Source organism: Streptococcus sp. STR1/CE/0325 (assembly GCF_055386095.1).
In genome coordinates this window covers 157,843-388,528 of sequence record NZ_AP045018.1, presented here as the reverse complement: position 1 = coordinate 388,528, position 230,686 = coordinate 157,843, and the positions used below count along the sequence as shown (strand labels likewise).

Here is a 230,686-nt window from a genome sequence, read left to right as displayed (position 1 = left end):
GGCACGTCCGCAAAGAATACCATTAAATTCAGAACCTGCTGCTTTGGCAAAGCGAAGCGTTTCTTGGAAGACATCATTATCAACCCCTGCACTGAGGAAGATAAATGGCAGATGAGTCGCTTCTGACTGCTCTTTAAAGAATGCAGCTGCTTCTTCCTTGCTATAAACCGCTTTGTTACCTTCTTCGTTGTAGCCCTCGACATAAGCCATTGTAATTGGCACTTCAACCTTTAAGACATCAACCTTGTATCTTGCATCTGAGAAAGTCCGCATAGCTTCGATGACCTTGTGAGGTTTGAGTTTGGCATAGTCACTACTTTTGACATCCATATCACTCTTGTCATAGGTCACAATTTCAAGGAAGTAAGGAATCTCTTCTGCCTGACATTCACTGCCGACACGCTCTACCCATGCTTTCTTGATGTCGTTGACACTACCATCTTCATCTACATCGTAGTAAACTAAGACCTTGACCGCATCAGCTCCTAGTTCCTTGATCCGCTTAGCTGACCAATAAGAGAGAAGATCTGGCAAACGTCCTGGATCTGTGGCATCATAGCCTGTCTTTTCATAAGCCACGATGAGACCTGCATCCTGCGCTCTTTTTTTCATAGCTGGAATACCGTACTCAGGGTCTAGCAAGATGGAATTAGCATAGGGGGTGAGTTCTTGAGAGATAAGCTCCTTAAAAATCACAATCCCTTGCTCTCCTGGATTTTGCTTGCCACTTTCTAGCATTTTTTTCAAAGATCCCCTTTGGTCAATGGCAAGTGCTCCGATAATACCTGCTTCATCAGACAGTTTTTCCAAATGCGCTAATTTTTCACGACTCATCACTAATGTTGACATAAACTTCTCCTATTCTTTCCATTCATGAATGATAACTCCTTGGACGACCCGATTGACTGTTCCTGTTGGAGACGGGGTATCAGGGGTATTGTTAACTTTGAGCGCTGCAAGGAGGGCAAGGAGCTGCGCATAAACGATATAAGGGAACGCCCTATAACTATCTGGAAGGTCAACTTCAGGCGCAACAACGACTTCAATAACATTCTCCACGCTTTCAGACTTATCGGTAAAGTAAACCACGCCTTTTGCGATCGCATCTCCTGCAACTTCTCTAAGCAAATCAAGGTCATAACGTTTGGTATAGCTATCCGTTGACCCATAAAGAAGGACTAGGGTTTTTTCATCAATCAAGGATTTTGGACCATGCCTAAAACCAAGTGGTGTCTCATACATGGTCGCAATTTGACCAGCTGTCAACTCTAAAATCTTGAGTTGTGCTTCGTGAGCTAGACCAAAGAAAGGACCAGAACCGAGATAGATGACCCTGTGGAAATCAAGAGCTACCAAGCCTTTGATCAGGTCAATCCGCTCTAATGCTTGCTGGGTTGCAGCAATCACAGCTGCGACCCGCTCTTTTTTGACCTCTAGACTAGCTTGGTCAAAGATGAGGAGAGCTGTCAGCATCATGGAGCTAAAGCTACTGGTCATGGCAAAGCCAGCATCATTAGATGCTTCAGGTTGAAGCAAGAGCAAGTTTTTCTCATCATCTTGTGCCTCTAAAGCAAGATGCCCTTCTTTAGCACAGGTAATGGTTATCTGATAAAGATCCTTAACAAACTGTTTAGCAAGATGCACCGCTGCAACACTTTCAGGAGAATTGCCACTTCTTGCAAAAGAGACAAGTACCGTTGGTTGATTTTCTTTGAGATAAGCTAAAGGACGACCAACTAAGTCAGTGGTGGCTACCGATTGAAAAGCCCACTTGTCATCGTTATATTGCTCCAAAAGAGCTGGTAAAAGACTATCTCCCACATAAGCCGATGTCCCAGCTCCAGTAAAGATGACCTTGATACGATCGTACTGGTTGGAAAGATCGTCTAAAAAAGCGGTGATGGTTTCATATTGCGCTTCATAACGCTCATAAGCCTCTTGCCAAACACTTGGTTGTTGATAAATTTCACGTGCCGTAATCATGGCACCTTTTTCCATCAATAGTTCTTCACTAAGTCCTAACATAGGTTCTTCCTTTTCTAGCAAAAGGGGAGATAGACAACCATCTCCCGCATGTTTTTAACCGATTGTCATGAATAAATCTGTCTATTCATCCTCGTCATCAGCCATGCCAGACAAAATTGTATTGACATGGATAATCATCTCAGATGCTTTGTCATGATAAGGTGACTGTGTGCCAAGCAAACTGTCATTGACAAAACGAATCACCATGGGAAGATTCATCCCCGCATAGAGGTCAATTGGCTTTCCTTCCATGATGAGTTTACTGACAACATTACAGGGCGTTCCCCCTAGTAAATCCGCAAAGACCAAGGGATTGTCTAGGGCATCATAGACGCGTCTAAATTTTTCCTCAAAATCCTTGACCCCTTCTTCTGGAAGAAGGGAAACAGTATGGATATGGTCTTGGGGACCCATAATCATCTCAGCGCTTTCTTTTAGTCCGTCACAAAAGCCTCCGTGACCCACTAATATCAAATCTTTTGGCATACGTTTTCCTCATTTATTCTAAGCTGGACCTAAGATTGGTGTGTTAAGCAATTTGGAAAGAAGGGAAATACCAACGGCGATGAAAATCACGATAAAGATGGCTTTGGTTGAATTCATGCCTTTTCTACCGAGCAACCAATAGACAAAACCAGCAAAGAGAGCAGGCACAAGACGTGGGAAAATGGTATCTATTGTGTTTTGAAGGTTGAACTCCACGCCACCAAAATTTTGCACATAGGTGAATTTGAAGTTAATCATGGTGGCAATCATCGCCCCAACCATGTAAACCCCAAGAACAGTCGCTGCATCGGTTAGCGCAGAAAGACGATGTTGCATGGTCGTGACAAGACTGACCCCTTCCTTGTAGCTGAATTCCAACTGTTTCCAACGAAAGACGTTGATGGCCATAGCAACCGCTACCCAAAGCAAGATTCCAACAGGGCTACCTTCTTTAGCAAGACCGGCTGCAAGACCACCCATGATAGCTGGAACAGTGGAGGCAAAGAGGGCATCTCCGACAGCTGCAAATGGTCCCATAAGACCCGTTTTCACCCCAGCTACGGTTTCCTTAGCTTCGACACCTTCATTTTCCTCGATGGCAAGGTCAATCCCTGCTACAATGGTGTGGAAAAATGGTGATGTGTTAAAGAACTGGGTATGGGTGCGCATCATCTCTAAGAGCTCAGGTGTCCCATCTCCGTACATCTTGCGCAATTGAGGAAGCAAGATATAAAGATAGCCAGAAGCCTGCATCCGCTCGTAGTTCCAACCCCATTGATAGAAGAAAAGACTACGTTTGTTAATCTGATTAAAATCGGCTTTGGTTAGTTGATAATTAGATTTCGTCATCTTCAATTTCCCCACTCTCTACTGTTGTCGTTGGTGCTGCTGCTTTTGGTACAGAAACGGCATTTTTGTAGCTGATAGATGCAAGCGCAAGACCAATAATAGCAATACCAAGCATTGGAATACTGTTGAATTTAGCACCGTTAAGCGCTTTTGCGACGTCGCCAACTGTTCCTGCTGCGGCAGCAAGCGTGCTAATGTAGCTAAACAAGGTCATCAAAATGGCTGTGATAACAAAGCCAAGACCTAGATAAGCCAAGTTTTTCTTAGCAGGAAGGTAGCGAAGAAGGATGGCAAAACCGACACCAGGAAGCATCTTACCTGCTAGGATAAGACCATCTGCCAGCCATTGGGCATTGTTGGTCATCCAGTCCACCGCAGCACCAACAGCAGGTCCACCAAACATGAGGGCAAGGAAAACCGGAAGAGCACGAGAGAGCGCCCAAGGAATAGCACCTAGCAAGAAGTTGCGCTCAATGCCTTTATAGTCAAAGCGCTCAACGGCTGCATCCACACGGTGGGCAAAGTAAGTGGTTGAGAACCGTCCCAAAACGTCGGTATAAACGAGTAGGGCAGCCACAGGAACCGCAATAGTGGAAAGGGCAAGTTCTGGTTTCATCCCCGTCGCTACAGAGAAAGCTGTCGCAAGGATGGCACCAGATGTCGCATCAATACGAGATGCTCCACCAAAGGTACCTACCCCAAGCACCAACAATTGTGCCTCAGCCCCAATCAAGAGACCTGTTGACACATCTCCCATGATAAGACCTGTGACAAAACCTGCAAAAACAGGTGAACCAGCAGAGGATGTAATCGTCAACTCATCTAAAATCTGATAAGCTGAATAAAGTGTAATGAGTAGAATTTGCCACCATTGAATCATGATGTTACCTCCTGTTTAATATAGTCTAACTCCCTCAATTAGCGTACCTTGTCAAGCAAGGGCATAAATTCCTCAATACCGTCACTCGGTGCCATTTGACTCACCAAGTGAACGCCTTTTTCCTTCAAAGCATCAAAGGCTTTAATGTCATTGTCATTGACATGAACGGTCCTTGTGACCGATTTATTCTCCGTTGTTTTAGACATATTTCCCACATTTAGCTCTGGGATAGCAACGCCTGCTTCTACCAAGCGCAAGAAACGATCAGGATAGCGTGCCACGATAAAGAGGCGTTGGGAGTCATATTTGCCAGCTAGGATATTCGCTGCTGCTTTTTCCACAGGAAGAACGCTGAGTTTCACTCCTGGAGGACAAGCTAGCTTTAGACCAGCTTTTTCAATATCACTCTTTGCGACCTCATCATCAATGACCATGATACGACTGATGTTTAAGCTCATCGCCCAAAGATTGGCAACTTGGCCATGGATAAGGCGTCCGTCAATACGGGTTCCAACGATTGTCATAGGTGTTCTCCTTTGATAAATTTGATAACAGGTTTAAGGGTGAGACGCAAGGTATCCTGATAAGTCCCTTCTGTCTCAAAAACAATGATACGATTGTGACCTGACTTTAGAAAAGCGTGGGGCACATAAAGCGATAAAGTAGGACCTACTTGCCAAAATCGACCCAAGTGGTGCCCATTAACAAAGGCAACGCCCTTGCCAAAACCAGACAGGTCTAGGTAGGTATCGGCTGGCTCTGTGATGTCACAATCAAAAGCATAAAAGCTAGGCAGTCCTTCTTGCCAAGGTTTTCTCCAATCTAACCTAGAGAGGTCACGCAAATCTAAGGAATACTGCTCCCAATCCAGTAAAAAATGCAAATCCTTATAAACGCCTGTGCGAATACCTTTTTTTTGAGTCTCGGCTAAGAGTTTATAGCCGTAGTTGACCCGCCCCATACTTTCGATGAGAATATCAAGCTGATGAGAAGTGCCAAGCTCTCCAGAAAGAAAGATGTCTTCACCGATTTCTTCTTGATATTGGGTAGCCACCCACTTTTCATCTAGGAAAACCTGAGCCCTGTCTCTAGCGTCAATCAGACGAAGTTTTTCTTCTTCTGCATCCCATACCGTTTGAGTTCGGTAGAGCAAATAACCATACGACTGACCCAACTCTTCCATGGTTTTGGGATAGCGGCTAAACTGTGGTTTTGCCAAGTCCTCTAAGACACTGAAAAGGCTGACCTTTTGACTAACAGAGAGCGTTCTTTCTTCCAAATTTAGTTTTGTTAGCGGTTTCATTTGTGGATAAAAAGGGAAATGTTTGGCTAACATTTTCTGCACGGCGAAATACTTAGGGGTGGGATTGCCCCTCTCGTCTAGCAGAGCGTCGTAGTCATAAGAAGTGACTTGAGGTAAATCCTTACTTCCTCTAGCTGAGCATCCGTTTAGCCAAGCAAAGTTGGTTCCCCCGTGGAACATATAGAGGTTGATCGAGCCTTCCTCGATGACTTCTCTGATAGCTTGTGCCACTTCTTCTGGATCGCGCTTGATGATGGGATCTCCCCAGCGGTTGAACCATCCGTCCCAAAACTCCATACACATCAAGGGCCAATTTTTGCCGTGCTCGGCAAAGAAAGATTTCATTTGGGCAAAATTTTCTTTTCCCTTGGAGCCAAAATTCCCCGTCACAAAGAGGTCTTCTTCAATCAAAGTTCCCGCCTTTAGGGTCGCAAGCCAAGGCCCATCTGAGGTAAAGAGCGGACAAGTCACCCCTGACTTTAGGAGCAAATCCCGCAGGCTTTTTAGATAAACCTTATCTTCTCCATAAGAACCATACTCATTTTCCACCTGCATCATGAGGATGTTGCCCCCATTTTCCAAAAGATGGGGAAGAAGTCTCGGAAGAAGAGCACGGTAGTAGCTTTCCACGGCTTTGAGGTAGTTGGGATCACTCGAGCGGATGCGCATATCCTTGGTCAATAACCAAGCTGGAAAGCCTCCAAACTCCCACTCCGCACAGATAAAAGGAGATGGGCGAACAATCGCATAAAGCCCCAACTGCTGAGCTGTCGCTAGGAAATGCTCCAAATCAAGCCCAGACTCAAAATCAAAGCAACCTTCTTTTGGCTCATGGAGATTCCACGGCACATAAGTCTCGACCGTGTTAAACCCCAAGGCTTTCAGATTATAGAGAGAGTGGTACCAATCTTCTTGCGGAATCCGAAAGTAATGAATGGCACCAGACAGGATCTTGAAGGGCTGCGCATCGAGGTAAAAGTCACCATCTCTTATCTCAAAGACTTGCACATCATCACCTCTTTCTCGGGCGTTTTTTGTAATCGATTTCATATATTAATATACTATTTTTCTTCGAAAAAATCAACCTCTTTTCTCAACTTTTTTATGCTTTTGTGATAAAATTATTTTACAAGAGGTGAAGAATATGGCAATACCAAAGTATAAATTGATCAAAGATGACCTGAAACAGCAAATTATCTCTGGAAAGTTTGAGCACGGCGATAAATTTTACACCGAATCAGAGCTCATGGACAAATATCAAGTCAGCTCTATCACCGTGGTTAGAGCTTTAAAAGAGCTCACGATTGCTGGTTATATCGTCAGACAACAAGGCAAAGGTAGCTTTGTCTCAAGAGCTAGAAAACATAAACTGGTCGAATTTTCAGATGTGGAAAATTTCTCTCAAAAAGAGGATGTGACCGTGCTCTCCATCAAACGAGACAACAAACCCAAGTTTCTCAAAAAATTAGAACTCAAAAAAGACCAATTTTACTATAAAATCGAACGAATCAGAAGTGTTGATGGCACTGTCTTTATCTACCACCAGTCCTATATCCCAGAAGAATACATCGACCCCAACTACCCAAATCTCGACTATTATAGCTCCATTTACACGAGATTAAAGCTTGACCATCAGATTTACATGAATGCGCAACCTTATGAAGAAAGCCACGAAATCGTCTTTCCAGTATCTCAAAATGTTGCGGATAAACTGCAAATCCCAACAGACTTCCCTTGCGTGCTCCAGATTAAGACCGCACGGCTAGAGCAGACGCAAGAGGTTGTGGAGTATGTGGAAACCTATAAACGCGCTGATTTTTACAAGATTAAATTGATTGCGTCTCGCTTATAGACAAAAAACAGAAAGGCCCATTCCTAGAAGTGATGACTTTAAGGATTGGCTTTTCTGTTTTTGCTTTTGTTATTTGGTTTTTCTGAGGTAATCAATCGCCTCTTGGACCTTGGTGACAGGGACGATTTTCATCTTGGTTTTGATTTTTTTAGCTGCTTCGAGAGCTTCTTCGTAGTTGGTCTTAGCATCAGGATTGGCTTTTTTGACCTCGTCGCTGACAGGATTGTTAGGAACAAAGAAGATGTCCGCACCTGACTTGGCAGCAGAGACCACCTTCAAACCAGCACCACCGATGTCACCGACTGAACCATCTTGCTCAATGGTCCCTGTTCCTGCGATGTCACGGCCCTTTCTCAGGTCTTCATCCACCAGCTGGTCATAAATATCAAGGGTAAACATCATCCCAGCACTAGGTCCTCCGACCCCTTCTAGGGTAAAGTCAACCGGAATATCTGACTTGACCTTGGTATGGTCAACCAAGCCGATACCGATACCGTTGCGCCCATTTTCGAGCTGGATGATTTTCCCTTTTGCGGAGTGTTTTTTATCATCAGAGAGGTACTGAACGGTGACTTGGTCGCCAACCTTGAGACTGCCCACATAGTTGACGAGTTCCTTGGAATTCTTAAAGGTCTTGTCATTGACACCTGTCACCGTGTCAGCTAGATTAAGCACGCCGTGAAAGGTCGAGTCTTTGGAGACATTTAAGACATAAACCCCCAAATAGTCTAGGCTGACTGGTTTATCCGCTAACTTGAGGGCTTGATAGATGGCACCATTTTGCGATGTTTCCATGTAAAACTGATTGATACGGAAATAATCCTTCTCACTGTATCCACCTGTGGCATCCTCTTCTTTTTGAATCTCATGAAAGGGCTGGGTAAGAGCGTAAAGAAGCTGAATCGGTGTGGCTTTCACCAAACTCACCGCAACAAAGTTATAAGAGCCTTTTTCCTTGTCTTCCTTGTCATTGACCTTGAGGGCGGTACGAATATCATAAGCCCCACCTGGCATTTCAATATAGTAAGGCAAGGGGTAAAAAAGGGCAAAGATGACCGCTAAGGCACCTAAAAAGCTGACCCACCACCATTTGTATTTTTTAAGGATTTTCATATCGTTTTTCCACTCTTTCTAAAACACTCTCTGGAACAAAGCAGCTGATGTCTGCCTGAAACTGAATCAACTCCCTGATACGACTCGAACTTACCTGCTCAAACTCTGGACTTGAAAGTAAAAAGACCGTCTCCAAATCTGGGCTGAGATGATGGTTAAAAAAGGCCAGAGATTTCTCATAGTCCAAATCTTGGCTATTTCTCAGCCCTCTTATCACATGCGTGACACCAAGCTCTCTTGCCACATCAACCATAAGACGATCAGAAGCTGATATGACAACTACATTTGACAAACCGCTAAGGGCTGCTTCTAACATCTCAAGACGCTCTGGCACAGGGAAAAAGCCACTTTTTTGAATGTTAAAAAAGACACCCACATAGAGCTTATCCACGAGCCGACTTGCCCGTGTGATAATATCCACATGCCCCTTGGTCACAGGGTCAAAACTCCCCGCCAAAAGACCAATTCTATCTGACATAAATGGTTACCTGACTTATTCCATAGATTTGCTGCTTCCAGATACCAAAATCCGCGATTTCTTCTGGCAGAACAACGTCTTTATCCGTCTCACAGACAATCATGACATCCTCCGCACAAAGACCGCGTTTGGACAATTCCTCAATGGTCCAGACGATTTTTTCTTTAGCATAAGGGGGATCTAAAAGGATGAGATCAAAAGTCCCCTCCAAGTGATCCAAGGCTTTTTCTGCCTCCATCTTTAACAGCTTAAAGGCAGCTGCTTTCTTGGTCATCTGGATATTGGCTTCAATGATGGCCTGCGCCTTTCTATCCTTTTCAACCAAAACCGCCTCACTCATCCCTCTTGAGATGGCTTCGATAGCAAGACTCCCACTCCCTGCATAGAGGTCTAGGACACGTCCACCATCAAAATAAGGACCAATTCGGTTAAAAATAGCGCCCTTGACCTTATCGGTCGTGGGGCGAGTGGTCTTTCCTGCCAAGGTTTTTAAAGGCCTTCCGCCAAACTCTCCTGCTACAACTCTCATGCCCTCTATTATAGCAAAATTCCCCCAAAAGGTAAAAAAGAAGCCGTTTCACGAGGCTTTTACAGTCCTAAAGTTTCTAACTATACCCCTGTATAAGAAAAGAGTTTAAGGAAAATTCAAAAAAATAGTTTCAAATCAAACGCTTTTATGTTAGGATAAACGGTAACAAGATGTCTTACCTAGCCCCAAAAAGGAGGAACCGCTATGGAAGCCAAAGACCTACTGTCTCACCGTTATTTGACCCCTCTTAAAACAGACGGCCCACTTTTTATCGGTGTCGAACTCGAATTTCCCATCGTCCAAACCACTCATGGCAAAAACGATCCTAGGGTCGCTATCGCTCTGTTAGAACACTTGGTCAAACACCTCAACTTTGATGTCAAAAAGCGGGATAAAAAAGGGCAGCTCGTCCAAATCTTCTGTCCAAAAACTGGCGATCAAGTCCTTTTTGAACTCTCCTATCACAATCTCGAAATCGCCTTTGGCAAAGAAAAGCACATCCAGACAATTGAAAAACGTTTTCTTCTCTATCTTGAAACCATCCAAACCTTCCTAGCCGAGCACGACCATGCCCTTCTTGACACTGGCATCCACCCTTTTTGGCGGGAAAATGATTCACAAGTCGTCCAGCTCCCCCGCTATCAGATGCTAGATGCCTTTTTAAAACTGGGTGACAAGCAAAACGATTTCCACAGCTATCCTCACTACGGTACCTTTATCGCTAGCAATCAGGTTCAGCTCGATGTGACCAAAAATAACTACCTCCTCGTTCTCAATGCCTTTAACCAAATCGAGGCGGCTAAGGCTTACCTCTTTGCCAACTCCTTTTTTGATGGGGAGAACTGGGATAGTCGCATTGCTAGAGACATCTTTTGGGAAGCCTCTATGCACGGAATTTTCTCTGAAAATATCGGTGTCTTTCCAAGAAACTTCATAGATGACGAGGACTTTTTAGACTATCTGGAGCGCTCTAGCCTTTTTAATGCCATCCGAGATGGGAACATCGCTTACTTTTCCCCCATCCAGTGCAAGGACTACCTCAAAAAAGGGGAAATCAAAGCCTACAATCTCGCTGGACAGCCTATTTTCCTCCAACCTGACCCCAGTGATTTTGAGTCGCACCGGCCTTACTACTACCAAGACTTGACCACACGGGGAACGGTCGAGTTCAGGAGCGCTTGCGCTCAGCCTTTTGAGCAAACCTTTAGTGTCGCTGCCTTTCACTTAGGACTTTTAGTGGTCTTAGACGAGCTCCAAGACTATCTCAAAACAGCTCCTTTCTTTGATCACTACGGACGCGATTATCCTGCCCTCAGACGGCAATTTTCAAAGATTGCGCTTGATAAAACAGAAGAAGAAAATATCCGCCACTTTGCCCATGACTTAGTCGCCCTCAGTCAAAAAGGCTTGAGCAAACGCGGTTACGGTGAAAAAGACTACCTCCTCCCCTTGTGGAAACGACTCACCGCTAGAGAAACCATCAACTAGCTTAATCTATGGTCCTTTCGTTCGCTTTTCGGACGAAGTGGCCTTACAGCAAGCATAACTCAAAGTGAGAATAAACTGGTTAACAAAACTATAAAAAACAAACGAGCCTGAAACAGATGTTTCAAGCTCGTTTTTAAATAAAATACTAGAACGGTAGGTAGGTACCAAGCACCAACAAGAGAATACTGATGACAACCACTGCACCAACAAACTTAGACACATACTTAATCCAAGTTGCAAGAGGCACACGTCCAAGAGCCAAAGCTCCCATCACGATACCTGATGTTGGGGCAAGTAAGTTAAGCACCCCGTTAGCTGATTGAAAGGCTGTAACGATGAGAGAGGCTTTTACATGAGCAAATTCACCAAGTGGGGCAATGATACCCATGGTTGCTCCTGCAAGACCAGATGAAGATGGGATAAGGAAGGACATTGGCAAGTAGAAAATGTAGGTCAAAATGATGAAGAGTTGAGAAGAGAAGCCCTTCAAGAGACCTTCACCCATATGAAGAATGGTTGCTGAAATTTGACCATCATTCATGATGACTTGGATCCCCCGTGCCACCGCAACGATAAGCGCAACACCCAAGAGGTCTGCTGCTCCTGCCATAAAGGATGAAATGAAGCGTTCTTCACTCATCTTAGATACCATACCAATCAAAACACCCATGAAGATAAAGAGCATGGTTACTTCTGGGAAATACCAAGTTCCTAGCGGTGCAGAGTGACCAAAGAGTTCACCAAGCAAAGGCGCACCTGTAATAGCATTGTTGAGTTGTTCAAAGATATGGATACCAAAATCACCCCAAGGCACAAGACTGACAATCATGATAACAAAGGTCGTTACAAAAATCCAAAGCACACGTTTTTGTTCTTTTGATAGAGTCGCATTGGTTTGCTCAATCTTGAAGTGTTTCAAATCTTCTTCACGTTGGTTATAAACCAAAGATTTGGTTGGATCTTTTTCAATCTTGCTAGCATAGTTATAAACAAAGTAGATTGCAGCAGCAAGCAAGACCACAAAGAAGATTATCCGAAGTACAATACCGTCTGCAACACTAATACCTGCCGCTCCAGATGCTACTCCTGTGGCAAATGGATTGACCGTAGATGCCAGACACCCAATCTGTGAACCAATCAAAACGATAGACACGGCTGTGATACTATCAAAACCAACCGCCATCATAACTGGTACCAAAAGTGGATAAAAGGCCATGGTTTCTTCACCCATACCGTAAGTAGAACCACCAAGGGCGAAAATCGGCATGAGAATTGGGATGAGCATCTTTTCTCTACCCTTATATTTCTTAACGATAGAGGCAATCCCCACATCTAGTGCCCCAGTCTCAGTGACAACACCTAGGAAAGCCCCCACCATAATGATGAAGAAAGAAACCTGGATAGCTCCATCAGTATGAATGGTGTATTCATCTTTCTTTCCTTCATTGACAACTGTGTCTTTACCTAGCATGGCATTAACTGGCGCCATGAGCACATCATAAGCCCCTTGAGGGGTTTTTTCTACTACACGATATTCCGTTTGATCTTTACCCGTTTCAAAATAATGACCAGCAGGCACGACCCAAGTCAAAACAGCCATGAGTGCAATGATGATCATTAAGACCGTATAAGATGACGGCATCTTAAAGCCTTTCTTTTCAGCCATAAAATTCTCCTTTCATAAGATACAAAGGGCGTGAAGAACGCAAAGCAAAAATAGGAGATTTTGAAAAAGTCAAAAAGACTTTGAGAAAATCTATCTTTTTTGCACAGCGTTTAGCCCGTGTTCGATTTCATAAGATACAAAGCCCGTTAAGCGAACACAGGAAAATTAGAAAAGCTGACGAAGAACCCTAAAGTTCTAGAAAGCTTTATCTATTTTCCGAAGTTCGTAGGGCGTGTTCCACTCGCTAGTGATAAAGGGCACTTGCGCTCCTCTTTATCACACGCTTCTTGCTATCTGGCAAGAAGCTAAGCGACTGACTTGTTTTTCTAATCTGCTTATTTAGAAATAATCGTACCACTATCTGACTCGATTAAAGCTGCCAAGTTCTCAAGTGAAGTAATCACGGCTTTTGATTCAGGTTTGTTGTTGACAAAAGCAATAGCTGCCTCAACTTTTGGAAGCATGCTTCCTGGAGCAAATTGATTTTCCTTGATGTAGTCTTCTAGTTCAGCAACGGTAACGTTTTCGAGTTTTCTTTGATCAGGTTTGTTAAAGTTGACATACACATAATCCACACCGGTCAAGACGATAAAGAGATCCGCATCTACCAATTCAGCCAAACGTTGTGACGCAAAGTCCTTATCAATAACGGCTTCAACACCTGTTAGGTGACCATTTTCTTCCTTGATGACTGGAATACCGCCACCACCAGCAGCGACTACGACTTGACCATCTTCAAGAAGGGTCTTGATGCTATCAATTTCCTTGATGCCAACAGGTTTTGGTGATGCCACCACTTTACGCCAACCACGTCCTGAATCTTCCTTGAAGGTTGCTCCTGTTTTTTCTGCTTCTTTCTTTGCTTCTTCTTCGGTGTAGAAAGGTCCGATTGGTTTGGTCAAGTTGGTAAAAGCTGAGTCATTCTTATCCACGATGACTTGGGTCACTACAGAAGCCACATCTTTTTCAATGCCTTCGTCTAAAAGAGCATTTTGAAGGGCATTTTGCAACCAAAAACCAATACTACCTTCGGTCATAGCGACAAGAGAATCGAGTGGAAAGGCAGGATTTTTTTCTGAATCCGCTGCCAAATGTTGAAGTAAAAGATTGCCGACTTGTGGACCATTACCATGAGTGATGATGAGGTCATCTCCATTTTTGATGAGTTTGACCAAGTGACGAGCTGTTTCTACTAGAGCGTCTTGTTGGGCTTTAGCAGAAGGGTCAGAAGAAAGGATAGCGTTTCCACCCAATGCGACAACGATTTTACGATTAGCCATAAAAATATCTCCTTTTCTAATCATCTTAGCCTAGTCTTAGGATTTCCTAAGAGCGTCAACTAAAATGACGATAAAAATGAGGGCTGGACTAAAGCCATTAGTCTCAGCCCTCTAGCTGTTTTGTATGCGTTAATGATGAATGTGTTATATCTGATATGAGAATAGAAAGTTTGAATGTGTTAAGCGTCTCTTACACTCTTGGAATGAACAAATCACCAAGTGTTGCTGCCATGACAGCTTTGATGGTGTGCATGCGGTTTTCTGCTTGGTCAAATTGACGTGCATATTTGCTGCGGAAGACTTCGTCTGTTACTTCCATTTCTTCTACGCCGAATTTTTCAGCGACATCTTTACCATAGACAGTGTTTGTGTCATGGAAAGCTGGAAGACAGTGCAAGAAGATAAGGTCTTCGTTGTCTGCTTTTTTGATCAATTCCATATTCACTTGGAAAGGTTTAAGAAGAGCAACGCGTTCTGCAAATTTATCTTCTTCACCCATTGATACCCAAACGTCAGTGTAAACCACGTCAGCACCTTTCATCGCTTCATCTGCATTGTCTGTGATAAGGATGTGTGCGCCACTTTCGTTGGCAAAAGTTTGAGCAAAATCAACCACTTCTTTTTCTGGGAAGAGTTCTTTTGGTGAGAAGATATGAACGTTAACACCTAGGATAGCGCCGGTTACAAGAAGGCTGTTTGCCACGTTGTTACGACCATCACCACAGTAAACCAAAGTCAAACCTTCAAGTTTACCGAAGTTTTCTTTGACAGTAAGGTAGTCAGCAAGCATTTGAGTTGGATGCCAAGCATCTGTCAAACCATTCCATACAGGAACACCAGCATACTCTGCCAACTCTTCAACCATGTCTTGGCTGAAACCACGGAATTCAATCCCGTCAAACATACGTCCAAGTACCTTAGCAGTATCTTCGGTTGACTCTTTTTTACCCAATTGGATATCATTAGCACCAAGATACTCTGGGTGTGCGCCAAGGTCGATAGCCGCTGTTGTGAAAGCCGCACGAGTACGTGTTGATGTTTTTTCAAACAAGAGGGCGATGTTTTTGCCTTCAAGATAGTGATGTGGAATATGGCGTTTCTTTAAATCTTTCAAATGTGCCGCAAAATCGATTAAATATTCTAACTCAGCACGAGTGAAATCTTTTTCTGCTAAAAAGCTACGTCCTTGGAATACTGATGCTGTTGTCATCGTTTTCTCCTTTTTTTAAATTTATTATAATACTTTTTTGACAAATTGACAAGATGTGTCAAGCACCTTTTTAAAGCGCTTCACGTTCAAACGGCATTGACATGCAACGTGGTCCACCACGACCGCGAACCAATTCGCTTCCGTGAACTTTCACCAAACGAAGTCCTTTAGATTCAAGGATAGCGTTCGTAATTGTGTTACGGTTGTAAACAACAACCACACCTGGTGCGATAGTCAAGGTATTTGAGCCATCGTTCCATTGTTCACGACCAGCAGCAACCAAGTTGTCACCACCACAACGGATGAGTTCTACTTTTTCAACACCAAGGTTTTCTGCCAAAAGTTCTGCCAAATCACCTTTTTCTTCTTTGATGTTGAGTTTGTCATTTTCGTAAGTTACAGAGTAAACACGAAGGTCGCCTTCGATTTCTGGATGGATAGTAAATTTATCGTAGTCAACCATGGTGAATACAGTATCTAAGTGCATAAATTTACGGTTATTCGCAAACTCAAAGGCCAAAACTTTCTTGAAACCAAGATTTTGTTTGAAAATATTAACCAAAAGTTTTTCAATAGATGCTGCGTCTGTACGTTGAGAGATACCAACAGCAAGCACATCTTTAGAAAGAACTAGCTCATCTCCACCTTCAATACGAGTGGTTTCTTCACGGTTGTAAACAAGCGGCACTTTTCCACCATAAACTGGGTGATAAGTGAAGATGTATTTACCATAAAGCGTTTCACGGTTACGTGTATCAGCATACATGTGATTGAGTGATACTCCGCTACCAATGGTTGCAAATGGGTCACGTGTGAAGTAGAGGTTTGGCATAGGATCAATCGCAAATGGATAGCTAGATTCTACAAGGTCTGTCAATCCTTTTTCTTCTTCTGGGATTTCTGGTAGTTCTGCTTTTTGAATTCCCGCCATGGTTTTGTCAATCAACTCACGGTTGTCTTTGATACCCATCAACAACTCACGGATAGCCTTTTTCGTTGCACGACCACGAATGTTTGCTTCTTCTAGGTATTCGTCGATGAATTGTTCTCTGATTTCTGGTGTGGTGAGTGATTCTGCTGCTAAATCTTCAAGGTAGAGCACCTCAACACCTTCATCACGAAGTGCTTGAGCAAAAGCATCATGCTCTTTTTGCGCGTCTTCTAAGAAAGGAATATCATCAAAAAGTAGGCGTTCCAAGTAATCTGGCATCAAGTTTTCAATTTCTTTACCAGGTCTATGGAGCATCACTTTTTTTAGCTTACCAATTTCAGAATAAACATTAATTGGACTCGTAGTATTAGACATAAGACTGTCTCCCTTCTGTTAGGTTTGTAAGATTCTCGCAAGAACTTCTTGTTCTTGTTTACGCTTACATTATAGCGCATTTCAGGTGACGAAAAATGAGAAATTTCGCATTTCAAACGTGAGATTTTTCACACTTATTGAAAACGCTTTATAGAATTATGCAATCGTTTTACCATATTTGAAACATGCTACACTTTAATCAAAAAAATACATAAAAATAAATGAAAAAAATCAGTTTAAAAACTGATTTTTTAATGTAAATATCGTAAAAAATAATCCCGATCCAAATAGATTAGCTGCTTATGCTTAAAACTAATAACCCCTTCTTTTTTCAAATCTTTGAGGGTGTGACTAACCGTTTCACGAGTGGTTCCACTCATGTGTGCAATGTCAATAGTCGTCATGTTAAAAGGAAGGATGCCATCATCTGGGCACATCTCAAATAAAAGAACAGCTAAAGACTGAATCACGCGCGAATGGGCACTTGAGGTCACCATATTACGCAAGCGAATCTCATGTAATTGCAATAACTTGGACAATTTTTGACATAATCGTCTCATCTGAATAGGATTTTTTAACGAATAGCCTTCATAGAGGGCCATGGGAATGGTAAAATACTCGACCTCTGTGACAGCCTTAGCCGAAAAATGATAACTTTCATCTAAAAACAAGCCTCCGTAAGGAAAAATCGTCCCATTTCTGACATAATCAGTGTATAAAAAGGTTCCTGAAGCATCGTACTGCTCAATCTTAAAATACCCTTTAGATACCAAAAAGAGTTTGTCTCTAGTATCCCCTTCAAAAAAGACGATATGATCCTTGGGAGCACGTCTAAATTTCATCCTACCGGCTAATTGGTCAAATTGGTCAATCGGAAAATATTTGAAATCTTCTAGATTTCTAAGGTATTGGTACTGGTCATTGGTAATCATCTTATTCCTAGGCCCTTTACTTTAATAGAAAAGTGTCTCATAATAAAAACGCATACAAGTCTATTTTATCATAATTTTTCTTTTTTGTATGCTTCAAACTTAATATTTTACTTTTTCTGTTTTCTTTGCTATACTAATTTGTAGAATGTTTTTAAAACCGCTTACAAAGGAGATCTGATGAATAAAAAAGAAGCTAGGCACCAACTAATCCGATCTTTGATTTCGGAAACTAAAATCCATACTCAATTAGAGCTACAAAAAGCTCTTGAAAAAAATGGCGTTTCTGTTACGCAAGCGACGTTATCACGAGATATGAAAGAGCTCAATCTCGTTAAGGTTTCTTCTGATGATTCCCATTATGAGGTTCATAGTATTTCTAAGACCAGATGGGAGCATCGTTTGCGCTTTTACATGGAAGATGCTCTTGTCATGCTACGTCCTGTGCAAAACCAGATTGTGCTAAAGACCTTGCCTGGTCTGGCTCAGTCTTTTGGCTCTATCTTAGATGCTATGCACTTTCCTGATATGGTGGCAACCGTTTGTGGAGATGATACCTGTCTCATCATCTGTGAAGATGATGACGCAGCTAAACGCTGCTTTGACGAACTCAGTAAATATACGCCTCCTCTTTTCTTCTGGGGAGATCGCTAAAACATAAAAGAGCGTTCGATGAACGCTCTTTTATGTTTGATCACTTCTATCAAATGGGATGAAATCGTCTTATTCCCAGCTGATTTCTGGATGGTCTTTGGTAAGGATAGCCTTAACGGCTTTTCCTTGAAGGTATTTTTCAGCGCCTTCTACGATGAAATCAAGGGCTTTTTCCAAATCTTCTTTACGCTTGCTGTCTGGCAATTCAATGACTAAAAAAGCTCGCTTGGTCTTTTCTGTGATCATGGTCCGCTCACCATCACGCCAGTTGAAACAACGACAAACCGCACCTGCATCGTCTTTGTAGCAAAGTTCCCCAGCAAGGGTTGGTTGGTTGCGTTCATCCCCGATAAGGTAAAAGTCATCACCACCCTCTGTCACGGTTAGTCTTAATGGACCTTCAAAGGTTTCCAAATCTTCTGCGCCGACGGGTAGCCCAAAACGTAAACTAGCTGCATTGTAGAGGTCCACAAGAGGAAGGATAGATCCGACTGGTTTATCGGTCGCCACACGTTTAAGGAGGGCTTCGATACTAGAGCGTGCCCCTTTTTTGGTCTTAAAGGCTTGATAGGCCTTGCGGTAGGTCTGGATGACTTCATTTTCACTAAAAGTATCCTCTGTGAGATGATTTTTAGCCAGTTGGTTGCTTTCTTCTAGCAAGGCCACTAATTCTTCTGAAGACCTTTCACTTGGCACATAATCTAAAAGGATAACCCCTAATTGGGCATCGGGAAAGAGCTCAAAAAAGGATGGTTCTGCAATAAATTGTCCCATGATGATAACCTCACTTTCTCCTTTCATTCTATCACAAATCAAGGGCCGAATCTATTTTTTTAGCGAATTTATGGTATAATAAGGGGATAAATCCAAGAGAAAAGAGAGACGTATGACCCCCAATAAGGAAGATTACATCAAAGCCATCTATTCCCTCAGCCAACGTCAGGGCAAGATGAGCAATAAAGATATTTCCATCAGTATGCAGGTGTCTGCCCCAGCTGTTTCTGAAATGACCAAAAAACTCATTGCAGAAGGACTCATTGTCAAAGACAAGGACAAAGGGTATCAGCTCACCAAACAAGGTTATCAGCGCGCATCTGATTTATACCGCAAACACCGTTTGATTGAGATCTTTTTGGTGCACCATCTCCACTACACCCCAGATCAGATTCATGAAGAAGCAGAAGTGTTAGAACATGCGATCTCAGACCTTTTTATCGATCGACTAGAGGAAAGTCTCGGCTTTCCCAATACCTGCCCACACGGAGGAAGTATCCCTCAAAAGGGATCTCCGCTGGTTGAACACTACACGACTGCTTTAGCAGACTTTAAAGAAATTGGTACTTACCAATTCAAACGCGTCCACGATGAACCACCCCTACTCAACTATTTGGCAGAACACCAGCTCCATTTAGAACAAAAATTTGAACTCTTAGAAATAGACCAGTTCGCCCAAACCTACACCATCTCCTATCAAGACAAGACCTTGACGCTACCAACTACCATCGCAGAACAACTCTTTGTTGAGCCGGTCCACTGATATGGCGTCTGGGTGCAGCAGCCTGCTGTTTGCTCTAGAAACTGACCAAATCCTTAACAAAAAAGAAAACAATCGGATCCCTTCATCAAAAACGATGAAAAGAACCGATTGTTTTCTTTTTTAAGCATAGCTGGCTAAAAAGGCTAAGAGAGCCTCGGCTGAACGTTTTCCTGCCTCAAGGATAAAGGCTTCAAAGGAGAGATTAGCCGTGTGATCGGCTGTATCACTCATGGCCCGCACTACTAGAAAAGGCAGGCCACAGCTGTGTGCGGCTTGGGCAATGGCTGCTCCTTCCATCTCAACAGCTAAAACCTCAGGAAAATGATGCTTGATGCTGTCGATTTTCCCCTCATCTGCGATAAAGCTATCCCCTGTGACGATTAGCCCTGTGTGGCTGTTCTGCCCACTTTTTTCAAGTGCTTGAGCAAAGGCATCAAGGAGCTTGGCATCGGCGCTAAAATACAAGGGCTGCATAGACATCTGCCCATAAGCATAGCCAAAAGCGGTCAAATCCACATCGTGATAAGCCAACTCTCTTCCTAAGACCACATCGCCAACCTTTAGCCCTGTTGCGACCGCTCCAGCAGATCCGGTGTTGATGACGGCCTTCACCTGAAAATGATCGGCTAAAATCGCAACACTCATAGCAGACATGACCTTTCCAACTCCACTTTGGACCAAGACCACTTCTTGCCCTTTTAGTCTCCCTTGGTGATAGTTTTTGCCTAAGACCACATGGTCTTGGCGTTCTTCTAGTTGCTCAAGAAGGGTACGAAGCTCCTCCTCCATAGCAGCAATAATTCCAAATCTCATCGCATCTCCTTACCAGTGAATAATAGCATAGCCCAATAAAATCAAGAGCAGGACTAGGATGAGCAAAATCAGATTGAGACGATTTTGCAGGTGCTTGCCCTTTTCTCTGCGGTCTTTGCGGCTGGGTTTTGACTCTTCTTGTTCGGTGAGGTCTTCGTCTTTTAGGCGCTCTAAGACCTCATCGCTCAACAAAGGCTCTCTCATAAAGCGCCTCCATTCAAGGCGACATATTGGAGAGCGATCAAGGTCTTGGCATCACAGATAAGACCTTCTTTCACCAAGTCCATACACTCCTCATAGGTTAGCTCTAGAACCTCAACAAACTCATCCTCATCTTGAGGACGAGGATGGTCCACCTTGGTCAACTCCTTGGCTAGATAAAGGGTGACCTTTTCATCGCAAAAACCAATAGCCGTATAAAAATCATAGAGGTGGTGCAGCTGGCCAGTATAGTTGGTTTCTTCCTCCAACTCTCTAAGGGCAGCTTCTTCCTTGCTACCTGCTTCACCGAGTTCTAGCTTTCCAGCAGGAATCTCGTAGGAGATGCGCTCAATCGCCTTGCGATACTGCTTAACGATGACGATTTTCCCTTCAGGTGTTAGGGCAAGCACTGCCACCGCTCCCTTATGAAAGACCAATTCACGGTAGCTAGTTGATCCATTGGGAAGGGCTACCTCATCTACGGCCACTTCAAAGATCTTGCCCTTAAAAATACCTTCTCGCTGAAGCGTCTTTTCTTCCATGCTTTCCATATCACACCTCCTCGTCATGCTGCTGCTCTGGGTGATGGGGCAGGCGTTTGGCATAGCCTTCCTTATTGACCTGTCTGCTGCGTCCAATAGCTAGGCTATCTTTTGCCACATTCTCGGTGATGACGGATCCTGCCGCAGTAATGGCATGATCTCCCACCTCAAGGGGGGCAATCAAGGTCGAGTGGCTACCAATAAAGACCCCATCTCCAATCTTGGTCTCAAACTTACCTTTGCCGTCATAGTTGACCGTGATGGTTCCTGCTCCAATATTAGTATCCTGACCAATGGTACTGTTACCCAAATAAGTCAAATGCCCTGCCTTGGTTCTCTCGCCCAAGGTGGACTGCTTAATTTCAACAAAGTTGCCGACGTGAACCTCTTTTTTCAGATGAGAACCTGGTCGCACATGCGCGTAGGGACCAATGGTCACACCGTCATCTACTCTGGAATCTTCAATCATAGACTGGGTCACCACCACACGCTCACCGATATGCGCATCCACCAAAACAGATCCACTGGTCACCTGACTGCCAGCTCCAATCTTGGTCTTGCCTTTTAGACTCACATTGCCTTCGATTAGGACATCCGGTGCAATCTCAACGTCACGCTCGATATAAGCCGTCTTAGGATCTAACAAGCTCACGCCATTTAGCATATGCTCCGTCGCAATGCGGCTGCGCATGATTTCCTCTGCCTTAGCAAGGGCAACACGATCATTGACCCCTAGACTCTCGTCAAAGTCACGCAGTTTATAAGCGCCGACCTTATCGCCAGCCTCTTTGAAAACACCGATAACATCCGTGAGGTAATATTCCCCTTGTGCATTGTTGGTGTTAATCTTTTTCAAGGCCTCAAACAAGCGACGATTGTCAAAGACATAAGTCCCTGTGTTGATTTCCTTGATTTGTTGCTCAAAATCGCTGGCATCTTTTTGCTCCACGATTTTAAGCACTTCGTCACGCTCATTGCGGACAATCCGACCATAACCAAAAGGATCTTGTGCCTGAGCGGTTAGGATGGTCGCGACATTTTTATGGGACACGTGAAAATCAATCAAATCCTTCAAGCTCTCGCCCTTAATCAAAGGCGTATCCCCTGCAATGACCAAGGTCTGACCATCTAGATCTCCCAAAACTTCTTCGGCGATGAGGACGGCGTGTCCTGTCCCCAACTGCTCTGCCTGATAGATGCACTGGCTCTTGTCCTCGACCAAACTTCTAACCTGATCTGCTCTATGGCCGACAATGGTCACGGTCTCTTGAGGAGAAATAGCGCTACTGCTTCTAAAAACGTGTTCCAACATGGGAAGACCTGCGACTTGGTGCAAGACCTTTGGCAAATCGGACTTCATCCGTGTTCCCTTACCTGCTGCTAAAATAATGGCATAATTTGTCATGTTTTCTTTCCAATCTGTTTTCCTTAATATCCCTTTTATTATAGCATATTTTCTCTACTTTAGAAAAACAGTCAGTGTTTTCACTGACTGTTAGCTTTTTATCGTCTTTTAGGATCAGGCAATTCACAGGAAATCATCGAAGATAAAGGAGATAGCTTTAGCTAGGCAGTTGCTGGCTGGCTTTTTCCAAGACAGACAAGACTGCTCGACTGTGGGCTAGACCTTTTTCCATTTTTTCCTCATCTTTTTCTGCCAAGATCTGAGCAAAATGGCAAAACTCATCCATCATACGGTGACGCGATGCGTCTGCCACAAAGACCACTTGCTCCTGTCCTCGTTTTTCCAAATTGACCTGAGGCAGGCTATTGGTAGGACCGTAAATGGTCAGTGTACCTTGATTCCCCTGAATGCTAGACACAATATCACCGCTAGAATCCTTGGCACCGATACAAACCGCCTTAAACTCCCCATAATCAAGGGTCAAAATACCAGACGTATCCACGCCACGTTCCATATTAGGCAGGTAGTGAACCTGCTGAGGTGCGCCAAACAAGCCCACCACCAGATGGATGTTGTAGATATTGAGGTCACGAAGCGCACCACCGCCTTGTTTGGGATCAAAAGCCGGAGCAATGGTTCCCTCTTTAAAAGCATCATAGCGTGAGGAATATTGGGAGTAGTTGCACGACACAATCTTGACCTCTCCCAAATCACTCAAATGCTCCTGCAAGACCTTAAAATTGCTCAAATACTGATTGGTAATCGCCTCCATCAGATAGAGTCCTTTTGCCTTGGCTATGGCGATCAACTCATCCAAATCCGCCAAGGACAAGGTAAAGGGTTTCTCGCAGATGACGTGTTTCCCCGCCTCTAGAGCCGCTTTGGCATAGCGATAGTGCAAATGATTGGGCAGTCCCACATAAACCGTATCGACTTCTGGATTAGCCAGTAACTCGTCTAGCTCGCAAGTGGCTTGCTTCATCCCATAGGTTTCAGCCAGCTCTTGTGCCAGCTCTAAACTCCGTGGGGTGGATAAAATAGCAGACAATTCAATCTCTGCGATGTCCTGTAAAACCGGCAAGACTTCCTTAACAATCATACCCGTCCCTAAAATTCCTAGTTTCATTTGTTTCCTCCTTCATTTGCATAGACCACTTGGAAAGTCTCACAGACCACCAAGTCATCCGGATGAAAATCAAGTCCTGCCTCTTTATGGCACTGAGTAAAAAACTCTTGGTGGACAGCTCTCCAATAAGCAAGACTACGGTCTCCCTCGCCTTCTCGGTAAGCGTGATCCTCTCCCACCTCAGAAAAAGGGAGGACCTCTACCTTGGTCAGCTCAATCAAACAAACTGGCTCTTCCTTGCTGTTTAAAATCACACTATAAGTCCCAACGACTGGCAGGGCTTCACCCTCCACCTCATAGAGACGATAGCTGGAAGATGTCGCTGTCTTTTTGCCTTCTAACACCAGCCTTGCCAACTCATCGGGCAAAACGCCAAAGGCCCAAGCATCAATAGTCTCCCCAATCTCTGGATGAGTGAGGTAATAGCTGTTCCAAAAGTCTTTAATCTCTTGATTCATCTCTTTTCTCCTACTTCATCGACCAGCCACCATCTATGGTGAGGATCTGCCCCTGCATGGCGCTAGCTTTACCGCTAGCTAAAAATAAGGTCAAGTCAGCCACTTCGCCTGCTTCTAACCAGCGACCGATGGGGGTCTCTTCTGCCACCCAGTCGGCTAGTCCCCCCTCTTCAAAGTCAGCCTTGGTCATGCCAGTTTTGACCGCTCCAGGTGCAATGCCAAAGATTTGAACACCGCTTCTGGCATAATCCAGAGCCAACTGCTTGGTCAAACCAGCGAGGGCGTGCTTACTGGACGTATAGGCTGCTCCACCACCACCAGCCAAGTGGCTGGCAATAGAGCACATGGTGATGATGATGCCTTTCTTTCTTGCCACCATGTGAGGCAGATAGTGACGAATAAGCCTTACCACCGCAAAAAAATTGATCTGAAAAAGCTGCTCAAACTCATCCTCAGCTATCTCCAGCAAGGGCTTGTAGTCATCCAAGATACCAGCGGTTGGACAGAGAATATCCACCTCAGGCCAATCCTGTAAAAGCTGCGTCAAATCCTCTCTCACATCTCGCTGATAGAAGATAAAATCCCCTGCTAAATCAGGTCTTTCTCCTCGGTCCACCCCGATGACTTGATCGCCGTTTGCCAAAAAAGCACGCGCCTGAGCCAGACCAATGCCGCTCGAGACACCTGTAATCAAAACACGCCTAGTCATGGACTTCAATCCAGTCCGTCGCTAAGACATCACAAGGCGTTGGGCTCCACATCGAAAAGCCCTCACCCTCGCCTGATACGTTAATCAAAAAGTAAGGTGTCACCTCAAGAGAGATGCCTCCCTGTTCGATGCTGTCAAAGAGCTGAACATAATTTTCAGCCCCACCCCAACCGGTCCGGACATACTTTTTCTTGGCCTTGAGGCCTGGTAAAATTTCTTCAAATGTCATGATTTTTCCTTTCTGAATCTGAAACGGTGAGAAGCTCCCTCACCTTGAGCAAACGAAAGCCGTCTAGTCTAACAAAAACGAAATAACTCCCCCTAGCAAAGCAGGTGCTAGAAGTTTCGCTAGTCATCACTATTTTTCTTGCCACAATTATTGATACTAGCCTTGGCTGGTTTGTCAACTATCTGCTAGATAAATACATCGGTAAGAAGTAACCTAGGTTGTGCTAGATGATAGCACGAAAGCCCCAAGAGACGCCATCTCTTGGGGCTTTTTGGGCACTGATAAACATGTTACAGTACTTACTATCTTTTACCCCTTTATTTTCTCATATCTGATTTTTTTGTCAATCAAATCGCGTGTTTTTAACCATCACCTTAACACGAAAGCTCTCTTGACGCTTTCTGACTAGCTTTTATCTAAGGTGATAGGTATAGCGTGATATTTAGCCAAAGAGCTGCATGCGATCTCATCAAAATCATTGTCTAACATGACGAAGCCTTAACCAATCACACTGCCGTTTGGTACACTTTCATCAACGGTGAGGACACGTAACTCATCGCCAAACTCAGCAGATAAAATCATGCCTTGGCTAATCAAGCCCATCATTTTTCTTGGTTTGAGGTTGGCAACGATTTGGAGTTTCTTGCCAATCAACTCTTCTGGATTTGGATAATACTTGGCAATTCCAGATAGGATTTGGCGATTTTCCTTGTCCCCAGCATCCAAGCGGAATTTGAGGAGCTTGTCTGACCCATCTACTTTTTCCACAGCTATAACTTCTGCCACGCGGATTTCTGCTGCATCAAAGGTTTCAAACTTAATTTCTGGTTTGTTGAGGGTCAGTTCAACTTGATTGGGATCCCACTCTTTGACCTCAAGTGGTTTGTCCCCTGCCATTTGTTCCTTGATGTAGGCAATCTCTTCTTCCATCTCCAGACGTGGGAAGATAGGTTGGCCTTTGGCGACGACTTTGAGGCCTTGTGGCAAATCAGATAGACGCAAGTCAGACAAATCAAAGGCAGCTTCTAAGCCTAATTGCGCCATGATTTGACGAGAAGTTTCCATCATGAAAGGCTGCAAGAGGCTAGCCACCACACGAAGACTGGCTGCCAAGTGATTCATGACGCTGGCAAGCTCTGACTTTTTGCTTTCTTCCTTAGCCAAGGCCCAAGGCATGGTTTCGTCGATGTATTTGTTGGTTCTTGCGATGATGGCCCAAACAGCTTCTAAACTCCGCGGAAAATCAACTGCTTCCATCTGCTTGTGGTACTCTGCCACTTGCTCTGCGACGACTGTCTCTAGTTGGGTATCAAAAGCTGTCACACCGCTTTCAAAAGCGGGAATCTCGCCATCAAAATACTTGTTAATCATAGCAACTGTCCGATTGAGCAGGTTTCCAAGGTCATTGGCCAACTCATAGTTGATCCGACCCACATAGTCTTCTGGCGTAAAGGTGCCATCGCTGCCCACAGGAAGGCTTCTCATGAGGTAATAACGCAAAGGATCAAGACCATAGCGTTCCACCAACATTTCAGGATAGACCACATTGCCTTTTGACTTGGACATCTTGCCATCTTGCATGACGAACCAGCCATGTGCCACCAAGCGTTTTGGCAGCGGCAAATCCAGCGCCATCAAGATGATCGGCCAATAAATGGAGTGGAAACGCAGGATGTCTTTTCCAATCATGTGGATATCCGCAGGCCAAAATTGCTCAAAGCGGCTAGGATCCGCCTGACCGTAGCCAAGCGCCGTGATATAGTTGACCAAGGCATCAATCCACACATAGACCACATGCTTAGGATTAGATGGTACAGGCACCCCCCAAGTAAAGGTGGTCCGACTAACCGCCAAATCCTCCAAACCAGGTTCGATAAAGTTTTTTAACATCTCGTTCATCCGACCATTTGGTTGGATAAACTCAGGATGTTCCTTGTAAAAAGCCACTAAGCGATCCGCGTATTTGCTCAAACGTAAGAAATAAGATTCCTCAGAGACCCACTCGACCTCATGACCAGACGGAGCAATCCCCCCTATCACCTTGCCAGACTCATCACGAAAGACCTCAGCCAACTGGCTTTCGGTGAAAAATTCCTCATCTGACACACTATACCAGCCTGAGTATTCGCCAAGATAGATGTCGTCTTGAGCCAAGAGGCGCTCAAAAATCTGCGCCACCACCGCTTCATGAAAATCATCGGTCGTGCGGATAAACTGATCGTAGGAAATATCAAGGAGTTGCCAAAGCTCACGAACGCCCTCAGCCATGCCGTCCACATAAGCCTGTGGTGTAAGACCAGCTGCCTCAGCCTTTTCTTGGATTTTTTGCCCATGTTCGTCAAGTCCTGTCAGGTAGAAAACCTCATAGCCCATCAAGCGCTTGTAGCGTGCGAGAACATCACAAGCAATCGTCGTATAAGCAGAGCCGATATGGAGCTTGCCACTTGGATAATAAATCGGGGTAGTAATATAAAAGGATGGTTTTTTCTCTGTCATCATAGACCCTTTCTGTTCTAAATCAATCGTTCTTCTCATTATACCATAAAATCAAGCGGAAGACAGCCTAGCCTAATCCTCCTTCTTTATTTCCTACATGCTTCACTAAAAAAAGCCCAGAACAAATGTTCTTAGGCTCTTTCTTTATTAGTCGTTATCTTGTCGCATGATAGGTCAATTGATCTCCGTGTTTTTTCAAGAAATCTGTCAACTCGCTATCTGGAATTTGACGCAAATAGAGGTTGTCTCTCATAGTATCGTCTCCCTCTACACAAGTCGAAAGCACAAGATAACGATCTTTAGCAGACATATGGATAGCGGTGTTTTTCACCTTGGCTGCTGCCGTTACCTTATCTAGCTGATCTTGGAAATCTTTATCGTCTTTAAATGATGTCCGATAAAGCGGTGTATCCTCAGGAACAACGATAAGAGCTGTCGCCTCATAGTAGAATTTTCTCTCAGGGGTTTCAATTACCACATAAGGGTGCTCTTTAAAATAATCTTCCTTTTCATAGAAAGCCACATCGTTAAACATGCGGTGATCTTCTACCTGACTCCCTCTAGCATGCCCAAAGAGCCAAGTCAAGCGGTCACTGAAATCTTTTTTATTGTCCATATCCATAAAGACAGCCCCTAGGTATGGTACCTGCTGACCTTCAAAAGTCTTAATCAGGTAAGTTTCGTTGTCATGGGTCTGTACGACTGGCTCATCTAACATGGTTCCCGGTGCATAGACATAAGCAACGGTCTCGGGGTTTGTGGCTAAAAGCGGATCAAAGCGTGATTTGAGATAGGCTTTTTCTTCTTTTGACACCTGATAAGAAGGGGCCTTTTGCGCCATCTTTGGGCTAGTGCTGGTTTCAGTAGCCGTTGGTTTTGATGTCGGCTGATGCTTCCATAGGAAAAATCCAGCTATAACCGCTATCAAAGTCACCAAAATACCTAGGAAGACTTTTAGTCCAAAGGCTGAGGATTTGCTTTGATTGTGTTTCATGTTCCATCCTTATTTTTTAAAAAACGCATGGCATGACCACACGTTTTTATCCCAATCTAAAAAGATTAGTCTGCTTTACGACGAAGTCCGTAAGCACCTGCAGCAACTGACATTACACCAATCACTGTTGCAAGGCTAGTTGAAGCTTCACCTGTTTTTGGTAATTCTTTCTTTTCAGCAGCTGGTTTATTCGCTTCTTTTTTATCTTTAGAGATACCAAGAAGAGTAGCAAGAGCTGCATCTTTAGGCACATAGTCTTCACCGTTAATTTGAGCTGCTTTCAAACGAGCTGCTTCTTCATTTGAAAGAACAGCGTAAACACCGTTACCACCTTTAACAATCAATTTGCCGCTCACTGGGTCAACTTCACCAGTAAATTCTGGGTTTGGTTGTTTTTCCATCTCGTCAGCCTTGTTTGTCATAGGCGCTTTAGCTTCTTCTGAAGTCAAGCTAGCATTGTCTTTAAGATCCGCATCTGATGGCATTGTTGCTTCATCAGGTGTTTGTTCTTTTCCTGGAGTTTGATCTGCTGGTGCAACGGGTTGTTCTGTTGCTGGAACGGCACCTGGAACTGGTTTTTCAGGTTGACCAAGTCCATCCAAAACATCAGCGTGTGCTTGAGCTGCAAATCCTGCTGCAAACAAAGCTGAAGCAGCAAGCAAAGTCTTCATACTCTTTTTCATAAAGGTATCTCGCTTTCTTTTTATTTTTAAATAGTTTGAACAATTTTTATTGTTCTACCTCCATTATACTCTTTTATTAGATGAGGTCAAGTATTTTATGAAGATTTTAAGCTTTTTGTAAGCGCTTCTCTCGTTAATATGATAAGTTTTTAGACTTCAACCTAATAGAGCACAACATTGAGTTTGCCCTTATCGTATTCAGCAATAAAGATTTGGGAGATGTCCTCGTAGCCCTCATGTTTGAGCTCGGTAAGGAGCCAGTCTTCGGTCTTATCAATCAAGTCCAGCACGTCTTCTTGGATGGCACCATCTGTAATCACGGGATACTTGGGATTTTCTTCCCCTCTTTGCACCACGATGAGCTGACCATTTTGCTCTAAGACGGCTCGTTTGACCTGCTGCAGCTGAAAAATGCCTTGCCCACGGAGCTTTAGAGCCACATCAGACGCGGTCAAGCCGACCGAACGACAGGCTTCCACATCAACCTTGCCTCGATTGATGAGGATGACAGGCTGACCATCAATCAAGCGTTTGATAAAGGGATTATTAGTCTTGAGCCACTTGAGACTCAGCACCAATACCGTCCAGATGAGAAGGATAATGCAATACTGCAAGACAGAAATCGATGGGCTGTAAATGATCCCTCCGATAATGCCCCCTAGAACATAGTTTTGAATCTGATCGCTGGCTGAGGTCGGAGCGAGATTGGTCTTGCCTGAGAGATTGATGACAAAGACCAGAGAAATCAAGCCAATCGCCAGTTTAAGCGCCACATCGACATAAGATAGCGTCATTTTTCCACCTCCACTAATTCCACTTTACTGTTATAAAGCTCCATCTTTTCCAAGAGATAAGTATCAGGATCACTACCGCTAATGGCACGGTAAAATTGCGGTCCCACCTTAACAATCGCCCCATCCGTTGCTGCTGAGGTATTGACATAGACCTTGGACTTGTCCACATCCAGCTCCTTAGAAACCACCTCAATAAAATGCAAAGACGTGCGATACTGATTGTCTGACGTTTGATGGCTAGTCAACTGGCTAAACCCGATCAAAGCTGTCAAAATCGACGACAAGAGTAAGATGATGACCAGCTCACGATACTTACTATCTTTTTTACGATGATAGTACAAAAAAGACACTCCTGCAACAGCTATCATCAGCGCAACAAAAAGTCCAATCAAGAGCCAATTTTCGGTACTAATCTGACTTAGAACATAATCATAAGAGTAAAATTTCATGACACACCTTTCATGGTTTTTCTGCTATTATAGAGGAATCTCAAGACTTTTTCAAGTCCGTTTCTTTCCCTTTTTTGATATAATGAAACCATCACATAAAAGAAAAGGAACACTTATGAAACTCATTTCGTGGAATATTGATTCCCTCAACGCGGCTTTGACCAGCGACTCTAGCCGTGCGCTTCTCTCACGCGCCGTCCTTGAAACCCTTGCTCAAGAAAAAGCCGACATCATCGCCATTCAAGAAACCAAACTCTCAAGCAAGGGACCAACCAAAAAACATGTGGAACTCTTAGAAAGCTATTTCCCAGACCATGCGATCACTTGGCGATCATCAGTAGAGCCTGCTAGAAAAGGCTATGCTGGAACCCTCTTTCTCTATCACAACACGCTAAATCCCACTATCACCTTCCCAGAGATCGACGCACCTTCTACCATGGATAGCGAGGGGCGTATCATCACTCTAGAGCTTGATCAGTGCTTTATCACCCAAGTTTATACGCCAAACGCAGGAGATGGACTAAAACGCTTAGACGAGCGCCAAATTTGGGACAAAAAATACGCTGACTATCTGGCTAGCTTAGATGCACAAAAACCAGTCCTTGCAACAGGGGACTACAACGTCGCCCACAAGGAGATTGACCTAGCCAATCCTAGCAGCAATCGACGCTCGCCAGGCTTTACCGATGAAGAACGTACAGGTTTTACCAACCTATTAGACAAAGGCTTTACCGATACCTACCGCTACTTACATGGGGACGTGACAGGAGCTTACACGTGGTGGGCACAACGAAGCAAAACCAGTAAAATCAATAACACCGGCTGGCGGATTGATTACTGGTTGGTCAGCAATCGTATCAAAGATAAGGTTAGAGTCTCCGACATGATTTCTTCAGGCGAGCGCCAAGACCACACACCAATTGTCATGGAGATTGATCTCTAAGATGACCAAGATAGATCTCCTTCAAAAACGGTTTGAAGAAAACGCTGACCCCATTGAGGCAGAACGTATGTCAGCTTATCTGAGACATCACTTTTCCTTTTATGGCATCCGTACCCCAAAAAGGCGTAAACTCTACCAAAACCTAATCAAAATCGATAAAAAAACAGGACAAATTGACTGGGATTTCATCGAAAGCGCTTGGAACAAAGACCAACGCGAATGGCAATATTTAGTCTGTGACTACCTCGCTGCCTTTAAAAAAGAACTCAGTATGAGCGACCTTCCAAAGCTAGAAAGATTGGTAAGGACCAAGCAATGGTGGGAAACCATTGATAGCCTTGATGTGACCATAGGAAATATCGGTCTTAGAGATGAAAAGCTAGATAGTCTCATGCGAACTTGGGCAAGAGACCCTGATTTTTGGGTGAGGCGACTCGCCATCAACCACCAGAGAGGACGAAAAAAAGCCATGAATACCCAACTACTCTCTGACATTATCCTACTAAATCTTGGCAGTCAAGAATTTTTCATCAATAAAGCCATCGGCTGGATACTAAGGGACTATGCCAAGACCAATCCCGTCTGGGTCAGACACTTTCTCGAAGAACACCATGAAAAACTGGCTCCCCTTTCTGTCAAAGAAGCCAGCAAACACCTAACCTAGCACGAAAATAAAAATCTCACTCTAGTGGTGAGATTTTTTCTATCTATTTAACTCTTTATAAGGGGTTCTATACCCAATTTGAAGGATCTGGTCCCCGTCCACTAGGATAGGACGTTTGATGAGCATACCATCTTGGGACAACAGCTCCAACAATTGCTCCTGCGTGAGAGTATCAAAACGATCTTTTAGTCCTAATTCCCTATAACTGTTGCCACTGGTGTTAAAGAGTTTCTTAATCGGAAGACCACTCTTTTCCAGCCATTCCTTTAATAAAGTGGCTTGTGGCGGATTGGTCTTGATATTGATAGCATCAAAGGAAAGACCCAGCGCTTCTAGCTCCTTTTTTGCCTTTTTACAGGTGGAACAAGGGGGATATTCATAAAAGGTTAGCATAGCTTCTCCCTACATATTCAAGTGGCGATTGACCTTGGGTAAACCTTCGTTGGTTAAAATGGGTGACAAGGTGTGGGTTGTTGCAAAATACTCCACACCCGTTTCTCGGTCAGTGATAATCATTGACGTCACAATGGCTTTCTTCTCCGTCGTTTCCACCAAAAAACGATTTTTAACAGCCTCTCCATACTTCGAAACCTGCTCTCTTGTGAGCCCTTCTGTAATGACAAAAATCTCATTTTGCTTGAGCCCTGCCTGAGCGGTTAAGAGAGGTTGGAAATAATAGTTGCTCTTGAGGTACTCCACCCCTGTTTCTCGGTCAATAACCAGCGTGTTAATGCCAGGAAGATTAAGCGGAAATTCCAAAAATCGTCCCTGTAAAATCGTAAAACTGCCTAATTGATTCTCCATATTAACTCCTTTATTTTTGTGATTGATGATAAAGCTGATACAAGTCTTGACGCTTTACTTGATAGTGCTTGGCAATCTGCTTAATCGCCTGATTGGGTTTTTCTCCTTCTTGGATTTGTGCTTCAACAAGGGCAAGGAGGGCTGCGTCGTCTAGGTTTACCTCGCTTGCTGTGTCTTGTTTTCCTTCGACAATCAAGAGACATTCCCCTTTTAGAGGGTGCTCACTGATGAAGGTTAAAAGCTCTGAAATCCGACCCCTTTGATATTCTTCATAATACTTGGTCAACTCCCGCACCAAGACAAGGGATCTATCCCCGTAAACCTCCTGCATCACTCCAAGCGTTGCTGCTACACGATGGGGAGATTCATAAAAAATCTGGGTTTCTGGATAATCCTTTTTGCTTTCAAAAAAAGCCTGCTGCTGCCCCTTTTTACGTGGCAAAAATCCATAAAAGACATGCGGCTGAGGCAAAAGCCCACTCGCTATCAGAGCTGTGATACCAGCAGAAGCCCCAGGAAGCGCCACGACATTGATTTCTTCTTCAAGTGCTGCCAAAACCAAGTCATGACCAGGATCTGAAATACTTGGCATCCCCGCATCAGACACCTGAGCAAGACTCTTTCCCTCAAGAAGTAAAGCCAGAAGGTCCTTTATTTTTTTCTTGGCATTGTGCTCATGAAAGCTGGTCTGCTTAGTCGTGATGTCAAAATGTTTGAGCAAAAGTCCTGTATTTCTGGTGTCTTCTGCACAAATCAAATCAACTTTTTTGAGGGTTTCCACCGCACGAAAGGTCATGTCTTCCAGATTTCCAATTGGAGTGGGAACAAGATATAAGGTGCCTGCCTTATCTTTTTCAAGATAGCTTTTCTGAATCTGCATGTTTTGGATCTCTTTCTAAATAATAAGTGCACCACTGACAATCGAGAAAGACACCGTTTTTTTCCCTATCTCTTAATTGTCCGTAGTATTCCTTGCAGACATGATAGCCTTCGTCATAAACACGTTGAATATAAGACGGTTGATGGCTTTGTTTTTGAAGCGCTCCTTTTTCCAGCTGTTCTAAGCGCTCTCTTAATTTATGATTGTCTAAAAGCAGGCGCATATTTTCCTCGCTCAAGGCTTGCACTTGCTTTTTGATCGCTTCAATCTCTGCAAAAGTAAGCATGAGATTTTGTGATAGGTCATCAAAGGCATCAAATACTTGGTTTTTCTTCATTTTTCCTCTCAACTCAATAACATGTACTCTAAAGTGTTTTGCAAACTCACATTGCGATCCCACATAAGCCTAGCCTCACTCAGACGGTCCAAAGCCTCTAGAACGTCCCTGCTATACCCTCTTTTAGCAAAAAGAAGGGGCAACAAGTCCAAAGCTCTCTCTTCTTCTTTTTTATCTGAGAAAGCACCCACCAAGCGAGCCAGCTCAAGAAAAGCCTGCTGTTTGTTTGTTAAATAAGAAGTGGCAAAACCGTCTAATAAAGACAGCTGATCCAAGATCTTAGACTGACCGGCTAGCTCCTCTATCTCTTGGGAAGTCGCAACCACCTGAGCCAGCAGTTTCGCCTGATCTGGCAAGAAGCCCTTATCTAACAAAACATCCTCTAAAAAGGCCGTTTCTCTAGGAAACTGAACCAGCTGACACCGGCTACGAATGGTCAAGAGCACCTCTTCTTCCTTGCTGGTGACAAAGAAGATATAGCGCTGACTCTGCGGCTCTTCAATCATCTTTAAAAGGCTATTTGCCGCATTCAAGTGCAGCTTATCGGCTTCTTTGATGATAAAGACCTGACAAGGCCGCTCAAAACCCGACTGAGAAAACTGTCCAACAATCTCTCGAACGGCTTGTGTCTTAATAATTTTTCCTTGCGGCGCAATCTCGTGCACATCTGAAAACTCATGTGCTTCAATCAAGCGGCAAGACCGACACTCTCCACAAGGCAAGACCCCATTTAGCTGTTCGCAAAATTGACTTTTTGCCAAAAAGAGCGCCATCTCATAAGCACTGCCATCACCTGAAAAGAGATAAGCATGGCTCAATTTACCTGCTTCTAGGATTCTTTGAAAATCATGGAACCGCTTGGGCTGACGCTCAGCTAAGCTCTTCATCTGCCTTTACCCTTTGCTCAATGATCAAAAGCGTTTCCTGAACCACGTCCTCTAAGGGACGGTTGGCATCAATTTTGACCACACGATGGTCACCATCTTGTTCTAAAATGGCTTGATAGCCCTGTCTGACCCTCTCATGCAAGTGTTTTTTTTCCAAATCCAAACGATTGACCTCACGCTCAGTATCCTTGTGAATGCGAGAAAGTCCAGTAGCAGTATCCACGTCAAAGTACAGGGTCAAATCAGGCTTGCGCTCATCGGTAGCATAGGCATTTAACCACTCAATCGCTGCCTTATCCAAACCTCTACCATAGCCTTGGTAGGCAAGGGAGCTATCAATAAAACGATCGACCAAGACCACATCCCCTTGAGACAGGGCTGGCGCAATCTTTTCTACCATGTGTTGCCGCCTCGCTGCAATGTAGAGCAAGAGCTCCGTTTTACTATCCATCTGCGTGTGTGCGACATCTAGAATAATCTCTCGAATCTTTTCTGCAATCGCAATACCTCCCGGTTCACGCGTTTTTATGACGGGTCTAGCGAGTCTCTCCTCAAGGAGGGGAAACACCCTTTCAAGCACCGTGGTTTTTCCTGCACCATCAGGTCCCTCAAAGGAGATCAATAAGCCTTTGTTCATCTTCTTTCCTTCATTTTGTTTGCTTCTTCTATTCTATCAAAAAAAGGAGAAAAAAACACGCTTAAAAAAGAAGAGAGACCATTCTTATTTCACATCTCCCCTTCTTTTTTTGTCATTTGTCCTTAACCGAGATCAACGGCGCTGGTTTCTAAGATACTATCCACCACAACACCTTGTGAACTGATTTGCTCTTTAAGACCATCAAGGTCACAAACACCATCTAGCTGCACTTCCACGACCACCTTATCATCGGTTTCTTTATTGACAATAATCCCCTTGATATTGAGCTTGATTTCTGAAAAGATTTTCACGACCTTCTCAAAAGCCCCTGCCTCATCTTTAAGGAAGATCCGCACCCGAATCCCTTGTTCACCGTAACCAGAGAACTTCAAAAAAGCGCGCATGACATCACGGTCTGTGATGATGCCAGATACCCTGCCATTTTCTTCCACCGGTAAGACACCAATCTTATGCGTCATCATGAGGTAGATGGCATCCTCTAGGCTCGCATAAGGACTAATGGTCACCACATCTTTAATCATAATGTCACGAATCTTGGTTTTATTGAGCAGATAATTCATCTCAAAAATGGATAAACTCGTTGCCTTAGATGGTGTGGCATCCGCCATGGTTCCTCCCGTTACAAGTCCAATCAAGCGATCATTTTCGATGACAGGCAGACGTCTCAAGTGTTTTTCCTTCATCAAATCCGCTGCATGGGCTACGCTAGTATCGGGTGAAATATACACCACCTTTTTGGTCATAAAATCCTTGACTGCCATTTCAATCTCCTCATTTCCTTTTCTTTCATTATATCATAAAAAGTAGCGTCTTCCTCAGAAAACGCTATCTTTTTCTTGTTTTTATTCAAAAATAAGGGAATAACTCCTCTACAATCCCATAAAAGTCTGGAAGCTAACTTGTCTCCCAGACTTTTTCGTCATCTTATCCTCCCAGATAGGCCTTTCTCACTTCATCTGAAGCCAGCAATTCTTGTCCTGTTCCTGAAAGAACGATTTTTCCTGTTTCTAGGACGTAACCGCGGTCTGCAATCGACAGCGCCTTGTTGGCATTTTGCTCGATGAGAAGCACGGTTGTGCCTTGTTTTTGAATATCTTGAATGATGTCAAAGATTTCTTGGATGAAAATCGGTGCTAATCCCATAGACGGCTCGTCCAAGAGCAAAAGCTTTGGCTGGCTCATAAGGGCACGCCCCATGGCAAGCATCTGCTGCTCCCCTCCTGAAAGGGTTGCAGCATCCTGATTTTTACGCTCTTCTAGTCTAGGGAAGCGCTCAAAAATCTTTTTAAGATTGGCTTGGTTTTCTTCACGGTTGTTACGCAGAAAAGCTCCCATTTCAAGGTTCTCCATAACGGTCAAACCAGAAAAGACATGACGTCCTTCTGGCACTTGAGAAAGACCATCTGCCACAATTTTCCTAGCGGGAACTTTTTGAATCTCATTGCCCAAAAAGCTGATGGTCCCACTACTTGGTCTCACCAAACCAGAAATGGTGCGTAGAATGGAGGTTTTTCCTGCTCCATTGGCACCAATCAACGTTACCACTTCACCTTCATTGACCTCAAAACTGACGTCTTTGACGGCTTCGATGACACCATAGCGAACCGATAGCTGTTCGACTTTTAACATGCTCATTAGAGTTCTCCTCCTAGATACGCTTCAATCACGCGCTGATTGGTCCTGATTTCCTCAGGTGTACCGTGGGCAATCAAACGACCGTACTCCAATACATAAATGCGCTCCGTCACTTCCATGACCAAGCTCATGTCATGCTCAATCAAGATCACGGTAATCTTGAATTGTTCTTGAATTTGGCGGATCAAATCCGTTAATTCTGCCGTTTCTTGTGGGTTCATCCCCGCAGCTGGCTCATCCAAGAAGAGAATTTTAGGATTAGTCGCTAGCGCCCGTACAATCTCAAGCCGACGTTGTTGACCATAAGGAAGGTTCTTCGCTAGAGTTTGTGCGTCACCTTCTAAACCAAAGATTGCCAACAAGTCAAAGGCTTTTTGTTTCAGCTCTGCCTCATTTTTATAAAAAGATGGCAAACGCAAAAAAGAAGCCAAAAGATGTGGAGAGCGACCATTGGAAAGCCCCACCAAGACATTATCCAAGACTGTCATATCTTTGAAGAGGCGGATATTTTGAAAGGTTCTCGAAAGACCAAGTGCAGCAATCTTAGACGGTGTTTTCCCATTTAAGAGCGTGCCATCTAGCATCACCGTTCCCTCGCTTGGTTCATACACCCCTGTTAAGAGGTTAAAGAGGGTTGTTTTCCCAGCGCCATTTGGACCGATAAGGCCGACCAATTCTCCCTCGTGGAGTTCCATGGTCACATCCCCAACAGCCGTTAGACCACCAAAATTTTTGGTTAGATGTTTCACTTCCAATAGGGCCATGATTAACTTTCCTCCTTTCCAGCTTTAAAGAAACGTGATAATTTCAATTCCTTAGTCCCAAGTAAGCCCCCTGGTCTAAAGACCATCACCAAAATAAGGGCTAGAGAATAGATGATCATCCGAAGGTCGGAGACATTTTGCAAGAACATGTTGAGAATACCAAGTGCAACAGCTGCAACAATCGTTCCCGTCACCGAACCAAGACCACCTAAAACAGCGATGATGAGGTAATCAATGGAACGTAAGAGGGTATAATCTTTTGGTACAGCTGTTCCTAGATAACCCACATAGAGCGATCCTGCAATACTCGCCATGATGGCTGCAATGACAAAAGTCAAAACCTTAGCTTTGGTGATGTTAACCCCCATAGACTCCGCAGCAATCTCATCTTCACGCACGGAAATCACTTCACGTCCCATCGGACTTCTGAGGTAGTTCAACATCAAAATCGTCAACACCACGACAAAGATGAACACCACAGGCCAAGTGGTATAGGATAAAATACCCGTAATCCCTGCTGCACCGTTAGTGAGGGTTCCTCCATTGATGATAACAATCCGAATAATCTCAGAGACACCAAGAGTCGCAATTGCCAAATAATCTCCCTTAAGACGCAAGGTCGGAATTCCAACCAAAAGGGCAATTACAGCAGCCACAGCACAGCCAACCAACATCGACAAGTAAAAACCAAGGTAAGTCGGCATAGATTGCGTAAGGATAGCCGTCGTATAAGCTCCAATAGCCATAAAACCAGCTTGACCAAGAGGAAACTGTCCTGAAAAACCAAGAATCAGATTGGTCCCAAGCGCCATGATGATGCTAATCCCAATCCCCATGACAATCTGGATGTAATAATCCCCTAAAAGACCACTAGACGTGAGAAAAGACAAAACAGCAAAGGTGGCTACAATCACAGCTAACCAGGTCAGATTTACTTTTAGATTTTTCTGCATGATCTACACCTTCTCCTTTACATTTTTCCCTAAAATACCCGCTGGGCGAATCAAAAGAATCACCACCAACACAATATAAACCACTGCATCACGGTAGCTAGATAGACCAATCGAAATCGAGAAGGTTTCTAGTAAACCGATGATAATACCACCAAGCGCCGCACCTGGGATAATACCAATCCCACCCAAAACGGCTGCGATAAAGGCCTTAATCCCTGGTGTCATCCCCATCAAAGGGTCAATCGAATTGTAATACAGTCCAATTAGAACACCCGCAGCTCCAGCTAAGGCTGAACCAAGCGCAAAGGTAAAACTGATGGTAGAGTTGACGTTGATTCCCATCAACTGTGCCGCATCACTATCCACCGACACCGCGCGCATGGCTTTTCCCATCTTGGTCTTTTGCACGATGAACTGGAGCGCCACCATCAAAAGAACGGAAATGCCTAGGATAATCAACTGCACATTGGTAATCACCACAGGTCCCACGTTATACTTAATGGTTTCAATCGCCTGTGGGAAGGCACGGGTATTGGCACCGACTAAGCGAACCATACCATACTCAAGGAAAAAGGAAACCCCGATAGCGGTGATAAGAGCTGCAATCCGAGTCGAATGACGCAGTGGCCGATAAGCCAAAAATTCAATCAAGACACCCAGAGCAGCTGTGATCGCCATGGTCAAAACCAAAGCGACAAAGAAATTTAAATGAAAGGCTGAAATCAAGTAATAGCCAATAAAGGCTCCCATCATGTACAAATCACCATGGGCAAAGTTAATCAATTTAATAATCCCATAAACCATGGTGTAGCCAAGGGCAATCAGGGCATAGACACTTCCCAAAATCAACCCATTGACAAGTTGCTGAAGCATATCGTCACCAAACTTTCTATTTTTTATTCACATATCAAAAACAGCAAACATCTGGAGGAGACCTTCTCCCCCAGATGACCTAAGAGTCCATTATTTTGCCTCAACGGGCTCTGCTTTTTCTTCTTTTCCATCTTTAAGGCTGATGACAAGCGCTGTTTTAACAGGGTTGTGATCCTTATCGATAGAGAATTTACCTGTCACACCTTCAAAATCTTTCAATTTTGCAAGATTCTCAGAGAGATCTTTGGAAGTCTTAGCCCCTTTAGCAGCGTCAGCTAGCATATAAACAGAGTCATAACCAAGAGCGGCAAACAAGTTTGGCTCTTCGCCGTATTTTTCCTTGTAGGCCTTGACAAAGGCTGCTGACTTATCTGACAAGTTGACCTTAGTAGAGTAGCCAGAAACGTAGTAAACGTTGGTGGCGTTGTTAGCACCTGCACTTGCCACGTACTGAGGATCGCTAAAGCCATCAGGTCCTAGGATTGGCTTATCAATGCCCATTTCACGCGCTTGTTTGGTGATAAGACCAGTCGCTGTGTAGTAACCCGGCATAACGATGGCATCAAAGTCCTTGTTCTTAAACTTAGTCAAAGCCGCTTGGAAGTCCTTGTCATCACTTGCAAAGGTATCTTCAACAACAATCTCACCCTTGTAAGATTTCTTGAACTGATCGGCAACTGCCTTAGAGTAGTCACTGGAGTTGTCATAGTAAAGGACAACCTTATTTGCTTTTAAGTTTTCAGAAGCGTACTGCGCCAAGACCTTTCCTTGATAGCTGTCTTGGAAGGTTGCACGAAAGACATAATCTTGAACCTTACCATTTGAAACCGTCAAGCTATCTAGTGTTCCAGATGGCGTCATCAAAGGAACAGCTGCCTTGGTGGCATTTGGTGATGCGGCTGCTGTACCAGATGAAGTCGCAGGGCCTAAGATGGCATTGACCTTGTCTTGGGTTGCTAGGCTGGTTGCTACCGTTGCAGCTTCAGACGTGTCTGACTTGTTGTCCTTAGAAACCACTTCTAATTTTTTCCCATCAACACCACCAGCCTTGTTGATCTCTTCAACCGCTAGATCAGCTGCTTTTTTCTCCGCTGTTCCATAAGCGGCAACATTTCCAGATAATTCTAAGTTGTAGCCGATTTTGACGGTTTTATCGATTTGGGTGCCGTTGCTGCTCGACGAGCCACCAGGTGCTGCACTACATGCTGCCAAAGCTGCTGTACTAAATAGGGCTAAGGCCGCTAGGGTTAATCTCTTCTTCATTTTATTTCCTCAATTTCTAAAGTGTTATGTTTTATATAATACTGAATTGTCAGATAATTGTCAACCCATTTTTTCACTTTTTTCTAAAAAAGATGCTGAATCCTCAATGAAAACAGTTTTATCTTGCAAAGTGCCCACAAATTGGTGCTCCATAGCCAGCAGAGGTGAGCGTTTTACCTCCTTGACATACTTAAGACGGTTTAGTTGCGCAAGAATGGTTGTTTCTTGATCTTGATCGATATAAAGCATGACATAGCGCATCTTTTTTGAGTGATAGACCAGATCCCCTAATTTGACTAACTTTTTCGCATCTCGGTTGTAATACAAATAAATCACCAAACCAAGACGACTCGGTATCTGAAATTCTTCTTTTTTATCCATAAATAAGATTATAATAAAAAAGAGACTAAACGTCTAGTCCCTTTCTTGATAACTATTTGAGGTCGTTGTTCGTCATGATTTCATCAATGAATCCATACTCAAGTGTTTCTTGGGCGCTCATCCACTTGTCACGCTCAGCATCACGGTGCACCTCTTCGACTGTTCGACCAGAATTGTCTGCTAAAATCTGCTCAAGGTTATTTCTGGTTTTAAGAAGGTGTTCTGCTGCAATCGCCATATCGGTTTGTTGCGTACCGCCACCTGTGCCACCCATAGGTTGGTGGATCATGTATTCCGCATTAGGAAGCATGAAGCGTTTGCCTTTAGCACCGCTTGAAGCGATGACTGTTCCCATAGAAGCTGCCACACCCATAACGATGGTTTGCACATCAGATTTGATAAAGTTCATGGTATCCACAATGGCAAGACCTGCTGAAACAGAACCACCTGGGGTATTGACATAAAGGTAGATGTCCTTGGTGTTATCCTGTGCGTCCAAAAAGAGGAGCTGGGCAATGATGGAATTGGCCATATTGTCCTCAACAGGGCCTGTCAACATGATGATACGGTCTTTTAACAGACGAGAGTAAATGTCATAAGAGCGCTCGCCTCTGCTAGTTTGTTCAATGACTACTGGAATCATAAATATTCTCCTTTCAGGTTCTGTGACCTTTTCTAATCTATTGGTTCATTATACCTTATTGGTCAACTAAGGTCAAATAAAAAACTCAAAAAGAAGGGAGATTGAGGTCTGCCCCAGTCTCCTTTCGTATCTTATTTGGTTCCAAAAAGACGATCCCCAGCATCTCCGAGACCTGGCACAATGTAGCCGTGTTCGTTGAGTTTTTCATCAAGTGCAGCGGTGTAGATATCCACATCTGGGTGAGCTTCTTGCAGCTTTTTCACTCCTTCTGGTGCTGCAACAAGGCAGACAAACTTGATGTTGGTCGCCCCGCGTTTTTTAAGGGAATCAACCGCCAAAATAGCAGAACCACCTGTTGCTAGCATTGGATCCACCAAGAAAATTTGGCGTTGATCGATATCATCTGGTAGTTTGACCAAATACTCCACTGGCTCAAGCGTTTCTTCATCACGATACATTCCGATGTGACCCACTTTAGCCGCTGGAACAAGGCTAAGAAGACCATCGACCATCCCAATCCCTGCACGAAGGATCGGAACAATGGCGAGTTTTTTACCAGCCAATTGTTTTTGCACTGTCTTTGTGATTGGTGTTTCAATCTCCACGTCCTCCAAAGGAAGATCACGGGAAACTTCATAACCCATTAGCATAGCAATTTCATTAACCAATTCTCTAAAATCTTTGGTTGATGTGCTGGTGCGACGTAAAATGGACAATTTGTGTTGAATCAATGGATGTGAGATAACTTGAAAATTTCCCATGAGAAAAGACCACCTTCTATATTTTTCTAACTAGATATTATAGCATAATCCACAAAAAAAATCTGCCAAAAAGAGCAGATTTTTTAGTTTTTTACCCTATCTTTGCTTTTTGGCGCCATTCGTTTGCCCTATTTTTTCCAATAAACTTATCCAAAAGACCGGTTCTAAGGCTAAAGTAAGCATAAATCAAGACACCAACCGAACCGACCAGAGCTAGATAAAGGAAGTTCATCAAGCGCCCTTGTGGTTGAATGATAAAATGGAGCAAGAACATCACAAGCCCTACTCCCAATGCCATAAAGAGAGTTAAAAGAGCAATCAACAGCAAGCGTTTGTAAACCACTTGACGATTGAAGTGAGTCACAACTTGAATCCTCCGATAACTCAAGACAATGGAAACCAAAAGTGCGATATTGGTCGAATAAATCGGACCATAAGCATGGAAGAAATAGATAAAAGGAATCTGTAAAATAACCTTAATGATTAGCCCATAAAGGAAATACAGCATGACCTGACGGTTTTCAAATAAAGACTGCAAAATCGGAGTCAACACCATGTAAAGGGAAAGAAAAATGGTCTGTATCAAGGAAGCCGAGAGCAAATCTACCGCTAGCGAATCGGCTGCCCCATAAAAGACGACATATAAGGGGTGAACCAGCATCAAAGCCCCAACAACAACCGGAAGTAAAAAGCTCCCAAGCATGACCAAGTTATCAATCACCAAACGCGCTGACGCTTTATAGTCTTTTTTGATGAAATTCTCTGTTAAAAGAGGAATTGAGGTCGCACTGATAGAGCCTGCGACTGCAACAATAATCATGGTCAGTTTTCCTGGGTTAGAGGCAAAATAAGCAAACTGAACGCTCAACTCCTGCTTGGTATAAGAGGTAAAACCTGACATGGTATTGATATAAGTCGCTTGGTCAATCAACCGAAACAACTGGATAGCTGATCCTGTGATGATAAAAGGTAGCGCCTCTTTCACCGTTTCAATGATGACTAATCGGGTATTGACTTGACCGGACGCATCCTTTGCTTGAAAGAGAGCCTGTAACATGCCTTCTTTCCACAAAAAATAAAAGAGGGTCAAAAGACTAGCCAGCATACCGACAAAGGCTGCAAAAGTGGATTGGGTGACGGCTTCCACATAGTTTTTTGACCCCATTTTCATAATGAAAAAGGCAGTCACTAACATCCAGATAACACGAATCAACTGTTCAGAAACCTGACTCACTGCACTTGGATGCAGTTGGTTAAAGCCTTGGAAAAATCCCCGCAAGACACTCATAGCAGGAAAGACCAAAACCGCCAAGGTCAAGCTACGTAGGACAGGAACCAGTTCACTCCCACCACCACTCATATCGGAAAATAAAGGCGCTCCCAAATACAAAATGCCAGCAAACACCACGCCCAAAAACAGGGTGAAATACAACATTTGCTTGACCAGGTAAAAACTAGTCTCGCGCTTTCCAAGCGCATTGTACTTAGCCACTTGCTTTGCGACTGCAACAGGGACACCAACGGTTGAAATCAACAAAAAGAGGGCGTAAATCTCATAGCCCATCCCAAAAAGAGCATTGGCCTCAGGGCCGTATTTGCCCATCCAAGCATACCAAGGAATGATGTAAACAGCCCCCAATAAGCGGCTGATAAAATTGCTGGCAGTCAGCCAAGCAGTTCCTCGAACGAGCTGCTGCTGCTGATTTAAGGTTTCATTTTTTACAGACATGGTTCACTCTTTCACAGTAATCAATAAAATCATTATAAACTTTTCTTTTTGACTTGTAAAACAAGAACATTAGGGCTAAAATAAGAAGTATGATAAGCTTAAATACTATTTTAGACATCCTAAAAGCCGATCACAATTTTAGAGAGATCGCACTAAATGGACACTACACCTTAACCTATGACCAAAATCCCTCCTTTCAAAAACTCAGCTACGATAGTAGAGAGGTCGATAAAGACACGCTCTTTTTTGCAAAGGGAGCTTCGTTTAAAAAAGCCTTTTTAGAAGATGCCATTCAAAAAGGACTGGCCTTTTATATCAGCCAAGTGGACTATGAAGTCGGTATTCCTGCCATTTTGGTCAATGACATCAAACAAGCCATGAGCCTTATTGCCATGGAGTTTTACGGTCATCCGCAAAATCAACTAAAACTCCTTGGGATTACAGGAACAAAGGGAAAAACCACTGCCGCTTACTTTGCCTATCATATTTTGAAGCAAAGCCACAAGCCCGCCCTTCTTTCCACGATGAACACGACACTTGATGGCATTCATTTTACCAAGTCAAAACTGACCACACCTGAGAGCCTTGATCTCTTTGCCATGATGGCTCAAGCCGTTCAAAATGGCATGACCCACCTCATCATGGAGGTTTCTAGCCAAGCCTATTTGGTCAAAAGGGTTTACGGGCTAACCTTTGATGTGGGCGTTTTTCTCAATATCAGTCCCGATCACATCGGCCCTATTGAGCACCCAACCTTCGAGGATTATTTTTACCACAAGCGCCAACTCCTCAACCATAGCCGTTATGTGGTAGCTAACCAAAACATGCAACATGCCAACCTCATCTTAGAACAGATTAAAGACCTGCCACATGCCCTTTATGGCAGCCATCTCAATAACAGTATCACAAACAGTCAAGCCTTTTCTTGCCACTTTACAGGGCAATTAGAAGGCGACTATGACCTAGAGTTGATTGGGCATTTCAACCAAGAAAATGCTCTCGCTGCTGGTTTAGCTTGTTTACAGCTAGGAGCTAGTCTTACTGATATTTACCAAGGCATCAAAGACACCCGCGTCCCTGGGCGCATGGAAGTCCTCACGCAATCAAATGGTGCCAAGGTCTTTGTGGATTATGCCCACAATAAAGACAGTGTCGAAAAATTGATTGAAGTGGTAAAAACCCACCAGACTGGCAAGATTATCTTGATTCTTGGCTCAACTGGAAACAAGGGAGAAAGCAGGCGCAAGGACTTTGGCGAGTTACTCAATCACTACCCAGACCTTGAGGTCATTTTAACCACTGATGATCCGAATTTTGAAGACCCTAGGGCTATCGCAGAAGAAATTGCTAGCTATATTGAGCGCCCTGTCCACATCGAAGTGGACCGTGAGCTTGCCATCAAAACAGCTCTAGAAGGCACCCAAAAAGTCAGTGATGCTGTCATCATCGCTGGAAAAGGGGCTGACGCTTACCAAATCGTCAATGGCGAAAGAACGCCTTATCCGGGAGATTTAGCCGTCGCTAAGGCTTACTTAGACTAGAAAAAAACACCTTCATTTTCTCAAGAACCATTCCAATATATCAAAAGTTAGCGGTTTCTTGAGAAATCTATGATATAATAAGGCTAAAAGGAGAGGATAGGATGATTTCAGCCAAGCAGATCGACGTAAGCTATGACAAAAGGCTTGTTCTGCGTGATCTTAGCCTTGATATTTTACCTGAGAGAATCACAACCATTATCGGCAAAAACGGTTGCGGAAAATCAACCCTACTCAAGTGCCTTTGTCGCCTTCTCCCTCTTAGCAAGGGAGAAGTTCTTCTTGGTCAGGAGTCCATTCATCACCTTTCGACCAAGCAGGTGGCAAAGCGTGTGGCTTTTTTGCCACAGCACATCCTCGCTCCAGATGGGGTCAGTGTCTATGATTTCATCTCTTATGGGCGTTTTCCCCACCAAAAAGCCTTTTTAGGCTTATCTTCTATGGATCGGGAAAAAATTTACTGGGCTATGGAAAAGACCCAGACGGTTGCTTATGCCAATCTTCCTCTGTCACAACTCTCAGGCGGGGAAAGGCAGCGTGTCTTTATCGCCATGACTTTGGCTCAGGACACAGACATCATTTTCTTGGATGAGCCGACCACTTATCTGGATTTGACCCATCAGCTGACAATTCTTGAGCTCTTAAAAGAGATTAATCTCAGTGAGAAAAAAACCATTGTCATGGTGCTGCACGACATCAATCTGGCTGCTCGTTATTCAGACCAGTTGGTCGCAATGAAAGATGGGCGTCTCTATCAGACAGGAACAGTCAAAGACATTATGCAAGAAACGGTGCTTGGTCATGTCTTTGATATTGACCCTCAGCTCGTCATCGATCCAAAGACAAAGCTGCCGACGTTACTTAGTTATCATTTACCATAAAGGAGGTCTTATGAAAAAATTACTCTACCTCGTTAGCTCATTGCTTTTGGTGGTCTTGTTGGCTGCTTGCGGTCAAACCAAAGAGACCAAAACCAGTCAAACGAGCTATCAAGCACCAAAAATTGAGGGCTTTACCTACTATGGTAACATCCCCCAACATCCCAAACGGATTGCTAGTCTCAATGCCAGCTACACTGGCTATCTGCTTCAGCTGGATCTTCCTCTTGTGACGGCAACGACCTACGACAAGGATAACCCTGTTTTCAAAGAGGATTTGAAAAAGGTCAAACAGGCTATGCCTAAAGACCTTGAAACCATCTCTAGCCAAAAGCCCGATGTGATTATCATTGGCTCTAACGAAGACAATATTGACCAACTCAAGAAAATCGCACCGGTCATCTCGATTGAATACGGAAAACGTGACTACCTCCAGTTGGTTGATGATTTCGGAAAACTCTTTGATAAAGAAAAAGAAGCTACCGCTTGGCGCAAATCTTGGGATGCTAAGATTGCAGAAACCAAGACCAATCTAGATGATGCCCTTGGTAAAAATGCGACTTTCACCATTCTTGGTCTAACCGAAAAAGACCTCTACCTCTTTGGAGATAATTGGGGGCACGCAGGAGAAATCATTTACAAGTCCCTCGGATTTAAAGCACCTGAAAAGGTGGCCCAAGAAGTCTTTCCTAAAGGCTACTTGTCTATTTCAAAAGAGGTCCTTGCGGACTACATCGGCGACTATGTCATCGTCACTGCGGACAATAGCCAAACCAACTCCAGTCTTTATGAAAGTTCTCTCTGGCAAGCCATTCCAGCTGTTCAAAAGAATCATGCCATTCGGGTACAAGCCGACAGTTTCACCTTTACCGATCCAAAATCCTTGGATTATCAGCTAGAAACCTTGCAAAAAGCCCTTATGACACAAAATAGTAAACAAAAAACGAAAAAATCATGACCTTATCTCAACAAAAGCCAATCTCTTATTGGCTTCTTTTTTTAGGATTAGCCCTCTTTGTCCTCCTTTGTTACATGAGCTTGCGGTTTGGTGCCATCTCTTTTTCTCACCATGAGCTGATAGCAGGCTTTTTTCACAAAAATACTGTCTTGTGGGAGGCGAGAATTCCCCGCATTTTAGCTGTCTTTCTCGTTGGAGCAAGCCTTGCTTTTTCTGGCAGCATGATCCAAAGCTTGACCAGAAACCCCGTTGCAGACACTAGCCTACTAGGTATCCAATCTGGAGCGAGTTTAGCTTTGACCTTAGCTATTTTATTTTCCCCTTCTCTGCACTATCAGGTCTTACTCCTCTTTTCCCTTCTGGGATCTAGCTTGGCTGCCTGCTTTACGCTAGGGTTGACTTATGGAAGGAAAACACACCACTCTCTTCGTTTGATTTTGATTGGGAGTATCTTGAGTGCTTTTTTGTCCACCTTAACGCAGGTTCTTGCGGTTACTTTCAAGCTCTCCGCTAGCCTTTTAAGCCTAGAAGCCAGCAGTTTTTCAGCGGTTAATTGGGCCATGCTAAAAACCACAGCTCCCTTTTTTCTCCTTGGTTTGACGCTTGGTCTCTTATTTGCCAAGCGGCTGGCTCTTCTCAACCTTGACCCTCTTCTTTTACGGGCTTTGGGGGTCAATATTTTTGGGAGTCAACTTTTTTTCTTGATTTTGGTCTTGATTTTAGCTGCTTCAAGTGTGGCGATTGCTGGCAATATCGGATTTATCGGGTTGATTGTGCCGCATTTTCTAAGACCTTTCACAAGGGGCATCTCGCGTCTATTTTGCTTACTTGTCATCTTATTTGGAGGGGATTTTCTCCTTCTGGCTGACCTTCTTAGCCGCACCCTAGCAGCCCCTAGTGAGTTGTCTCTTAACTTGCTCACCAGTCTGATTGGTTTACCGCTCTTTCTCATCCTGCTCAAGAAAAAAGGAGGTCGTTTCTATGACTAAATGCAAACACCTGATGTTAGGACTCCTTTTTCTTCTTTTGATTAGCTTTGTGATGGCCTTATGCCTTGGGACACCTAGCCTTTCCCCCACTCAGCTATGGAGGAATCTCTCTAATCCCAACCAAGGCGAGTATTTTCTCCTTTGGGAAATCCGCCTACCACGTCTTCTTGCTAGCATCTTAGGCGGATGGGCACTGGGGCTTTCTGGTTTAATTCTTCAAACCCTCACACGCAATCCCCTTGCAGACTCCAGCACCTTGAGTGCCAATAGTGGAGCTGGATTAGCTCTTGCCCTTGCCCTTAGTTTTGGATGGATGGACCAGTCCAATAGTCCTCTTTTTCTTCCCTTATTGACCAGTAGTGGTGCTGCCATCAGTATCTTTAGCGTCTATCTGTTCTCCCTTGGTTCCCATTATCGGATCAATCCTAGCCTTCTTATCATCAGTGGGCTTGGTGTCACCAGTCTTTCAACGAGTGTCATGGTCGCCCTCATCAGTCAAACAGACCGTTTTAAGTTAGACTATATCCTCTCTTGGCTGGGAGGCACGATTACAGGAGACAGATGGGAAACCTTGCTGCTTACTTTTCCGCTTTTGATTGGCGTCAGTTTATTGGTCTATAAACGGCATACCTCACTCAACCTCCTCTGGCTCAATGACCAATCCGCCATAGCTCTTGGACTAAATCTCCAAAAAGAACGCTTGATTGAGCTATTGCTGGCTAGTCTTTTAACCGGAATTGGCGTTATTTTGGTTGGAAACATCAGCTTTATTGGTTTTCTTTCAGCCCACCTCGCTAGACAATTAAGTGGCGTCAAGCACGCTCACCTCATTCCAGTCAGTAGTCTTTTGGGAATGTTGCTACTCTTATTAACTGACACGCTCAACCGTTCCTTACTGGCTATCCTTAGCCTGCCCACTGGTATTTTAGTGGCGCTGATCAGCCTACCTTATCTGACCTTGGTACTTTTTGATGCCAAAAAGTAAACAGCTCCCACAAGCAAAAAAGCCTAGGAAATCAAATCCTAGGCCCTTTTTTATCGATTAAGCATTGAAGCTTTCAGTGAGTTGTGGCACCACTTGCTTCTTGCGTGATACTGCCCCTGGTAAGAAGGCGTGATTGTCCTCTAGCGTAAAGTTAAAGGCTTTTTCTACCTTGTCCATGTGGCTTCCAAGCGCCAAGATTTCAGAATTAGATTCCAAAATATCCGTAATCATCAAGACAAAATCAGAGTAACCATTTTCTTCCATAGCCTTGGTCATGGCTGCTTCTAGCTCGGCTTGACGCGTGAGGACTTCTTTGATGTCCACGGTATTGACCTGCGCCACACGCACCTTGTTACCATTTAATTCAAAGGTTTTGGCATCAATGTCAATCAATTCATCCGCTGACTTGCTTGCCAAGTTGGTACCTGCTTTTAGCATCTCAAGACCGTAAGTTTCTAGATCAACACCTGCCAACTCTGCCAATTCTTTTGCCACTTGTGGATCGCTAGCGTGGGTGGTTGGTGATTTGAGCAAAAGCGTATCTGAAATCAAACCAGACAACAAGAGTCCAGCAATCTCTTTAGGAACAGCGACTCCATTTTCCTTGAAAGCACGGTAAACAATTGAGCTCGCTGACCCAACAGGCTCAACGCGCATGTAAAGTGGGTTGGCTGTCTCAAAATTCGCGACACGGTGATGATCAATCACCGCAACCACTTCCACGTCTTTGATGTCTGAAATCGATTGTTGCGCTTCATTGTGGTCTGTTAGGATAACTTGGCTAACCCCTTCTTCCTTAGCAGATGTGACCACACGCGGTGCCTTAACACCAAAGTAGTCCAAAACAAAGGCTGTTTCTTCATTGGGCTCTCCCAAGATGACCGCTTCGGCATCACGACCAAAAGCTTCACGCTCCAAGTAAGCCCAACCATAAGATGAAGCGATAGCATCAGTATCTGGATTTTGATGACCAAAAACTAAGAATGTTGACATAGATTTTCCCCTTTTGCTAAATAGTTCCCTTTATTATACCAAATTTTCACCAAAGTCGCAAAAGAGACTATGCCTCTTAGTAACGTCCAAAGTAAGATAAGAAAAGATGTTGAGAAAGGATGCTATAAGGTGACGCACTCAAATAATCTGGAAGATCCACGTGTTGCGCACGCTCGAAAATCTCATCGTCTGACAAGGTAGAGTAAGTCGGTGCTTGACTAGGTGCATAGAAAGCCTCAGAATCATAGTCCCTCTCTAAGTTTTCAGAGGTAGCTCCAAAAGCAGAGCTGCTCAAATAATCTGGAAGGTCAGCATGCTGTGCACGTTCAAAGATTTCATCATCGGAGGATAGGGCTTGAGGAGTGACAGACGCATCAGATTCAGCGGGAGCCTCAAAACGTCCTCCCAAGTGTTCAGAAGTCGCTCCAAAGGCAGAACCACTCAAATAATCTGGTAAATCCGCATGTTGCGCGCGTTCAAAAATCTCTTCATCGGATAAGCTATCATAAGCTGCACCTTGGGATAAAGAAGTGCCACCTGCATAGTCTTTTTGCAAATGCTCAGAGGTTGCTCCAAAAGCAGAGCTGCTCAAATAATCTGGAAGATCCATGTGTTGCGCACGTTCAAAAATCTCATCATCAGACAAAGCTGCTTGAGAGGACGCTTGTGGCTCAACCACAGCTGGCGCGTCAAAATGACCTCCCAAGTGTTCAGAAGTCGCACCAAAAGCTGATGAACCAGTCAGATATGCTGGAAGATTTGCATGTTGCGCACGCTCAAAAATCTCATCATCAGACAAGCTTGAGTAGGCTGAACCTTGCGCTTCTTGAGAAGCTTCACCTTCATAGTCTTTTTGCAAATGCTCAGACGTTGCACCAAAAGCTGACGAACCCGTTAGATAAGCTGGAAGATCCACGTGTTGCGCACGTTCAAAAATCTCGTCATCAGACAAAGCTGCTTGTCTGGGTTGAGCTTGATAAAAGGTATCTGCGGAGGCAGTATAGCCTTGTGCCAAGGTAAAGAGCAAACCGCTTGCTAGTAGGGTTGTTACACATTGCTTTGTCCATCTTGTTTTCGTTGTCATATAAATATCCTCTATTTCTGATAAGATATGGTCATTTAGGTTACCTCGTCCTAAAAGCAACTTAAATAACTATATTCTTAGTATAGCAAAAGGACATAAGTCAAATGTAAGCCACTTCTTAACTAATTCTTAACTTCCTCTTAGAAAAGCCTAAAGCTCCTGTTTTGGGAAAACAAAAACTGGAGGAACAATCCTCCAGTTTTACGCTTCTTGCGTTTCTTCAAGTTTGGTGCGAATCACTTTGAGTTTGACCACTCGACCGTCTTTAACCTTGTCGTTAATCAAACGAAAGGCCTGCTGATGACTCTCAACAGTATAGCTTTCTTTAACCTCTTGACTTGGAATGGTACCAATCCCAGCCAAGTAAAAGCCTGCGATGGTATCCACATCGTCACTTTCTAGCTCACAGTCAAAATACTCATTAAAATCATTGAGGGTCATGGTCCCAAGGACAATATAGGTGTCCTCTGCAATCTCTCTCACTTCTTGAGCAGCCTTGTCTGTTTCATCGTCAATCTCTCCGACAATCTCCTCAAGCAAATCCTCAAGGGTCACAAGACCTGCCACCCCTCCGTACTCATCTAGGAGAATAGCCATCTGATTTTGCGTATTTCTAAGAGCACTCAAGAGATCATCGATAAAGATGGTCTCTGGTACAAAGAGAGGCTCTTGCATGATACGGCGTAAATTGAGCTGGTCAAAACCATCCTCAAAGGCACTGTTTAAAATCCGCTTGGTGTGAATCAAGCCAATGACCTTATCTCGGTCATCGTCATAAACGGGAATACGCGAGTAATTTTCCCTCATGATGCTTTTCATGATGTCTTTGACATCATCATTGATATCCACCATAAAGGCATCTGTCCTTGGCACCATGACCTCTCTTGCCATGCGCTCATCTAATGAGAAGATCCCTTGAAGCATGCCGATTTCTTCAGCATCCAGCGTTTCTTCACTATTGGTGAGCAAATACTCAATCTCATCTCTGGTCATGCGCTCATCTGCATCATCAAACTTAACCGGTGTGATGCGACTAAGCAAATTAGTCGAAGCAGACAAGAGCCAGACAAAAGGACTAACAATCTTGCCTAAAAAGACAATAATTGGTGCTGAAATAACAGCTAAATTTTCCTTTAGGTTCATGGCGATACGCTTTGGATAAAGCTCGCCCACGACAATGGAAATATAGGTCAAAAAAACTAGGGCAATCACGTCACCAAGGGTCTTGGCGGTCGCACCATTTCCCATCCAACGGGCAATCTCATCGCCCAAAGAGTCTGCAAAACTAGCCCCTGAAAGGAGGGTCAACACGGTAATTCCGACCTGAATGGTGGATAAGAAATGATTTGGGTTTTCCAAAACCTTCAAAAGACGGATAAAGCGTTTATCGCCCTCTTGGGCCTTTTGCTCCACACGTGAACGGTTTAAAGAAACCAAGGCCATCTCACTGGCTGAGAAAAAGCCGTTTAATAAGGTTAAAAGTAATAAGAGTAAAAATTGTATAAGCAAGGACTGACTGCTAGGGTCTTCCATTTAGTTTGTCTCCTCGTTTTTATGGTTTAGTGGCTTTATTATACCATATTCCACAGCTATTGGGCTAGAGATTAGGCAATATTTTCTCATAAAGCTTAGCTTTTTGTTGCTTGCCTCATTTGGTTTCGACGTAAATTAACGATGTCATAAGGAAGGGTATTGGCTGATTCTTTAAAGGCATAATCCTCCAAGCTATTGACCTCTTTTCGGAGTTCTTTAGCCATGCGCTTGCTGATGATTCCTGCTTCTTCATACTCAAAGATAAATTTGCGCTCCAAATAATAGCCTCTGAGCAACTCTTCGACATTGTTTGGGGTCAAGCGTGCAATCACCCGTTCAAAGAAATAACCAGACTGGATGATTTCTGCCTCACGCAGACGTGAACGCTTGAGGTACTCAATCAAGGTCATATTGTAAATTCCTTCAATATCGTCTAGTGCCTCCAAAACATCCTCAGTATTCGATAGATAGAGCTCTTCAAGATGTTCTCTGGTGGCATCAGTAATGCGGAATTTTTGGTTTTTTTGATGACGAATATTTTTCCGGATTCCAGATCCAAAGGTCACAATTTCATGCAAAACAGTTCTCAACACCCGTAAAAGAACGAGTATTCCATAACGAATAGTGGACATGAGATCTCTTGGGACTTGGCGCTCCATAGCCTTGATATAACGCTGATAGAGACGATATTCTTCTAGGGAAATCTGCCCTTTGGCAAAAGCATGTTCTAAGCCTTCATTTTCAATTCCAATAATCATGAGACGAATCATGGCAAGTTCGGTTTTCACCTCATTAGACTCTTGGTCCAAAATCAAATCTTCGACCCGCTGATTGTACTGGTCAATCGCATTATAAATCGCGACTTTTTTCTTACTGATTTTGAGATCATTTTCAAGCTCTGCAATCACATCGTTAAGGATACCGATCTGGGCGTAATTTCCCTCCTTGGCAACTGGTTTTCCAGCCAAACGAGGTAGGATAAGAATCCCAATTAAAAAGCTAAGAGCCGTCACACCAGATGCAATAAAGAGTAGCTGGCTGTATTTTAGACTGGTCGCAGCTGGAAGGAGTAAAATAGTGGCAATGGAAACCGTCCCCTTAACTCCTGAAAAAGTCAAAAGAAGGATATTTTTAAAATAAGGACTGATTTTCTTTTTCAAGCGCCACAAACGTAAAAACATAAAAGTAAAAATCATGAAAAAGCGAGTGGCAAAAAGGGTCAAGGTCACCACTAAAATGATAAGGAAAATCCGACCATTATCGATTTCAATCGCCTTGAGAACAGGATCTGCTAGTGATACCAACTGATCTCCCAAAAGGATAAAGACCGCCCCGTTTAATAAAAAGGTAATCATGTGCCAGACGGAATCACTAGTCTTATCTACCTCAGCATCAAAAATCGTAATCTTTTTAAAACGACTGGCCTGACCAATTCCAGCGACTACGACCGCAATAATCCCAGACACATGAATTTCTTCTGCAATAAAGTAGGAAACAAGAGGCAAAGCCAACTCCAACAATAGACTTCCTGTCGTGTCAGACGCCCCCATGTGGTCTAAAATCGATAGCATTAAACGATTTAAAAAGGTGACCAAAAGACCGACCAAAAGACCGCCAATCAAGGAAATCATCAGACTTAAGCTGGCTTCTCTTAGGGAGAATACCCCTGTCGTTAAAGCAGCTACTGCAAACTGAAACGAAACAAGACCACTTGCGTCATTTAAAAGACCTTCTCCTTGCAGAATATTCTCAGCCTGCTTTGGAAAGCTAAAGCGTTTGGAAAGAGCCGCAAACGCCACCAAATCCGTGGGACCAAGTGCCGCTCCCAAGGCAAAACAAGCCGCCAAAGGAATGGTCCCAAGAAACATATTATGCGTAACATACCCAATCGCCAAGGTCGTTACAAAAACAACAGGGAAAATCAAAAAGGCAATAATCTTCCAGTGACGAAGAACGTTGGTGATGTCACTTTCTTGCCCCTCACGAAACAGCAAAGGAGCAATGACAAAGGCCAAAAACAATTCTGAATTAAGGGTAAAGAGATCCTCTTGCCCCCAAATACCAATCAAGCCCCCTAAAACAATCTGAATCAAGGGGAGGGGAATTTTGGGAAACATCCGATTAATGACATTAGACAAAATGACCGCAAATAAAAAAATAATCAGAAAAATCGACAGATGCAAAATAGCCCTCCTTATTTCTTCACGCTACACTGGCTACTACAAGCCGCAAATAAGGATTTTTGCTTTTCAATTTTCTTTTCAATACTGGTGACATCCTTATGTTCGAGCTTACGTTGACAACGTTCCATCTCGAGATTGACTAATTTTTTCTTGATACGATTCATCTTTCGGCTATATTCCAAATGACTATAATCTTGAAATGATTTGTTGCTAGATAAAAATTTTTCGCTCATTTTTGCTAATTTTTCACTCATTTGTTGATGATTCATCAGTTTTTCCTCTATCTATTTCTGTTTAGTGTTTTTCGATCATAATCAAAAAAGGGGGATGGTTCACTTGATTTAGCGCCTGATAAGACATGACCGTATAAGCGGTCTGTGGTAGGCTTGAGACGGCTTCTAGAAGGGCATGTTTTTCCTCCAGCCCCCCTTTATGTCCGTAGTAGATCATAAGCGCTACACGCCCTTTAGGCGATAAACAAGACAAAATTTGGTCTAGAGCTGATAAGGTCGTATCTGGTTGGGTGATAATCTCCTTGTCACCTCCTGGTAAATAGCCCAAATTAAAAATAGCAACGTCCACCTTATCTACATAGTGAAAAAGATGGCTATGGCTGTCTAAAATGAGACGAACATTGAAGACTTTTGCCTCATCTAAACGTTTTTGGGTGGCAACGAGTGCCTCTTTTTGAATGTCAAAGGCATAAACTTCTTTAGCTCTTTTGGCTAAAAACAGGGTGTCATATCCCTTTCCCATCGTTGCATCAAGAGCAATGCTAGTTGGGGTTAGCACCTCTGCTAAAAAGTCATGGGCTAGCTCTAATGGCTTTTTCATGTTTTTCTTTCCTCTACAATGGTATCCTCTTATTTTACCACACTTTCTCTAAAATAGACCACTAAAAGCTCTTGATTTCCCCACATAAAAAAGGTTTGGATAATTTCCAAACCTTTCAAAACTCTTAATACCCTTATCTTTGCTTGGCTGTAAAGCGCCAAATAAAACGGCGTTTCATATAAAGAGGGTAAATCAAGTTTAAGACTCCAAAACCAAGAAGATAACCACCGATAATATCACTCGGATAATGAACCCCCAAGTAAATACGAGACAAACCTACTATCACAATCAAAGCGACAATAGCTACTTCTACCAGATGTCTGACAGCAGATTTTGTGATACGCTGATGCGCTACCAAGAGGATAAAACCAAAAATCATCATGCTGCCTGTGGCATGACCACTCGGAAACGAGTACCCCGTTTCATGCACCAAGTGCATAATACTAGGTCTTGGACGCTGATAAACATTCTTCAAAATAGTAATCAAAAGCCCCGCAAGAAGCCCTGTCCCCAGGAGAAAAAGGCTTTCTGTCTTCCACTTCTTCCACCAAAAGTAGCCCATAAAAGCGAGAATAATCACGACTTGACCTTCTGGATTACCTAACAGGGTAATGGTTTTTAAAAGAGTGGTTAAAAGAGGTGGCAAAGATCCTCTGATAAAAGACTGGATGGGGCGATCAAAAGCTACTAAAGAGCTAGGATAAAACTTGACCACATAACCCAGGCTAACAAATAACACAAGAGATAAACTGGCATAGAGCCGTTTAATCAAAAATTTATCGTTCATAAGAATACGTTTTAATCAAGGGGTGTAAAAAAGTCGAAATGACCCCAAACACCACAGAAAAGATTAGGCCCTGAACCAAATTAAAGGGAAGAACCATACCGACAATATAGGGTTTTAGCCCAATGATCTGCTGAATATCAAAGTTGGCAAACCGCGCATAAAGCGGAACCGCATAGACGAGATTAAGCACCACCATCAAAAGCGTTGAGGATACTGTCCCTACTAGACTCGCAATAACATAAGACACATGCGCCCGTCCGTCCTTGTTGGTCACAAGACCAAAAGCCGTGACAAAAGCACCCAAAGCAAGGACATTCATCGGTAACCCAATGAAATCTGTGATACCATGACTGTTTAACAAAAACTTGAGCACTGTTCTCAGAATCAAAATCGCATAGGCAGACTTGAGATCAAAAAGATAGAGTCCAAATAAAACAGGAATCACGCTCAACTCAACCTTTAAAAAGTCAGCCCCTGGTATGATGGGAAAGCTAAAAAGCATCAAGCTAAAAGAAAGTGCGGATAAAACGGCAATCATAGCCATCTTTCGTGTGCGAACCATATAAAAAATCCTCCAATTTTTTCAAATTGAAAGAAGGATCAAAGAGTACGCAAAAAACCCTTTGTCTTCTCTCATCCAGACTTTACTGTCGGTTGTGGAATTACACCACATCAGCTTGCGCTCGCGGACTATCACCGCCGGTCGGGAATTGCACCCTGCCCTGAAGACACCCTTATTGTAACACAAAAGAAAAAAGCACGCAAGAAAAACGAACGCGCTTCTACCTATTTTAACTTGTCTCTCTCATAGGTATGGGTCAACTCTAACTGAGGAAAATCTTGCTGACGTAGGGCTTCATAGACAATCATGCAGACGGTATTTGAGACATTGAGGCTTCTAACATGCTCGTCATTCATGGGAATGCGAAGTGCCAACTCCCGGTGTTCTCGCATAAATTCCTCAGGAAGCCCTGTATCTTCTCGACCAAAGAGGAAATAATGTTCCTCATCATCAGCATAGCTCTCCTCACAATAGACCTTGTCTGCAAACTTGGTAATCAGATGGAGCTTGCCCTTACAAGCATCTAAAAAATCCTCCAGCGAGTCATAAAAACGCACATCTAGCTTATCCCAATAGTCTAGACCAGCTCGTTTCATCTTTTTATCATCAATGGGAAAACCCATGGGAAGAATGATATGTAAGGGACTATTGGTCGCAGCACAAGTTCTTGCGATGTTACCGGTGTTGGCTGGGATTTGCGGTTGAAATAAAACTACATGGTTACGGCTACTATCTAAACGATGATTTTGTTTGGCTAATTCTTGAATATTCATGGCTTGTTTCTCTTTAAAATCTTTAAAAAAATAACCACATCACCCGGACTCAAGTCAGCAGGCAACGTGGTTGCTGGTCGCTCATTAACTTAAATCATAACAGGATTGAGTTAAATCAATGAGTAATACCTTTCTAGTATATCACCTTTGTTACAATTGTCAATAGCTTTTTACAAGAAGTTTGCTTTTCTTGCGACTTTTTCTTCCCATCACAATGACAGGTGCATTTTCTGTGAAAAAAGAGTATGATAGAAGATATATAAGGAGATAAAATCGGATGAAAATTATTGTCGTTGGAGGGGGAAAAGTAGGTTCTGCCCTTTGCCAATCTCTGGTCGAAGAAAAACATGATGTCACCCTCATTGAAGAAAAAGAAAGTGTCCTCACCAGAGTCACGCGCTACATTGATATCCTAGGGATAGTGGGAAATGGCGCTAATTTTAAAATTCTAGAGGAAGCAGATGTTGCCCACTGCGACATCTTTATTGCGCTGACCGAAAAAGACGAAGTCAATATGATTTCAGCGGTCTTGGCTAAAAAGATGGGGGCAAAAGAATCGGTCGTGCGAGTCAGAAATCCGGAGTATTCCAACCCGTATTTCAAGGATAAAAATTTTCTTGGCTTTTCAGCCACCATCAACCCAGAACTCCTCACCGCCCAGTATATCGCTAACAGCATCGAGTTTCCAAACGCCCAGTCAGTCGAACTCTTTGCCAATGGGCGAGTCATGCTCATGGAATTTACCATTACCCAAAAGAGCAAACTCTCCCAGATGTCCATGGGACAATTTCGTAAAAAATTCAAAAGACTGGTGATTTGCGCTATCAAACGCCAAGAGGATATCTTTATCCCACACGGAGATACCAATATTGAGGTGGGAGATCACATCTTTGTCACGGGCAATCGCTCTGATATGATTGTCTTTCACAATTTTGTCAAGAGCCAGTACGTCCACAACATGATGCTCATTGGTGGCGGAAAAATCGCCTACTACCTGCTCAACCTCCTCAAATCCACCGATATTGTGGTGAAAATCTTAGAATTAAACGAGGACAGGGCCAGATGGCTCAGTCAAGAATTTCCCCATTTTCAAGTGGTACAAGGAGACGGCACAGACCGTGATGTCCTCTTAGAAGAAAACGTCCAAAGTTTTGATGCAGTCGCCACCCTAACGGGAGTGGACGAGGAAAACATCATCGCTTCCATGTTTCTTGAAACCTTGGGGGTGGAAAAAAATATCACCAAGGTCAATCGTGCCACCCTTTTAGAAATCATCGGAGAGCAGCCTTTTTCTAGCATTGTCATTCCAAAACGCATCGCGGTTGATAGCATCATGCACTTTATCAGAGGACGCGGCAATGCCCAAGGTTCTAAGCTAGATGCCATGCACCATCTCGCCAACGGGCGCATCGAGACCCTGCAATTTGAAATCAAGGAAAATAACCGCTTGGCAGGAAAAAATCTCGCTGCTATCTCCATGAAAAAACAGGTTTTGATTGCCGCTATTATAAGGAAAGGTCAAACCATTTTCCCAACTGGAGAGGACCGTTTGGAGGTGGGCGACAAGGTTGTTGTCATCACCTTATTAAAAAACATCTCCAGTATTCTAGATTTATTAGAGAGGTAAGCTATGAATAGACCTATGGTACGCTACTTGGTCGCTAAGCTTTTGTTGATTGAAGCCGGTTTGCTTCTAGTTCCCCTTTTTACTGCCCTTTTCTATCAAGAAGGAGACAAGGTCACACATAGTCTGCTGTTAACCATTGGTCTTCTTCTTTTGGTTGGCGGCAGTGGCTCTTATAAAAAACCTAAAAATCAACGCATTTATGCCAAAGAAAGCCTTCTCATCGTTTCACTTTGTTGGATTTTATGGTCTTTTTTTGCCGCTCTTCCTTATGTCTTTTCTGAGCAGATTCCTAGTCTGATTGATGCCTTTTTTGAGATGGCTTCTGGCTTTACCTCAACAGGGGCTACCATCATTGACTCTACTGATAGTCTGACCAACTCTATGCTTCTTTGGCGCAGTTTCACCCAGCTCATCGGAGGCATGGGGGTTCTGGTCTTTGCGGTCGCTATTTTGGAAAATAATCAGACCAGTCATTTAGAAATTGTTCGTGCCGAGATGGCAGGACCTATTTTTGGAAAGGTCGTTGCTAAACTAAAAAATACCGCACAAATCCTTTATCTCATCTATCTCGGAATGTTTGTCCTCTTGACCCTTATCCTTTGGGCTGTAGGGATGCCGTTTTTTGATAGTTTGCTGACGGCTATGGCGACTGCTGGAACTGGGGGCTTTTCAGGACACGACAACAATATCGCCTACTACAATAGCTCGCTTATCACCAATACCGTCGCCATCGGTATGTTGGTTTTTGGGATAAACTTTAACCTCTACTATCTCCTCTTGATGGGAAAGGTACGGACTTTTTTCAAAAATGAAGAGCTCAGATTTTATCTCAGCATCGTCCTAGGAGCTTGTCTCCTCCTTTGGCTGAATGTCGGTGGGCTCTACGACACCACAAAAGCTGCCTTTGAGACTATCTTTTTTGAGGTGTCAACGGTTTTGACCTCTACGGGGTTTAGCTACGGGGATATTGGCTCTTGGCCGCTCTTTTCTCAGTTCATCCTCATGTGCCTCATGTTTTTTGGAGGAATGGCAGGCTCAACTGCAGGAGGGTTTAAGATAATTAGGGTTCTCATCCTCCTTAAAATCGCTAGAAATCAAATGCTAGCCACCCTTTACCCCAATCAGGTACTCTCGCTTCAAATCGATAAAAGTCCGATTGATCGCACCATTCAGCACCAAGTCTTAAAATATTTTGCCATTTACTTTATCATCTGCGTCAGCTGTATGCTGATTGTTAGCCTTGACAATCAAGAATTTTTAGTGACGGTCAGCGCCGTCATGTCCACTGCTAACAACGTCGGACCGCTTCTTGGGACAACGGAAAATTTCAACCTCTTTAGCCCCTTTTCAAAACTGGTCATGGCCCTTGTGATGATTGCAGGACGCTTGGAATTTTACCCCATGCTACTGCTCTTTCTTCCTAAAACCTGGTCCAAGGTCTAACACAAAAAAGAAGATTGGGAAAGCATCCCAATCTTCTTTTTGTATCTCATTGAACCAATTTGGTTCTTTTTAAAGTTTCTTGCGATGTCCTTGACTAAGCACACCACCAAGTCCTAGTAGCAAACTCCCCGTGAGGAGGTAGAAAATCGGCTGACTATCTTCTCCTGTATTTGGTAGAGTTTTTACGTCTTTGCTGAGAACTTCTTTTTCTAGCTGGCTTTCTCCCTTAGCAGATAAGGACAAGTCCTGTCTTTGCGCTTGAGATTTGCCACGAAGCACAGTTGTGCCTTTTGTATGAGTGGTTACTTGAGGTGCTTGAGGACGAGGGAGTAGCGTCCAATCAAAACTTGGTTTCCTGTTCACCAAAGGCTCGATGAGAACGCCAACATAGTGACCGTCACCTGTTTTGGTGACCTTAACTCCTGGAAGACTCGGCTGAACCTCTGGTTCTTTTGGAGGGTCAACGGGTGTCGTAGGAGATGGGTCTTTGGTTTCAGAAGGCTTCTTGTCTTCTGATGGAGCGACACTGGCTTTGCCGTGCAGCTGATCTTTGGCGTCCTCTAGGGCAACAAGAGCAGCATCAATCGCAGCTTGCGTCGCATTTTTATCAGCTAAAAGAGTAGCCGCTTCTAAAAGAGCTTTTAGATAAGCTGATTTCTTAGCTTCAGAAGCATAGAGATAGCGGTTATCCGTCTGGTTAAAGGCCTTTTCCTTGAGCAGGGTCGCTTCTAAAAGACTGGTATCGGTTTCTTTCCCGTTGAGAGCTTCTTTAGCCGATAGCAGACTTGCTAAAGCAGCATCTACTTCATTTTGTTTGACATGCCCTTGGCTCACTGTTTTTGCTAAGTCTAGGCTTTCTTGATAAGACGCTTGTTGGGCTTGATCAGCATTGTAGTAGCGGGCTTGTTGCAAGGTCGCTAAACTATCGTTGATCGCTTCTCTCAGCGCTACTTTGTCAATGATATGGTAGGTCTTTTGATTCACCACATGATAGAGAACAGGAACCGTCACATCCTCCTCATAAATCTCATAATCTCTTGGCAAATTGAGGTGGAGTTGGTACTCTCCGATCGGAATCGTTCGACCAAAACTATCCTTACCATACTTCTCCGCAGGTAAAATGAGACCGAGACCAGCCTGAGTGATGAGCTGCACCTGAGTATCTTTTGGCAAATTGCCTTTGAAACGAAGGCTAACTGGAGATTGGTGAATGCTCTCTACCTTGAAATGAAGGGTTTCAAGACTATGGTTTTCACTCAGATGGATGGACACTGGCTCTTTATCGATGAGTTGATAGTTGCCTTGGTCATAAGAGAAAATCTTAACCTGATAATCCCCAAATGGCAAGATTGCCCCATCATTGGTTCTGTGCGTTTCGATGAGTTTGCCGTCTAGGCTATAAACAGCGTAGGCAAAACCGTCATCAGTTGTCTCACCCGTTTCTTTTTCTTCGATGGCCACTTTTAGGCGGGCAGCCGCATTTCCAACTGCTACCAAATCCTTAACCAACATAGCATCAAAGTTACCCGCATAATCCTCAACACGGTAGTAGAGTTTATCCAGTTCTACATCTGCTGGGAGGATAAAGGAGCCGTCTTTTTCTTGTGGGATATAAATCTTGTGTGCTTGATGGTCTGCTTCCTCACTGTCAGGAGCAGCCTCTTCACCTAGATAAAAGACTTGCTCTCTAAGGAGACCACTTTCTGTTTCCACAGCTGGACGGGCCTTAAAGCGTCTTGTCGTTGCATCATAGACCGCTGTTGTGATTTGAGGGGCTTCGTTATCTAGTGTGACCTTAAAGAGCAAATATTGTTCTTCAGCTCCAGGCACATCTGGATAATAGGTCACCACATACTGATAAGTGCCGTCTTTCAAAAGATTGCCCTTATCGTCTCTACCATCCCACTTGGTCTCATCAAAGAGTTCTGACCTTGGATTGTCCTCATTATTATCGAAATAGTTCTTCTCAAAACGAACGGGATGGCTCTGCCATAAAGGCGTCGTCAGGTTCTTATCATCTGCCTCATAGACGCTGGCTTTGAGATAAATACCATTTCTAAGAGCGACCCCTCGTAGGGTGATATCATCGCGATTCTCATCACCATTTGGTGAAAAGGCTAAAACAACCTCACCTTGCGAGTTTTGATAAAGCGCATAGTGACCATCTTCATTTTCATAACTGCCTAAGACAATCTGGTGCTCATCTCCAGTCTCTTGTGTCTGGTAATCATAGTCCACGGTCTGTGTGATGAGAGCCGTTACAGGATCGCTGCCTGAGATGACTTGATCATCCTTTAAATTGTAATAAAAGGCAGCCTCATTGCGTTTATTAAGCTCATAAATTGGGAGTTCTAAGACCTCTAGGTTTTCAAATTCTCCCTTAAAGCCCACATAAGGAATACTTGCAACCTCATCTTTGGTCTTTGGATCAAGGAAACGCACAAATCCTTCAAGGTAGTATCCATTTGGCATGAGTTGGCTCAATTCCTCAGTGAAAGAAGACGCATCCACAGAAATGGTAACGGTTTTGGTTTCCCCTGCCTTAACAGTGACATCTTCGCCGTCCACCTGTGTGAGTTCGCGTGGTTTTAGCTCAAAACGACCGTTTTTTACCTGATCGGTATCCACATGCGTCACATAGTGCACTGTTTGATCCTGATCGCTGATGTTATGAAGGATTACCTTAAAGCTAAAGCGATCAGCGACATTACCAAGGGTAATGCTGCCATAATCATCCTCACCTGTGAGATAAAGGGGAGCGTGAACAGCGGCAGCTGGGTCAACGAGCCCAGCCCCTTGTTGACGTGGTGAGCTATAAGCATTGACAGTCGTGTCAAGATGAGGTTTGGCGCTGCTCATGATTAAGTGCTTGACCAAATCTGCCTGCTCTTTTGGAGTATAGTGCGGATATTTTTCCTTGACATACTGCTTGACCAAGGCGGCAACACCAGCCACATGAGGCGAAGCCATGCTGGTACCACTATCTTGACCGTAAGTATTGTTATTAAAAGAAGAATAGATGCTGCCACCTGGCGCTGCGACATCTGGTTTTAATTGCCCATCTGCTGTTAGTCCCCAGCTCGAAAAGTCTGAAAAGCTGTCTCTTTGTGGATTTGGCTGAAGATCAGCTTGACCGGTAAAGATGATTTGATGCTGACCAGCAACCAAGGCTTCTCCAAATTCTAAAGGAATAAAGACAGCTGGAATTTGATTGGCCTCGTCTTTTAAGGACATGCTCAAATTGGCTTCATTAGGGTGATTATTAAAGACAATCGCTCCAATAGCCCCGTGATGAAGGGCATTGGTCACCTTGTCTGTAAAGGTGATTTCACCGCGTTTGATCAGAGCAACCTTGCCTGTTAGGTCTTTACCTGCAAAGTCCTCTTCTTTTCCAAGACCAACATACACATAGTCGTAAGCCTTATTTTTTTCAAACTGGCTTTTACTGCTCGGTGAAGGGCTAAAGCTACTCTTACCATGGTTGAGATTAGCATCATTCTCTAACCCAAGGATGGTCAAATATTCACTCGCAATCGTTGTGTTGTTAAAAGAAGCAACCGAAATCCCATCACGAGAAGCAGACGGATCCCCAACAACACCGTAGTCGGGGTAAGCCGCAAAAGGATGGTTGAGGCTGCCACCAAAGGCGCCTTCATTTCCTGCCGCCATCACCACAGCTACCCCATTTTGTCTCGCTTTTTCAATGGCTTCCAGCAGATAAGCGTTAGAATTGATGAGGTTTCCGTTTGGACTACCTAGACTAAGATTAATGCTATCAGCTCCTAGACGCACGGCATCTTCAATCGCTTTGACATAAAGACCTGCATCTGTTCCACGGTTGCGATCCACGAAAACGCGCATAAACATGACTTGTGCTTCTGGAGCAACACCGTAAACATAGTCGCCTGTTGGAGCCGTTTGACTAGGATTCGCCGTAGCAATACCAGTCACGTGCATCCCATGTGAATCGTCTTTTTCTTCCTTGACTTCATCATTGAGATCCACATAATTATAAGCAAAAATCAGCTTGTCATTATACCACTTACCATAGTCAATGCCAGCAGCCTTTTTCACCGCATCAAAATCAGCCTGCGTCTGATATTTGGCGCTAGAGGCATCACTCAAGTGAAAGACATCATGTTCTGGGTCAACCCCACTGTCAATGACTGCCACAACGGTTCCTTGACCTTTGTAGCCACTTCGCCAAGTTTCTGGATTATGAATAATGGCATTGCTACTGGTATCAAGCGGCTTGTCACTAAGGCTTTCTGCGATTGGGTCAGGCTGGGACTGGCTCAGCTCTTCGGGGCTTTCTAGCTGGCTGTTTGTGTCTAAGCTTGATTGAGCCTGTAAAACGGTCGTTTCTTGCGACTGAGATAAGGTCTCATCCGCCTTAACGGTGCTTTGAGCCCCTATCAAAAAGACACCCAATAAGACAGATGCTAAACCAAACTTGTATTTGCGAAATGAAAAGCTTTCTTTTTTCATTTGTCGTCCTCCGTTCTCCTAAATCCTAACCCAAAAGCTAGGTTGCCTTTATTAAAGCAAAAAATTTCCGAAAACTCAAGACAAAACTTAAAATTTTCTTAATTTTTATTATAGAAATAAAAAATTCCTGTAATTTCTAATGAAAAGCAAACAAACTCACATTAGACAGTGTCACAGGAATAGTTTCATCTTACCACAAAACAATCGAAAAAAAGCAACCGTATCCTAAACAGTCACTTTTTTGTCCTGAATTGACAGGAAAGGAAAGAAAAGAAACCTACAACTGATCTCGCCACTCTAATAAAGTCGCAATATCGGTTTGATTAATCTCACCTCCTGCTGCTGCTTCTTCGATTAAGGTGGTGTAATTGGTCAGAGTATAAAGAGGGACCTTTTGTTCAGAAAAAGCAACACGCGCCCTATCCAGCTCATAGCTAAAGATAGCAACCACGCCTAAAACGATAGCCCCACTTTCCCTCAAAGCATCTGCCACCTTTAACGAGGAGAGGCCTGTTGAGATGAGGTCTTCGATGATGACGACCTTTTGTCCTGCCAGTAAACGCCCTTCAATCTGATTGGTCTTGCCGTGTTTTTTCTTGCTATCGCGCACATAAATCATCGGAAGGTCTAACGCCTCACTCACCCAAGCCGCATGTGGGATGCCAGCCGTCGCTGTTCCTGCGATGACCTCAACATCTGGAAAATCCTTGCGAATCAGCTCGCTCATCCCCCTTGCGATGTCCCTACGAATCTTTGGATAAGACATGGTCAAACGGTTATCACAATAGATGGGGGATTTAAGGCCTGAAGTCCATGTAAAGTAATCATCTGGGCGCAAGCTCACTGCTTTAATATCGAGTAGGCTTCTAGCAATGCTTCTTTCTCGTGTCATCTCGTGTCTCCTTGATTTAAAAATGCTTCTTTGATCCGCTGATAGGCGGCCTTTTTATCCTGTGCTTGTGTGATGGGACGCCCCACCACGATATAATGACTGCCCTTTCTAGCAGCTTCTTGAGGCGTAGCCACCCGCTTTTGATCACCGATGTTGTCCTCTTCTAGGCGAATACCTGGAGTGACCTTCAAAAAATCTTCCCCGCACGCCTGACTGATGCCTTCTACCTCTAGGACCGAAGACACAACCCCATCTAGCCCTGCTCTTTTAGCCAACTCGGCATAATGAAGGACACTTTCTTCTAGGGACACTGGGATTAGCTGTTCTTGGTGCATCTTTTCCTCAGAAGTTGAGGTCAGCTGGGTAATGGCAATCACTTTCGTTTTCTCGCCACCACCTGCTAGCATGCCGTTTTTAGCGGCTTTAAGCATCTCATAGCCACCTGCTGCATGAACGGTAAAGAGGTCGATGTCAAACTGAGCCAAGCCCTTACTCGCAGCATAAACCGTGTTTGGAATATCATGAAGTTTGAGGTCTAAAAAAATTCGATGCCCCCGTCTTTTGAGCTCCTCCAAAACGGCTGGCCCATTTTGAAGATAGAGTTCCATCCCCACCTTGACAAAGAGTTTTTCATCTCGAAACACATCCAAAAAAGTCAAGGTCTCTGAAAAATTGGGGAAATCAAGGGCAATAATCACTGCTTTATCCATTCTTCTTCTCCTTTACCGATAAGCCCGACCCTTAAGATCCAAAAGGTGATTCACACCCAACTCGTCCAGCGCTCCTTCTAAGCGATCAATGATTTTAGGACAAACATAAGGATCGGTAAAATTTGCTGTTCCAACTGCAACAGCACTCGCCCCAGCTGAAATAAAATCAAGCACATCCCACTCATCCATGACGCCTCCCATCCCAATAATGGGAATAGAAACCGCTTGAGATACCTGATAAATCATCCGAATGGCAACCGGTTTAATCGCAGGACCAGAAAGACCGCCTGTGCCATTGGCTAAAATGGGCTTACCCGTCTTTTTATCTAGCCGCATGCCGACCAAAGTATTGATCATGGTCAAACCATCAGCGCCACCTTCTTCCACGGCTTTAGCCATACTGACAATATCCGTGACATTGGGGGACAATTTGACATAAACAGGCACGCTTGAAACTGCCTTAACACGCTGGGTCAGTGCTTTAGCAGTGGCTGGGTCTGTCCCAAATTGAATACCGCCACACTTGACATTGGGACAAGAAATATTGAGTTCTAGGGCATGCACATTGGGCGCTTGGCTGATTTTTTCTGCCACATAAGCGTAGTCCTCCTCGGTACTACCTGCGACATTAGCGATGATGGGAACATCATAGGCTTCTAGTGCCTTGAGCTTGGTTTCCATGATGGCATCCACGCCTGGATTTTGCAGTCCAATCGCATTGAGCATACCGCTTGAGGTCTCTGCCACCCTTGGGGTGGGATTGCCAAATCTTGCTTCCTTAGTCGCTGCCTTGATGATAATGGCACCAAGTTTTGACAAATCGTAGAAATTCGCATACTCTAAACCAAAGGCAAAACAGCCCGACGCTGGCATAATCGGATTTTTCAAATCCAAACCGGGCAACTGCACCCTTAATCTCGCCATTTTCTCCTCCTATAAACTCAAATCCTTGGCAGCATAGACTGGCCCATCATAACAAATCCGTGAAACCTCGCCGTCTTTTTTCTCACAAACACAGGCATAGCAAGCTCCCACACCACAGGCCATGCGCTCTTCTAAGGAAATATAACCGATTTTTTCCTCATCCAATTGCGCCAAAGCCTTCAGCATAGCAAGGGGCCCACAGCTATAATACTTATCATAGTGCAAGTGATTTTTCTGAATGACATCAGTCACAAACCCCTTTTCCCCATAACTGCCATCCGCTGTCGCTACATAGGTATCGCCAAGTTTTGCAAACTTGTCCTCGTAAAAGACATCTTTTTTTTGGTTAAAACCAAGCACATGAATGGTCCTGATCCCTTCTTGGTTAAACTGCTTCGCCAACTCATATAAGGGCGGCACCCCAATGCCTCCCCCGACGATAAGAGCAGTCTCTCCCTTTTGCAAGGTGCTGGTATCATAACCAGTTCCCAAAGGCCCCAGCACATCCACGCTATCTCCTACCCCAAGCTGGGACAAATACTGAGTTCCCTCGCCTCCTGCACGGTAGATGATGACAAAACGCTTGTCTTTAGGGTTAATCTCACAGATTGAAATCGGCCTTCTGAGCAGATAAGCATCGCTACTGCCAATCCTAAGATTGACAAATTGCCCAGGCACCGTCATCTCATCCACGATAGCCCCCTCTAGGGTCATCTTAAAAATCTGATCAGCCAAGTTCTCTTGTGCCACGACCTTGGTCATATAGGTATCCATCTCACGTCTCCCTCTATTTTGCCCCCAAAATAGTGCGATCTTGGTAGGCAATCCGTCCCTCGCTCAAGGTTAAAACAGGAATACCGTACACCTCTTGACCAGCATAAGGCGTATTTTTCCCCTTGGATAAAAAGGTTTCTGGATCAATGATGCGTTTTTCTTTCAAATCAATCACAACCAAGTCTGCCAAGCCACCTTCTTCTAATTTGCCATAAGGAAGATCAAAGATTTCCGCCACACGACTAGACATGCGCTCGATGAGAAATTCAAGCGAGAAAACACCACTTTTGACAAAGGTGGTATAAAGTTGGCTAAAGGCTGTTTCACTCCCTACAATACCAAAAGCCGCCTTGGTCATGCTGCACTCTTTTTCAGCCATTCGGTGTGGGGCATGGTCTGTTGCAATAATATCAATGGTTCCATCCAAAAGGGCAGCCAACAAAGCCTCACGGTCAGTCTGGCTTCTAAGAGGAGGATTCATCTTCCAAAGTCCTGTGTCCTCTGGAATCATGGTGTCATCGCTCAAAAGATGATGCGGACAGACCTCACAGGTCACACGAATACCGGCTTTTTTCGCCTCACGCACTAATCGGACAGACTCCTTGGTGGAAACGTGACAGACATGATAATGACAACCCGCACTCTCTGCTAGCAAGATGTCTCTAGCAATCTGCACCGATTCACAGACAGACGGAATCCCAGGTAAGCCTAACTCACGGCTTCTCTTTCCCTCGTGCATACAGCCACCACGAATCAAGGAATTATCCTCACAGTGAGCCACAATCGCCTTATTGAGTTTTCTTGCCTGCTTCATGGCTTCATACATCTGATTGGCGTCTTGAACCCCTCTACCGTCATCGCTAAAAGCAAAGACATAAGGAGCGAGGGCTTCAAAATCTGCTTCTTCCTGCCCCGCTTCTCCCTTAGTAATAGCACCGTAAGGAATGGCACGAATCACCGAATCACGCGCAATCAAATCCAGCTGAGGCTTGAGATGAGCGTAAGTGTCAGGAACAGGATCAAGATTTGGCATGGGCATGACCGTTGTAAAACCGCCACGCGCCGCAGCTCTAGACCCATGATAAATGGTTTCTTTCTCCTCAAAACCAGGCTCTCTCCAGTGAACATGAACATCGATAAAACCAGGTGATACAAATTTTCCCGCCAAATCGAGCACTTCTGCCCCATCCGCTTCTAGATCTGATCCGATTGACACGATCTTTTGACCTTCAATGAGAAGATCCCTAGACACCAAGCGTCCGTCTTCCAAGATTTTGCCATTTTTTAAGAGCAACATGCTTCTTCCTCCCTATAAGTGATTGTCTTTGATGACTTTTTCTAACATGGCTTGACGCATAAACATGCCGTTTTTCATCTGCTCAAAGATGACAGATTTTGGTGCTTCCACCAAGCCTGATGCGATTTCCATATCGCGATTGACCGGAGCTGGGTGCATGACAATCGCCCCTTCTTTCAACTTAGCGTAACGCTCCTTGGTTAGACCAAAATTGTTATGATAGACCTCTTTAGACAGCCCCATTTTGTGGTCGTGACGCTCGTGCTGCACCCTAAGTAACATGCAGACATCCACTTGATCAATCACCTCATCAAAGTCAACCACTTCTCCCAAGGTCTTATCCTCAAAAATATCTGGACAAACAAACCTAACCTTAGCACCCAAGCGTTTTAGCATGTGGTAGTTACTTCTTGCCACCCGTGAGTTTTTAATATCGCCTGCAATGATGATATCAAGCCCTTCAAAACGTCCGAACTGCTCATACATGGTCATCAAGTCTAACAAACATTGGCTAGGGTGCTCACCGCTCCCATCACCACCACTAAGGATGGGAATGTTGAGATTTTCCAACTCCTTGTAATAAGCATCTTGGCTATGGCGAATGACCAAGATCTGACAACCCAACATTTCTAAGGTTTTACAAGTATCATATAAGGTTTCACCCTTATTGACCGAAGAAGTGGCGACTTCAAAATTGATGACATTCAACTGAAGCTGATGCTCTGCCACTTCAAAACTATGCTTGGTACGTGTAGAATTTTCAAAAAAGAGGTTGGACACATATAAATCTGGACGTGGTGGCACTTTTGCGCCATGTTTTAGCTCCAAGGCACGCTCAATCAAGGCATACACTTCTTCGTTGGTTAAATCAGACATCTTGACAATATTTTTCATCTCTAAGCCTCTCTTTTTCCTATCAAAAAGACCTCATAGCAAAGCTACAAGGTCGGTTAAAACACTCTTGTGATTAAGAAACAGCCCCTTTTGACCGATACCCAAAAATATCAGCCTTTCAAAGCCTCTTTCCTAATGCAAATCCCTTGTTAGCCTCTCTGGACTAGTTTAAAAAGATTATTGATTTTATTGTTGGTTAAAGGTCGCAAGCTAACCATCTCTGATAGAAGCCCACTTGTCCCTTGCTTGCAATCTTCTCACAAACAAACCTCTTTTTTGCATGGCTTACTCCAAAAAAATAACCTACTCATTTGAGTAGGGCAGCACATTCATCATTTTGGTCGCTTATCCACCAAAAGAGATACCTTTGCTGACCTCTCTGAATCACGTTAAAGATATCTTAGTTAAATTATCAATAGTCTATCTTTTTTTAGAATGATTGTCAACTCATAAGCTCAAAAAAATTTAAAAACAGGGTACTTTTTTATTTTAATGCCAAAAGGACAAGTATTTTTCTCTCAAAGCATGCCACAATAGCTGGTGGAGGTGATAGTCTTTCTTCCACTTGGTGACAAAGGTGGGCAGATAATCATCTGGATCCGTTTGGTCTTCTTCTTGATTTTTGCCAAATCGCTCCAGTAAACCAGCTACTTCAGGATCCAAGTTTGAAGTCGGTTTTTGCCCTTGAGATTGAGGCACATCGAAAAAATCTAGGGCAGCTGCTTTCTTTTGAGAACTCATCCAAACCATACCTAAAACAAGGCTAGATAAAAGGACTAACTGAAAGCTAAGAAAAGGTTTCTTCATCAAGAATCATCTCCTTTTCTAAAGAAAGTCAAAATGATGGGAAAAGGAAGAATAACCAGCTGGAACACCACAAACCATGCCTTTTTGCTCGGATCCGTCACAGCTAAAAAAATCAAAAGACCAGACGACAATAGCCATAAAGTGGCTAGCTGCCGTTTTGATAAAAAATGTCCTTTCATATTTTTGACCTCAATTTATCTCAGAAACATCAATTCTCCATCCTCGTATAGAGAAGCAAACCAAAAAAGATAAGCGAAAGGCTAACAAAGTAAACACCCCACATCAAATCGTGGCTTTCTAACAGAGAATGATAAAGCGCTAAAACAACCATCAACGTTAAAACCAAACCATAGAGATATTTTTTCATGCCCCCTCCTTTTACCATTGTCCTACTAAGTTATTACAAACATATTATAGCATAATGGAAGCGATTTAAACAAGAGATAAATCTCTTTTTTCTACAAAAAAGAGTTTAGTAAATTCCTAAACTCTCATCACCTGATTTAATTGATTGGCTCAGCCAAGGCTTTTTCTGCGAGATTGAGCGCATGGTCTGTTGCTCTGGTATAGTGGGAGATGATGTCAATGAAATTGACCCCAGCTTGAGCGGTACAAGTGCCGCTATTCAGACGCTTGATATGGGCTTTTCTAATCTGACGTTCGAGACGTTCGATCTCTTTATGACGCGCCACTAACTCTTGAGCGAGGGCATCATCTTGATCGTCAAAGGCCTTCAAGCTGTCTAAAATCATCCGGTGGGTCAAATCATACATCTGCTCCAACTCTTCTTTAGCAGCAGGTGAAAACTCTGCTTTTTTAGAAATGGCATTGTTAGTCAAAGTGACAATGGCTTCGGCGTGATCTCCAATCCGCTCTAAATCCCTAGACGAATCAAGCAAACTAGCCAGGAGCGTTTGTTCACTCTCATTCATATTCTCATGAGACAACTCAATGAGATAACGGGTCAACTCATCATCAATGCTGTTGACAGCTGTTTCGTACTTGTGTACTTTTTCCTCGTATTTTTCCTCATGGTTGCTCAAGTAAGTATAGGCAGCTTCCATAGCTTGTGTCGCATAAGCGCCGAGATGAACCAATTCTAACTTGGCATTTCCAAGAGCCAATGATGGGGATTGATGGAGCAAGATCTTATCCAAAAACATGGGCTCATACTTAGCCACTTCATCCTCACCAGGAACGATCTTGGTCACTAAGTATGCCAAAGCCCCAATGAATGGAAACTGGATAATGGTGTTGGTGATATTAAAGGCACCGTGTGAAAAGGCGATAGTCATCTCAGGACTAAGATGCAGGCTACTTTGGAAAAAGGTAATCAAACTGGTAAATGGGCCTAAGAAAATCAAGCACAGCACCGTACCAATCACGTTAAACATCACATGGGCTGCCGCAACCCGCTTGGCTGAAATATTAGCACCAAGCGCTGCAAAAACAGCGGTCAAAGTGGTTCCGATATTGTCCCCAAAAAGGACAGGAAGCGAGCCGTGCAAGTCAAGCAGTCCTCCCGCATAGAGGCTCTGCAAGATACCAATCGTCGCTGCAGATGACTGGATAAGGACGGTTAAGCCTGCTCCAATCAAGACACCTTGGATAGGTTTGCCCCCAAGGGTCGCCATATAAGCACGGAAGCTCTCAATCTCACGAAGGGGCTCCATGGCGTTGCTCATCAGACGTAGGGCAAAAAAGATACCCCCAACCCCAAATAAAATCCGACCGATATTGTTAATCTTAGGATTTTTAGTGAAAAACAAACAGACTGCCCCAAGAAACATCACAGGCAGCGCATAAGCCCCAAGGTTAAACCCGATCAAAAAGGAGGTCACAGTTGTTCCGATATTGGCCCCCATGACAATCCCGATAGCTTGTCTAAGGGTCAAAAGACCTGCTGATACTAGACCAACGGTGATGACCGTCACTCCCGTACTCGACTGGATGAGCGCTGTCATGACAATCCCCACCAAGACCCCTAAAAAGGGATTACTGGTGTATTTGTCAATGTAATAACGTAGCTTATCACCTGCGATGAGTTGTAAGCCGTCACCCATGTACTTGATGCTGAATAAAAACAGCCCCAAGCCACCCAAAAAATTAAATAGAATGGTTTGCCAGTCCACTGACATATCCTTATCCTCTTATATTCTTAAATTATCTGCTAAGAAGCCGACATCTCTATTTTAAAAGATTGCCGCCTAATAAACAAGAGGTTTTTCAGTTTTTTTTACAATTTTGGCTCCAAAGCGCAGATTTTTCAATAAATACTTGAAAAATCGTACAGTTCTTGCTAGAATAGGAATGATTGGTTTGCTAGAGAACTAATAGAAAAATAAAACTGTATGACAAACAAAGGAACACTTATGAAATCTTCAAAAAATGAATTGGCTTATTTTATCCTCACCTTGCTTTTTGTCGGCTTATTTGCAGGAATTTATATCCTGTTTGGACGTCAGCACCATATCACTCCAACCCAGACCACAACACCTGTTGTGACCAGACAAGCTTCTGATCAAGATGTCAACCAAAATATCGAAAAGGCTGTCCATCAGGCAGAAGCAAATCCTAGCAACGACAGCATCTTCGCTGCACAAGAAGCCCTCAAACAGCTCGAAAACGGCGAGGAAAAACAAGCCTTTCAAGCGCGTTTAGATGCCGTTTCGACCGAACTCACCAATGAAACCACCGCAACAACAGCGGTTGAAACCGCAGAAGCCAGCTTAAATAGCAACGATGCCACAACGGCTCAAAATGCCATCAACCAACTCAAAAATGAAGGCAAGAAAAACGACCTTCAAAATCGTCTTAATACCGTGCTAAATACGATTAATGGTGGCGCAGCCAGTCAAGCAGCAACTCCTGCACCTGCCAACTAAACAAAGGAAGAAACCTCATGAAACGAAAAGAACTCATCTATCTCACCAGCACCCTTTTACTGCTTGTCATCCTAGGTGTGACTTACCTAGCCTTTGGTCGAGGAAGAGCCGCTTCTGACATTACGACCACTCAAACAAGCAGTAGCCAAACGGATGTCAGTAGTCTTGAAAAAGAATTAAGCCAGTTAGAACAAAATCCAACACGCCAAGACTTGGATAAATTACAAAAAAAGATTGATCAAATCAAGGATCAAAGCACCAAAACAAGGCTTCAAAATCGACTCAATAAGGTCAAGGCTCTACTTAGTCTCATTGACAGCACCGAAAAAGCCCTCCAAACTGCCGAAAAAAATCCAAATGACAAAACCATTAAAAACGCCCAAGATGCTATCAATCGCATTAACCTAGCTGATAAAAAAGCAGCCTTCCAAAAACGACTCGACAAACTCAAGTCAAACGCAAACAGCACTTCTAGCGACAGCAGCACGCCTGCTAGCGGTTCGTCAGAAACCAAGGAGCAACCTAGTCAACAAGAAGAAAGCACACCTGCTGCTAACGTGACACCACAACCTGCTACCCCTGCCCCTACTCCTGCTCAGCCAGCGCAACCAGAAGCCCCCGCTCAACCAGCAGAAACACCCGCTGAATCTGCTTCTGAAAGCACTAGTTCAGAAAATAGCCCAGCAACCAGCGCGGATAGCTCTAGTGAGACATCTGCTCCATAATCAAAAAATACTCTGAAAAGAACAAAGTCTTTCAGAGTATTTTTATTGTCTTAAATCTCTAACAACCACCCAGCTAAGGAAGCTATTAGATTTCATAACCAAGTAAAATGCCACCTTCTTCGGCATAAAAACTACACAAACCAGAAGTCTTAATCACATCGACCTGTGCTTGTTCAAATTTTTCTCGGATGAGTTTTCCCAATTGTTCACAGATTTTTTCATTGTGACAGTGGGCAATGAGGACGCGACCGCCTTGATAGCCAGCCTTGAGCATTTCTTCAAACCCTGTTTGAACCGCTTTTTTCTGACCCCTCACCTTTTGGAGAAGGTCTAACTTGCCTTCAGAGCTCGCCTCACCCACCAAACGGATATTTAAAAGACCTGCAACTGTTCCAGCTAGTTTACTCAAACGCCCATTTTTCACTAAATTATCCACACGCGCCAAGATAAAGAGAAGTTTGGTGCGTTTTTGATAGGCCGTGATTTTCTCTACAATTTCTTCAAAAGAAAGGCCTGATGCAATCAAGCGATTGAGCTCAAGAACTAAAAGATCCATCTCACCACCAGCAGAAAGGGAATCAATCAAGTGAACCTTAACATTAGGATGTTCCTCTAAATACTGCTCAACAGCCAATCTCGCACTATTGTGACTACCTGAAAGCGCTCCTGTAATGGTTACAACAAACAAGTAATCCGCTCCTTGATAAGCAGACAAATAAGCGTCTGGGCTTGGGCAACTCGAATGCGCCGCAGCCTTGGTCTCGTAAAGACGTGGCATCATCTCATCAATGGCCAAGCCATCATCATCGATAAAGACTTGATTTCCGATCTGTAAGGTCAGTGGCACACGCTCGTAAGTGGTATCTGGCGCTAAGTCAGCCACCGAGACGAGATCACAGCCTGAATCTGCTACAATTTTCCATGTCATGTTTGGGGTTACTCCTTTATTTTTCCTTAATAAGATAAGACCAAATGGCCTTGGCAACACCAGCTTCATTATTGCTGGTGACGACTTGATCGCAAATCGCTTTAACCTGAGGCGAAGCATTGCCCATGGCAACACTAAAACCAGCATAAGCCAACATCTCCAGATCATTGTTAGCATCACCAATCGCCATGACTTGAGACGACTCAAGCCCTAGGTCTTCTACCAATTCTGCTAGACCACTTGCCTTGGTGATCCCTTTTGGCATGGCCTCATAGAGATAAGGCTGACTCCTGACACCTGAAATAAACTGGTTAAGAAGGGTTTCTTCCTTAGCCTGAAAAACATCCACAGCCTCTTTTTGACCGATAAACATACCCTTAAAGGCCAAGTCATCTCTTAGCTCCCACTGGTTCCAATCGATTGGCAAAATCTCTGTAAAGACCAAGTCAGCATCCATCTTGGCTATCTCAGAAACCTGATCATTGAACATCAGATAATCCTCACTCACCGTCAGCGTCAAATCCAGATCCAAATAAGGAGCTTTGACTTCCAATAAGCGTCGCACTTCCTCCTTGGTCAAGCTATGCGCCCTCAACAACTGCCAATCCTTAAGACGGTAAAGGGAGCAGCCATTATTTAAAATCGCATATCCCTCACTGCCTTCTAACCCTAATTCTTTGATGTAGGGTAAAACGCCGGACTTGGGCCGTCCTGTACAAATGACCACCTCATAACCCAGTTCTTTAGCTGCCTTAATGGCTTCTTTATTGGCTTCTGGGATGGTTTTTTGATCATTCAAAAGGGTTCCATCCATATCAATCGCCACTAACTTGATCATATCTTTCTCCTTTAGTTCGTACTTTATTATAACAAAAAAGAGCGGGAATGGAAGCAATTAACTGTAAAATCCTTTGATATTCAAATATTTTTTTGAAAAGAAAAAGAGATGACCAAAGTATCGCTACTTTTGTCATCTCTTCTGTCTTAATTTTTCGCGTCTAAGTTTCTTAACATCTCATCGATCTTATTGCCATAAGCGATGGACTCGTCTTTGACAAAGACCAGATCTGGAACTTTATAGAGGGTGAGGGTTTTAGCGATTTCTCGTTTGATCAAGCCCTTAGCTTTTTCAAGACCCTCCCTAGCTTTTTCATTGTCCGAAGCAAGGTCGCTCAAGATGGTGTAGTAAACCTTAGCGAGGGACAAGTCCCCTGTCATCTGCACATCTGTCACGGTCACGCCAGACACACGAGGGTCTCTGACTTTAAGTTGCAAGATGCTGTTGACTTCCCGTTTGATTTCCATGCCGACTCGGTCAGCGCGAAATGAAGTTGCCATAGTTTTCTCCTTTTATTCTTACCAAAAGAGCCCAGTGCAATAGACTGGTAGCTCTTTTTAGATTATTTTTTGATTTCTTCCATGATGTAGGCTTCGATGGTGTCATCCACTTTAAGATCATTAAAGTTCTCAATCATGAGACCACCTTCACGTCCGTTGGTGACTTCCTTGACATCATCTTTGTAGTGTTTAAGGCTCACAAGAGCGCCGTCATAGATGACCACACCATCACGGATAACCCGTACCTTAGAATCTCTGGTGACCTTACCACTCAGCACCATAAAGCCTCCGATGGTGCCGACCTTAGATACCTTGAAGGTCTCACGGATGATAGCTTCCCCGATGACTTTTTCTTCAAATTCAGGGTCTAGCATACCCTTCATGGCGTCTTCGACTTCTTCGATGACCTTGTAGATGATGCTATGAAGACGAATCTCGACATCATCGGCTTCTGCCTGTTGGCGAGCTTGTGGGGTAGGTCGAACGTTAAAGCCGATGACCACCGCATTACTTGCTTGGGCAAGGGTGATATCAGACTCGTTGATGGCTCCGACCGCTGAGTGAACGACATTGACCCGAACACCTTCGACATCAATCTTGAGAAGAGAAGCAGAAAGCGCCTCAACCGATCCTTGCACGTCTGCCTTGATAATGACGTTAACTGACTTGGTTTCTCCTGCTTTAAGGGTATCAAAGAGGTTTTCAAGGCTGACACGATGGGTCACTTGACGCTGTTTGAGAAGGGCACGTTTGGCACGTTCCTCCCCTGCTGCACGCGCTGCTTTTTCATCGGCATAAACAGCGAAATGATCCCCTGCCATCGGTGCTTCATTTAGACCGGTGATGGAAACTGGCGTTGATGGTTCAGCGTGTTTCACCCGACGTCCCAAATCATTGGTCATGGCACGCACCCGACCAAAGGTATTCCCTACAACAATAGGATCTTGGATGTTAAGGGTTCCTTGTTGCACCAAAAGGGTCGCAATCGCTCCTTTTCCTTTATCGAGTTTGGCCTCGATAACCGTACCAATCGCACGCACCGTTGGGTCTGCCTTGAGTTCTTCCATTTCTGCCACAAGAAGCACGGTTTCTAGCAATTCTTCGATATTTTGACCAAACTTGGCTGAGATTTCCACAAACTCAGAATCACCGCCCCAAGCGGTTGAGATAACCCCGTGTTCTGCCAACTCACCGATAACTCGCTCTGGGTTAGCACCTGGCTTATCAATCTTGTTGATCGCCACAATAATCGGCACACCAGCTGCTTTAGAGTGGTTGATGGCCTCGATGGTTTGAGGCATAACCCCATCATCTGCTGCCACGATCAAGATGGTAATATCCGTCACAGAAGCCCCGCGTGCCCGCATACTCGTAAAGGCCGCATGCCCTGGGGTATCAAGGAAGGTGATTTTCTTACCATTTTCCTCAATCTGATAAGCACCGATATGCTGAGTAATTCCCCCAGCCTCACCAGTTGCTACCCGTGAATTTCTAAGCGTATCAAGAAGGGTAGTTTTCCCGTGGTCAACGTGTCCCATGATGGTCACAACTGGCGCACGCTCAACCATATTTTCAGGGTTGAGGTAGTCTTCATCCACAAAGAAGCGTTCGATGTCTGCTTCATCCACCTCGACCTTGGCTTTTGCTTCAATCCCGTAATCCACCATCAAAAGCTCGATGGTTTCACCGTCAAGCGACTGGTTTTGGGTCGCCATAACGCCCATCATAAAGAGCTTTTTGACGATTTCAGCTGGCTCACGCTTGATGCGTTTTGCGATTTCAGCCACAGTCATGCCTTCAGTGTATTCAAACTCCTTAGGCAATTCGTGGAACTTGCGTTCTGTCACTGGTTTTGGAGCACTGGTTTTGGCTCCTTTTCCTTTTTTCCCTTTTTTCGGGTTCCAATTACTATTTCTTTGATTTCTCACTTGATTTTGACTGTTCCAATTTTTCTTGTTTTTTGTTGGTTTTGGTCCGTCTTCGTTCTCCCGATTAAAATCACGGGTCTTTTCTGGACGAGCCTTTTTCCGGCGTGTATCCGTAGCCTGTACTGGCGCAGCTGGGCTAGCTTTAGGTGTTGCTTCTTGCTTGCTGATAGCCGTTTTTACTGGAGTAGCAGATGCTGCTTGAGCTTTTCTTTCTTCTCGTTTAGCTTGTTGCTGCTCTTTCTCACGTTGCTTAGCTGCTTCTTGTTCTCTAAAGCGGGCTTCACTTTCACGCGAATAAGCCGCATTTTGCTCTGCCTTAATGGCAGCTGCTCTAGCTTTAAAATCTAGCCTTGGCTTTTGTGCGACTTGAGGCTCTTCAGCACGTCTTGATCGAGATTGAGCTGGATTAGCTGGACGTTTCTCCCGCTGTTGCTGCGCTGTGCCTTTAGCTTGTTTTTGTTCTACTTGTTTTGGCTTAGCTTGCTCGCCTTTTGGACGGTGATTTCTAGCAGCTTCTCGACGTTCTCTTTCAGCTTTTTCTCTCGCCTCACGCTCTGCCTTAAAGTTTCGGCTTTTTGGCTTGTGAGGAAGTGCTTCACTTTTTGTGGCTGCTTGCGGCTTAGCTGCCACTGGTTTTGCGATTGGCGTTTCTTTAGGATTTGCTTCTTGAGCTTTGGGTTTTTCTACCTCACCTTTAGTGGCTTTGTGATCTGTAAAGCTGTCAACAATCCGCTTAGCATCGACTTCTTCTACCGTGGAGGCATGACTCTTGACCGCTAACCCTAGAGACTTGGCGGTATCGACCACTTCTTTACTGGTCTTTCCTAGCTCTTTTGCAATCTCATATAATCGTTTCTTCGACAAATCTTGTCCTCCTATTCGTTAATCCATAAGAGTCCTCATTTTCTTTGAAAATCCAGAATCGGTAACAGCAAGCACTTTCCTGCTCCTACCGATGGCTGTACTTAATTCCAGTGCGTCAAACACTGTAAAGACTTCTCTATTGTAATACTGACATTTATCCTTAATCGTTTTGGTCAGGTTTGGGCCTGCATCTTTTGCGAGAAAAACAATCTTGGCTTCTTGTTTTTGAATGGCCTTAATCACTAATTCCTCACCTGAGATGACCTTGCCTGCCCTTTGGGCTAAACCCATCAAACTTAATAATCGTTCCTTATTATTCAAGACCTAACGCTCTTCTTTTTAACTTGTGATCCACATAAGCAATCAATTCATCATAGAAGGCTTCTGGGACTAAAATCCCAAAACTTCTATTGAAGACCTGCTTTTTCTTAGCCAGTTGGGCTTCATCGTTATCGAGTTTAATGTAAGCGCCACGACCATTTTTCTTACCGGTCGGGTCGATGAAAACGTCACCTTCCTTGGTCTTGACAATGCGTAGCAGGTCACGTTTATCTAAAACTTCACCTGACACCACTGATTTTCTTAGGGGAACTTTTCTCGTTTTCGCCATGCGCTTTCCTCGCCTTAATCTGCTATTTCAAGGACTGGCTCGTCTGCTAAGACTTCTACCGTCTCAAACTCTTCAACTGGAGCTTCTTGTGCTGCTAAGAGGCTTTCTTCCATAGCTTCATATTCTGAAGCAGACTTGATGTCAATCCGAAAACCAGTCAAATGGGCTGCCAAACGCACATTTTGCCCACGACGGCCAATCGCAAGCGACAGCTTGTTATCTGGAACGACCACAATGGCGTGCTTGCTATTGTTTTCATCAAAGATAACTTGATCGACTTCTGCTGGAGCAATGGCATTGTAGATAAATTCTGCCTCGTCTTCCACCCATTGGATGACATCGATATTTTCCTCAACCGGCACATACAGACCTGTCTTTGGATCCAAGCGTCTTGGATGGAACTTGCTGATGACTTTCTTAATATTAGCACCACCACGACCAACAATGGTTCCGATGGCTTCCACGTTAGGATTGTGGCTGCGTACTGCCACCTTGGTACGATCGCCTGCTTCTCTGGCCACACTCATGATTTCCACAGTGCCATCAAAGACTTCTGGGATTTCTTGCTCCATCAAGCGTTTGATAAATTCTGGATGACTTCTGCTGACAAAGACATTGACCCCACGTGGGTTGTTTTCTACCTTATAGACATAGACTTCAATCCGGTCATGAGACTTAAAGACCTCACCTGGGATTTGATCTTGCTTAGACAACTGCGCTTCAATCGTTCCAAGATTAACGTAGATAAAGCGATCATCAAAACGCTCAACTGTTCCGGTCATGATTTCACGTTCGTGTTCCTTATATTCATTGAAAGTCACTTCACGCATCTGACGGCGCATCCGCTCCATGATGGTCTGCTTGGCAGACTGGGCCGCCACACGACCAAATTCGCTCACCGATTCTTCAAAACGGATGCGATCGCCTAATTCATAGACGGAATTGATGGCAAGGGCATCCTTGAGGCTGATCTCAAGACGACTATCAAAGACCTCTTCAACCACTTCACGCACGGTATAGACCTGAAAATCACCCGTTTTTTCATCAAATTCAATCTCGGCACTTTCAGCTTGGCCATAGCGTCTGCGATAAGCGGATTTGAGTGATTCTTTAACCGCTTCGATGATGTCTTCCTTATTGATATGTTTTTCTTCTTCCAAGATACGGAAGGCTTCTAGCATTTCTCTGCTCATAATGATGGGTCTTTTCGACCTTTCCTTTCTTAAAGTTTTACAGCTAGGCGCGCTTTAGCGACCAAATCATAGGGGATGTCCACAGTTTTCTTCCTTGTCTTGTCCATGTAAGCCAGCGTCAAGATGTCGTCTTCAAAAGACAGCAAATCGCCCTCGAAAATCTTAACCTTGTCAATCGCTTTATAAAGACTAATATTGACATAAGATCCAACCGCCTGCTCAAGGCTTTCCTTAGTCTTTAAGGGACGCTCAAGACCTGGACTTGACACCTCTAGCATGTACTGGTCTGGGAATGGATCGGGCTTGATCGCATCCAACAAGGGGCTAATCTCCTCTGATAAACGTGCGGTCTCTTCGACAGTAATTCCGCCTTCCCGGTCCACTAAAATGCTCAAGACATAATCGCTCCCCATCTTGGCATACTCAACATCAACCAATTCAAAAGGGGCTTGAATAACTGGTTCCACCACTTGGGTGACCTTCTCGACAATTGTTGTGATAATAATCCCTCCCTTACTCCATATTTAGTCATAGACGTACAAGAGGGAACGATACCATCGCTCCCTCCTTTCTCTATGCTTTTAATCGTTACTAGTATAACATAAAATTTCTAGTCTAGCAAGTTTTAGCCTCTAAAGAAAAAAGAAAGGCACACGAATGTCCTTTCTCTTTGATTCCTTGGTTTAAAACGAATTAGTCTTCGTTTACAAATGGCATAAGCGCCATCACACGAGCGCGTTTGATAGCACGTGTTACTTTACGTTGGTTCTTAGCAGAAGTTCCTGTTACACGACGAGGTAAGATTTTACCACGTTCTGATACGAAACGGCTAAGCAATTCTACATCTTTGTAGTCCACGTATTCAATCTTGTTAGCTGCAATATAATCAACTTTTTTACGGCGTTTGAATCCGCCACGACGTTGTTGAGCCATGTCTTTTTCTCCTTATATTTTTATTGCACCATTAAAATGGTAAATCGTCATCTGAGATGTCCATTGGGCTTGACTGGCTAAATGGACCCTCATCTCGACCAAAGTTAGGCGTTTGTGGTTGTGAAGTAAAGCCAGAAGCAGGTGCGCTACCATAACTTGGCTCACTTGGTGCAAATGCCCCATTTCCTTCACGTGTAGTACGACTTTCCAGCATTTGGAAATTGTCCGCAACAACTTCTGTCACATAAACCCGCTGCCCTTGAGCATTGTCATACTGACGCGTTTGAATGCGTCCTGTAATCCCAATCAAGCTCCCTTTTTTTGCCCATGAGCTGAGATTTTCAGCCGCTTGACGCCAAATAACAACATTGATGAAGTCAGCTTCTCTTTCTCCAGCCTGATTTTTAAAATTACGGTTGACCGCTAGGGTAAAAGTGGCAACAGCCTGATTGCTCGGGGTGTAACGAAGTTCTGCATCGCGGGTCATACGACCAACAAGTACTACATTATTTATCATAAACTACCTTCTTTAAGCGTCAAGTTTTACAATCATGTGACGAAGAATGTCAGCGTTGATTTTTGACAAACGATCAAACTCGTTAAGCGCTTGGTCATCGTTTGCTTCAACGTTAACGATGTGGTAAAGTCCTTCTCTGAAATCTTTGATTTCATAAGCAAGACGACGTTTTTCCCAATCTTTTGATTCAACAACAGTTGCTCCGTTGTCTGTCAAGATAGCGTCAAAACGTGCTACCAAAGCATTTTTTGCTTCTTCCTCAATGTTTGGACGAATGATATAAAGAATTTCGTATTTAGACATTGTTTTTCCTCCTTTTGGTCTAGTGACTCACGGCTTCTACCGCGAGTAAGTGAGGTGGTCTCACAATTTACTATTCTATCATGCTTTTTAAAAAATGACAAGTAAAAATTCACCTTAATTTGTGCTATAATAATTAGCATGACCAACAAAAGTACAAAAAAGAAGCTCAACCTAGCAGATTACGGCATTGAGATGTGGGACGAGGACAAGATTCGCTCTTTTCGTAAGACCCTATTAGCTTGGTATGACAAGCAAAAACGTGACCTCCCTTGGCGTAGGAGCAAAAATCCCTATCACATCTGGGTGTCTGAGATTATGTTACAGCAAACCCAAGTTATCACTGTCATCCCCTACTATGAACGCTTTCTCGAGTGGTTTCCCACTATTGAAGATTTGGCTAAAGCAGATGAAGAAAAACTCCTCAAGGCTTGGGAGGGCTTAGGCTACTACTCGCGCGTCCGAAACATGCAGGCGGCTGCCCAGCAGGTGATGACCGAGTTTGGTGGGCATTTCCCCCGTACTTATACGGAGATTTTATCTCTAAAAGGTATCGGTCCCTACACGGCTGGTGCGATTGCTAGTATCGCCTTTGATTTGCCCGAGCCAGCGGTGGATGGCAATGTCATGCGGGTCATGGCTCGCTTGTTTGAGGTGGATTATGACATTGGTCTGCCGCAACATCGTAAAATCTTTCAAGCCATCATGGAAGAACTCATTGACCCAGAGCGCCCCGGTGATTTTAACCAAGCCTTGATGGACTTGGGCACCGATATTGAAGGACCCAAGAATCCGCGTCCTGAGGAAAGTCCTGTGAGGTTTTTTAGTGCCGCTTACCTCAATGGCACCATGGATAAATACCCTATCAAAGCGCCAAAGAAAAAGCCAAAGCCCCTCTTTTTTCAAGCCTTTGTCATCGAAAATGAAAAAGGAGAGTATCTGCTGGAAAAAAATGAAGAAAGTGGACTTCTCTCTGGTTTTTGGAGTTTTCCTTTGATCGAAACTCAAGTCCAAGCCGAACAACTCTCTTTATTGGAAGAACCCTCACAAACAGAACTGCCCCTATCCTCAGCCAAGGAGCTGTTTCAAGCTCGTTATGACCTCTTACCCGACTGGGAGGAGGATAGGACCTTTGCCAAGGTCCAGCATACCTTCAGCCATCAAAAATGGCAGGTAGAGTTAATCAAGGGAAACATAGAAAAAAAAGAGCTAACCGAAACACCCTCCTTAAAATGGGTCTCTCCCAAAGACTTTTCCAGCTATCCTTTTGCCACACCACAGAAAAAAATGTGGCACACTGTCAAAGAATCCAAGCAGTCTGAATAGGGCTGTTTTTTCGTACACTTTGTCTTGCAACTTTTAAGCATTGTGTTATAATAGTTAGAAAATACCAAAGATTGCGGAGTTTTCCAAATGAAAAACCCTTATTTTTATCTCGATATGAAAACGCATGAGCTCACCGTCCCCTATACTGGCGAGCCTAGACGCGTGCGTGTACTCTTGCCCAAGCATTACCAAGAAGACCTAGACCTCTCCTATCCTGTCGTTTACCTACATGATGGACAAAATGTCTTTTACAGCAAGGAGTCCTTTAGCGGTCATTCTTGGAAGATGATTCCAGCCATCAAGCGTCATCCTGATCTAGCCAAGATGATTATCGTGGCTATTGACAATGATGGTAATAAACGTATGGATGAATACGCTGCTTGGAAATACGGCCAAACCATCCCTGGTGTCCAGTTTGGCGGACTAGGCAGCGTCTATGCCGAATTTGTCATGGAAGTGGTCAAACCTTTTATTGACCAACATTATCGCACCAAGCCAGATAAAAAACACACCGCCATGATCGGGAGTTCTCTAGGAGCAAATATCAGCCAGTTTATGGGCATTGCTTATCAAGATCAGATTGGTGGGCTGGGTATTTTTTCTTCTGCCAACTGGCTCCATCAAGAGAGTTTTGATCGTTTTTTAAATCGAGAATTAAAAGAAAAGGATCAGCGGATTTTTATCTATGTCGGCACCAATGAAGCCGATGAAAGTGACCAAGCCCTAACTGCTCAAAACATCAAGCAGGCTTATATTGATAGTTCCCTGTCCTACTATCAGACGCTCCTTCAAAAAGGAGTGCCAATCGAACAAATCCAGATCACCATTACAGCCGATGCTCTCCATAATGAGCAGGCTTGGTCTCATCATTTGGTCGATTGTTTACGTTTTTTAAGTGAATATTGGTAAAGGAGATGCCTATGTATAGTCAACAATTTAGCTGGTTTAGTCCTATTTTAGAGCGAGATATGTCCTTCAACCATTACGGTCAAGCTGGACTTCCTATCCTTGTTTTTCCCTCTTCAGGAGGCAGTCTCAACGAATATGCTGATTTTGGGATGATTGAAGCCTGTCGCAGTTTTATTGAAAATGGACAGGTCCAATTTTTCACCCTATCTAGTATGGACCAAGAAAGTTGGTTGTGCGACTGGAAATCTCCTCACGACCGTGCCCTCGCTCACACCGCTTATGAACACTATGTCATTGATGAAGTGGTTCCTTTTATCAAACACCACACCAATTGGCAAGGTGGTATGATGGCAACAGGGTGCAGCATGGGGGCGTATCATGCGCTCAACTTCTTCCTCCAGCATCCCGATGTCTTTACCAAGGTTATCGCCCTTAGTGGGGTCTATGATGCTAGGTTCTTTGTCGGTGATTACGCGGGTGATCCCATCATTTATCAAAACTCTCCTAGTGACTACATCTGGAATCAAAACGACCCTTGGTTTATCGACCGCTACCGCAAAGCCGATATCGTGGTCTGCACAGGATTAGGACCTTGGGAACACGACGGTTTGCCTTCTTTTTACAACTTGAAAGAGGCTTTCACAGACAAACAAATTCCAGCTTGGTTTGATATCTGGGGTGAGGACGTAGCACATGACTGGCCTTGGTGGCAAAAACAAATGCCTTACTTCCTCCAACACTTACTGGGATGAAAGGAGCATTTCCCATGAATTATCTTGTTATTTCCCCTTATTACCCACAAAATTTTCAACGCTTTTCCATCGAACTCAGTAAACAAGGGATCACTGTTCTTGGGATCGGTCAGGAACCTTATGAACAGCTCGATCAGCCTTTAAAAGAGGCTCTGACCGAATACTTTAGAGTGGATGACTTGGAAAATCTGGATGAGGTCAAACGTGCGGTCGCCTTTCTCTTTTATAAGCATGGGCCGATTGATCGCATCGAATCCCACAACGAATACTGGCTGGAAAACGACGCAAAGCTCCGTGAACAATTCAACGTTTTTGGTCCTAAACCAAGTGACTTAGAAAAAACCAAGTTCAAATCGCAGATGAAAGACTACTTTATCCAAGCAGGTGTTCCTGTTGTTCCAGGGCAAGTGGTCAATAAAAAAGCCGACATTAACCTAGCTGTCGCAAAGCTTGGACTTCCTCTCATCGCAAAACCCGATAATGGCGTGGGAGCCAGTGCAACCTATGCCCTAAAAGACAAGGACGATGTGGCTAACTTTAAGGCCAACTGGGATGAGGGGAACCCTTACTTCTTTGAACAGTTTGTATCTTCTAAAGAAGTCTGCACCTTTGATGGTTTGATCGATCAAGAAGGAAAAGTGGTCTTTTCTACCTCTTTGCAATACGCAGAGCCACCAATGGAAACCTTGACCAGCGGTTCAGACTTCTCCTACTACATTTTTAAAGAACTCCCACCTAAGCTAAAAGCTTACGGAGAAGCTATTATCAAGGCTTTTGGGATGAAAGAACGTTTCTTTCACATTGAGTTTTTCAAAGAAGGAGACGATTATATCGCTATTGAGTACAATAACCGTCCAGGAGGCGCTTTTGCCCTTGATGTGTATAACTTTGCCCACTCCATTGATCTCTTTAAAGAATATGCGGCACTTGTCTCAGGAAAGGGCTTTACCCCTTCACCTTACCCTTCCCAGTACGCTCTTGCCATGACCAGAAGAGATCGCCACCACTACCGTTATAGTGAGGCAGAGCTTCTTGAACGCTACCGGGACAATCTCAAAGCAGCCCTTCGTATGCCTGAAGCCTTTGCGGCTTTGCAGGGAGATAGTTTTTATATCCTAAATGCTGATGACGAAGCCACTATTTTAAACATGCGAGCGGAATTTGAAGAAAAAGCGGACTAAAAGACAATCGCTAGTTACAAAGACTAGCGATTTTTTCTCTACCAAAAACACCTTCTTTTGCTAGGCATAGAAGGTGTTCCTTACATTTATTTTTTATGAGTATTTAGCACAAAATAGCTGAGAACAAAAGCGGCAACCATGATAAAACCAGTGATATAAAATGGTGTCACCGCAACATCCAGACCATGCTTTTCCAGTAACTTGGTGAGAAGAACTGGAGTGAGGGCTGCACCGATATTGCCCCCTGTCAAAACAAGGCTGATCACAAAGTTGTTTTGATCTTTGCTAAAGTGTTTGGCTACATAATAGAAATTGTAAGACATGGTGCCGACAAAGCTCATTCCGATAAGGATAGCTCCTAGGATAAAGAGGGGCCAGTTGACCGGAAGGGTAAAGATGAGATTGCCAAGCGCCATACTAGCTAGGAAGACCAAGAGCGTCTTATCACCCAAGCGTTTGAGCAAAGGACCAAAGGCAAAACCAATCACAATACCACTCACCGCTAGGAGAGTCAAGAGGCTGCTAGACGAGCTGGTCGCAAGACCATAACGAGTGACAAGTAGGGTCGGAATCTTGACCGTTGCTCCGATATAGCTCACCCCGACAAAGAACGTGAGCACAAGCAAGTAGAGCACGCGCCAGTTAAAGACTACAGACTCCTTCATCCGAGGTTTTTCTTTGGTGCTTTCAGGCACATTGAAGTAAAAAGCCAAAAGAACCGGAAGCCCCAAGAGGTAAACCAAGAAGATATACTTGACATCAAACAAGAGGGCATAGCCACAAAGGAAGGTAGTCAGAGCTTTTCCGATATTGAGAAAGGCAGTCCGCATCCCAATCATGCTATTACGCTCTTCTCCCTCGTAAAAATCACTGACAAGACTGACCGACAAAGGATTGTAAAGCCCAATTCCAGCACCAAGCAAAAGTCTAGAAATCATCACCAAACGAAAATTTTGGGTGAATAAAGGCAAGGCACCAAAAACAGTAATCAAGAGCAAGCCTAACAGAACAGTCTTTTTCTTTCCGATTAGGCCGACGACAATGTTGCTCACCAAGACCACAATGGTAATCATGATGGTAGGTGCTGTCACCAAGCTCTCCACCGAAGCAAGGCCAATCTTAGGATTAGCACCGTGATAAAGGGCATAGAGCTTTGGAATAGCAGGAGCGATCGCTAAATGCGACATGAGAAAGATGGAAATGGACAGCAAAGACCATTTCAACAAGCGGTTTTGTTTCATGAGTATCTCCTTAACAATTTTAATCAAAAACCAGTTTCTATTATATAGCACCAAAGAGCATTTGACAATTATCTTTTCTGAAAACTTCTTTCAAAATAAAACCAGCCCACCTTGAGGCGAGCTGGTTTATCTGATTAAGCACTTAATTCAGTGATGATTTGGCGAAGTTGTTCTTTGGTGTGAACACCTGCCACTTGTTTAACCACTTCTCCGTTCTTTTTAAAGAGGAGGGTTGGGATAGACATGATGCCAAATTTGATGGCGGTTTCTTGGTTTTGATCGACATCTAGTTTGACGATTTTGAGTTCATCTTCACTGTATTCTTCTGCTAATTGATCAAGGATAGGGGCTTGCATAAGACATGGGCCGCACCAAGTTGCCCAAAAGTCAACGAGGACAAGTCCTTCTTTGGTTTCTTCTTCGAATGTTGCATCTGTCACTGCTTTTACCATGAGAGATTCTCCTTTATATTATGATGACTTTATTGTACCGCAAACAAGGTGGTTTGCAAAATATTTGCTACGCTTTCTCTATGAGGCTTGCCACTTGATTTAGCCACTTGGCTCTGGTTTCTGGTTTTGAGCCTTTGACCATGTGAAAGCTCTTCCAATTGACTTGTTTGATGCCGACTTTTTTAAAAGTGCCTCTGACCAAGGCCTTTTGAATGGCATTGCCAAAGTAAGTGGCATAAAGCCATCGTTGCGTATTCATGGTGGTGATGATGGTGACTTTAAGACTTGGTTTTAGCAAGCTCTTCATCCCAAAACCATCGCTCTTGTAGTCGTAAAAACTACCTGGAAAGACCACCTTATCGATAAAGCCCTTCATAAGAGCTGGCATCAGTTCCCACCAGATGGGAAAAATCAAGACCAAGTGATCCGCATCTTGTACCCTCTTGGTGTAGTCACGCGCCTGATCGTCCACTTGTGTGTGCTTGACAAAGCCCAGCAAGTCCTCCTTGGTCATAACGGGGTTGAAGCCATCCCTGTCTAGGTCAATGACATCAACTGCCTGTCCACTCGCCTTGGCACTGCTTCTGGCTGTTTCTAAATAGCATGGCAAAAACTGCCTTCATAGGGATGGTTATAAACGATTACGGTTTTCATTGTTTTTCCTCATTTCTTACTAGATTGAGGATCATTATACGCTTTTCTGGGACGCTTCTCATTAACATGTGTTAAGAAAGTGTCATTTTTTTTAACGCTGCCTAATTCGGCTAAAGGACACGGGTGTCATACCTAGATAAGAAGCTAGATAATGATGCGGAATCGCCTCCAACCAAGTGGGATGCTCTCTTAAAAGCGCTTGGTAGCGTTCTTCTGGGGTTTCGCTAATGCGTGACAAAAAGAGTTTGGTGTATTCGCCAAAACGGCTAAACAGAAAGTCTAGGAGGATTTTTTGATAAGTAGGCTCTCTTTTTTACAGCTCCTCCAACTGGTGTCTCTTGATGATCAGCACCCTTGCTTTTGTGATGGTCTCAATACTATACTCACTCGCTTGCTGGGTATAGTAGCCCTCAGAGGAAGACACGGATTGATGGGGACCAAAAAACTGAACCGTGATATCCTTACCTTCTCGATTGTGCCAGAGCCTCAAGTAACCAGATAAAATCCAGTAAATGGCATCTGGAACTTCGCCTTGCAAGAGCAGCACCTCCTTTTTCCCAAAAGTCTTTTCGCTGAATAAGTGTCTATGGTGCTGAATTAAAGCCTGCATTTCATGCATTCTAGTTTCTCCTAAAAATCAGGCGACTTCGCCTGATTTTGTTTATTTAAAAGTAACAATAGTGGCGCCGCTTCCTCCTGCATTTTGCGGGGCATAGGCAAAACTTTTAACATGGCGGTTACGTCTGAGATACTTGGTCACACCCTCTCGGATGACCCCTGTTCCGATTCCGTGGATGATGTCCACCTGCGCCATGTTGTTGAGCAGGGCTTGGTCGATAAAGCTATCCAGCTCTGCCATTGCTTCTTCGTAGCGCTTGCCTCTTAGATCTAGTCTTGCTCTAGGTCCTTGGCTGCGGTTGACTTTCTTAGTGACTGGGGCTGATTTTTTGGGCGCTGCTTGAGAAGAGGTAGCGCTTCTTGTAACATTGAACTCATCGGCTGACAGGGTCATCTTGATGAGGCCGACTTGGGCTTCAAAGCGACCGTCCTTCAACTGCTTGGTCAAAGTGCCACGCTGACCATAACTAAGCACTTCGATGTCATCTCCCACCTTAGGGGCTTTGGCTTTTTTAGCTTTTTTGAGGACCTTATTCTTGGACAAATCCACAGCAGGGGCTAGTTTTTCAAGGCTCTTCTTAGCCTCTATGACTTGGTGGGGCTTGAGGCTGGCCTTGTCATGCAGATCTTTTAAGATGGCATCGCTCTCTTCCAAGGCCAAATCCACAACGCTTCTGGCTTCTTCTCTTGCCTTGTCCAATTCTTTTTCCTTAGCATGAGAAAATTCATTATAAAGTTTTTTGACCGCACGGTTGAACTTGAGATTTTCCTGCTCCACTTCCTTGATGTGGTCTAGTCGTCGTCTGCTTTCTAAGGTCTGGCTTTCCAGTTGGGCAATGATGCTATTGACATCCCCATCTTGGTCGGTCAGGTTTTCCGCCTCTTGGACGATGAAGTCCGCCAAGCCCAAGCGTCTTGCGATTTCAAAGGCGTTGGAACGCCCCGGTACCCCTTGCATGAACTGATAGGTCGGGCGCAAGGTCTCCATATCAAAGGCCATGCTGGCATTTTCCATAAAGGGACGCTCAATCGCATAGGCTTTGAGTTCGGGATAGTGGGTGGTCGCCATGGTCTTAATCTGACTCAAACGCAGGTGTTCTAGGATACTGATGGCAAGACTAGCCCCCTCTTGGGGGTCTGTCCCAGCCCCTAGCTCGTCAAAGAGGACGAGGCTCTCTTGATCGGCTTCCTCTAAAATCCGCACGATGTGGGTCATGTGACTCGAAAAAGTCGATAAACTCTGCTCAATGGACTGCTCGTCGCCAATATCTGCAAAAATCTCAGTGAAAATCCCCACTTGACTGCCCTCATCAGCTAGAATAGGCAGACCAGACTGTGCCATAAGCTGGGTTAAACCAAGGGTCTTGAGCATGATGGTCTTTCCCCCTGTATTTGGCCCCGTGATAAGAATACTGGTCAGGTCACTGCCAAAGTGCAAATCATTGGCAACGGGATGCTCAAGCAAAGGATGGCGCACACTCAATAACCGAATACTTTTATCCTCAGACAGTTGAGGCAGACTAGCCTTTTTATCAAGTAAATAAAGTGTTTTAGCCCGCACCAAGTCCAAGTGACCAATCAACCAAGCGTTCTGCCGCAACTCAGCTGTATAAGGACGCAAATGCTCAGACAGTGCCTGCAAGATTTGGGCGATTTCATAACGTTCTTCCGCCTGCAATTGGCTAAGGGTTTCATTGAGCTCCACCAAACTGCGCGGTTCGATATAGATGGTCTGCCCTGAGCTTGACACATCATGGACCACCCCTTTGATACGGTTGCGGTAGCTATGCTTGACTGGCAAGACACTTCTGCCATTGCGGCTGGCAATGAGGCTCTCTACTAAATAGTCGCTCTCTTTTTTGAGAATGTCCTGCAAGACCTGGCGGATGTTCTTTTCATGCTCTCTCATCTGCCGTCTGATCTTGAGCAGCTCTGGACTAGCAAAGTCTTCCAGAAAACCAGCATCATTGACCGCTTGAAAAGCCCCTTGCAGCTCTGGGAGGACAGCGATTTGTTCAAACAGACGCTCTAAATCTGGCACGGTGACATTCTCTAGCTGTTCATAAAAGGCAGAGATTTCTTTTGAGAGCTGCAAGAGACGTTTCAGCAAAAGCAACTCCTCAAGACTCAGTTGGGCTGCTACTTCCAAACGTTTTAGAGGTTCATCCACTGGGTCTAGCTGGCCAATCCCAAAGCCACCTGATTCGATAAAAATGTCCTGCATCTGGGCGATTTCAGCAAAAGCTCGTAAGATTTTATCTGGAGATGTCATCGGAAAAAGATCGTCCAGCGCTTCTTTTCCAATCCCTGTTTGTAAATAGGGACGAAAGTGTTCTTTAACCTTAGCAAATTCTAAGGTTTCCATAATTTTGTTGTTCATGTCCTATATTATAGCAAGCAATCTAAAAAAATCAAGGAAAGACTTTCCTTGATTCTGAATGCTGATGCCCATGACCTCATGACATCAAATGATTGATGTCTTTAGTCATCTTGAGTAAAACAAATAGTGTTGTGACAAAGATGACACCAAGTACCAAGGTCGCTGGTGATAAACCGTAGGAACTCGCGATACCTACAATGATGAGAGATAAGCCACTTGGTAGCATGTTCATCACAAAGGTTAAAGAAGATTCAATAGAACCGATATAACCCTCTGGGATATTCCGAAAAAGAACGGATTGTAAAACAGGATTCAGGACACCTAAACATAAGGTATTCCCCAATGTTCCAATCAATACCAAAAAAAATTGATACTCTAAAAATCCCATGACGATCAAACCCACTGTCAGTTGACTGAGGATCAACAAGTGGGGGAGTTTTAAAAACTTGGTCACAAAGGTGGTCAAGAGGTTGCCAAAAATCATGCCAAGCAAGATGACAACGGATAAGATACCGATACAGTAGCCAATCTCTAACCCTAAAAATGATCTTTTCAATAAAAGTAGGGTCGCTAAAGGGGTCAAAACAGCGACAACCGTTTGTCCAAATGCCAATATCACATATAGTTTGGTCAGCGTTTGAAAGCCTATTAAAATGTTAAAGGCATCTTTCAAATGAGACAAATAAGCAGTGACAGTAAGCCTGCCCTGTTGTGGAAGTTCTTTCTCATAGACATGTAAGGAAGAGCGCATGTGGAAGAAAACAAAAAAAGCAAGGAGAAAAGTGAAAGCGTTGAGAAAAGCAAACCACTTCAAACTCATGAGACCAAGAGCTAGACCACCTAATAAATTGCCTACAATATGTACAACTGCACTCACTGCCTGATTGAAGACCATCGCTTCTGCCATCTCGTCTTTGACCATTTTCAGATAAAGAGGCGTTAACATAGATCCAGCAAAACGTCCCAAGGTATCTGACAAAAAATTAATCAAACAAATTCCGATGACTACGGTTAAGGAAAATGGGAAACCAGATAATAAAAGTGTCACGATCCCATAAATCAAACCTTTGATCAAGGTGATCAGCAAATACTTTTTGGTCCGACGACTTTGAAAATCAGCTAAATTTCCTAAAAAGATACCCAAAATTTGGGGAAGTGTTTCAGATAAGGTGATGAAAAAATAGCTCTGGCAGCGAACCCATATTTGGAAACCGCATTAATCAAGGCCAGATAAAACACGACATCCCCTAAGTTAGAGAGACTTTGAGCGGTTAATAACTGTCTAAAATCCCGATTTTTCAAAAAGACATGCATCGCAAAATCCTCCTAGCCTTTTCTCATATTCACCTCAAATACGAACGGAGATCCTAAAATACACCAGTAAATGCCTTCCTTGATTAATGACTCATCCACAAGGCCTTAATCCAGCTTGAGATGGGGAAAAAATAATCAATGAGAAAACGCAGCAAAGGGCTTCCCACTAACCGAGACTGCACCGCCTCAAGCGGGACGGTCGCTAAAATCGTAGCCAAAAGACTAAGATTGACACTCGTGACAAAGACCGCCAAAAAGCCAGACGCGATCTGATAAGGGCGCTCGCTAAAGCGTTCACTAGATAGAGGGGGAACAAAAAAGGTTAGAGCTTGAAAAAGACGCAAGGCCACCTGATAAATGCCCCAAAAGGCAACTCCCGAGTAAAAGACATGGCTCAGACTAAACAAATCCACCGACTGGAAAAAATAGACCTTAGCATCTTGACTAGGACTGGCATAAGGCACCCAAAGGGTCAAAATCTCTGCAAGCGGTTTATAAAAGAAACTCGCCACCACTAAAGAGACCACACTCATAAGCGCATAGTAGCCTTGTAGCAGGATGCCACGCCGATAGCCCAAGTAAAAACTCCACAACCAAATGACAAGGATAACCAGACTAATCAGCATGAGACGGCTCCTCTAGCGTGTTTTTAGCCTTGTCTTTTTTTTCCTTTGATGGGGCTTGTGTTCCTTCTTTTTCATTCTCTTTTGAAGACGCAGCCACATCACGGTCCAACCGCTCAGGGACGATGCCCTTTTTAGCTAGTGCCTTTTCACGGCTGAGCTGAGTGGACAGCGAATTGATGGCAAGCGAAATCGCCAAGGTCTCATCGTCTGCATTAGGCATAAAAGCCTTTAAATCGTCATACTTTTCCTTTGCCAAACGTTCGACTTCCTCCATAAAGAGATTGTCATGGTGGGTGGTGAGAATGAGTTTTCTCTCACCAAATTGAAATTTATATCGATTATTATTCATCTTAATTCTTACCTCACTTCCTTTCATTATATCATATTCTCCAAGAAATTTAGATCACAGACAAGATGGTGGATGGATTTTCTTGGTTTTTTTGCTATAATAAAGGGTATGAGTACCATTGTCATGAAAAAAGGAGAAGGAAAGACCCAAGCTATCGAACACAAGCTTGCCCCTTACCAGATTCCTTCCAAGCATTCTTATGTCACCTTTGCTGCTAAATATATGGGCGTCATGGTGCAGGTTTATAGCAGCGGTAAGATTGTCTTTCAGGGCAATCAAGCTGAAAAGCTGGCCAAACAGTTTGGCTACCAGCCAACAACCAGCCTAAAGACCTCTGCTGGTCAAGACCTCCCTCTCATTGGAACCGACGAGGTGGGAAACGGCTCTTACTTTGGTGGTGTTGCGGTTGTGGCGAGTTTTGTCACACCAGCTGACCACGCTAGGCTCAGGCAGCTAGGTATTGCGGATTCCAAGGTTTTAACCGATCAGAAAATCCTACATCTAGCTCCTCTTTTAAGAGAGCAAATCCCTCACAAGGCGCTTCTTCTTGCACCTAAGAAATACAACAGTCTTGTGGGGCCAGACAAGGACTACAATGCCGTCTCTGTCAAGGTGGCGCTCCACAACCAAGCCATCCATCTGCTCCAAGAGGACGGCTATCAGGCGCAAAAGATTGTCATCGATGCTTTTACAAGCGAGCGCAACTACCTCTCTTACCTTAAAAATGAGCGCTATCCCGTTAGGGAAAACCTGACTCTCGAAGAAAAAGCCGAAGGCAAGTATCTAGCCGTTGCTGTGAGTTCTATTATCGCACGCGCCCTCTTTTTGGAAAATCTCCATCAGCTAGGGAAACAAATCGGCTATGAGCTTCCTAGTGGAGCAGGGCAGCTTTCTGATAGGGTCGCTAGTCAAATCCTCAAAAAATGGGGCATGGAAGGATTAGAGCAGGTCGCTAAACTTCACTTTGCCAACACCAAAAAAGCCGTAAAACTAGCGAAACACTAAGATTTTAGAAAGGATACATTTATGTCATCGTTTAAAGCATTTTTTAAAGAATGGGGCGCCTTCATTATCGTCATGGCAGCCATCCTCCTATCTCGTCTCTTTGTCTGGTCAAATGTATCGGTGGACGGTCACTCTATGGATCCGACCCTTCAAAATGGCGAGGGGCTCTTTATCGTCAAGGTGGCTCCTATTAACCGCTTTGACATCGTGGTCGCAAAAGAGGGAGAAAAACTCATCGTCAAGCGGGTCATCGGTATGCCAGGAGATACCATCTCTTATGACAATGATGTCCTCTTCATCAACGGTAAAGAAACGAATGAGCCTTATCTCAAAGACTATATCCAAAAATTCCAAGATGATAAGCTCCAAAGCACCTACGCCTACAACTCTTTCTTCCAAAAATTAGCCGATCAGTCTTCCGCCTTTACCACGGATAAAAACGGCGAAGCCAAATTCACTATCCAAGTGCCAAAAGGCGAGTATCTCTTGCTCGGAGATGACCGTATCGTCTCAAAAGACAGCAGGGCTGTTGGCTCCTTTAAAAAGGCAGACATCGTTGGGGAAGCGAAATTTCGTTTCTGGCCATTTTCTCGCCTAGGCAACCCCAACCCATAAGATCACATCACACTACCTAGAGTCTTGGGGCTTCTCCCAGACTCTTCTTTCATATCAACAAGGAAAATCATTATGACTGTTTATTTTTCTGGGACGGTTGAACGCGTCATTTTTGAAAACCCTAGTAATTTTTTTAAGATTATTTTGCTGGATATTGAGGACACCGATAGCGACTACGATGAGGTAGGCATCATCATCACAGGGGCGATGGCAGACATCATCGAGGGAGAAGATTATACCTTTTGGGGAGAGTTAACCACCCATCCCAAATACGGAGAGCAACTCCAAGTCAGCCGCTATGAACGTAGCAAACCGACATTTTCTGGCTTGGTGCGCTATTTTTCCAGCGATCAGTTTAAGGGCATTGGGAAAAAAACAGCTGAAAAAATCATCGCCCTCTACGATAGTGAACACACCATTGACCAAATCCTCGCCCACCCAGAACGCCTCATGGAGATTTCTGGCTTGTCTAAGGTCAATCGGGAACAATTTCTCGCCAAGCTCAAGCTCAACTACGGCACCGAGCAAATCCTCTCCAAACTCGCCGAATACGGTATCAGCCAGCGGGCTGCTTTATCTATCTTTGACACCTACAAGGAACAGAGCTTGGATATCGTCACCGAAAATCCCTATCGCTTGGTCGAGGATATCCGTCATATCGGCTTTAAAACAGCCGATCAACTCGCCGAGCAGCTCGGTATCGCCCACGATGCACCAGAGCGCTTTCGAGCAGGGTTGGTCCATGCTCTTCGAGAAGCCTGCTTTGAAACAGGGGACACCTACTTAGAAGCCAAGGAACTGCTCGAAGCAAGCATTATCTTGCTTGAAAATAGCCGTCCCATGGAGCTTGACCCTGTCATGGTCGCAGATAGCCTGACCCAGCTCATCTCAGATGGTAGCATTCATGCTATTGGGACCAAGATCTTTGAGGCTAGCCTCAATGCCGCTGAAAATGGTATCCATAAGCATATCCAGCGTCTCCTAAAAGAGAAAACCAATCTCCCCAAAACCAAGGACAAACTGGACCAATTGATAGCAGAGGTCGAAAGCGAACTCCAGCTCAGCTATGATACTATCCAAAAAGAAGCCATCAAAACTGCCCTAACAAGCAAGGTGTTTCTCCTCACAGGAGGACCTGGGACAGGGAAAACCACTGTCATCAACGGCATTCTCAAAACTTACGCCAAGCTACATCACCTAGACCTCAAGAAAAAAGATTTGCCTATCCTTCTAGCAGCGCCGACTGGTCGGGCAGCAAGGCGAATGAACGAATTGACCCAGCTAGAGAGCGCCACTCTCCACAGGCACTTGGGCTTATCCACAGATCATGCCGACCATCACAGCCTAGCGGATTATCTAGATGCTGATCTCATCATTGTCGATGAATTTTCTATGGTCGATACTTGGTTAGCCAATCAGCTCTTTTCAGCCATATCCTCAACCACTCAAGTCATCATCGTCGGCGATAGCGACCAGTTGCCTTCGGTCGGTCCAGGTCAGGTCCTAGCTGACCTCCTTGCCCTGCCATTTTTACCGCAACAGCGTTTAACCAAAATCTTTCGCCAATCAGAAGACTCCACCATCGTGACCTTAGCCAGTAGCTTACAGACTGGAAGGCTGCCAGAGGACTTCACCCAGAAAAAGGCAGACCGCTCTTACTTTGAAGCCAGCGCTGAGTATATCCCGCAGATGATCGAAACCATCGTCCAAGCTGCCCTAAGAAATGGCATCAAGGAACAGGACATCCAAATCCTCGCTCCCATGTATAAGGGAATGGCTGGCATCATCAAGCTCAACCAAGTCCTCCAAGACCTGCTCAATCCCCAAAAAGACCAGCTTAGCTTTGCCTTTAACGACCTAGCCTTCCGAGAAGGGGACAAGGTACTCCACTTGGTCAATGACGCTGAAAACAATGTCTTTAACGGAGATATGGGCTTTATCACCGAGCTGATTCCAGCCAAATACAGCGACAGCAAACAAGACGAACTGCGTCTTGATTTTGATGGAGCAGAGCTACTCTACCCTCGAAATGAATGGCAGAAACTGACCCTTGCCTATGCCATGAGTATCCACAAATCCCAAGGGAGTGAATTTCCCGTGGTCATCCTCGCCATGACCAGGCAACACCTACGCATGCTACGTAGAAACCTACTCTACACCGCCATCACACGCGCTAAAAGTAAACTGGTTATGCTAGGAGACTACGCCGCCTTTGACTATGCAGTCAAACATCTAGGGACAGAGCGTCGTACCTACCTCAAAGAACGCTTCTTAGAAGAGGACGAAACACCTGCTTTACCAGAAAGTTCTCCACAAGCTGTGGAAAACCTTTTGGAACAAAAAAACGATACCCCTCCTCTCTACCGCCTAACCAAGGACAACTGGAAACAGATTGACCCGATGATTGGTCTTAGCCAAGCAGATTTAAAAAACTTTTTCAATCTCTAGGCAAGCGTTTTCTTTTGTGTTATAATAAAGATACATCATATTAAAGGAGGCTACGCTCATGTCTTTTGAAAAACTCAGCCGTTCCTTAAGGGGCTGGAATATCTTTATCGCCGTTCTAGGGGTTATTAACCTCATTTCGGCTATCTACTCACTCGCCATTGGTTTTTACCTAAAAAGTCAAGATAGCCTACCTGGTATGAGTCCTGAACAACTCGAACAACTCAAAATACTCTTTTCACCTCTCTCCCAATTTACCCTCGTGATTTCTCTCATTATTGAGGTGATTATTACCTTCTACGCCTTTCAGACACTTTCACATATCAAAAAAAGAGAAAGTGTCAGCTATTTTGGCTACTACACAGCTTTTGCTGGCGTGGTGATTAGTCTGGTATTTAGTTTGATGGCAGGAACAGGGCTTAATATCATCAACATCATCATGATTGCCATTTCACTGGCTATCTATGGCTATACTTACAAAAAAGCTACCCTTTACAACAATGAGTTGGACAAGAAAACCAATATCATTATCGAAGGATAATCCGTTCATAAACAAACAAGTCTGAGCTAGCAAGCCCAGACTTGTTTTATAAATCCAAGGTAATAATCCTGTGATAATCATCTAGTCCTGTCACCGTGACACCCACTAGCCTCACTCCGTCTAGTCTTTCAGGAAGAGCATCAAACATGGCGTGGGCGTGACGTTCTAAGACAACCTCATCAAAGGTCAATTCTCCCAAAGTCTGACGCTTGGTCAGGGTGGTAAAATCAGCATAGCGAATCTTGAGTACCACCGTTCTTGCCTTTTTATGCTGCCAGACAAGTTGCCTTGCCACCCGTTTGGCATTTTTAGAAATCTCTGCCTTGATGTCCTCCTCCTTGTAGAGGAGATTGGCATAAGTGCGCTCACTACCGATAGACTTGCGAATCCGATTGGGTTTAACCGGTGAATCCGAAATGCCCCTTGCCTTGCGGTAAAGATCATAACCAAAGCGCCCAAAGCGGTCAATCAGCGTCATCTCTGGCACCTCTTGTAAGTCTTTTCCCGTATAAAGTCCCATCTCGTGCAGACGCTCCACTGATTTTTTCCCTACTCCGTGAAACTTTTCAATAGGCAGAGTCGCCAAAAACTCCTCTGCCTCATGGGGTAAAATCACAGTTAGTCCCCTAGGTTTTTGATGATCACTAGCGAGCTTAGCTAGAAACTTATTATAAGACACCCCAGCTGAGCAGGTCAGGTGCAACTCCTGCCAAATATCATACTGGATGAGTTTGGCAATTTTGATGGCAGAGGTGCTGCCAATTTTATTGTCCGTCACATCCAAGTAGGCCTCATCGATACTCATCGGCTCGACCAAATCGGTATAACGCTTAAAAATCTCTCTAATTTGTAGACCGACCTCACGGTATTTGTCATGATTGCCTGAGATAAAAACGGCATCCGGACAGCGCTCATAGGCTTCCTTGGAACTCATGGCGGAGTGGACACCATATTTTCTAGCCTCATAGTTGCAGGTAGAAACCACCCCACGTCCCCCACTCAGTTTTGGATTGGCACCGATGATGACTGGCTTTCCCACCAAGCTAGGGTCATCTCTTTCTTCGACCGCAGCAAAAAAAGCGTCCATATCAATATGGATGATTTTCCTCGATAAATCTTGATGCAAGGGAAAAATCAGCATAGACACCTCCTTTTTACTATTATAACTTTTTTCTTTGACACCTGCATTAAAAAGACATTGACACAAAAACAGCCCCCTTCTTAGGAGCTGCCAATGCTGATAAAAGCTAGCGACGAATAGAAGAACTCATCCGATAATAGGTATGACGTTTTCCTCTAATCGCGATAGAGAGTGCTAATAGGTTTTCAGGATCGGGCATTCTGCCATAGCTGCCATCACCTAGGTGCTGGATATGAGCCCCTAGGCGCTTGCTAGAGAGTGCAAACTGACGAATCGTGTCCGTATCACTACTTTCTTGGCTAGTCCCAATAGCGCTTAGGACAATCGCCTGTTGTTCCCTTACCTTTTCGACAATGGGATAAAGCTCCTCTTCGCGGATACCAGGAACCGTTCCCACCGCAGGAATCAAAATACCGTCTGCTCCTTCATCCAAGTAAGACAGAATCGTATCTTTTGAAAGAACCTTTTCATCAACACCTGCTCCGTGCATCTTCCCTGCAAAAACAAGTCCTGAGAAGTAGCTTTTAGCTAGTTGGATGGCTGCTTGGATACTCCTTGTTGTTACCCCTGTTGCAGGATTTCCAGTCAGCACGATAAAATCGACTCCTTGGGCTTCTGCTTCCTGAAAGGTAGCAATAGAAGCCATTCGTCCAGCAGGAAGTGTGATTAACTCCTCTAAAGCTTTAACCTCTTCATCGATCGGCTCTAAATTAATCCCGATAGGACGACCTGTTAAGCGCTTGAGTTCGCTAATAGGCTCTTTCTCTTTAAAATCTCTGATAAAGCGGGTAAACACATCATATTCATTAAGCAAAAGGAGGTCTGCCCCAAAACTTGCCATCACTTCTGCATTGGTCACGCCTTCCAAAAGAGGTGCCGCTGTGACAACGGTTTCTCCCATCACCACACGCCCCTCGCTAGCTAGAATCGCCTGTTTCAAGTCCGCTCCACTCATCTTTTCTATCTCACTAGCTGTTGCACTCATTAATCGTTTGACCATATTGAACGCTCCTTTCTTTATCCATCTTAGTTTAACACGTGCAACCGGTTTTGCGTCAAGCCATTTTCCTCAATAAAAAAAGAGGTCCATAGCCCCTTTTTTCTCTCTTGAATTACCCCCAAAAAGCATCTTCTTGTGCTTGATTTGATGAGAAAAGCCACACTTCTACAATTTTACCGTCTTTCATTCGGAAGAGATCAATCCCATTCATATCAAGCTCTGTTCCATCTGGTTTGGTTCCTTGGAAAGTCACATTTGCTGCTACCAAATCACCATTTTCAGACACCCAATTGGTCAAAACCCTAAACGTTCCGTTCGTTTTTTCACCAAAGGTTGCTAGATGTTGACCTAGGGCTGCTTTTCCCACGACTTGACCTGAAGTTGAGTGATTTCCTGGTTGGTGCCAGATAATATCATCTGCCATCACTCCAAAAACAGCATCAAAATCTCCATCAATAAGACCTTGGTTATATTGGTTAAAAATTGCTAAATTTGACATATTTGTGTCCTCCATGTTTTGATGTTTCTAGTATAGCAAGATAAGTTCTCTTCTACAAGTAGGTATTTTTTCTTTCCTTAGTATCTTTTTATTACCTATTATGATAAAATAAGAGAAAATATTTTTTAAAATCCGAGGAAACATCATGTCAAAGATTAGCCAGTACGGTATTTGCCCCTTTGCTACCACCCAAAAAGTCTTAACGGGAAAATGGGCTCTCGTCATCATCTACCAGCTCAGCACAGGTACGAAACGCTTCAACCAACTGCAACGCCATATTCCAGGTATTTCTCAGGCAGTCCTCACCAAACACCTCAGACAACTAGAAAAAGACCAGCTGGTCAAGCGAACTGTCTATCCAGAAGTCCCACCTAGAGTGGAGTACCAATTGACCGAGATCGGCAAAAGTTTTCAAAAGGTGCTTGATGCCGTTGAAACTTGGGGCTTAAACTATTTGGACCATATCAAAAGCGAGTAACCTTAAAAAGACTACTCGTTTTTTCTTATTCTATTAACGGACAACGCTTGAAGCGGTCTTATTAGCTGATTTTGCCTTGAGGGAGTCACGAATCATCGTAGCACCTGTGTAAATCACCACACCAACCACTAACCATTTGAGCATGGTTACATCAAGATTGGTTAAAAAGAAGACCGCAGTCAAAACACCAATCGCTCCACCAATCACCATTCCTGCAAATCCTGTCCAATTCACGCGACCATCTCTTACAAAAGAGATACTAGACGTTGTCATGACCGTCGCGGCATTTAGCATCATGATAGGCATGGCAATGGTCGGGCTAAGACCCAATAGGGAGAAGAAAATCAACTCTGGTGCAAAATTTCCAAGACCGATGGTCATCAAGGCCCCACAAAGGAAATTAAAGGCAGCTCCAACCCATAGCCAAATACCCGTTAGACCCGTGGCACTATTGACAATGTCACCACCTGGGTTAGTCAACATGCGAAAGACCATGATTCCTGCTGCAATAATCAAAAGCGTTCCTAAGATTTTTTGAACCGTTGGCGTATGCCAATTTTTGGTGATGCGTGTCCCGAAAAAGGCTCCAAAACCTGAGGCAACCACCATCACAAAAAGGGTCGTCAAATCCACCTGTACCACTGATAAAAAGCATAAAGACTGGATAAGCCCCGAAATATTATGAACCGTGTTCATAGTGCCTGGAATCTTGCTATCATCGTCCACCAATTTTGTCGTTTTAAAAAAGGTTGTCGTCGTTGCAAAAGATCCAATTCCTAAGGTATCAAGCATATCTGTGATCACACCAATCCAAAGACCAGTGAAAAATCGCTCAAACATATTAATCTTATGCTTACGGGTGTAAAGAATAAAAAAAGTTGCCACTGCGATAATGGTTACCACAAGAGCCAACTGTATCAAGTGAAGTATCATCATATTATCCATGCTACCTAGTTTACACAAAAAAAGACTATTTGTAAATACAAGACTGTATATAAATCGCTATTCTTTATCATTTCCTAACATAAAGATGCTAAAAACACCACTAAATCAAGTCTTTTAGTTCTTGTGATAACGATGAACATAAGATTTTTAGACTTTTTATGAAACATCCAACCAGTCGTTTTTGAGGGTTTCTTTCCCCAAAAAGCAAACAGTTGCCATTTTGAGTGTTTTCCCTTAAAATGGAGATGAAGAAAGAAGGCTAACATGTTCAAAGATAAATCGTATGTATTGCACTATCCTATTTTACGCATCGACAACCGTGACGAAAATATTGCTTTTTACACCAAACAGCTCGGGCTTCAGGTTCTCCACGAAGAAAATGCTCTGGTCTTTTTAGGGCATAAAAAAAACCAAACCCCCATTTTAGTGCTGGAAGAATCTCCCGAATCAAGACCCGTTGTGGGCGAGAAAAAGTTAGAGCGCCTCATCCTAAAAGCCCTTGACAAAGAAGGCTTACAGCAATTAATGACAGAGATCAAACCTGAAAAGACCTTCAAGGGAGAAAAAGGCTACGGCTTTGAAGTGGTCTCACCCGAGGGACTTTTGGTCTTACTTCATGCAGAAGACGACTGGAGAACGCTTGTTCCTTCTCCTTTTACTCCAGAAGAAACTGGCGATGTCTTTAATCCTTTTCCCATCAAGGTGGATGGTCTTGTCCTTAATAGCCCAAACCCAAAAGACAGCCAGTCTTTCTACCAAGACTTGGATCTCCCCCTTTTCTTCCAAGAAAAGCAAGGACCTGATCTTTTGAGTTACCCTAGTGATACCTTGGACTTAGAAATCTTGACCCTAAAAGCAAAGCCAGACACACCACTAGCTTTGCTGCGTGAGCAGTATGAGAAAAAGGGGTATGCGACCTTTTTAGATAAAAAAGAAAAACTCCTCGTCATCTCTGACCCTCAAGGAATCGAAGTATGGTTAGAAAAATGACAAAGATCCTAGACACCATCACCAGCCAATTAGAACACAAACTCTATCCCGGCGCCAGTCTATCCCTCTATCAAAATGGTGCATGGCAGCGCTACTATTTTGGTACCCAAGACGGGACAAAGCCTACCCAAGCCGACCTACTCTATGATCTGGCTAGCGTGTCTAAAGTGGTCGGCACAGGCACACTCCTCATCTGGCTCATCCAAAAAGGCACTCTAGCGCTTGACCAACCTCTCTCCTACTACCTGCCTGATGTTAGGGAAAAGAGCGTCACCATAAGAGAGCTCCTCACCCACACCAGCTCACTAGACCCTTATATCCCCAATCGCGATCAGCTTGGTCAAGACAAGCTCAGAAAAGCCATGCTACACTTAAAAAAGAAAGAGGAGAACAAGGCTTTTCACTATACCGATGTCAACTTCATCCTCTTGGGCTTTCTTATTGAACACCTCTACCAAAAACCACTTGGAGAGGTCTATCAAGACGAAATTTTCAGACCTTGGCAAATGACAAAGACCCAGTTTGGTCCGGTTAAGAAGGCTGTTCCTACCGTCAAGCATCAGCCCAGTGGCATCGTCCATGACCCTAAGGCCCGCGTCCTTCTTGAGCATACCGGAAGTGCTGGACTTTTCTCTAATCTTAGTGACCTAGAAATTTTCCTCGACCATTATTTACAAGATGATTTTGCTGAAAGTCTTTATCAGGACTATTCTAACAACCAGTCTAGTCGTTCCTTGGCTTGGGATTTGCAGGGCGACTGGCTCTTGCATACCGGCTATACGGGCACCTTTATCATGGTCAACCGTAAAGACCAGACTGCGGCTATCTTTTTAACCAACCGCACCTATGATAAGGACGACCGTGCCCAATGGATTATTGATCGCAATGAATTGATTGAGGTGATCAAGACAACACTCGCTGAAAAGGACTAATATGGCTTATTTGATTAGCATTCGTGGCAATTCAGGATCTGGCAAGACCTCATTACCATCATCGAGGGATTCTATGAGACAGCTATCTATGGCGGTATGCTAGCGGAGTTACGAGAATTGTTTGCCCCAGATTTGAGCGCCTACTACTATGATTTACCTTTTGAAGAAACGCTCAAACGCCATCAGACACGGGACAAACGCTTTGACTTTTCTCCAGCAGACATGAAACGTTGGTGGATAGACAAAGACTACCTCAACTGGCCAGAAGAAAGCCTTTTGACCCCAGACCTGTCCTTGGTCGACCACTTGACTCGCATTTGCCAAAAAGTCGAAAAACATCACTAGACGATTATCTAATGATGTTTCTTTGACTACCTTATCCGCATCAGTCATTTCAACAAAAGCAAGATGCTTTCTTATTTTTTAGAAAAGTTCTTGCTTTTTTCTTCTTTTACCGTCATACTATTGTATAGATACAATATCGGGAGGATGAAAAAGATGACAAGCCTACTAGAACTCCATCAATTAAGCAAACGCTACGGTCACCAAGCAGCAGTCGATCAGGTTTCTTTTGCCATTCAAAAAGGGGAAATCTGCGGTCTCGTGGGTGAAAACGGTGCTGGTAAGACCACCTTGTTGCGCCTATTGACAGGGCTGATCTTGCCAAGTCAGGGCAGTATCACTAGAGAAGCGTCCATTCGGATGGGAGCTTTGATTGAATCTCCAGCCCTTTATCCCAATCTTTCTGCCAAGGAACACTTGGTTCAGTTGGCCTTGCAACTCGGACTAACAGACGTAGATGAGCGAATTAACCAAGTCTTAGACATCGTTGGTTTAGGCGATGTCGATCTCAAGAAAAAAGCCAAAAATTATTCTCTTGGCATGAGACAGCGCTTAGCCATAGCGCTTGCTATTTTGGATGAGCCGGATTTTCTCATCCTTGACGAACCCATCAATGGACTAGATCCTGCTGGAATCAGAGACATCAGGCGAATCATTCATACCCTACGCGATGAGCACGGCATGACCATTTTCCTCTCTAGCCATATCCTCTCAGAGCTAGAACAAGTCGTAGATCGCTATATCATCATGCACAAGGGACGTATCTTGGAAGAATTTGACAAAGAAGGCTTGCACAAACTCCTCGATGAGCGCTATCTCCTTCAGACCAAGGAACTGCACCAAACAGCGAAACTCTTACAAGAACACGGCTACACCTATCAAGAAGAAGGCGATTATTTGAGTCTTTCGATTTCACTTGATACCACCAAGCTCCTTTCTCTCTTACTCGAGCATCATATTCAGCTAGAGCAACTCAAAAAACACCAAATCTCGTTTGAGGACTACTACCTCGAACTCATCAAACAAGGAGGTCACCCCCATGAACTACCTTAAAGCAGAAACCTACCGCATCATCAAGGAAAAGCGGCTCCTCTTACCACTTTCTATCCTCATCTTGATTCCTCTTTTAATGACCTTGTTACTCGGTCAGATGGATCATGCTAGTCCTGATGAAATCAGTGTCGTCAACTTTTGTACCCAGTACATTTGCCTTTTCTTTCCATCTGTGAGTGGACTTTTCTGGGGAGATGACTTCTCCTATCGCACCATCAACCAGCTAGTCATCAAAGAAAAGTCTCGTACACATATCTTTCTCGCTAAGACGCTCGCTTCACTTCTTTTAGGTCTGTTTTATGTCTTGCTCTCCTATCTCTGGATCAGCCTTTTATTCATCCTATCTGGGGACAAACTGCAGTTGCTCCCTGTTCTACAAATCTTTGTGACTCAAATCCCCCTTTATGCCTGTTTGATGCTGCTTAGCAATCTCTTTTTCATCTGGCTCAAACGCACCAGACAAGCCAGCAGCTTCTTTCTCTTTCTCGCACTCTTCTTTGATCAACTCTTTTTCCTTTTAGCCTCTAATCTTCTTCATCTGCAATTACCCCAAGGGCTCTTGATGTTCCGTGCTTTACAAGAACCTAGTCTTGAAGCGCATGATTTTCTTCCACAGATTGGCTTTGCCCTTGTCTTTGGTCTCGTTTACGCTGGACTGTCCCTATATGGTTTTAAGAAAAAAGAATTGAAATAAGCAAAAAAGCTGTCACACGGACAGCTTTTTCTTATAGATACAAGTATTTAAACAAAACAACTGCTAAAATACCAGCTAGAATTGGAGCAACCACTGGTACCCAAGCATACCACCATTTCGAATCAGACTTAGCTTCACCAAGCATGCTCTTTGGTAAGAAATGATGAAGGAGACGTGGACCAAGGTCACGCGCTGGATTGAGCGCTGGACCTGTCGCCCCACCGATACAAGCCACAAGAGCCATCACCAAGAAACCAATGCCAAGGTGGGCCACTGCCAAACTGCCTGTGGTAAAAGGAGCAACTTGTGTTTCAGCTACTGTCTTATCATAGCCAGAGTCAATCAAGCGACCAACCAGTTCAGAACCAAAGAAGTTCTTCGTCAAAGCAAGCGCTCCAAAAAAGAGGACAAATGAGCCGATAAACTCATTGATAAAACCGTTCCAAGTCGCTGGCTTACGGCTTTCTAGGCTACCGTTGTCAAGGGCGCTGATGGTTGAAAACGACCCTAAAATGGCATTGCTGTTCTCTGTCTTTTGGAAATAAGGCTGATAAGCCACCACCACCAAGAACTGACCAAAAATAGCTCCCAAAACTTGGGCAATGATATAAGGGGCAACATGTGCCCATGGAAAGAGACCAGCTACCGCAAGACCAAGCGTGAAGGCAGGATTGATGTGGTTTCCAGATACATTTCCAAACATCAGAGCTGGCATCATAACGGCAAGACCATAGCCAATCGCAATCAAAATCCAGCCACTACCACGTCCTTTGGTACCTTTAAGGTCCACATTGGCAACTGTTCCATTTCCGATGATGATCAAAAAGGCTGTTGCAATAAATTCTGTGATGTACTTGAGTGTCCAAGTCACGTCCATTTTATTTGTCTCCTTTATAGTGATTTTTTAGACATTTAATATTCTATCAAGTATAATAGAGAATGTAAAGAACAACTCAAAAATGAAAACACTTACTTAGGAGATTATGATGAAATATAATCAATATAGTTACATTCCGACTGCCAAACCTCAAATATTAGACGAACTGAATCAACTTGGTTTTCCCATTGAGCCTATGTCTGACAAACGCTTTTTGCGTGCTTTTATCGAAAAAGCTCATCCCCAACAAGAAGATAAAGACAGAGTGCTCCTTGACCTTTTAGCTACCGAAAACACAGATGCTCTAACTTTTTTTCAGTCAGACCAAGCCTTGACACGCGAGATTGTTCTCACCTTAGCTCTCCAACTCCTTGATTTCATCCCTTATGTTGACTTTAAACCAAGTGAGCTGGATGACTTTCTTAAAAAGATTGCCTTTCCCATCACTTATAAGGGCAATACCCAAGCCATGTCCTTGATGCTTCATTACAAGGAGCAACACATGCTGGAGTTTCTCTATCAGCTGCTAGCGACTCGGACTAAAAATGGCATGCTGCTCATTGACAAGTTGGTTTCCCAAGGACTTCTTCCTGTTTCCAATCGGCATCATTATTTTAACGGCAAGAGTCTTGCCACCTTTGATACCAAGGATGTCATCCGTGAGGTGGTTTATGTCGAAACCCCCGTTGATACCGACAAGGACGGTGAAAGAGATTTGGTCAAGGTTCAGATCCTTCGTCCTCATACGGTTTTCCCTCTGCCAGCTATCCTAACGGCAAGCCCCTATCACGCAGGCGTTAATGACTTAGCTAGCGATCAGCACCTCCACAAAATGGAAGCGACTCTGGCTGTCAAAGAACCCCACACCATCGCTCCTAAAGAGGCTGGTAAACTCTTGCTACCACCTCAAAACAAGCCCAACCTTCCCGTTTCAAACGCAACAGAAACCTTCACCTTTACCTCGACCTACCGCCTCAATGACTATCTTCTGGCGCGCGGTTTTGCCTCTCTTTACGTTTCTGGGATTGGTACCGCAGGGTCAACGGGCTTGATGACTAGCGGCGATAAAGCCCATATCGAAGGCTACAAGGCAGTAATTGACTGGTTAAATGGGCGTGCCATCGCTTATACCAGCCACAAAAAAGACAAGCAGGTCGTAGCCAGCTGGGCAAGTGGCTTAGTGGCAACGACTGGTATCTCTTATCTTGGCACCATGTCCACTGCCCTTGCCACGACTGGCGTAGATGGACTAAAGGTCATCATTGCAGAAGCAGGCATCTCTTCTTGGTATGATTATTACCGAGAAAACGGACTGGTTTGTAGCCCTGGTGGCTATCCGGGTGAAGATCTTGACTCCTTGGCTGCCTTTACTTACTCTAGAGATTTGGTCGGAGGCGACTATCTCAAAAACCACGACAAACACCAAGCCTTTCTAGGTGAGATGACCAAACAAATTGACCGAACAAGTGGGGATTACAACGATTTTTGGCATGAGAGAAATTACCGCAAAAATGCCTCGCATATCAAGGCAGATGTGGTTTATGTGCATGGTCTGCAAGACTGGAACGTTAAACCTAGCCATGTTTACCGTATCTTCAAAGCCCTTCCTAAAACCATTCAAAAGCACCTCTTTCTCCATCAAGGCGATCATGTCTATATCAACAACTGGCAGTCCCTTGATTTTAAAGAAAGCATGAATGCCCTTTTGAGCCAAAAATTGCTGAACATTAAAAGTGACTTTCACCTGCCAAATGTCATCTGGCAAGCCAACCACCAAGAAGAAACCTGGGAAAGCCTCGATGATTTTGGTGGTCGAAAACCCTTGATTTTCCCACTTGATCTGTCAAAATCAGACAGTGTCTTTAAAAATGCTTACCCTAAAGAACAGTTCAAGCGTTACAGCAAGGACTTTAAGGCCTTTAAACAAAACCTCTTTGAAGGAAAACTAAAAGAAAACAGCCTTTTGATTGATCTACCTATCCTAGAAGAAATGAAAATCAATGGTCCTATCTCGCTTACCCTCAAGGTGAGAGCCAGCCACAACAAGGGATTATTGTCTTGTCAAATCTTAGACCAAGGTCAGAAAAAACAGCACCTTTCTCTCCCACGAATCATTGAACCTCGTATCATTGATAATGGGCGCAACTTTGCCATCGAAGACCTCAAGGAACTCCCCTTTAAAGAAGTGCCACAACGGGTCCTTACCAAAGGTTTTCTCAACCTCCAAAACCGAGAGGGTCTCCTCAGTATTTCTCAGGTTGAGCCTGATGAGTGGATGACACTCAGCTTTGAGTTGCAACCAACCGTCTATCAGCTGCAAAAGGGCGATACCCTACGCGTGCTTCTCTACACCACTGACTTTGAACACACCATCCGTGATAACACAGACTATGCCCTCGCGATTGACCTCAGTCAGTCTTATCTCCAAGTCCCTGTTGACTAACAAACATCCCCTATACGCTTGTATAGGGGATTTGCATCTCTTTCTAGAGCTTTTGACCACTCACATAAACAGCGATCGCCTCACTCATATACTGGGCTGTGCCTTGACCTGCTACTTGGTCAATATTCTGGGTAAATCTCGGATCGCTGACATACAGTTGACCGATGCCTGCAAATGCTTCTAAAGAACAGGGAAAAGCCTGTTGAACGATCTCTTGATACAGACGCTCAACTTCTGCTTGAACTAGACTATCTTGAACTGCAAGATTTTTCTTGGCGTACTTTCCTAATGTTTTAAACCTCTCTTCTAATGCGGTGAAAAAAGCTGGAGCGATTGCTACCTTTTCTCCCACCTCATCGACCACAGAAGAGCCGTATCGCTCCTTGGCTTCTGCTTGATAAGAGGCAAATGCTTCTTGGCTAAAACCTACAAATTTTTCTTGGGCACTCATCTGTTCTCCTCCTTGGTCATCTCTAATGGTTTTGTCTATGGTTTGAATCAAGGTTTCAATCCGTTCTCTTTCTGCTTCTAGTAAGGCTTTTTGCTGGAGCAAGCGCTCTAGACATGTCCTTGAACCTTCCTGTAACAAGGTCTTGATTTCCTTTAAGGAAAAACCCAAAACCTTATAAAAAAGAATAGCCTGCAAGGTGTCTAGATCCGCCTCACTATATAGGCGATAGTGATTTTCAGCCTTTCTAGGCACCAAAAGACCAATGCGGTCATAATGATGCAACGTCTTGACACTAACGCCAGCTAATTTGGCGACTTCTCTAATCTGATAAAACATCTTTCCTCCTTTTTTCATTTGATGAGCTCATCTGCTTTTAGTTTACACCCTGACCTTGGGGCAGAGTCAAGGGATAAGCCAACATTTTTTGAAAGAATAGTAAGCATGATGTGATATATTTAACCTCGGCAAAAAGGCGAGCGCTTCTCATCTCTTCCCAAACGTGGTATAATAGAGAGCGGACAAAAAGAAAGGACAAAAGAACAATGATGAACATGCAAGACTTGTTCCACGATTTTTTAAGTCTTGTAATCGTCAGAAATGTTGATTTAAAGCCTTTCTAAATTCACTAAATTAAACTAAAATCACTTAAATTTATACCAATAAGACAAAAAATAGACAATAGCAGTATCTTCTATGTAATCTAAAAACGCCTCACTAGTCATGGGGCGTTTTCTGCTATAGGCTATTACAACTATAACTATATATCCTATTATTGTAAATATTCATTTAAAAACATTAATTAGGTTAAAATTTTGATAATCTTTAAAATCAAGTAGCCCTGTGCTGGCTATAAAAATTTGTAGTTGAGAGAGTTCTCCGGTCAAGGTCAAATGGTCATATAGTTTCGGTGACAAAAAGCTATTAGTTGACCATTTCATTGGTAGATTTTGAATCAACCAACAATATTGAGATATATTATCCAATGTAATCTGTTTCAAATTTTCAATCAAATCATTAGTTTCATCATCCTTATGAGCTACAACAAAAAATAAATTAGGCTTATCTTTATAATGTGGTAGAACTCCCAATGTTATAGGATATTCTGAATTGTAAACTCTTGTTCCTAATGTTGCAAAATCAATAGATATTCTATCCAAAGGGAGAAATTTAACAAAGAAATCATCGCTAAAATTTCCTATTTCCCCCTCAGAATCAATATATTTCTCATAAATTTTTTTGAGATTTTCAAATCTAGGTAACTCATCATCAATTGGTAATAACGTCCTAATTTCTGCTGGGATATCTTTGATTTTGGCACTTAACTCTGTAATTACGGGGTTAGACAACATTTTTGATACTCTATCATCTTTAGAAAGTGTTAGCCCCTTTTCAAGCCATAGGTGATATATTAGACTTCTATATGAATATAGAAATACATACTCCTCAATAGAAGTTGACTTAACATCTGTTTCTATTCCTCTGAATAACTTTGCATCATGAGAATCTCCTTTATCCCCACAAAAACCTTTAAATACACCCGATTGATTTATAGAAGTCTCTTCAAAAAAGACTTCTTTCCCTTGACTTATACCCCTAGCGACATTCTGTGGCATCCAAGCGTACACATTGTTGTCCTCTGATAAAGTCTCCCCTAACAAAGCTCTTTGTACAACATGTGAATCAATCGGTTTATGTGTGCAATTCTTATAAAAGCAGGTTTCATTAATAAGATTTTCCTTGAATCGCTGAGATTCAATATTTGATAAAACTTTTTTAATTGTCTCATTATTATATTTATCCACCTTATATCCTCCATCATGTATAGGTAGTTTCATCTCTCTATTTTATTTCTTTCATCGAGATAATCTCTTTTTGCTCAAACTGATAATATTTGGATATTTATTATTCAATTCATCAAGATAACCTTCTTCTAAATTACATAATTTCTCAATTAAAAAATTCGGCAACAATTTATTATATACTCTATAAATATCAGCAGATATATCCATCACAATTCTATTTTCAACTAATAATTCTACAGATTGTTTTAAAGATAGAGGGTTGCTAATCAATTTCGTTGAATCTAAAGGCTCATTTTTTCTCCAGCCTCTATAACTAAGTTTTTTATACAAGTTTGTATACTCATTAGAATCTATGATATTCAATGACTTCGAACGCATTATCATCATACTAATTGAAACTTGCCAAATTCTCTTTAGGTGCCTATAATATTCTATATCATTTTCATGACCAATAATAGAATGTTTAAATGAACTCTTTGGCAGTAAGAACTCTGCCGCAAACTCATTTGCTTCGTCTTCTATCTGCTTATACTCAACTGCCCCCATTTCTTGAGGGGACTTACAATTTTCATGCATTAACCAATGTCCTAATTCATGGGCTAAACTAAACTGCTGACGATAGAATGAATAATCTATCCCTTCTAACATAACAACATAATACTCATTATTATTCACTTTAACAGCTGAACCAAAGGCGTCAACTTTATCACTTTGAGTATCTATTCTAGAAATAACAAACCCTTTTTCTTCCATCAACAGCGACAAGTTATCAATTGGTCTATCTCCCAGTTTCCACTTCTCCCTTATGTAACTTGCGTATTCTTGCGGAGTAAAATCTAAACCAGAAAGTTCCCAGTCAAGATTTGGAAAATCAATAAACTTTCCCAAATAATCTCTTATTAATGCCACATAGTTTTTATTTATTTCTGCTGGCATTTTTTCTGTTTGAGTCGCTGTATAGCGACTTCTAAAAAATGTTCCTGTAGAACTTAAACTAAAATTATCATTCCCAAAAAAGAAATCTCTCGGAAACTGTAATTCCTTTTCCAAAATTTCTAATGATTCTTCACTAGGCGTCGCTCTCCCTTTTTCATATTTAGAAACCATTTGTTTTGAAACATTTAAAAACTCTGCAATCTGAGTAATACTCTTTTTGTTAAAAAGCCTTGCTTCTTTTAAACGTTCACCATTAAAACTAATTTGAAGCATGATTTACTCCTATTTTATATAAAATATCATAATTTACTATTCTCTTCCTTTTTTTCAACAGGAAGACTAACATGTTTCTGTGACTCCAATTGTTTCTGTATACCAGATTTCAATGCTACAAGAGGTTTTTCTGGAGTATTTTCACGTCCATCTTCTTCAAGTTTTGTAAAATCAAATTCTGTAATATTCTCTGCATCAATAAATTCACAAAAGGCATTTACTTGATTAACAGTCACTTCTTTAGTTTTTTTATCAAAGGTAACAACTCTAATCTCATCAATAAAATTATAGTGGTCTCCCAATAATTTCTTCGATTGCTCAATTTGTGAATTACTCAACTCATCATCATCTAAATCGTTAAATAACTCAATTGATAGCTTACCTTCTTCTTTCCCATTTAAATGAGAATTTTTCGAACGTGCTATACAGGTAAGATAGTGATGCTTTTCATATTTTTTAATGACATCTTCAAACCTTTTCTTCATCATAAAAATATATAGGATGCCCTCAATAATTACTCCTCTTGCTGTCCATAGAGCCCCCATATCCATAGTGGGTGATGTTAAATCATTTGCTTTTGCAGTATTTACAATATCACGATAAATAAAATCCCAATTTAAAATTGGTAGACTATTTTTAGTTTCAAACTCATTATCAGAAAATATTTTCTCAATATCTCTCTTGTGATTTATTGAAAATACTTGAGCAAATTTAAAAATTTGTGGTGGCAAATTGTTCATAATATACTCCTTTGGATTTTATAGTCTTATTTTAAGATTATTTGCCAAAAAAGTCAACCTTTGTCGTTTTTGGGGTGTTATTTTTCATCCTCCATATCCCTCAATGCATACTCACATGCTTGAATCACGAAACTTGAAAAAGTTACATCTTTGTTTTGAATTGCTTTTTCTATTTCTTCAATAAGTGGTACTGGAAAACGAATTGTTTTATTTTCTGTTTCTTTGCGATTTGATTTTAGTTGAAATGCCATATCTTTTCTCCTCTTTTTATTTTTAGGATATAGCATTTTGTACACTAAATATGCATTGCATTCTGCATTGCAAAGTTAGTGTTATTACGTTATAATGTAATAAAAGTTAAAATATAGGAGCCCAGATGGATATTGCCAATTCATTAAGAAGGTATTTAATATTAAAAAATAATCTAATCCCCTCAACACAAAATAGAATAAAAGAACTTGGAAGAGAAATTTTTCAAGCTGAGGTTACCCTAAATGCTATTTCAGATGAAAAAGTATTTCTTGAGGACTTTAAATGGGATATTCGCACTAGAGGATTTACTATTTTCAATCTGTTTCACCTACCGTCCCTGATTGCGTTTATAATCTTTCTAATAGTTGTATTACTAGCCTTAGCAGGAGTTGCCATTATTGGTGTCATTATAGAAACGATTATCCGAACTTTTATACTTTTCCAAGATTTTGAGTTTGAGGATACATTCTTCTATATCCCAATAAAAGCGGTTGAAGACTTTATTTATTATCCACCTTCAATTCCTGTTCCGATTGTGGTTGGGCTTTTGATAGTCTGGGTTTTATATAGTATCAGACAGGTTCAAAAAAATAAAATCTACTATGAAAATGTTGTCATTCCAGAGAATCGAAAGAAAAACGCTCTCGTCCCTGGAAAGCGTAGAAAACAACAATTAGTGGTAGATAATCTAAAAAATACCTTGAAATCCACTGAAACTCAACTTCTGAACCATCAAAATGAAATGATGAATATTATGAATACTATATCCATTCCCAACCAGTATTGGACTAACGATGAAGTCATAAATTTCCTCATACAAAAATTAGAATATGGGCAAGCGAAGACCATCGGAAAAGCCTTGAATCTTTGGGATATAGAAGTATCAACTAGAAGGGTTGAGCAGGCATCGAAAGCTGTCATAAAAGAGACAAGAGAATCAGAAGCTCGTCTGGCTAGGCAACGTGCAGAACATCACGCACAAGAGCAACGTAACGCTAGAGACAATATTGAGGCTCAAAATAAAGTCGCTGAAGAGTTAAAACGATTTAATGATGATATTGCTAGGAAAAACCGTTGGTTATAAAAAAGGAGACACACTATGAACAAAAAGAAAATTTTAGTAAGCGTGACACTATTGGCATCTACAGTACTCTTATTTGCTTGTCAGAGTAATGAAAGTACCACAAAATCCTCTGAAAAGATTGTTGAAACATCATCTTCTTCAAAGGATGCAATCTCCGAGGAACAAAGAAATAAGTGGTTGAAGGAGTTTTATGAAGAAGTAGCTGAGACTGATGGTTCTAACTACCATAATGAGATTGAAGAACGTAGTCAAAAAGCATGGAATGAGAATCAAACCAACATCTTCAACGGACAGGCTAGCATAAATGTTACTAATGACTACCTTCCTTCTGAATTGACAAAGCTAAATGTCACGATTGACGGTTATGATGAAGCAACTAGACGATTGAAAGTTACTGTTATTAACAACTATGATGAAACACTGATTGGAACAACAACCAATTCAAACAATAACAACTTGTACGGGACATATTTCACCCTATATGGCTACACCACATTGTCAGGACGTTCTGAGAGGGTTAAAATCGCTCAGATTGCTCTTGCTAGTAATTTACCAGCTGGGGAGTCTATTCAACTAGAAATTCTTCCATTGGCTCTTGCAAATCGCCAAACTGATTATGCTAAAAAAATGCAAAATAGTGAGCTAGATTCTAAATACTACCTACTATCAAGCGATTACGGAAATTCTTTATGGGATATTACTAAAGACCAATTAATGGGAGAAGAGATTATTTCAGAACAAATAGTATTATCTAGCCTTGCGAATATCTACATCGTACCCAAGCTAGTATTTGAAACTTACCCATCTACAGCTCCAAGTGATTTAGAGCTAGAAAATCTAATTTCAAACAATTAAAGAAAAGAGCAGACTGATGAACATAAAGAAACTAATATTGCCCCTACTCACTCTAACGCTGACAATTGTCCTTTGTGCTTGTGGTAATCAATCGAATGCCAATGATAGTCAGTTATCAGGAACATATTCATACGAAAAAGGCGGTATTGATGGTTCTGAAATGGGATTTGAAGACGAAGAATTAACATTGCATTACGAACTAAAAGTAAGTGGTGATGAAAACATACTTAATATCAATCTCCTTTCAGAGAGAGGCAATAATGTGAAGTACCTCTATTCCGAGAAAGTAACTATTGATACAGACAAACAGATTATCAGTGATAGCAATGGAACGGAGCTGAAATACTCAGTTTCAGGAGATTCTGTAACAATACCTGATTTAGCAGGAGATACAGGGGATACTGTAACTTTAACAAAAGAGTAGAAAAAGATGAGCAATTTGACAGCTCATCTTTTTTATTTTTAATAAAACATTTATAAAAATATCACGCAAAATAAATATTCTTAGTTGCCTCTTCCATCTAATTCGCTTTCCTCAAATCGTCTGATTAAATGATAGAAACACATTTGTTTCGACATATTATACTTTATCATTCCTCTATCGCCTTCAAATTTTAGTAATTTGTTTAGCTTATGCAAGTGTGACATCGTTGGAAAATCTTTCCCCCTTTTCCAATTGGAGATTTGTACAGCATCGATATCAATATTTTGAGCAAGCCAAGCAGGAATAGAGATTTTGTTAGTCTTATTTCTTGATGGTATATAATTGATAAATTTTCTTGCATTAAGTTTCAGTTTTTCTAAATTAGTTGGTGAATAACAGGGGATAAAATCATAGTCTGAATAATTTTCTACAGATGTATTTACAAGTATGTCAAGAACTAATATAAAGTTATTGAAATTATTAATAAACCTGTCACGATATTGTACAGCAATAGTTTTCGTAAAATCTTGATATTCGGGCACATAAAATGTATTACTTCCTATTGTGACATCTAAATTACCATCATTAACCAAGTCACTGTAGAATGATTGGATTTTTTTATTTTCAAAAAAGGGAGCATTATTTACAGGTAGACGAGCTCTATCACTAAATTCATTTAGGAACTCTTGCATGTCTTGAATTTTAGCTTCCTGAATAATTTTACGGGGATTCAAATTAACCAATCTTTCATAGCATAAATTTTCCAATGAATTTAGTAGATGAAATAGCTCATTGTTTTTGTTTGTATATAGTGCTTGTGAAAGCAAGAGAATAAAGTCTAATAGTCCACGAGTTTCTTTATATTTTGGGGTCGTTGCCCCATTCCTCCACTTTGAAAGATTTTTTTCATGCACTTGAATAATTTGTGCAATATCCCTTGCAGTTATATCGTATTGTGAGCTTAATAAGTAAAGGAGTGTATCTAACTGACTAGAAAATTCACTTGGTTCTCTATATTTTTTTGTATTCATGGGGCTAGTATACCATAGAACAATGTGCAAAAAAAGCAGTACATTATTGCTAATTGACGATTCGCTTTTTGATTTTGGATACCTATTTTATTCTCGTTTAACAATGTATAGAATGTAATCATACAAGAAAGTTTCTTGTATCTATCAATGTGCACAGACGATAGCAAAATAAAAATAGGAGGAGGATTAATATGCTCTTATTTCCAACAGATGGTCTGCCTGAAGAACTTTTGGGAAAATATATTTTGTTCGATATGGACGAAACTAAAAAAAGTCGCGGTGGGATTGAAATAAAGCTAGATGATAACTATCAAGTTGTTGGTTATTCTAACGAGAATCACGCACCTATATTTGTCGGCATTGTAGTCGGCGAAAATAAAAATACTTTACGCGTTGCTAGCACAAACACAAGACTCGATTCATTTTTGAGTGAGTATGTTTCAAAAAAAGACAAACTGATAAAAGAAATTGCTTCTCTTGAGTCTGAGCTTGAAGAAAAAGTTGATTTGAAAGACAGTGAGATTTTCAATTTAGATATTGAAATTGACGAGCTAAAAAATAAACTTGAAGAACTACAGCAAACATACAAAAAACGTAAAAAATTAGTTGATGCTGAACTTCGAAAAAATTTTTTCAGCTGGATTGACAGCAACTTGGTTCTTAGAATCTTGTATTCGCTTTATGAAAACTTCTCATAAGTTGAATTTTCTTCAGATTTAATCAGTTAATTTTATAAAATTGAAAAAGCTGACATGAACTAATGCGCAGTTTGAAGAAAGCATAGATTGTGAAGCGAATGAATCTGCTTTGCAGATAGCATTATGCATCAAGTCTGAACGGTTGTGAAGACGCAGAAAGTAATGCGTCAGAATGAGTGTAACAATCTATGCTTTCTAGAACTCGCATTATCAATCAGCGACAGTTTCAATTTTATAATTACGATTAAACGAAGTATTCAACTTATGACATTTTCTTAGCGTACAAGATTTAAAAACCTGCTAAAATACAGCTAAAATTTTAACTGTTCAGCAACTAATTTTACAACTTTGTATTTAGATGTTTCTTTTGATTTTTTTATCGTCAAGAAAATCTAAATGTTATCTACAGTTGAAAATCTACTTTTACTCTCATCAGGAGAAACAGTCTTTTCAGTTTATCTAATTGAAAAAACAAACAAATAAAGAAAGAGGAATAATATTATGACGCAGACAAAAGAAATCATAACAGTAACTGGTATTAGTAATAAAGAAGAAAAAAAGGATGGGTGGGTATCTTGTCTTAAAACCAATGCGCCATCCTGGAAAACATTACTTTTGCCGTTTAATAAAGAAGTTTTTACCTCTGTTTTTACCAAACTTGGTATTTATGAAGTAGCACTTATTGATACCTCTGGCTTCGGAGAGCGACCTAAATACGAAATCGCAGAAGCTAGACTAATCGTATCATTTGACGAAATACTTAAAACTTACAAATAAGTTATTACTTCTAACCAGTACAAGCTAGAAAACAACCATGGGTTGGACAATAGGTTGAACTGGTTAGAAGTCCACCTGCGGTAGGCAAGCCATTACTCATCTGGGTAATGTAATAACCCAGATTCCAGAAACAAGTATTGTATTACAGGAGAACAAATTAATGACGAACGATATACTTCAAAACATAGATTTTACCAGCAGACATATTCATGTTGACGTAGATGAGCTAACCATAGTAATTCAACCAAATGAAGAGACTATTGGTGAGTACCCAGGCCACTGGAGTCAAATTGCTAACGAACTTTCTGCAATCATTGCAGAAAAAATTTCCCTTCTGTCACTGTTTGGAACAATGACCAAAGAACAGATTTCGCCACAAGGATACACCACTTCATACAGTTTTGAAAACATGCCCTATTTTTTAAGAATTGCTTTTCATGAAGGCCATTTTAAAATGGGAATCATTATTAAGTTCTCTGCATCCGCCCTGAGCTTGTATCAACAAGCCTATGAACATTTCTATGGAAAACCCATCGGAGTCTATGAGATACTCAAAAAGTTAGACGAACCCTATTGGAATATGCATTTAAGTAGAATTGACTTTTGTGCAGACTATTTCAACTTTCCTTTATCTGTCAGTGATATTTACAATAATCTAAAAAGTGAGAAGTTCGAGATTATCAATTACAAAGGAAATCGTAACCATACAAAGATGTCGGCACTCGAAATAGATACAGAAGCTAAAACAATAACAATTGGGTCACGTAAAAAAGGTTCAAATAGTTTTCTAAAAATTTATGATAAACTCACTGAACAATTAGAAAATATCGGTAGGTATGCTCAGCTCGCTCAGCAATTTCAATCTTGGGTTCGATTTGAAGTTACCTTTAGAGGACAATACGCAAAGCAACTGACTAAGCTAATTCTTTCACTCCCTTCACGTGATATGCTTCAACAATTTATTGCCAATAAAATTGTTGAAAAATATTGCTTGATTGATATGGAGACCAGACAGCTAACAGAATATAGTGAAGCATTGCTTAGCTTTTCCACTATTGCTCCTCCCTTAGTAGCGACTAGCCCTAGAAATAATCAATTAATGCAAAGTATACACTATACATTAAAAGGTAGTGGCTTCTTTCCAATGTTAGAAAAGGTCAAGAAAATATGGGGTATCCCAGCTGTAACAATACTTCTAAAAAGGTTATTGTTCGAATATGAGTACAATTATAAACCCAATGAAGATGTTAATATTTGGTTAAAGAAAAATGCCCCTGAACTACAAGTTCTAGAATTTGAAACTTACCTTGATAGTATCATTGAAATTTTTTATATAAAAAACGCTCCTTCTTCCCCAAAATCCGCCAAGAAGTCAGGAAGAAAGAACGCTGAATGATTGTGAAGATAAGGCAAGCTTATCTCTTGCCTATTATCTCACATATTTTATTTGAAAGAAAGTATGAGAGGCATAAAAATGATTAGCATTGTAAATAAAGATGATGTCATGAAACTAACTGGATTTTCTGATTCTCAAGCAAAAAAACTCATTAGGGAAGCAAAAGCAAGACTTGTTTCTGAAGGTTTTTCTTGGTACAAGAACAAACGTATCGGACGAGTCCCAATCAAGACTATTGAAGACATTCTAGGTTTTGAGTTATCTCCAAAACATGATATAATTACTAACGTACGAGAAGATACTGCTCTTGAAAAAGGAGTTTCAAATGGCAGTAACTAGACAACAAAATAAAAAATGGAAGGTGGATATTAGTGACGGTTATGATGCTGTAACTGGCGAACAAAAACGTCACAGAAAAACAGATTTTAAAACACGTAAAGAAGCTGAACGATATGAGGCAGATTATCGTATCAATAAGCTACATCAAGTCAGACATAAAGATAAAGTTTCTGTTTCCTATCTCTACTCGCTCGTTCAAGAAGAAGATGAACTTCGAGGCAATAAACGAGGGACAATAGATAGTCAAGAGTCTTACTATCGAGTATACATGTCCAAATACTTCAAAAATGCGGACATGCGAGCTGTTTCCGTAACGGACATCAAAGAATATAGAAATTGGCTTAAAAGCCAACCTAGTGTAAAAGGCGGGACTCTAACCAATTCTCATGTTAATCAGCAAATGATTTTTGTCCATAAAATGTTTGATGTTGCAATTGCCAATCGTATTCGACAAGATAATCCTTGTAATGGATTGAGACGATTGCCACAGCAACATAAAGAAATGGCATACTATACACCTGACCAGTTCAAACAGTTTGATTCACTTTTTGAAGAGCATGAATACCCTTTTCAACTCTTGTATCGTGTACTAATGTATACTGGCATGCGTATTGGCGAAGCATTGGCTTTAACTTGGCAACATGTCAACCTTGAAGAAAGTTATATTGATGTTAAATACTCTGCTTATTATCGCAAAGGTCAAGTCCATATCGGTACAGTTAAAACCACACAATCCAATCGTCGGATTTATATCCATCGTGCCTTCGTGGAAGAATTGAAACACTGGAAAGAGAAACAACACAAGCTACTAAATGAATTTACTGATAATCCAAGTAGCCTGCAACTCTTTCAATCAACTCCAGAGGTATTGACTGGTCCAAATGTTTCAAATTTTCGGGTTCTTCTTAAAAAAAGAATGCCCCAAAATTTAAAACTTATTCGCAACCATGATTTTAGGCATTCTCATGCTGCCTTCTTAGTTTCCCAAGGTTTACGAAATGGAGAGGGTAAAGACTACATTTTCTTTACTTTGATGAAACGATTAGGACATAGCTCTATTAACACTACAATAAATGTCTATTCACATTTATTCCCAACTCAACAAAAAGAAATCGCCTCTGCCTTTGAAAATTTTTAACAATAAGGCAAAATAAGGCAACGAAAACTTAACCAGAGGGTCTAAACCATTGGTACGAAAGGAATCTTAAAAATCTTATGATGAACATGCAAAACCTGATGAAACAGGCACAAAAAATGCAAAAGCAAATGGAGAAAAGTCAGGCTGATTTGGCAAGCAAGACCTTTGTCGGACGCTCTTCCCAAGATTTGGTCAGCGTGTCTGTTATGGGAGATAAAAAGGTTATCGGCATCCAGTTTAAAGAGATGATCGTTGACCCAGACGATATCGAAACACTTGAAGCCATGACCATCCAAGCCCTCAACGATGCCATGAGCCAAATCGACGAAGAAACCAAAAAGACCCTCGGCGCTTTTGCTGGAAAATTACCGTTTTAATCGTTTTAATTAAGGAGAACAAACATGGCACAAACCCTACTACACGCTTGCTACCGGGTCAAGAATCTTGAAGCAACGCTTAAATTTTACACAGAATTATTTGACTTCACCATCAACCGTGAGCGTCGCTTCCCAGAACATGGTTTTGATTTGGTTTACCTAACCGTTCCTGGAAATCCCGATTTTGAATTGGAATTGACCTACAACTATGATAGCGATGGCTATACCATCGGAGATGGTTTTAGTCATTTGGCACTTGGAGTGGATGACCTTGAAGCGACTTATGAAAAGTGCAAGGCTTCTGGCTATGAGATGACGGAGCTAAAGGGACTGCCTGGGCAACCGCCAAAATACTTCTTCATCACTGACCCAGACGGCTACCGCCTTGAGGTCATGAGAAATCCAGAATAAAACAGTGAGGCTGAGGACTTTTGTCCCCAGCCTCTTTTTATGTCTAAAAATTCATTTAAAACGCATTTTTTCTAATCTCTTCTCGGTAGGTCAAAAAGTCTTGCTTGACCGCTTCTTGGGTGGTTTGGTCATGCACTTGCGTCAGACCATAGCCCATGAAATAAGGCGAGACAATAAAACGCGGGACAACCTTACAAATCAGACCTTCTCCTCTTGGATAGAAAAAGAGATTGTAAGACTCACAAATGCCACCCAGATACTGATTCATGATAAAATCAATGACTTCCTTGACCCCATCTGCCAGCAAATCTAGCTGGTCTAGACGCTCAATCTGAACATTAAACTCGGCAAAGCCCACCAAGGGATGGCTGGATAAGGTGATAAGGGCGGTATCTGTCGATGTTTCTAAGAAGGTCAACCCCTCAAAATGACGGTCTGTCAAATCCGTATAAGCCTCTTCTTTTTCCAAACCAACCAGCTGCATGTGAGGATGGCGCAGGCTCCCACCAGATAAGGGACCAAAATTTTTAAACCAGATGACACTTTGATAACGCCCTGTTCCCACTAGCCCTTGATAACAAGACCAAGTATAGGCAAAGAGCGCTCGGTTATAAGCATAAGAGTAGGTCGGCATATCGCCCAAATGCTCTTTTGACTCGATGATCAACGTCTGATAGGTATCCTCTAGGGTGGGGTATTTATTTTCCAAAAACATAAAATCCGCCGTCTCATCTAGGATAGCCCCCAGCTCCTCACGATGACAAAAAGGGCAACGGTCTTGATTGGTCGGTTTATGCTTGGCAATAGCAATCTTAAACACAAGTGGCTCTCGCATGTGGTTTTCCTCTAGTCAAATAATCCTTCTAATCCAAGGGCTGCAAAAGGATTATTAGTGCTACTTTCTTGCTCCTTTAACAAATCCTTGTTGCGGTCAAACTCCTTAAAGGCTTCATAGACACGCGCCGTCATTCTGGCATCTTCTAAACTATCATGACCTTTCCCTTTGATGCCAAGCGTTTCTGCCACCGTTTGGAGCCTAAGATTGACAATGCCGTTGAGATCCGTGCTACGACGCTCCTTAGCCTCCTCATAAACATCAATAGCGTACTGCGCATACAAATCCAGACCATTGTCCTTTAGGATAGGAAGGTCGCTTTTTGCTGCGTTGTAACCAATGAGTGGGCTTTCACCCACAAAGGCTGCAAAATCAGCCAAGACCTCCTCTTTTTGAGGCGCGTGAGCAACCTTTTCCTTGGTAATGCCTGTTAGGCCATTGATAAAACTCTGCAAGGGCACATCGGTGTAAACATAAGAGTCAAACTGCTCTACTTCCACCCCATCGCTAAAGCGAACAGCAGATAACTGGATGAGGTGGGAAACCCCATCTACCGTGTTAAATTCTAAATCAAAAGCCACATACTGTTCTTCTTTTTTCATCGTGACTGTCCTCTCCTAAAACATAAAAACTCTCTTTGAAAGTTGAGGGGCTAACACCATTCAACATCCAAAAAGAGTTTAGCGACCAAATAACCGTGCAAAAAAGCCTTTTTGCTGCGCTTCTTTGACCTTGGCTTCGACCTCTGCTTCGACTTTGGCTTGAATCTCAGCCACAGCATCCTTTGCTTCATTCAACTCTAATTTCAAGGTTTCCTTATCTGCCATGGCTTTGGCGGTGAGTTGTTGTTGCTGGTCTAGTTGCTTATCTTTTTCAGCGATTTGCACATCCTTGATGCGAATCTGCTCATCTTTTCGCTCAATCTGACCATCCTTAGCTCTTAGCTGTTCATAAAGGCGCTTGATTTCTTCATTTTTTTCCGCTAGAAGAAGCTCCAAAACCTCTTGATTGTTCTGGTTGTCTGATGTTTCTTCCTCTTCAAGGATGGTCTTATGATAAATCTTTTCTAGTTTTTCAAGGCCAGTTCTTGTGACGACTGTGACCCCTTTTTCATTTTTTTCAATATCTTCTTCTGGAAGGTTTTTGACGCGATTATTGACCGCCTGACGGCTGACCCCAAGGATCTCGGCCAACTCACTAACCGTTTTTGCTACTCCCATTTTATTGCCTCTTTTTTTCAGATTACTTCCCTTTTATACTACCACACCAAGCCTTTTATGTCAATGATTCCAAGTTAATAGCCAAGTCCTTGTCTTTGTGTTACAATAAGGCTATGATAGATTTTGATACCATTATAATCGGCGGAGGGCCTAGTGGCATGATGGCTACGATTGCGTCTTGCTTTTATGGCAAAAAGACCCTCTTGCTTGAAAAAAATAAGCGACTCGGCAAAAAATTAGCCGGAACAGGCGGTGGGCGCTGCAACGTGACCAATAACGGGACACTTGAGGATTTGCTTGAAGGCATTCCTGGCAATGGCCGCTTTTTATACAGCGTTTTTTCCCAGTTTGACAACCACGATATTATCGCCTTTTTTGAGGACAACGGCTGCCCGCTCAAGGTCGAAGACCACGGACGTATGTTTCCCGTGACGGATAAGTCAAGGACCATTATTGACTGCTTGAGCCATAAGATTACAGAACTAGGTGGGCAGATCAAAACCCAGACCGAAGTGGTCTCTGTCAAAAAAGAGGGAGAAACCTTTTTGGTCAAAACTAGCGAACACACCTACACCAGCAGGCAAGTCGTGGTCACAACAGGTGGCAAGACCTATCCCTCAACAGGGTCGACTGGTTTTGGGCATGACATCGCTCGCCACTTCAAGCTGCATGTGACCGACCTAGAACCCGCAGAAAGCCCACTATTAACAGACTTTCCTCATAAGCGACTGCAAGGCATTTCCCTAGATGAGGTGACTCTGAGCTACGGCAAGCACCAGATTACCCATGACCTGCTCTTTACCCATTTTGGGCTTTCTGGACCGGCTGCGCTTCGTCTATCCACCTTTGTCAGTGGCGGTGAAACCTTACTTCTAGACTTTCTCCCCACAATCAGCAAGGAAGAACTCTTAGCATTGCTGGAACAAGAACGCGAAAAAGCAGTCAAAAATATCCTCAAAATGCTCCTGCCTGAACGAGTCGCTGAGTTTTTAGCCAGTGACTTCCCAGAAAAAGGCAAACAGCTCAGTCAAAAGGAAAAAGAAGAGCTGGTAAAAAAGATAAAGAGCCTTCCCATCCTCATCACTGGCAAGATGTCCCTCGCCAAATCCTTTGTTACCAAAGGCGGTGTAGATTTAAAAGAAATCAACCCTAAAACCCTTGAGAGCAAGAAAATCCCAGGCCTTTACTTTGCAGGGGAGGTCATGGATATCAATGCCCATACAGGTGGCTTTAATATCACCGCAGCCCTCTGCACCGGTTGGGTGGCAGGAAGTCAGATTTTATACGGATAGACAGCACAAAAGAGGTCACAAATGACCTCTTTTGGTTTTCCTCTAGTCTAGTCCCCCAAACCCTCAAACGCCAGACTGGGTTTGGCATTGAGGCTGAGGTCAGCTGTTTGTCCTTCCTTGAGGGCGACGTGGGCAGCATAGGCAATCATGCCAGCATTGTCACCACAAAGGCGCAAGGGCGGCAAAATCACGTCAACATCTGAAATTTCAGCAGCTAAACGTTCACGCAATCCCTTATTGGCAGCCACTCCACCTGCTACGACCAGCGTTTTCACCGGATAGCGCTCCAAGGCTTTCTTGGTCTTGGCAATCAAAACATCAAGGACAGCTGCTTGAAAGGAAGCACACAAATCAGGAACAGACAAGGCTTCTCCTCTTTGTTCAGCGTTGTGGTAGGTATTGATAAAAGCAGACTTGAGACCAGAAAATGAAAAATCCAAATGATCTTCTTTGATCATGGCTCTTGGGAAATCAAAGCGATCCACTCCTTGATGAGCCAGCTCATCGATTTCCTTTCCAGCTGGGTAAGACAAGCCCATGACACGACCAACCTTATCGTAGGCTTCACCTACCGCATCATCTCTGGTTTCACCCACAATATGGTAGTCCCCCTCTTTTTTCACATAGACCAATTCGGTATGCCCCCCGCTAGCTAAAAGGGCAAGGAGGGGATAGGTCAAAGGCTTGACCTCACGCGCCGCCATCAAGTGACCTGCCATGTGGTTGATAGCAAGAAGAGGCAAGTGATTAGCCCAAGCAAAGGCCTTAGCAGCAGCAAGCCCAACCAACAGCGCCCCCACAAGACCTGGCCCATAGGTCACCGCAACAGCGGATAAATCTTTTGGAGTCACCCCTGCTTCACGCAGGGCATCCTCAATACAAAGGGTGATAACCTCAACATGGTGACGACTGGCCACTTCTGGTACGACCCCGCCAAACCGCTTGTGACTCTCCACTTGACTGGCGATAATATTGCTGAGTAATTGATTATTTTTTAAGATGGCCACACTGGTTTCATCACAAGAGGACTCGATGGCCAAAATCACTTCATCCGTCATTTATTTCTTCCTTTCTGGTTGATAAGTCAAAAGAAGCGCATCTTCGATGGGGTTATGATAGTAGTTGAGGCGTTTGCCGACGATTTCAAAGCCTAGAGAAGTATAGAGCTTTTGCGCAGGCTGGTTTGAGGCTCTAACTTCTAAAAAAACGGTTTCTTCTTTCAAATGTTCCGACAACAAACGCCTTGCAATCCCTCGTCTTTGATAGGCAGGGTGAACCGCTAGTTGGGTGACTTCCCACTCTCCTGAAAGATCCTCCAGCACCAAAAGACCGACCAGCTCCCCCTCATCATAAGCCAAATGATACTGGCCCTTATCTTGACGAATCTGCTCTTTGGTCCAAGGAGACCGGCCATAAACCGCTTCCAAAAGGGTAAAAATAGCTTCTACTGGCGTCATTCTTAGACCCTCTTAATATAGTCATGAGAGCTTTCTTCATGTTCCTTGAGCCAATTTTCCTCGGCTTCAACTTTCTTGAGATAGCGTGGTAAAAAGGCATGAACATTAGTCGGTTCCAGATGTAAACCAACTCGCCCTAAAAAGCTAGCAGACGGTAGGCTAGAAAGAACCTTGGCCTGCGGCAAACGTGCCTCAATCTCTTCTTTAAATGCTGCGACTTCGCCCACAAAGGTCACTTGTGGGTAGCCCTCAGCCAGATCTAGCACCTCGTCTAGACTGCGATAAGCGTCTGGAACAAGAGCTGTTCCATCCTCATAAATCCCAGCATAGACGTGCTTTCGTCTGGCGTCAATCACTGGAATCTGGACACCCTTTTCCCCCTCTTGACAAAGAGCTAACAGACTGGACACCCCAACTAAGTCAATCCCCAAGGTATAGGCTAGGGTTTTAGCGGTAGCAACTGCCATGCGAAGCCCAGTATAAGAACCTGGCCCTTCTGCCACGACAATGCGGTCCAAATCGCTGGGTGCAAGTCCCACCTGCTGCATCAAAAAATCGATGGTTGGCATGAGGCTAACACTGTGGTTTTGCTTCACGGTTAAAAGGGTTTCCCCTAGAAGGCACTCGTCTTCTAAAATGGCGACAGACAAGGCTCTGCTTGATGTATCAAAGGCTAAAACTTTCATCTTTCACATTCCCTTACTTGATTCTACTTCTTATTTTATGATATAATGAAAATAATTGCAACGAATCAAAGTCAAGTGAGAGATTTGCTTAAAAAACAGTCAAAAGACTCTTAGCCAAGCTCCACCATCAATTACAAAAGCATGCAGAAAGGAAACTTATGATTTATAAAGTATTTTACCAAGAAAACAAAGACAGAAGCCCTCGCAGGGAGCAAACCAAGGTGCTCTACCTTGATATCGATGCCAAAAGCGAACTCGAAGGGCGTATCATCGCTAGAGAAAAAGTAGAAGAAAAGACCAACTACAATATTGAGTACATCGAACGCCTCTCAGACAAGATGCTCGACTACGAAAAAGAAACTGGAGTCTTCCAGTTAACGGAGTTATAATATGTCAGCTATCAATCTAAAATCAAATGAAGTTGGGGTTTTCGCGATTGGTGGCTTGGGAGAGATTGGAAAAAATACCTACGGGATTGAATACAAGGATGAGATCATCATCGTAGATGCTGGAATCAAATTCCCAGAAGATGACCTCTTAGGCATTGATTATGTCATCCCTGATTATTCTTACATCGTGGAGAATATCAAAAAAGTCAAGGCCTTGGTCATCACCCATGGTCATGAAGACCACATCGGTGGAATTCCTTTTCTCCTCAAACAGGCTAATATCCCCATCTACGCAGGGCCCTTAGCCCTTGCCCTCATTAGAGGAAAACTAGAGGAACACGGGCTTCTTCGGGAAGCCAAACTCCATGAGATCAACCACAATACTGAGCTCGTCTTTAAACACTTGCGGGTGACTTTCTTTAGAACGACCCACTCTATTCCAGAACCTCTTGGAGTTGTGGTTCACACGCCAGAAGGCAAGATTGTCTGCACGGGTGACTTTAAGTTTGACTTCACCCCAGTTGGTGAGCCAGCTGACCTCCACCGTATGGCAGCTCTTGGGGAGGACGGAGTCCTTCTTCTCCTATCTGACTCGACCAATGCGGAAGTGCCAACCTTTACCAATTCGGAAAAAGTAGTCGGTCAATCCATCATGAAGATTATTGAAAACATCCACGGACGCATCATCTTTGCCTCCTTTGCTTCCAATATCTTTCGTTTACAACAAGCTGCCGAAGCAGCTGTTAAGACCGGCCGCAAGATTGCTGTTTTTGGTCGCTCTATGGAAAAGGCGATTGAAAATGGAATTGAGCTAGGCTATATCAAGGTTCCAAAAGGCACCTTTATCCAGCCAAATGAGATCAAGGACTACCATGCCAGTGAGATTCTCATCATGTGTACAGGAAGCCAAGGAGAGTCCATGGCAGCTCTAGCTCGAATCGCTAACGGGACCCACCGTCAAGTCAGCTTGCAGCCAGGCGATACCGTTATCTTCTCCTCTAGTCCTATTCCTGGGAACACCACTAGTGTCAACAAGCTCATCAACACCATCCAAGAAGCAGGCGTTGATGTCATCCACGGTAAGGTCAATAATATCCATACCTCTGGACACGGTGGTCAGCAAGAGCAAAAACTCATGTTGCGCTTAATCAAACCCAAGTTCTTCATGCCTGTTCACGGGGAATACCGCATGCAGAAAGTCCACGCTGGACTGGCTGTCGATACTGGTGTGCCTAAAGAAAATATCTTTATCATGGAAAATGGTGATGTCTTAGCCCTAACCAAAGATTCGGCTCGTATCTCAGGTAAATTCAACGCCCAAGACATCTATGTCGATGGTAGCGGAATTGGTGATATTGGCGCAGCGGTCTTACGTGACCGTCACGACTTGTCAGAAGACGGCGTCGTTCTTGCTGTTGCAACCGTGGACTTTAAGTCACGTATGATTCTAGCAGGACCAGATATCCTCAGCCGCGGCTTTATCTATATGCGTGAGTCAGGTGACCTTATCCGTGAGAGTCAGCGTATCCTCTTTAACGCCATTCGTATCGCCTTAAAAAATAAGGAAGCTAGCGTTCAGTCAGTCAATGGTGCTATCGTCAATGCTCTGCGACCTTTCCTTTATGAAAAGACGGAAAGAGAACCCATTATCATTCCGATGGTCTTGACACCCGATAAACCGCAAAACTAGAGTGGACCATCCTCCACTCTTTTTCTGATTGGAAATCTCTTGATCGCTAACAGGTGAAACACATCGCTATTTTCTCCCAAAAGTAGAATCGCAACTTTGTATCTTGATGTTGCGCCGTTTTTCCGAAGTTTCGATAATAAACTGAGGAAAAACAAGTCAGTCGCTTAGCATCTTGCCTAATAGCAAGATGCGTGTAATAAAGAAAAGCCTTAGCGATCTTTATCACTAGCGAGTGAAACACGCCCTACCAACTGTGGAAAACTGCGCAACCTTCCTAGAACGCAAGCCGTTCTTCGTCAGCTTTCTTATTTTTCCTGTGTTCGCTTAACGGGCTTTGTATCATAATTGAACACGGTGCTATCTTCCTTTGAAAATAGACTCACTTTCCTAGAAACTAAGGTTTCTTCGTCAAGTTCCCTAATTTTCTTTGGAAGATTTCTTGCTAAAGCAAGAACCGCACCTTTGTATCTTAAATAACTGAACACGGGCTGAACGCTGTGCAAAAAAGATAGATTTTCTCAAAGTTCTTTGACTTTTTCAAAAATCTCCTATTTTTGCTGTGCGTTCTTAACGCCCTTTGTATCTTATGAAAGGATTTTACGATGAAACCTATTCTCTTTTTTGTAACCGAATGCCCGGACACTGCACCTTTTGTTGCTGTTTTGGAGCAGATTGGTCTGGACTATGAGCCGCTTGAAATAACAGCGAATCTCAAAAATTTCAAACGTTTTGTTCTCCTAAGAGATCGTCACCCTGCTTTTGCTGTGGCAAAAGAAAAGGGCTATGTGGGCATGCCCGCCCTCTATTTTGAAGAAGAAGACCGGATCATTTTAGACAAAGAGGAACTCTTCGACCTCGTAAAATAAAAAGGGGACTGCCTTTGAAATACAATCTCTCCAATCAAGCGATTTGGATTAATCTTGAGGCCGATAAGCTCAGTCAGCACTTGGAGCAATATCAAGATTTTGGCATTGACGAAGAAGTCATTGCATACGCTTTGGACAAAAACGAGCGTGCTCACATGATGTACGACAAAGCTAAAAAACGGGCGATTTTTCTCTATAACGTTCTTGATGTGACCTGCTTCTGAAAAGGAAACCTTTCCCATGACCTTTATTGTCCAAAAAGAGCGCCTCATCACGATTACCAATCTCAATACGGCTTATATTAGCCAACAAATGGCACACTATGTAAAGGAAAATCCTGATTGCTCTCCTTATACCCTCCTTTTTGTCGGGCTAGAGCTGATTAGTCAAGCCTATTACCCGCTCATGGAAAACATGGAGCAAACCAAAAATAAAATGACCCAGTTACTCAAGCAAAAGACGACCAAGCAGCATCTATTACTTTTGGCAGAGCTCGAAACATCCACCATCTATCTCATGGCTGCTGCCAAACAAAATACCATGCTCCTTGATCACATGAAGCAACATGTCTTTTTCAAGTCACTAGATGACACTGAAAAAGAACAATTTGAAGATGCCATGATTGAAGCCAAACAGCTAGTAGCTATGCTGGAACTCCTCTCTCAAGTCCTTGAGAAGCTCTCTAGCTCTTACAATACGATTTTGAATAATCAGCTCAATGACAACTTGACCATTCTGACCATCATTTCTATTTTGCTGGCGGTTATCGCTGTCATCACAGGATTTTTCGGCATGAATGTTCCCCTTCCTCTGACCGAGGATCCCAATGCTTGGATTTACATCATCCTCTTTAGTTTATTGCTTTGGATTATTCTGGCTCAAGTTCTCAAATGGGCAGCCAATAGACAGTAAAACCTCCCTTGCTTTCAAGCAAGTGAACTGCACCCCAAAAGTTAGACACAAAATCTAACGATTGGGGTGCTTTTCTTATGAAATTAAGTTATGAAGATAAACGAGGTATATACAAGTTGAGAAAGAGAGGTGTATCATGGCCTCAGATCAGTCAGCGATATGAAGTCTGTCCTTCCAATCTCAAGTACATGGTTAAACTCATGGATAAATATGGTGTTGAGATTGTTGAAAAGGGTAAAAATCGGTATTATTCACCCGAATTAAAGCAGGAAATAATGGATAAAGTCTTGATTCATGGTTGCTCTCAACTCTCAGTTTCCCTTGATTATGCCTTGCCAAATCGAGGGATGCTCCCAAATTGGATAGCCAAATACAAGAAAAACGGTTATACTATTCTTGAAAAACCAAGAGGGAGACCACCAAAGATGGGACGTAAACCAAAAAAGACTTTGGACCAAATGACAGAGTTAGAACGACTAAAACATGAAAATGAATACCTTAGAGCGGAGAATGCTGTGCTAAAAAAGCTGAGAGAATACCGCTTGAGGGACGAAGCAAAGCGCAAAGAGCAACAGAAATCATTCAAGCATTAACGAATCAGTTTTCCCTAGAGACGCTACTCGAAATCCTTGATTTGCCACGCTTCACCTATTACTATCAAGTGAAGCGACTGGCTAAGCCAGATAAGGAGAAAACTATCAAGGATGAAATACAATCTATTTATGATGACCATAAAGGTAATTACGGCTATCGTCGGATTCATTTAGAATTACGAAATCGTGGTTATCATCAATCACAAAAAGGTTCAGCGCTTGATGAAAGAGTTAGGCTTGACCGCTCGTATTCGTCGTAAGCGCAAGTATTCTTCTTACAAAGGTGAGGTTGGTAAGAAGTCTGATAATCTGATTAAACGTCAATTCGAAGGCTCTAAACCTTACGAGAAGTGCTATACCGATGTGACGGAGTTTGCCTTACCTGAAGGGAAACTTTATCTCTCCCCTGTTCTTGATGGCTATAACAGTGAGATTATTGATTTTACCCTGTCTCGCTCACCTGACTTGAAACAGATTAAAACCATGCTTGAGAAGGTTTTTCCAGCAAATTCATATAGCGGAACCATTCTTCACAGCGATCAAGGCTGGCAATACCAGCACCAATCTTATCATCACTTTTTGAAAACCAAAGGAATTCGTTCCTCTATGTCTCGCAAGGGAAATAGTCCTGATAATGGGATGATGGAGTCCTTCTTTGGTATTCTCAAATCTGAAATGTTTTATGGATTTGAGAAGTCTTATCAATCCCTTGATGACCTTGAGCAAGCTATCACAGATTACATTTTTTACTACAACAACAAACGAATCAAAGCAAAACTAAAAGGACTTAGTCCTGTGGGGTACAGAACTAAATCCTTTAGATAAATAAAATGTCCAACTTTTGGGGGTCAGTACAAAGAGAGGTTTCTTGTTTTATTCTTCAACCGCTAAAACACTGTCCAACTGAGGGATAAAATGTTTCAAGAGACGGTTACCAATTCTAAGAGTGCTAAAGAATGGTTCCACATCTGTGGTGACATTGGTCACATGACGCATGAAGATACGTCCGTCATTTTCCATCGCCATGTAGTAGAAGAGCCCCATTGACACGTTGCCTTCATTGATGGCACCAAAAACGTCTGCTTTTTTCGTTTCATCTAAGCAATAAGCCAAATTGTTAAAGACGATTTGACCAACTGCCATCTCATCTGATTTAGACAAGGTGATGACAAAGTCAATCAAACGGTCTTTTTGATAAGGAATTTTACCAAAATAAGACCATTGTGATTCTTCTTCAACCATTTTCAACTTGATATTTTTTTGACCAAGTAAGTCTTGGAACTGTTGGTTAATTTGATCCATTAAAAATCATCCTCCATAAAGTCAACGATTGGAATTTCGTTTTCTTCTTTCTTTTCTTGTGGTTCTTCTTTTGTCTCTTCTTCTTCAAAATCGAAATCAACGACAGGTGCTTCTTCCTCTTCGGTCTTGTCTTCGATAACATCTTCGACCAAGACGTCTGTATAGGTTTCGGTAAAGTTCGCTGCTGGCTCTTCTTCTACAACTGGTTCTGCAACAGTTTCTGAAACGACATCTGCCTCTACAACGACCGGAGCTGGCTCAAGAACAACTGGCTCAGCCACTTCTGTCTTTTCTTCTTGTACTGGTTCTTCGACTACGGCTACATCTTCAGCTTTAGGAAGCACTTCATTCAAACGGCGTTTGATTTCTTCTTTACTTTGATCTAGATTGACCTTTTCAGTGTCCAAGATGTGCTCAACAGACTGCACAATTGGTTTTTGATAGCTATCAAAATCAATACGTTTCACACTTTCCACATAAGTGTTCATGATTTGAAGAGCTTCAAGTTTCATGCGACCTTCGTATTCCAAGATATCTGCTTTGATGGCTTCAAAATCATTCAACTGCTTATACAAAACAGATAAAGCCTTGTCTGATTTCATATTAGCTGTCTCAAGAATAGCCGTTGCTTTCATCTCAGCCTTAGCGATTTCCTTGGTCGCTGTGTCCACGATGTGTTGCGCTTCTTTTTGCGCCTTCTCAATGATGGCTTGGGCAGTTTGTTTGGCTTCCACCAAAGCACCAGAGACATTCAAAATTTGCTCTTCATACTTGGCATTTTCCTTTTCCAAGTCTGCTAATTTTGCCGTATCGTTTTCATACTTTGCTTGTAATTGGGTCAATTTATCATTGACTTCTCTAAAACGCGCTTCTACATCGCTAACGTTATATCCAAAAAAACTTCTTCTAAACTGTGCCATTGTCTTCTCCTAATGTTTTTTCTATCATTTCGATTCTTTTTTGAACCGTTTACCCAACGTTTCCATTTTATCATAACAAGTGAGATAAATCCACTAGTTCTAGGGTAGAATACTGATTTTCTTGCTCCATAATAGTTGGGAAATAATAAGCTGTCGCTGCTGCACCTTGTTGGTCTCTTTGTTGAATACCTACCGGTGGAATAAAGCCTGTATAATGTGGGGCTGGCTTAAACATGACTCGACCCAAACTGTCTGCAAGGTAGGTACCAAGTTCTGGCAAGACCAATTCTTGCAGGTCAATCGTCTGCTCACCCTTGGTTCGCTGAGTGAGCCTTGGATAATACATCTGTCCCTGCCATTCCATCGGAATTAACTGGGTTGACGTTTCATCCATTGGGATGGACTCTAAGCCCGGAATAAAGGTCACATAGCCCACTTGTGTCTGTCCAGGTAATCCTTTGGTCAAGACATCTATCCCTCTTGGCTGTGGTGCTGTGACAGTCGCTTGGTAACTGCCTACCGCTTTAACGCCATTGGTGTCTTCTTTGACCACTTCAATCACGTGACCTTCTCCTAGGAAGCCCTCTTCTGGCTCAAAAGTAACCTCTCCTCGACTGCTTAAATGGTAGTGCCCTTCTGCTTCGATAAAGAGATAGTTTGCCTCATCATTTAATTTAGCCCCTTCTGGGATAAAGCTAATCTGTCCTTTTTCATCCTTTTGATAAGTGCCTTGACCAGCAAGAACCAAATGCTCACCATTTGGTAAGTCATCCACTTCAGAGGGCATATCTGGTAGGATAAATTGGAAACGTGCTGGCAAATCTTCCCTAATTGGTGTATCCTCGTCCCCAGCAAAAAATTGAATCTGTCCTGTTTGCGACTCATTGAAGGCGCCAATGGTCTGACATTCCGTTGCAGACGGTAGAGGAGCTTCAAAAAGCGTGATGACAAAAGTCTGTTCTACGAAAGGTTTGGCTTCAAAAACCGCTCCAGCCTTTATGGCTTCTTCCAACTCATCTACTGAAACGTGATAGCCCATCTGCTTAAATTGTTCGATTTTTTCTCTTGGAATGTGGCTTTCTTTTGAAGCAACCTCAAGACCTTGTGCAATCAAACTGCCTGCTGCTCCTTGAATCACCACCTCATCCAAGAGCTCGCCTTCCTTGCTATGGAGGCGAAACTCAATCCTAGCCTGCATAAGATCAGAGTGGTAGGTAATCACTAGAGATAAATCCGGAGAATAAGGACTAACAGAAGACGGTGCCCGCTGAGCTCTTGCTTGCTCTTCGCTCAGCAAACCATAACCAGATTGGACGTCCTCTTGGCTAGGAAGATAGCCTGCAACTTCTGGTGAGGGAATCTGAGAAAAAGCTGCCTTACTCACCTCTTCAAGAGGAAAGTCATGGGTCAAGCCGTTTTCTTCCAAGCTATGTGTCGCCATCTGCCAAGGGCTATACTGGAGGTGATAGATTTCCTTATCTAGGATAGCCTGTCTTTCAAAGGTGATGGATTCTTTAATCGAAGGAGAAGCCTCTTGCTTTGTCCCCGCATATAGATAGTGGATGGTTCTTGTCACCGTCTTTTGGGTTTGAGGTGTTGGAACGACAACTGGACGATAATAGCGTAGAACAGCATCTTTTTGGCTTGAGAGTAACTCCTGCAAGTCCCCTCGCATCTTTTGCTGGGTTTCTTGGTGAGAAATGGCAAGCTCGCTACTGTCTGAAATCAGCTCAACCCCCACAGTTTGCCCATAAAACTGAGGCTCAGGTAAAAAGGCAAGGTGAGGAACTTTTTTGCCCTCTTCTGTCAAGCGAACACTAAGGCAATAGGTTCCTTCGCCGTTAATCACAATCCGATCAGCCGACAATTCCCCGTAAGTACGGTCAATGATAATCAGCTCACCATTATCTGGATTTTCATAAACGTAGTAGGACAGCCTCACCTTCGAACCTGCTTTGATAAAGGGTTTTCCTTTTTTGAGATAAAGAGCAGACAACTCGACTTCTGGCTTATAAATCTGACCCTGATAGGTGTGCTCTTCGTAAGGGATGTCTCTATGTGTGACAAACTCACAAAAAGCCTTGTCGCCTGTTTTAATCGCTTGCCCTTCCTTATCGGTTTGTTTAAATTGCATTACTTGCATCTGTTTTATCTCTTTTGCTTGAAGTTAAGGGAGAAAAGCATGGTCATAGACAGCCATCTATTTGCTTTCAAGCCCAAGACTGTAAACTCCCTGACAGCGCCATTCTATCATATTTGTAAGCCTTTTGTCAATCTCCTTTAGACTACTCTAAAGGTTTAGAAAGCTCTTTCAGTTTTTTCAACGATAAAGCAAATCTCTCACCAAAAAACACCCCAAAAGGAGACTACAATGCCTCCTCTTGGAGTGTTCGTTAGCGACTTCTATACTTAAACGGTTTAGTTGAGTCCTTTGATGACATCAACCACATGATCAACGGTAAAGCCGTATTCTGCGATAACCTTGTTTGCTGGTGCTGAAGCCCCAAAGGTATCAATACCGATGACCTTGCCATCTAGTCCTACATATTGGTACCAGCTTTGGCTAGCTGCCATTTCAATAGCCACACGACGACGAATAGCGTTTGGCAAGATGCTTTCACGGTACTCTGGTGATTGTTGGTTAAAGAGATCCGTTGATGGCACAGAGACCACACGAATCTTGCCGCCTTCTTTTTCTAGCACTTTAGCAGCTGCTACTGCCAAGTTGACCTCAGAGCCAGAAGCAAGAAGGATGGTGTCAAAATCATCGCCTGTTTGATAGATGACATAAGCGCCTTTTGCCACATCAGCAAAGCTGCTTCCTGCTTCAACCGTGAGATTTTGACGAGTCAAAACAAGGGCTGTTGGAGTCTTATCGCTCTTCATGGCATGGTACCAAGCGCCTTGTGTTTCACGCGCATCTGCTGGACGAATGACATTGAGATTTGGCATGGCACGAAGACCAGCGAGATGTTCGATCGGCTCATGGGTAGGTCCGTCCTCACCCACTGCAATGGAATCATGCGTAAAGACATAAGTCACTGGCAAGCCTTGAAGGGCAGACAACCGCATTGCTGCCTTGAGGTAGTCTGAAAAGACAAAGAAGGTACCTCCAAAGACCCTTAGCCCACCGTGGAGGGTCATGCCGTTTAGGACAGTTCCCATCGCAAATTCACGCACACCAAATTGAATATTACGCTCAAGTGGATTTTCACTGTCTTGAAGACCATCACTCTTGATATAGGTCATGTTAGAATGAGCGAGGTCAGCGGAACCACCCAAGAAGTCAGGAAGAACCGCAGCAATGGCATTGATAGCGTCTTGAGAAGAGTTACGAGTCGCTTGAGAGAAACCATCTTCATAAACAGGGAAGTCTGCTTCGCTCAAGCTCAAAGTTGGTTCATTGCGAAGGACACTCTCTAACTCTTCTGCCACATCTGGGAAGGTTGCCTTATAGTCTTCAACAACTTTTAGCCATTCCTCATAGACCTTACGACCACGGTCTGCTACACGCAATTTGAAATCATTGTAAACCACTTCTGGAATTTCAAATGGGGCATATGGCCACTCTAGGGCTTTTCTCGTTGCTTCTGCCTCTTCTGCGCCAAGAGGGGCACCGTGTACGGCGTTGGTGCCTTGCTTATTTGGTGAACCAAAACCAATGATGGTTTTCACTTCAATCAAACTTGGTTTACCTGCCTTTTTAGCTCTTTCAATCGCCTTAGAAATCGCATCCAAATCATTGCCGTCAGCCACCAAATCTGTATGCCAACCGTATGACTCATAGCGAGCACGCATGTCTTCTGAAAAGGCATCCTTAGTCTCTCCGTCCAAGCAAATATCATTAGAATCATAAAGGACGATGAGTTTATCTAGATTTTGCTTACCCGCATAAGAAGAAGCCTCAGCTGATACCCCTTCCATCAAATCACCGTCTCCACAAATGACATAGGTGTAGTGATCAAAGATGGTGAACTCACCCGTATTATACTTAGCTGCAAGGAAACGCTCTGCTTGAGCCATCCCAACAGCTGTTGCAATCCCTTGTCCCAAAGGTCCAGTGGTGGCATCCACCCCTTTGGTGTGACCAAACTCAGGGTGTCCTGGTGTTTTTGAGCCCCATTGACGGAAATCCTTAATCTCATCAAGGGTCACATCTGCATAACCAGAAAGGTGCAAAAGAGCATAAAGGAGCATAGAACCATGTCCAGCAGATAGCACAAAACGATCTCGGTTTGGCCAGTCTGGTTGGTCTGGATTCACTCTTAGATGATTAGCATAAAGGCTATAAGCCATAGGAGCTGCTCCCATGACCACACCTGGGTGACCAGACTTGGATTTTTCGATAGCATCAATGCCTAAAAAACGAAGGGCGTTAACAGATAAGTGTGACATAAGTCTTTCCTTTCTTTGCATGCAAGCTTTTGAAAAAAAGCGGTTTCTCGTTTACATTACTAGTATAATAAAATTATCCGCATATCTCAAGGATAAACGGATAACCTTATCTAAGGCTTATAGGAGTGCCTTAAATTGGATATTAGAATCTTCTAAGAAGTAGTCATCAAATCCACGTGGGTGGTGGTACTCAATCACATCCTTATCAAGTGGATAAGTGTATTTGCCTCCAACTTCCCAGATGAATGGGTGGAATTTGTATTTGAGGCGTTCTTTTCTCATTTCCCAAAGTTTGATGATTTCATCTGTTGATGCCATAAAGTTAGACCAGATATCATAGTGAACTGGGATAATGACTTTGGTACCAAGGTTTTCAGCCATACGTAGAATGTCGATCGAAGTCATCTTGTCTTGGATACCGATTGGGTTTTCTCCGTAGTTGTTAAGAGCAACATCAATCTTGAAGTCACGACCGTGTTTTGCAAAGTAGTTAGAGAAGTGTGAGTCAGCTCCGTGATAGATGGTTCCACCTGGTGTTTCAAAAACGTAGTTTACTGCTTTTCTTGCCATTTCTTCGTCTGTCACAGCAAGCCCTGCAAGTTCACCTCCTGCTTCTTCAGCACCTTCTACTGGAAGGGTCACAAGACAAGTACGGTCAAAGGATTCAACAGCATGAACTTTCACATCTTTGAACTCAAAGCTATCGCCTGGTTTTACCACGATGATACGGTCTTCTGGCACACCCCATTTTTTCCAGATTTCGCCACACTCGTATGGCCCTACGAATTTAACGTGGTCAAGATTTGGGTTGTTGATGATGGCTGCTGCTGTGTTGATGTCGATATGGTCACTATGGAAGTGTGACACGAGGTAGTAGTCAAGCTCATTGATGGCAAATGGATCGATAACCATTGGTTGGACGCGAAGGTTTGGTTGCAATTTACGCACACCAGCCATGTTAGCCATTTGGTGTCCACGCACCATGTCTTTTACTTTTTTCGTAGATTTTCCACGTGCTGACCAAAGATCCATCACGATATTTGCTCCACCTGGAGTTTTAATCCAGATACCGCAGTTTCCAAGCCACCACATCGAAAAGTTCCCTTCTGGAACCACTTCTTCTTCGATTTCTTCATTTAGCCAAGTTCCCCATTCTGGGAAAGTGCTAAGAATCCATGATTCTCTTGTAATGTCTTTAACATTTGGCATAATAACAGTTCCTCCTGAATTGATATTCCTTCATATTTACAAGTCTATTATACCTAATGTAAGCGTCAACAAAAAGACCAAGTCTTACACAGCTTTGTGTTCATCTGTCACACTCTGATGAGAAGAAATGGACAGAAGTTCTTGATCCACCATTTGGTGCAATTTGTGTGCCAGCTCTTTGGCCTGCAAAGGATCAAGCAAATAAGGTGCCAAAAAGGTCTCAATTTGCTTATCAAAAGTGGTCGAATCCAGTTGTAAAGCCTCGTGTTGGAGGAAATGGCTGAGTTTTTTGACGTCCTCATGAGAAAGAATGGGCTGAACCTGAATGGTCGTAAAATCCGCTTCTAGGGCATCACTGGTGGAAATCAAGAGGTCTGCCACAAGCAAATCTTCCACACTTCTAAACTGCTCAGTGGTAAAGGCAGCTTGGATACTGCCTTTAGGCAGGTACTGCTCGCACTGCTTGACCAAGAGTTTTTGAATGGCAATCCCATCATCACAGACGATATAAACTTGACTAAGGGGCGTTAAGCCTTCTTCTTTGGAACGCAAAGAACCGCCAAAATGAATGGTCAAATAAGCCAAATCATCATCATTGAGATGAATCTCCCAGCGTTTTTCTAAACAAGCTGATACTTGCGAGATAATCTTAAACAAGCTAGCATACTGCTCTTTGACATGCTGGGTCAAAGGGTTTTTAGACAAGATACCATAAGTCTTTCGAAACAACAGCGCCTTAGCGTGCATAAGAAGACGCCTTGAGAGGTCCTCCTTATTTTCCACTTGCATCTGAGATTTTTGCTCAAATTGCGCAATCATCCAGTCAATGTCCTCTTTCATGGTCACAAAGTCTTGACTGCCCAAGTGATTGTCTCGGTCCTTGCGATAGGATAAAAAAAGCAGGGCAATCAAGTAGGTATCAATCTCATCAAGAGAAATCCCCTTTTCTAACAAGGACTCGCTGAGCTGTTGGGCAATCCCATACTCTAGGTAAGCCTCCAAGGGAAGAAATTCTTTTTTGAGATCCTTTTGCTCTTTTTGCGGCAAACTCATATTGTGATAAGCAAGAAGCAAATAAGGAAGGATCTTCAGCATCATGGTCACTTCAGAGCGGTTGAGTTTTTTCCCAAGGTCCAACTCCAAATGTTCGAGCTCTGCCAAAAGGAAGGTCTGCATTTCATCCGAAAGTAAAACCTCATCCTTTAAAAAAATAGCCAGCTTTTCCTTTAAAACCCGCTGAAAACCGCTACTGGTCTCATGAAAGACATCATATAAAAAAGAATGCAGGTATTGCAACTTATTTAAGGGATGGCACTTTAAGAAATACCCTTCTGACTTGGTGGCATAGAGGTTGACCTTGTACTGCTCTTGCTTAAATTGATAGCGAATATCATTGAGGTCATTTAAAACCGTATTTCTAGAAACATCCGTTAACTCAATTAATTTTTCAATGGTGACCCGCTCAGGAGCAATAGCGATATAAAGGATCATGAGCTGGATGCGCTCTTCAATGCTCATAATGTAGCTATCGGCATCGACACTAGCCAGTAGCTGCTCACAAACTTCTTTTTGTTCATCATCGAGTAGGATGCCTATCCTTGGTTTACTGGTGATGGGGCTTGTTTCTTTGGGGAGGGCATCATTGATTTTTTCAAGGTGATAGTAAATCTTGCGCCTCGACTGATCGGTGGCTCGGCTGATGGCCATAATGGTTTCAGGTACTTCCAACTGAATTAAATAGCGTAACAAATCACAGCTGCTTCGATCAAGTAGTATCATTCCACTCATTTGTTTTACCTTCTTTGTTTTCTACCTTGTTTCATTATAACATATTTCACAAGGAAGCGAGTGCATAGAAATAGGCGAGACAAATAATTCGACAAACTTAAAATTATTTGCTATACTTTTATCCTCATCAAATGATTAAAGGAGTTTAGACATATGCCTTATGTAACAACCAAAGACGGTGTTTCTATTTTTTACAAAGATTGGGGAGAAAAAGACGCCCCTGTGCTTTACTTCCACCACGGTTGGCCTCTTAGCTCTGATGACTGGGATGCCCAAATGCTCTATTTCCTAGAAAAGGGCTTCCGCGTGGTCGCTCATGATAGACGTGGACACGGCCGCTCAGAGCAAGTGTCTTATGGACATGACATGGATCACTACGCTGATGACGTCAAGGCGGTGGTGGATCACCTCGACCTTGCAGATGTCATCCATATTGGTCACTCAACAGGTGGTGGCGAAGTCGTTCACTATATCGCTAGACACGGACAAGATCGTGTCAAAAAAGCCGTCATTGTCGGTGCTGTGCCACCTCTCATGGTGCAAACACCAGACAATCCAAATGGCGTGCCAAAGAGCGTTTTTGACGACTTTAGAGAACAAGTGTTGACTAACCGTGCTGATTTTTACTATGCCATTCCTGAAGGCCCATTTTACGGCTTTAACCGCCCAGGCGCTGAGATGAAAAAAGGCGTTATACAAAACTGGTGGCGACAAGGCATGATGGGAAGTGCCAAAGCCCACTATGATGGGGTGGTAGCTTTCTCTCAAACGGACTTTACCGATGATTTAAAACAAATCACTGTTCCTACCCTTGTTATGCACGGTAGCGATGACCAAGTTGTACCATTTGACATCTCAGGCAAACTCTCTGCTGAGCTCCTATCAAACAGCACCTTGAAAGTCTATCCTGGCTACTCTCATGGTATGCTGACCATCAACGCTGATGTCATCAATCCAGACCTGCTTGAGTTTATTACGGCAAAGTAAAGTTTGCCCAATGCCATCGTGTGAAACAAGCAAGTCCTGCGACAGATCGTACAAATGTCTGGTCTTTGACATACAGGTCAGGTCTGAAAATAAAAGGAGACGCTTACTTCAACCTTTCAACAGTTTTTTCTTGCCCCCCCCCCCGAAAATGCTATAATCATCATAATCTAGGCAATCCGGAAACCTAGAGGGACAAAAATAAACGATAAAAAGGAAAGAACAAGATGACAGAAACTGTTTTTTATGCTGGTCGTAATGGTCTCAAATTAGCGGCCAATCTTTACTTCCCAGCGGATTTTGATGAAAGCAAAACTTACCCAGCCCTCATCGTTGGTCACCCAGCAGGAGGCGTTAAGGAGCAAACAGCTGGACTACACGCTAGACGCATGGCTGAAAAAGGCTTTGTGACCATCGCTTTTGATGCGAGCTACCAAGGTGAAAGCGAAGGCACACCTCATCTTCTAGAAGATCCAGATAGCCGTGTGGAAGATTTTAGAACGACTTTGGACTATCTTGATACCCTTCCTTATGTAGATAAGGAGCGTATCGGTGTTGTCGGTATCTGTGCTAGTGGTGGTTACGCCTTTAAGGCAACAGCAACGGATCGTCGTGTGAAAGCTCTTGCTCTCATCAGTGGAGCTGACATTGGTCTTACCTTCCGTCGTGGTTGGACAGGCGATCAAAAAATCGAAGACACAGCCTTTCCGACACTTGATGCGATTGCTAAAGTGCGTGAAGCAGAAGCTAGCGGAGCTGACGTGACTTATACGGGATGGGTTGCTGATGAACTTTCTGATGACATGACCGAAGAAGCAAAACAAGGCCACCTTTACTACCGTACACCTCGTGCTGGGCACCCACGCTCAACTAACCGTGTTGCTCTCGTGGATTTTGCTCGTATCCTTGGATTTTCTGCTTTCAATTTGACAGACCTTATCACCCAACCTGTCCTTTTTGTAGCAGGCAGCGAAGCCTTAACGCTTTGGGAAAGCAAGGAAACCTTTGAAAACCTCAAAACCGATACTAAGGAACTCTTCTTGGTTGAAGGCGCTAACCACTTTGACATGTATGATTTGGAACCTTATGTGACCCAAACTGTTGAAAAATTAGATAGCTTCTTCCATCAATATCTTGGTTAAGAAGAATGTTAAAAAACTGGACATTGAGTCCAGTTTTTTTGTGTTCTGATTTGCCGTAGGCAGAACCACTCCTCATATCTTAATCAACTGAGTTCGCTGTTACCTTTTTTGAGAAAAAGACTCTCACTCCTAGAAACGAACGTTTCGTCGTCATGATCCCTATTTTTCTGTGGAAGTTTTTGCTAAAGCAAACCGCACCTTTGTATCTTAAATAACTGAGTTTGTCGCTTCTTGCTTCGAAAAAAAGATAAAAATGCCTAGAAAGTAAACTTTCTTCGGCATTTTTCCTATTTTTTCATTGCAAGATTCTGCGCTAGCGCAGAACCGCTCCTCACATCTTAATGGGCATCGCCTTTTTGTCCGTAGTAGGCGTTTGGTCCGTGTTTTCTGAGGTAGTGTTTATCCATGAGGTATTTAGGGGCTGGTTCGACACGTGGGTCGATTTGCTCGGTAAAGCGAGCCATTTTTGCTACTTCTTCTAGGACAACGCTGTGGTAAACAGCTTCTTCTGGTGTTTTCCCCCAAGTAAATGGTCCGTGGTTACGCACAACAATCCCTGGGACTGCAATTGGGTCAATTCCTCTTTCACGGAAGGTCTCAATGATGACGGTGCCCGTTTCTTTTTCGTAGGCGGTATTGATTTCCCCTTCTGTGAGCGAACGTGCTGCAGGAATTGGTCCGTAGAAGTAATCCGCATGGGTGGTGCCATAAAAGGGAATGTCACGCCCTGCTTGCGCCCAGCCGACTGCTTCAGTTGAGTGAGTGTGAACCACACCACCAATCGCTGGCCAAGCCTTGTAAAGCTCCACGTGAGTAGCTAAGTCAGATGATGGATTAAGGTCTCCCTCCACCACATTGCCGTCAAGGTCTGTCACCACCATGTTTTCTGGTGAGAGCTTTTCATAAGGGACGCCAGACGGCTTGATGACGATAAGACCTGCCTCACGGTCAATGGCAGAGACATTGCCCCAAGTAAATTTAACCAATCCATGCTCTGGAAGGGCTACGTTGGCTTCATAGACTCGTTTTCTAAGTTCTGGTAATAACATTATTCTGTTAACCCCGCTTTCTCGATAAGTGGGTAGAGGAAGTCTTGGGCGGCCTTGATGGCAGCCTTGGTTTCTTCTACCGTTTCGCAGTTTTCAGACCACATCTCAATGAGGAATGGTCCTTGATAGTTGGTTTCTTTCAAAACAGCAAAGACACCTTCCCAGTCCACACAACCTTCGCCAAATGGGACGTCACGAAATTGCCCTTTTGAGGTTTCCGTCACAGCATAGGTATCCTTGAGGTGAAGGGCTGCGATAGATCTGTGACCAAGATAGTATTCGCTGTAATTGTCATTGTGCCAAGCTGAGACATTTCCCGTATCTGGATAGACGAAAAGATAAGGTGAGTCGATCTCTTTTTCCACCGCCAAGTATTTTTCGATAGAGTTGATAAAAGGATCATCCATAATCTCAATCGCAAGGATGACTTGTGCCTTAGCTGCCCAATCACAGGCTGTCTTCAAGTTTTTGATAAAACGACGACGGGTCTCAAGGGACTTATCCTCGTAGTAAACATCGTAGCCTGCTAGCTGAATGACACGCACGCCAAGGTCTTGCGCTAACTCGATACATTGCTTCATGGTCTCAAGCGATTTTGCCTCAAGGACGGGATCGTTTGACCCTAGTGGGTAGCGTCTATGCCCTGAGAAACAAATGGTTGGGATACGAACGCCTGTTTCATAGATGGCTTTGACCACCTCAAAACGCTCTTCCTTAGTCCACTCTAGGCGTGCTAGTCTTGCGTCGCTTTCATCCACAGACATTTCCACAAAATCAAACCCTAGCTCTTTGGCAAACTTCAAGCGCTCTAGCCACGTAAAATGCTTGGGCGTTGCTTTTTCATAAATGCCGATTGGTCGTTTCATGGTTTACCCCCAAATGCGACGGATTTCGTCTTTGAATTCACGCGCTGCCTTAGCAGGTTCTGCTGCTTCAGTGATGCCACGTCCTGCGATAAAGGTATAAACATCCACCCCTTCAAAAAGTTTTAAGGTATCGACATTAAGCCCTCCTGTGACAGAAACACGGAATCCCATATCGATGAGTTTTTTCACTTTGTTAAGATCTTTTTCACCCCAAGTTTCACCTGCAAGAAGGGCGTCACGAGATTGGTGGTAGATAGCTTGTGAGATACCAGCATCAAGCCAAAGTTGTGCTTGCTCAAAGGTCCAGTCTCCGTAAAGCTCGATTTGGATTTCCCCTTTTTCGCCATTAACTTCTTGGATGGCTTTTAGCGCTGCTTCCATGGTTGGAATCGTCGCAGAACAGATACAAGTCATCCAGTCCGCACCACGCACGGCATTATTTTTAGCGATGGTACCTCCAGCATCCGCACACTTGGTATCCGCAACGATGATTTTTTCAGGGAAAAGAGCGCGAAGCACTTCTACAAGCTCGCTACCGACTTGAAGGAGGCAGACGGTTCCTGCTTCGATGATATCAACTTCATGGCCAACAGAAACCGCTGCTTTGATAGCACCTTTAAGATCTGAGTGGTCGAGGGCAACTTGGAGATTTGGAATACGTTTTGTCATGAGATAAAATTTCCTTTCTTAGTCTTCGAGGTTAAGTCCTTCAAGGTAAGGGCTGTTTTTAGATTCTTCTACCATTGCAAGCACTTCTTCTTTGGTCTTGCAGTTGACCAAGCGCTCGATAGAGTTTTCAAGTTCAAAAAGAGCGATGATTTGTGGAATGGCAACAGAGGTGTGAATATCTGATGAGGTTGCAGCCAAGGTCAAAAGCACACTCGCTTCTTTTCCGTCTGAGAAGGTCACTGGCTCTTTTAGGGTGATTAACGCAAATGAGTCACGGTTAACCCCGTCTTCAGGACGAGCATGCGGCATAGCCATCCCCGGCATGAGGATATAGTAAGGACCAAATTCCTTGGTCGAGCGAATAATGCCTTCGTAGTAGCTAGGCTCAACGGCTCCGCTTTCAATCAAAGGATCCACAGCCAATTTTACCGCTTCTTCCCAAGTATCTGCGCTTAATCCAAGGCGGATAGAGTCGTTTTCTGTAAATGCTTTTTTAAGATTCATGATTTTCTCTCCTATTTTCGTTAGCGTTTCTCGTTGGTTAAAGAAGAAAAGGAGTGGGAGAACTGTCTAACATTCCTCCAGTTGCTAGTCTAGCAACGTCACTCCCTTTTCTTTCAATTATTTTAAGGCTTCTTCCAATTTTGTCTTGATTTCATTGTCGTCCATGAGGTTGTCAAGACCAACCAATTTACCTTGTGTACGACCTTCTAATTCATGGATGAGGTGGTTTGAAGCCACAACGATATCATAGCCTGCTGCTAAGCCTTTTGCTTCACCAACAGAGCAAGATGCAGATTCGATGTTAGTCACACCAAGTCCACGAAGAGCATTTTCAACCTTCATCTTGATTACCATAGATGAACCCATACCGTTACCACATGCTGTTAATACTTTAACCATTTTTATTTCCTCCTGAGTAAGTGTTAATATTGACCTAAGTTATAAAGAATAGATTATTCGGCTTGCGCTTCACCGCGGTAGTAAGCTTCCTTGTCTTTTGCTTTTGCAAATTGGATTTGTGGAATGATAAGGAAGAACACACACACAAGGACAAAGCCGATGATGCCTGCATACTTGAAGAGGTAAGCAAATGGCAACCATGGAAGATCAAAGTCGATATTTCCGTGGTAACCACCGTAGCTACCAAGTCCTAGCAACTCAACACAGAGCGCACCGAGTGCTACTTGGATAACCCCTGAGATGAAAGAAAGAATCAAAGCAGCTTTCCAACCACCACGTTTGTCCGCATAAACGGCAATGGCTGCATTGTCAAAGAATACCGGTACAAATCCTGTGATGATAAGCACTGGACTCTTGAAGATGATAAGTAGAACAATCGTCACTAATTGACCGATAAGACCAAAGGCAAATCCTGAAAGCACCGCATTTGGTGAACCAAAACCGTAAGAGGCTGCAACGTCCACCGCTGGGAATGATCCTGGAAGGAGTTTGTTTGAAATTCCTTGGAAGGCGTTGGTCAACTCAGATACGAACATCCGTACCCCTTGCATCAAGATGAAGAGATAAACAGAGAAAGTAAAGGCTGTTTGGATGATGTACATGAAGAAAGATTGTTTCGCTGCATCAAAGACCGCACCATTAGCAAGGACGCTAAAGTGACCTTTGGTCAAGACTTCACCAGATGCTAGGGTCAAAGTTCCCTTAGCGGCATCAAGGACACCCGTCACTGCGTGACCTGAACCGTCAAACATAAATTGTTTAATCGCCATGGTATCAGGACCAAGTACGACAAGAATGGCACCAAAGAAGACGAGCATCAAGGTCGCTGAGGCAACAACGGTATCATGGAAGATGGATAGGAAAGTTGGGAGTTTCAAACTGTCCAAATTATCTTCTTTTTTGCCCAATTTACCAGCGATTTTATCCACAAACCAGATGGCAAATTGTTGTTGGTGACCGATAGCAAATCCTCCACCACCAGTGAGACGTTGTGTTGCTTCAACGGTCATATTAGAGCTGACTGCCCAGTAAAGACCACAGATGATACCGATAGCCGTCACTCCAAAACCGTTACGCAATTGGGGGATAAGTAGAAGCACCATAAGTGAGATGGTTGCGGCTTGTTGCACCATGATGTGACCCGTGATAAAGAGGGTACGCACCTTGGTAATCTTACGAAAGGCAACGAGCAGGATATTGACCCCAAAACCAATCAAGAGGGCTGTGGTTGCCGCTCCAACAAAGCTTGGGAACTGCTCTTGAATCTTGGTGTTGGCAGCTGTTAGACCAAAATAAGGGTCGATAACTGCCGCACCAATTTTAAATTTATAGTTGAGCGCTGTCAAGATCGGACGGAAAGTATTTACCAAACCACCAGCGGCTACGTTCAAAATCATGTAACCAACTGTCGCCTTAACAAAGCCCGCATACACGTCATGCGCAGGTTTTTTGAGGAGGGCATAACCCACAAGAACCAAAAGACCTACGAAGAAGGCTGGATTCTGCAAGATATTCTGCGAGAACCAGTTGAGCGCTACCTGAATAGGATTCATGTTTCTTCTCCTTTTGTTTTTCTACACTCTTATTATAAAACATGTAAGCGCCAACAAAAAGACCAAGAAGTACACAGTCATGTGTTCACCCGTGGTTTTGATGTGTCAAAACCTAGTCAAAAAGCCTGAGACATCCGCCTCAGACTTCCTAACTTATCGTCTTTTACATGCTCCAAACACTTTCTAAAATGTTGGTTTGATCGCGATCTGGACCAACAGAGAAGGTCGAGATACGCACACCCACTAGCTCTGCCACACGGCGAACATAGTTACGCGCATTTTCTGGTAATTCCTCTAAAGAACGCACGCCTGTAATATCTTCAGACCATCCTGGGAGTTCTTCGTAAATTGGCTTACAACGTTTTAATTTCTCAAGACTAGCTGGGTAGTAATCAATACGCTCTCCGTCTAAGTCATAAGCCACACAAATCTTCACGGTATCAAGACCAGAAAGAACGTCAATGGAGTTGAGACAAAGGTTGGTAATCCCTGAAACGCGACGGCTATGGCGCATGACCACAGAGTCAAACCAGCCGACACGACGCGGACGACCTGTTGTTGTCCCGTACTCGTGACCAACCTCACGGATACGCTCACCAATCTCATCAAAGAGTTCGGTTGGGAATGGGCCATCCCCCACACGGCTGGTGTAAGCCTTGCAGACACCCACAACCTTGTTGATCTTACTTGGACCAACCCCAGAACCGATGGTCACACCACCAGCTACTGGATTAGACGAGGTAACAAATGGATACGTTCCTTGGTCAATATCTAACATAACCCCTTGCGCCCCTTCAAAAAGCACACGTTTGCCTGCATCCAAGGCATCATTTAAAATCACAGAGGTGTCGGTCACATATTTCTTGATTTCTTGACCATAAGCATAGTATTCTTCAAAAATCTCATCAAAAGACAAAGGCTCGCACTCATACATCTTTTCAAAGAGACGATTTTTCTCCGCTAGATTGATGCGCAAGCGTTCCGCAAAGATGTCCTTATCTAAGAGATCGGCAATCCGAATCCCAACACGCGCTGCCTTATCCATATAAGCAGGCCCGATTCCCTTGTTGGTAGTTCCGATTTTATTGTCTCCTTTAGCTCTTTCTTGTTCCTCATCGAGCTTGATATGATAAGGCAAGATAACGTGCGCCCGATCTGAAATCCGCAAATTATCTGTCGTAATCCCTTCCTCGTGGAGATAAGCCAATTCTTTCACCAAGGATTTAGGATTGACCACCATTCCGTTACCAATTACGGAAATCTTTTCTGGGAAGAAAATACCAGATGGAATCAGATGGAGCTTAAACTTTTTGCCATCGATTACGATGGTGTGACCTGCATTGTCTCCTCCTTGATAACGCGCGATCACCTCGGCATCTTGTGACAAGAAATCTGTAATCTTTCCCTTACCTTCGTCCCCCCACTGGGTTCCAACAACAACCACTGATGTCATAATCTTAACTTAGGCCAAAAGGCCCGTCCTTTCTGCTACTTGATGGCAGGACTCTCACCTGCTAGTCTCAATCACACGACTATTATTATAGTGGATTTTTGATTTTTTTTCAATGATTGACCCCTAAGAGAAAGTCACAAAAGAAACTTGACGCCAGGAACTTTTTAGTGTAAAATAGTAAGAGTTATGGCGGTATAGCCAAGTGGTAAGGCACGGCTCTGCAAAAGCTTGATCGTCGGTTCAAATCCGTCTACCGCCTTTCTTTATAACCTGTTTATCACAAAAAGCCCTGAACATGAGGGCTTTTTGTTTTTTCTATTTCTGTATCAGGGGAGTTTTGGGGCGAAAAACTGTCGGAGTAGGGTTCCATGCTTGGCTTATAAACTGCGACAATCTCTCCTACTTCTAAAATACAAAAAAGACACCCTCTTGGATGCCTCACTGGATATAATCCTCCTCTGTGATGTTTTTTAAACGATCAACGTAGTTGAAAAAAGTAGAGAATTTAAATCGTTTGGGATCAGATAATTTATTCTGATCGTTATGCTCATAAGCCCAATTGAAATCAATAATAGCTTTGACCAATTTATTGATGATAGCTTTATCATTGTCCATGATTTTATAATAATCTTCTATCCGACGCAGTCTAAACTGTGTATGAATAAGGTAACGCTCATCTTCCAAAATCAAGGCTTTGCCAATATCCAGTCCTTCTACAAACCCTAGACGTTGGCTATCCCTCAATTTGTATTTTAACTGATATTTTTTAGGGATATAGGAACGCAAAGGAATTAAAAATTTCAGCCCCTGCAATATGACGAGAACAACTGCAAATCCTCTCCCTTTATCCAAAACTTTTCGCTTGAAAGCATCATAATCCATAGCTTGAATGAGATGATAATCTTGGCACATTTGAAGATTGATTTGCCCTAATACAATTTTCTTACTTTTCAATTGAACCTACCTAATAAAAAATCTCGCTAAAAAAGCGAGACGCATTTCCAATGGGATACTTCTGTTAACGAGCGCGTCCCTCCGCCCCCTCATTGCCAAACGGCTAGATGTTTTACGACGAACTGAGTCGGGATATGAAAGGAGGTTTATTCTTTCGTTTTTATCCAAAGTTATTATCTCACATCTCCTCCTCCGTGTCAAATATCCCCCTCATCAAACCTAAAAAATATGATATCATAAAAGCCAGCACTAACAGACCACCTATGAAGAGAGGTGAGTTAGCTATGTTCCAATGAATCCTCAAAACGATCATCGGACTAATTGTGGTCGGTATTATCCTAAAAGTTGTTGATAAATGGCTAAGTAAAGACAAATAGTATCAACAAAGCCTCCTTGCTTACAACAGCAAGGAGGCTTTGTTCGTCATAAATCATGGCGATTATACTTCAATTCGTCATCAAAAAGTCAAAGGGAATTACCAAATCATGACCCGTTTATCTTTAGCTCGCCACATGCCGTCTCCTTCTTTGACATCAAAAGTTTCATAAAACTCATCAAAGTTAGGCACTTGGACATTGACGCGCAATTTTGCTGGGGCATGGACATCCACGGTTGCGATGAGTTGCATGAACTCATCACGTCCTTTCATGCGCCAGATGCGGGCATAGTTGGTAAAGAAGGCTTCTGGTGAATAGTCCTCCTCCATCTTGGCTGCTTCAAGAGCGGCAGCAAGCCCTCCTAGGTCAGCGACATTTTCAGAAACGGTGAGCTTGCCACTAACTCTAGCTCCGTGTGACTCTAGACCATCAAACTGAGCGACGACTTGATCGGTCTTTTCTTGAAAGGCGGTATAATCCTTCTTGGTCCACCAATCCTTGAGGCTACCGTATTCGTCAAAGGATGCCCCATTGGTATCAAAAGCATGGGAAATCTCATGGGCAATGACAGCACCAATTCCGCCATAATTTTCAGAAGCAGACTGCTCAATCGAGTAGAATGGAACTTGTAAGATTGCAGCTGGAAAGACAATTTGGTTTTGTTGTGGATCATAGTAAGCGTTGACCATGTGGGCTGGCATATGCCACTCGCTACGGTCAACAGGTTGATTCCACTTACTCCAAGCATGAGCGATGGCAATCTTAGCTAACGCTGCTGCATTTTCAACCAAGGAGAGGTTCTCATCAATGCGTTTTTGGGCATAAGTCTCTGGCAATTTTTCAGGATAACCAATATGGGCAACGATAGTATCTAACTTCAAAATCGCTTGATTGATGGTCGCTTTTTCTAACCATGTATTGGTAGAAAGGCGTTCCTTATACACGCCAATCATCTGCTTGACCTTATTTTCAACGTCTGCTTTAGCTTCTTTAGAGAATTTTTGCCCAGCATACCAAAGACCAAGTGCTTGATTATAGGGACCTTGCGCCAAACGGTAAGCTGCTTTTTCCTTACTGATGGCTTCTGGAATACCAGATAGCGCCCTGCCATAAGCCCCCGCCAAGATACGAACCTCATCCGTCAAATAGCTAGTCCATTGTGTGCTTGCCCCCATGACCAAATCAGCTTTTAGAGCCTCCCAGTTTTGGGCACTAAAGTAGTCCTTGGCAAACTCCGTCCAAAAACGCAAGTCTTGCACAATCATCTGATCAGGTACTTGCCCCAAAATTTGCATCATGATGTCATCTAGGGGCAACTCAGGAACCAAGGCCTTGAAGTCCTCCCAAGCATAAGGGTGATAGTTTTTAACATACTCCGACTGCTCTTCGCTAGATAAGACATGCTTGGCAAGGCGATCGTCCAGCGCAATCACTTTTTCAAGACTGGTCGCAATCTCATCGTCTTGCCAGCCGAGTGCTTTAAGAAGAGCTGTTTGTGTCTCTTGAAATAGCACTAGGAGTTCTTGCCCTTTTTCAGCATTTTCTCCATCATGGTAATAAGAGGTATCTGGTAAAATCAAGCCCGGTGAGCCCGCCCACAAGACATTGAGTCTTGCATTCTTAAAATCAGGCGAGATCGAAAACGGCAATAAATTGGGTTTACCTGCCAAGTCATACTCAGCCATTTTTTGCGTAAAGGCCTCAAAAGAGTCGAGCGCTTCATACTCTGCTTTTAACTCAAGAGCTGGCGCAATTCCTACAGCATCACGGGTTTCCCAGTCTGCTACCAAGCGGTGGTATTTGACAAACTCTTGTAAGATCGGATCGTTTGGCAAGTCTTCTCCCTTTAGCCAAGCTCCTGTTGTTTCTAACATCAGGGTCTCAATCTCGCGGTCAATCTCATAAAAACCACCGGTCGCTGGCTTATCCTCTGGAATCACGGCATCCTTAATCCAGTCACCATTGATAGCGGCATAAAAATCATCCTGTAAACGTACCATAGCAGGCCTCCTTTTCGTCTTACTCTCCATTATAGCAGAAAATAAGAGAAGAAGATAGCACATCTACCAGACTTTTCTGATATAAGCTTTTAGTTTGCTTTTCGAACGAGGAAACTCACAGCAAGACATAACTGAGGTTAGGCAAGATGAGTTGACAAAGTCATAAAAAGAAAGGCTATTTCTCAAAACCTATCCTCACTTTATTTAACGACAATATCTCCTATCTTGCTTGTAGTGGTAAGATTTTGCCCTTCTTTGCTATCTTTGAGACGCGGGGCTAGGCTGACATCACCAGCAGTGCTGTTCGCCTTAATTTTAGCTGTTTCTCCTTTTCTAAAAGTGATATGAGTATCTCCCCTCTCATTTTCCACTGAGAGGTCTCCTTTTAGAGCGAGATTTGAGAGTTCAATATCACCATCTTTGGTCTTAATTTGACCACTTTCTACGCCTTTAGGTAGGGAGATGCTACCTGAACTACTGGTGATATTGGCTTTTTGTATATTTCCCATAACAACCAAGTCCCCATCACCCATTTTAGCTGTGATTTGACCAAAAGATTTGCCCTCTACCCAACTATCTTCACTGGTGCTAAGCTCTAAATCTAGCGCAGACACTTCTTGTGGCACCTCAATCGTTATCTGATAAAAAGGGAGTCTATCCCACTTTAGTAAGGCAATCAAGGGGAAAAAGTCTGAAAATGAGCCGTTGTCAACTTGAAGTTGGGGATTTTCTTCAATAAGGAGTGTGCCTCTGTCATCTTCTCTGACAAAGACAGGGTTACTATATTCTCGACCAGCATAAGCCAACACATGAAAGGCGTTATCCTTGGAGGGTCTAATGACGACACCTTCCTTTTGACCGTTGACCTTAATCTTGTTAATATTATGCAACTGCGTGGCAGGTCGGGTGTAAACCTCGTTTTTTAAATTATAGGCTTGCTCAATTTGATCCAGACCTTTTTTTCCTCCCATCATGGCAAGTAAAATACCGACAAGAAGAGACAAACCACCTACCAAAGCCACTACCTGTATCCAATTCTTCTTTTTCATGCCAATTCCTTTCGTTGATTGATCCATCTGACTAAAGCCAAAACCAAGTATCTTCCTCCTCTAAAGAGATAAATACTGACAACAAAGAGCAAAAGACCCAGCCCCATAGCTGAAAAACCAAGACCCAAGCCAAGACTAATGGCTGAAAGTCCTGCCCCCAAGAGGTCAAAGACCACCTCGACCATGAGGGAAATCCCTACCAAAACCCCAGAAAAACCGAGAATAAAAAGAGTAAGGTCAAAGACTGCAAGGAGAAATAAGGTAGTCAAAAAGAGGATTAGCACCACAAAGGCCAAAGGAATAGCTAGAGGAGCTGCAAAAATGCCAAGCAAACTCAACCAAACAATTTGACCAACCGTGTACTCCTTGGATTGCCCCTTGCTTTGAATCAAGTTCTGCAAGACCGTATAGGCTGCCTCCTTGGGACTGCCAAGCTCTTGCATCAAGTCTGCTTCACCATCTGGTCCTACCTCGTCAAACAACTCAGTAAAATAGTCCATGGCTTCTTCATAATCCTCACTGGGTAATTTTTTCAAATACCGGCGAAGTTGTCCTAAATATTCTGTGCGTGTCATTTTCTAATCCTCCCTGCAATAATACCGTCTATGGTCGTGGTATAAGTCGCCCATTCTTGCTCCAAAAAGGTCAACTGTTCCACTCCTTCTTCTGTGATATGGTAATACTTGCGTTTTCTTCCTTGGTACTCTCCCGAATAGGTCGAAAGATAGCCAGCCTGCTCTAACTTTTTTAGGATGGGGTAGAGCGTTGACTCCTTGATGCTTGCGACCAATTTGATGGTTTGACTAATCTCATAACCATAAGAATCTTGCTCTTTCACCATAGCCAAGATGAGAAATTCGATCACCGTGGATGAGGTTGGAAAATACATGTCCTCACCTCCTTGTTATATATAATTATTTTATATATAAATTATATACCCATTCTAAGACCTTGTCAAGAAGGAAAATAAAAAAATCAGCCGCTTGACTGATTTTCAAGAAATCGTCCTTGCCCTTTGCCTTTAGGATGAGAACATACATCCCAGATAGCACTGAAGTGGGGCAAGATGAGTTAACAAAGTCATAAAAGATAAGCAACAAAAACTATAAGGCGCTTGCTACCTGTCTTTTTAGCTCTGGCAGCACATCTGTTTCAAACCAAGGATTCTGACGCATCCACAAGAGATTGCGAGGCGACGGATGAGGAAGAGGGAAATATATAGGGAGAGCCACTTGATAATTTCTCACGCGCTGGGTGAGTGTTTCGCCCTTGCCCAAATAATGCTCCACCGAATAGCGTCCAATCAGAATAGTCAGCCGAACATTTGGCAACTCCTCTAAAAAAAGAGGGTGCCATTTCTCGGCAAAGCCCTTTCTAGGAGGCAGATCACCAGATTTTCCCTTGCCCGGAAAGTAGAAATCCATAGGTAGAATAGCGATTTTTTGCTCATCATAAAAGGTCGCTAAATCAATCCCCATCCAGTCTCGCAGACGATCCCCACTCTTGTCCATAAAGGGCAAGCCCTTTGCTTCGGTCACCCTTCCAGGTGCCTGACCAATCAGCAAAATCCGAGCTGCCGCAGATGCTTGATAGATGGGCGCAATCCCGCGCTCAGTATAAGACTGGTTCATGGCATCAGCCATGATAGCCGTTTTTAAATCAAATAAGGACATGACGTATCCTCCTTTAAATCATCATTACAAGTAAGAAAGGCTGGTCACATCTCGTCTAACCTTAACTCAAAGGATATTCTCGTTTGTGAAAATGACTCTATCACCTAGCCTTTACATCTAAGACAAAGACGAATGGGCTACGACCAATCGTCTGATTTGCTGATTTACCCTAGGTCGCTCCAACAAATCCTTTCACGCCACTTAACTCGTCTTCTTTCCATATTAGCACAAACCAGTCCTGCGTCAACCTCTTTTGACCAAAACAGCACTAAAACCAGCCAAAAAATTTTTTTAGCTGGTTTTTTTCTTAGTTTACATAAAGGGCAAGCGTTTCATAAGGGCGTAGGGTGATGGTTTCACCAAGTTTTACATCAGCATAGTTGCCGATGAGGACTTGCCCTTTTTGATAGGTGTGTTCTAGTGGTAGTTCGACGGTTTTGCCGTAGAAGTTATTGAGCACAAGGAGTTTTTCCCCCTGCCACTCTCGCTCAAAGGCATAGACACTATCGCTGTCTTTGTAAGCGCCCTTGTAGCTGCCTTCTGAGATGAGTGGATAGTCCTTACGCAGTTGGATGAGCTTTTGATAGAAGGGGAAAATCTTACCTGATTTTTCCTTCTCAACATTGATGCTCTCATAGCTTTTACCCACCTTGAGCCAAGGTGTCCCTGTGGTAAAACCAGAATGCTCGGTCGCATCCCACTGCATAGGAGTTCTCGAGTTATCACGAGATTTAGCGGTAATCATCTGAAAGGCAGCTTCATCAGAGTAACCTTGGGCTGTAAGGCTAGCATAAGCATTAAGGCTTTCCACATCCACATAGTCAGCCATGCTGTCATAGTCAGGATCTAACATCCCGATTTCTTCTCCCATGTAAACATAAGGCGTACCTCGAGAGAGATGGATAGAGGCTGCTAGCATGGTCGCGCCTTCCTCACGGAAGTTTTTGACATCGATAAAGCGGTTAAGCGCCCGCGGTTGGTCATGGTTATTGTAAAAGAGGGCATTCCAACCATTGCCAAGACTCATCTCCTCCCCCCAAGTATGGAAGAGGCGCTTGAGTTCTTCAAAGTCAAAGGGCATGATGCTCCATTTTTGCCCATCCTTATAATCCACTTTTAGATGGTGGAAGTTAAAGGCCATAGACAACTCCTTGCGCTCAGGAGCGGTGTAAAGGATACAGTTTTCAATAGTAGTGGCACTCATCTCACCAACTGTCATGACATCAGGGTCTTGACCAAAGCTGACTTGATTGAGCTCGTGCAGATACTCATGAGTAATGGGGCGGTCAGTATATTCTGGCTTACCGTCATTGACTGGATTATCCTTTAAGACCTCGTCTTTACCGATGAGGTTAATCACATCAAAACGAAAGCCCCTAACGCCCTTGTCCCGCCAGAAGTTGACTACCTTTGTCAACTCTGCACGCACATGAGGGTTGCGCCAGTTGAGATCAGCTTGGCTGACATCAAAGAGATGGAGATAGTACTTACCGGTATCTCCAAAAGGTGCCCAAGCATTTCCCCCGAATTTGGATACCCAGTCTGTTGGCTCATCTCTTAGGATAAAGAAATCTTGATAATAGGGATCGCCCGCCAAGGCTTTTTGGAACCACTCGTGTTCGGTTGAGCAGTGGTTGAGCACCATGTCTAACATGATACCGATACCGTGGGATTTAGCCGTTTCCACCAAATCTTCAAAATCTGCCATGGTGCCAAACAAGGGATTGACAGCCGTGTAATCTGAAACGTCATAGCCGTTATCCCGCTGTGGGCTAGGGTAAAAAGGATTGAGCCAAATCATCTCAATACCTAGCTCTTCTAGGTAAGGGAGCTTGTCAATAATTCCTCTTAAATCACCAATCCCGTTTCCTGTGGTGTCTTTAAAAGATTTGGGGTAGATTTGATAAACAACAGATTGTTTCCGAAATGCCATAATTTCTCCTCTTTTATCTTGCTTTTTGATAAGGAAAGAGGCTAGGACTTAGGGTCTTTCGCCTCCTTTTTATTATTCAACGTTTAAGAGTTCATCGCCTCGTTTGATGTCACGAGAGACTTCTCCCATCACATCCACTTGATGATCTTGGCTAGTGATGACAAGAGGTGTCTCGGTTGGATAACCTGCCTCTGTAATCACGTCCATGTCAAAGCTGATGAGCTTGTCACCTGCCTTGACAGTATCGCCTTGCTTGACATGGGCGCTAAAGCCCTTGCCCTCTAAGTTTACGGTATCCATACCGATGTGCATGAGGAGCTCAAGACCACCTTTAGCTGTCAAGCCAATCGCATGATGCGTTGGGAAAAGAACGGTGACCACACCGTCCACTGGAGCGACCAACTCGCCTTCACTTGGCTGGATGAGAACACCTTGTCCCATCACGCCTTGGGCAAAGACTGGGTCAGTTGCTGCTGATAGCGGTTTTAGCTCTCCTGTCAAGGGGCTAAGCAGAGTGTGAGGGACAGCTTCTTTTTCTTCAGTAACGGTCACGACTTCTGTTAGACTTGGTTCTGCATCTGCTTGCAGGCTATCTTCTTCCTTGGTCAAGATGCCTGCTTTTCTAAAGAAGACAGTTAGGGCAAAGGGCACCACAATCGCCACAATCATAATGAGCGCAAAGATGCCCATATATTTGGCGTTGATAGAAAGAATACCAGGAAGACCGCCGATACCAATGGAGTTGGCTTGGACATTAAAGGTCGTTGACAAGAGACCTGCAAGACCAGATCCAATCATTCCAGCGACAAATGGATAAACGTACTTGACATTGACCCCAAAAAGGGCTGGCTCAGTAACACCGAGATAAGCTGAGATGGCTGCTGGCATAGAGATTTCAGCTTTTTTCTCATCCTTACGGTTCATCCAGTAGTAAGCAAGGACGGCTGAACCTTGAGCAATATTAGAAAGGGCAATCATCGGCCAAAGACCAGTAGTATGCGTTGCGGTATCCGCAATGAGCTGCGTGTCGATAGCATTGGTCATGTGGTGAAGACCTGTGATAACAAATGGCGCATAAAGAGCACCAAAGATCGCGCCAAAGAGCCACTTAACAGGACCCGTCAAACCAGCCAAGACAACAGTTGAAAGACCACGTCCAATTGTCCAACCAAGAGGACCTAAGATGGTATGCGCTAGGATAAGGGCTGGAATCAAGGACAAGAAAGGAACAAAAATCATTGAAATCACTTCAGGAATCCGTTTTCTCCAGAAGATTTCAAGATAAGAGAGGGACAAACCAGCAAGAAGGGCTGGAATGACTTGGGCTTGGTAACCGATACGGTTAACAGTAAAGAAACCAAAATCCCAAACCCAGTTTTTAGCAATCTCAGAAGCAGGCGTTCCTGCTACGGCGTAGGCATTGAGGAGCTGTGGTGATACCAAACAAATCCCAAGCACAATCCCTAAGATTTGGCTAGTCCCCATCTTACGGGTTACTGACCAAGTGATACCGACTGGAAGGAAGTGGAAAATCGCCTCACCCGGTAGCCAGAGGAAATGATTGACCCCACTCCAGAATTTGGACACATCGACAATGGTATTCCAGACTGGCTCACCTTGAGCGTTGACTTGCTTGACACCGTCAACAATCTTTTGACCCAGCCATTCCATCTGAACGCCTTCTAAAAGGTTTCTAAAGCCAAGGATCAAACCACCGACAATAATGGCTGGAATAATCGGAGTAAAGATCTCAGCCAACATGGTCATGACCTTTTGGATTGGATTTTGATTGCTTTTCGCTGCAGCTTTAGCAGCTTCTTTTGATACCCCTTCAATTCCTGAAACAGCGGTAAAGTCATTGTAGAAAATCGGTACATCATTACCGATAATAACTTGGAACTGACCAGCATTGGTAAAGGTTCCCTTAACGGCAGGAATAGCCTCAATAGCTTTGACATCTGCCTTCTTATCGTCTGCTAGAACAAAACGCATGCGGGTGGCACAGTGCGTGACCGCATTGATATTGTCCTTACCACCAATGGCATCTAACAAACGACCTGCTTCATTTTCAAATTTTCCCATAATCGTTTTTCCTTGTTTTGTATTATAATCATCTGCTAGCGGATTACCCTTATAGTGTAATCGATTGCAGACTTGTCTGCAACTTATTTGTTTAAAAAAGCCTATTTTTTTGGTAAAATAAAGTCACTTGTCTGATTAAAAACCTACAAGGAGACTGAAAAGAATTAATGAAAAAATATGAAATCATTTTCTCTGACTTAGAAAAAGCCATTTTAGAAGGACGCTACCCTCACCACTCTTATCTACCTAGCGAGGTCAAGCTCTGCCAGCACTACCAAGTCAGTCGCGATACCGTCCGCAAGGCCCTAGCTAAATTGGTCGAGGCTGGTCTTGTCGAAAAACATCAAGGTCAAGAGACCAGAGTCTTGGCGCCTCACCGCATTGACTTTCCCGTATCGGCACTCACCAGCTACCAAGAGTTGGTCAAAGAACAAGGTCTCCACTCCAAGACCAATGTCATCGCCCTTGACAAACTCATTATCGATCAAAGTCTGCATCAGCTAACCGGCTTTCCTCTAAAAACCTTGGTCTATCGGGTCACTAGACAACGTGTAGTGGACGGCATTGCTTCTGTCCTTGACATTGACTACCTCGATAAGCGCTATGTTCCCCACCTGAGTCGAGAAATCGCCGAGAAGTCGATTTACGCATATCTGGAAGGTGACTTGGGGCTTCACATCGCCTACGCTAGAAAAGAAATCTCCATCAGCAAAGTCACTGAAACAGACAAGCTCCTGCTCGATCTAGGGGCTGATCGTCATGTGGTGCAGATTTCTTCCAAGGTTTATCTCGAAAATGAGCAACAATTCCAGTTCACCGAAAGCCGTCACAAGCTGGATAAGTTCCGCTTTGTAGATTTTGCCAGACGCTAACAGAGCTTGCGTTTCAATCAGTTGACCTTTGCGCAAAAAAGCGTAAAATATGAAGTATCAAAAATAGAAAGTAGGACCTCCTATGATTGAAATCGTTTATCTGGATGACACCAAACAAGAAAAGACCATCACCTATGACAGTTATGCAGATTTTGAGCGCGCTCAATTCGCCTGCCTTGTTGCAGTTGCTGATTACTACAAAGTCACTCACCTGCGCTACAAGGGGCATGAACTGGACTACCATGATAACTTTGGCAATGTCTTTTTCTTCCTTTCCAAACAAGACCTAAATCAGTACGATGAACTAGAAAATCGATAAGCCCAAAAGCTTATCGATTTTTTGTGTCTAATAAAATGGTAACCGGTCCATCATTGACGAGAGCGACTTGCATATCCGCCCCAAATTCACCCGTTTGAACAGGGATAGACTGGGCTAAGAGCTGATTAAAGTCCTCATACAAAGCCTTTGCCAAGGCTGGCTGAGCTGCCCCTGTAAAGGCTGGGCGGTTTCCTTTTTTAGTCTCGGCAAACAAGGTAAACTGAGAAATAGACAAAATCTCGCCTTGACGCTCTAAAACAGAGCGATTCATCTTTCCCGCCTCATCGGCAAAAATACGCATGTTGAGAATTTTTCTTGCAGCATAGTCCAAGTCTTCTCTCGTATCAAGAGGATCAATCCCCACTAGGAGCAACAAACCCGCTGCTATTTGCCCCTTGATGTGTCCCTCAATGCTCACACTGGCTGAGCTAACCCGTTGTAAAATGACTCGCATAGCATCACCCATTGGTCCGCTTGACGCTATACACGTCAGGGACGACCTTAATCTTATCCACCACTGTGGTTAAAGCAGACAAATCAGGGATGGAAAAGCTCACATGGATATTGACAAACTTGGTATCCTTGGTGGACTGAGCATTGACCGAAGCAATGCTCTTGGTTTGATTGGAGAGGATTTGTAGGACATCGTTCAAAAGACCACTCCGGTTGAGACCGTAGATGTCGATGTCTGCCACATAGTCCGTGTGGGTATCTTTCATGTCCCACTCGACTTCAATCAAGCGCTCATTGTAGCCCTCTTGCCCCTTGATATTGTTACAATCCGCACGGTGAATAGCCACCCCACGTCCTTTGGTGATGTAGCCTTCAATCTTGTCCCCAGGGACAGGGTTACAACATTTGGCAAGCCGCATGAGCAGACCACTAGCCCCTTGGATGATGACCCCATTTTCACTTCTGATCTTGAGGGTATCTTTTTTCTCTTGCTTAATCTCACCGCCATTGACCAGCTCATCGGCTTCTGCCTTGGCTCTGGCACGCTCTTCTTCCTTTCGTTCTTTTTCGGTTAGTTTATTGACAATGCTAGTCGCACTGAGCTCACCAAAACCAATCGCTGCATAGAGGGCTTCCTCTGTTTTTACGCTAAGTTTTGGCAAAATCGCTTCAATATGTTTTTTATCTAAAAACTTATTGGGCACATAGCCTTGCTCTTGCAGGCTGCTCACCAAAAGATCACGCCCCTTAGTGACACATAGCTCTCGGTCTTGATTTTTAAAGAACTGACGAATCTTGTTTCTAGCCTTATTGGTTTTGACAATCTTGATCCAATCTCGACTCGGACCAAAAGAATTGCTGTTGGTGATGATTTCGACCACATCACCTGTTTTGAGTTTGGCCGTCAACGGCACCATGCGACCATTGACCTTGGCACCCGTCGCTTTTTCGCCCACTTGAGTATGAATTGCGTAAGCAAAATCAATGGGACCAGAATCTTTTGGCAACTCTTGCACCGCCCCATTTGGGGTAAAGACATAGATGCGCTCGGTAAAGATGTCCTCTTTTACCGAATCGACAAATTCCTTAGCATCACCATTTGACTCATTTTGCAACTCGACCAACTCCTTGATCCAGTTCATCCCAAGAGCAGACTCTTTGCTATCCACCTTACCTTTGATGCCTTTTTTATAAGCCCAGTGAGCCGCCACCCCATACTCAGCAACCTCGTGCATTTCCTTGGTCCTGATTTGGATCTCAATAGGCCCCTTTGGACCATAGACTGTGGTGTGGATAGACTGATACCCATTGGCCTTTGGCGCAGCAATATAATCCTTGAACCGCCCTGGCATAGGACGCCACAACTCATGAATATAGCCGACCATAGCATAAACATCAATGGGCGTATCCATGATACAACGAATGGCGATTAAGTCATAAATTTGGTCAAAGCGCTTTTTCTTATCCCGCATCTTGCGATAAATAGAGTAAATATGCTTGGGCCTACCATAGACATCACCGTAGAGCCCTTGCTCCTCCGTATAGGACTTGATTTTACCAACAATCTCATCGACTAACTCTTCACGCTCCTTGCGCTTTTCTTTCATCATGCGGGAAATCTTGTAAAATTCCACCTCATCTAAATAGCGAAAAGCCATGTCTTCGAGTTCCCACTTGATGCGACTGATCCCCAAACGATGCGCCAAGGGAGCATAGATTTCCATCGTCTCACGTGAGATACGCTCTTGCTTGTCCTTACGAAGATGTTTGAGCGTGCGCATATTATGGAGCCGATCAGCCAGCTTGACCAAAATCACCCGAATATCCTTAGACATAGCCATCAGCATCTTCTGGTGATTTTCCGCCAACTGCTCTTCATGAGATTTGTACTCGACCTTACCGAGCTTGGTCACCCCATCGATGATATTGCGCACATCTTTTCCAAAATCAAACTCCAAATCATCCAAGGTGATGTCAGTGTCTTCCACCACATCATGCAAAAAACCACATGCCACCGTCACCGCATCCAACTGCAACTTGGCTAGAATTCCCGCCACTTGGATGGGATGAATGATATAAGGCTCTCCAGATTTTCGAAATTGTCCTGTATGAGCCGCAACTGCATACTGCATGGCTTTTTCGACAAAAGCCACATCCGATTCACTCAAATAAGTGGCTGTTAAATCCACTACCTCTTGACCTGTTAGATTGACTTCCTTTGACATTCGATTTCCTCTGCTTTTTACTATTGTTCTCTTTTAAAATATACCTTCTATTATACTACGTTTTGGTCAATAAGAAAACGCAGAAAGATTAACTTTCTGCGTTTTTCTGTCTAGGGACAAGGATTAAGCTTCCTCTGATTCAGATTTTTTCTTTTTGCTTGTTCCCATTAGACCTAGTCCTAATGTTGCTGCAAGTGCACCAAGACCAAGAACAGAGTAACCATTTGAGCGCTCACCTGTACTTGGGAGTGCAGGCTGCTGTGGTTTAGCTGGAGTTGGTTGAGACGTAGGTGTCACTGGAGCCTTAGGTGTTGGTGAAACAGGCTTCTCAGGCTTAGGATCAGGTGTTGGTTGACCTGGTTCTGGTTTTGGCTGAGGTTTCACCGGTTTGTAAGGCACTGGCGTGTCCTTAGTTGGATCATTTGGATCCGTGATGCTTGGTGGGATGTAGCCCTTGCTTGGGTCGTTTGGATCCACTGGAGTGAGCGGAATTTCTGGCTCGAATCCAGGGATATATGGCAACGGCGGATTGTCCTTAGGCTCTTCTGGCGTATTGTCATAAGGAACTTTCGGAATCTCACGACCTGGCTCCGTTGGAATGTAAGGAATATAACTTCCTGCCTTCTTATAGACATAGATGATGTCTTGGGTACCTTCTACCACGCTACCATTTTCTGGTTTAGAATCCTTAGACACACGTGTGAAGTAGTACACTACTCCGTCCTTCTCAATGGTCTTAGGCTTGTGGTCTGTGGTATCGTAAGGTGTTCCAACTGGCGTGTTGCTTTCGTCCGTCACTGGGTCAGCGATGACATTGCCTTCCTCATCCACATAGTGCACCACGACATTACCTTTCACCACTTCTGGCGTCACCGGTTTGTAAGGCACTGGTGTATCCTTAGTTGGATCGTTTGGATCCGTGATGCCTGGTGGGATGTAGCCCTTGCTTGGGTCGTTTGGATCTACTGGAGTGAGCGGAATTTCTGGCTCGAATCCAGGGATATATGGCAACGGCGGATTGTCCTTAGGCTCTTCTGGTGTATTGTCATACGGTACCTTAGGAATATCACGACCTGGCTCCGTTGGGATGTACGGAATATAACTTCCTGCCTTCTTATAGACATAGATGATGTCTTGGGTACCTTCTACCACGCTACCATTTTCTGGTTTAGAATCCTTAGACACACGTGTGAAGTAGTACACCACTCCGTCCTTCTCAATGGTCTTAGGTTTGTGGTCTGTGGTATCGTAAGGCGTTCCGACTGGCGTGTTGCTTTCGTCCGTCACTGGGTCAGCGATGACATTGCCTTCCTCATCCACATAGTGCACCACGACATTACCTTTCACCACTTCTGGCGTCACCGGTTTGTAAGGCACTGGCGTGTCCTTGGTTGGATCGTTTGGATCCGTGATGCTTGGTGGGATGTAGCCCTTGCTTGGATCATTTGGATCCACTGGAGTGAGCGGAATTTCTGGCTCGAATCCAGGGATATATGGCAACGGCGGATTGTCCTTAGGTTCTTCTGGTGTTTCATCGTATGGCACTTCTGGAATCTCACGGCCTGGCTCAGTTGGGATGTAAGGAATGTAGCTGCCGAGACGCTCGTAAACGTAAGTCACGGTCTTCGTGCCTTCCTCAACCTTACCAGTCGTTGCATCAGAAGTGGTCAAGTGACCCTCTTTATCCACGCTACCCACTGGGTAAGTGCCGGCTGGAACCAGTTTGTAGACATGACCATCTTCACCCTTGATGGTGCTTGGACGGTTGTCTTCAACGGTGTTGTAGTCCGTATCGACAAGAACCTTGTCTTCGTCTGTCACTTGCGCCTTGATGGTCTTACCAGTTGTGTCCACATAGGTTACCACAACGCTACCCTTAACTGGAGCGTAAGGTACTGGCGTGTCCTTGGTTGGATCGTTTGGATCTGTGATGGTTGGTGGCACATAACCCTTGCTTGGATCATTTGGATCCACTGGTTTAAGTGGCGTTCCGTTTGGATCCTTCGGATCACGTGGGCGATAACCTGGCACAAATGGAAGTGGTGGGTTATTGCTTGGATCTTCTGGCGTGTCATCGTATGGCACTGGATCTGGATCGTTTGGTTTGTTTGGCTCGTTGCCCTCGATGTAAGGGATGTACTTACCTGGTTGGACTGGTACTTCTGGTTTGAGCTTGTAAACGTAAGTAACGGTCTTCGTGCCTTCTGCCACATCACCAGTCACCACATCAGAGCTAGTCAAGTGACCATTCTCATCCACTGCTCCAACTGTGTAGTTGCCTGCTGGTACCAATTCATAGGTCTTGCCATCCTTGACAATTTGACTTGGACGGTTATCGACAAGTGTATCGTAAGCTGTGCCGACTGGTTGGTCTTGCTCGTCAATCACTTGGTGTTTGAGTTCGTTACCGTTCTCATCCACATAAGTGACCACAACGCTACCTTTCTTCACCACCTTACGGTAAACGTAAGTCACTTCCTTGGTCTTACCACCTTCAACGTTGCCTTCTTCGTCCCCTTCGGTCTTACTTGGCACGAGTTCGTAAGTGTTGCCACCAAACTCGATGGTTGGGTATTTGTGATCCGTGGTGTTATATGGCTCACCTGGTTTGCCGTTTTCAGTGTCATTTTCTGGATCGTGGATGACGTTACCATCCTCATCCTTGTAGTTCACGACCACATTACCAGCTTCTTCGTAAACGTAGTTAATGACCGTTGTGCCCTTCACAACCTTGCCATCTTCTGGCTTAGAGTCAGAGCGGACTTCCTTGTAGTAGTAAGTCTTGCCTTCAAATTCAATCTTCTCTGGCTTGTGGTCGGTCGTGTTGTACGGTGTATCCACTGGAGATTCTGGCGTATCCGTCACTGGAGTTGCGATTTCCTTGCCAGTCGTGTCGTAGTAGTGCACCACAACATCACCTTTGACAACCTCTGGCGTCACCGGTTTGTAAGGAACTGGCGTGTCCTTGGTTGGATCATTTGGATCCGTGATGCTTGGTGGGATGTAGCCCTTGCTTGGATCATTTGGATCCACTGGAGTGAGCGGAATTTCTGGCTCGAATCCAGGGATATATGGCAACGGCGGATTGTCCTTAGGTTCTTCTGGTGTTTCATCGTATGGCACTTCTGGAATCTCACGGCCTGGCTCAGTTGGGATGTAAGGAATGTAGCTGCCGAGACGCTCGTAAACGTAAGTCACGGTCTTCGTGCCTTCCTCAACCTTACCAGTCGTTGCATCAGAAGTGGTCAAGTGACCCTCTTTATCCACGCTACCCACTGGGTAAGTGCCGGCTGGAACCAGTTTGTAGACATGACCATCTTCACCCTTGATGGTGCTTGGACGGTTGTCTTCAACGGTGTTGTAGTCCGTATCGACAAGAACCTTGTCTTCGTCTGTCACTTGCGCCTTGATGGTCTTACCAGTTGTGTCCACATAGGTTACCACAACGCTACCCTTAACTGGAGCGTAAGGTACTGGCGTGTCCTTGGTTGGATCGTTTGGATCTGTGATGGTTGGTGGCACATAACCCTTGCTTGGATCATTTGGATCCACTGGTTTAAGTGGCGTTCCGTTTGGATCCTTCGGATCACGTGGGCGATAACCTGGCACAAATGGAAGTGGTGGGTTATTGCTTGGATCTTCTGGCGTGTCATCGTATGGCACTGGATCTGGATCGTTTGGTTTGTTTGGCTCGTTGCCCTCGATGTAAGGGATGTACTTACCTGGTTGGACTGGTACTTCTGGTTTGAGCTTGTAAACGTAAGTAACGGTCTTCGTGCCTTCTGCCACATCACCAGTCACCGCATCAGAGCTAGTCAAGTGACCATTCTCATCCACTGCTCCAACTGTGTAGTTGCCTGCTGGTACCAATTCATAGGTCTTGCCATCCTTGACAATTTGACTTGGACGGTTATCGACAAGTGTATCGTAAGCTGTGCCGACTGGTTGGTCTTGCTCGTCAATCACTTGGTGTTTGAGTTCGTTACCGTTCTCATCCACATAAGTGACCACAACGCTACCTTTCTTCACCACCTTACGGTAAACGTAAGTCACTTCCTTGGTCTTACCACCTTCAACGTTGCCTTCTTCGTCCCCTTCGGTCTTACTTGGCACGAGTTCGTAAGTGTTGCCACCAAACTCGATGGTTGGGTATTTGTGATCCGTGGTGTTATATGGCTCACCTGGTTTGCCGTTTTCAGTGTCATTTTCTGGATCGTGGATGACGTTACCATCCTCATCCTTGTAGTTCACGACCACATTACCAGCTTCTTCGTAAACGTAGTTAATGACCGTTGTGCCCTTCACAACCTTGCCATCTTCTGGCTTAGAGTCAGAGCGGACTTCCTTGTAGTAGTAAGCCTTGCCTTCAAATTCAATCTTCTCTGGCTTGTGGTCGGTCGTGTTGTACGGTGTATCCACTGGAGATTCTGGCGTATCCGTCACTGGAGTTGCGATTTCCTTGCCAGTCGTGTCGTAGTAGTGCACCACAACATCACCTTTGACTGGTTTGTAAGGTACTGGCGTGTCCTTCGTTGGGTCGTTTGGATCTGTTGGTTTTGGTGGGATGTATCCCTTAGTTGGGTCGTTTGGATCTACTGGAGTGAGCGGAACTTCTGGCTCAAATCCAGGAATGTATGGCAATGGTGGATTATCCTTAGGTTCTTCTGGTGTATCATCATAAGGAACTTTCGGAATATCACGGCCTGGTTCAGTTGGGATGTAAGGAACGTAGCTACCAAACTGTTTATAGACATAAGTAATCTTCTTAGTCTTATCGGCTTCAACAGTACCTGTTGTTGGATCGACGCCGTAGCCCTTGTCTGTGAGCTTGAGTTCGGTCAAGTTATGATCGTTACCAACCGTCCCGACTGGGTAGTCACCCGCTGGAACGAGTTTGTAAGGACGTCCATCCTTGCTGTCCGTTGACTTGATGACATCTGGACGGTTGTCACTATCCGTATCATAAGCTGTGCCCGCAGACGCATCTGTTTCATCCTTGACTTGGTCCTTGATGCTGTTTCCGTTCACATCCACATAATCAACGACAACATTACCCTTGACTTCTTCATAGACATAAGTGACTTCCTTGGTCTTGCCAGCTTCGACTTTGCCATCAACTGGATCTGAAGACTCAAGGTGGTTGTTAGCATCTACCTTACCAACTGGGTAGTCACCCGCTGGAACAAGTTTATAAACCTTGCCATCGCTAGTGGTGATGGTGCTGTCTTTCTTGTCAGCTGTGTCGTAGCTTGTGCCACCTGAAACATCTTTTTCATCATCAACAGCTGGTTTCAATTCCTTGCCGTCTTTATCGACGTACTTGACGATGACGCTACCTTTGACTTCTTCATAGACATAAGTAATCTTCTTAGTGCCTTGTGCGACTTCACCTGTCGTTTGGTCAACACCAAGGTCTTTTTCAGCACTCTTAGCAGTATCTAGGCTGGTCAAGTTACCATTAGCATTAACCGTACCCACATCATAAGTGCCGGCTGGAACGAGGCGATATACCTTATCACCAACAGTGATGTCAGCTTTCTTGCGGTCCTCATCGGTGTTGTAGGCTGTGCCAACTGGAGCATCGGTTTCATCTGCCACTTGAGCCTCTAGCTTGTTCCCTTTGGTGTCCACATAATCAACCACAACGTTACCTGTCTTAACGACCTTACGGTAAACATACGTCACGGTCTTCGTGCCTTCGGTCACTTGACCAGAAACAGGGTCAGATGTGGTGAGGTGACCGTCAGCATCAACTTGACCACCCGCTCCTGGGTAGTTGCCTGCTGGAACCAATTCGTACTCTTCACCGTCTTTGGTGATGGTGCTTGGACGAAGGCTATCCGTCTTGGTATCATAAGCCTCATCCACTGGTGCATCTTTCTTCGCGTCTTGTGGATCTTTGATTTCATTACCATTTTCATCCACATATTTAACCACGACATCACCCTTGACCTCTTGGTAAACATAGGTGATTTTCTTGGTGCCTTCTGCGACTTCACCCGTTGTTGGGTCAACACCGAGAGTTGTAGTCGTTTGGGTCAAGTTGTGGTCATCCCCAACGGTACCAACTGGGTAGCTACCCGCTGGAACAAGGCGATAAGTCTTACCGTCTTTCTTGATTTCATTTGGACGATGGTCGGTATTCGTCTCATAGGCTGAACCGATAGAACCATCTTGGGTATCGATTTCTTGATCTTTAAGCGGCTTACCTTCGGTATCCACATAGTCAACGACAACATTACCTTTGACTTCTTGGTAAACATAAGTGACTTTTTTGGTTTCACCAGCAACAACTTTACCAGTAACAGGGTCAACTCCTAGGTTGTCCTTCTTCGTTTCGGTCAAGTTACCATCTGTACCTACTGTACCAACTGGATAGTCGCTACCCGCTGGAACCAGTTTATAGACCTTGCCATCTGTTCCTGTAATCGTTTCTGGGCGGTTATCACTATTAGTATCGTAGTCCGTACCCACAGATACATCCGTTTCATCTTTGACTTGTGCTTTGATGGTGTTCCCATTCACATCCACATAGTCAACGACAACGCTACCCTTGACTTCTTGGTAAACGTAGGTAATATGCTTGGTTTCTTCCGCTACGACTTTACCTGTCACAGGATCCGTACCAAGATCTTTTGTAACGCTCTTAGCGGTATCAAGGGTTTCGAGTTGACCTTCGCTACCCACTGTTCCGACATCGTAGGTGCCGGCTGCTACACGTTGATAGACCTTGCCATCTGCCGCAGTAATAGTTGCTGGACGAGTTGCTTCTTCGGTCGTATTGTAGTCAGTGCCTGCGGAAGCATCTGTTACGACATCTTTCTTATCAGCGATTTCCTTACCAGTGGTATCCACATAGCGGACATCAACACTACCTTTGACCTCTTCATAGACATAAGTGACTTCTTTGGTCTTGCCAGCTTCAACCTTACCATCGACTGGATCTGAAGATTCAAGATGGTTGTTAGCATCTACCTTACCAACTGGGTAGTCACCCGCTGGAACGAGCTTATAGACCTTGCCATCTGCAGTTGTGATGGTGCTATCTTTCTTATCAGCTGTGTCGTAACTTGTGCCACCTGAAACATCTTTTTCATCGTCAACCGCTGGTTTAAGGGTATTTCCGTCCTTATCAACGTACTTGACAATAACGCTACCTTTTTCTTCTTGGTAAACGTAGGTAATTTTCTTAGTCTTGTCTGCTTCAACGCTACCCGTTGTTGGGTCAACACCATAACCTTTTTCAGTCAATGTCAACTCAGTCAAGTTGTGGTTATCTCCAACCTTACCAACTGGATAGCTACCTGCTGGAACTAGTTTATAAACCTTATCACCGACCTTGATTTCTTCTGGACGGTTGTCAGTGTCTGTATCATAGGCTGTGCCCGCAGACGCATCTATTTCATCCTTGACTTGGTCTTTGATGCTGTTTCCGTCAGTATCTACATAGTCAACGACAACGTTACCTTTGACTTCCTTATAGACATAAGTCACGGTCTTGGTGCCTTCTGCGACCTGACCAGAAACAGGGTCAGATGTGGTGAGATGTCCGTCACTATCGACTTGACCACCAGCTTCTGGATAGTTGCCTGCTGGAACGAGCTGATAAACTTTACCGTCTTTGGTAATGGTACTTGGGCGAAGCGTATCCGTCTTAGTATCGTAGGCTTCGTCAACTGGTGCGTCTTTCTTCGCGTCTTGTGGATCCTTGATTGGGTTACCATTTTCATCCACATACTTAACCACGACGTTACCTTTGACCTCTTGGTACACGTAGGTAATATGCTTGGTTTCATCTGAAACCACTTGACCAGCTGGCGCAGCTGTGCCGTAGCCCTTCTCAGTTTGTTTAAGACTAGTCAACTCGCCATCTTTACCAACGGTTCCGACTGCATAGCTATCGCCTGCTGGAACCAGTTTGTAGGTCTTACCATCTTTCTTGATGGTGTCTGGACGTTTCACGCTATTAACGGTGTTGTAGTCTGTACCTGGATCCTTGGTGGTAAGCTCAGCATTCGGATCGTCGGTCTTAGTATCGGTGAGACCGTCTTGCTTGTCTGCGATTTCATTGCCATCAACATCCACATAGCGCACGTCAACACTACCTTTTTGAAGCTCATAGACGTAAGTGATGTGCTTAGCTTCTGGTGTGACTTGACCTGTCACGGCATCTGTTCCAAGATCTTTAGACTTGCTCTTTTCTTGATCCAGTTTGGTCAATTCACCATTGTCACCAACTGTTCCGACATCATAAGTGCCCTTAGGAACGAGTTTGTAAACTTTCTTGTCGTCGCCGTCACCAACAGTGATGGTCGCAGGGCGATCACTGTCACCTGTTGTCGTGTAGTTGCTTCCTGTTTCACCATCTTTGACAACATCCTTAGTCGCAGCAATCTTGTCCCCCTTGGTGTCAACATAGCTGACGTCAACACTACCTTTTTGAAGCTCGTAGTAGTAAGTGACAACGATTGTGCCTTCTTTGGTCTTACCAGTTTCGTCACCAGTTACCTTGTTTTCAACGAGCTTATAAACCTTGCCATCTGCTGTCGTGATGGTGCTTGGTTTGTTATCTGTTGTCGTGTAGTCAAGACCGGTTGACTCTTCTGGCGTGTCCAATACAGACCCTTTGAGGTAGTCTTGCGTCAACTCTTTATTCACCACTTGACTTGGTGTCACATCACCAATCTGAACGCTCTTTGTTGCATCGCCTGCATAACCTGTCGCTGTACCAGTCAGTGGGGTATCGGTGTTGTTAATGCGATAACGAACGACAACGTCACCTTTGACCTCTTGATAGACGTAAGTCACGGTTTTAGTGCCTTCTGAGACAGTACCTGTTGGAGTATCTGTACCAAGATCTTTCGTTGTATTCGTCAAGTTTCCATCTTCACCAACTGTACCTACTGGATAGCTATTTCCTGCTGGAACACGCTTGTAGGTCTTACCATCTGCTGTGGTGATAGTGTCTGGACGAAGGTCAGTAGTCTTAGTATCGTAGGCTTCATCAACTGGAGCATCTTTCTTAGCGTCTTGTGGTGTCTTGATCTCATTACCATCAACATCCACATACTTGACGACAACATCTCCCTTGACCTCTTGATAGACGTAAGTAATCTTCTTCGTCTTATCTGCTTCAACCTCACCAGATACTGGATCTGTGCCATAGGCTGCTTCCGTATTCATTTTAGCAGTCAACTCATTGCTATTTCCTACTGTACCAACTGGGTAAGTATTTGCTGGAGCTAACTTATAGGTTTTACCATCTTTCTTGATGGTTTCTGGCTTGTGATCAGCGGTGTCGTAGGCTTTACCTGCTGGTTGATCCGTTTCGTCTGGGACTTGATCTTGTAGTTTATTACCGTTGGTATCCACATAGTCAACGACAACATTACCCGTCTTTTGGACTTTCTTATAAACATAAGTAATATGCTTATCTTCAAGCGCTACCTTACCAGTTGTTGGATCCGTTCCTAGACCCTTGGTCTTGCTGCCATCACCTAGGCTTTCCAGATGGCTGTCTGAACCAACGGTACCGACAGTGTAGTCACCCGCTTCAACAGGAACGTACTCATTACCCTCAAAGGTAATTTTATCCTTCTTCTGATCAGAAGTATTATAGTCCTTACCTGTATCGGCATTTTCTTCATCCTTTGTAAACTCAGGATTGTTGAAGATAATATTACCATCCGTGTCAACATAGCGGACATCAACATTACCTTTTTGAAGTTCGTAGTAGTAAACGATACGAGTTGTACCCTCTGCGGTTTTTCCTGTTTCATTACCACTCACTTTATCCTGAACGAGCTTGTAAACTTTACCGTCCGCTGTGGTAATATACTGAGGTTTGTTATCCGTTGTATTATAAGCTACCCCTGTTGAGGTTGTTTCAGTATCGATAACAGCACCTTGGAGATACTGTGCATCCATGGTCTTCCCATCAACCACAGCGTCACTTGAAAGATTACCAATAGTTTTCGTCTTACTTGGATCATCTGAATAGCCTGTCGCTGTCCCAGTGAGTGGGGTATCGGTGTTGTTAATGCGGTAAAGTACAATCACATCACCCTTCACTTCTTGGTAAACATAAGTGATGTTTTTAGTCGTATCTGCAACAACATTTCCTGTTACGGTATCAATACCATAGTCTGCAGATGTGTTATTTTTAGATAGCAGCTGACCTTGGTTACCAACTTTACCAACTGGGTAGTCCGTTCCTTGACGTGTTCCTGTTACTGGTTTATAAGTTTTGCCGTCTGTTGTCTTAATAGTCGCCTTCTTGTTGGTTGAAGTGTTGTAGGATTCTCCCGGTTGCGCTTCTATCTTAACATTTTCGGGATCAGCTAATTTATTCCCTTCTGTATCAACAAAGTGAACTTTGACATTCCCGCCACGTTCATAGACGTAGGTGACTTCACTATGTTGTTTTTGGACAGTCCCTGTTTCAGGGTCTGAATCAGGTGTTGTTGCATTTTGCTTATCAACTCCTGTAAGGTAACCCTCACCGTTTGGAATAGTACTATTTGAAGTCACAAGATAATATTTTCCTGGAGTTGCTTCGCTTCCTTCAGGAACTGTGGTTGCTTCAATTGTCTTAGGTTTGTTATTTGGACCAGTTTTTTCTGTACCAGCCGTGATATTTTCACCTGTACCCGTATATTGATCACGAATCTTACTGTCTGTGGTATTATATGCTGTTCCTCGTGGGTTAGGTTGCGTATCCATCAATGGATTTTGAATTTCGTTTCCTTTTGTATCAACATACTTAATCTTCACATCACCTGTGAGCTTATAGTAGTAGATAACATCAGAACCTTTTGTCCAAGAATTCCGAAGGTTCATATTTCCTGATGTCTGAACATGGTTTGCGGCACTATTTTTAGGATTTTCCACAATCGGAAAACGCATCGTTGCACGTTCACCAGGTTTAATGTTTGTTGCATTTGCTGCTAACTCATTGTAGGATTTTAATCCACCACCTGCTGTTATATTTTGATTCCAAAGCGTTGTACTATTATCCCTGTTCTCAGCTTTTCTAGCTAAGTAGAAACCATTGACATCATTTGAAACATACGGAAGAGAATTTGCTTGTCCTGCTGTACCATTCGTTCCGTTTTGTAAATCAGCATCCGAAACATGGTCAAAATTATAAACTTTATCTGTATAAGTCGTATAATTTTCTATGTGTTCAAAAAATTCTTTTGCCGTCGGAAGACTGCTGTCTGTACGGCTATCCTTTGGTGAGACATAAACTGTCAGTTCTGCTGTTCCATCATTATCTAGATACTCCCATTGATAATAGATGGTCACATAAGAAGCTGGCGTCTTATCGCTGTAAGGTGGTTGCGCTACAGAATATTGAACCTTATCTCCTTTAAATCGGCGAGCTGTTACCTTTTCAATTGGACCTGTTTCATTTTTTGTGCTTGTGACATAATTATAATCATCAATTGAGATAGGTGTCGTCGTATAATCATATCCTGTCCATCCATATTGAATATGATCCGTTTGAATATCTTCATTGGTATCAATATCTTTATAAGAGGTGATTTGAGTTGTATATTTAGGATAACCGCCAGAAAAAGCATTCGTATATTTGACATCAACATTTGTAAGACTCGATTCCAGCTGAGCTACTTGTTTTGTTCCATCAGAATAACGATAAATAATAAATCTAGTATCATACTGGAAGGAAGCTGTTGCTCCATCGACACTATCAACACTAGCTGGAATATTTACACTGTTGTCGCCAGTTAAAGACAGCTCATAACGACCTAAAATCTTTTTCGTATCTTTATTAAAGGCAATGATATAAACTTTTTTAGGATTACCATCTGCTGTCTTTGGATTAGGATTATCTACTGAAAGGGCATAGTGAACATTTCCATCCTTTGACCCAACAATATTATAAGTATAACGTCCTTCAATAGGGTCTTGGAAAGATAATTTTTTATTCGGAGTTACCGTATAACCTGAAAAATCTCCAGCTGCAGCTAAATCAGCTCGAGTATAGCCTTCTTCTTCCAAATCAAAAGAAGATAGTTGCTTAGGATTTAAAATATAAGCCGTATAGTCTCCGACACGATTGATTGTTGCATAAGCCTCAATAATTCCTGTCTTATCATCTCTTGTAACTGAAACAACTGTCTCACCCTCTAGGATTTTTAAATCTGATTCTGTTCTAGGTTCGGATGTTTCAGTTTCCTCAGCTGCCTGATCAGAAGATTTAGTTTCTACTTTTGCTTCCTCTCCCTTACTTTCGTCTTTAGCAGGGGCTTGGTCCTCTTCTTTGGCGTCAGCTGGCATTGGCACAAGGCTGATACCGTTTAGAATATCGGCTTCATTTTTATCCAAAAAGGCTTGATCCGTTGCTAGATCAACATTTTCCTTACCCGCTTTGGCGAGTTGGTCGATGACCAAAAGGGTTGCTTCTTTATCCTTTTTAGAGGCCTTGCTCGCTTCTACTAGCGCTTTTTTAGCCGCAGCTGCCTGATCAATCTTGGCTTTAGCTGCTTCTTTATCCAGAGATGACTGAGCTTGAGCCTGCTGTGTTTCGCTAGCTTTGTCCTCTTGGCTAGCGCTTTGCTCACCTTGGGTCAAAGCCTTCTCTATCACATCCGATGAGGTGTCAAGTGTCGGGGATTCGACCGTTTTTGAAACATCTGGAGATGTTGACTCCAATTGTTCAGCTTGCGAGGCTTCAGCAAAGCCTGCAAATACCAAACCAATCAAAACCGATGCTGCTCCAAATTTGAATTTCTTAATCGAAAATCGCTGAGCAGTGTCTCGATTTTTTCTCGCATTTAACATTTAAATGCCCTCCGTTAAATAAATATGCAGAATCAAGTTATATATATATATATATATATATATCGCGAGAGTTCTATCATTTTATTATACCACGTTTCCCTTTTATTTTCAAAAAATCAGCTATAAGTATCTTTATTAATCATTTTGTATCTTTTTACCAAAAAAAGAAAGAACAAAAACAAATGTTCCCTTGCCATCTCAAGAAACAAAAGAGCCTAGAACTAAAATGTCTAGACTCCTTTATACCTTATTCTTTAATAAAATCTAAAATCGCTTTCTCCGATAGGGAAGAATCACACACGACTTTTACCTCACCATTTTTAGCGACCAAAAGACCTGGAACAGTCGCAATACCATAGGTACTACGCAAGGCCATGATGTCCTCTTGTTCCATGAGGTTATCTGTTTTAAGATAAGCCACTGCCAGCAAATTATCATTAGCTACTTTAGCTAATTTTGGTGCAAAGAGTTGGCAGTAAGGGCAGGTCGGGCGTCCAAAGAAGACAATGAGATCTTCTTTTTTCTCCAGACGTTCTTCAACTTCCTTAGCTGTCACAGGTGTAAATACCGCTACACTATCTTGAAAAGTTGCCATCATCATACCTCCTTATATTAGTCCTTGTAGCCATTGGGATGGCTCTTGTGCCAAGCCCAAGCTGTTTCGATGATTTGGTGAATATCATCAAACTCTGGTTGCCAGCCTAAAACCTCACGCGCCTTTTTGGATGAAGCGATGAGGCTATCTGGATCCCCCCCGCGCCTCTTGGTTATCTCAAGAGGGATGGGATGTCCCGTCACTTGTCTTGCCGCTTCCACCATTTCTAGATTAGAAAAGCCAGTCGATGATCCGAGGTTAAAGGCACTAGACGGGTTACCTTGTCTGAGATAATCCACCGCCAAACGGTGCGCCTTAGCCAAATCAAAGGGATGGACGTAGTCTCTGACATTGGTCCCATCTGGTGTATCATAATCATCCCCAAAGATAAAAATCTTATCGCGCTTGCCTTGAGCCACTTGGAGAATCAAGGGCACCAAGTGGGTTTCTGGATCGTGATCTTCACCGATGGTTCCATCTGGCTTAGCCCCTGCCACATTAAAGTAACGAAAGGCGACAAAGGTCATACCGTGCGCCTTGTCTGCCCACTTCATAATGGTTTCCATCATGAGCTTGCTCTCTCCGTAAGGATTGATTGGCACTTTCGGTGTCGTTTCTAGGATAGGCAACTCCTCTGGAATCCCATAAGTCGCAGCCGTTGAAGAAAAGACAATGTGTTTGACTCCAACTTCTTTCATGACCTCAAGCAGTGCCACCATGGCAGCTGTGTTGTTGCTAAAATACTTGAGGGGATCTATCATGGACTCACCCACCTGAGTGGATGCCGCAAAATGAATGACCGCATCAACCTCTGGATGCTTGGCAAAGACCTCTCGCATAAAGGCCTTGTCTGCCACATCTCCCTCATAAAAGATGGCATCTGGATGAACCGCTGCCCTATGACCTGTCGTGAGATTATCCACCACAACGACTTCTTCTTTTCCCTCTGCTACTAAGCGATCAACCATGTGAGAGCCGATATAGCCAGCTCCTCCTAGTACTAAAATCGCCATAACGCCTCCTTTCTCCCTCCTGATAGGGACAAAATTAATTTGATTCTTTGTCTAATTTGTTTTCAATGGCTGCTGTCACAAAGGCTGTGTAGAGCTCTTCGGAACGGTTTGGACGGCTCGTGAGTTCTGGATGATACTGCGCTGCAACAAAGAATTTTTTCTCTGGCATTTCAACAATCTCCATCAAGCGATTGTCTGGTGACACTCCTGAGAAAATCAACCCAGCATCTTCAAATTCCTTACGGAACTTGGTATTCACCTCGTAGCGGTGACGATGACGGCGTTGGATGACTTCTTGGTTGTTGTAAGCCGCAGCTGCCTTGCTACCTGGTTTAAGCTTACATGGGTAAAGCCCTAGACGAAGGGTGCCGCCCATGTCTTCAATGTCGATTTGATCACGCATGATGTCGATGATGGGATACTTGGTTTCTGCGTCCAATTCGGTTGAGTTCGCCCCTTCCATGCCAAGGACGTTTCTAGCAAACTCCACGCAGGTCAATTGCATACCAAGGCAAACCCCCAACATAGGCACATCATTTTCACGTGCAAAACGAATAGCTTCGATCTTGCCTTCGGTACCGCGTTGACCAAATCCTCCCGGAACGATGATACCGTCCGCATCGCCCAAGAGTTCAACAACATTCTCCTTGGTCACATCGTTTGCGTTGATCCAATTGAGATCGATGCTGGCATCATTGACATAACCAGAGTGTTTGAGCGCCTCAACCACAGAGAGATAAGCGTCTTGCAACTCCACGTATTTGCCGACAAGGCTGATTTTGACAGATTTTTTGAGGTTGAGGACCTTGTCCACCATACCAGACCACTCGGTCATATCAGCAGGTGGGACATCGAGTTTCAAGTGATCGCAGACGATTTGATCCATGCCTTGGGCTTGAAGATTGAGGGGCACTTGATAGATGTGCTCCACATCCAGCGACTCGATGACTGCTTCTGGTGCCACGTCACAGAACTGCGCTAGCTTATTTTTGACCCCTTGCTCGATTGGGAGCTCGGTTCTGACGACCAACATGTTAGGTTGGATACCAAGTCCACGCAACTCTTTTACAGAGTGTTGGGTTGGCTTGGTTTTCATCTCACCCGCAGCTCTAAGGTAAGGGATGAGGGTGGTGTGGATATACATGACATTGTCAGACCCCACATCAGCCTTCATTTGACGCAAGGCTTCTAAGAATGGCAAACTCTCGATATCACCAACGGTTCCTCCCACTTCGGTGATGACCACATCTGCTCCAGTTGTGATTCCTGCACGCTTAATCTTTTCTTTAAGCGCATCAGTGATATGAGGAATGACCTGAACCGTTGCGCCCAGATACTCTCCTTTACGCTCTTTACGAAGGACTTCGCTATAAATCTTTCCGGTCGTCACATTTGAGTATTTATTGAGGTTAATGTCGATAAAACGCTCATAGTGGCCAAGGTCAAGGTCCGTCTCCGCACCATCATCCGTCACATACACCTCACCATGCTGGTAAGGACTCATGGTTCCTGGATCGATATTGATGTAAGGGTCAAATTTTTGGATGGTCACATTCAGCCCACGATTTTTCAACAGGCGACCAAGGCTCGCTGCTACAATTCCTTTACCAATCGAGCTGACAACACCACCTGTGACAAAAACATACTTAGTCATTTTTTCTCCTTTAAATGCATCATTGCTAAAAAACAAAAACGCTCCCTTACTAAACGAAAGGGAGCTGTTTTACTTCTCTTTAAAAAAGAGTCGCCCACTGTTTATTCTACCTAAAATTGGCCATTTGGTCAACTCATAACTTTGTTAGACTTCCTCTTCCAAATCCACTTCATCTGAGTAGTCATCATCGTCTTCTTCGTTGAGCTCAACCTCTTCTAGATCATCATCTGGGATGATTTCATTTAGCTCCGAATCATACGAATCTACTTCTGATTTCTCATCATCTGGATTGTCCTCATCGTAGGCCATATCCGCTGGCAAGTCGTAATCATCATCTTCTGGATCGTCGTCTGAGTAGTCAATGTCGTCTTCACTTTCCATAAAGGCATTGATCCGTTTTTTCTTGCGTTTGGGTGCGCCTTCTTCCTCTTCTTCGAGGGTGATGATTTCCTCATCAATCTCATCAATCGCATACCACGAACGAAGCCCCCACTTGTTTTCGCCAAGCGGAATAAAGCTACCGTCCACATTTAGCTGCGTGTAAAAACCAGGAAGAGCCTCTCTAATCTCCTCATCTGACTTTTCCAAGTAGGTTTGGATATCATTGACCAAATCGCTAAAATACATCTCATGATCACGTCCCTTGGTTTCTAAAATGGCACGCGCCACCTCAATCAAGGACAATTCACTCTTTTCTTGACCAGCAAATACTTCTAGTTCCAAAGCTTGTCTCCTTACTTTTATTCCTTTTCTATTTTACGCTAAAAATAGCATTTCGTCAAAGGATTTATCAAAAAAAGAAGAGCAAGATCCCTTGCCTTCTTCTCTTTATTCTTATCTTATTTGACGCTAGCGCTCTTTGTGATCACTTCAACCGCTTTTTTCATTGCGATATCGTGTTTGAGCATATCTGCTGAAAGAAGGCTGCGTACTTGTGCTTCTTCCATTTGGTATTGGCTAGCCAAATCTTTGATTTCTGCTTCGATTTCGTCTTCAGTAACTTCAAAACCTTCTGCTGCTGCAATAGCTTCAATCACAAGGTTAGTGCGAACACGTTGTTCTGCTTCTGCCTTGTATTGGTTGTGGAGGTCTTCTTGAGTGGTGCCAGTGATTTGGAAGTAAAGCTCTGGTGAGATACCTTGACGTTGCAAGTTGTTGAGGTACTCATTCATAGCACGGTGTGTTTCGTCTTCGATCATTTCTTCTGGGAGATCAAGGATTTCAGCATTTGCCACAGCAAGCTCAAGCGCTGCCCCTTCTAGGGCATCTTCGTAAGCAGCTGCTTTTGCTTCTTCGAGTTCTTTTTTGTACTTAGCTTTCAACTCATCAAGCGTATCAACTTCTTCGTCCAAGTCTTTAGCAAGCTCATCATCAAGAGCTGGCACTTCTTTAGCTTTGACTTCGTGAACAGTTGTCACAAACTTGGCTTCCTTACCAGCAAGGTCTTCTGCTTGGTAGTCTTCTGGGAAGGTCACAATCACGTCAACTGTGTCACCAGCTTTGGCACCAACGAGTTGGTCTTCAAATCCTGGGATGAATTGACCAGAACCAAGTTCAAGAGAGTAGTTGTCCCCTTTTCCGCCGTCAAACTCAACACCGTCAATAGAACCAACAAAGTCAATCACAACCGTGTCACCTTTTTCAGCAGCATCTTCTTTCAAGACTAATTCTGCCAAGTTTTGACGTTCACGTTCGATCTTGTCGTCAACTTCTTTGTCTGAAACTTCTTTTTCAAGGTCAACGCTGACTTTAAGGTCTTTGTAGTCGCCCAATTTCACTTCTGGTTTGGTCACAACTTCAGCTGTGATAACCCAGTCTTTTCCTTTTTCCATAGACACGATGTCGATTTTTGGTTGTGCTACCACTTCAAGACCAAGTTCTTTTACAGCTGCTTCATAAGCGGCTGGAAGCACACGGTTAAGCGCATCTTCAAAAAGAACTTCTTCTCCATATTTTTGGTTAAAGACTGCACGAGGCATGTGACCTTTACGGAAACCTGGTGCATTCAACTCTTTTTGAACCTTTTTAAAAGCAGCGTCAAGAACTGGTTTGATGGTGTCTTGATCAATGCTAAAGGTAATTACACCGCGGTTTGTTTCTTTTTTGTCAAATGATGTTGCCATTCATTTTCTCCTTACACATTTTAGAATACCCCTTATTTTACCATATTTTACGGTATTTTTCAAAGGCTTTTGCGTTTGGTCTGGCATTTTCTTTGCTTTTTTGCTAGACTAGAGGATATGAAATGGATAGAAAACTACATCACACACCTTAATTTAGAGCAATTAGGCCTGCATTTGGCTGAAAAGATTGCCGCTTTAGTCGCCTTACTGATTGGCTTTTATCTAGCCAAATGGGTGCTGCACTATATCGTTAAAAAGATGCTTGCCAAGTCTTTAAACCTCACCAAACAAGACAGCAATCGAACCAAAACCTTAACAGATTTGGCTTATAACGTCATGGATTACAGCCTTTATTTTCTCTTTGCTTACTGGGCTTTGGCGATTTTAGGGTTGCCTGTGTCTAGTCTTTTGGCTGGAGCTGGAATTACCGGTCTTGCCATTGGTCTTGGTGCCCAAGGCTTTCTCACAGACTTGGTCAACGGTATGTTTATTTTGATTGAGCGCCAGTATGATGTTGGCGACAGCGTTCAGTTGGCTAGTATTTCAGGGACAGTGGTCAATGTCGGTATTCGCACCACCACCATCAAGTCCAGTGACGGAACCTTAAACTTCATCCCCAATCGACAAATCACTGTGGTCAGCAACCTCTCAAGAGGAAACCGCACCATTCAAATTGACATGCCGATTAGCTCACTGACAAATCTTGAACAGGCGACCTCCGCTATCGAGGAAGTCAATCAAAAAGAAGTGCCCAACTTTAAAGCTGACATCAAAAAAGTCACCCTCCTTGGGGCACGCTCTGACACGGCAAATGGTGTCATCTTTCGTGTGCAGATGACCGTCACCAACAGCAAGCAAAACGACCTCTACTACCACTTCTACGCTAGCTACCACGATGCCCTAGCCAAATTAGAACAACCATCCTAAAGCGCACACAAAAGGCTTGACCTTTGGTTTAATAAGAGGTCAAGCCTTTTTCACAACTCATTGTTTTCGAATACTATCCTTAGGATAAGTCGCTCTGCTGCCTCCGATAAGCTTTGGACGACTGGCTAGTGCTGTCACATGGGCAGAACCCAGTTCACGCAAAACAGGGCGCACAGGTACCTGCACACGCTTGACCTGCATACCAATCGCCGTATCCCCAATATCAAGACCAGCATCTGCTTTGATCTCTTCTACCACCACTGGATCTTGCATCAAGGAAAATGCCGCCACCTGAGCACTTCCGCCTGCATGGAGATTAGGAATCAAACTCACCACCTCAAGCCCCAAACGCTCAGCCAAAGAGTGCTCAACCACCAAGGCACGGTTGACATGTTCACAGCCTTGCACAGCAAGAGCAATGCCGCGCTCAGTCAACACTTCTAACAAGGTGGACACAATGAGTGTCGCCACTTCTTGATTGGAAGCCTTACCAATAGTGCCACCCACAACCTCACTACTGGATAACCCAAGGACAAAGACCTGTCCTTTTTTTAAACCACTTTTTTCTAACACATCAGACACAATAGTTCTGGTGTCTTTTTCTAATCTCTCTAGCTTCATAAGCCTATTATAACAGAAAAATCAAAAAAAGGCTGAGACAAATCATCTCGAACCTTTTCTTTTCTTACCAAGGCAAACCAGCTGCAGCAATTTCTGCCTTAGAGGCATACTGACCATTAGGACGGTGCCATCTACCTCTGGCATCCCTCTTGTAGCCACCGCCACTCACTGGCTCTTGTTGAGCTTCTTGCGCAGCTTGTGCAGCAGCGGCTTCTGCTTGAGCCTGTGCTTCTGCAGCTCTTTTAGCTTCCTCAGCTTGACGTGCCTCTTCTGCTTTTCTCGCTTCTTCGGCTTGGCGTTCTTCCTCTGCCTTTCTTGCTGCTTCAGCTTCTCTATCTTTGGCTTGCTCGGCTGCCGATTTGACAGTATTGACAGCGTGCCCGTTTAGATAGTCTAGCTGTGCATTGGGGGATTGATTTTCCAAGGTCACATGAGAAATACCATGCTCATCCTTGATTTCCTTACCACCTAGACTAATCTCAACAACTTGCCCTTTACGATCTAGACCAACATACTGTAAATCGATGCGTCTAGGAAGAAGTTCGTCTCCTTCATAAACAGGGGTAACCTTATAATCTAACCAAAAATCTGGATGCTCACTTAGCCATGCTTGCAGCCCTTGCTCGTAAAAGAGCATGCTGTCTGGATTGCCTTCATCGGTTCCTTTATAGTTCCCAGCATTGAGCCAAGTGGTCATCGGCACCAGATTTCTGCCTTCATCATTTAATCCGCTAAATTCATAAGCAATCAAATGCCCCCTGCTCATTAACCAAGCAGTTTTTTCGCCACCTTCATAGTAAAACTTATAGTTATGCCAACCAACGGGATTGTATTTGAGCTTTTTTGCTCGCTTTTTGGTCGGCTCATCCTTCTTTTGCAGTTGAATGTGGGCAGAAGTCGCCCGCCCCTTAGCATCTTTCTTTCCTAAAATCAGTTGTTTCTTGCCTGTATAGGTCAAAAGGCCCGTATCTGCTTTTGCTTGGTCATCCGCTTGAACAACCAAACTTGGAGAAAGGACTGGTGAGCGACTTTCTTTTTCAAAAATCCCCGTCCAACTCAGAGCAGCAAGAACCGTCCCTAGAACAAGCGCTTTAAACCATTTTCCACTTCGCTTCATGGTCATCTCCTTTAAATCAACCGCTAATACTTACGACACATTTCCTTTTTTGCCTACCAAACGGACCAAAAGTACCCCTAAAATCATGCCAACGACATTTTGCATGATATTTCCAGGCAAGCTAGCTAGCGCATCTCCCATCCCGTGCATGACAAGGCTTCCTGCAAAATACAGGCCCACCATCACAAGAGTAGCAAGTCCAATCCACAAGACTCTAGGACTCTTGCGAATCCCTGCAAAATAACCTTGCCCACCGTGGGCAAAAAGGCTGATGAACATCCACTGCGGATAACCTGAAATCATATCTAAGAGAAAGGCAGATAGTCCTCCAACAATTGCGCCTTCACGCCGTCCAAAATGAAAAGCTGTAAAATAGACCACCGCATCTAAAAGTGTCAAAAATCCTGTCGGTGTTGGGACCATCCCAAACTTTCCCAATACAACTGCCAAAGCAATTAAAAGCGATAGCAGTGTGACTTCATTTGTCCGATTTGTTTTCATGATACATCACCCCGTATTCATTTGACTGGCGAATCGCCTGATAAGTATAGGCCCGTCCCTTCTCGATTGCGGTTTGTTCTTCGTCGCCTTTAGCGAGGTAACTTGCAATCGCAGACGAGAGCGTACACCCTGCTCCTGTGTTATTAGAGGAGAGCTCCGCATTTTCCATGCTCCAAAAAGCTTCTCCGTCATAAAAGACATCCCTCACTAGAAGTGGTGCCTCCTTTGGTCGCAAGCCCTTAATCAAAATGCCCTTAGCCCCTTTTTGGTAGAGCTCTCTAGCAACATCTCTCAAGTCTTGCTCCTGCCAAATGGGCGGAGCATGGACTAAAAATGCCGCTTCTGTGAGATTCGGCGTGATCAGACTCACATGAGGGAAAAATGCCTGTAATTCCTCCACCATTGGATTGACCATTTGCCCATCATTTTCCTTAAAGACCAAAACAGGGTCTAATACCGTAGGTACTTGGGGGTGTTTTTTGATAAAGTCTAAAACCAAACGCGCAATCGCTCTACTCGGTAATAAGCCAATCTTGATGGCATCTAACGCCACACCGTCCAGACTATCGAGCTGTTTTTTAACTATTTCTGCTTCAATCGGGTGAATCTCTAAGCCCTCTTTTCCAAGACTGGTCAAACAGGTCAGCACCTCAAATCCGAAAACGCCTTGATTTGAAAACGTCGCCAAATCTGCCTGCATACCTCCACCACTCAAGATGTCACTGCCTGAGATGGCTAGCACCTTTTTCGTTGTCATAGCGTATCTCCTTTAAATACAAGCCATTTGGTCCTGCGGTCGGGCCAGCCAAATCCCGATTTTTACTGGTCAAAATCCGAGAAACTTGCTCAACCGGCATCCGACCATTCCCAATTTTAAGCAAGGTGCCAACCATATTACGGACCTGTTTATACAAAAAACCGTTCCCCGTAAAGGTAAAGCGTAAAAAATGGCTCTCTTGGTCATAGCTGACCTGTGCCGAATAAATGGTCCGCACCTTATTTTCCACGCTTGTCCCTGCTGCGGTAAAACCTGTAAAGTCATGCTCTCCCTCAAGAAAACTTATCGCTTCCTTAACGCGATCCACATCAACCGCATAGGGAAAATGCGTGGCATAATGCCGCATCATGGGATTTTTAGGACGTCCCAAATCCACTAAAAACTCATAAGTCTTGATGTGCTTTTGGTATCTGGCATGAAAATCATCTGCCACTACCTCCACCTTGACCACATCAATGTCATCAGGACTCTGCGTATCCAGACCAAAGCGAAGTTTTTCCACCTCTCGTTTCTGGGGCAAATCAAAATGAATCACCTGACCATAGGCATGAACGCCCCTATCTGTACGGCCTGCCCCATGAACGCTGACAGGATGCCCACTATTTAAGCGTGTCAAGGTCTTTTCGAGCTCCTCTTGAACCGTACGCCTGCCAGGTTGACGCTGAAAACCTGAAAAATCCTTTCCATCATAAGAAATGGTTGCCTTATATCTTACCATGATTCTTATTATAGCAGAAATTTTCCTTTTCCGAAAGATATTTTTCTTATTTTTTTGAAAAATATAGTCAATAAAACAAAAAAAGAGATTGAGTTTCCTCAATCTCTTTCATCGTTCAATCTTATTTTTCTTGATTGCGACGACGTTTTGCAACAAGTCCAAGACCCATGCTAGCTAGGATTGCTCCCATGATTGGCAATACTTGAGCGTTTTGATCTCCAGTATTTGGAAGTGTCTTAGCTGATGCATTTGTCTTAGCAGCGGCTGGTTTGTGAGCAGTTGGCATAGCCTTGTCGCCAGCTACTACGATTGTGACAGCCACTTCATCGATAGAACCATCTGGATAAGTCACAACAACGATGGCTTCTTTCACACCTGGAGTTGTGGTATCAACTGGATCCTTGAATGCAACCTTAGTACCTTCTGGGAGGTCACCCAAGTTCTTAATAGAATCTTCAGCCTTAGGTTGATCACCTGGTTTCACAGTTTGATCTTTAGCGATTGGTTCGTTCTTATCTGCATCGGTTTGTGGTGTTACTACAGTCACTTTGACAGTCACTTCATCCTTAGATCCGTCTGGGTAAGTCACAACAACGGTTGCTTCCTTCACACCTGGTGTTGTAGTGTCAACTGGTTCTGCGAATTCTACCTTAGTACCTGCTGGGAGGTCCTTCAAGTTAGCGATCGCATCACCTGACTTAGCAGCCTCACCTGTATTCACCACAATATCCTTACCTGCTGGGTTGTGCAAGTCTGCATCTGTGATGTGGTATTCTGGTTTTTCAATATAAGTTGGTTCTTCCACTTCATATTGTTTCACCAATACGGTAACAGTCACTTTGTCTTGTGTTCCATCTGGGTAAGTCACAACAACAACTGCTTCTTTCTCACCTGGTGTTGTAGTATCAACTGGTGTTTCAAAGCTGTATGTCGCGTCAGTTGGAAGGTCACCTGCGTTAGCTACTGCGTCCTTCGCTGATGGTTCTTCACCCTTCTTAACAGAAACATTTTGACCTGCTGGCTCGTACTTGTCAGCGTCAGATTCCTTAACAACAACCTTAACAGAAACTTTGTCTTGTGTTCCATCTGGGTAAGTTACAACAACGACAGCATCTTTCTCACCTGGTGTTGTAGTGTCAACTGGTGTTTCAAAGCTGTATGTCGCGTCAGTTGGAAGGTCACCTGCGTTAGCTACTGCGTCCTTCGCTGATGGTTCTTCACCCTTCTTAACAGAAACATTTTGACCTGCTGGCTCATACTTGTCAGCGTCAGATGGTTTAACCGTTACAGTTACTGGGATTTCATCCTTAGATCCATCTGGGTAAGTCACGACAACAGTTGCTGGCTTGTCACCTGCTGTTGTAGTGTCAACTGGTTCTGCGAATTCTACCTTAGTTCCTTCTGGAAGGTCCTTCAAGTTCCCTACTGAATCTTCTGCCTTAGGCTCTTCACCCTTAGCTACAGTTTGTTCCTTAGCTGTTGGTTCGTTAGTGTCTGCTTGAGTTGGGTTTTCCTTAACCGTTACCTTAACTGGAACTTTATCTTGAGTTCCATCTGGGTAAGTCACGACAACGACAGCGTCTTTTTCACCTGGTGTTGTAGTGTCAACTGGTGTTTCGAAGCTGTATTTCGCATCAGTTGGAAGGTCATCTGCATTACCAACAGCATCCTTCGCTGATGGTTCAGCGTCTTTCGCTACAGTGATGTCCTTACCTGCTGGCTCGTACTTATCAGCGTCAGATGGTTTAACCGTTACAGTCACTGGGATTTCGTCCTTAGAGCCATCTGGATAAGTCACGACAACAGTTGCTGGCTTGTCACCTGCTGTTGTAGTGTCAACTGGTTCTGCGAATTCTACCTTAGTTCCTTCTGGAAGGTCCTTCAAGTTCCCTACTGAATCTTCTGCCTTAGGCTCTTCACCCTTAGCTACAGTTTGTTCCTTAGCTGTTGGTTCGTTAGTGTCTGCTTGAGTTGGGTTTTCCTTAACCGTTACCTTAACTGGAACTTTATCTTGAGTTCCATCTGGGTAAGTCACGACAACGACAGCGTCTTTTTCACCTGGTGTTGTAGTGTCAACTGGTGTTTCGAAGCTGTATTTCGCATCAGTTGGAAGGTCATCTGCATTACCAACAGCATCCTTCGCTGATGGTTCAGCGTCTTTCGCTACAGTGATGTCCTTACCTGCTGGCTCGTACTTATCAGCGTCAGATGGTTTAACCGTTACAGTCACTGGGATTTCGTCCTTAGAGCCATCTGGATAAGTCACGACAACAGTTGCTGGCTTGTCACCTGCTGTTGTAGTGTCAACTGGTTCTGCGAATTCTACCTTAGTTCCTTCTGGAAGGTCCTTCAAGTTCCCTACTGAATCTTCTGCCTTAGGCTCTTCACCCTTAGCTACAGTTTGTTCCTTAGCTGTTGGTTCGTTAGTGTCTGCTTGAGTTGGGTTTTCCTTAACCGTTACCTTAACTGGAACTTTATCTTGAGTTCCATCTGGGTAAGTCACGACAACGACAGCGTCTTTTTCACCTGGTGTTGTAGTGTCAACTGGTGTTTCGAAGCTGTATTTCGCATCAGTTGGAAGGTCATCTGCATTACCAACAGCATCCTTCGCTGATGGTTCAGCGTCTTTCGCTACAGTGATGTCCTTACCTGCTGGCTCGTACTTATCAGCGTCAGATGGTTTAACCGTTACAGTCACTGGGATTTCGTCCTTAGAGCCATCTGGATAAGTCACGACAACAGTTGCTGGCTTGTCACCTGCTGTTGTAGTGTCAACTGGTTCTGCGAATTCTACCTTAGTTCCTTCTGGAAGGTCCTTCAAGTTCCCTACTGAATCTTCTGCCTTAGGCTCTTCACCCTTAGCTACAGTTTGTTCCTTAGCTGTTGGTTCGTTAGTGTCTGCTTGAGTTGGGTTTTCCTTAACCGTTACCTTAACTGGAACTTTATCTTGAGTTCCATCTGGGTAAGTCACGACAACGACAGCGTCTTTTTCACCTGGTGTTGTAGTGTCAACTGGTGTTTCGAAGCTGTATTTCGCATCAGTTGGAAGGTCATCTGCATTACCAACAGCATCCTTCGCTGATGGTTCAGCGTCTTTCGCTACAGTGATGTCCTTACCTGCTGGCTCGTACTTATCAGCGTCAGATGGTTTAACCGTTACAGTCACTGGGATTTCGTCCTTAGAGCCATCTGGATAAGTCACGACAACAGTTGCTGGCTTGTCGCCTGCTGTTGTAGTATCAACTGGTTCTGCGAATTCTACCTTAGTTCCCGCTGGAAGATCTTTCAAGTTCCCTACTGAATCTTCTGCCTTAGGCTCTTCACCCTTAGCTACAGTTTGTCCCTTAGCTGTTGGTTCGTTAGTTTCGGCTTGAGTTGGGTTTTCCTTAACCGTTACCTTAACTGGAACTTTATCTTGAGTTCCATCTGGGTAAGTCACGACAACGACAGCGTCTTTTTCACCTGGAGTTTTAGTGTCAACTGGTGTTTCGAAGCTGTATTTCGCATCAGTTGGAAGGTCATCTGCATTACCAACAGCATCCTTCGCTGATGGTTCAGCGTCTTTCGCTACAGTGATGTCCTTACCTGCTGGCTCGTACTTATCAGCGTCAGGAGTCTTCTTAACAGTGATGTTGAAGGTTTCTGTGGTTTCGTTCCCAGCTTCGTCCTTCGCTGTTACAGTCACTGGGAAGGTTTTTTCGGTTTCACCTTCTGCCCAAGTTGGAACAGTTGGCGTACCTGAAATCTTACCATCTGTGTAAGTAACACCTTCTGGAAGACCTGTTACTGTGACAGTTGGAGCTTTACCAGAATCGTCTGTTGCCTTAACTGGAATGTCAACTGACTCACCTTCTTTGACAGTTGTGTCAGCGATATCATCAACAGTTGGTTTGGTCGTATCTGCTGGTTTCTTAACAGTGATGTTGAAGGTTTCTGTGGTTTCGTTTCCAGCTTCGTCTGTTGCCTTAACCGTTACTGGGAAGACTTTTTCTGTTTCACCTTCGCCAAGGTTGTCCGCTGTTGGTGTGCCTGTGATTTCTCCTGTTGCTGGATCGTAAGTCACACCGTTTGGAAGTCCGCTGACTTCAACAGTTGGTTTCTTACCAGAATCATCGGTCGCCTTAACTGGGATAGCTGTGATCGGTTCACCTGCTGTTGCTGTTTGATCAGCGATATCGTCAACTGTTGGTTTAGTGGTGTCTGCTGGTTCTGTAACAGTAACCTTAACTGGTACTTCGTCCTTAGATCCATCTGGGTAAGTCACAACAACCTTAGTTGGTTGCTCGCCCACTTTAGAAGTATCCACAGCTGGTGCAAAGCTGTATGTTGTTCCTTCTGGAAGCTTGTCAGCGTTTGTGATCAAGTCTTTAGGATCAAGGCTAGCACCTTTTTCAACTGACTTGTCTTGACCAGTTGGTTCGTTCGTATCTGCATCAGATGGCGCTACCTTAACAGGCACTTCCACGGTTTCTTTTGAACCATCTGCGTAAGTCACTTCAACTGGAATCTTGTACTCAGTATCCTTAGCAGCATCTGCTGGGATTGGATAGGTCACCACACCAGTTGCTGGGTCAACCTTAGCACCTGCTGGTGCACCTGCTCCAAGTGCAAATGATGGGTTAGTTGGTGTTGAACCATCTTTACCTGTGAAGGTTGGTGCTTTAGAAGTCGCCGTTTGACCAGCCTTAGCTGTTGCTTCTTCGTAAGCTGGAGTGTACTTGTCCTTATCAGAGTCAACAACGTTGAATTTCGCTTTCGCGTCATCTGTTGTGCCGTCAGCATAAGTCACAACAACTGGTACTTCTACTGCTGTACCTGGAGTTGATCCGTCTGGTGCTGTGTAGGTTACGACACCAGTTGTTGGATCAATCGTAGCACCCGCTGGTGCACCTGCTCCAAGAGCGTATGTCTTAACTGTTGGGGTTGCAGCCTTACCTGTTGTATCTGTGAAGGTTGGTGTTGCAGTAGCTGCTTGACCTGCCTTCACTTCTTGATCAGCGTAAGCTGGTTCGTACTTATCTTTATCTGGTTTGTTGATGAAGAATTTCGCTGTTGTGGTTGCAGTCGTACCATCTTTGTAGGTTACTTCCACTTCCACTTCAGTGTCTTCTTTTGGATCTGTCCAAGTGATGACACCTGTCTTAGCATCGATGGTAAATCCTGGAACGGTTTCATCACCATCTTTTGAAACAAGAGCAAAGGTTGCGCCCTCTGGTACAGCGTTTTCTTCAACAGCTGGTGTGTGCGTCACATCAAAGGTTGGTGCTTCAGACGCTTTCTTAACATCAACATCTGTGTAAGTGTCCTTGTAAACAGGAACTTCACGGTAAACCGCTGTAAAGGAGTCTTTTTGAACTGGGTAGCTTGGAAGCGCATCGTTTTCACCAAGTGAGTAAAGCTCTGCAAAGTAAACAGTTGTCTTCTTAAGGTCGGCTGGAACTGTGAAGCTTGACTCTGGAAGGCTACCATCTGCTTGAACGGTCAAGACATCAGATTCACCAACTTGTTTGCCATCTTCGTCTTTCCAGATGATCTTGTAGCGATCACCTAGACCTGCTGAAAGACCAGTTGTCTTTGTCTTAGCGGTATCGCCAGGGTGAGCTTCATTCTTGTAAGAGTCATAGTTGTAGATGTCAAATTTCAAGTTATCATTGACAGCTGCAAAGTAAACATTTTCTACTGTATCAGCAGTTGGATTGATAACTGTATCCCAACGCGTACCGGTACCTTGGACGTCCCATTTACCTCTGCCACCTGTACCTTTTGGTACATCACCGTAGAAAGCATTGTAGAAGGAAATACCTTCTTTTTCTTCTGGAGTGACAAAGATCCAGTCAGTATTGATGTGTTTAGATGCTTTGCTAAGATCTAATTTAGAACCAGCACCATTGGTTGCCCACGCACCATAAGTCGCACTTGGGGCAAGCACACCATTCCACTCCGTACCTTTTTTCACTTCGCCTGTTTCAGTGTTTGTCACATTTTGCTCGCTACGAAGAACGGTACTATTTGAAGCGATAACCCCCTCAAATCCTGGGTCATTCCATGCGTTACCAAAAGTTCCCTTGAATTGAAGTTCGTATTCCCCATCAGCATTAGTGGTGGTTGATACGGTTTCAGCAATCCATTGTGAACGGTTAGCCTTGACTTGTTCAAGGATATAGGCTCTAAGTTTGTCTTCGTTAGCACGGGTCCACTTACCTGAACGGATGTTAGAGGACTTATCTTTATTGATGCTTGGTTTCCACTCAGATGAGTCGTCAATAAACTTGTTAAGCACTTCCTCAGAGTTCAGTTGTGCGACCGCATAGTCACTGAGGTAAGACGCATAGACCTTAACGTTTGGCAAACCAAGGTCATATTTACGCTCACGACTTGCGATATCAACTGTGATTTGGTTTCCTGATGGGTCATTATTGTTCCAGTAGATAGAACCTTTGAGGTAACCACCATCTTTCACCAAAGCTGGTGTTTCAACGGCATCTTTACGCCAAACATCATCTGTCTTTTCAGCATAGAGGATCTTAGCACCTGTCAAGTTATCGTTGGTAAGACTTTGGTCAGCACCCGCTGTGATGTCTTTAACGATACCTTCTGGAGCAATCTGCTCATCACCGAAAGAGTAGAGAAGGCTGTATTTATTGTCATCTGGGTTGATAGACCAGATACGCCATTTTTCACCTTCTGGAAGAGCAGCATCCGCATCAAAGTGGTAAAGTTTACCATCCGCTCCGATGAAGTCTGCCATACCAATACCAAAGCTACCATCATCTAGAGAAGTTGTCATGTAGATTGGTGATGCGTAGCCGTTCTTTTCATACCATTGAGCGTACACTTTGACACCTGGAAGCGCCTTAGTGTATTCATCACCATTATCGTTGATTGCTCCACCAAACTTGAGGCGAACGCTACCGCTCACACTGCTGTCTGAGTTTGGTGCCACTGTGTTTTCAATCGCATCTGCTTCAGATGTTCCACGGTTTTTAGAAACCAAAGTGTTATGAGCTTGAGCTTTGACAAGCAACTCAGCTGCTTGACTATCACGGTTGATCACACCCTTAGTCAATTTAGTCAACTCACCAAGATAGTATGCTTTTTCCGTTTCGGTCAAGTTTTCCAAAGCCTTAATTTGGCTACGGACATCTTGATAAGTTGCTGTGGTTACCTTACGGAAACCAGTTCCAGTTGGGATGCTTTCGCCTTGGTTAGGGAAGGCTTCTTCACGAGTTGGTGCCTTAGGTTTTGCTGGTGTTGCCACAGCTGGCTTAGCTGCTTCAGCAGGTGTTGCTGTTTCAGTTGCTTCTTTTGCTACTTCTGCAGTAGCTGGAGTTGCATCTGCTTTTGGTGCTTCAGCTGCTACTTCGTTTGATGCAGCTGGTGCTTCTGTAACAACTGGTGCTGCAACTGCCGGGTCACTCTCAGCTTGGGTTTTCGTACCATCTGATACTACCTCCGTTGTGAGTGGGCTAGAAGCTACCTCTGCTGTATCCGCAGAAGCTTTATTCCCAAGACCCAAGGTCAAAACGGTTCCAAGTAAAACGCTGGCTACTCCAAAGTGGTACTTTCTTAGAGAGAAGCGTTGGTTTTGCTTGAACCAATCAAATCTATTTTTTCTGTTTTTCTTCAAAGGTCATATCTCCTTTTCGTTTTTTATAATACCAGATGATAAGTCACGAAGAACTAGCCCACAGGTACTACACCTTCATTCTACCCTCACCCCATTGTTTTGTCAAACATTTTATCTCGAATTTGTCAAATATTTGCTATGTGTCTAATTTTTTTGCCATTTTTATTTATCTATCAAGATTTTGGATAAAAAACAAGGATTTTGCGGTATATTTCTCTTTTTTGTTGTTTTTTTAACATTAAATATCTTCAAAAGCATCTTTCACTTTATCGAAGAAGCCTTTTTTCTTAGCGTGTGGTTCTTTCATGCCTCCTGCCTTGGCAAAGGTCTTCAAAGCCTCTTTTTGGGCATCATTGAGCTTGGTTGGGGTGACGATATTGACCGTGACATGCTGATCGCCTTGACCGCCACCTCTGAGCTTAGGCGCTCCTTTACCCTTCAAGCGGAAGGTCTTGCCTGTTTGCGTTCCTGCTGGGATAGTCATCTCGACCATACCATGAACAGTCGGCACATCCACCGTATCTCCTAGAGCTGCTTGAACAAAGTCAATTGGCAAATCATAGTAAATAGTAGACCCTTCTCGTGTAAACTCACGGCTCGGATCAACATTGATGATAACAAAGAGATCACCATATGGACCACCGTTGATGCCTGCTTCTCCTTGACCCGCTAGACGGATCTGTTGACCAGTTTCCACCCCTGCTGGGACCTTGACAGATACCCTATGATTTTGATGCTCATGACCAGTGCCATGACAGGTATCACAAGGCGATGGGATTTCTTGACCACGACCATGACAGCGATCACACACCACTTGACGACGCATCATACCGAGCGGCGTTTGCGTATCCACCGTCATGACACCAGATCCGTGACACTGACCACACGTGATCGGACTAGTACCAGGCTTAGCACCAGAACCATGACAGGTATCACAGGTCGCTTCACGTTGGTAAGTAACCTCTTTTTCCGTGCCAAAGATTGCCTCTTCAAAGGTTAGGTTCATGCGATACTGGAGGTCATCCCCTTGACGCGGAGCATTGGGATTACGCACCCCACCGCCTCCGCCACCAAAGAAACTAGAGAAGATGTCCTCAAAACCGCCAAAACCAGCTCCATCAAAGCCTTCAAAGCCACCAAAACCACCAGCGCCTCCGCCAAAACCACCATTAGCACCTGCAGCACCATACTGATCATAGGCAGAACGCTTTTGAGGATCGCTCAAGGTCTCATAAGCCTCTTGGACCTCCTTATACCTAGCCTCGGCTCCTGGCTCCTTATTGATATCTGGATGATATTTCTTTGACATCTTACGATAAGCCTTCTTAATCTCGTCTTGCGAAGCGTCTTTTGACACCCCCAAACGATCGTAAAATTCAGTATTATTCATAATGATATAAAGCCCGTTAAGCGGATAAAGCAAAAATAGGGAACTTGACGAAGAAACAGAAGTTTCTAGGAAAGTGAGTCTTTTTTGCACAGTCCGTAGGGCGTATTCAAATCCTTTCTATATGATATAAAGCCCGCTAAACGGACAAAGCAAAAATAGGGAACTTGACGAAGAAACAGAAGTTTCTAGGAAAGTGAGTCTTTTTTGCACAGTCCGTAGGGCGTATTCAAATCCTTTCTATATGATATAAAGCCCGTTAAACGGACAAAGTCAAAATAGGAGTTTTGACGACGGACATAAAGCGTCCTAGAAAAAATTATCTTTTTGGCAAAGTCCTTAGCCCGTGTTCTACTCCTTATGATACAAAGTTGCGTTCTGCCTAACCAAAAGCTACAAACTTGCACTTCTACCATAGGTCACAAATATTAGCGAAAAACAGAGGCTGGGGTTCAACCTCTGAGTTTCAATCGATTCGTCGTCATATTCTAAGAAATACAGTAAGCGATGAAGATGCCACTCGGATTGGAATAAAATGTCCTCGGGACTTCCTCACCTTTGTGTTTTCAAGTTCGGGATAAAAAGATTCCCCGAACCTACCTCGCCTCCTAGTTTTCAGGCTTGGGATATCATGTCCACTGGACATTACCTCGCCTTTTAATTTTCAAGCTCGGGATAAAAAGGTTCCCCGAACCTACCTCGCCTCCTAGTTTTCAGGCTTGGGATATCATGTCCACTGGACATTACCTCGCCTCCTAGTTTTCAGGCTTGGGATATCATGTCCACTGGACATTACCTCGCCTTTTAATTTTCAAGCTCGGGATAAAAATGTCCACTGGACATTTTTATTTCTCCGTAAATTCTCCATCTACGACATCATCGCCTGCTGCGTCGGTGTTGTTTGCACCTTCTGCTCCTGCTTGTGCTTGTTGGGCTGCAGCTGCTTGTTCATACATTTTAACAGCAAGAGCTTGGGCTTTTTCGTTCAATGCTTCAAGTTTTGCTTTCATGTCATCAAGGTTCCCTGCTTCTTGGGCTTTCTTGAGGTCATCAAGAGCGCTTTGTGCGGCATCACGTTCTGCATCAAAGCCTTTGCCTTCAGTTTCTTTGATAGTCTTTTCAGTCGCAAAGATGGCTTGATCCACTTCGTTTTTAAGATCAACTTCTTCTTTACGTTTCTTATCCGCTTCTGCGTTAGCTTCTGCGTCTTTCATCATGCGGTCGATTTCTTCTTCGCTAAGACCGTCGTTAGACTTGATGACGATGTGTTGTTCTTTTTGGGTACCAAGGTCTTTTGCCTTAACAGACACGATACCGTTTTTGTCAATGTCAAAGGTCACTTCGATTTGTGGGATTCCACGAGGTGCAGCTGGAATGTCAGTCAATTGGAAACGTCCAAGTGTCTTATTATCCGCTGCCATTGGGCGCTCCCCTTGAAGAACGTGAATGTCGACGGCTGGTTGATTGTCCGCTGCTGTTGAGAAGACTTGGGATTTAGATGTTGGGATTGTTGTATTTCTGTCAATGAGTTTTGTAAAGACACCACCCATGGTTTCGATACCAAGTGAAAGCGGAGTTACGTCAAGAAGGACCACGTCTTTGACATCACCAGTGATGACACCACCTTGGATCGCAGCACCCATGGCTACCACTTCATCAGGGTTAACTGATTTGTTTGGTTCTTTACCAGTTTCAGCCTTAACCGCTTCAACAACTGCTGGGATACGGGTAGATCCACCAACCAAGATGACTTCATCAATATCAGAGATAGAAAGTCCAGCATCTGAAAGGGCTTGACGAACAGGTGTCTTAGTGCGCTCTACAAGGTCACGCGTAAGGTCATCAAATTTCGCACGGGTCAAGTTCATTTCCAAGTGAAGTGGTCCAGCTTCGCCAGCTGTGATGAACGGAAGGCTGATTTGGGTTTGAGTGACACCTGAAAGGTCTTTTTTCGCCTTTTCAGCTGCATCTTTCAAACGTTGAAGTGCCATCTTGTCTTGACTAAGGTCGATACCGTGTTCTTTCTTGAACTCTGCTACCATGTAGTCGATGATCTTTTGGTCAAAGTCATCTCCACCGAGTTGGTTGTCTCCCGCTGTGGCAAGTACATCAAATACCCCATCACCAAGCTCAAGGATAGACACGTCAAAGGTCCCTCCACCAAGGTCAAAGACCAAGATTTTTTCATCTTTATCTGTCTTGTCAAGACCGTAGGCAAGCGCTGCTGCAGTTGGTTCATTGACGATACGTTCTACTTCAAGACCTGCGATTTTACCAGCGTCTTTGGTCGCTTGACGTTGCGCATCGTTGAAGTAAGCAGGTACAGTGATAACCGCTTTAGTCACTTTTTCACCAAGATAGTCTTCTGCATACCCTTTAAGGTATTGAAGAATCATGGCAGAAATTTCTTGTGGGGTGTATTCCTTGCCGTTTGCAGAAACTTTTTCGTTGGTTCCCATCTTAGATTTGATAGAGATGATGGTGTCTGGGTTTGTCACGGCTTGACGTTTTGCCGCATCACCTACGATGATTTCCCCATTTTTGAAAGAAACAACAGATGGCGTTGTACGATTTCCTTCTGGGTTTGGAATGATTTTGCTTTCAGTTCCTTCAAGAACTGCAACTGCTGAGTTGGTTGTACCTAAGTCAATACCAATAATTTTAGACATATATGTTACCTCTTTTATTTTTCTATTTTTCTTTTTATATACAAACTGAGTCTAGTTTACCGTCATCTCGGACGATTTCCTATTTTTGCTATGAGTCCTTGACGTGCTCACATCTTATGAACTGAGTTCGCACTAAACTCTTTGCAAAAAAGATAAATCTTCCTAGAAACTTTCGTTTCTTCGGACGATTTCCTATTTTTGCTGTGAGTTCTTGACGTGCTCACATCTTATGAGTACACCACCACCATGGCTGGCCTTAAGAGGCGGTCATGGAGCTTATAGCCTTTTTGGAAGACTTCTGCGATGGTATCTGCTGGGTGCTCCTCATCTGCTGGCAAAGTCTGAACTGCCATGTGAAGATTATGGTCAAAACTTTCCACTGGAACTTCTTCGACCCCTTCTTCTTTAAGACCTTGAACAAGGCTGTCACGCGTCATCTCAAGACCTTTTTTCACGTCTTCAGTAAGCCCTTCAACCGCCAAGGCACGCTCTAGGTTGTCAAGAGCTGGCAATACTTTTTTAGCCAAGTCTTGCGAACGGTAGCGCTGCAAACTTTGACGTTCTTCGTTACTTCTGCGTTGGATGTTTTGCATCTCGGCATGTGCTCGCAAATATTTATTTTCAAGCTCCTCGACTTTCTGCGTCAGGTTCTTGATTTCCTCTTCTAATGCTTGGGTCTCAGACATCTCAACCTCTTCTTGGATATCGACTTCTTCAACTTTTTCGATTTCTTCTTTAATCGTATCTGCCATGTAGGGCTCCTTTTTCTACTTCGTAATGATTGCTATTGAGATAACGGTAATAATCCCCTAATTTTGCTACCAAAACCCGACTCACCAACTGCACCAGATTGACTGTACGCTGATAGTCCATTTCAACTGGTCCAATCAAGGTCACAAGCCCCAACCCCCGATAAGGAATCAAGAAACGCTTGTGAATGAGGCTGAGTTGTTCCAAGCCCTTGTCCTTGTGACTGGCCACTTGAACAGCCATACTCTCGTCCTCTGACAACTGATGTCTAAGAGCCAGCGCCACTTGTTCTGGCTGATCTAACAGCTGATAAGTCGATAAATCTGAGTAAGTCAAACTATTGACCTTGCCTGCGATAAAGATAGTCTCGGTAAAAAGGGCAGAAAAGATATAGTCAAAGAGGTCTAGGACATTATCCATAGTGGTAAAGTATTTTTGACTAATCTGAGGGATTTCCGTTCGCAATTTGTAATGAATCTCAAGCACCGATCGGTTGATAAAGCGCTCAACCACCAACTGCTCCAAAATGTCCAAATCTCGTCCCAAGAAATTTCTTGGAATGGCAAACTGAACCGTTAAGGGTTTGGATTCATCCAGTGTCATGATGGCTAAAGCATCATGACTACTGACTTGAACGATATGAAAGGCACTCAAGCGTTGCTCTTTTGGTTCCACATCTAAAACAACAGCCGTATAGCCTGTCAGCTCTGCCAAAATTTGGCTAGCCTTTTGCAAGATGTCATCCAATTTAAAGGCTTCAAAGTCAAAGGCTTTGACAACCGCATAAGCATCGGCTTCATTGATCCACTCATTGGTAAGCGAGTGTTCAACAAAGTACTGAAAGCCTGCTAGACTTGGTCGTCTCCCACTAGAGGTATGCGCCTTTTCCAAAAGCCCTAGCTTTTCTAGTCGCGCCATCTCGTTTCTGATGGTGGCTGAACTAGAGGCAATCCGCTCTTCTAGAGCCTTTGAGCCAACCGGTTCATGGGTCTGTGTAAATAATTCCACAATAACATTCAAAATAGCTTCTTGACGTTGGGTAATCATTTGCACCTCCCGATTGATTTTAGCACTCTTTGCCTTCGAGTGCTAATCTTTATAAATCTATTATACCTGATTTTCCTCACATGTCAAGAGAAAAGCACAAAAAATTAGCACTCTTTTTCATCGAGTGCTAATCCCTTGATCATATCGAGTTAAGCGGTGTTTTTCTATAATAGCTATCAACTGTTTGGCATAATCCGGCTCGGTACTGAAACCAGCTTTTTCAAGGAGAGGACCTGTTTCACGGTAATTGCCATTTCGAGCTAATTGAGCATAGAGCGTCTTGCCCCAAAATCCAGACTGCAACTGTTGCAGATAAGCCATTACACAAGCCTCGTCTGAATCATAGATAGCAAAACGCTTTTTGACCGTCGTCCATTTATTGGAAACATATAGCCTTGTTTTGAGTTCTATACTGGGTTCTCCCGCACGCGCAGGCAGACCCAAGAGATTATGGTAACGCCTAGCCAGTAAGGTCTTGCCATAATCACTCCCTCGCGCTACTTGGGCGAGAAGGAGCGATTCCTTAATTCCGTAAGCTCTAGACAACGGTTTAAGCTTAGGTGCTAGGGTTTTGATAAACTGTTCTTCACTTTTTTTGGTCTCAAGGCGTTGACTGGCTAAAACCCCATCCGCCTGTAATAAAATCGGCAAAAGAAGGACAACGACTAAGAAGAGAGAAAGAAGACGATAGGCAGATGATAGAGGCTTTCTCACGTGTTTTTCTCCTTCAACTGCTCAAGATACTCCTCCAAGCTCAAATGATGCTCGGTCATATACTTGGCTGATGCCTTGCCCACATAGCGAAAATGCCAATCTTCATAACCAATCCCCGTATCTTTTTTCTTATCCTCTGTAAACCGTAACACAAAGCCATAATCAGGGGCAATTTTTGAAATCGCCTTGACTGTCTCAGGATCCGCTTCATTGAGGCTATCAATCGAACTCATGTCAATCGCTAGCCCAGTCTGATGTTCGCTGGCTCCTGGTGGTTGAGAATAGGTTTGCACTTTCTTTTCAGCCTCTTTTCTAGATAGGGACGGATCTGCCGCCATTTCTTGATCGATATAAGACTGGTACAGCTCTTTTTGATAAGCCACACTACGGTAGCCAGAAATGAGGTGTTCATTTGTGTCAATCTCTTGCGCAGCTGCTAAAAAATCTCGGACATTTTGCTCAATCCTAGCATCCACATAGATATTGTCTACCATGGCTAATTCTGGATTCATCTCTTTAGTGATATGGTCACGGTTGACCAAGACCAAGTCCCAATCAGATGGTGAGACCTGTGGTAAATCAGACACCTGTTTTGTCTGTGTGCTTTCCTTTACCTTCTCAGTCGTTTGTTGCCCAACTGGATGATTGCGAAAAATCGCCACATAGACAAATATTAAAGCAATCAAGACGAGGCTAATCCCCACCAATTGTTTCTGGATTTTCATAACAAATCCCCTTTCTCTCACGGCTCTACTTCCTTCATTTTATCACAATTCCCTGTAAATGACTAGAGAGGAAAGCAAAAAGAAAGCGGACTTGTAACCACTTTCTTCTTTATACTTATTTGACAACAATATTGACCAATTTATTAGGAACGGCGATAACTTTGACCACGGTCTTTCCGTCCATAGCTTCCTTAATCTTGTCATCTGATTTGGCCAAGGTTTCTAGCTCCTCACGAGAGAGCTCTTTTGCCACCACCATTTTAGAGCGGACCTTGCCATTGATTTGAAGGACGATTTCGACATCATTTTCCACCAAGTAGCTCTCATCCCACGTTGGCCAAGCCACATAGCTGATAGACGCTTTTGAATCCGTCAAGACCTGCCAAAGCTCCTCACCTAAGTGTGGGGCAAACGGTGCCACCAACTGCACAAAACCTTTGGCATAATCAAGGTAGAGTTCTTCTTCCTTGTTTGCAGCGTTGACAAAGATCATGAGTTGAGCAATAGCTGTGTTGAACTTCATGGCATCCAATTGTTCGCTCACGGCTTTGACTGTTTCATGATAGAGTTTATCAAGGTGGCCGTTATTCTTCGTTACCATTGGTTTTGTGGTGATAAGGCGGTAAACCCGATCAAGGAACTTACGGCTGCCTTCAAGACCTTCTTCTGACCAAGCGATGGAGGTATCTAGAGGTCCCATGAACATCTCATACACGCGCAAGGTGTCTGCACCGTATTCCTCAACTACGTCGTCTGGATTGACCACGTTTTTAAGCGACTTAGACATCTTGGCTGGAGCTTGTTCGAGTTTTTCACCCGTTTCGATATGGTAGAAGCCATCCTCACGTTTTTCCACCTTATCCGTTGCGACCAAGGCTCCACGACTATCACGGTAGCTGGTTCCTAGAATCATGCCTTGGTTAAAGAGTTTTTGGAAAGGTTCCTTGGTTGGCACCACACCCAAGTCATAGAGGAATTTGTGCCAGAAACGTGCATAGAGAAGGTGAAGCACCGCATGCTCAGCTCCCCCCACATAGATGTCCACTGGCAACCAGTAGTCAATCAAATCCTTGTCCGCCAAGGCTTCTTGATTATGGGGGTCAATATAGCGAAGATAGTACCAGCAAGACCCTGCCCACTGTGGCATGGTGTTGGTTTCACGGCGACCCTTAACACCATCCTCACGAGTAACTGTGAGCCAGTCTGTCAAGTTAGCCAGAGGACTTTCCCCTGTTCCAGATGGCTTGATATTGTCCACTTTAGGTAGAACCAAAGGCAACTCCGCTTCAGGAACCGCTGACATGGTACCGTCCTCCCAGTGGATGATTGGGATTGGCTCTCCCCAGTAACGCTGGCGACTAAAGAGCCAGTCACGCAAGCGATAGCTGACTTTCTTTTCACCAACCTTGTGATTCTCAAGCCAAGCCACCATCTTCTCAATCGCCGCTGCCTTATCTAGACCATCTAGGAAATCAGAATTGATGTGGGTACCGTCCTCAGTATAGGCAGCCTGCGTCACATCTCCCCCTTCAATGACAGGTACGATTGGCAAATCAAATTGCTTAGCAAAAGCCCAGTCACGCTCATCATGAGCAGGCACTGCCATGATGGCTCCTGTTCCGTAGCTGGCTAGGACATAGTCTGAAATCCAGATCGGCATCTCACGGCCATTGACTGGATTGATGGCATAAGCCCCTGTGAAAACACCTGTCTTATCCTTAGCTAAATCCGTTCTGGCGAGATCTGACTTGAGGCTGGCTTGGTGTTGGTAGTCTTTGACCGCTTCTGCTTGTTCTTTACTTGTGATGCTATCCACCAAAGGATGCTCAGGCGCTAAAACAGCATAGGTCGCACCAAAGAGGGTATCTGGACGAGTGGTAAAGACCGTGAAGCTCTCGTCATTATCCTTGACCTTAAAGTCCACGTTAGCCCCTGTGGATTTGCCAATCCAGTTGCGCTGCATGTCTTTGATAGACTCTGGCCAGTCCAAATCCTCAAGGTCTTCCAAAAGACGATCCGCATAGGCTGTGATTTTTAGCATCCACTGACGCATGGGCTTTCTCACGACAGGGTAGCCTCCTCGCTCAGATGTCCCATCTGGAAGGACTTCTTCATTGGCAATCGCCGTTCCTAATTCCTCTACCCAGTTGACAGGCACTTCGGCTTCATAGGCAAGACCATGCTCAAAGAGTTTGGTAAAAATCCACTGAGTCCATTTGTAGTAATTAGGATCTGTGGTATTGACTTCTCGGTCCCAATCATAAGAAAAACCTAGGGACTTGATCTGACGCTTGAAGTTAGCAATGTTTTGCGCAGTAAATTCAGCAGGATCATTGCCCGTATCCATCGCGTATTGCTCAGCAGGAAGACCAAAGGCATCCCAGCCCATAGGGTGCAGAACGTTGTAACCTTGGGCTCGTTTAAAACGGCTCAAGATATCCGTTGCCGTATAACCCTCAGGGTGCCCAACGTGAAGCCCAGCTCCACTTGGATAGGGAAACATGTCTAAGGCATAAAACTTAGGATTTTTCTGATCTACTCCGGTCTTAAAGGTTTCGTCTTTATCCCAAAAGGCCTGCCACTTGGGTTCTACCGACTTATGATTGTAATATGACATCTAACTCCTCCTAAAATCGCTTCAATATCTCTTTATTATACCACGTTTTAACCAAAAAAGGAGAGAATTTTGAGAAAATCATTCCTGATCTTTTGTCTTATTTCCCCATCAGAAATCACCTAGAAGCATAAGCTCTAGGTGATTTTTTCTCTTATTTGAAATAATCCAAAATGCCATTCCAAATCTCTCTAGCCTTTTGACCAAGATTAGCATCTTCCACTGCTTTTGAGATCTGATCGCCTGCTTGCTTGGCAGAATCTCTCAAACTATCAATAATATCCTTAGATTGGTCCTTGCTTTGGTCATCCTCACTATAAGTCGCTGCAATACCATTATCAGCATAAGCATTGGTCACCTTAAAGGAGGATCCTTCTGTATAAGGTAACATATAACTTGCCACCTGACTAAAGATGGTGGAGGCTGTTCCAGCGCTCGAATCGGTCAAATAGTGACTCTCATCTGTCTTATTAAAGCCCACCCACTGGCTGATCACCACATCTGGCGTATAGCCAATGACCCACTGATCGCTGGTCAAATCAGGGTTAAACTCTGCTTCCGTGGTTCCTGTTTTTCCTGCCATGGTGTAGCCATAAACATTGGCATTGACAGCTGTTCCATTAGAAAAGGTGCCAAGCATCATGCTGGTCATCTTGTCCGTCACAGACTTGCTCAAAACCCTATAAGACTGCTTGGTATATTCCTTAACCACTTGACCGCTAGCCGTCTCAATCTTGGTAATGAGATGAGCCTTATTCATGATGCCACCATTGGCAAAGGTGCCGTATGCCTGCGCCATTTGGAGAGGATTGGTCACAACACTACCTCCTAGGGCGACGCCCAACTCTTTCTTGGTGCTATCTAGATCAAGACCAAATTTTTTCCCGTAGCCAAAGACCTTATTTAAGCCCAGTTGATCCGCTAGATAGACAGCTGGAATATTGTACGAATTAGCCAAGGCTTGATACATGGGAACACTCTCGCTCTCATAGCCACCATAGTTCGTCGGCGCATAGCCGTCAAAATTTTGCACCGTATTTGGCAAGTCCTTTTCAATAGACCAGCCAGAAGCCACCGCTGGCGAATACACCACTAAGGGCTTGATGGTAGATCCTGGGCTACGCTTGGACTGGGTCGCATAGTTGAAACTCCGAAAACTTGGATTAATGGTCGAATTGACCCGTCCAACCAAACCTCTGACCCCTCCTGTTTTGGGATCAAGGGCGACACTGGCCCCTTGGGACACCTCTCCGTCTGTTGCCACTGGAAAGAGATCTGACTGATTAAAAGCGGTCTGCATCCCTGTTTGGTAGTTCTGATCCAACTCCGTGTAAATCTTGTAGCCATTATTAACGATGTCTTCTTCTTTTAAGCCATAAGTCGAGATGGCTTCATTGATGACCGCATCAAAATAAGAGGGATACTTGTAATCATCACTTTTTCCTTGGTAGGTATCCTTGAGGCGATTGCCCATCCCCACTTGCTTGGCACTATCTGCTGCTTCTTGGGTTGCAAAGCCTACGGCGACCATATTTTGCAACACTGTGTCCCTGCGATTGGTTGAGCGCTCAATAGAAGCAAGAGGGTTATAAAGTTCTGGTCCTTTGAGCATTCCTGCCAAAGTCGCTGCTTCATCTAAGGTCAGATCCGCAGCTGTGGTCCCAAAGTATTTTTGACTGGCATCTTCCACCCCCCATATCCCATTACCAAAGTAAGCATTGTTGAGATACATGGTGAGAATCTGCTTCTTACTATATTTTTTGTTTAACTCAAGCGCAAGGAAAAACTCACGCGCCTTACGCTTGATGGTCTGATCTTGTGTCAAAAAGGCATTTTTTGCCAACTGTTGGCTAATCGTGGAGCCTCCTCCAGAACGCCCCAAGGTGAGCACAGCTAGCAAAGTCCGCTTGAGATTGATCCCTCTATTTTTATAGAAAGTCCGATCCTCTGTGGCGATAACAGCATTTTCCAAATCATCTGAAATGGCATCCAGTTCTACATAGGTTCCTTTTTGACCGTAGAGCGTTCCAGCCTCTTCGTTATTACGGTCATAAATGACCGTAGTCGCCTTGAGGGCCTGCTGTAGATTAGACACATGGGCCGTTTTCGCGAGGTAAAATAAATATCCCCCCACCAACAAAATCATACTGGTCAAGACAATCAAGATAACTTGCGTTAACCGATACCTTCTCCAAAAACGCCGAATGGGATGTCTTGGTGAAGGCAAAAATTTCTTTAATCGCTTAAATCGACTAGGATCCACTTCTTCCTTATCCTGATACACCTGACTGCGCTGATAAGGCGAAGACATCTCCTCTTGTTGGACGTTTTGTTCGTCAAGAGGCGGACTCTCTTCTCCCTCTTTTTTTTGATTCTTCGTTTTCTGTGGAAAAAATTTCTTCTTTAATAATTCAAATAATGTCATATTCCTATTATAACAGGAAAGCTTAAAATAACCATGAATCAACCCCTTTCTCCCAAAAGATACAACCACAGACCGACAAAGATGGTATAATAGAACTATGGTATTTCACGTGACATTTCAAAATCCCTTTGACCAACTCAGTGTCAAAGAACTTTTAGAGGACAAACTCCTTATCCCTCGGAAAATTAGGCATTTTCTGCGCATCAAAAAGCACCTCCTCATCAATGGAGAAACCGTCCACTGGCAAACTTTGGTTAAGAAAGGGGATATGATTTCTCTTACCTTTGACGAGGAAACCTACCCTCAAAAAAGCCTACCTTTTGGTCATCCTAAACTAGTGGAGGTCATCTATGAGGACGACCACCTCATCATCGTTAACAAGCCAGAAGGTATGAAGACCCACGGCAATCATCCAAATGAGATTGCCCTCTTAAATCATGTTAGTGCCCACACTCAAGCTCCTTGCTACGTGGTTCATCGACTGGATAAGGAAACCAGTGGTCTGGTTCTATTTGCTAAAAATCCCTTTATCCTACCCATTCTCAATCGCCTTCTTGAAGACAAGCACATCAAACGCAGCTACTGGGCTTTGGTGGAGGGAGTTGCATCCAAACAAGTCACCTACCGAGAACCTATCGGTAGACATCGGCATGACCGCAGAAAGCGTGTGGTGGATAAAAAGAAAGGACAAAAAGCCATCACCCATATCCAGCGCCTCAAAACTTTTGGGTCTCTTAGCCTCGTCAACTGCCAACTCGAAACAGGACGCACCCATCAAATCAGGGTACACCTCTCCCATCATGGTCACCCTATTCTTGGTGACCCCCTCTACCAAGACAAGGACAATCAGTCACGTCTCATGCTCCATGCCCACCGATTAGAGTTAACTCATCCGCTCACACGAGAAAACATTAGCGTTAGCGCCAAATCCCCTACTTTTGAGCAAGAACTGTCTAAAATATCATCAAAAATCGAAACAAGATAAAAACGAGTTTGGAAATCTCCAAACTCGTTTTTTAGGTTTACATCATCATGGATGGGTCCATACCAGGCATAGCTGGAGCGCTAGCTGGTTCTGGCTGATTGGCTACAACAGCCTCAGTCGTCAAGATAAGGCTAGCTACAGAAGCGGCATTTTGAAGGGCTGAACGACTAACCTTAACAGGGTCAATAATGCCTGTTTCAACCATATCTACCCACTCACCTGTTGCAGCATTAAATCCTGTCCCCACAGGACTATTTTTAAGACGGTCAATCACCACAGATCCTTCGTAACCAGCATTGAGAGCAATTTGACGAACCGGCTCTTCTAAGGCACGCAAGACAATGTTGCGTCCTGTCGCTTCATCACCTGCCAACTCAAGAGCTGCCACTTGCTTCATGACATTGACAAAGGCTGTTCCTCCACCTGAGACGATACCTTCTTCCACTGCTGCGCGTGTGGCATTTAGAGCATCTTCAATGCGGAGTTTCATCTCTTTTAGCTCCGTTTCGGTCGCTGCACCTACCTTGATCACCGCTACTCCGCCAGATAATTTAGCAAGACGTTCTTGGAGTTTTTCGCGGTCAAACTCAGAGGTCGTGCTGTCGATTTGAGACTTGATGACATTGATACGGTTCTGGATTGTTTCTTGACGACCAGACCCTTCGACGATAACAGTACTATCCTTATCCACTGTCACACGAGCGGCTTGTCCGAGTTGAGCCATGGTCGCATCTTTCAAATCAAGACCGAGGTCATCGGTAATGACTGTCCCACCTGTCAAAATAGCGATATCTTCAAGCATAGCTTTACGACGATCCCCAAAACCAGGAGCTTTGACCGCAACGACATTGAAAGTACCGCGAATCTTGTTCAAGACAAGGGTCGGAAGAGCTTCTCCATCCACATCATCCGCAATGATTAGCAAAGGACGGCTAGTTTTCAAGACTTCTTCCAAGAGAGGCAAAACATCTTGGATATTTGAAATCTTCTTGTCCGTGATAAGGAGGAGAGGATTTTCCAAATCAGCTGTCATTTTTTCGTTGTCCGTCACCATGTATTGTGAGAGGTAACCACGGTCAAACTGCATCCCTTCAACCACGTCAAGTTCTGTTTCCATGCCACGAGACTCTTCAATGGTGATGACCCCGTCCTTACCAACCTTTTCCATGGCTTCACTGATATACTCGCCCACTTTTTCAGAACGAGACGACACAGCAGCGACCTGAGCGATAGCCTCTTTGTTGGCAACAGGTTCCGCAATAGCTTTCAAGGCATCCACAGCTGCACTCACAGCTAACTCAATCCCGCGACGAATACCGATAGGGTTGGCACCAGCTGTCACGTTTTTAAGACCTTCACGCACGATAGCTTGAGTCAAAACTGTTGCCGTCGTTGTGCCGTCACCTGCGATGTCATTGGTCTTAGAGGCTACTTCTGAGACCAATTTTGCCCCCATATTTTCAAAATGATCTTCTAACTCGATTTCTTTGGCAATCGTCACCCCATCATTGGTAATGAGAGGAGAACCAAAAGCCTTCTCAAGCACGACATTGCGTCCCTTAGGACCAAGGGTTACTTTCACGGTATCTGCTAAAATATCCACACCACGCACCATACTGGTACGTGCATCTGATGAAAATTTAATCTCTTTTGCCATCTCTTTTCTCCTTATTCCTCTACAATCGCTAAAATATCAGCTTCACGCACAATCAAGAGGTCTTCCCCTTCTTCTTTGAAGGATAAGCCTGTCATTGGTTCCAACAAAACGGCTTGACCCACCTTGACACTCGGTGCAATCAAATCACCATTTAGGGTCCGTGGTCCATCTCCAACTGCGACAACTTTAGCCTTTTTAGGTTTATCTTCATGCTTTGTCGCAAGGACAAAACCGCCGATACTTTCTTCTTTTTCTTCTACTAAACTGACGACCACACGGTCACCTAAGGGTTTTAACATACGAGACCTCCATTTGTTTCTAGCACTCTATATCATCGAGTGCTAATTTATATTACTATTTTACCATTTAGTCAAAAATAGTCAAGAGAAAAATAAACATTTTTGAAAAACAAAATGCTAACTTTCCCCATGAGATAAAAAGAGTTTGAAACGGTATTGGTTTCAAACTCTTTTTATAGCCTGTATTCACATTGTATTAAAAAAACTAACCTTAGATGCGAGCAGCTTAAACATAAGCTCTTGCTTCTAGAAAGGGAGATCCTCACCCCTCAACAAAGCATCATGATCTTCTTTAAAATATTTGGTAATATGATTTTCACGAAGGGCGCGTTGCGCTTTGCTTTCGAGCAACTGATAGCTCAAAGCTAGCACTTCCGTTTTATACCTTACTTGACCATCTTTTTCATAACGATGTGTCCGCAATTCTCCTTCAAATGAAATCAAGCTCCCCTTATTTCCATAACTCGCTAGGCTTTCTGCCACTTTTCCCCAGGCAACCACTCTGATAAAATCAGCCTGACGCTCTCCGTTAACCATTTTATAACGACGGTTAACAGCAACAGGAACTCGTGTCACCGTCTTATCATTCGCTGTTTTGGTCATCTCAGGGTCACTCGCTAATCGACCAATCAATACAACTCTATTTAACATGTTTATTTCCTCCTACATCTATCTATTCGTAAAAGAAATGGATTTTAGAAGAAAAAATAAAAAATTTTTATTGAAACTCAAAAAACGCTCGCTTACGAAATATTCTTTCCTCTAAGGAAGATTTCGTAAACAAGCGTAATCGCCTATCATCAATATGATGAGTGTTACCGCTGGAAAAATCCAGCGGCAGACCAGAGCTAGACTAAGAGACACCTGTCTCCATCATCATAACACTCAACAAAATTGATAAAAATAATTATACTAACTCAATGATAGCCATTGGTGCAGCATCACCACGGCGTGGTTCTGTTTTGATGATACGAGTGTATCCACCGTTACGTTCTGCATAACGTGGCGCAATCTCAGAAAAAAGTTTTTGAAGCGCAGTTGTTGCAGAGTATTTTCCTGTTTCTTCGTCGAATTGTTCAGATGCGATTTCGTTACGAACGAATGCTGCTGCTTGACGACGAGCATGCAAATCACCACGTTTACCAAGAGTGATCATTTTTTCAACAGTTTTACGGATTTCTTTAGCGCGAGCTTCAGTTGTTACGATTGATTCGTTAATGAGCAAGTCAGTTGTCAAATCACGCAACATTGCTTTACGTTGTGAACTGGTACGTCCTAATTTACGGTAAGCCATTTCTTCCTCCTTTTATTTATCGTTTCTAAGTCCCAATCCAAGTTCGGTCAATTTCAACTTGACTTCCTCAAGACTCTTACGTCCGAGGTTGCGAACTTTCATCATTTCAGGCTCAGATTTTTCAGTCAAATCAAGCACAGTATTGATTCCTGCACGTTTCAAACAGTTGTAAGAACGAACAGAGAGATCCAATTCTTCAATCGTCCGATCGAGAACTTGTTCATCATTTGATTTTTCTGCTTCCTTCATGACTTCTGTTGTGAGAGCAACCTCAGTCAGATTTGTGAAGAGATTCAAATGCTCCATCAATACGCGTGCTGATAGCCCAAGGGCATCTTCCGGAATAATTGTTCCGTTAGTCATAATTTCAATGGTTAACTTGTCAAAGCCATCATTACTTCCCACACGGGCAGGCTCAACTTGGTAATTAACCTTTTTCACTGGGGTGTAAATCGAATCCACCGCTAGTGTTCCAATCGGCGCATTATCTTTTTTATTGTTTTCAGCTGGGATATAACCACGATTGGTAGCAATCGTCATCTCAGCCTTGAAGGTCGCCCCTTCTGCAATGGTAAAGAGATAATGATCTGGGTTGACAATTTCGACATCACTATCGGTTAGGATGTCACCTGCTGTTACTGTTGCAGGACCAACCACATCAAGTGCAATCACTTTTTCGTCTTGGACGTAAGATTTTACAGCTAATCCTTTGACATTAAGGATAATTTGCATCACATCTTCTCTAACGCCAGGCACTGTATCAAACTCATGCAACACACCATCAATCTTGATAGATGTTACGGCAGCTCCTGGTAAAGAAGACAAAAGTACACGACGAAGAGAGTTTCCTAAAGTCGTACCATAACCACGTTCTAATGGTTCGATGACAAACTTGCCGTAATCTTTATTTTCATCAATTTTTGTTATTATTGGTTTTTCAAACTCAATCATTTCTATACTCCCTCGACAAACGACTCTTGTGCACTAATATTTAGTTGGAATGATTACACACGACGACGTTTTGGAGGACGAGCACCGTTATGTGGCACAGGAGTCACATCACGAATAGCCGTAACTTCAAGACCTGCTGCTGCAAGCGCACGAATAGCAGACTCACGACCTGAACCAGGACCTTTAACAGTTACTTCAACGGATTTAAGACCATGTTCTTGAGCGGATTTAGCAGCTGCTTCTGAAGCCATTTGAGCGGCGAATGGTGTTGATTTACGAGAACCTTTAAAGCCTAGAGCACCAGCTGAAGACCATGCAATCGCGTTACCATGCACATCTGTAATCATAACAATAGTGTTATTGAATGTAGCGTGAATATGAGCAATACCAGATTCGATATTTTTCTTCACACGACGTTTACGTGTTGGTTTAGCCAATTTATTTACCTCCTATGTTATTTTTTCTTACCTGCAATAGCAACGGCTTTCCCTTTACGAGTACGCGCATTGTTCTTCGTGTTTTGTCCACGAACAGGTAATCCACGACGATGACGGATACCACGGTATGAACCGATTTCCATCAAACGTTTGATGTTAAGGTTAACTTCACGACGAAGATCACCTTCAACTTTGATAGCATCTACTTCACGACGGATTGCATCTTCTTGATCAGATGTCAAGTCTTTGACACGCACGTCTTCTGAAATGCCTGCAGCCTTCAAGATCTTTTTAGATGTTGCAAGACCGATACCGTAAACATAAGTTAATGAAATGACTACACGTTTATCATTTGGAATATCAACTCCAGCAATACGAGCCATGTTTTCTCCTTTCTATTTCTATCCTTGACGTTGTTTGTGTTTTGGATTTGACGGGCAAATCACCATAACACGGCCGTTACGACGAATAACTTTGCAGTATTCGCAAATTGGTTTAACCGATGGTCTTACCTTCATTTTAATTCCTCCAATTTTTTCGTTATTTAAAGCGGTATGTGATACGTCCACGTGTCAAATCATAAGGACTCAACTCAACCGTTACCCGATCTCCGACCAAAATACGGATGTAGTTCTTACGGATCTTTCCTGAAACAGTTGCTAAAACCTGATGTCCATTTTCCAATTCAACAGTAAACATCGCATTTGGCATGGTTTCGACAACCTTGCCTTCAATTTCAATCACATCTTCTTTTGCCACGCAAAAGTACCCCCTAAATTTCGATTCAATCCTCTTCTAACGAGAGGTAACAATTATAAGTCAGACTATACTAGTTTATCACTACTTGTCAAATATTGCAAGTAGAATATCTCGTTTTACTTTAAATTTGTTAAAACTTTTTTAATGTCTTCGCTCACTTGTGCAATCTCTTGATTCCCATTAATCTCATGAACCAATCCAGCCATACGGTAGTATTCTAAAATAGGTGCACTTTGAGCGATGTTGACTTCCAAACGGCGTTTCACCGCTTCTGGCTTATCATCTTCACGTTGATAGTAGTCTTCTTCCTTGTAATCAACCGGTGGATTAAAGACCTTGTGGTAAGTCGCTCCTGTTTCTTTATGGATGATACGACCGCTCAAACGTTCCAAAAGAGAATCTGGGTTCACTTCAATAGCTACAACCCCATCAAGAGAGAGTTCAAGGGAAGTCAAGATTTGATCTAAGGCTTCAGCTTGCTCAATGGTTCTTGGAAATCCATCCAAGAGGAAGCCTTTTTCTCTTACGTCTAGCTTAGCCAAGCGATCTTTGACAATGCCGTTCGTCACTTCATCTGGCACAAGATTGCCTTGGTCCATGTAAGATTTGGCAAGTTTTCCCATCTCTGTCTCATTAGCAATCGCTTCTCTAAACATATCTCCTGTTGAAATATGAATCAAACCAAATTCTTCAACAATCTTAGCCGCCTGTGTCCCCTTACCAGCTCCCGGTAAGCCCATGATTAAAAGATTCATGACAATCTCCTTTTTTTGTTTTTAAATGAAAATAAGAGTTTCTCTCCTACCCTCATTCAAAAACAAAATAGAAAGGGAGAAAGACTCCCTTACTTTCCAATAAATTGGTACTTTGTTTTTGTGTTTACGTTCTTTAATTTTCAGTGTTGATAAAGCCAACATACTTACGCTTCAATAAGTAACCTTCTAGCTGCTTCATGCCATCAATACCAGTTGAGATTAGGATCAAAAGACTGGTACCACCAAGTGCAACCGTTGAAGATAAGCCAAAGTAATGTTGAGCTGCAATAGGCGCAAGTGAGATTACCGCTAGGAATACCGCACCAATCGTTGCCAAGCGTTTCAAAAGAGCAGACAAGTATTTCTCTGTATCAGGACCAGGTCTGACACCTAAAATATAAGCTGAACTCTTTTGAAGGTTTTCTGATGTTTTTTCTGGATTAACTTGTACAAAGGTATAGAAGAATGAGAACAAGATAATCAAGACTGCATAAACCACCATCCCAACAGGTGTTCTAAAATCAAATAACATCTGAAGGGTATCTAACCAAGGAATACCACGCCCACCTAAGAAAGGTAAGATGGTACTTGGAAGAGTGGTGATGGAGCTTGCAAAGATAACTGGAATAACCCCAGCTGGGTTAACCTTTAGCGGTAGGTATGAGCTAGATGATGCTCCTTGTGCCAATTTCGTGTATTGAATCGGAATTTTGTATTCTGCTTGTTGGACGAAGGTCGTAAAGAAGATGACAATCAGAACTGCCAAAATCAAAATCCCAACAAAAACGAGAGATTGCGTCATTTGACTTGGTCTGATATTGACAAAGTAATCTTCATAGACCGATGCAATCGCAGATGGAATAGAAGAAATGATCCCTGCAAAGATGATCATGGAAACCCCGTTTCCATATCCTTTATCTGAAATCTGATCTCCCAACCACGTCACGATCACACTTCCTGCTGTCAAGATACTTCCAATCAATAGGAAAGTTTGGAGATTAGGCGATTTTACCAAAATCGCTCCAGATATCGCGTTAAATCCTGCTGTAATCCCGATGGATTGCAAGAAAGCAATCACAAGCGAGATATATCTGGTGGCTTGATTTAGTTTCCGCCGTCCGACTTCCCCTTGTTTTCCCCATTCCACAAACTTAGGTACAATATCCATCTGCAAGAGCTGGACAATGATAGAGGCCGTGATATAAGGGCTGACCCCCATGGAGAAGACCGAGAAGTTTCTAAGGGCATTCCCACTGACCAAGTTAAAGAGATTTAAGAAAGGTAAATCGCTTAAGCGCGCCAAACTTTCAGCATTGATCCCTGGGACTGTAATATGTGTTCCAACACGAAAAACAAAGATGATAAAGATCGTAAACAGAATTTTTTTACGAACCGTTTTGACTCGTAAAGCATCCTTGAGTAACTTAAAGAACATAAGAGGTCCTCCTCAATTAGATGACTTCGATTGAACCACCTTTAGCAGTAATAGCTGCTTCAGCAGATTTTGAGAATTTAGCTGCTTTGACAGTCAATTTTTTAGTCAATTCTCCGTTACCAAGAACCTTAACGCCTGATTTTTCAGCACGAACGATACCAGCTTCTTTAAGAACAACTGGTGTTACTTCTGTACCATCTTCAAAAACGTTTAATTGATCAAGATTTACAAGAGCGTATTCTTTTTTGTTGATGTTAGTAAATCCACGTTTTGGCAAACGACGGAAGAGCGGAGTTTGTCCACCTTCAAAACCTAGACGTACGCCACCACCGCTACGCGCTTTTTGACCTTTTTGACCACGTCCAGATGTTTTACCATTACCTGATGAGGTACCACGACCAACACGGTTACGAGTTTTACGAGAACCTTCTGCAGGTTTAAGTTCATGAAGTTTCATTTATTTTTTCTCCTTTTAATCTATGCTAGCGCTGATAAGTAGGGAAGGAACCCTACTCTCAACTCGCTGTTTTTATCTAGTTGAAGCCGCAAAGACTGGTCCTTGCGACTTCTTTATCGTTATTAGTTCACCTCTTCAACTGTAACGAGGTGTGATACGGTATTGATCATACCGCGGATAGCTGGGGTATCTTCTTTAACCACTGAACTGTTTAATTTGCCAAGTCCAAGAGCAACAACAGTTTTGCGTTGTGCTGGGATGCGTCCGATTGGAGACTTAGTCAAAGTAATTTTAAGTTGAGACATCATTTCTCCTTTCTTATGCCAAATCAGAAACTGAAATGCCACGAAGCGCAGCGACTTCATCTGCACGTTTCAATTGTTTCAAACCTTCAACTGTTGCGCGAACGATGTTGATTGGTGTGTTTGAACCAAGTGATTTAGATGTAATATCTGCAATACCAGCAAGCTCGACAACGGCACGAACTGCACCACCTGCAGCAACTCCGGCACCCTCTACGGCTGGCTTCATGAGAACGCGCGCTCCACCAAATTCAGAGTGCACTTCATGAGGAATTGTTGTACCAACCATTGGGACCTCAATCAAGTTTTTCTTAGCATCTTCAATCGCTTTACGGATTGCTTCTGGTACTTCTTGTGCTTTACCTGTACCAAAACCAACGTGACCGTTACGGTCTCCTACGACAACAAGAGCTGCAAAGCGAAGACGACGTCCACCTTTAACAACTTTTGTAACGCGGTTAATCGCAACTACGCGTTCTTCAAGTTCTTGTACATTTTCATTAAATGCCATTATTAAGTGTCCTCCCTATTAGAATTTCAATCCATTTTCACGAGCTGCGTCAGCGAGAGCTTTCACACGTCCGTGATAGAGATATCCACCGCGGTCAAACACCACTTCAGAAATACCTTTAGCAACTGCACGTTCAGCCACTAATTGACCAACAACACGAGCTTGTTCTGTTTTTGTTCCTTTTGGAACAGCCTTATCAAGAGTTGATGCACTTGCGAGCGTTACACCCGCTACGTCATCAATTACTTGAGCGTAGATGCCTGTATTAGAACGAAAAACGTTCAAACGTGGGCGATCAGCAGTTCCAGAGAGTTTACCGCGAACGCGTTTGTGGCGTTTTAGACGGATTTTATTTTTATCTGGTTTCGAAATCACAATTTTCACCTCTTAATATACTTTTGCTAGTTTAAAAACTAGAGCAGGATGGCTCTTGAAGGACTTAGGAAAAAGCCTTTCAAATCACCAAACCAAACATTATTTACCAGTCTTACCTTCTTTACGGCGAACAAATTCACCAACGTAACGAATTCCTTTACCTTTATATGGTTCAGGTGAACGAAGGCTACGGATGTAAGCTGCTGTTTGACCAACAACTTCTTTGTTTGTTCCCAAAACGTTGATTGTTGTTGGGGTTGGCACTTCAAAAGTAATGCCTGCTGGTGCTTCAACCTCATCTTGGTGAGATTTACCAACAGAAAGAACCAATTTTGTTCCTTGAAGTTGCGCACGGTAACCGACCCCGCGCATTTCAAGTTCTTTCTTAAATCCTTCAGATACACCGACTACCATGTTGTTAAGGTTAGCACGAGTTGTACCGTGGATGGTTTTCATTTCTTTTGAATCATTTGGACGGTGAAGGGTTACTTCGTTACCTTCAACGCGAATTTCGATGTTCTTGTCAAAGCTACGAGTCAATTCACCCTTAGGTCCTTTTACTGTAACCACATTGTCATTGTTAGTGAGTTCAACACCAGCAGGCAATGTGATGATTTTATTACCAATACGTGACATTTTTTATATTTCTCCTGTTAGATTGTCAAGCCACAAATGTGACGAGTTTTCACGGGGATGATAAGATACTAAGCTATTTTTCGCATAAGCGAATTGCCTAATATCTTAAATAACTGAAGTTCGAAGCTAACTTCCTTTGAAAAGAGACTCCACTTTCTATGATGTAAGCATCCGTCGAAAGTCTCCCCAATCTTCTTTGGAAGTTTTTGCCTACGGCAAATCGCTTCTCACATCTTCAATTACCAAACGTAAGCAATCACTTCTCCACCAACGTTCTTTTGACGTGCTTCTTTGTCTGTCAAAAGACCTTCTGATGTAGAGATGATAGCAATTCCAAGTCCGTTAAGAACTTTAGGAATATCTTCACGTTTTGAATAAACACGAAGACCTGGTTTAGAAACACGTTTCAAGTTTGTGATAACACGCTCACCATTAGCACCGTATTTCAAGAAAACACGGATAATACCTTGCTTGTCATCTTCAATCACTTCAACGTTTTTCACAAAACCTTCACGTTTAAGGATTTCAGCAATCCCTTTTTTGATGTTTGATGCAGGTACTTCAAGCACATCGTGTTTCGCTTGGTTAGCGTTACGAATGCGTGTCAAAAAGTCTGCAATAGGGTCAGTCATAACCATTTTATTTTTCTCCTCTTACTAGTAGTTTGAAAACTTCACTTGCTAGTTAATATAAGATACTAAACCACGGTTCACTCTAGCGAAACGCAACTCATATCTTAAAACATTGAGTTCGAAGCTAACTTCCTTTGAAAATAGACTCAACTTTCTATGATGCACGCATCCATCGAAAGTTTCCCTAATTTTCCTTGGAAGTTTTTGCCTACGGCAAATCACTTCTCACATCTTAGCTTACCAAGAAGCTTTAGTAACGCCTGGGATTTGTCCCTTGTAAGCCAAATCACGGAAGCAAATACGGCAAAGTTTAAACTTGCGGTAAACTGAGTGTGGACGACCACAACGTTCACAACGAGTGTAAGCTTGCGTAGAGAACTTCGCTGGGCGTTTGTTCTTAGCAATCATTGATTTTTTAGCCAAATTACTTACCTCCTAATTATTTTGCAAAAGGCATTCCAAGGCCTTTAAGCAATTCACGTGATTCTTCGTCAGTATTCGCTGTTGTGACGATAACAATGTCAAGACCACGAACCTTATCCACATCATCAAAGCTAATTTCTGGGAAAATCAATTGTTCTTTGATACCAAGTGTGTAGTTTCCGCGTCCATCAAATGATTTGTTTGGAACACCATGGAAGTCACGCACACGTGGAAGAGAAACAGATACCAATTTATCCAAGAATTCGTACATACGTTCACCACGAAGGGTTACTTTTGCACCGATCGCTACCCCTTCACGAAGACGGAAGCCGGCGATAGATTTCTTAGCTTTAGTGATCAATGGTTTTTGACCTGAAATAAGAGCTAATTCTGCTGCTGCTTTTTCAAGATTTTTAGCGTTGGATACGGCATCACCAACACCCATGTTAAGAACGATCTTATCCACTTTTGGGACAGCCATAACAGAAGAATAGTTGAACTTTTCTGTCAAAGCAGGAATAACTTCGTTAAGATATTTTTCTTTTAAGCGATTTGCCATGTTACTTCTCCTTTCCTTCGTGATTAATCAAGCAATTCGCCTGATTTTTTGTTGTAGCGTACTTTTTTGCCATCAACAAATTTGTAACCAACACGTCCTGCAACACCGTTCTTATCAAGAACTTGAACGTTAGACACATGGATTGGTGCTTCTTTTTCTACGATAGCACCTTGAGGGTATTCATTGTTAGGTTTTTGGTGTTTCTTGATCATTGCAACACCTTCAACAACGACTTTATTTACTTTTGGAAGTGCTTTAAGAACAACAGCTTCAACGCCTTTGTCCTTACCAGCAATTACGCGAACTTTATCGCCTTTTTTGACAAACATGTTTTCTCCTTTGATTTCTTACGCCTCTAAGAGGCACCCTGCCTTAGGGCAGGGGACTATACGTTTGTTTCTTACAATACTTCTGGTGCAAGTGACACGATCTTCATGTAACCACCCTCACGAAGTTCGCGAGCTACTGGGCCAAAGATACGTGTTCCACGAGGTGTTTTGTCCTCACGGATGATAACAGCTGCGTTGTCATCAAATTTGATGTAAGAACCGTCTGGACGGCGAGCACCTGATTTGGTACGAACTACAACAGCTTTGACAACATCACCTTTTTTAACAGCTCCACCAGGTGTTGCTTGTTTAACAGATGCAACGATAACGTCGCCGATGTTAGCGAATTTACGTCCTGAACCACCAAGAACTTTGATGGTCAAGATTTCACGGGCACCGCTATTATCAGCAACTTTTAAGCGAGTTTCTTGTTGAATCATTAAAGTTGTCTCCTTTTAGTTTGATTAGATAATAACAGCTTCTTCCACAACTTCTACCAAACGAAAACGTTTAGTAGCTGAAAGCGGACGAGTTTCCATGATACGAACGATGTCGCCAGTTTTAGCAACGTTGTTTTCGTCATGTGCTTTGTATTTTTTAGAGTAGTTAATACGTTTACCATAGACTGGGTGGTTACGTTTTGTTTCAACTACAACTGTGATGGTTTTGTCCATTTTGTCAGACACAACACGTCCAACAAGAACTTTACGATTATTGCGTTCCATTGAAATACTCCTTTCCCAATCTATTATTTCATTTCAGATTGCACGGTCTTCACACGAGCAATTTGTTTTTTCACTTCGTTCAAACGAGCAGTTTGATCAAGTTGACCTGCTGCAGCTTGGAAACGAAGATCAAACAATTCTTTTTTGAGTTCGTTTTCTTTTTTAGCAAGCTCTTCTTGAGACAAGCCACGAAGCTCTTTAACAAAATCTTTAATTTCTTGAAGTTTCATGTCTTCTCCTTATTCTGCTTCACGTTTCACGAATTTGCATTTTACTGGCAACTTGTGGCTAGCAAGACGAAGAGCTTCGCGTGCGATTTCTTCAGAAACGCCTGCAACCTCAAACATCACTTTACCACGTTTAACTGGTGCTACCCAACCTTCAGGTGCCCCTTTACCAGATCCCATCCGTACCCCGATAGCTTTAGCGGTGTATGATTTATGTGGGAAGATTTTAATCCAAACTTTACCACCACGTTTCATGTAACGGGTCATAGCGATACGGGCAGCTTCGATTTGGCGGTTAGTAATCCAGTGACTTGTTGTCGCTTGAAGACCGTATTCACCAAAATCTACTTGTTTACCACCTTTAGCTTCACCACGCATTTTTCCACGAAACTCACGACGGTGTTTAACACGTTTAGGTACTAACATTTGTTATTCGCCTCCTTTAGTGTTTTTACGAGCTGGGAGGACTTCACCACGGTAGATCCATACTTTAACACCAAGTTTACCGTAGGTAGTGTCTGCTTCTTCCCAAGCATAGTCGATATCCGCACGAAGCGTATGAAGTGGAACAGTTCCTTCTGAGTATCCTTCGCTACGAGCGATATCAGCACCATTCAAACGACCAGATACTTGGGTTTTGATTCCTTTAGCACCTGCACGCATAGCGCGTTGGATGGCTTGTTTTTGAGCACGGCGGAAAGCAACACGTTGCTCTAATTGACGAGCGATGCCTTCACCAACAAGATGTGCATCAAGATCAGGTTGTTTGATTTCAATGATGTTGATGTGAACTTGTTTGCCAGTTAATTTGTTGAGTTGTGCACGAAGTGTATCAACGTTCGCTCCGCCTTTACCGATAACCATACCTGGTTTAGCAGTATGGATAGAAACGATAACACGGTTAACAGCACGTTCGATTTCGATGGTTGAAACAGAAGCGTCTGCCAATTCTTTGTTGATCAACTTACGGATTGCTAAATCTTCATGAAGGTAATCCGCGTATTCTTTTTCAGCATACCATTTCGCATCCCAGTCACGGATGATTCCGACACGCATACCAATTGGATGTACTTTTTGACCCACGATGTTACCTCCTTATTTTTCTGTCACAACCACAGTGATGTGAGTTGTGCGTTTGTTGATTGGTGAAGCTGAACCTTTTGCACGTGGACGGAAACGTTTAAGGGTTGGTCCTTCGTTTGCAAATGTTTCAGATACTACCAAGTTAGCTTTTTCCAAACCAAAGTTATTTTCTGCATTGGCGATAGCTGACATCAAAGTCTTTTCAACAATGCGAGCTGCTTTGTTTGGCGTGAATTTCAAGATTGCGATTGCATCAGCAACGTTTTTCCCGCGAACGAGATCAAGAACAAGACGTGTTTTACGAGGTGAAACACGGACTGTACGAGCTGTTGCTTTAGCTGAAGTAATTTCTGCCATAGTCTCCTCCTCTTATTATCTACGACGTGTTTTCTTGTCGTCTGCTGCGTGACCTTTGTAAGTACGAGTTGGTGCAAATTCACCAAGTTTGTGACCTACCATGTCTTCTTGGATGTAAACTGGTACGTGTTTACGTCCGTCATAAACTGCAATTGTGTAGCCGATAAAGCTTGGGAAAATCGTTGAACGACGTGACCAAGTTTTAATGACTTTTTTCTTTTCATCGTTAGCTTGAGCTTCAACTTTTTTCATCAAATGCTCATCGACGAAAGGTCCTTTTTTAAGACTGCGTCCCATTTTATGTCTTTCTCCTTTAAAATATGTACCACAGCGGCTTGAAAGAAGAAATGATGTCGCATTTCTATCTTTCTACCGAGCTGGCGGATAATGCTAGCAAAAACAGATTACTTCTCGTTACGACGACGAACGATAAGTTTGTTTGATTTTGCTTTCTTGTTACGTGTTTTAAGTCCAAGCGCTGGTTTACCCCACGGAGTAGATGGCGCTTTACGACCAACTGGTGCTTTACCTTCACCACCACCGTGTGGGTGATCGTTAGGGTTCATAACAGAACCGCGGACAGTTGGGCGAACACCCTTCCAACGGTTACGTCCAGCTTTACCAAGGTTTACAAGGCTTTGTTGCTCGTTACCAACTGTACCAACAGTCGCACGGCAAGCACCAAGGATCATACGCACTTCACCTGATTGAAGACGAACGAGCGTGTATTTTCCTTCTTGACCAAGAACTTGGGCAGATGCACCAGCAGCACGAACCAACTCTCCACCTTTACCTGGTTTCAACTCGATGTTGTGCACCACAGTACCAACTGGGATGTTAGCAAGTGGAAGTGCGTTACCAACCTTGATGTCGGCATCTGGACCTGAAACGATACGCATACCAACTTCAAGACCTTTTGGTGCAATGATGTATGCTTTCACACCATCTGTGTAGTGAACAAGAGCGATGTTAGCTGTACGGTTTGGATCGTACTCGATTGTTTTAACGATTGCTTCTACACCATCTTTGTTACGCTTGAAGTCAATCAAACGATAGTGACGTTTGTGTCCGCCACCTTGGTGACGAACAGTGATACGACCGTTGTTGTTACGACCTGCTTTGCTCTTTAGTGGAGCGAGCAAAGATTTTTCAGGTGTACTTGTTGTGATTTCAGCGAAATCCAAAGAAGTCATGTTACGACGGCCATTTGTCGTTGGTTTATAAACTTTAATACCCACCTTATTTCCTCCTTAGATTATTCAGCTTCTGGTGCAGCAAACAATTCAATTGCTTTAGAATCAGCTGTAAGCGTGATGATTGCTTTTTTCGTTTTGCTTGTAAAACCAACATAACGTCCAACACGTTTTTGTTTTGGTTTTACGTTAACAGTGCGAACACTCGCTACCTTAACACCATCAAAGGCTGCTTCAACAGCTTGTTTGATCAACAATTTGTGTGCGCGAGTATCTACTTCAAAAGTGTATTTGCCTGCTTCAAGTGCAAGCATAGACTTTTCTGTGATTACAGGCTTTTTAATGACATCATACAAATTCATTATGCAAGAACCTCCTCAATAGTAGAGATTGCTTCTTTTGTCACAAGAAGTTTATCTGCGTTTACAATATCAAGTACACTTGCAGTTGTTGCAGTAGCAACAGTGACATTTGGAAGGTTGCGAGCTGAAAGTGCTGCAAATTCATTGCCTGCCTCAACGATGACAAGGACTTTTTTGTCGATACCAAGAGCTGAAAGGACTTTTGCAAATTCAGCTGTTTTTGGTGCTGCAAATGAAAGAGCGTCAACTGCTACAAATTTATCTTCAGCAACTTTTGCTGAGTAAACTGATTTAAGTGCTAAACGACGCATTTTTTGTGGCAATTTGTAGGCGTATGAACGCGGAGTTGGTCCAAAGACAACACCACCACCACGCCATTGTGGTGAGCGAATAGAACCTTGACGTGCACGTCCAGTTCCTTTTTGGCGCCATGGTTTGCGGCCACCACCTGATACTGCTGCACGGTTTTTTACTGCGCTTGTACCTTGGCGAAGGCTAGCACGTTGGCTAATAACCACTTCAAAGACCACAGATTCGTTTGGTTCAATCCCGAAGACTGCATCGTTCAACTCAACTGTGCTGACTTCTTTACCAGTTTGGTCAAATAGTTTTACGTTTGCCATGTTAACTGATTTCCCCTTTCCTTAATTATTTAGCAGCTTTAACTGCTGATTTGATGGTGATAAGAGATTTCTTAGCACCTGGTACGTTACCTTTGATAAGGATAACATTTTTCTCTGGGATAACTTGAACGATTTCAAGATTTTGAATCGTTACGCGGTTACCTCCCATGCGTCCTGCCAAATGTTTGTTTTTGAACACACGGTTAGGCGCAACAGGTCCCATAGAACCTGGACGACGATGGTAACGAGAACCGTGAGCCATAGGTCCACGAGATTGTCCGTGGCGTTTGATCACACCTTGGAAACCTTTACCTTTTGATGTCCCGGTTACATCAACGATATCTCCAGCTTCGAATGTTTCAACAGTGATTTCTGAACCAACTTCTAAGCCTTCGATGTTTTTAAATTCACGAATGAAGCGCTTAGGAGCTGTGTTTGCTTTTGCAACATGGCCTTTGGCAGGTTTGTTACTCAAGACTTCACGTTTGTCATCAAAACCAACTTGAGTGGCGTTGTAGCCGTCTGTTTCAACGGTTTTCACTTGAAGAACCACGTTTGGAGTTGCTTCAATGACAGTGACAGGGATAAATTCACCTGATTCAGTGAAGATTTGAGTCATTCCCACTTTTTTCCCTAAGATTCCTTTTGTCATGAGAAAATAATTCCTTTACTTTATTTTTTACTAAAAAGTTTTTAACGAGCGTTTTTCATGCTCTCATTTGAGAGGTCAATCTAGCTTATCACTAAATCGCTCTCCTACATCCTTATTACAGTTTGATTTCGACGTTAACACCACTTGGAAGGTCCAACTTCATCAAAGCATCAACTGTTTTTTGAGTTGGGTTGATGATGTCGATCAAGCGTTTGTGTGTACGCATCTCAAATTGTTCACGAGAATCTTTGTACTTGTGCGTTGCACGGATAATCGTGTAAAGGCTACGTTCAGTTGGAAGTGGAACTGGTCCAGCTACTGTTGCGCCTGTGCGAGTTGCAGTTTCTACAATTTTTGATGCCGCTGTGTCAAGTGTACGGTGTTCGTATGCTTTCAAACGGATACGGATTTTTTTATTTGCCATCTTTTCTCCTCTCGTCTATTTACGATAATAGGCTAGCTCCTCAAGAAAACCGAGCACCTGATTGCGTGGCAATGCAACCGAGCGTGTCGCAACCTCTTGTATCATAGCTAAAGCTGTTCTTTTTACAGCACCATATTAGAATACCATACTAAACAAGAGAATGCAAGGAATTTATTTGATTTTGTTCAAAAAAGTTGAACAAATAAGATTCCTAACAAAAAAGAACCTAAATCTAGGTTCTTCACTTAATATAAGCTCTTGCTTTAATTGAAAGAAACAGCCATCTAAAACCATTATCCAAAAGGGTAGCCATCCAGATCCCCGATAAGCCAAAATGATAGACCACCCCCAAAGCATAGCCTACTCCAATGCGAATTCCCCACATCCCTATCATAGTGGCATAGAAAGGGAAATGGGCTCGGTTAATGGCTTGAAAAAAACTAGTGTAGATCAAAACACCCGCAGTAATGGGAGCTCCTATTAGGGAGTAAAAGAGGACAACCCACGCGGACTGGACGACCTCTCCTTGCTGGGTAAAAAGACCAATCAAAAGATGACCACTCATAAAGACTAGACCGCTGGCAAACAGCATCCAGCACGTTGCCATGGCATAGGATTTGCGCATGAGGAGTGAAAAATCAGTCGTCCTGCCACTTCCTTTAGCTCTAGCGAACAAAATCAGACTCGCTGTGGCGACACTCATCCCCGGAAGATAATTGAATTGGATAAGGGTTTCTCCAATCGCATTTCCTGCAACAGCACTTGTGCCTAAAAATAAGACCAAGGCAATGACCACAACATCGCCCAAGCGCATCATAAGGCGCTCACCGGCAGTAGGGAGAGCTAAGCGTAAAAAATCATGCTCAAAAAGAGAAGAATAAGTCAATTGTTGGATTGAAAATCCTAGTTTTTTCCATAAAATCACGACCCCAACCAAACGTGAGACAACAGTCGCTATCGCCACGCCAACCAAGCCAGTATTCCAAACAAAAATCGCTAAACTAGCTAAAACGCCATTTAAAACGTTAGTCAAAAGACTTATCCACATGGGAAAGCGTGACTGTCCCTTGGCACGCAGAATCGCTCCAAGACTAGTGGTTAACCCAAGAAGAATAATACTACCACCAACAAAGGCTAGATAAATGTCAGCTGCCTGCGCGACGCTTCCTTTGGCACCCAGCTGATGCACTAAAAATCGACCAAAACCAAGAGACAAAGCACCCAAAACAAGGCCAACCAGACCTGTCCAAAGCAACCCCTGACTGAGCACCCGCCTGAGACGGTCTTTTTGCTCCTTTCCAAGATGAGCTGCAACTAGGCTTGACAAGGCGCCACCTAACGCAATAAAGATCGCCTGATACACGCTGATAATGGTTCCTGCAATGGAAACACCTGAAACAGCCGCAAGCCCAAGAACAGCGACCAAATAGTTATCCACCACCGTCATCAAGGCTTGCAGCAACTGTTCCAGCAGAGCAGGAAAAGCAATTTGTCTCAGCTCCTTTTTTTCTCCCATGACTACCTAGAAAGCCCTAAGCAGTCCTCGACTGCCCTTTGCATCTCTACAACAGATACCACAAGATGGTGGCGAACAGCTGCCGTTTCTAGTTCTTTCACTGCTTCTGGAATAGGGGTTTGAGACA

The 230,686-nt window shown here is 43.6% G+C and carries 229 protein-coding genes, 1 tRNA gene, 4 pseudogenes and 1 riboswitch (2 of these 235 running past the window's edge); of the genes and pseudogenes, 54 read left to right on the top strand and 180 right to left on the bottom strand.

From position 1 onward, the window contains the following. The 7 genes from lacD to ACZ49W_RS01955 all read right to left on the bottom strand — a co-directional run. Positions 1-849 carry the 5' portion of a tagatose-bisphosphate aldolase gene (lacD, locus tag ACZ49W_RS01985; protein ID WP_464813674.1) on the bottom strand. It extends 156 nt beyond the left edge of the window, so 849 of the gene's 1,005 nt are visible here — the first part of the coding sequence; the start codon lies at positions 847-849; its stop codon lies off the left edge, out of view. Positions 850-858: 9 nt separating this feature from the next. Further along, positions 859-2,025, bottom strand: a complete 1,167-nt coding sequence (locus ACZ49W_RS01980; RefSeq protein WP_464813673.1) for an SIS domain-containing protein — start codon at positions 2,023-2,025, stop codon at positions 859-861. A gap of 81 nt (positions 2,026-2,106) precedes the next feature. After that, positions 2,107-2,511, bottom strand: a complete 405-nt coding sequence (locus tag ACZ49W_RS01975) for a PTS sugar transporter subunit IIA (RefSeq protein WP_464813672.1) — start codon at positions 2,509-2,511, stop codon at positions 2,107-2,109. 18 nt (positions 2,512-2,529) lie between these two features. Beyond that, complete coding sequence (locus ACZ49W_RS01970) at positions 2,530-3,360, bottom strand: PTS system mannose/fructose/sorbose family transporter subunit IID (protein WP_464813671.1); 831 nt, start codon at positions 3,358-3,360, stop codon at positions 2,530-2,532. After that, positions 3,347-4,240: a PTS mannose/fructose/sorbose/N-acetylgalactosamine transporter subunit IIC gene (locus tag ACZ49W_RS01965; protein WP_464813670.1), complete on the bottom strand. Its 894-nt coding sequence runs from the start codon at positions 4,238-4,240 to the stop codon at positions 3,347-3,349. Before ACZ49W_RS01965 ends, ACZ49W_RS01970 begins: the two co-directional genes overlap by 14 nt. 38 nt (positions 4,241-4,278) lie before the next feature. Further along, positions 4,279-4,764, bottom strand: a complete 486-nt coding sequence (locus ACZ49W_RS01960) for a PTS sugar transporter subunit IIB (protein ID WP_464813669.1) — start codon at positions 4,762-4,764, stop codon at positions 4,279-4,281. Next, positions 4,761-6,551, bottom strand: coding sequence for a glycoside hydrolase family 35 protein (locus ACZ49W_RS01955; protein ID WP_464814943.1), 1,791 nt, complete (start codon positions 6,549-6,551; stop codon positions 4,761-4,763). The genes ACZ49W_RS01960 and ACZ49W_RS01955 overlap by 4 nt, the downstream gene beginning before the upstream one ends. A gap of 136 nt (positions 6,552-6,687) precedes the next feature. On the opposite strand from ACZ49W_RS01955, the gene ACZ49W_RS01950 reads away from it, so the two are divergent. Continuing rightward, positions 6,688-7,395 carry a GntR family transcriptional regulator gene (locus ACZ49W_RS01950; RefSeq protein ID WP_464813668.1) on the top strand — a complete coding sequence of 236 codons (708 nt, stop codon included), beginning with the start codon at positions 6,688-6,690 and terminating at the stop codon, positions 7,393-7,395. A gap of 69 nt (positions 7,396-7,464) precedes the next feature. Here the strand turns inward: ACZ49W_RS01950 and ACZ49W_RS01945 are convergent, their stop codons facing one another. Genes ACZ49W_RS01945 through rsmD form a run of 3 tightly spaced genes read right to left on the bottom strand, consistent with a single transcriptional unit; the run spans position 7,465 to position 9,515 of the window. After that, positions 7,465-8,508 carry a SepM family pheromone-processing serine protease gene (locus ACZ49W_RS01945; protein ID WP_464813667.1) on the bottom strand — a complete coding sequence of 348 codons (1,044 nt, stop codon included), beginning with the start codon at positions 8,506-8,508 and terminating at the stop codon, positions 7,465-7,467. After that, positions 8,495-8,986 (bottom strand): pantetheine-phosphate adenylyltransferase, encoded by a 492-nt coding sequence (gene coaD, locus ACZ49W_RS01940; protein WP_464813666.1) that lies wholly within the window; start codon positions 8,984-8,986, stop codon positions 8,495-8,497. Before coaD ends, ACZ49W_RS01945 begins: the two co-directional genes overlap by 14 nt. After that, complete coding sequence (rsmD, locus tag ACZ49W_RS01935) at positions 8,976-9,515, bottom strand: 16S rRNA (guanine(966)-N(2))-methyltransferase RsmD (protein WP_464813665.1); 540 nt, start codon at positions 9,513-9,515, stop codon at positions 8,976-8,978. Before rsmD ends, coaD begins: the two co-directional genes overlap by 11 nt. A gap of 204 nt (positions 9,516-9,719) precedes the next feature. On the opposite strand from rsmD, the gene ACZ49W_RS01930 reads away from it, so the two are divergent. Continuing rightward, complete coding sequence (locus ACZ49W_RS01930; RefSeq protein ID WP_464813664.1) at positions 9,720-11,003, top strand: glutamate-cysteine ligase family protein; 1,284 nt, start codon at positions 9,720-9,722, stop codon at positions 11,001-11,003. 145 nt (positions 11,004-11,148) lie between these two features. Here ACZ49W_RS01930 and ACZ49W_RS01925 read toward each other — a convergent pair whose 3' ends face one another. The 5 genes from ACZ49W_RS01925 to ACZ49W_RS01905 all read right to left on the bottom strand — a co-directional run bounded on the left by ACZ49W_RS01925 (position 11,149) and on the right by ACZ49W_RS01905 (position 17,397). After that, positions 11,149-12,669 (bottom strand): YfcC family protein, encoded by a 1,521-nt coding sequence (locus tag ACZ49W_RS01925; protein ID WP_464813663.1) that lies wholly within the window; start codon positions 12,667-12,669, stop codon positions 11,149-11,151. A 335-nt stretch (positions 12,670-13,004) separates the two neighbouring features. Next, complete coding sequence (arcC, locus tag ACZ49W_RS01920; protein WP_464813662.1) at positions 13,005-13,949, bottom strand: carbamate kinase; 945 nt, start codon at positions 13,947-13,949, stop codon at positions 13,005-13,007. Positions 13,950-14,139: 190 nt separating this feature from the next. Next, a complete protein-coding gene (gene argF / locus ACZ49W_RS01915; RefSeq protein WP_464813661.1) occupies positions 14,140-15,159 on the bottom strand; it encodes an ornithine carbamoyltransferase in 1,020 nt (339 codons plus the stop codon). Between the two features lie 70 nt (positions 15,160-15,229). Further along, positions 15,230-16,465 (bottom strand): arginine deiminase, encoded by a 1,236-nt coding sequence (gene arcA / locus ACZ49W_RS01910; RefSeq protein WP_464813660.1) that lies wholly within the window; start codon positions 16,463-16,465, stop codon positions 15,230-15,232. Between the two features lie 251 nt (positions 16,466-16,716). Continuing rightward, on the bottom strand, positions 16,717-17,397 hold the full coding sequence (locus ACZ49W_RS01905) for a Crp/Fnr family transcriptional regulator (RefSeq protein WP_464813659.1): 681 nt from the start codon (positions 17,395-17,397) through the stop codon (positions 16,717-16,719). 177 nt (positions 17,398-17,574) lie between these two features. Between ACZ49W_RS01905 and ACZ49W_RS01900 the strand changes: the two genes are divergently transcribed. Then, positions 17,575-18,048, top strand: coding sequence for an arginine repressor (locus tag ACZ49W_RS01900; RefSeq protein ID WP_464813658.1), 474 nt, complete (start codon positions 17,575-17,577; stop codon positions 18,046-18,048). Positions 18,049-18,117: 69 nt separating this feature from the next. Here ACZ49W_RS01900 and ACZ49W_RS01895 read toward each other — a convergent pair whose 3' ends face one another. After that, positions 18,118-18,822, bottom strand: a complete 705-nt coding sequence (locus tag ACZ49W_RS01895; protein ID WP_464814942.1) for a B3/B4 domain-containing protein — start codon at positions 18,820-18,822, stop codon at positions 18,118-18,120. A gap of 112 nt (positions 18,823-18,934) precedes the next feature. Here ACZ49W_RS01895 and ACZ49W_RS01890 point away from each other — a divergent pair, with 112 nt between their 5' ends. Continuing rightward, on the top strand, positions 18,935-19,585 hold the full coding sequence (locus ACZ49W_RS01890; protein ID WP_464813657.1) for a metal-dependent transcriptional regulator: 651 nt from the start codon (positions 18,935-18,937) through the stop codon (positions 19,583-19,585). 120 nt (positions 19,586-19,705) lie between these two features. Here ACZ49W_RS01890 and ACZ49W_RS01885 read toward each other — a convergent pair whose 3' ends face one another. From ACZ49W_RS01885 to ACZ49W_RS01825, 13 genes are all read right to left on the bottom strand, one after another. Further along, positions 19,706-20,398, bottom strand: a complete 693-nt coding sequence (locus tag ACZ49W_RS01885; protein WP_464813656.1) for a 5'-methylthioadenosine/adenosylhomocysteine nucleosidase — start codon at positions 20,396-20,398, stop codon at positions 19,706-19,708. 9 nt (positions 20,399-20,407) lie between these two features. Beyond that, entirely contained in the window at positions 20,408-20,602 is a 195-nt protein-coding gene (locus ACZ49W_RS01880; protein ID WP_464813655.1) for a hypothetical protein, read from the bottom strand. Next, the gene (locus ACZ49W_RS01875; RefSeq protein WP_464814941.1) at positions 20,599-21,141 is read right to left on the bottom strand and encodes an NUDIX domain-containing protein; all 543 of its coding nucleotides are present in this window, start codon (positions 21,139-21,141) and stop codon (positions 20,599-20,601) included. The genes ACZ49W_RS01880 and ACZ49W_RS01875 overlap by 4 nt, the downstream gene beginning before the upstream one ends. Before the next feature lie 10 nt (positions 21,142-21,151). Continuing rightward, complete coding sequence (gene glmU / locus ACZ49W_RS01870; protein ID WP_464813654.1) at positions 21,152-22,546, bottom strand: bifunctional UDP-N-acetylglucosamine diphosphorylase/glucosamine-1-phosphate N-acetyltransferase GlmU; 1,395 nt, start codon at positions 22,544-22,546, stop codon at positions 21,152-21,154. Between the two features lie 157 nt (positions 22,547-22,703). Then, positions 22,704-23,672, bottom strand: coding sequence for a Gfo/Idh/MocA family protein (locus ACZ49W_RS01865; protein ID WP_464813653.1), 969 nt, complete (start codon positions 23,670-23,672; stop codon positions 22,704-22,706). Then, positions 23,669-24,130, bottom strand: a complete 462-nt coding sequence (locus ACZ49W_RS01860) for an ASCH domain-containing protein (protein ID WP_464813652.1) — start codon at positions 24,128-24,130, stop codon at positions 23,669-23,671. The genes ACZ49W_RS01865 and ACZ49W_RS01860 overlap by 4 nt, the downstream gene beginning before the upstream one ends. A 10-nt stretch (positions 24,131-24,140) precedes the next feature. Further along, positions 24,141-24,839: a 3-oxoacyl-ACP reductase gene (locus ACZ49W_RS01855; RefSeq protein ID WP_464813651.1), complete on the bottom strand. Its 699-nt coding sequence runs from the start codon at positions 24,837-24,839 to the stop codon at positions 24,141-24,143. After that, positions 24,832-25,068 carry a DUF2829 domain-containing protein gene (locus tag ACZ49W_RS01850; protein WP_464813650.1) on the bottom strand — a complete coding sequence of 79 codons (237 nt, stop codon included), beginning with the start codon at positions 25,066-25,068 and terminating at the stop codon, positions 24,832-24,834. Before ACZ49W_RS01850 ends, ACZ49W_RS01855 begins: the two co-directional genes overlap by 8 nt. 498 nt (positions 25,069-25,566) lie before the next feature. Next, the gene (metG, locus tag ACZ49W_RS01845) at positions 25,567-27,564 is read right to left on the bottom strand and encodes a methionine--tRNA ligase (RefSeq protein ID WP_464814940.1); all 1,998 of its coding nucleotides are present in this window, start codon (positions 27,562-27,564) and stop codon (positions 25,567-25,569) included. 154 nt (positions 27,565-27,718) lie between these two features. Then, positions 27,719-28,558 (bottom strand): class B sortase, LPKTxAVK-specific, encoded by an 840-nt coding sequence (gene srtB, locus ACZ49W_RS01840; RefSeq protein ID WP_464813649.1) that lies wholly within the window; start codon positions 28,556-28,558, stop codon positions 27,719-27,721. 65 nt (positions 28,559-28,623) lie between these two features. Then, the gene (locus ACZ49W_RS01835; protein WP_464813648.1) at positions 28,624-29,241 is read right to left on the bottom strand and encodes an LPXTG cell wall anchor domain-containing protein; all 618 of its coding nucleotides are present in this window, start codon (positions 29,239-29,241) and stop codon (positions 28,624-28,626) included. 161 nt (positions 29,242-29,402) lie between these two features. Further along, positions 29,403-30,035: a DUF421 domain-containing protein gene (locus ACZ49W_RS01830; RefSeq protein ID WP_464813647.1), complete on the bottom strand. Its 633-nt coding sequence runs from the start codon at positions 30,033-30,035 to the stop codon at positions 29,403-29,405. Further along, positions 30,032-30,484 (bottom strand): DUF3290 domain-containing protein, encoded by a 453-nt coding sequence (locus tag ACZ49W_RS01825; protein ID WP_464813646.1) that lies wholly within the window; start codon positions 30,482-30,484, stop codon positions 30,032-30,034. The genes ACZ49W_RS01830 and ACZ49W_RS01825 overlap by 4 nt, the downstream gene beginning before the upstream one ends. 115 nt (positions 30,485-30,599) lie before the next feature. On the opposite strand from ACZ49W_RS01825, the gene ACZ49W_RS01820 reads away from it, so the two are divergent. Then, a complete protein-coding gene (locus ACZ49W_RS01820) occupies positions 30,600-31,427 on the top strand; it encodes an exodeoxyribonuclease III (RefSeq protein ID WP_464813645.1) in 828 nt (275 codons plus the stop codon). A gap of 1 nt (position 31,428) precedes the next feature. Then, positions 31,429-32,091, top strand: coding sequence for a DNA alkylation repair protein (locus ACZ49W_RS01815; RefSeq protein ID WP_464813644.1), 663 nt, complete (start codon positions 31,429-31,431; stop codon positions 32,089-32,091). 39 nt (positions 32,092-32,130) lie between these two features. On the opposite strand, the gene ACZ49W_RS01810 is transcribed toward ACZ49W_RS01815, so the two are convergent. From ACZ49W_RS01810 to ACZ49W_RS01735, 16 genes are all read right to left on the bottom strand, one after another. Further along, a complete protein-coding gene (locus ACZ49W_RS01810) occupies positions 32,131-32,484 on the bottom strand; it encodes a Spx/MgsR family RNA polymerase-binding regulatory protein (RefSeq protein WP_464813643.1) in 354 nt (117 codons plus the stop codon). 9 nt (positions 32,485-32,493) lie between these two features. Further along, on the bottom strand, positions 32,494-32,895 hold the full coding sequence (locus ACZ49W_RS01805) for a DUF6440 family protein (RefSeq protein WP_464813642.1): 402 nt from the start codon (positions 32,893-32,895) through the stop codon (positions 32,494-32,496). Positions 32,896-32,905: 10 nt separating this feature from the next. Then, positions 32,906-33,775 (bottom strand): 16S rRNA (cytidine(1402)-2'-O)-methyltransferase, encoded by an 870-nt coding sequence (rsmI, locus tag ACZ49W_RS01800; RefSeq protein ID WP_464813641.1) that lies wholly within the window; start codon positions 33,773-33,775, stop codon positions 32,906-32,908. Further along, positions 33,750-34,112, bottom strand: a complete 363-nt coding sequence (locus tag ACZ49W_RS01795) for an initiation control protein YabA (protein ID WP_464813640.1) — start codon at positions 34,110-34,112, stop codon at positions 33,750-33,752. The genes rsmI and ACZ49W_RS01795 overlap by 26 nt, the downstream gene beginning before the upstream one ends. Before the next feature lie 8 nt (positions 34,113-34,120). Continuing rightward, positions 34,121-34,999, bottom strand: coding sequence for a DNA polymerase III subunit delta' (locus ACZ49W_RS01790; protein ID WP_464813639.1), 879 nt, complete (start codon positions 34,997-34,999; stop codon positions 34,121-34,123). After that, positions 34,983-35,636 carry a dTMP kinase gene (gene tmk, locus ACZ49W_RS01785; protein ID WP_464813638.1) on the bottom strand — a complete coding sequence of 218 codons (654 nt, stop codon included), beginning with the start codon at positions 35,634-35,636 and terminating at the stop codon, positions 34,983-34,985. The genes ACZ49W_RS01790 and tmk overlap by 17 nt, the downstream gene beginning before the upstream one ends. Positions 35,637-35,758: 122 nt before the next feature. Further along, positions 35,759-36,418 carry a CBS domain-containing protein gene (locus tag ACZ49W_RS01780; protein WP_464813637.1) on the bottom strand — a complete coding sequence of 220 codons (660 nt, stop codon included), beginning with the start codon at positions 36,416-36,418 and terminating at the stop codon, positions 35,759-35,761. A 163-nt stretch (positions 36,419-36,581) separates the two neighbouring features. Then, the gene (locus ACZ49W_RS01775) at positions 36,582-37,292 is read right to left on the bottom strand and encodes an ABC transporter ATP-binding protein (protein WP_464813636.1); all 711 of its coding nucleotides are present in this window, start codon (positions 37,290-37,292) and stop codon (positions 36,582-36,584) included. Continuing rightward, a complete protein-coding gene (locus ACZ49W_RS01770) occupies positions 37,292-38,056 on the bottom strand; it encodes an ABC transporter ATP-binding protein (RefSeq protein ID WP_464813635.1) in 765 nt (254 codons plus the stop codon). Before ACZ49W_RS01770 ends, ACZ49W_RS01775 begins: the two co-directional genes overlap by 1 nt. 2 nt (positions 38,057-38,058) lie before the next feature. Then, positions 38,059-39,009: a branched-chain amino acid ABC transporter permease gene (locus ACZ49W_RS01765; protein ID WP_464813634.1), complete on the bottom strand. Its 951-nt coding sequence runs from the start codon at positions 39,007-39,009 to the stop codon at positions 38,059-38,061. A gap of 3 nt (positions 39,010-39,012) precedes the next feature. Then, on the bottom strand, positions 39,013-39,882 hold the full coding sequence (locus ACZ49W_RS01760; RefSeq protein WP_464813633.1) for a branched-chain amino acid ABC transporter permease: 870 nt from the start codon (positions 39,880-39,882) through the stop codon (positions 39,013-39,015). A gap of 90 nt (positions 39,883-39,972) precedes the next feature. After that, complete coding sequence (locus ACZ49W_RS01755) at positions 39,973-41,145, bottom strand: ABC transporter substrate-binding protein (RefSeq protein WP_464813631.1); 1,173 nt, start codon at positions 41,143-41,145, stop codon at positions 39,973-39,975. A 60-nt stretch (positions 41,146-41,205) separates the two neighbouring features. Further along, positions 41,206-41,526, bottom strand: a complete 321-nt coding sequence (locus tag ACZ49W_RS01750) for a DUF2129 domain-containing protein (protein ID WP_464813630.1) — start codon at positions 41,524-41,526, stop codon at positions 41,206-41,208. A gap of 52 nt (positions 41,527-41,578) precedes the next feature. Then, entirely contained in the window at positions 41,579-42,169 is a 591-nt protein-coding gene (locus ACZ49W_RS01745) for an ATP-dependent Clp protease proteolytic subunit (protein WP_464813629.1), read from the bottom strand. A 131-nt stretch (positions 42,170-42,300) separates the two neighbouring features. Then, positions 42,301-42,930 carry a uracil phosphoribosyltransferase gene (gene upp, locus ACZ49W_RS01740; RefSeq protein ID WP_464813628.1) on the bottom strand — a complete coding sequence of 210 codons (630 nt, stop codon included), beginning with the start codon at positions 42,928-42,930 and terminating at the stop codon, positions 42,301-42,303. Positions 42,931-43,021: 91 nt separating this feature from the next. Then, positions 43,022-44,659: a putative polysaccharide biosynthesis protein gene (locus ACZ49W_RS01735; RefSeq protein ID WP_464813627.1), complete on the bottom strand. Its 1,638-nt coding sequence runs from the start codon at positions 44,657-44,659 to the stop codon at positions 43,022-43,024. An 89-nt stretch (positions 44,660-44,748) separates the two neighbouring features. Here ACZ49W_RS01735 and ACZ49W_RS01730 point away from each other — a divergent pair, with 89 nt between their 5' ends. The 5 genes from ACZ49W_RS01730 to ACZ49W_RS01710 all read left to right on the top strand — a co-directional run bounded on the left by ACZ49W_RS01730 (position 44,749) and on the right by ACZ49W_RS01710 (position 50,007). After that, a complete protein-coding gene (locus ACZ49W_RS01730) occupies positions 44,749-46,200 on the top strand; it encodes a UDP-N-acetylmuramoyl-L-alanyl-D-glutamate--L-lysine ligase (RefSeq protein ID WP_464813626.1) in 1,452 nt (483 codons plus the stop codon). A gap of 101 nt (positions 46,201-46,301) precedes the next feature. Beyond that, positions 46,302-47,078, top strand: a complete 777-nt coding sequence (locus ACZ49W_RS01725; protein WP_464813625.1) for an ABC transporter ATP-binding protein — start codon at positions 46,302-46,304, stop codon at positions 47,076-47,078. A gap of 10 nt (positions 47,079-47,088) precedes the next feature. Continuing rightward, positions 47,089-48,033 (top strand): ABC transporter substrate-binding protein, encoded by a 945-nt coding sequence (locus ACZ49W_RS01720; RefSeq protein ID WP_464813624.1) that lies wholly within the window; start codon positions 47,089-47,091, stop codon positions 48,031-48,033. Continuing rightward, a complete protein-coding gene (locus ACZ49W_RS01715) occupies positions 48,030-49,022 on the top strand; it encodes a FecCD family ABC transporter permease (protein WP_464813623.1) in 993 nt (330 codons plus the stop codon). Before ACZ49W_RS01720 ends, ACZ49W_RS01715 begins: the two co-directional genes overlap by 4 nt. Further along, complete coding sequence (locus ACZ49W_RS01710) at positions 49,015-50,007, top strand: iron ABC transporter permease (protein WP_464813622.1); 993 nt, start codon at positions 49,015-49,017, stop codon at positions 50,005-50,007. Before ACZ49W_RS01715 ends, ACZ49W_RS01710 begins: the two co-directional genes overlap by 8 nt. A 57-nt stretch (positions 50,008-50,064) precedes the next feature. Here the strand turns inward: ACZ49W_RS01710 and ACZ49W_RS01705 are convergent, their stop codons facing one another. From ACZ49W_RS01705 to ACZ49W_RS01665, 9 genes are all read right to left on the bottom strand, one after another. Continuing rightward, on the bottom strand, positions 50,065-51,000 hold the full coding sequence (locus ACZ49W_RS01705) for a manganese-dependent inorganic pyrophosphatase (RefSeq protein ID WP_464813621.1): 936 nt from the start codon (positions 50,998-51,000) through the stop codon (positions 50,065-50,067). Between the two features lie 76 nt (positions 51,001-51,076). Continuing rightward, a complete protein-coding gene (locus ACZ49W_RS01700) occupies positions 51,077-52,084 on the bottom strand; it encodes a hypothetical protein (RefSeq protein WP_464813620.1) in 1,008 nt (335 codons plus the stop codon). Between the two features lie 201 nt (positions 52,085-52,285). Next, positions 52,286-53,617 (bottom strand): hemolysin family protein, encoded by a 1,332-nt coding sequence (locus ACZ49W_RS01695; protein WP_464813619.1) that lies wholly within the window; start codon positions 53,615-53,617, stop codon positions 52,286-52,288. 95 nt (positions 53,618-53,712) lie between these two features. Next, positions 53,713-55,800 carry a cation:proton antiporter gene (locus ACZ49W_RS01690; protein ID WP_464813618.1) on the bottom strand — a complete coding sequence of 696 codons (2,088 nt, stop codon included), beginning with the start codon at positions 55,798-55,800 and terminating at the stop codon, positions 53,713-53,715. 11 nt (positions 55,801-55,811) lie between these two features. Next, entirely contained in the window at positions 55,812-56,069 is a 258-nt protein-coding gene (locus ACZ49W_RS01685) for a hypothetical protein (protein ID WP_464813617.1), read from the bottom strand. Between the two features lie 25 nt (positions 56,070-56,094). Then, positions 56,095-56,634, bottom strand: coding sequence for a tRNA 5-(aminomethyl)-2-thiouridylate-methyltransferase MnmM (mnmM, locus tag ACZ49W_RS01680; RefSeq protein WP_464813616.1), 540 nt, complete (start codon positions 56,632-56,634; stop codon positions 56,095-56,097). A gap of 133 nt (positions 56,635-56,767) precedes the next feature. Next, a complete protein-coding gene (locus ACZ49W_RS01675; RefSeq protein WP_464813615.1) occupies positions 56,768-57,421 on the bottom strand; it encodes a phosphatase PAP2 family protein in 654 nt (217 codons plus the stop codon). After that, entirely contained in the window at positions 57,411-57,983 is a 573-nt protein-coding gene (locus ACZ49W_RS01670) for an ECF transporter S component (protein ID WP_464813614.1), read from the bottom strand. Before ACZ49W_RS01670 ends, ACZ49W_RS01675 begins: the two co-directional genes overlap by 11 nt. Positions 57,984-58,042: 59 nt before the next feature. Continuing rightward, positions 58,043-58,155, bottom strand: a riboswitch (FMN riboswitch). A 52-nt stretch (positions 58,156-58,207) separates the two neighbouring features. Further along, positions 58,208-58,756, bottom strand: coding sequence for a tRNA (cytidine(34)-2'-O)-methyltransferase (locus ACZ49W_RS01665; protein ID WP_464813613.1), 549 nt, complete (start codon positions 58,754-58,756; stop codon positions 58,208-58,210). Between the two features lie 277 nt (positions 58,757-59,033). Here ACZ49W_RS01665 and trkA point away from each other — a divergent pair, with 277 nt between their 5' ends. Both trkA and ACZ49W_RS01655 read left to right on the top strand, forming a co-directional pair. Beyond that, the gene (trkA, locus tag ACZ49W_RS01660) at positions 59,034-60,383 is read left to right on the top strand and encodes a Trk system potassium transporter TrkA (RefSeq protein WP_464813612.1); all 1,350 of its coding nucleotides are present in this window, start codon (positions 59,034-59,036) and stop codon (positions 60,381-60,383) included. Between the two features lie 3 nt (positions 60,384-60,386). Then, the gene (locus ACZ49W_RS01655; protein ID WP_464813611.1) at positions 60,387-61,826 is read left to right on the top strand and encodes a TrkH family potassium uptake protein; all 1,440 of its coding nucleotides are present in this window, start codon (positions 60,387-60,389) and stop codon (positions 61,824-61,826) included. Positions 61,827-61,895: 69 nt separating this feature from the next. Here ACZ49W_RS01655 and ACZ49W_RS01650 read toward each other — a convergent pair whose 3' ends face one another. The 11 genes from ACZ49W_RS01650 to ACZ49W_RS01600 all read right to left on the bottom strand — a co-directional run bounded on the left by ACZ49W_RS01650 (position 61,896) and on the right by ACZ49W_RS01600 (position 74,750). Further along, positions 61,896-66,314 carry a S8 family serine peptidase gene (locus tag ACZ49W_RS01650; RefSeq protein ID WP_464813610.1) on the bottom strand — a complete coding sequence of 1,473 codons (4,419 nt, stop codon included), beginning with the start codon at positions 66,312-66,314 and terminating at the stop codon, positions 61,896-61,898. A 277-nt stretch (positions 66,315-66,591) separates the two neighbouring features. Then, positions 66,592-67,206 (bottom strand): orotate phosphoribosyltransferase, encoded by a 615-nt coding sequence (gene pyrE / locus ACZ49W_RS01645; protein WP_464813609.1) that lies wholly within the window; start codon positions 67,204-67,206, stop codon positions 66,592-66,594. Beyond that, entirely contained in the window at positions 67,203-67,916 is a 714-nt protein-coding gene (gene pyrF / locus ACZ49W_RS01640; RefSeq protein WP_464813608.1) for an orotidine-5'-phosphate decarboxylase, read from the bottom strand. Before pyrF ends, pyrE begins: the two co-directional genes overlap by 4 nt. A gap of 12 nt (positions 67,917-67,928) precedes the next feature. Next, positions 67,929-68,840, bottom strand: a complete 912-nt coding sequence (locus ACZ49W_RS01635) for a dihydroorotate dehydrogenase (RefSeq protein WP_464813607.1) — start codon at positions 68,838-68,840, stop codon at positions 67,929-67,931. Positions 68,841-68,849: 9 nt separating this feature from the next. Continuing rightward, entirely contained in the window at positions 68,850-69,614 is a 765-nt protein-coding gene (locus ACZ49W_RS01630) for a dihydroorotate dehydrogenase electron transfer subunit (RefSeq protein ID WP_464813606.1), read from the bottom strand. A 13-nt stretch (positions 69,615-69,627) separates the two neighbouring features. Beyond that, a complete protein-coding gene (locus tag ACZ49W_RS01625) occupies positions 69,628-70,911 on the bottom strand; it encodes a dihydroorotase (protein WP_464813605.1) in 1,284 nt (427 codons plus the stop codon). A gap of 12 nt (positions 70,912-70,923) precedes the next feature. Beyond that, entirely contained in the window at positions 70,924-71,805 is an 882-nt protein-coding gene (locus ACZ49W_RS01620; protein ID WP_464813604.1) for an aspartate carbamoyltransferase catalytic subunit, read from the bottom strand. A 489-nt stretch (positions 71,806-72,294) separates the two neighbouring features. Then, the gene (locus tag ACZ49W_RS01615; protein ID WP_464813603.1) at positions 72,295-72,612 is read right to left on the bottom strand and encodes a hypothetical protein; all 318 of its coding nucleotides are present in this window, start codon (positions 72,610-72,612) and stop codon (positions 72,295-72,297) included. Then, positions 72,612-72,791: a hypothetical protein gene (locus tag ACZ49W_RS01610; protein WP_464813602.1), complete on the bottom strand. Its 180-nt coding sequence runs from the start codon at positions 72,789-72,791 to the stop codon at positions 72,612-72,614. The genes ACZ49W_RS01615 and ACZ49W_RS01610 overlap by 1 nt, the downstream gene beginning before the upstream one ends. 29 nt (positions 72,792-72,820) lie before the next feature. Next, on the bottom strand, positions 72,821-72,979 hold the full coding sequence (locus tag ACZ49W_RS01605; protein ID WP_464813601.1) for a hypothetical protein: 159 nt from the start codon (positions 72,977-72,979) through the stop codon (positions 72,821-72,823). 136 nt (positions 72,980-73,115) lie between these two features. Then, positions 73,116-74,750, bottom strand: coding sequence for a Na/Pi cotransporter family protein (locus ACZ49W_RS01600; protein WP_464813600.1), 1,635 nt, complete (start codon positions 74,748-74,750; stop codon positions 73,116-73,118). Between the two features lie 234 nt (positions 74,751-74,984). Here ACZ49W_RS01600 and ACZ49W_RS01595 point away from each other — a divergent pair, with 234 nt between their 5' ends. Both ACZ49W_RS01595 and ACZ49W_RS01590 read left to right on the top strand, forming a co-directional pair. Next, positions 74,985-75,497: a GA-like domain-containing protein gene (locus ACZ49W_RS01595; protein WP_464813599.1), complete on the top strand. Its 513-nt coding sequence runs from the start codon at positions 74,985-74,987 to the stop codon at positions 75,495-75,497. Between the two features lie 17 nt (positions 75,498-75,514). Next, positions 75,515-76,222, top strand: a complete 708-nt coding sequence (locus ACZ49W_RS01590) for a hypothetical protein (protein WP_464813598.1) — start codon at positions 75,515-75,517, stop codon at positions 76,220-76,222. Positions 76,223-76,307: 85 nt separating this feature from the next. Here the strand turns inward: ACZ49W_RS01590 and ACZ49W_RS01585 are convergent, their stop codons facing one another. The 12 genes and pseudogenes from ACZ49W_RS01585 to rpsF form a co-directional block, all read right to left on the bottom strand. Beyond that, complete coding sequence (locus ACZ49W_RS01585; protein ID WP_464813597.1) at positions 76,308-77,150, bottom strand: DegV family protein; 843 nt, start codon at positions 77,148-77,150, stop codon at positions 76,308-76,310. A gap of 16 nt (positions 77,151-77,166) precedes the next feature. Next, positions 77,167-77,988 (bottom strand): Cof-type HAD-IIB family hydrolase, encoded by an 822-nt coding sequence (locus ACZ49W_RS01580; protein WP_464813596.1) that lies wholly within the window; start codon positions 77,986-77,988, stop codon positions 77,167-77,169. 146 nt (positions 77,989-78,134) lie between these two features. Then, a complete protein-coding gene (gene rbfA / locus ACZ49W_RS01575; RefSeq protein WP_464813595.1) occupies positions 78,135-78,488 on the bottom strand; it encodes a 30S ribosome-binding factor RbfA in 354 nt (117 codons plus the stop codon). Positions 78,489-78,550: 62 nt separating this feature from the next. Next, positions 78,551-81,010, bottom strand: a pseudogene (gene infB / locus ACZ49W_RS01570) (translation initiation factor IF-2); the annotation flags it as partial. Between the two features lie 122 nt (positions 81,011-81,132). After that, positions 81,133-81,280: pseudogene (locus ACZ49W_RS01565) on the bottom strand (translation initiation factor IF-2 N-terminal domain-containing protein); the annotation flags it as partial. 18 nt (positions 81,281-81,298) lie between these two features. Beyond that, positions 81,299-81,601, bottom strand: a complete 303-nt coding sequence (locus tag ACZ49W_RS01560) for a YlxQ-related RNA-binding protein (protein WP_464813594.1) — start codon at positions 81,599-81,601, stop codon at positions 81,299-81,301. Next, the gene (gene rnpM / locus ACZ49W_RS01555; protein WP_464813593.1) at positions 81,594-81,890 is read right to left on the bottom strand and encodes an RNase P modulator RnpM; all 297 of its coding nucleotides are present in this window, start codon (positions 81,888-81,890) and stop codon (positions 81,594-81,596) included. Before rnpM ends, ACZ49W_RS01560 begins: the two co-directional genes overlap by 8 nt. 14 nt (positions 81,891-81,904) lie before the next feature. Beyond that, entirely contained in the window at positions 81,905-83,083 is a 1,179-nt protein-coding gene (gene nusA, locus ACZ49W_RS01550) for a transcription termination factor NusA (protein ID WP_464813592.1), read from the bottom strand. A gap of 29 nt (positions 83,084-83,112) precedes the next feature. Beyond that, the gene (gene rimP / locus ACZ49W_RS01545; RefSeq protein ID WP_464814939.1) at positions 83,113-83,607 is read right to left on the bottom strand and encodes a ribosome maturation factor RimP; all 495 of its coding nucleotides are present in this window, start codon (positions 83,605-83,607) and stop codon (positions 83,113-83,115) included. Positions 83,608-83,776: 169 nt separating this feature from the next. Beyond that, on the bottom strand, positions 83,777-84,016 hold the full coding sequence (gene rpsR / locus ACZ49W_RS01540; RefSeq protein ID WP_464813591.1) for a 30S ribosomal protein S18: 240 nt from the start codon (positions 84,014-84,016) through the stop codon (positions 83,777-83,779). 31 nt (positions 84,017-84,047) lie between these two features. Continuing rightward, positions 84,048-84,533: a single-stranded DNA-binding protein gene (locus ACZ49W_RS01535; RefSeq protein WP_464813590.1), complete on the bottom strand. Its 486-nt coding sequence runs from the start codon at positions 84,531-84,533 to the stop codon at positions 84,048-84,050. Positions 84,534-84,545: 12 nt separating this feature from the next. Then, the gene (rpsF, locus tag ACZ49W_RS01530; RefSeq protein WP_464813589.1) at positions 84,546-84,836 is read right to left on the bottom strand and encodes a 30S ribosomal protein S6; all 291 of its coding nucleotides are present in this window, start codon (positions 84,834-84,836) and stop codon (positions 84,546-84,548) included. Positions 84,837-84,974: 138 nt separating this feature from the next. Here rpsF and mutY point away from each other — a divergent pair, with 138 nt between their 5' ends. The 4 genes from mutY (at position 84,975) to ACZ49W_RS01510 (ending at position 89,001) form a co-directional block, all read left to right on the top strand. Continuing rightward, positions 84,975-86,159, top strand: coding sequence for an A/G-specific adenine glycosylase (gene mutY / locus ACZ49W_RS01525; protein ID WP_464813588.1), 1,185 nt, complete (start codon positions 84,975-84,977; stop codon positions 86,157-86,159). 87 nt (positions 86,160-86,246) lie between these two features. Continuing rightward, complete coding sequence (locus ACZ49W_RS01520; protein WP_464813587.1) at positions 86,247-87,068, top strand: alpha/beta hydrolase; 822 nt, start codon at positions 86,247-86,249, stop codon at positions 87,066-87,068. A gap of 11 nt (positions 87,069-87,079) precedes the next feature. Further along, a complete protein-coding gene (locus ACZ49W_RS01515; RefSeq protein WP_464813586.1) occupies positions 87,080-87,820 on the top strand; it encodes an esterase family protein in 741 nt (246 codons plus the stop codon). 14 nt (positions 87,821-87,834) lie between these two features. Continuing rightward, positions 87,835-89,001, top strand: coding sequence for an ATP-grasp domain-containing protein (locus ACZ49W_RS01510; RefSeq protein ID WP_464813585.1), 1,167 nt, complete (start codon positions 87,835-87,837; stop codon positions 88,999-89,001). A gap of 86 nt (positions 89,002-89,087) precedes the next feature. Here ACZ49W_RS01510 and ACZ49W_RS01505 read toward each other — a convergent pair whose 3' ends face one another. The 9 genes from ACZ49W_RS01505 to ACZ49W_RS01465 form a co-directional block, all read right to left on the bottom strand. Next, complete coding sequence (locus tag ACZ49W_RS01505; RefSeq protein WP_464813584.1) at positions 89,088-90,242, bottom strand: MFS transporter; 1,155 nt, start codon at positions 90,240-90,242, stop codon at positions 89,088-89,090. A gap of 134 nt (positions 90,243-90,376) precedes the next feature. Then, positions 90,377-90,694, bottom strand: coding sequence for a thioredoxin (trxA, locus tag ACZ49W_RS01500; RefSeq protein WP_464813583.1), 318 nt, complete (start codon positions 90,692-90,694; stop codon positions 90,377-90,379). A 67-nt stretch (positions 90,695-90,761) separates the two neighbouring features. Next, entirely contained in the window at positions 90,762-91,304 is a 543-nt protein-coding gene (locus ACZ49W_RS01495; RefSeq protein WP_464813582.1) for an NAD(P)H-dependent oxidoreductase, read from the bottom strand. A gap of 135 nt (positions 91,305-91,439) precedes the next feature. After that, entirely contained in the window at positions 91,440-91,586 is a 147-nt protein-coding gene (locus ACZ49W_RS01490; RefSeq protein WP_464813581.1) for a cyclic nucleotide-binding domain-containing protein, read from the bottom strand. Between the two features lie 75 nt (positions 91,587-91,661). Beyond that, positions 91,662-91,967, bottom strand: coding sequence for a Crp/Fnr family transcriptional regulator (locus ACZ49W_RS01485; RefSeq protein ID WP_464813580.1), 306 nt, complete (start codon positions 91,965-91,967; stop codon positions 91,662-91,664). A gap of 42 nt (positions 91,968-92,009) precedes the next feature. Beyond that, positions 92,010-94,346: an endonuclease MutS2 gene (locus tag ACZ49W_RS01480; RefSeq protein WP_464813579.1), complete on the bottom strand. Its 2,337-nt coding sequence runs from the start codon at positions 94,344-94,346 to the stop codon at positions 92,010-92,012. 76 nt (positions 94,347-94,422) lie between these two features. Next, positions 94,423-95,394 (bottom strand): MFS transporter, encoded by a 972-nt coding sequence (locus ACZ49W_RS01475; RefSeq protein ID WP_464813578.1) that lies wholly within the window; start codon positions 95,392-95,394, stop codon positions 94,423-94,425. Positions 95,395-95,743: 349 nt separating this feature from the next. Beyond that, on the bottom strand, positions 95,744-96,286 hold the full coding sequence (locus ACZ49W_RS01470) for a CvpA family protein (RefSeq protein WP_464813577.1): 543 nt from the start codon (positions 96,284-96,286) through the stop codon (positions 95,744-95,746). After that, on the bottom strand, positions 96,276-96,635 hold the full coding sequence (locus ACZ49W_RS01465; protein WP_464813576.1) for a hypothetical protein: 360 nt from the start codon (positions 96,633-96,635) through the stop codon (positions 96,276-96,278). Before ACZ49W_RS01465 ends, ACZ49W_RS01470 begins: the two co-directional genes overlap by 11 nt. A 108-nt stretch (positions 96,636-96,743) precedes the next feature. On the opposite strand from ACZ49W_RS01465, the gene rnhC reads away from it, so the two are divergent. From rnhC to ACZ49W_RS01445, 4 genes are all read left to right on the top strand, one after another. After that, complete coding sequence (rnhC, locus tag ACZ49W_RS01460; protein ID WP_464813575.1) at positions 96,744-97,640, top strand: ribonuclease HIII; 897 nt, start codon at positions 96,744-96,746, stop codon at positions 97,638-97,640. 21 nt (positions 97,641-97,661) lie between these two features. Further along, a complete protein-coding gene (gene lepB, locus ACZ49W_RS01455) occupies positions 97,662-98,255 on the top strand; it encodes a signal peptidase I (protein WP_464813574.1) in 594 nt (197 codons plus the stop codon). Between the two features lie 72 nt (positions 98,256-98,327). Further along, positions 98,328-100,703, top strand: coding sequence for an SF1B family DNA helicase RecD2 (recD2, locus tag ACZ49W_RS01450; protein ID WP_464813573.1), 2,376 nt, complete (start codon positions 98,328-98,330; stop codon positions 100,701-100,703). Between the two features lie 58 nt (positions 100,704-100,761). Beyond that, complete coding sequence (locus ACZ49W_RS01445; RefSeq protein WP_464813572.1) at positions 100,762-101,241, top strand: hypothetical protein; 480 nt, start codon at positions 100,762-100,764, stop codon at positions 101,239-101,241. A gap of 46 nt (positions 101,242-101,287) precedes the next feature. Here the strand turns inward: ACZ49W_RS01445 and dinB are convergent, their stop codons facing one another. The 3 genes from dinB to ACZ49W_RS01430 form a co-directional block, all read right to left on the bottom strand. Next, a complete protein-coding gene (dinB, locus tag ACZ49W_RS01440) occupies positions 101,288-102,382 on the bottom strand; it encodes a DNA polymerase IV (RefSeq protein ID WP_464813571.1) in 1,095 nt (364 codons plus the stop codon). A 106-nt stretch (positions 102,383-102,488) separates the two neighbouring features. Further along, positions 102,489-103,382, bottom strand: coding sequence for a DUF7916 family protein (locus ACZ49W_RS01435; protein WP_464813570.1), 894 nt, complete (start codon positions 103,380-103,382; stop codon positions 102,489-102,491). 112 nt (positions 103,383-103,494) lie between these two features. Beyond that, positions 103,495-103,881, bottom strand: coding sequence for a nuclear transport factor 2 family protein (locus ACZ49W_RS01430; protein WP_464813569.1), 387 nt, complete (start codon positions 103,879-103,881; stop codon positions 103,495-103,497). Positions 103,882-104,026: 145 nt separating this feature from the next. Here ACZ49W_RS01430 and ACZ49W_RS01425 point away from each other — a divergent pair, with 145 nt between their 5' ends. Next, positions 104,027-104,359 (top strand): winged helix-turn-helix transcriptional regulator, encoded by a 333-nt coding sequence (locus ACZ49W_RS01425; RefSeq protein WP_464813568.1) that lies wholly within the window; start codon positions 104,027-104,029, stop codon positions 104,357-104,359. A gap of 33 nt (positions 104,360-104,392) precedes the next feature. On the opposite strand, the gene ACZ49W_RS01420 is transcribed toward ACZ49W_RS01425, so the two are convergent. Further along, entirely contained in the window at positions 104,393-105,304 is a 912-nt protein-coding gene (locus tag ACZ49W_RS01420) for a sulfite exporter TauE/SafE family protein (RefSeq protein ID WP_464813567.1), read from the bottom strand. A gap of 264 nt (positions 105,305-105,568) precedes the next feature. Here ACZ49W_RS01420 and ACZ49W_RS01415 point away from each other — a divergent pair, with 264 nt between their 5' ends. The 5 genes from ACZ49W_RS01415 (at position 105,569) to ACZ49W_RS01395 (ending at position 109,315) form a co-directional block, all read left to right on the top strand. Next, on the top strand, positions 105,569-106,294 hold the full coding sequence (locus ACZ49W_RS01415; protein ID WP_464813566.1) for a CppA N-terminal domain-containing protein: 726 nt from the start codon (positions 105,569-105,571) through the stop codon (positions 106,292-106,294). Next, positions 106,279-107,226, top strand: a complete 948-nt coding sequence (locus tag ACZ49W_RS01410; RefSeq protein ID WP_464813565.1) for a serine hydrolase domain-containing protein — start codon at positions 106,279-106,281, stop codon at positions 107,224-107,226. Before ACZ49W_RS01415 ends, ACZ49W_RS01410 begins: the two co-directional genes overlap by 16 nt. Before the next feature lie 96 nt (positions 107,227-107,322). Next, positions 107,323-107,571: a P-loop NTPase family protein gene (locus ACZ49W_RS01405; RefSeq protein ID WP_464813564.1), complete on the top strand. Its 249-nt coding sequence runs from the start codon at positions 107,323-107,325 to the stop codon at positions 107,569-107,571. Positions 107,572-107,715: 144 nt separating this feature from the next. Then, the gene (locus ACZ49W_RS01400) at positions 107,716-108,621 is read left to right on the top strand and encodes an ATP-binding cassette domain-containing protein (protein WP_464813563.1); all 906 of its coding nucleotides are present in this window, start codon (positions 107,716-107,718) and stop codon (positions 108,619-108,621) included. Beyond that, entirely contained in the window at positions 108,608-109,315 is a 708-nt protein-coding gene (locus ACZ49W_RS01395) for an ABC transporter permease (protein ID WP_464813562.1), read from the top strand. The genes ACZ49W_RS01400 and ACZ49W_RS01395 overlap by 14 nt, the downstream gene beginning before the upstream one ends. A 31-nt stretch (positions 109,316-109,346) precedes the next feature. Here the strand turns inward: ACZ49W_RS01395 and gla are convergent, their stop codons facing one another. After that, positions 109,347-110,192, bottom strand: a complete 846-nt coding sequence (gene gla, locus ACZ49W_RS01390) for an aquaglyceroporin Gla (protein ID WP_464813561.1) — start codon at positions 110,190-110,192, stop codon at positions 109,347-109,349. A 109-nt stretch (positions 110,193-110,301) separates the two neighbouring features. Here gla and ACZ49W_RS01385 point away from each other — a divergent pair, with 109 nt between their 5' ends. Further along, complete coding sequence (locus tag ACZ49W_RS01385) at positions 110,302-112,635, top strand: Xaa-Pro dipeptidyl-peptidase (RefSeq protein WP_464813560.1); 2,334 nt, start codon at positions 110,302-110,304, stop codon at positions 112,633-112,635. A 43-nt stretch (positions 112,636-112,678) separates the two neighbouring features. On the opposite strand, the gene ACZ49W_RS01380 is transcribed toward ACZ49W_RS01385, so the two are convergent. The 5 genes from ACZ49W_RS01380 to ACZ49W_RS01360 form a co-directional block, all read right to left on the bottom strand. Beyond that, positions 112,679-113,422, bottom strand: a complete 744-nt coding sequence (locus ACZ49W_RS01380) for a MerR family transcriptional regulator (RefSeq protein ID WP_464813559.1) — start codon at positions 113,420-113,422, stop codon at positions 112,679-112,681. A 446-nt stretch (positions 113,423-113,868) separates the two neighbouring features. Beyond that, a complete protein-coding gene (locus ACZ49W_RS01375; protein WP_464813558.1) occupies positions 113,869-114,888 on the bottom strand; it encodes a hypothetical protein in 1,020 nt (339 codons plus the stop codon). A gap of 51 nt (positions 114,889-114,939) precedes the next feature. After that, positions 114,940-116,097 (bottom strand): XRE family transcriptional regulator, encoded by a 1,158-nt coding sequence (locus ACZ49W_RS01370; RefSeq protein ID WP_464813557.1) that lies wholly within the window; start codon positions 116,095-116,097, stop codon positions 114,940-114,942. Positions 116,098-116,123: 26 nt separating this feature from the next. Next, positions 116,124-116,837, bottom strand: a complete 714-nt coding sequence (locus ACZ49W_RS01365) for a DUF5986 family protein (protein ID WP_464813556.1) — start codon at positions 116,835-116,837, stop codon at positions 116,124-116,126. A 77-nt stretch (positions 116,838-116,914) separates the two neighbouring features. Then, the gene (locus ACZ49W_RS01360) at positions 116,915-117,088 is read right to left on the bottom strand and encodes a YlcI/YnfO family protein (RefSeq protein ID WP_421425910.1); all 174 of its coding nucleotides are present in this window, start codon (positions 117,086-117,088) and stop codon (positions 116,915-116,917) included. 125 nt (positions 117,089-117,213) lie between these two features. On the opposite strand from ACZ49W_RS01360, the gene ACZ49W_RS01355 reads away from it, so the two are divergent. Genes ACZ49W_RS01355 through ACZ49W_RS01345 form a run of 3 tightly spaced genes read left to right on the top strand, consistent with a single transcriptional unit; the run spans position 117,214 to position 119,452 of the window. Then, the gene (locus ACZ49W_RS01355) at positions 117,214-118,173 is read left to right on the top strand and encodes a hypothetical protein (protein WP_464813555.1); all 960 of its coding nucleotides are present in this window, start codon (positions 117,214-117,216) and stop codon (positions 118,171-118,173) included. 15 nt (positions 118,174-118,188) lie between these two features. After that, the gene (locus ACZ49W_RS01350; RefSeq protein ID WP_464813554.1) at positions 118,189-119,028 is read left to right on the top strand and encodes a hypothetical protein; all 840 of its coding nucleotides are present in this window, start codon (positions 118,189-118,191) and stop codon (positions 119,026-119,028) included. Between the two features lie 16 nt (positions 119,029-119,044). Beyond that, the gene (locus ACZ49W_RS01345; protein ID WP_464813552.1) at positions 119,045-119,452 is read left to right on the top strand and encodes a hypothetical protein; all 408 of its coding nucleotides are present in this window, start codon (positions 119,045-119,047) and stop codon (positions 119,450-119,452) included. A gap of 80 nt (positions 119,453-119,532) precedes the next feature. On the opposite strand, the gene ACZ49W_RS01340 is transcribed toward ACZ49W_RS01345, so the two are convergent. After that, positions 119,533-120,483 (bottom strand): hypothetical protein, encoded by a 951-nt coding sequence (locus ACZ49W_RS01340; RefSeq protein WP_464813551.1) that lies wholly within the window; start codon positions 120,481-120,483, stop codon positions 119,533-119,535. A gap of 191 nt (positions 120,484-120,674) precedes the next feature. On the opposite strand from ACZ49W_RS01340, the gene ACZ49W_RS01335 reads away from it, so the two are divergent. The 7 genes from ACZ49W_RS01335 to gloA all read left to right on the top strand — a co-directional run bounded on the left by ACZ49W_RS01335 (position 120,675) and on the right by gloA (position 125,619). Then, positions 120,675-121,181 (top strand): coiled-coil domain-containing protein, encoded by a 507-nt coding sequence (locus ACZ49W_RS01335; protein ID WP_464813549.1) that lies wholly within the window; start codon positions 120,675-120,677, stop codon positions 121,179-121,181. A gap of 501 nt (positions 121,182-121,682) precedes the next feature. After that, positions 121,683-121,958: a hypothetical protein gene (locus tag ACZ49W_RS01330; RefSeq protein WP_464813548.1), complete on the top strand. Its 276-nt coding sequence runs from the start codon at positions 121,683-121,685 to the stop codon at positions 121,956-121,958. Between the two features lie 160 nt (positions 121,959-122,118). Further along, entirely contained in the window at positions 122,119-123,354 is a 1,236-nt protein-coding gene (locus ACZ49W_RS01325; protein ID WP_464813547.1) for a replication initiation factor domain-containing protein, read from the top strand. Between the two features lie 78 nt (positions 123,355-123,432). After that, positions 123,433-123,693, top strand: a complete 261-nt coding sequence (locus ACZ49W_RS01320) for a DUF3173 family protein (protein ID WP_024416832.1) — start codon at positions 123,433-123,435, stop codon at positions 123,691-123,693. Continuing rightward, positions 123,680-124,831 carry a site-specific integrase gene (locus ACZ49W_RS01315; RefSeq protein WP_464813546.1) on the top strand — a complete coding sequence of 384 codons (1,152 nt, stop codon included), beginning with the start codon at positions 123,680-123,682 and terminating at the stop codon, positions 124,829-124,831. Before ACZ49W_RS01320 ends, ACZ49W_RS01315 begins: the two co-directional genes overlap by 14 nt. Before the next feature lie 77 nt (positions 124,832-124,908). Next, the gene (locus ACZ49W_RS01310; RefSeq protein WP_464813545.1) at positions 124,909-125,208 is read left to right on the top strand and encodes a YbaB/EbfC family nucleoid-associated protein; all 300 of its coding nucleotides are present in this window, start codon (positions 124,909-124,911) and stop codon (positions 125,206-125,208) included. A gap of 24 nt (positions 125,209-125,232) precedes the next feature. After that, entirely contained in the window at positions 125,233-125,619 is a 387-nt protein-coding gene (gene gloA / locus ACZ49W_RS01305) for a lactoylglutathione lyase (RefSeq protein ID WP_464813544.1), read from the top strand. A 55-nt stretch (positions 125,620-125,674) separates the two neighbouring features. Here gloA and ACZ49W_RS01300 read toward each other — a convergent pair whose 3' ends face one another. The 3 genes from ACZ49W_RS01300 to ACZ49W_RS01290 form a co-directional block, all read right to left on the bottom strand. Further along, the gene (locus ACZ49W_RS01300) at positions 125,675-126,454 is read right to left on the bottom strand and encodes a DUF4931 domain-containing protein (protein ID WP_464813543.1); all 780 of its coding nucleotides are present in this window, start codon (positions 126,452-126,454) and stop codon (positions 125,675-125,677) included. A gap of 11 nt (positions 126,455-126,465) precedes the next feature. Further along, complete coding sequence (locus tag ACZ49W_RS01295) at positions 126,466-127,056, bottom strand: 3'-5' exonuclease (protein ID WP_464813542.1); 591 nt, start codon at positions 127,054-127,056, stop codon at positions 126,466-126,468. 78 nt (positions 127,057-127,134) lie between these two features. Continuing rightward, the gene (locus tag ACZ49W_RS01290) at positions 127,135-127,674 is read right to left on the bottom strand and encodes a DUF536 domain-containing protein (RefSeq protein ID WP_464813540.1); all 540 of its coding nucleotides are present in this window, start codon (positions 127,672-127,674) and stop codon (positions 127,135-127,137) included. A 113-nt stretch (positions 127,675-127,787) separates the two neighbouring features. Here ACZ49W_RS01290 and aao point away from each other — a divergent pair, with 113 nt between their 5' ends. After that, the gene (aao, locus tag ACZ49W_RS01285; RefSeq protein ID WP_464813539.1) at positions 127,788-128,966 is read left to right on the top strand and encodes an aminoacetone oxidase; all 1,179 of its coding nucleotides are present in this window, start codon (positions 127,788-127,790) and stop codon (positions 128,964-128,966) included. Between the two features lie 47 nt (positions 128,967-129,013). Here the strand turns inward: aao and tsaD are convergent, their stop codons facing one another. Genes tsaD through tsaB form a run of 3 tightly spaced genes read right to left on the bottom strand, consistent with a single transcriptional unit; the run spans position 129,014 to position 131,109 of the window. Then, positions 129,014-130,024 (bottom strand): tRNA (adenosine(37)-N6)-threonylcarbamoyltransferase complex transferase subunit TsaD, encoded by a 1,011-nt coding sequence (gene tsaD / locus ACZ49W_RS01280; protein ID WP_464813538.1) that lies wholly within the window; start codon positions 130,022-130,024, stop codon positions 129,014-129,016. Beyond that, positions 130,025-130,423, bottom strand: coding sequence for a ribosomal protein S18-alanine N-acetyltransferase (gene rimI / locus ACZ49W_RS01275; protein WP_464813537.1), 399 nt, complete (start codon positions 130,421-130,423; stop codon positions 130,025-130,027). A gap of 2 nt (positions 130,424-130,425) precedes the next feature. Next, complete coding sequence (gene tsaB / locus ACZ49W_RS01270) at positions 130,426-131,109, bottom strand: tRNA (adenosine(37)-N6)-threonylcarbamoyltransferase complex dimerization subunit type 1 TsaB (protein WP_464813536.1); 684 nt, start codon at positions 131,107-131,109, stop codon at positions 130,426-130,428. A 158-nt stretch (positions 131,110-131,267) separates the two neighbouring features. Here tsaB and ACZ49W_RS01265 point away from each other — a divergent pair, with 158 nt between their 5' ends. From ACZ49W_RS01265 to ACZ49W_RS01245, 5 genes and pseudogenes are all read left to right on the top strand, one after another. After that, the gene (locus tag ACZ49W_RS01265; protein WP_464813535.1) at positions 131,268-131,498 is read left to right on the top strand and encodes a DNA-dependent RNA polymerase subunit epsilon; all 231 of its coding nucleotides are present in this window, start codon (positions 131,268-131,270) and stop codon (positions 131,496-131,498) included. A 1-nt stretch (position 131,499) separates the two neighbouring features. Next, positions 131,500-133,188, top strand: coding sequence for a ribonuclease J1 (rnjA, locus tag ACZ49W_RS01260; RefSeq protein WP_464813534.1), 1,689 nt, complete (start codon positions 131,500-131,502; stop codon positions 133,186-133,188). 602 nt (positions 133,189-133,790) lie between these two features. Then, positions 133,791-134,054 (top strand): hypothetical protein, encoded by a 264-nt coding sequence (locus ACZ49W_RS01255; RefSeq protein ID WP_464813533.1) that lies wholly within the window; start codon positions 133,791-133,793, stop codon positions 134,052-134,054. Positions 134,055-134,062: 8 nt separating this feature from the next. Beyond that, positions 134,063-134,966, top strand: a pseudogene (locus tag ACZ49W_RS01250) (magnesium transporter CorA family protein). A gap of 77 nt (positions 134,967-135,043) precedes the next feature. After that, positions 135,044-136,384 (top strand): annotated as a pseudogene (locus ACZ49W_RS01245) (IS3 family transposase). A gap of 48 nt (positions 136,385-136,432) precedes the next feature. On the opposite strand, the gene ACZ49W_RS01240 reads toward ACZ49W_RS01245, so the two are convergent. The 6 genes from ACZ49W_RS01240 to ACZ49W_RS01215 form a co-directional block, all read right to left on the bottom strand. Continuing rightward, positions 136,433-136,861, bottom strand: coding sequence for a hypothetical protein (locus tag ACZ49W_RS01240; RefSeq protein ID WP_464813532.1), 429 nt, complete (start codon positions 136,859-136,861; stop codon positions 136,433-136,435). Further along, complete coding sequence (locus ACZ49W_RS01235; protein WP_464813531.1) at positions 136,861-137,781, bottom strand: DivIVA domain-containing protein; 921 nt, start codon at positions 137,779-137,781, stop codon at positions 136,861-136,863. The genes ACZ49W_RS01240 and ACZ49W_RS01235 overlap by 1 nt, the downstream gene beginning before the upstream one ends. Positions 137,782-137,851: 70 nt before the next feature. Continuing rightward, positions 137,852-139,924, bottom strand: a complete 2,073-nt coding sequence (locus ACZ49W_RS01230) for a mucin-binding protein (RefSeq protein ID WP_464813530.1) — start codon at positions 139,922-139,924, stop codon at positions 137,852-137,854. Between the two features lie 275 nt (positions 139,925-140,199). Continuing rightward, the gene (gene tkt, locus ACZ49W_RS01225; RefSeq protein ID WP_464813529.1) at positions 140,200-142,176 is read right to left on the bottom strand and encodes a transketolase; all 1,977 of its coding nucleotides are present in this window, start codon (positions 142,174-142,176) and stop codon (positions 140,200-140,202) included. Positions 142,177-142,293: 117 nt separating this feature from the next. Continuing rightward, a complete protein-coding gene (ulaG, locus tag ACZ49W_RS01220; RefSeq protein ID WP_464813528.1) occupies positions 142,294-143,385 on the bottom strand; it encodes an L-ascorbate 6-phosphate lactonase in 1,092 nt (363 codons plus the stop codon). Positions 143,386-143,469: 84 nt separating this feature from the next. Continuing rightward, positions 143,470-145,164, bottom strand: a complete 1,695-nt coding sequence (locus ACZ49W_RS01215; RefSeq protein ID WP_464814938.1) for a BglG family transcription antiterminator — start codon at positions 145,162-145,164, stop codon at positions 143,470-143,472. A 162-nt stretch (positions 145,165-145,326) separates the two neighbouring features. On the opposite strand from ACZ49W_RS01215, the gene ACZ49W_RS01210 reads away from it, so the two are divergent. Both ACZ49W_RS01210 and ACZ49W_RS01205 read left to right on the top strand, forming a co-directional pair. Continuing rightward, on the top strand, positions 145,327-146,160 hold the full coding sequence (locus ACZ49W_RS01210) for an alpha/beta fold hydrolase (protein WP_464813527.1): 834 nt from the start codon (positions 145,327-145,329) through the stop codon (positions 146,158-146,160). 224 nt (positions 146,161-146,384) lie between these two features. Next, complete coding sequence (locus ACZ49W_RS01205; protein ID WP_464813526.1) at positions 146,385-147,299, top strand: alpha/beta hydrolase; 915 nt, start codon at positions 146,385-146,387, stop codon at positions 147,297-147,299. A 338-nt stretch (positions 147,300-147,637) separates the two neighbouring features. Here the strand turns inward: ACZ49W_RS01205 and ACZ49W_RS01200 are convergent, their stop codons facing one another. The 7 genes from ACZ49W_RS01200 to ACZ49W_RS01170 all read right to left on the bottom strand — a co-directional run bounded on the left by ACZ49W_RS01200 (position 147,638) and on the right by ACZ49W_RS01170 (position 153,852). Then, positions 147,638-148,348: an L-ribulose-5-phosphate 4-epimerase gene (locus tag ACZ49W_RS01200; RefSeq protein ID WP_464813525.1), complete on the bottom strand. Its 711-nt coding sequence runs from the start codon at positions 148,346-148,348 to the stop codon at positions 147,638-147,640. Beyond that, positions 148,348-149,214 carry an L-ribulose-5-phosphate 3-epimerase gene (locus tag ACZ49W_RS01195; RefSeq protein WP_464813524.1) on the bottom strand — a complete coding sequence of 289 codons (867 nt, stop codon included), beginning with the start codon at positions 149,212-149,214 and terminating at the stop codon, positions 148,348-148,350. The genes ACZ49W_RS01200 and ACZ49W_RS01195 overlap by 1 nt, the downstream gene beginning before the upstream one ends. 3 nt (positions 149,215-149,217) lie before the next feature. After that, positions 149,218-149,883 carry a 3-keto-L-gulonate-6-phosphate decarboxylase UlaD gene (locus ACZ49W_RS01190; protein WP_464813523.1) on the bottom strand — a complete coding sequence of 222 codons (666 nt, stop codon included), beginning with the start codon at positions 149,881-149,883 and terminating at the stop codon, positions 149,218-149,220. A gap of 18 nt (positions 149,884-149,901) precedes the next feature. Beyond that, complete coding sequence (locus ACZ49W_RS01185) at positions 149,902-150,387, bottom strand: PTS sugar transporter subunit IIA (RefSeq protein ID WP_464813521.1); 486 nt, start codon at positions 150,385-150,387, stop codon at positions 149,902-149,904. A gap of 117 nt (positions 150,388-150,504) precedes the next feature. Beyond that, positions 150,505-150,786: a PTS sugar transporter subunit IIB gene (locus ACZ49W_RS01180; RefSeq protein WP_464813520.1), complete on the bottom strand. Its 282-nt coding sequence runs from the start codon at positions 150,784-150,786 to the stop codon at positions 150,505-150,507. A 53-nt stretch (positions 150,787-150,839) separates the two neighbouring features. Beyond that, positions 150,840-152,399 (bottom strand): PTS ascorbate transporter subunit IIC, encoded by a 1,560-nt coding sequence (locus ACZ49W_RS01175; protein WP_464813519.1) that lies wholly within the window; start codon positions 152,397-152,399, stop codon positions 150,840-150,842. Between the two features lie 163 nt (positions 152,400-152,562). Further along, the gene (locus ACZ49W_RS01170; protein ID WP_464813518.1) at positions 152,563-153,852 is read right to left on the bottom strand and encodes an adenylosuccinate synthase; all 1,290 of its coding nucleotides are present in this window, start codon (positions 153,850-153,852) and stop codon (positions 152,563-152,565) included. A gap of 188 nt (positions 153,853-154,040) precedes the next feature. Here ACZ49W_RS01170 and ACZ49W_RS01165 point away from each other — a divergent pair. Beyond that, positions 154,041-154,111, top strand: a tRNA-Cys gene (locus ACZ49W_RS01165). Between the two features lie 179 nt (positions 154,112-154,290). Here the strand turns inward: ACZ49W_RS01165 and ACZ49W_RS01160 are convergent. After that, on the bottom strand, positions 154,291-154,806 hold the full coding sequence (locus ACZ49W_RS01160; RefSeq protein WP_464813517.1) for a hypothetical protein: 516 nt from the start codon (positions 154,804-154,806) through the stop codon (positions 154,291-154,293). Between the two features lie 296 nt (positions 154,807-155,102). Between ACZ49W_RS01160 and ACZ49W_RS01155 the strand changes: the two genes are divergently transcribed. Beyond that, on the top strand, positions 155,103-155,183 hold the full coding sequence (locus tag ACZ49W_RS01155) for a type I toxin-antitoxin system Fst family toxin (protein ID WP_464814937.1): 81 nt from the start codon (positions 155,103-155,105) through the stop codon (positions 155,181-155,183). A 98-nt stretch (positions 155,184-155,281) separates the two neighbouring features. On the opposite strand, the gene ACZ49W_RS01150 is transcribed toward ACZ49W_RS01155, so the two are convergent. From ACZ49W_RS01150 to treP, 7 genes are all read right to left on the bottom strand, one after another. Beyond that, on the bottom strand, positions 155,282-157,183 hold the full coding sequence (locus ACZ49W_RS01150) for a M13-type metalloendopeptidase (protein WP_464813516.1): 1,902 nt from the start codon (positions 157,181-157,183) through the stop codon (positions 155,282-155,284). Positions 157,184-157,383: 200 nt separating this feature from the next. Next, a complete protein-coding gene (locus ACZ49W_RS01145) occupies positions 157,384-158,232 on the bottom strand; it encodes a DUF4097 family beta strand repeat-containing protein (RefSeq protein ID WP_464813515.1) in 849 nt (282 codons plus the stop codon). After that, complete coding sequence (locus ACZ49W_RS01140; RefSeq protein ID WP_464813514.1) at positions 158,229-158,807, bottom strand: DUF1700 domain-containing protein; 579 nt, start codon at positions 158,805-158,807, stop codon at positions 158,229-158,231. Before ACZ49W_RS01140 ends, ACZ49W_RS01145 begins: the two co-directional genes overlap by 4 nt. Next, positions 158,804-159,121 (bottom strand): PadR family transcriptional regulator, encoded by a 318-nt coding sequence (locus tag ACZ49W_RS01135; RefSeq protein WP_464813513.1) that lies wholly within the window; start codon positions 159,119-159,121, stop codon positions 158,804-158,806. The genes ACZ49W_RS01140 and ACZ49W_RS01135 overlap by 4 nt, the downstream gene beginning before the upstream one ends. A gap of 214 nt (positions 159,122-159,335) precedes the next feature. Continuing rightward, the gene (locus ACZ49W_RS01130; protein WP_464813512.1) at positions 159,336-159,905 is read right to left on the bottom strand and encodes a uracil-DNA glycosylase family protein; all 570 of its coding nucleotides are present in this window, start codon (positions 159,903-159,905) and stop codon (positions 159,336-159,338) included. 307 nt (positions 159,906-160,212) lie between these two features. After that, positions 160,213-161,838: an alpha,alpha-phosphotrehalase gene (treC, locus tag ACZ49W_RS01125; protein ID WP_464813511.1), complete on the bottom strand. Its 1,626-nt coding sequence runs from the start codon at positions 161,836-161,838 to the stop codon at positions 160,213-160,215. Positions 161,839-161,910: 72 nt separating this feature from the next. Continuing rightward, entirely contained in the window at positions 161,911-163,920 is a 2,010-nt protein-coding gene (gene treP, locus ACZ49W_RS01120) for a PTS system trehalose-specific EIIBC component (protein WP_464813510.1), read from the bottom strand. Between the two features lie 167 nt (positions 163,921-164,087). Here treP and treR point away from each other — a divergent pair, with 167 nt between their 5' ends. Together treR and ACZ49W_RS01110 are read left to right on the top strand one after the other, a co-directional pair. After that, a complete protein-coding gene (gene treR, locus ACZ49W_RS01115) occupies positions 164,088-164,792 on the top strand; it encodes a trehalose operon repressor (RefSeq protein WP_464813509.1) in 705 nt (234 codons plus the stop codon). Between the two features lie 82 nt (positions 164,793-164,874). Continuing rightward, positions 164,875-165,111, top strand: a complete 237-nt coding sequence (locus ACZ49W_RS01110) for a DUF4649 family protein (RefSeq protein WP_464813508.1) — start codon at positions 164,875-164,877, stop codon at positions 165,109-165,111. A gap of 10 nt (positions 165,112-165,121) precedes the next feature. Here the strand turns inward: ACZ49W_RS01110 and dtd are convergent, their stop codons facing one another. From dtd to tig, 8 genes are all read right to left on the bottom strand, one after another. Continuing rightward, entirely contained in the window at positions 165,122-165,565 is a 444-nt protein-coding gene (gene dtd / locus ACZ49W_RS01105) for a D-aminoacyl-tRNA deacylase (protein ID WP_464813507.1), read from the bottom strand. 4 nt (positions 165,566-165,569) lie between these two features. Continuing rightward, positions 165,570-167,789 carry a RelA/SpoT family protein gene (locus ACZ49W_RS01100; RefSeq protein ID WP_464813506.1) on the bottom strand — a complete coding sequence of 740 codons (2,220 nt, stop codon included), beginning with the start codon at positions 167,787-167,789 and terminating at the stop codon, positions 165,570-165,572. Positions 167,790-167,912: 123 nt separating this feature from the next. Further along, positions 167,913-180,596: a MucBP domain-containing protein gene (locus ACZ49W_RS01095; RefSeq protein ID WP_464813505.1), complete on the bottom strand. Its 12,684-nt coding sequence runs from the start codon at positions 180,594-180,596 to the stop codon at positions 167,913-167,915. Positions 180,597-180,843: 247 nt separating this feature from the next. Next, positions 180,844-181,191 (bottom strand): DUF6568 family protein, encoded by a 348-nt coding sequence (locus tag ACZ49W_RS01090; protein WP_464813504.1) that lies wholly within the window; start codon positions 181,189-181,191, stop codon positions 180,844-180,846. Between the two features lie 17 nt (positions 181,192-181,208). Beyond that, entirely contained in the window at positions 181,209-182,204 is a 996-nt protein-coding gene (gene galE, locus ACZ49W_RS01085; protein WP_464813503.1) for a UDP-glucose 4-epimerase GalE, read from the bottom strand. 34 nt (positions 182,205-182,238) lie between these two features. After that, entirely contained in the window at positions 182,239-183,858 is a 1,620-nt protein-coding gene (locus ACZ49W_RS01080) for a CTP synthase (RefSeq protein WP_464813502.1), read from the bottom strand. Positions 183,859-184,002: 144 nt separating this feature from the next. Then, positions 184,003-184,581, bottom strand: a complete 579-nt coding sequence (gene rpoE / locus ACZ49W_RS01075; RefSeq protein ID WP_464813501.1) for a DNA-directed RNA polymerase subunit delta — start codon at positions 184,579-184,581, stop codon at positions 184,003-184,005. 116 nt (positions 184,582-184,697) lie between these two features. Next, a complete protein-coding gene (gene tig, locus ACZ49W_RS01070) occupies positions 184,698-185,981 on the bottom strand; it encodes a trigger factor (RefSeq protein ID WP_464813500.1) in 1,284 nt (427 codons plus the stop codon). Positions 185,982-186,098: 117 nt separating this feature from the next. Here tig and ACZ49W_RS01065 point away from each other — a divergent pair, with 117 nt between their 5' ends. After that, positions 186,099-186,908 carry a mechanosensitive ion channel family protein gene (locus ACZ49W_RS01065; RefSeq protein WP_464813499.1) on the top strand — a complete coding sequence of 270 codons (810 nt, stop codon included), beginning with the start codon at positions 186,099-186,101 and terminating at the stop codon, positions 186,906-186,908. Between the two features lie 57 nt (positions 186,909-186,965). On the opposite strand, the gene ACZ49W_RS01060 is transcribed toward ACZ49W_RS01065, so the two are convergent. From ACZ49W_RS01060 to pbp2a, 14 genes are all read right to left on the bottom strand, one after another. Beyond that, positions 186,966-187,529, bottom strand: coding sequence for a TIGR01440 family protein (locus ACZ49W_RS01060; protein WP_464813498.1), 564 nt, complete (start codon positions 187,527-187,529; stop codon positions 186,966-186,968). 64 nt (positions 187,530-187,593) lie between these two features. Next, entirely contained in the window at positions 187,594-188,646 is a 1,053-nt protein-coding gene (locus tag ACZ49W_RS01055; RefSeq protein WP_464813497.1) for a DNA/RNA non-specific endonuclease, read from the bottom strand. Between the two features lie 30 nt (positions 188,647-188,676). Further along, positions 188,677-189,147, bottom strand: coding sequence for an ECF transporter S component (locus ACZ49W_RS01050; RefSeq protein ID WP_464813496.1), 471 nt, complete (start codon positions 189,145-189,147; stop codon positions 188,677-188,679). Continuing rightward, positions 189,125-189,904: a bifunctional hydroxymethylpyrimidine kinase/phosphomethylpyrimidine kinase gene (locus ACZ49W_RS01045; RefSeq protein ID WP_464813495.1), complete on the bottom strand. Its 780-nt coding sequence runs from the start codon at positions 189,902-189,904 to the stop codon at positions 189,125-189,127. Before ACZ49W_RS01045 ends, ACZ49W_RS01050 begins: the two co-directional genes overlap by 23 nt. Further along, the gene (truA, locus tag ACZ49W_RS01040; RefSeq protein WP_464813494.1) at positions 189,867-190,643 is read right to left on the bottom strand and encodes a tRNA pseudouridine(38-40) synthase TruA; all 777 of its coding nucleotides are present in this window, start codon (positions 190,641-190,643) and stop codon (positions 189,867-189,869) included. Before truA ends, ACZ49W_RS01045 begins: the two co-directional genes overlap by 38 nt. 121 nt (positions 190,644-190,764) lie before the next feature. Then, positions 190,765-198,270, bottom strand: coding sequence for a Rib/alpha-like domain-containing protein (locus ACZ49W_RS01035; RefSeq protein ID WP_464813493.1), 7,506 nt, complete (start codon positions 198,268-198,270; stop codon positions 190,765-190,767). Positions 198,271-198,508: 238 nt separating this feature from the next. After that, positions 198,509-199,660, bottom strand: a complete 1,152-nt coding sequence (dnaJ, locus tag ACZ49W_RS01030) for a molecular chaperone DnaJ (RefSeq protein ID WP_464813492.1) — start codon at positions 199,658-199,660, stop codon at positions 198,509-198,511. A gap of 842 nt (positions 199,661-200,502) precedes the next feature. After that, the gene (gene dnaK / locus ACZ49W_RS01025) at positions 200,503-202,326 is read right to left on the bottom strand and encodes a molecular chaperone DnaK (protein WP_464813491.1); all 1,824 of its coding nucleotides are present in this window, start codon (positions 202,324-202,326) and stop codon (positions 200,503-200,505) included. Between the two features lie 227 nt (positions 202,327-202,553). Then, positions 202,554-203,078 carry a nucleotide exchange factor GrpE gene (gene grpE, locus ACZ49W_RS01020; protein WP_464813490.1) on the bottom strand — a complete coding sequence of 175 codons (525 nt, stop codon included), beginning with the start codon at positions 203,076-203,078 and terminating at the stop codon, positions 202,554-202,556. Then, on the bottom strand, positions 203,062-204,123 hold the full coding sequence (hrcA, locus tag ACZ49W_RS01015) for a heat-inducible transcriptional repressor HrcA (protein WP_464813489.1): 1,062 nt from the start codon (positions 204,121-204,123) through the stop codon (positions 203,062-203,064). Before hrcA ends, grpE begins: the two co-directional genes overlap by 17 nt. A 117-nt stretch (positions 204,124-204,240) precedes the next feature. Beyond that, positions 204,241-204,837: a glucosaminidase domain-containing protein gene (locus tag ACZ49W_RS01010; RefSeq protein ID WP_464813488.1), complete on the bottom strand. Its 597-nt coding sequence runs from the start codon at positions 204,835-204,837 to the stop codon at positions 204,241-204,243. Further along, positions 204,834-205,562 (bottom strand): M15 family metallopeptidase, encoded by a 729-nt coding sequence (locus ACZ49W_RS01005; RefSeq protein WP_464813487.1) that lies wholly within the window; start codon positions 205,560-205,562, stop codon positions 204,834-204,836. Before ACZ49W_RS01005 ends, ACZ49W_RS01010 begins: the two co-directional genes overlap by 4 nt. A gap of 115 nt (positions 205,563-205,677) precedes the next feature. After that, positions 205,678-208,179, bottom strand: coding sequence for a leucine--tRNA ligase (gene leuS / locus ACZ49W_RS01000; protein WP_464813486.1), 2,502 nt, complete (start codon positions 208,177-208,179; stop codon positions 205,678-205,680). A 151-nt stretch (positions 208,180-208,330) separates the two neighbouring features. Next, positions 208,331-210,601, bottom strand: a complete 2,271-nt coding sequence (pbp2a, locus tag ACZ49W_RS00995; protein WP_464813485.1) for a penicillin-binding protein PBP2A — start codon at positions 210,599-210,601, stop codon at positions 208,331-208,333. A 97-nt stretch (positions 210,602-210,698) separates the two neighbouring features. Here pbp2a and ACZ49W_RS00990 point away from each other — a divergent pair, with 97 nt between their 5' ends. After that, entirely contained in the window at positions 210,699-211,586 is an 888-nt protein-coding gene (locus ACZ49W_RS00990; protein WP_464813484.1) for an RluA family pseudouridine synthase, read from the top strand. A gap of 37 nt (positions 211,587-211,623) precedes the next feature. Here the strand turns inward: ACZ49W_RS00990 and groL are convergent, their stop codons facing one another. The 34 genes from groL to thrC all read right to left on the bottom strand — a co-directional run. Further along, positions 211,624-213,243, bottom strand: coding sequence for a chaperonin GroEL (gene groL, locus ACZ49W_RS00985; protein WP_464813483.1), 1,620 nt, complete (start codon positions 213,241-213,243; stop codon positions 211,624-211,626). Positions 213,244-213,254: 11 nt separating this feature from the next. Next, complete coding sequence (gene groES / locus ACZ49W_RS00980; RefSeq protein WP_464813482.1) at positions 213,255-213,542, bottom strand: co-chaperone GroES; 288 nt, start codon at positions 213,540-213,542, stop codon at positions 213,255-213,257. A 246-nt stretch (positions 213,543-213,788) separates the two neighbouring features. Beyond that, on the bottom strand, positions 213,789-214,193 hold the full coding sequence (locus ACZ49W_RS00975; protein ID WP_464813481.1) for a single-stranded DNA-binding protein: 405 nt from the start codon (positions 214,191-214,193) through the stop codon (positions 213,789-213,791). Between the two features lie 256 nt (positions 214,194-214,449). Then, positions 214,450-214,836, bottom strand: a complete 387-nt coding sequence (gene rplQ, locus ACZ49W_RS00970; protein ID WP_464813480.1) for a 50S ribosomal protein L17 — start codon at positions 214,834-214,836, stop codon at positions 214,450-214,452. 12 nt (positions 214,837-214,848) lie between these two features. Next, on the bottom strand, positions 214,849-215,787 hold the full coding sequence (locus tag ACZ49W_RS00965; protein ID WP_464813479.1) for a DNA-directed RNA polymerase subunit alpha: 939 nt from the start codon (positions 215,785-215,787) through the stop codon (positions 214,849-214,851). Positions 215,788-215,840: 53 nt separating this feature from the next. Continuing rightward, positions 215,841-216,224 (bottom strand): 30S ribosomal protein S11, encoded by a 384-nt coding sequence (gene rpsK, locus ACZ49W_RS00960; RefSeq protein ID WP_001118385.1) that lies wholly within the window; start codon positions 216,222-216,224, stop codon positions 215,841-215,843. Positions 216,225-216,241: 17 nt separating this feature from the next. Continuing rightward, positions 216,242-216,607, bottom strand: a complete 366-nt coding sequence (gene rpsM, locus ACZ49W_RS00955; RefSeq protein WP_464813478.1) for a 30S ribosomal protein S13 — start codon at positions 216,605-216,607, stop codon at positions 216,242-216,244. A gap of 18 nt (positions 216,608-216,625) precedes the next feature. Then, complete coding sequence (gene rpmJ, locus ACZ49W_RS00950; protein WP_002959355.1) at positions 216,626-216,742, bottom strand: 50S ribosomal protein L36; 117 nt, start codon at positions 216,740-216,742, stop codon at positions 216,626-216,628. A gap of 22 nt (positions 216,743-216,764) precedes the next feature. Beyond that, on the bottom strand, positions 216,765-216,983 hold the full coding sequence (gene infA / locus ACZ49W_RS00945) for a translation initiation factor IF-1 (protein WP_027974096.1): 219 nt from the start codon (positions 216,981-216,983) through the stop codon (positions 216,765-216,767). A gap of 116 nt (positions 216,984-217,099) precedes the next feature. Then, positions 217,100-217,738 carry an adenylate kinase gene (locus ACZ49W_RS00940; protein WP_464813477.1) on the bottom strand — a complete coding sequence of 213 codons (639 nt, stop codon included), beginning with the start codon at positions 217,736-217,738 and terminating at the stop codon, positions 217,100-217,102. Between the two features lie 133 nt (positions 217,739-217,871). Then, positions 217,872-219,173, bottom strand: a complete 1,302-nt coding sequence (gene secY / locus ACZ49W_RS00935) for a preprotein translocase subunit SecY (RefSeq protein WP_464813476.1) — start codon at positions 219,171-219,173, stop codon at positions 217,872-217,874. 16 nt (positions 219,174-219,189) lie between these two features. Beyond that, positions 219,190-219,630 carry a 50S ribosomal protein L15 gene (rplO, locus tag ACZ49W_RS00930; RefSeq protein WP_464813475.1) on the bottom strand — a complete coding sequence of 147 codons (441 nt, stop codon included), beginning with the start codon at positions 219,628-219,630 and terminating at the stop codon, positions 219,190-219,192. Positions 219,631-219,752: 122 nt separating this feature from the next. Beyond that, a complete protein-coding gene (gene rpmD / locus ACZ49W_RS00925; protein ID WP_464813474.1) occupies positions 219,753-219,935 on the bottom strand; it encodes a 50S ribosomal protein L30 in 183 nt (60 codons plus the stop codon). Between the two features lie 13 nt (positions 219,936-219,948). Continuing rightward, on the bottom strand, positions 219,949-220,443 hold the full coding sequence (gene rpsE / locus ACZ49W_RS00920) for a 30S ribosomal protein S5 (protein WP_464813473.1): 495 nt from the start codon (positions 220,441-220,443) through the stop codon (positions 219,949-219,951). Between the two features lie 18 nt (positions 220,444-220,461). After that, a complete protein-coding gene (gene rplR, locus ACZ49W_RS00915; protein WP_464813472.1) occupies positions 220,462-220,818 on the bottom strand; it encodes a 50S ribosomal protein L18 in 357 nt (118 codons plus the stop codon). A gap of 99 nt (positions 220,819-220,917) precedes the next feature. Beyond that, the gene (gene rplF, locus ACZ49W_RS00910) at positions 220,918-221,454 is read right to left on the bottom strand and encodes a 50S ribosomal protein L6 (protein ID WP_464813471.1); all 537 of its coding nucleotides are present in this window, start codon (positions 221,452-221,454) and stop codon (positions 220,918-220,920) included. A gap of 239 nt (positions 221,455-221,693) precedes the next feature. Next, positions 221,694-222,092 (bottom strand): 30S ribosomal protein S8, encoded by a 399-nt coding sequence (gene rpsH / locus ACZ49W_RS00905; protein ID WP_464813470.1) that lies wholly within the window; start codon positions 222,090-222,092, stop codon positions 221,694-221,696. Positions 222,093-222,323: 231 nt separating this feature from the next. Then, positions 222,324-222,509: a type Z 30S ribosomal protein S14 gene (locus tag ACZ49W_RS00900; RefSeq protein ID WP_066916713.1), complete on the bottom strand. Its 186-nt coding sequence runs from the start codon at positions 222,507-222,509 to the stop codon at positions 222,324-222,326. A 16-nt stretch (positions 222,510-222,525) separates the two neighbouring features. Next, on the bottom strand, positions 222,526-223,068 hold the full coding sequence (rplE, locus tag ACZ49W_RS00895) for a 50S ribosomal protein L5 (RefSeq protein WP_464813469.1): 543 nt from the start codon (positions 223,066-223,068) through the stop codon (positions 222,526-222,528). A 23-nt stretch (positions 223,069-223,091) separates the two neighbouring features. Then, positions 223,092-223,397, bottom strand: coding sequence for a 50S ribosomal protein L24 (gene rplX / locus ACZ49W_RS00890; protein ID WP_464813468.1), 306 nt, complete (start codon positions 223,395-223,397; stop codon positions 223,092-223,094). A 71-nt stretch (positions 223,398-223,468) separates the two neighbouring features. Continuing rightward, positions 223,469-223,837, bottom strand: coding sequence for a 50S ribosomal protein L14 (gene rplN, locus ACZ49W_RS00885; protein WP_464813467.1), 369 nt, complete (start codon positions 223,835-223,837; stop codon positions 223,469-223,471). Positions 223,838-223,861: 24 nt separating this feature from the next. Continuing rightward, the gene (rpsQ, locus tag ACZ49W_RS00880; protein WP_464813466.1) at positions 223,862-224,122 is read right to left on the bottom strand and encodes a 30S ribosomal protein S17; all 261 of its coding nucleotides are present in this window, start codon (positions 224,120-224,122) and stop codon (positions 223,862-223,864) included. 23 nt (positions 224,123-224,145) lie between these two features. Next, positions 224,146-224,352, bottom strand: a complete 207-nt coding sequence (gene rpmC / locus ACZ49W_RS00875; RefSeq protein ID WP_057491578.1) for a 50S ribosomal protein L29 — start codon at positions 224,350-224,352, stop codon at positions 224,146-224,148. A 9-nt stretch (positions 224,353-224,361) separates the two neighbouring features. Further along, positions 224,362-224,775 (bottom strand): 50S ribosomal protein L16, encoded by a 414-nt coding sequence (gene rplP, locus ACZ49W_RS00870; protein ID WP_068989818.1) that lies wholly within the window; start codon positions 224,773-224,775, stop codon positions 224,362-224,364. Between the two features lie 3 nt (positions 224,776-224,778). Then, the gene (rpsC, locus tag ACZ49W_RS00865; protein WP_464813465.1) at positions 224,779-225,432 is read right to left on the bottom strand and encodes a 30S ribosomal protein S3; all 654 of its coding nucleotides are present in this window, start codon (positions 225,430-225,432) and stop codon (positions 224,779-224,781) included. Between the two features lie 12 nt (positions 225,433-225,444). Further along, on the bottom strand, positions 225,445-225,789 hold the full coding sequence (gene rplV, locus ACZ49W_RS00860) for a 50S ribosomal protein L22 (RefSeq protein WP_464813464.1): 345 nt from the start codon (positions 225,787-225,789) through the stop codon (positions 225,445-225,447). Between the two features lie 15 nt (positions 225,790-225,804). After that, positions 225,805-226,086 (bottom strand): 30S ribosomal protein S19, encoded by a 282-nt coding sequence (gene rpsS / locus ACZ49W_RS00855; protein ID WP_018166201.1) that lies wholly within the window; start codon positions 226,084-226,086, stop codon positions 225,805-225,807. A 107-nt stretch (positions 226,087-226,193) separates the two neighbouring features. After that, the gene (gene rplB, locus ACZ49W_RS00850) at positions 226,194-227,027 is read right to left on the bottom strand and encodes a 50S ribosomal protein L2 (protein ID WP_464813463.1); all 834 of its coding nucleotides are present in this window, start codon (positions 227,025-227,027) and stop codon (positions 226,194-226,196) included. A 17-nt stretch (positions 227,028-227,044) separates the two neighbouring features. Further along, positions 227,045-227,344 (bottom strand): 50S ribosomal protein L23, encoded by a 300-nt coding sequence (locus tag ACZ49W_RS00845; protein WP_464813462.1) that lies wholly within the window; start codon positions 227,342-227,344, stop codon positions 227,045-227,047. Further along, entirely contained in the window at positions 227,344-227,967 is a 624-nt protein-coding gene (gene rplD, locus ACZ49W_RS00840; protein ID WP_464813461.1) for a 50S ribosomal protein L4, read from the bottom strand. Before rplD ends, ACZ49W_RS00845 begins: the two co-directional genes overlap by 1 nt. A 25-nt stretch (positions 227,968-227,992) precedes the next feature. Then, positions 227,993-228,619, bottom strand: coding sequence for a 50S ribosomal protein L3 (gene rplC, locus ACZ49W_RS00835; protein WP_464813460.1), 627 nt, complete (start codon positions 228,617-228,619; stop codon positions 227,993-227,995). A gap of 115 nt (positions 228,620-228,734) precedes the next feature. Further along, the gene (gene rpsJ / locus ACZ49W_RS00830) at positions 228,735-229,043 is read right to left on the bottom strand and encodes a 30S ribosomal protein S10 (protein WP_380425348.1); all 309 of its coding nucleotides are present in this window, start codon (positions 229,041-229,043) and stop codon (positions 228,735-228,737) included. 241 nt (positions 229,044-229,284) lie between these two features. Then, positions 229,285-230,559: an MATE family efflux transporter gene (locus ACZ49W_RS00825; RefSeq protein ID WP_464813459.1), complete on the bottom strand. Its 1,275-nt coding sequence runs from the start codon at positions 230,557-230,559 to the stop codon at positions 229,285-229,287. A gap of 2 nt (positions 230,560-230,561) precedes the next feature. After that, positions 230,562-230,686, bottom strand: the 3' end of a protein-coding gene (gene thrC, locus ACZ49W_RS00820) for a threonine synthase (RefSeq protein WP_464814936.1). It continues 1,372 nt past the right edge of the window; 125 of the gene's 1,497 nt are visible here — the last part of the coding sequence; the start codon falls outside the window, past its right edge; its stop codon occupies positions 230,562-230,564.

Coding starts and splice junctions, on each gene's coding strand:
- ACZ49W_RS01980 (WP_464813673.1), bottom strand. CDS start 2,025: ATGTTAGGACTTAGTGAAGAACTATTGATGGAAAAAGGTGCCATGATT.
- ACZ49W_RS01975 (WP_464813672.1), bottom strand. CDS start 2,511: ATGCCAAAAGATTTGATATTAGTGGGTCACGGAGGCTTTTGTGACGGA.
- ACZ49W_RS01970 (WP_464813671.1), bottom strand. CDS start 3,360: ATGACGAAATCTAATTATCAACTAACCAAAGCCGATTTTAATCAGATT.
- ACZ49W_RS01965 (WP_464813670.1), bottom strand. CDS start 4,240: ATGATTCAATGGTGGCAAATTCTACTCATTACACTTTATTCAGCTTAT.
- ACZ49W_RS01960 (WP_464813669.1), bottom strand. CDS start 4,764: ATGACAATCGTTGGAACCCGTATTGACGGACGCCTTATCCATGGCCAA.
- ACZ49W_RS01950 (WP_464813668.1), top strand. CDS start 6,688: ATGGCAATACCAAAGTATAAATTGATCAAAGATGACCTGAAACAGCAA.
- ACZ49W_RS01945 (WP_464813667.1), bottom strand. CDS start 8,508: ATGAAAATCCTTAAAAAATACAAATGGTGGTGGGTCAGCTTTTTAGGT.
- coaD (WP_464813666.1), bottom strand. CDS start 8,986: ATGTCAGATAGAATTGGTCTTTTGGCGGGGAGTTTTGACCCTGTGACC.
- rsmD (WP_464813665.1), bottom strand. CDS start 9,515: ATGAGAGTTGTAGCAGGAGAGTTTGGCGGAAGGCCTTTAAAAACCTTG.
- ACZ49W_RS01930 (WP_464813664.1), top strand. CDS start 9,720: ATGGAAGCCAAAGACCTACTGTCTCACCGTTATTTGACCCCTCTTAAA.
- ACZ49W_RS01925 (WP_464813663.1), bottom strand. CDS start 12,669: ATGGCTGAAAAGAAAGGCTTTAAGATGCCGTCATCTTATACGGTCTTA.
- arcC (WP_464813662.1), bottom strand. CDS start 13,949: ATGGCTAATCGTAAAATCGTTGTCGCATTGGGTGGAAACGCTATCCTT.
- argF (WP_464813661.1), bottom strand. CDS start 15,159: ATGACAACAGCATCAGTATTCCAAGGACGTAGCTTTTTAGCAGAAAAA.
- arcA (WP_464813660.1), bottom strand. CDS start 16,465: ATGTCTAATACTACGAGTCCAATTAATGTTTATTCTGAAATTGGTAAG.
- ACZ49W_RS01905 (WP_464813659.1), bottom strand. CDS start 17,397: ATGATTACCAATGACCAGTACCAATACCTTAGAAATCTAGAAGATTTC.
- ACZ49W_RS01900 (WP_464813658.1), top strand. CDS start 17,575: ATGAATAAAAAAGAAGCTAGGCACCAACTAATCCGATCTTTGATTTCG.
- ACZ49W_RS01895 (WP_464814942.1), bottom strand. CDS start 18,822: ATGGGACAATTTATTGCAGAACCATCCTTTTTTGAGCTCTTTCCCGAT.
- ACZ49W_RS01890 (WP_464813657.1), top strand. CDS start 18,935: ATGACCCCCAATAAGGAAGATTACATCAAAGCCATCTATTCCCTCAGC.
- ACZ49W_RS01885 (WP_464813656.1), bottom strand. CDS start 20,398: ATGAGATTTGGAATTATTGCTGCTATGGAGGAGGAGCTTCGTACCCTT.
- ACZ49W_RS01880 (WP_464813655.1), bottom strand. CDS start 20,602: ATGAGAGAGCCTTTGTTGAGCGATGAGGTCTTAGAGCGCCTAAAAGAC.
- ACZ49W_RS01875 (WP_464814941.1), bottom strand. CDS start 21,141: ATGGAAGAAAAGACGCTTCAGCGAGAAGGTATTTTTAAGGGCAAGATC.
- glmU (WP_464813654.1), bottom strand. CDS start 22,546: ATGACAAATTATGCCATTATTTTAGCAGCAGGTAAGGGAACACGGATG.
- ACZ49W_RS01865 (WP_464813653.1), bottom strand. CDS start 23,672: ATGAAACTAGGAATTTTAGGGACGGGTATGATTGTTAAGGAAGTCTTG.
- ACZ49W_RS01860 (WP_464813652.1), bottom strand. CDS start 24,130: ATGAATCAAGAGATTAAAGACTTTTGGAACAGCTATTACCTCACTCAT.
- ACZ49W_RS01855 (WP_464813651.1), bottom strand. CDS start 24,839: ATGACTAGGCGTGTTTTGATTACAGGTGTCTCGAGCGGCATTGGTCTG.
- ACZ49W_RS01850 (WP_464813650.1), bottom strand. CDS start 25,068: ATGACATTTGAAGAAATTTTACCAGGCCTCAAGGCCAAGAAAAAGTAT.
- metG (WP_464814940.1), bottom strand. CDS start 27,564: ATGACAGAGAAAAAACCATCCTTTTATATTACTACCCCGATTTATTAT.
- srtB (WP_464813649.1), bottom strand. CDS start 28,558: ATGAAACACAATCAAAGCAAATCCTCAGCCTTTGGACTAAAAGTCTTC.
- ACZ49W_RS01835 (WP_464813648.1), bottom strand. CDS start 29,241: ATGAAAAAGAGTATGAAGACTTTGCTTGCTGCTTCAGCTTTGTTTGCA.
- ACZ49W_RS01830 (WP_464813647.1), bottom strand. CDS start 30,035: ATGACGCTATCTTATGTCGATGTGGCGCTTAAACTGGCGATTGGCTTG.
- ACZ49W_RS01825 (WP_464813646.1), bottom strand. CDS start 30,484: ATGAAATTTTACTCTTATGATTATGTTCTAAGTCAGATTAGTACCGAA.
- ACZ49W_RS01820 (WP_464813645.1), top strand. CDS start 30,600: ATGAAACTCATTTCGTGGAATATTGATTCCCTCAACGCGGCTTTGACC.
- ACZ49W_RS01815 (WP_464813644.1), top strand. CDS start 31,429: ATGACCAAGATAGATCTCCTTCAAAAACGGTTTGAAGAAAACGCTGAC.
- ACZ49W_RS01810 (WP_464813643.1), bottom strand. CDS start 32,484: ATGCTAACCTTTTATGAATATCCCCCTTGTTCCACCTGTAAAAAGGCA.
- ACZ49W_RS01805 (WP_464813642.1), bottom strand. CDS start 32,895: ATGGAGAATCAATTAGGCAGTTTTACGATTTTACAGGGACGATTTTTG.
- rsmI (WP_464813641.1), bottom strand. CDS start 33,775: ATGCAGATTCAGAAAAGCTATCTTGAAAAAGATAAGGCAGGCACCTTA.
- ACZ49W_RS01795 (WP_464813640.1), bottom strand. CDS start 34,112: ATGAAGAAAAACCAAGTATTTGATGCCTTTGATGACCTATCACAAAAT.
- ACZ49W_RS01790 (WP_464813639.1), bottom strand. CDS start 34,999: ATGAAGAGCTTAGCTGAGCGTCAGCCCAAGCGGTTCCATGATTTTCAA.
- tmk (WP_464813638.1), bottom strand. CDS start 35,636: ATGAACAAAGGCTTATTGATCTCCTTTGAGGGACCTGATGGTGCAGGA.
- ACZ49W_RS01780 (WP_464813637.1), bottom strand. CDS start 36,418: ATGGCAGTCAAGGATTTTATGACCAAAAAGGTGGTGTATATTTCACCC.
- ACZ49W_RS01775 (WP_464813636.1), bottom strand. CDS start 37,292: ATGAGCATGTTAAAAGTCGAACAGCTATCGGTTCGCTATGGTGTCATC.
- ACZ49W_RS01770 (WP_464813635.1), bottom strand. CDS start 38,056: ATGGCCCTATTGGAAGTGAAACATCTAACCAAAAATTTTGGTGGTCTA.
- ACZ49W_RS01765 (WP_464813634.1), bottom strand. CDS start 39,009: ATGCAGAAAAATCTAAAAGTAAATCTGACCTGGTTAGCTGTGATTGTA.
- ACZ49W_RS01760 (WP_464813633.1), bottom strand. CDS start 39,882: ATGCTTCAGCAACTTGTCAATGGGTTGATTTTGGGAAGTGTCTATGCC.
- ACZ49W_RS01755 (WP_464813631.1), bottom strand. CDS start 41,145: ATGAAGAAGAGATTAACCCTAGCGGCCTTAGCCCTATTTAGTACAGCA.
- ACZ49W_RS01750 (WP_464813630.1), bottom strand. CDS start 41,526: ATGGATAAAAAAGAAGAATTTCAGATACCGAGTCGTCTTGGTTTGGTG.
- ACZ49W_RS01745 (WP_464813629.1), bottom strand. CDS start 42,169: ATGATTCCAGTAGTCATTGAACAAACTAGCAGAGGCGAGCGCTCTTAT.
- upp (WP_464813628.1), bottom strand. CDS start 42,930: ATGGGAAATTTTCAAGTTATCTCACATCCATTGATTCAACACAAATTG.
- ACZ49W_RS01735 (WP_464813627.1), bottom strand. CDS start 44,659: ATGTCTGTAAAAAATGAAACCTTAAATCAGCAGCAGCAGCTCGTTCGA.
- ACZ49W_RS01730 (WP_464813626.1), top strand. CDS start 44,749: ATGATAAGCTTAAATACTATTTTAGACATCCTAAAAGCCGATCACAAT.
- ACZ49W_RS01725 (WP_464813625.1), top strand. CDS start 46,302: ATGATTTCAGCCAAGCAGATCGACGTAAGCTATGACAAAAGGCTTGTT.
- ACZ49W_RS01720 (WP_464813624.1), top strand. CDS start 47,089: ATGAAAAAATTACTCTACCTCGTTAGCTCATTGCTTTTGGTGGTCTTG.
- ACZ49W_RS01715 (WP_464813623.1), top strand. CDS start 48,030: ATGACCTTATCTCAACAAAAGCCAATCTCTTATTGGCTTCTTTTTTTA.
- ACZ49W_RS01710 (WP_464813622.1), top strand. CDS start 49,015: ATGACTAAATGCAAACACCTGATGTTAGGACTCCTTTTTCTTCTTTTG.
- ACZ49W_RS01705 (WP_464813621.1), bottom strand. CDS start 51,000: ATGTCAACATTCTTAGTTTTTGGTCATCAAAATCCAGATACTGATGCT.
- ACZ49W_RS01700 (WP_464813620.1), bottom strand. CDS start 52,084: ATGACAACGAAAACAAGATGGACAAAGCAATGTGTAACAACCCTACTA.
- ACZ49W_RS01695 (WP_464813619.1), bottom strand. CDS start 53,617: ATGGAAGACCCTAGCAGTCAGTCCTTGCTTATACAATTTTTACTCTTA.
- ACZ49W_RS01685 (WP_464813617.1), bottom strand. CDS start 56,069: ATGAATCATCAACAAATGAGTGAAAAATTAGCAAAAATGAGCGAAAAA.
- mnmM (WP_464813616.1), bottom strand. CDS start 56,634: ATGAAAAAGCCATTAGAGCTAGCCCATGACTTTTTAGCAGAGGTGCTA.
- ACZ49W_RS01675 (WP_464813615.1), bottom strand. CDS start 57,421: ATGAACGATAAATTTTTGATTAAACGGCTCTATGCCAGTTTATCTCTT.
- ACZ49W_RS01670 (WP_464813614.1), bottom strand. CDS start 57,983: ATGGTTCGCACACGAAAGATGGCTATGATTGCCGTTTTATCCGCACTT.
- ACZ49W_RS01665 (WP_464813613.1), bottom strand. CDS start 58,756: ATGAATATTCAAGAATTAGCCAAACAAAATCATCGTTTAGATAGTAGC.
- trkA (WP_464813612.1), top strand. CDS start 59,034: ATGAAAATTATTGTCGTTGGAGGGGGAAAAGTAGGTTCTGCCCTTTGC.
- ACZ49W_RS01655 (WP_464813611.1), top strand. CDS start 60,387: ATGAATAGACCTATGGTACGCTACTTGGTCGCTAAGCTTTTGTTGATT.
- ACZ49W_RS01650 (WP_464813610.1), bottom strand. CDS start 66,314: ATGAAAAAAGAAAGCTTTTCATTTCGCAAATACAAGTTTGGTTTAGCA.
- pyrE (WP_464813609.1), bottom strand. CDS start 67,206: ATGACACGAGAAAGAAGCATTGCTAGAAGCCTACTCGATATTAAAGCA.
- pyrF (WP_464813608.1), bottom strand. CDS start 67,916: ATGGATAAAGCAGTGATTATTGCCCTTGATTTCCCCAATTTTTCAGAG.
- ACZ49W_RS01635 (WP_464813607.1), bottom strand. CDS start 68,840: ATGGCGAGATTAAGGGTGCAGTTGCCCGGTTTGGATTTGAAAAATCCG.
- ACZ49W_RS01630 (WP_464813606.1), bottom strand. CDS start 69,614: ATGGATACCTATATGACCAAGGTCGTGGCACAAGAGAACTTGGCTGAT.
- ACZ49W_RS01625 (WP_464813605.1), bottom strand. CDS start 70,911: ATGTTGCTCTTAAAAAATGGCAAAATCTTGGAAGACGGACGCTTGGTG.
- ACZ49W_RS01620 (WP_464813604.1), bottom strand. CDS start 71,805: ATGAAAAATATTGTCAAGATGTCTGATTTAACCAACGAAGAAGTGTAT.
- ACZ49W_RS01615 (WP_464813603.1), bottom strand. CDS start 72,612: ATGAAGAAACCTTTTCTTAGCTTTCAGTTAGTCCTTTTATCTAGCCTT.
- ACZ49W_RS01610 (WP_464813602.1), bottom strand. CDS start 72,791: ATGAAAGGACATTTTTTATCAAAACGGCAGCTAGCCACTTTATGGCTA.
- ACZ49W_RS01605 (WP_464813601.1), bottom strand. CDS start 72,979: ATGAAAAAATATCTCTATGGTTTGGTTTTAACGTTGATGGTTGTTTTA.
- ACZ49W_RS01600 (WP_464813600.1), bottom strand. CDS start 74,750: ATGTCAGTGGACTGGCAAACCATTCTATTTAATTTTTTGGGTGGCTTG.
- ACZ49W_RS01595 (WP_464813599.1), top strand. CDS start 74,985: ATGAAATCTTCAAAAAATGAATTGGCTTATTTTATCCTCACCTTGCTT.
- ACZ49W_RS01590 (WP_464813598.1), top strand. CDS start 75,515: ATGAAACGAAAAGAACTCATCTATCTCACCAGCACCCTTTTACTGCTT.
- ACZ49W_RS01585 (WP_464813597.1), bottom strand. CDS start 77,150: ATGACATGGAAAATTGTAGCAGATTCAGGCTGTGATCTCGTCTCGGTG.
- ACZ49W_RS01580 (WP_464813596.1), bottom strand. CDS start 77,988: ATGATCAAGTTAGTGGCGATTGATATGGATGGAACCCTTTTGAATGAT.
- rbfA (WP_464813595.1), bottom strand. CDS start 78,488: ATGGCAACTTCATTTCGCGCTGACCGAGTCGGCATGGAAATCAAACGG.
- rnpM (WP_464813593.1), bottom strand. CDS start 81,890: ATGGCGAAAACGAGAAAAGTTCCCCTAAGAAAATCAGTGGTGTCAGGT.
- nusA (WP_464813592.1), bottom strand. CDS start 83,083: ATGAGCAGAGAAATGCTAGAAGCCTTCCGTATCTTGGAAGAAGAAAAA.
- rpsR (WP_464813591.1), bottom strand. CDS start 84,016: ATGGCTCAACAACGTCGTGGCGGATTCAAACGCCGTAAAAAAGTTGAT.
- ACZ49W_RS01535 (WP_464813590.1), bottom strand. CDS start 84,533: ATGATAAATAATGTAGTACTTGTTGGTCGTATGACCCGCGATGCAGAA.
- rpsF (WP_464813589.1), bottom strand. CDS start 84,836: ATGTCTAAATACGAAATTCTTTATATCATTCGTCCAAACATTGAGGAA.
- mutY (WP_464813588.1), top strand. CDS start 84,975: ATGACCAACAAAAGTACAAAAAAGAAGCTCAACCTAGCAGATTACGGC.
- ACZ49W_RS01520 (WP_464813587.1), top strand. CDS start 86,247: ATGAAAAACCCTTATTTTTATCTCGATATGAAAACGCATGAGCTCACC.
- ACZ49W_RS01515 (WP_464813586.1), top strand. CDS start 87,080: ATGTATAGTCAACAATTTAGCTGGTTTAGTCCTATTTTAGAGCGAGAT.
- ACZ49W_RS01510 (WP_464813585.1), top strand. CDS start 87,835: ATGAATTATCTTGTTATTTCCCCTTATTACCCACAAAATTTTCAACGC.
- ACZ49W_RS01505 (WP_464813584.1), bottom strand. CDS start 90,242: ATGAAACAAAACCGCTTGTTGAAATGGTCTTTGCTGTCCATTTCCATC.
- trxA (WP_464813583.1), bottom strand. CDS start 90,694: ATGGTAAAAGCAGTGACAGATGCAACATTCGAAGAAGAAACCAAAGAA.
- ACZ49W_RS01485 (WP_464813580.1), bottom strand. CDS start 91,967: ATGCATGAAATGCAGGCTTTAATTCAGCACCATAGACACTTATTCAGC.
- ACZ49W_RS01480 (WP_464813579.1), bottom strand. CDS start 94,346: ATGAACAACAAAATTATGGAAACCTTAGAATTTGCTAAGGTTAAAGAA.
- ACZ49W_RS01470 (WP_464813577.1), bottom strand. CDS start 96,286: ATGCTGATTAGTCTGGTTATCCTTGTCATTTGGTTGTGGAGTTTTTAC.
- ACZ49W_RS01465 (WP_464813576.1), bottom strand. CDS start 96,635: ATGAATAATAATCGATATAAATTTCAATTTGGTGAGAGAAAACTCATT.
- rnhC (WP_464813575.1), top strand. CDS start 96,744: ATGAGTACCATTGTCATGAAAAAAGGAGAAGGAAAGACCCAAGCTATC.
- lepB (WP_464813574.1), top strand. CDS start 97,662: ATGTCATCGTTTAAAGCATTTTTTAAAGAATGGGGCGCCTTCATTATC.
- recD2 (WP_464813573.1), top strand. CDS start 98,328: ATGACTGTTTATTTTTCTGGGACGGTTGAACGCGTCATTTTTGAAAAC.
- ACZ49W_RS01445 (WP_464813572.1), top strand. CDS start 100,762: ATGTCTTTTGAAAAACTCAGCCGTTCCTTAAGGGGCTGGAATATCTTT.
- dinB (WP_464813571.1), bottom strand. CDS start 102,382: ATGCTGATTTTTCCCTTGCATCAAGATTTATCGAGGAAAATCATCCAT.
- ACZ49W_RS01435 (WP_464813570.1), bottom strand. CDS start 103,382: ATGGTCAAACGATTAATGAGTGCAACAGCTAGTGAGATAGAAAAGATG.
- ACZ49W_RS01430 (WP_464813569.1), bottom strand. CDS start 103,881: ATGTCAAATTTAGCAATTTTTAACCAATATAACCAAGGTCTTATTGAT.
- ACZ49W_RS01425 (WP_464813568.1), top strand. CDS start 104,027: ATGTCAAAGATTAGCCAGTACGGTATTTGCCCCTTTGCTACCACCCAA.
- ACZ49W_RS01420 (WP_464813567.1), bottom strand. CDS start 105,304: ATGGATAATATGATGATACTTCACTTGATACAGTTGGCTCTTGTGGTA.
- ACZ49W_RS01415 (WP_464813566.1), top strand. CDS start 105,569: ATGTTCAAAGATAAATCGTATGTATTGCACTATCCTATTTTACGCATC.
- ACZ49W_RS01410 (WP_464813565.1), top strand. CDS start 106,279: ATGGTTAGAAAAATGACAAAGATCCTAGACACCATCACCAGCCAATTA.
- ACZ49W_RS01405 (WP_464813564.1), top strand. CDS start 107,323: ATGCTAGCGGAGTTACGAGAATTGTTTGCCCCAGATTTGAGCGCCTAC.
- ACZ49W_RS01400 (WP_464813563.1), top strand. CDS start 107,716: ATGAAAAAGATGACAAGCCTACTAGAACTCCATCAATTAAGCAAACGC.
- ACZ49W_RS01395 (WP_464813562.1), top strand. CDS start 108,608: ATGAACTACCTTAAAGCAGAAACCTACCGCATCATCAAGGAAAAGCGG.
- gla (WP_464813561.1), bottom strand. CDS start 110,192: ATGGACGTGACTTGGACACTCAAGTACATCACAGAATTTATTGCAACA.
- ACZ49W_RS01385 (WP_464813560.1), top strand. CDS start 110,302: ATGAAATATAATCAATATAGTTACATTCCGACTGCCAAACCTCAAATA.
- ACZ49W_RS01380 (WP_464813559.1), bottom strand. CDS start 113,422: ATGTTTTATCAGATTAGAGAAGTCGCCAAATTAGCTGGCGTTAGTGTC.
- ACZ49W_RS01370 (WP_464813557.1), bottom strand. CDS start 116,097: ATGCTTCAAATTAGTTTTAATGGTGAACGTTTAAAAGAAGCAAGGCTT.
- ACZ49W_RS01365 (WP_464813556.1), bottom strand. CDS start 116,837: ATGAACAATTTGCCACCACAAATTTTTAAATTTGCTCAAGTATTTTCA.
- ACZ49W_RS01360 (WP_421425910.1), bottom strand. CDS start 117,088: ATGGCATTTCAACTAAAATCAAATCGCAAAGAAACAGAAAATAAAACA.
- ACZ49W_RS01355 (WP_464813555.1), top strand. CDS start 117,214: ATGGATATTGCCAATTCATTAAGAAGGTATTTAATATTAAAAAATAAT.
- ACZ49W_RS01350 (WP_464813554.1), top strand. CDS start 118,189: ATGAACAAAAAGAAAATTTTAGTAAGCGTGACACTATTGGCATCTACA.
- ACZ49W_RS01345 (WP_464813552.1), top strand. CDS start 119,045: ATGAACATAAAGAAACTAATATTGCCCCTACTCACTCTAACGCTGACA.
- ACZ49W_RS01340 (WP_464813551.1), bottom strand. CDS start 120,483: ATGAATACAAAAAAATATAGAGAACCAAGTGAATTTTCTAGTCAGTTA.
- ACZ49W_RS01335 (WP_464813549.1), top strand. CDS start 120,675: ATGCTCTTATTTCCAACAGATGGTCTGCCTGAAGAACTTTTGGGAAAA.
- ACZ49W_RS01330 (WP_464813548.1), top strand. CDS start 121,683: ATGACGCAGACAAAAGAAATCATAACAGTAACTGGTATTAGTAATAAA.
- ACZ49W_RS01325 (WP_464813547.1), top strand. CDS start 122,119: ATGACGAACGATATACTTCAAAACATAGATTTTACCAGCAGACATATT.
- ACZ49W_RS01320 (WP_024416832.1), top strand. CDS start 123,433: ATGATTAGCATTGTAAATAAAGATGATGTCATGAAACTAACTGGATTT.
- ACZ49W_RS01315 (WP_464813546.1), top strand. CDS start 123,680: ATGGCAGTAACTAGACAACAAAATAAAAAATGGAAGGTGGATATTAGT.
- ACZ49W_RS01310 (WP_464813545.1), top strand. CDS start 124,909: ATGATGAACATGCAAAACCTGATGAAACAGGCACAAAAAATGCAAAAG.
- gloA (WP_464813544.1), top strand. CDS start 125,233: ATGGCACAAACCCTACTACACGCTTGCTACCGGGTCAAGAATCTTGAA.
- ACZ49W_RS01300 (WP_464813543.1), bottom strand. CDS start 126,454: ATGCGAGAGCCACTTGTGTTTAAGATTGCTATTGCCAAGCATAAACCG.
- ACZ49W_RS01295 (WP_464813542.1), bottom strand. CDS start 127,056: ATGAAAAAAGAAGAACAGTATGTGGCTTTTGATTTAGAATTTAACACG.
- ACZ49W_RS01290 (WP_464813540.1), bottom strand. CDS start 127,674: ATGGGAGTAGCAAAAACGGTTAGTGAGTTGGCCGAGATCCTTGGGGTC.
- aao (WP_464813539.1), top strand. CDS start 127,788: ATGATAGATTTTGATACCATTATAATCGGCGGAGGGCCTAGTGGCATG.
- tsaD (WP_464813538.1), bottom strand. CDS start 130,024: ATGACGGATGAAGTGATTTTGGCCATCGAGTCCTCTTGTGATGAAACC.
- rimI (WP_464813537.1), bottom strand. CDS start 130,423: ATGACGCCAGTAGAAGCTATTTTTACCCTTTTGGAAGCGGTTTATGGC.
- tsaB (WP_464813536.1), bottom strand. CDS start 131,109: ATGAAAGTTTTAGCCTTTGATACATCAAGCAGAGCCTTGTCTGTCGCC.
- ACZ49W_RS01265 (WP_464813535.1), top strand. CDS start 131,268: ATGATTTATAAAGTATTTTACCAAGAAAACAAAGACAGAAGCCCTCGC.
- rnjA (WP_464813534.1), top strand. CDS start 131,500: ATGTCAGCTATCAATCTAAAATCAAATGAAGTTGGGGTTTTCGCGATT.
- ACZ49W_RS01255 (WP_464813533.1), top strand. CDS start 133,791: ATGAAACCTATTCTCTTTTTTGTAACCGAATGCCCGGACACTGCACCT.
- ACZ49W_RS01240 (WP_464813532.1), bottom strand. CDS start 136,861: ATGGATCAAATTAACCAACAGTTCCAAGACTTACTTGGTCAAAAAAAT.
- ACZ49W_RS01235 (WP_464813531.1), bottom strand. CDS start 137,781: ATGGCACAGTTTAGAAGAAGTTTTTTTGGATATAACGTTAGCGATGTA.
- ACZ49W_RS01230 (WP_464813530.1), bottom strand. CDS start 139,924: ATGCAAGTAATGCAATTTAAACAAACCGATAAGGAAGGGCAAGCGATT.
- tkt (WP_464813529.1), bottom strand. CDS start 142,176: ATGTCACACTTATCTGTTAACGCCCTTCGTTTTTTAGGCATTGATGCT.
- ulaG (WP_464813528.1), bottom strand. CDS start 143,385: ATGCCAAATGTTAAAGACATTACAAGAGAATCATGGATTCTTAGCACT.
- ACZ49W_RS01215 (WP_464814938.1), bottom strand. CDS start 145,164: ATGATACTACTTGATCGAAGCAGCTGTGATTTGTTACGCTATTTAATT.
- ACZ49W_RS01210 (WP_464813527.1), top strand. CDS start 145,327: ATGCCTTATGTAACAACCAAAGACGGTGTTTCTATTTTTTACAAAGAT.
- ACZ49W_RS01205 (WP_464813526.1), top strand. CDS start 146,385: ATGACAGAAACTGTTTTTTATGCTGGTCGTAATGGTCTCAAATTAGCG.
- ACZ49W_RS01200 (WP_464813525.1), bottom strand. CDS start 148,348: ATGTTATTACCAGAACTTAGAAAACGAGTCTATGAAGCCAACGTAGCC.
- ACZ49W_RS01195 (WP_464813524.1), bottom strand. CDS start 149,214: ATGAAACGACCAATCGGCATTTATGAAAAAGCAACGCCCAAGCATTTT.
- ACZ49W_RS01190 (WP_464813523.1), bottom strand. CDS start 149,883: ATGACAAAACGTATTCCAAATCTCCAAGTTGCCCTCGACCACTCAGAT.
- ACZ49W_RS01185 (WP_464813521.1), bottom strand. CDS start 150,387: ATGAATCTTAAAAAAGCATTTACAGAAAACGACTCTATCCGCCTTGGA.
- ACZ49W_RS01180 (WP_464813520.1), bottom strand. CDS start 150,786: ATGGTTAAAGTATTAACAGCATGTGGTAACGGTATGGGTTCATCTATG.
- ACZ49W_RS01175 (WP_464813519.1), bottom strand. CDS start 152,399: ATGAATCCTATTCAGGTAGCGCTCAACTGGTTCTCGCAGAATATCTTG.
- ACZ49W_RS01170 (WP_464813518.1), bottom strand. CDS start 153,852: ATGACATCAGTGGTTGTTGTTGGAACCCAGTGGGGGGACGAAGGTAAG.
- ACZ49W_RS01150 (WP_464813516.1), bottom strand. CDS start 157,183: ATGGTACGTTTACAGGATGATTTTTATGCCGCTATCAATGGTGACTGG.
- ACZ49W_RS01145 (WP_464813515.1), bottom strand. CDS start 158,232: ATGAAAAAGAAGAATTGGATACAGGTAGTGGCTTTGGTAGGTGGTTTG.
- ACZ49W_RS01140 (WP_464813514.1), bottom strand. CDS start 158,807: ATGACACGCACAGAATATTTAGGACAACTTCGCCGGTATTTGAAAAAA.
- ACZ49W_RS01135 (WP_464813513.1), bottom strand. CDS start 159,121: ATGTATTTTCCAACCTCATCCACGGTGATCGAATTTCTCATCTTGGCT.
- ACZ49W_RS01130 (WP_464813512.1), bottom strand. CDS start 159,905: ATGTCCTTATTTGATTTAAAAACGGCTATCATGGCTGATGCCATGAAC.
- treC (WP_464813511.1), bottom strand. CDS start 161,838: ATGGCATTTCGGAAACAATCTGTTGTTTATCAAATCTACCCCAAATCT.
- treP (WP_464813510.1), bottom strand. CDS start 163,920: ATGGGAAAATTTGAAAATGAAGCAGGTCGTTTGTTAGATGCCATTGGT.
- treR (WP_464813509.1), top strand. CDS start 164,088: ATGAAAAAATATGAAATCATTTTCTCTGACTTAGAAAAAGCCATTTTA.
- ACZ49W_RS01110 (WP_464813508.1), top strand. CDS start 164,875: ATGATTGAAATCGTTTATCTGGATGACACCAAACAAGAAAAGACCATC.
- dtd (WP_464813507.1), bottom strand. CDS start 165,565: ATGCGAGTCATTTTACAACGGGTTAGCTCAGCCAGTGTGAGCATTGAG.
- ACZ49W_RS01100 (WP_464813506.1), bottom strand. CDS start 167,789: ATGTCAAAGGAAGTCAATCTAACAGGTCAAGAGGTAGTGGATTTAACA.
- ACZ49W_RS01095 (WP_464813505.1), bottom strand. CDS start 180,596: ATGTTAAATGCGAGAAAAAATCGAGACACTGCTCAGCGATTTTCGATT.
- ACZ49W_RS01090 (WP_464813504.1), bottom strand. CDS start 181,191: ATGGCAACTTTTCAAGATAGTGTAGCGGTATTTACACCTGTGACAGCT.
- galE (WP_464813503.1), bottom strand. CDS start 182,204: ATGGCGATTTTAGTACTAGGAGGAGCTGGCTATATCGGCTCTCACATG.
- ACZ49W_RS01080 (WP_464813502.1), bottom strand. CDS start 183,858: ATGACTAAGTATGTTTTTGTCACAGGTGGTGTTGTCAGCTCGATTGGT.
- tig (WP_464813500.1), bottom strand. CDS start 185,981: ATGGCAACATCATTTGACAAAAAAGAAACAAACCGCGGTGTAATTACC.
- ACZ49W_RS01065 (WP_464813499.1), top strand. CDS start 186,099: ATGAAATGGATAGAAAACTACATCACACACCTTAATTTAGAGCAATTA.
- ACZ49W_RS01060 (WP_464813498.1), bottom strand. CDS start 187,529: ATGAAGCTAGAGAGATTAGAAAAAGACACCAGAACTATTGTGTCTGAT.
- ACZ49W_RS01055 (WP_464813497.1), bottom strand. CDS start 188,646: ATGAAGCGAAGTGGAAAATGGTTTAAAGCGCTTGTTCTAGGGACGGTT.
- ACZ49W_RS01050 (WP_464813496.1), bottom strand. CDS start 189,147: ATGAAAACAAATCGGACAAATGAAGTCACACTGCTATCGCTTTTAATT.
- ACZ49W_RS01045 (WP_464813495.1), bottom strand. CDS start 189,904: ATGACAACGAAAAAGGTGCTAGCCATCTCAGGCAGTGACATCTTGAGT.
- truA (WP_464813494.1), bottom strand. CDS start 190,643: ATGGTAAGATATAAGGCAACCATTTCTTATGATGGAAAGGATTTTTCA.
- dnaJ (WP_464813492.1), bottom strand. CDS start 199,660: ATGAATAATACTGAATTTTACGATCGTTTGGGGGTGTCAAAAGACGCT.
- dnaK (WP_464813491.1), bottom strand. CDS start 202,326: ATGTCTAAAATTATTGGTATTGACTTAGGTACAACCAACTCAGCAGTT.
- grpE (WP_464813490.1), bottom strand. CDS start 203,078: ATGGCAGATACGATTAAAGAAGAAATCGAAAAAGTTGAAGAAGTCGAT.
- hrcA (WP_464813489.1), bottom strand. CDS start 204,123: ATGATTACCCAACGTCAAGAAGCTATTTTGAATGTTATTGTGGAATTA.
- ACZ49W_RS01005 (WP_464813487.1), bottom strand. CDS start 205,562: ATGAAAATCCAGAAACAATTGGTGGGGATTAGCCTCGTCTTGATTGCT.
- leuS (WP_464813486.1), bottom strand. CDS start 208,179: ATGTCATATTACAATCATAAGTCGGTAGAACCCAAGTGGCAGGCCTTT.
- pbp2a (WP_464813485.1), bottom strand. CDS start 210,601: ATGACATTATTTGAATTATTAAAGAAGAAATTTTTTCCACAGAAAACG.
- ACZ49W_RS00990 (WP_464813484.1), top strand. CDS start 210,699: ATGGTATTTCACGTGACATTTCAAAATCCCTTTGACCAACTCAGTGTC.
- groL (WP_464813483.1), bottom strand. CDS start 213,243: ATGGCAAAAGAGATTAAATTTTCATCAGATGCACGTACCAGTATGGTG.
- groES (WP_464813482.1), bottom strand. CDS start 213,542: ATGTTAAAACCCTTAGGTGACCGTGTGGTCGTCAGTTTAGTAGAAGAA.
- ACZ49W_RS00975 (WP_464813481.1), bottom strand. CDS start 214,193: ATGTTAAATAGAGTTGTATTGATTGGTCGATTAGCGAGTGACCCTGAG.
- rplQ (WP_464813480.1), bottom strand. CDS start 214,836: ATGGCTTACCGTAAATTAGGACGTACCAGTTCACAACGTAAAGCAATG.
- ACZ49W_RS00965 (WP_464813479.1), bottom strand. CDS start 215,787: ATGATTGAGTTTGAAAAACCAATAATAACAAAAATTGATGAAAATAAA.
- rpsM (WP_464813478.1), bottom strand. CDS start 216,607: ATGGCTCGTATTGCTGGAGTTGATATTCCAAATGATAAACGTGTAGTC.
- rpmJ (WP_002959355.1), bottom strand. CDS start 216,742: ATGAAGGTAAGACCATCGGTTAAACCAATTTGCGAATACTGCAAAGTT.
- ACZ49W_RS00940 (WP_464813477.1), bottom strand. CDS start 217,738: ATGAATCTTTTAATCATGGGCTTACCGGGAGCTGGTAAGGGGACACAG.
- secY (WP_464813476.1), bottom strand. CDS start 219,173: ATGTTCTTTAAGTTACTCAAGGATGCTTTACGAGTCAAAACGGTTCGT.
- rplO (WP_464813475.1), bottom strand. CDS start 219,630: ATGAAACTTCATGAACTTAAACCTGCAGAAGGTTCTCGTAAAACTCGT.
- rpmD (WP_464813474.1), bottom strand. CDS start 219,935: ATGTCTCAACTTAAAATTACTTTGACTAAGTCTCCAATCGGACGCATC.
- rpsE (WP_464813473.1), bottom strand. CDS start 220,443: ATGGCATTTAATGAAAATGTACAAGAACTTGAAGAACGCGTAGTTGCG.
- rplF (WP_464813471.1), bottom strand. CDS start 221,454: ATGTCACGTATTGGTAATAAAATCATCACATTGCCTGCTGGTGTTGAA.
- rpsH (WP_464813470.1), bottom strand. CDS start 222,092: ATGGTTATGACTGACCCTATTGCAGACTTTTTGACACGCATTCGTAAC.
- rplE (WP_464813469.1), bottom strand. CDS start 223,068: ATGGCAAATCGCTTAAAAGAAAAATATCTTAACGAAGTTATTCCTGCT.
- rplX (WP_464813468.1), bottom strand. CDS start 223,397: ATGTTTGTCAAAAAAGGCGATAAAGTTCGCGTAATTGCTGGTAAGGAC.
- rplN (WP_464813467.1), bottom strand. CDS start 223,837: ATGATTCAACAAGAAACTCGCTTAAAAGTTGCTGATAATAGCGGTGCC.
- rpsQ (WP_464813466.1), bottom strand. CDS start 224,122: ATGGAACGCAATAATCGTAAAGTTCTTGTTGGACGTGTTGTGTCTGAC.
- rpmC (WP_057491578.1), bottom strand. CDS start 224,352: ATGAAACTTCAAGAAATTAAAGATTTTGTTAAAGAGCTTCGTGGCTTG.
- rplP (WP_068989818.1), bottom strand. CDS start 224,775: ATGTTAGTACCTAAACGTGTTAAACACCGTCGTGAGTTTCGTGGAAAA.
- rplV (WP_464813464.1), bottom strand. CDS start 225,789: ATGGCAGAAATTACTTCAGCTAAAGCAACAGCTCGTACAGTCCGTGTT.
- rpsS (WP_018166201.1), bottom strand. CDS start 226,086: ATGGGACGCAGTCTTAAAAAAGGACCTTTCGTCGATGAGCATTTGATG.
- ACZ49W_RS00845 (WP_464813462.1), bottom strand. CDS start 227,344: ATGAATTTGTATGATGTCATTAAAAAGCCTGTAATCACAGAAAAGTCT.
- rplD (WP_464813461.1), bottom strand. CDS start 227,967: ATGGCAAACGTAAAACTATTTGACCAAACTGGTAAAGAAGTCAGCACA.
- rplC (WP_464813460.1), bottom strand. CDS start 228,619: ATGACAAAAGGAATCTTAGGGAAAAAAGTGGGAATGACTCAAATCTTC.
- rpsJ (WP_380425348.1), bottom strand. CDS start 229,043: ATGGCAAATAAAAAAATCCGTATCCGTTTGAAAGCATACGAACACCGT.
- ACZ49W_RS00825 (WP_464813459.1), bottom strand. CDS start 230,559: ATGGGAGAAAAAAAGGAGCTGAGACAAATTGCTTTTCCTGCTCTGCTG.